Below are 191,780 nucleotides of genomic sequence, written 5' to 3'. Positions count from 1 at the left end.
TGCTTTACCGACCACACGACGCCTTGAAACGCCGTAGACCGGAGCCGCCGCCCACATGTCCCTTCATCTAACTAACAATGTCAAAGAGCCGACAAAAACACCGGCACAGCTCCCTTACCCCTTTTTCTCGGGGCGGTCAGCGCGCCAGGTCTGCTGTGACTGCCTCAGTGACCATGTAGGCCACCGCTGCGGTGACACCCATCTAGGCCGGCCACCCCGGCCCGTCAACACCAAATTGCACTTTTACGACATTTTCAGGGGAACCACGCCGCTGCGTGGCTTAGCGGGCCAATGGCAGGCATGTTCGGAGCCTGTCTCGTCCATACGCCGGGACAGTGGCGCCCTTCCCCGGCAGCGGGTAAGGTAAACCATGGAAACGAGGCGGATCCGGCGGGTGGTCATCTTGGGGGGCGGGACCGCCGGGTGGATGACGGCGGCGGCGCTGTCGCACAGCTTCGGGGCGGCCGTCACCGTTACCCTGCTCGAATCGGAGGAGATCGGCACCGTCGGGGTCGGTGAAGCGACGATCCCGACGATACACTGGTTCAATGCACTGATCGGGCTGGACGAGGCCGAGTTTCTGCGCGCGACCAAGGCGACGTTCAAACTCGGCATCGCGTTCGTCGACTGGGCGGCGCCGGGCCATCGCTATTTCCACCCCTTCGGTCAGTATGGCGCGGCGTTGCCCGGCGTCGCCTTCCATCATCGCTGGCTGAAGGCGGCGGCCGACGGGCTCGACCTGTCGCTCGGCGCCCTGTCGCTGGCGGAAAGGCTCGCCACCGAGAACCGGTTCGCCAGACCGAGTGGCGACGCGCGGTCGATCCTGTCGAGCCTCGGCTACGCCTATCATTTCGACGCCGGCCTCTACGCGGCCCATCTGCGTCGGGTGAGCGAGGCGCGCGGCGTGGTGCGCGTCGAGGGCCGGCTGGGCTCGGTCGAGCGTGACGCGGACACCGGCTTCGTCGGCGCATTGACCACGGCGCGGGGCGAGCGGCTGGAGGGGGACCTCTTCATCGATTGCTCGGGCTTTCGCGCGCTGCTGATCGACGGCGTCGTCGGCGAGCCTTTCGAGGACTGGTCGCATTGGCTGCCCTGCGACCGCGCCGTGGCCATACCCTGCGCGCGGGTCGCCACCACCACGCCGTATACGCGCTCGACCGCACGCGCGGCCGGCTGGCAATGGCGCATCCCGCTGCAGCATCGGACGGGGAACGGCTATGTCTATGCCAGCGCGCAGTGCAGCGACGACGCCGCGATCGCGACGTTGCTGGCCAATCTGGATGGCGAGGCCTTGGCCGAGCCGCGGCTGCTGCGCTTCACGGCGGGCATGCGGCGCCGGCCGTGGCGCGACAATGTCGTGGCGATCGGCCTGTCGTCGGGCTTTCTCGAACCGCTGGAATCGACGAGCATCCATCTGATCCAGAGCGGTATCGCCAAATTGCTGACGCTGTTCCCCGACCGCGATTGCGACCCGGCGCTGGCGGCGCGCTTCAACACGACCTTCGCGCGCGACATGGACGGGATCAAGGACTTCCTGATCCTCCATTATCACGCCACCGGCCGCGACGAGCCGCTGTGGCGACACTGCCAGACGATGCGCCTGCCCGATGGCCTGCATGAGCGGATCGGACAATATCGCAAGTCGGGGCGGCTCATCCTGGACGCCGACGAGTTGTTCCGTGAGGCGAGCTGGCTTGCGGTGCTCGATGGCCAGGGAATCAGGGCGCAGGGCTATAATCCGCTTGCCGATGCGATCGATCCGGCCGCCAATCGCGCGCAGGTCCAGCAGATCGCCGACGTCATCGCGCGGGCGGCGCCGACGCTGCCCACGCACGACGCGGTGCTGGCGCAGATGATCGGCACGCCGTCGTGACGCCGCCGGACATCGTCGCGCGCCGCATCGGCATGGAGGCGGAGCCGATCGCGATCATCGACGGCTTCCACCCCGATCCCGACGCGTTGCGCCGCCATGCCGCCACCGCCCCCTTCGAACCCGGCCGCCATCATTATCCCGGGCTGCGCGCCAGCCTGCCCGCCGATTATTTCGCCGCGGTGCGGCCGGCGCTGACCCGCGCGCTCGCCGGGGTGTTCGATCATGACGGCGCGCTGGCATTGCTCGATTCGAGCTATGCGCTGGTCACCACGCCGCCCGAGCGACTGACGCTGCCGCAGCGGCTGCCGCATGTCGACGCCGTCGAGCCCGGCCGGATCGCGCTAGTCCACTACCTCGACCCCGACGGCAGCGACGGTACGGCTTTCTATCGGCATCGCAGCACCGGGTTCGAGCGGCTCGATCGTGCGCGCGCGCCGATCTACTTCGGCCAGCTCGACGCCGAACTGCGCCATGGCGGCGTGCCGGCACCCGCCTATATCCACGGATCGACGCCGTTGTTCGAGCGGATCGCGCTGGTCGAGGCGCGCTACAATCGCGCCGTCCTCTATCGCAGCGCCTTGCTCCACAGCGGTGCGATCGCGCCCGATGCGGTGCTGAGCGACGATCCCACGCGCGGCCGGCTGACGATCACCGCGTTCCTGGCGCCGGGCTGACCCGCGGCGGCTGCACGGCGAGATAGACGGTGCTCCACAATTGCGCCGCGTTCGATTCGTCGACGTCCTGCTTGCCCGCACCGAACGGCACGACGGCATAGCGGCCGTCGGCAAAGGCCCAGGACCAGAGTTCCGAACTCTGCGTCGCGCGCGTCGCCTGGATCGCCCGCCACAGCCGCGCCTGCGCCCGGGTCAGCCGCGTCCGCGTCGCCGGCGGCAGGTCGGTCCGCGCCAATTGCCGTTCGAGGCCGGCGGCGAACAGCGCCTGCTGCCACGACCAGACCACCGCGCCATGATAAGCGGCGGGGGTGAAGCGCGCCTGCGTCGCGGCGTCGGCCTGCGCGGCGTTGGCGACGAGCAGGCCGATATCGGTCATCAACCCGGCCGGGAACGGCCGCATCGCGGCGTCGACATAGGTGTCGAGATCGGCGGCCGACGGGGTGGCGAACAGCAAGGCGAAGCCCTCGTCGGAATGGACGATCGGCACCGGCTTGCCGTCGGCGGCAAGAGCGATGGCGTGGAAGACGAGCGGCTTGCCGCCGAGGGATGCGAGCGCGGGTGCGGCGGGGATGCCGAGGCCCTGCGCATAGCCGCGGACCCGCGCCGCCGCGTCGGCAGCGGGGATCGTCACGCGGAACAGGTCCGGCACGCGCCGGCGCCAGACCTGCGCCGTGGCGCCTGCCGATGCGAGCATCGCGCGGTCGTCTCCCGCCAGATACGGGTCGAGCAGCCCGGCGGCGAGCAGCCGCGCCGCCGCATCGAGCGCGGCGGGCACGAACACCGCGTTGACGTCATAGGGATAGCGCCCCCTCCCCAGTCCCTCTTCGCTGTCGCGCCATTCGCCGGTCATCCGGCCCTGCTTCAGGCCGATCAACCGGCCGACGGCGGGCGTCGCGGCGAACGGCTGCGCGTGGGCGGCGACGAAGCGGAGGTTGCGGACCAAGGCGGCGCCGGCCGGTTCGGTCTTGCCGGGAATCCCCTCGTCGACCAGTCGCGCGGCGAGGAAGCGCCGTGCCGCGGCGCGGTCGCCGCTGTCGAGCAGGTAGCTCGCCGCCACGGGCGCGAGCATGTAATCGTCATCGATCATCGCATAATCGAGCACGGCGGCATCGCCGCTGCCGCCGTGCTGGCGGCGATCGACGACCGCGAACTCGCCGATCCCCTCTTCATGCGCGACATCGCCCGTCGGATCGAGCCGCGCCAGCACCGAAGCCAGCCCCGCCTCGATCGCGCGCGGTTGCAGGACCGGCATCAGCAGGCGCAGCGACATCAACGTGTCGCGGCCGAAATAGGTCTGGAAGCGCCACGAGCCGGCGAGGAACTTCTCGCGATAGCTGAGGAAGCGCAACGCGTTGCGCGCGATCGGATCGGCGGCGGCCTTGGCGTTGAGCAGTTCGGACGGCGCCAGCCCGGTCAGGGGCGTCTCGCCGCTGGACGCAGTGATCTCCAGGCGGATCGGTTGGCCGGACGTGGCGGTGATCGCGCCGTCGGCGATCCGGCCGGCGAGCACGCGGACCTGCAACAGATAGCCCGGCGCGCCGTCCAGCCGGGGGCGGCGCCAGGTCATCGTGTCGCCCGCGACGACCGGATCGACCGCCAATTCCTTGGGGAAGCGGCCGACCGACTGATAGTCGCGCAGGAAGCGGACGCTCGACAGCACCGCCTGTTTGATCCGCAGCCGCGGCGCGTCGATGCTGGCGACCGCGACGATCGCCGGCTGCGGCCCGGCGACACCGGGCGCCGAGGCGGCGCGCGGGGGCTGATCGAACCGCCATGTCGCGGGACGGGCGAGCGGTTCGAACCACAATCCGACGCCGCTGTTGCCCGCCGGGAAGGCGACGAGGATACGCGGATCGCTGCCGTTGCGCAGCAGCAGATGCGCCGCGACCGGGCCGTGGCGCAGGAAGGCGTTGAGGTTCTGCCCTTCGACGACCTGATAGGCGAGTTCGGGTGCGCTGCGTTGCTGCGCGCCCGCCCAGGTCGCGCCGCCGATCGCCGCGCCGGCGAGCAGCGCCAGTATCAGGGTCTTCATCTCACCACTCCTCGATGGGGCCGACGCCATCGTTCGCCCGCTTTCGTGTTCCCGCGTGGACTATCGTCCATGAGTGCGAGCTGGGTCGATCCACTTTGACGCCCACCCCGTCAAACCGAAGCCGTTCGAACCCTTGGCCAAACATCTTGTGAACCCCGGCGATGGCCGGGGCCCAGTCGGGAAGGCCGTTGTAAGTGATTACAAACCTTCACCCGACCGGGCCCCGGCCTCCGCCGGGGTACAGGCTTGGTGTGTCCCGGACCGACTTTGGCAGAGGTTGCCAGCCGGTTCGGGTCGACGGGTCCCTTGCGGCGACCGGTCGCACCCCGGTCAGAACCGGAACGTCACCGATCCGCCATAGGTGGGGCCGACGATGCCGCGGGCGTAGAAATAGCCGTCGGTGATCGCCTGCGTCTGGCCCTGGCGCGGATTGCCCTCGGTCAGGCCGACGACGTTGAAGATATTCTCCGCATTCACCGCCACCTGCAGCTTCTCGGTGACGTTGAGCGTCACCCCGGCGCTGGTCACGCCATACCCCGGCAGCGCCACGCCGTTGCCGGCATCGGCGAAGATCTTGCCGATATATTTGTAGCGGCCGAAGATCTCACCCAGACCGTTGGGCAGCCGGATCGCCGGCGTGACGGTCCAGAGCGAGGCCGGCGTACGTTCGGGACGGTTGCCCGCATAGCCCGCGTCGGTGACGCCATCGAGCTGGAGATTGACCAGCTTGGGGTCCTGGAACACGCCCTGGAAATCGACCGAGAACCAGCGGATCGGCCGCACCAGTACATCGACCTCGACACCCTTGGTGCGCAGATCGGCGTTGATGTTCTGTTGCTGCGTCGGGTTGGCCGGGTTGGCGAAATTGTAGTTCTGGTCGTCGAAATTGGTGCGGAACACCGTCACCGATCCGGTGAACAGGCTGGAATATTGGTAGCGCAGCCCCGCCTCGTAGAGCTTGATCGTCGTGATCGGGTCGATGTTGTTGGTCTGGAAGCCGTCGGCGTAGCGCGCGTAGATCGAGAAGTTCGGCGCGAACAGGTAATTGGCGCCGATCGTCCAGGCGATCTTCGACTGGCTGAGCTTGCCGTCCGCGCCGGTGCGGGTGGCGTTGGTCGGCGCATATTGGCCGTTGAAGGTCGAACCGACGTTGCGGATCACGCCGTCCTGGCTGGCCGGCACCGCCTGGTTGGTCGCCGCCGTCACGCCGTCGAAGGCGGTCGCCGTGTCGCGCTCCCAGCGGATGCCGCCGTCGATGCGCAGATGATCGCCGAGCGCGATCTCGTCGTTGGCGTAGAGCGAGACGGTCTCGTCCTTGCGCTCGCGGATGCCGTTGCCCCAATCGCCGTAGGAGACGAGGCCGCTGTCGGTCAGCGTGCCGATCACCGCATTGGCGCCGTTCAGCGCGACGATGTCGTAGATGTCGCTGTTGTTCTTGACGTCGTTGACGACGCTGGCGGTCGCGGACTGATCCTGGTTGCGCTTGACGTTGTAATACATGCCGCCGACGGTCAGCGAGTTCTTGATCGCACCGAACTGCGTTTCCCAGCGCGCGCCGATGTTGCTGCCGAAATCCTTACCGTGGACGGCATCGTGGTTGAGCGTCGTGCGCTGGAGGAAGCCGTTGCCGTTGAGCGCGTTGAGCGCCGCGGTCTGATCCGAGCCGAGCACCACGCCGGTGCGCAGGTTGCGGATGCCGAAGCGGGTGGTGGCGGGATAAGCGGCGAAGCCGGCGCGCAGCACGTCGATGATCGGCGAGCGTGCCGGATCGGGCGTCAGATAGTCGACCGCGCTGGCGAGGCCGGCGTTGCCCGTCCCCGATCCGGGGAACAGGCCGTTGAAATCATATTTGTAATCGATGTAGCGCGAACGGGCGAACAGGCTGACCGTCTCCGACACCGGCACGTCGATATCGAGGCGCGCCTGATTGTAGAGCGAGCGGATGCCGTCGCGATAGCGGAACGGCCGATAGCCGCTGGCATGCGCGAAGGTCGACACAGGCACGTCGATCGAGGTGAAGGCGTCGCCGCCGATATTGTCCTTCTGGATGTTGAAGCCGGGGATGCTCGACGGCTTGCCGTTCTCGAAGCGATAGGGCGCGTCCGCGTAGAAGGCGGTCTCGATATCGCCGCGGCGGCCGGACAGGCGGACCGAACCGCCGCCGGGCAGCCGGTATTCGAGCGCGCCCTTGATGCGATAGCCGGCATAATCATAGGGATTGCGGCGGACGCCGGGGCTGCTCTGCACATAGCCGCCGAAGTTGAACGCGAGATTCTCGGCGAGCGGCGCGGAATAATAGAAATCGGCGCGCTTCAGGCCGTAGTTGAAGCCGGTGAGCCGCACCGCGCCTTCGAACTGGTTGAAATTGGGGCGCTTGGAGATGAAGTTGATCGTCGCGCCGGCGCCGTTGACGGTCAGCACGCCCGACGAGCCGCCCTTCACCGCCTCGAGCCGGTCGATCGTCAGATCCTGCTGGAAGAAGAAGTCCGAGCCGCCGCCGCCGTAGAGGACCGGCATGCCGTCCTCCTCGATCTGGACGAAGCGCTGGCCACCGCCCTGCAGGCCGCGCACCGAATAATTGTTCGACGATTCGCCCGCGGTCGCCTCGACGAAGATGCCGGGGACCAGTTCGAGCATGTCGGCGGTCGAGCGCGGCGCGCGGCGGTCGATCGCCTCGCGCGTCGCATAAGTGATGTCGGCGGACGAGGTGATCAGCGGACGGTCGCGGGTCGTCTGGCCGGTGACGACGATATCCTGGAGATCGTCATTCCCCTCGGCCGAGCCGGTCGCGGCGGCGGGCGTGCCTGCCTGTGTGGTCGGCTGCGTGCTCCCCTGCGTGGTCGGCTGATCGCCCGGCACGGTCTGTGCCGCGGCGGCGAAAGGCAAGGTCGCGGCGCCTGCGAGCAGCAGGGCGCGAATCCCAACATGGTCGGTGCGCATCGTATCTCCCCAAAAACGTCTGCCGTTCTTTGACGGCTGCGCGAGTCGTTATACCTTTCGGGCATCCGGCAACAGCGGTCGGCGCGGATTCGGACCAGAATGGGTGGAGCCTGTGGCGCCGGGGACACAGCCGGGAACACAGGCCCGAACACAGGGGTGCGGTGCGCCGAAGCTTGCGCCGGTGCGGAAATTCGCTATAGGCCCCCGCTTCGCGATGCGTCCGGTTGTCGGTGGCGTCCAGCGACCGGCGTTGCGTCGGTTGCCCGGGCGGCCCGTCGGGCTCATCGGTTTTCCGTAAGCCGATTCCTAGAACAAGGTGCCGAAATGGCCGTCCCCAAGCGAAAGACCTCTCCCTCCAAGCGCGGCATGCGTCGCAGCCACGATTCGCTCAGCATCGAATCGTTCCAGGAGTGCCCGAACTGTGGCGAGCTCAAGCGTCCGCACAATCTGTGCACCGCTTGCGGCCACTATAACGGCCGCGAGATCGTCTCGGTCGAGGGCTGAGCCCCTCCCCTCCCATCCGGATAAGCGCTGAACATGCCCGACACTTCCTGGATCGCCGTCGATGCGATGGGCGGCGACGAAGGGCTAGCGGTCATGCTCGCCGGCGTGGCTGCCGCCCGCCGGCGATATGAAGGCATGCGCTTCTTCCTGGTGGGCGACGAGGCCAAGGTTGCGGAAGAGCTGAAGAGCCATCCCAACCTCAGCCAGCACAGCGAGATCGTCCACGCCCCCGAGACCGTCGGTTCGAGCGACAAGCCGAGCCAGGCGATCCGCCGCGCCAAGACGACCTCGATGGGTATCGCCATCGATCTGGTGAAGCAGGGCCGTGCCGGCGCCGCGGTGTCGTCGGGCAATACCGGCGCGCTGATGGCGATGGCCAAGGTCGCGCTGCGCACCCTGCCCGGCATCGACCGGCCGGCGCTCGCCGCGCCGTTGCCGACCTTGGGCGACAACGATGTCGTGATGCTCGATCTCGGTGCGAATACCGAGGTGGATGCGCGCAACCTCGTCCAGTTCGCGGTGATGGGCGCCGCTTATGCGCGGACGATCATGGACCTCGACAGCCCGCGCGTCGCGCTGCTCAATATCGGCAGCGAGGACCAGAAGGGCACCGACGAGATCCGCGACGCCGCCGCGGTGCTGAAAGGGCAGACGCATCTGCCGCTGACCTTCACCGGCTTCGTCGAGGGCAACCAGCTCGCGCGCGGCAATCACGACGTGATCGTCTGCGACGGCTTCGCCGGCAATATCGCGCTCAAGACCGCCGAGGGCACTGCGCGCTTCGTCGCCGACCTGCTCAAGCGCGCGTTCAGCTCGTCGGTCCGTTCGAAGGTCGGCTTCCTGATCTCGCGCCCGGCGACCGAATTGCTACGCGACCACCTCGATCCCAACAATCACAATGGCGCGGTCTTCCTCGGCCTCAACGGCATCGTCGTGAAAAGCCACGGCAGCGCCAACGAGCGCGGCGTCGCCACCGCGATCGGCAATGCCGCCAAGATGGTGCGCGCCGACCTGACCCGCCGCATCGCCGACGATCTCGGCAATTTCGAGAAGAAAGCCGCATGATCCGTTCGGTCGTCCTCGGCACCGGGTCGGCGCTGCCCGAGCGGCGCGTGTCCAACGCCGAACTGGAAGAGCAGCTCGACACCAGCGACGCCTGGATCGTCGAGCGCACCGGCATCCGCTTCCGCCACATTGCCGGTCCGCACGAGACGACCGCGACGCTCGCCGCCGACGCCTGCCGCGCCGCGCTCGATTCGGCCGGCATCGCCGCCGGCGAGATCGACCTGATCGTGCTGGCGACCGCCACCCCCGACCAGACCTTTCCGGCCACCGCCACCAAGGTGCAGGCGATGCTCGGCATCAACGATTGCGTCGCGTTCGATGTCGCCGCGGTCTGCTCCGGCTTCCTCTATGCGGTACAGGTCGCCGATTCGATGCTGCGCACCGGCGTGCATCGCCGCGCCCTGGTGATCGGCGCCGAGACGTTCAGCCGCATCCTCGACTGGGAGGATCGCACCACCGCGGTGCTGTTCGGCGACGGCGCCGGCGCGATCGTGCTCGAGGGCCAGGAAAGCGACGCCGACACCGGCCGGGGCATCCTCGCCACCAAGCTGCACGCCGACGGCCGCCACAACGACCTGCTCTATGTCGACGGCGGCCCGTCGACCACCGGCACCGTTGGCAAGCTGCGCATGAAGGGCCGCGAGGTGTTCCGCCACGCCGTCGTCAACCTCGCGGCGGTGCTGGAGGAGACATTGGTCATCGCCGGCCTGACCTCGGCCGATGTCGACTGGGTGGTGCCGCATCAGGCCAATGCCCGCATCCTCGATGCGACCAGCCGCAAGCTCGGCCTGTCCCCCGACAAGATCGTCGTCACCGTCGATCGCCACGCCAATACCTCGGCCGCCTCGGTACCGCTCGCATTGGACGTCGCGGTGCGCGACGGCCGCGTCCGCCAGGGCGAGATCGTCGTGCTCGAGGCGATGGGCGGCGGTTTCACCTGGGGCGCCGCCGTCGTCCGCTTCTGACAGCAATTCGTTCGTTTTTCCGGCCTTGCCGGGAACCTGACAACAAAGTCACTTTCGGACACGTCTGCTATCGTGTAACATTATACGCGGGCATCCTAGCAGATGGAGTGGGGCGAGCGTGTTGATGACTACTGTTGGAACACTGACGAGGGCGGACCTTTCGGAAGCCCTGCACCGTCAGATCGGATTGTCGCGAACCGAGTCGGCGAAGATCGTGGAACAGATTCTGACCGAAATGTGCGAGGCGCTCGCGCGGGGCGAGAACGTCAAGATTTCGGGCTTCGGCACCTTCGTCCTGCGTGACAAGGGCGAGCGGATCGGCCGCAATCCCAAGACCGGCGTCGAGGTGCCGATCGCGCCGCGGCGGGTGCTGACGTTCCGCGCCAGCCAGATGATGCGCGAACGCATCGTCACCTCCAGCTGAGCCGGATGGTCTCCGGCACGCCCAAGGCGAGCGGAGCGTTCAGGACGATCGGGGAAGTGTCGGAGGCCACAGGCCTCCCGCAGCATATCCTGCGCTATTGGGAAACCCGTTTCCCGCAGCTACGCCCAGTGACGCGTGCCGGAAACCGTCGTTATTACCGACCCGAAGACGTCGCCCTGGTGCGGCGCATCGATGCGTTGCTCAACGCGCAGGGCTATACCGTCCGCGGCGTCCAGCAATTGCTGACCCATCCCGCCCCGCCGGAGGCTCGCCCCGGCGATGGCCCGGACGATGGGGCGCCCACGATGCTTGCGGCGCTGCGCACGATCCGCGACGATCTTGGCTGCGCGCTGAAGCAGGACGACGATATCGCCTGACCGGCCGGCCGGCACGCCGGGAGCCGGGCTGCGATCCGGAAAGGACCGACCGACCATGGCCGTCGCCCATCGCCGCACCCGCCTGCTCGTCCTGGCGATGCTGTTGCTCGTCTATACGTTCAACTTCCTCGATCGGCAGATCCTCGGCATGCTCGCCGCACCGATCAAGGCGGAACTGCACCTCACCGACACGCAATTGGGCGCGCTCGGCGGCATCGCCTTCGCCTTGCTCTATTCGACGCTGGCGATCCCACTGGCGCTGGTCGCCGACCGGACCAGCCGCAGCTGGGTGATCACGATCAGCCTTGCGATATGGAGCCTGTTCACCGCCTTGTGCGGGCTCGCGAGCGGCTTCTGGCAGCTCTTCGCGTGCCGTCTCGGCGTCGGGGTGGGCGAGGCCGGGGGCGTCGCGCCATCCTATGCGATGATCGCGGATTCCTTTCCGCCGCGTCAGCGCGGCCGGGCGCTGGCGATCTATTCGCTGGGCATTCCGATCGGGATGGCGGCGGGGGCGTTGCTGGGCGGCGTGCTGGCGAGCGCGGTCGACTGGCGGCGGGCGTTCCTTGCGGTCGGCATCGCCGGGCTGATCCTCGCGCCGATCTTCCGCTGGCTGGTGACCGAGCCGGCACGCGGCCGGTTCGACCCGCACGTCACGATCGGTCCGGGCAGCGCGTCGACGCTGGCGGTGTTCGGGTTGCTCGCGGGCAAGCCGAGCTTCTGGCTGATGGCCTTCGCCGCCTCGTGCAGCTCGCTCGCCGGCTATGGCCTCGCCTTCTGGATGCCGTCGGTCCTGATCCGGTCGTTCGGCTTCACCTTGCTGACCGCCTCGCAATATCTCGCCGCGCTGCTGCTGATCGGCGGCACGATCGGGGTGTTCGCGGGCGGCTGGCTCGCCGACCGGCTCGGCCGCAGCGATCGCGGCGTCCATGCGCGGTTGCCGGCGATCGCCTGGCTGATCACCGCGCCGCTGTTCGCTGCCGGACTCAACAGCGCCTCGCCCACGCTCGCCTGGCTGCTGTTCCTGATCCCGCACGGGCTCAACATCCTGTGGCTCGCGCCGGTGACCAATGCCGTCCAGCATCTGGTGCCGCCACCGATGCGCGCCACCGCCGCGGCATGCTTCCTGTTCATCAACAATCTCATCGGCCTGGGGCTGGGATCGCTGGTGATGGGGCGATTGTCCGATGCGATGACCGCCGCCTATGGCAGCGACGCGCTGCGCCACGCGGCGCTGTCGGCGCTCGCCTTCTACCCGGTCGCGGCGTTGCTGATGCTGCTCGCGGTACGGCCGCTGCGCCGCGACTGGGTGGGCTGACGGCGCGTTACCGTTCGCGCGTCGCGGCGAAGCGGACCTTGCTGTAGCGATCGGCGATGTAATTGACCTCCCACGCGCTCTTGGCGAGGAAGACCGGATTGCCGTCGCGGTCCTTGGCCATCGCGGAACGGTTGAGATCCATGAATTCCTTGAGGTCGCTCGGGTTCTCCGCCGAGACCCAGCGCGCGGTCTCGAACGGCGCCGGCTCCAGCCCGGCCGCGACTTTATATTCGGCGTCGAGCCGGCTGAGCAGCACCTCGAGCTGGAGCTGGCCGACGACGCCGATGATCCAGTTCGAGCCGATCTCCGGGTAGAAGACCTGCGTCACGCCCTCCTCGGCCATGTCGTCGAGCGCCTTGCGGAGCTGCTTGGTCTTGGTCGGGTCCTTGAGCTGGACGCGGCGCAGGATCTCTGGCGCGAAATTGGGCAGACCAGTGAAGCGCACGTCGGCGCGCTCCGATAGGGTATCGCCGACGCGCAGCGTGCCGTGGTTGGGGATGCCGATGATGTCGCCCGGAAACGCCTCGTCGGCGAGTTCGCGGTTCTGCGCGAAGAACAGGATCGGCGAATGGACCGCGATCGGCTTGCCGTGGCCCGTCGGCGTCAGCTTCATGCCGCGCTTGAACGTCCCCGAACACAATCGCATGAACGCGATGCGGTCGCGATGGTTGGGGTCCATGTTCGCCTGCACCTTGAAGACGAAACCGGTGACCTCGTCATTGTCGGGCGAGACGGGGGCGGGCTCGGCCGGCTGCGCGCGCGGCGGCGGGGCGTGTTCGGCGAGCGCGCCGATCAGCTCGGCGACGCCGAAGTCCTTGAGCGCCGAGCCGAAATAGACCGGGGTGAGGTCGCCGTTGCGATAGGCCTCGGCGTCGAATTCGGGATAGCCCGCCTGCGCCAGCTCGATCTCCTCCGCCCAGCGCTCGGAGAGCGTCGGGTCGGCCTCGGTCTTGCCGAGGAAGGCGCGGCTGTCGCCTTCGGGGCGGCTGATCGTGTTGGTGACGAGGTCGAGCACGCCCTCGAACTCGCCACCCATGCCGACCGGCCAGCTCATCGGCGCGACGTCCAATGCGAGCATGTCGGCGATCTCGTCGAGCAATTCGAAGATCGGGCGCCCTTCGCGATCGACCTTGTTGACGAAGGTGATGATCGGCACCGAGCGCAGGCGGCACACCTCGAACAATTTGCGCGTCTGCGGCTCGATGCCCTTGGCGGCGTCGATCACCATCACCGCCGAATCGACCGCGGTCAGCGTGCGATAGGTGTCCTCGCTGAAATCCTCGTGCCCCGGCGTGTCGAGCAGGTTGAAGGTGATGCCGTCGCGTTCGAACGTCATCACCGACGAAGTGACCGAGATGCCGCGCTGCTGCTCGATCTTCATCCAGTCGGAGCGGGCGCGACGGGTCTGGCCGCGCGCCTTGACCTCGCCGGCGAGATGGATCGCGCCGCCGAAATACAGCAGTTTCTCGGTCAGCGTGGTCTTGCCGGCGTCGGGGTGGGAGATGATCGCGAAGGTGCGGCGGGGGGAGGTCACTGGCGGTATCCGGCTGGCGGGCGACTCGGGCGGGAGCCGCGGAAGGTGGCGAAATCGACGCTAGGTCGGGATCGACGACGCCCCGCCCGGAGCGGCGCGCTTGCGGGCGGCCGGCTGCGGGACGGGCGTGTCGTCGCGGCGCTTTGCCAGATGTGGGGCGTGGAGGACAGAGGGTGTAGAGTATAGCGGCTACCTGGTCGTCATCCCGGCGGACGCCGGGACCCATGGATTCGGCGCCATGGGCGTCGGCGCGCGACTCCTGACTGCGCCGCCACCATGGGTCCCGGCTTTCGCCGGGATGACGATTGGGGAGAGTCGCGCGCCTACCCCCACGATCGGGGGAGTCGCGCGCCTACCCCTTCAACGTCACGCTCATCGCGATCCGTTTCTCGCCGCCGGCCGGCACTTCGAACACGCCGGGCTTGTCGCGATACTCGCCGGTATAGCCTTCGGGATCGGCGATGCCGTGCCACGGCTCGACGCAGACATAGGCGGCGCCGGGCTTGGTCCAGATGCCGAGCATCGGCGTGTCGGGGAAGGCGATCTGCAATTGCGGGCCGCTCGCCGCGCCATAAGTGACCGCGTCGGAGCGGACATGGTCCCAGACCAAGGCGTCGTCGGTGAACAGGTCGTCGCGCAGCGCCAGCGTGCGGCCGTCGAGCGGCGACGGGCGGCGCGCCTCGGCGATCGTGCCGTCGGCGGCGATGGTACGCAGCGCGTCGGGTTCGTCGGCGTCGAACAGGATGCGGTGCGCGGCGCGATCCTCGCCATAGGGCAAGGGCCAGGCGAAGGCGGGGTGGAAGCCGAGGCTCGCCGGCAACGGGGTCTCCGCCGGGTTGGCGATCCGCGCCGCGATCGACAGCGTCGCGCCCTCGACGCGGTAGGTGAGTTCGAGGCGGAAGGCGAACGGATAGGAGGCGCGCGTCTCCGCGCTGTCGGTCAGCGCGAAGGTGACGCGATCCTCCGCCGCCTCCACCGTTTCGAACCGCGAGCGGCGGGCAAAGCCGTGCTTCTTCATCGGATAGGCGGTGCCGTCGACGCGGATCGTCTCCTCGAACGGCATGCCGATGACCGGGAAGAGGATCGGCGCATGCCCCGTCCAGAATGCGGGATCGGCATCGGTCATCAACTCGCGCCCGCCGGCGTCGCGCAGATGCGTCAGCTCGGCGCCGAGCGGGTTGATCTGCGCGGTCAGCGCGATCGAGCGGATGGTGACGAGGTCGGTCATGCGCGGCCTTGTGCGTCAGCCGCGGCGCGATCGCAACCGCCCGCCGCTCACGGCGCGATCGGGTCGAGCGGCGCCGCATCCGCCGCGGTCGGCGGCACCCAGCCTTCGGCAGCGGAGGCGTCGGTGACCAGCACCGGCGTGCCCTTGCTGGTCACGCCGAACAGGTTCCTGGCGAAGGCGGTCGGCACGCGGATACAGCCGTGCGAGGCGGGGAAGCCGGGGTTCATCCCGGCGTGGATCGCGACACCGTCCCAGGTCAGCCGCTGCATGAACGGCATCGGCGCGCTGTCGTAGAGGTTGCTCTTGTGCACCTGCGACTTCTGCAGGATCGGGAAAGTGCCGAGCGGGGTGTCCTTGCCGCCCTTGCCGGTCGAGACGGTGGACGCGCCGATCAGGATCTCGCCGCGATAGACATAGGCCTTCTGGTCGGGGATCGAGATCACGATGCTGACCGGGCCGAGCGTCGCATCGTCGTTCCACAGAAACCTGTTGGGGGCGAGCGTGGTCACCTCGGGCGCGAGCGCATCGGCGGCGACGGCCGCGGACGCCGGAGCCGGCGCGATGGCGAGGGTGACGGCGGCGCCCGCCATGATGAGCCAATGCTTCATTTCGTCGTCGTCCTTTCGCTTTCCCCCTTCCGCCCGCTCAACGCGCGACTCCGCGGATCGTGCCGGACCCGATTCGGGACCAATCGAGGGCCGCTCGCGGTCAACCGTGCAACCAGAACGCCGATCGGGGCGCGCGGTGGGCGAAAATTAAGTCCGTTGCTGCTATATGATGATCAGCGGGATTGACCGGGGCTTTTGAAATTTTGATGCACATTGAGCATGATAGCGCACGCGACCGACGGGCTCTGCTGAAGAACGGGCTCGTGCTCGCAGCGACGCTGGCACTGCCCGGCACGCTGTCGGCGACGCCGCGTCGCCTCACCCAGCGCGATCTGCGGCCGATGACCGAGCCGCCGGTGCCGACACCGCGGCCGATGGTGGCGGCGCGGCCGATCACCTCGTCGCGCGTCGTGCGCCCCGATCTGATGCGCCAGGCGCTCGCCGCGCTGAGCCAGCACGGCCGCCGCATTCCGCAGCGCGACCGGATCGCGATCGCCGACATGGCGGCGCCGTCGTCGGAAGCGCGCTTCCATCTCGTCGATCTCGTCTCGGGGCGCAGCCAGTCGTTTCTCGTCGCGCACGGCAGCGGTTCGGACCCGGCGCATACCGGTTTCCTCAAGCGCTTCTCGAACGAGCCCAATTCCAACGCCTCGTCGGAAGGCGCGTTCGTCACCGCGGATTATTACGTCGGCAAGCACGGCCGCTCGCAGCGGCTGATGGGGCTGGACGCGACCAACGACAATGCGCTGGCCCGCGCGATCGTGGTCCATTCGGCCTGGTATGCGAACCGCGACATGCTGCGCACGCACGGCATGCTCGGCCGCAGCCAGGGCTGTTTCGCGGTCGGCGAAGGCGATTTGTCGCAGGTGTTCGAGCAGCTCGGACCGGGCCGGATGATCTTCTCGACCAAGGTGTGAGGGTTTAGGCCGGGGCCTTTCCACGAGAGTGCCGTCATCCCGGGATTTTCACCGGGGCGGACGAAGCTATTTGGCGATGTCCCTTATTCCTCCCCCGCCAGGGAGTGTCGGGTTGAACGGCCCCCGGCCGTCCAAGGTCATGCCGGGGGCATGACCGACCCGGCACTGTGGCAGGGCGAAGGCCTGACGGAGGGGGAGGATACGGCGAACCTGACCGTATGCGGCGACGACCCCTCCACCATTCGCTTCGCGAACGGTCCCCCTCCCCCGCTAAAGCGAGGGAGGATTTCGCCTGTTATCCCCGCAGCACCGCGCCCTGTTTCGCCGCTGCCGCGACGACCTTGTCGGCCACCGCCTTCAGCATCTCGTCGGTGAAGCTCTTGTCGCTCGGTTGCAGCGTCACTTCGACCGCGACCGACTTCCTGCCCTCGTCCACGCCCGCGCCGGTGAACACGTCGAATACGCGCGCCGCGACGATCGCCGCCTTGTCGGCACTGCGCACCGCGCGGACGAGCGCGTCGGCGCTGACGTCGGCGGGGACGAGGAAGGCGAAGTCGCGGCGGACCGATTGCAACGCCGGCGGCGCGAACGCGGGACGCATGAAGCCTCCCCCGGTTTTCGACTCGCGCTTCGCCGGCAGTGCGTCGAGATACAATTCGACCGCCGCCACCGCACCGTCGAGGTCGAACGCCTTGAGCAGGCTGGGATGGAGCATGCCGAAGCGCGCCAGCACCGTCTTCGGCCCGAGCCGCAGCGTGCCGCTCTGCCCCGGATGCCAAGCGTCCCCCGCCTCGCCCATCACCTGGAGATTGTCGACCGGCGCCCCCGCCGCGGCGAGCAGCGCCAGCGCCTCCGCTTTGGCGTCATAAGCGTCGAAGCCCGCCGCCTTGCCCTCGCGCCAGCCGCGCTCGCGGCGGTTGCCGGCGAGGACGAAGCCGAGCGTCGCATGTTCCGCCTCGGCGAGATAGCGACGGCCGATCTCGAACAGGCGGACCGCGGTGATGCCGCGTTTGAGGTTGCGCGCGGTCGCCGAGAGCAGGCCGGGGAGTAGCGACGGCCGCATCACTTTGAGGTCTTCGCTGATCGGATTGGCGAGCGTCCACGCGCCGCCGCCGAACGGCGCGGCCTGCGCCTCCGACAGGAAGCTCCACGTCACCGCCTCGTCGAGGCCGCGCGCGGCGGCGGCGCGACGGACGCGGCGTTCGAGCTTCTGCTCGGGCGTGGCGGTCGGCTTGGCGACGCCGGGGACGCGCGGCAGCGGCACCGGCGCGACCTTGTCGATCCCCTCGATGCGGATCACCTCCTCGACGAGGTCGGCAGCGCCGTCGACGTCGCGGCGCCAGGTCGGGACGGTGACCTGCCAGTCGTCCGCGACGCCGAAGCCGAGCGATTCGAGGATCGCGCGCTGGCGGTCGGCGGGCACGGCGAGGCCGCCCAATGTCTCCGCCTTGGCGGGATCATAGGCATAGACGCGCGGGGCCAGCGGCGGTTCGCCGGCGCGGGTGACGGGCGAGGGCGTGCCGCCGCACAGGTCGAGCACCAGCCGCGTCGCGATGGCGAGGCCGTCGTCGAGGAACGCCGGATCGACGCCGCGTTCGAAGCGCTGGCGCGCGTCGCTGGTCAGCAGCAGTTTCTGGCCGGTGCGCGCGATATGGTCGGGATCGAAATAGGCGCATTCGATCAACACGTCGGTCGTCGCGGCGGTGACGCCCGAATGCTCGCCGCCCATGATGCCGGCGATATCGTGAACCTCGCGTTCGTCGGCGATGACGGTCATCGTCGCGTCGAGCGTATAGGTCTTGCCGTTGAGCGCGACGACCTGTTCGCCGTCCTGCGCCTTGCGTGCCACCAGTCCGCCGGAGAGCTTGGCGCGGTCGTAGACGTGGAGCGGGCGGCCGAGGTCGATCGACACGTAATTGGTGATGTCGACCAAGGCGCTGATCGGCTTCTGCCCGATCGCGGTGAGGCGACGGCGCAGCCAGTCGGGCGATTCGCCGTTGGTCACACCGCTGACGTTTTGCGCATAGAAGGCGGGGCAGCCGTCCCGATCGTCGGTGCGGACGTCGGGCGCCTCGCCCTCGCCCGCCACCGCTTCGATGGCGAGCGGCTTGAGCGTCCCCAGCCCCGCCGCGGCGAGATCGCGGGCGATGCCGCGCACGCCCATGCAATCCTGCCGATTGGGCGTGACGCTGATGTCGATCACCGCGTCGTTGAGCCCGGCATAGTCCGGGAAGGGCGTGCCGACCGGCGCATCGGCGGGCAGCTCGATGATCCCGTCATGATCCTCGCCGAGTTCGAGCTCGCGCGTCGAGCACATCATGCCGTTCGATTCGACGCCGCGGATCGCCGCGACCTTGAGCGTCACGTCGAGCCCGGGAACATAGGCGCCCGGCGCGCCGAACACGCCGACCAGCCCGGCGCGCGCATTGGGCGCACCGCAGACGACCTGCAACGGACCGTCTCCGGCGTCGACCGAGAGAACCTGCAATTTGTCCGCCTGCGGATGGCGTTCGGCGCTGAGCACCTTCGCCACGCGGAACGCCTTCAACGCGTCGCCGGGATTGTGGACGCCTTCCACCTCCAGCCCGATGCGGGTCAGCGTATCGACGATCGTGTCGAGGCCGGCGTCGGTGTCGAGATGCTCGCGGAGCCAGGACAAAGTGAATTTCATGTCTATTCCAAACCTTCGTCATCCCGGCGACCGCCGGGACCCATGGATGCAAGCGGTTTGTGACGTCCGCCTGCATCCGCCATCATGCGCATCCGATCGGAGGCGGGGTCACGCGCCCGCGCCGACCCCGCCCGACAACGTCGGGACGTCGAGCGCCGAAAAGCCGTAATGTTTCAGCCAGCGGATATCGCCGTCGAAGAACGGCCGCAGGTCGTCCATGCCGTATTTGAGCATCGCCAGCCGGTCGATGCCGCAGCCGAAGGCGAAGCCCTGCCACTCCTCGGGATCGAGCCCGCAGGCGGCGATCACCTTCGGGTGAACCATGCCGGAGCCGAGTACCTCCATCCAGCCGCCGCCCCCCTTGCTGCCGGGATGGCCACCGATGACGCGCTTGCCCTTCTCGATCGTATAGCCGACGTCGACCTCCGCCGAGGGTTCGGTGAAGGGGAAATAGCTGGGGCGCAGGCGCAGGACGATATCGTCGCGCTCGAAGAACGCCTTGAGGAAGGTCTCCAGCGTCCATTTGAGATGGCCGAGCGTGATCCCCTTGTCGATCACCAGCCCCTCGACCTGGTGGAACATCGGCGTGTGCGTCGCGTCGCTGTCCGACCGATAGGTGCGGCCGGGCGCGATGATGCGGATCGGCGGCTGCTGTTGCAGCATCGTGCGGATCTGCACCGGCGAGGTATGCGTGCGCAGCAGCATCCGCGCAGCGCGGCCCGCGCCGGCGGCAAGGCCGCCGTCGTCGGACGGCGGGCTTTGCCCGCCGCCGGCCGTGCTCGGTTCCTCGCAATAAAAAGTGTCGTGCATCGCGCGCGCCGGATGCGTCTCGGGAATGTTGAGCGCGGTGAAATTGTGCCAGTCGTCCTCGATCTCCGGCCCGGTGGCGACCGCGAAGCCGAGGTCGGCGAAGATCTCGGCGAGTTCGTCCATCACCTGGCTGACCGGATGGACGGTACCGGCGAGCGGCGCCTCGGCGGGCAGCGTCATATCGAGCGTCTCGCCGGCGAGCCGCGCGTCGAGCGCGGCGCGGTCGAGCGCGGCCTTGCGGGTGGCGATCGCCTCGGCGACGGCTTCGCGCAAGCCGTTGATCCGCGGCCCCTCCGACTGGCGCTGCTCGGGGCTCATCTTGCCAAGCGTCTTCAGCAGTTGCGAGACGCTGCCCTGCTTGCCGAGCGCCTCGACGCGCAGCGCTTCGAGCGCGTCGGCGCTCGCCGCGGCAGGAATCGCGGTCAGCAGATGGTCGCGCAGGGTATCGAGGTCTTCGGTCACGTATCGCTCTCTTTCACAGGCGGCAGGCCGAGGCCGAGCGCCAGATCATCCCAATCGGGATTATGCTCTTCGATGAGCCGCAGCTTCCAGTCGCGGTTCCATCGCTTGAGCTGCTTCTCGCGATGGATAGCAGCTTCCATCGTGTCCGCCACATCGTACCAGACCAGACGATGCACGCCGTAGCGGGAGGTGAACCCCGGGATCAATCCTTCACGATGCTGGATCAGCCGTCCGATGAGGTTCGAGGTGACGCCGACGTAGAGCGTGCCATGGCGGCGACTGGCGAGGATGTAGACGCAAGGCTGCCATTCCATCGCATATGCCTTTCGCTTGGGGGAAGTGCCGGCCCCCCGCTTCATCGTCATCCCCGCGAAGGCGGGGATCCAGACGCGCAGGTGTTGCGCCTCCAGCATGGACGTCAGCGTTTATGGATCCCCGCCTACGCGGGGATGACAGTTGGGAGAGCAAATGGCCCGAACACGAAAAAGGGCGCCGGTGGTGTCCCACCGGCGCCCCGATCCGTCTGCAGTCCCGACCGCTTACGCGGCCTGGGGCAAAGCGGCCTTCGCCTGGGCGATGATCGCGCTGAATGCGGCGCTCTCGTGCATCGCGATGTCAGCCAGGACCTTGCGGTCGAGCTGGACGCCGGCGAGCTTGAGGCCGTGCATGAACTGCGAATAGGTCAGACCCTCGGCGCGGACGCCGGCGTTGATGCGCTGGATCCACAGGCCGCGGAAGGTCCGCTTTTTGACCTTGCGGTCGCGATAGGCGTACTGCCCGGCCTTTTCGACGGCCTGACGGGCGATACGGATGGTGTTCTTGCGGCGGCCGTAATAGCCCTTGGCCTGCTCAAGAATCCTCTTGTGCTTGGCGCGGGTGGTTACACCACGTTTGACGCGTGCCATGTCCTGATGTCCTTACTTGAGGCCGTACGGCGCCCAGGCCTTCACCGTCGCGGTGTCGGCCTTCGACAGCACCTTGGTGCCGCGGTTCTGGCGAATGTACTTGCTGTTGTGGCTGATCAGGCGGTGGCGCTTGCCGGCGACGCCGTGCTTCAGCAGGCCGCTGGCGGTCAGCTTGAAGCGCTTCTTGACGCCACTTTTGGTCTTGAGCTTGGGCATTTTGGTCCTTTCGCTGTGAGCATGGCATGAACCGCCGCGGCAGCCCTTGATGGCCGGGCAGTCCTGTAGCGCCTCGCTCGGGAAGCGGGCCACCTAGCGGACCCGGCGAGGAAACGCAACCGATGCGGAACCGGAACGAGCGCTGGCGCGATTCAGCCGGCGATGGATACGCCGCCCCCCGCCCCGGAACCGGCTGCCGCGCCGCCGCCCACCCCCGCCGTGCGCCGGCAGCAGCGCCGGCGAATCGGACGAATCCTGCGCAACGCGGCGCTGGTCGTGATCGGCCTGATCGTCGCGATCTGGCTGGTGCTCTATATCACCAAGGGGCGGTTCCTGCGCCATGCGTTCGAGCGGTTCGTCGGCGGCCAGACGCACCGGCCGGTGACGGTGGCGGGCGACTTCCAGCTCTATTTCGCGCCGTTCCGCATCAAGTTCGTCGCCGAGAAGATGACGATCGCCAACCCGGACTGGGCGACGCGCCCCTATCTGTTCCAGGCGGCGCGGATCGACACGCGGATCGCGCCGCTGTCGCTGCTGTGGGGCAAGCGGCGGCTCTACTGGCTCGATCTCACCGACGGCGCGGTCGATCTGGAGTGGAACGCGGCGCATACCGCCAACACCTGGACGTTCAGCGACAAGAAGGGCGGCAAGCCGCTCGACTTCCCGCGGATCGACACCGCGGCGGTGCGCGGCACGAGCGTGCGCTATCGCGATCCGCGCATGCAATTGCTCGCCGACCTCAAGGTCGACGACATCCGCTCGACCGACGCGCGAATCGGCAAGGCGGTCGGTGTCGCCGGTGACGGCACGATCCGCGGCACGCCGTTCCGCGTCGCCGCGCGGCTGCTCGCGCCCGACGCGACGGTCAACCGCGGCAAGAACGAATTGGTGATGCGCGCCTGGGCGGCGCATAACGTCCTCGACGTGTCCGGCACGTTGCCGTCGATCGCGGCGATCGAGGGCGTGCCGTTGCAGACGCGCGCACGCGGGCGCAATCTGTCCGAGCTGCTCGGCATCATCGGCGTCGTCATCCCTACCACCCGCACCTACCGGCTGAAGGCGCAATTGGTGCAGCAGGGGCAGGTCTATAATTTCACCCGGATGAGCGGCATCGTCGGCGCGAGCGATGTCGCGGGCACGCTGAAGATCACCAACGGCGAACGGCTGCATCTCGATTCGCAGCTCACCACCAAGACGCTCGACATCATCGATGCCGCGCCGTTCATCGGCTACAATCCCGATATCGTCGCGACCAAGGGCGCGCTCGCCGCCGCCGCCGCGACCGGCGCGGCGCCGCAGCGCATCCTGCCCGAGGCGAAGCTGCCGATCGAGACGATGCAGCGCTTCGACGCCGATTTGAAGTGGAAAATCGGGCGGGTGCGCTCGCGCAACCTGCCGATCAGCGACATCGACATGACGCTCGACCTCGAGCGCGGCCGGCTGGCACTGTCGCCGCTGACGATGGCGATGGCGCGCGGCAACGTCGCCTCGGACGTGGTGTTCGACACGCGGCAGCGGCCGGCGCTCGACACCTACGACATCCGCCTGTCGCCGACGCCGATGGGGCGGCTGCTCGCCGGCTATGGCGTCGCCGAGGCGGGAACGACGGGGACGATCAAGGGCCGCATCCGGCTGGAGGGGCGCGGCGATTCGATCCACGAATCGCTCAGCACGGCGCATGGCCGCATCGCCTTCGTCATGCCTCACGGGCAATTGTGGACGCGCAACGTCCAACTCGCCGAGCTCGACCTCGGCACGTTCGTGCAGAAGATGTTCGAGGACAAGCTCAAGAAGCCGGTCGAGGTGAATTGCGGGCTGATCGGCTTCACCGTGCGCGGCGGCGTCGCGGCGGCGGACCCGATCCTGATCGACACCACCAAGAACGTCATCGTCGGGCGCGGCGGGTTCAGCTTCAAGACCGAGGCGGTCGACCTCGCCTTCCGGGCCGACGGCAAGAAGTTCAGCCTGTTCTCGGGCCAGTCGCCGGTCGGGGTCGGCGGCTATTTCGCGGCGCCGAAGCTCAATGTTATCAGCGACCAATTGCTGGGGCGCGCAGGCGCGGGATTAGGGCTCGCGCTGGTCGCGACGCCGCTGGCGGGGGTGCTGGCGTTCGTCGACGTCGGCGACGCCAAGTCGGCGGCGTGCGGACCGGTATTGTCCGGCGCGACGGCGGCGGCGCAGCGGACCACCAAGGGCCAGCCGCGCGACGACGTCGGCCACGGCACGACCGCGAAGGACGAGGACGGCAAGAAGACGAGCGGCGAGAAGAAGAGCCAGCGGAAGAAGTTCCTGGGGATTTTCTGAGGGCGGGAGGTGGCGCCCCCTCCCCCTTCGTCATCCCGGCGAACGTGGGAGGGTGTCAGACCCCCTCAATGCCCGTGGTCGTCCCCCGCGGTCGCGCGGATCGCTTCCAGCACGTCGTCGGTGCGCGCCGGGTCGCCGATCGCCAGCACGTGGCCGGCGCTCGCCGAGGTCAGCGGGTCGCCGTTCCAGTCGCACATGCGGCCGCCGGCACCCTCGACCACCGGCACCAAAGCGGCGAAATCGTACAATTGCAGCCCCGATTCGACGACGATGTCGAGCTGCCCGCTCGCCAGCAGGCCGTAATTATAGCAGTCGCCGCCATAGACCGGCCCCTGCCGCGTGTGCCCGCCCGAGGCGGCGGCGACGAGCGCCATGTAATGCGGCACGTCGCCCTCGGCGAACAGGTGCGGGCTGGTCGTCGCCAGCACCGCGCCCTCCAGTTGCGGACACAGCCGGGTGCGCGTCGGCTGGCCGTTGAACGTCGTCGGCCGGCCGGCGACGCCGAGCCAGCGCTCGCGCTGCACCGGCTGGTCGATGATGCCGAGCACCGGCCAGCCATCCTCGACCAAGGCGATCAGCGTGCCGAAGATCGCGCGCCCCACGGTGAAGCTGCGCGTGCCGTCGATCGGGTCGAGCACCCATTGCCGACCGGTGACGCCGGGCTTCTCGCCATATTCCTCGCCGATCACGCCGTCGCCGGGCGCCTCGGCATCGAGCAATTTGCGCATCGCCGCCTCCGCCTCGCGATCGGCGCGGGTGACGGGGGAGTGATCGTCCTTGAATTCGACGCCGTGTTCGGCCCGGAAATAGGGGCGGATCGCGGCGCCGGCGGCGTCGGCGAGGCGGCTGGCGAGCTGGATGTCGGCGGCGGTGATCGGCATGGTCCAGCCCTATCGCGCCGCCCCGCGCCGCGCTAGGGTGCACGAAAGTCGAGAGGATATCCCATGCGCCTGTTTCCCGCCGCCATTGCCGCCGTCGCCCTGATCGCCACCCCCGCGCTCGCCGGCCTGCCGGTCGGTGCCAAGGCGCCGACCTTCTCCACCCGCGGCGCGGTCGCCGGGCAGGTGGTCGGGGTCGATCTCGCACAGCAGCTCAAGAAGGGGCCGGTGGTGCTGTATTTCTTCCCGGCGGCGTTCACCGGCGGCTGCAATGCCGAGGCGCATGCCTTCGCCGAGGCGATCCCCGACTTCCAGAAGGCGGGCGCGACGGTGATCGGCATGTCGGCCGACGACGTGCCGACGCTGCAGCGCTTCTCGGCGGAAAAATGCGCGGGCAAGTTCGCGGTCGCCAGCGCCGGCCCGAACGTCATCAAGGGCTATGACGTCGCGCTCAACGGCGGCGGGCGCGCGCTGACCAAGCGGACCAGCTACGTCATCGCGTCCGACGGCCGCGTCGCCTTCGTCCACGACGACATGAACCCCGCCCAGCATGTCGCGCTGACCCTCGCCGCGGTGCGCAAGCTGCGCCATTCCTGATCCTTTCGAAACCCTCCGCTAATCAATAGTGCTTATAAGTGCTTGGGAACGAAGGGTGGGGCATGCGCGGGATTGCAGCGAGGAAGGATGGAAAAGTCGATCTGTTCGGACAGATCGGCGACTTCCTGGCGGATCACGGCCTGTCGCCGGAGCCGGCGCATTACAGCTTCGCCTATGACGTCATCGCCGATCCGCATGGCGCCATCGCCGAAGCGGTGCGCCGGCTGACCGACGGCGGCATCCGGCTCAGCCGCTCCGACATCGAGGCGCTCGGCGGGACGGTGAGCGCCGGTGGCGGAGTCGCCGAATCGCCCGAGCGGCGCCATGGCGAACCCGACGCCCGCGACGACGATGCCGCCAATCTGGTGGCGAAGACGCAGGCGCAGGTCGACGGCTTCGCGACGATGATGCGCGAGATGCAGGACGAGACGCGCGGCTTCGGTCGCGACCTGGCGCAGAGCGCGGAAGCGATGCGCCACCATACGCCCGCCGTCCCCTCCGCGGCGGGGCTCGACGAGATCGCGCGGATCACCGGCGCGATGCTCACCCGCATTCGCGAGGCGGAGACGCGGCTGGCCAAGGCGACCGACGAGGCCGAGGCGTTGCGCGCCAAGCTGGCCGAGGCGAACGACACCGCGCGGCGCGACCCGCTCACCGGCCTGCCCAACCGCCGCGCCTTCGACGAGGCGTTCGCGGTGCGGCGCGAAAGCGACGGCCCCTTCTGCCTGGCGGTATGCGACATCGACCGGTTCAAGCGGATCAACGATGTCCACGGCCATCCGATCGGCGACCGCGTGCTCAGCGCGGTGGCGCGCACGCTCGCCGATGCCTGCGGCGATCATCTCGTCGTACGGCATGGCGGCGAGGAATTCGCGGTGCTGCTGCACGGCGTCGCGCTGGCCGATGCGGCGGCGCAGCTCGACGAGGTGCGCGATGCGATCTCGATCAAGCGTTTCCGCCTGCGCGAGAGCGACCGGCCGCTGGGGCAGGTGACGGTGTCGATCGGCGTGACCGCGGTCCACACCGGCGAAACGCTCACCGATGCCTTCGATCGCGCCGACCGCTTGCTCTACACCGCCAAGGCCGAAGGCCGCGACCGGGTATGCGCCGCCTGATCTTGGCGTGATTTGCGGCACGGGCTGGCGGGGATTCCCAACTTTGTCGAGAGACACATTGGTTTTCCGCAGAATTCAGCCATTTTTAGGTTCTGGCACGGTGCCTGCAAAGTCCCTGACATCGGTGGCGAACATGTCGCCCCGATCAGCAAAAGGGACCAACGCCATGTTTCTCCGCCTCGAACTCGCCCAGCGCACCGCTTTCTCGGTCGTCGCCGCCCTCGCCTTCGCCGCCGTCGCGATCAGCGCCGCGGTGCCGGTCACGCCGATCGCATGATGGCTCAGGCGGGCGCGGCGGCCCCGACCGGGCCGACCGCCGCCGCCTCGCCGCGGCCATAGGTCGCGGTCAATATCCCGGCGGCGAGCACATGCCCCGCCATCGCCTCGACGATCGCCGTACGCCCCGGCGTTTCGCCCGGCGCGCCGACATCCGGCCCGAGCGCGAACAACTGGAAGACGTAGCGATGCGTGCCGTGACCGGTCGGCGGATCGGGCGGCAGCCAGCCCTCGCGCAGATAGCTGTTGCGCCCGACGTCGCGATCGGGCGAGCCGGCACCATCGCCGACGATCGCCCCCTCTTCGAGCCGGCCGGCATCGGCGGCGATCCCCCATACCACCGCATGCACCAAAGGTTGCGGCGCGGGCGCGTCGGCATCCTCGACCAGCAACGCGAACAGCGCGGTGCCCTCCGGCGCGGCGCCCCAGGTGAGCGGCGGCGACACGCCCTCGCCATCCGCGGTGAACCGGTCGGGCAAGCGCGCGCCGTCGGCGAACGCCGGGCTGCTGAGATCGATCGCCGGGAAGGTCGAACCCAGTTCGGGCCGGGAGATCGCCAGCTTGTCGGCACCGGCGCGCACGCCGCTCAGGGCCTGGCCGAGCCAGGCGGGAACATGTTCGAGCATCGCTTACTCCTGCGGACAATCGCCGGGGCGGGATTTCGGCGGGCTGCCGGCGGCATACCAGCGGCTGGTCGCCCCCATCGTCTCGCCGTCGTGGTAACAGGCCTCGCCGCGAGTTCCGTCGGGGGCGACGAGGAAGGTCCAGTCCTTGCCGTCGCAATTATGCGCTTCGCAGCCGTGCGCGGCGATGCGGCCGTCCTTGGTCTGGAAGATCGGCACGCTGACCGCATCGTGCGCGGTGAAGCGATGGCGCAACGCGTCGTCGCCGACCGCATCGATCAGCGCGCGCGACACCTCGGTCCGGTCGTAGAAGCCGACCCCGGCGACCGCGTCGCCCGGGTATTTGCCGACATAAGCCGTGATCGGTTTGCTGTGCTCCTGCCCCGGCAGCGGCTTGGGCGGCAGCGTCGGCGGCGGCACGAAGCGCGCCGCTTGATTGTCCGCACCATCGGACTTTTGGCCGCTGCCGCAGGCGGCGAGCAGCAAGAGCGGAGCAAGGCAGAGAGCGCGCATTGTCGTGGAACGCGGCAAGCGCCCCGGCGGTTGCCTGCGACATGACGCAAGATCTCGACCGTTTCCTCTCCGCCCAGGCGCTCGTCCACGATCAGGCGCTCGCCGAGCTACGCCGCGGTCGCAAGACCAGCCACTGGATGTGGTTCATCTTCCCGCAGATCGCCGGTCTGGGGCGCAGCGAAACCGCGCGCTTCTACGCGATAAGCGACGCGGCGGAGGCGCGTGCCTATCTCGCGCATCCGCTGCTCGGCCCGCGGCTGATCGAGGCGACGCGGACGGCGACCGCCGCACCCGGCACCGCGGTCGCGATCTTCGGCGAGATCGACGCGCTCAAGCTGCGCTCGTCGCTGACGCTGTTCGCGGCGGTGGCGGACGATCCTGCGCCGTTCGAGGCGGCGCTGACGCGCTTCTACGACGGCGAGCGCGATGCGGCGACGCTGGACTTGCTGGAGCGGAACGGCGGTTCGTGATGCGTGCGGTTTGCCGCATGCGCGATCAGAACAATCTGCCGCCGTTCGGCACCGCGAGGCTCGGGCCGATCAACACCACCTTGCCGTCCGCATCGGGAAAGCCGAGCGTCAGCACTTCGGACATGAACGGGCCGATCTGGCGCGGCGGGAAATTGACCACCGCCGCCACCTGCCGCCCGACCAGCGCCTCGGGCGTATAATGATCGGTGATCTGCGCCGAGGATTTCTTCACCCCGATCGCATCACCGAAATCAATGCGCAACTTGATCGCCGGCTTGCGCGCCTCCGGAAAGGGTTCGGCGGCGACGATCGTGCCGACGCGGATGTCGACGCGCTCGAAATCGGCGAAGGCGATCGGTTCAGAAGTCGACATTGTCGTAATGCGCCGGTGGCCCGATCATCTCCATCCGCTCCGAGAGCAACGGCCGGAAGCTCGGCCGGCTCTTGAAGCCGCGATACCAGCGCGCGGTCTGGTCGTGCCCCTTCCAGTCGATGCCGCCGAGATAATCGGCGACCGAAATCTGCGCCGCCGCGGCGAGATCGGCGAGGCTCAGCGTCGCGCCGCCCAACCAGTTGCGATGATCGAGCAGGTAATCGGTATAATCGAGGTGGCTGACCGCCGCCTTCATCGCCTCGCGCAGCCCCTTGGCATCGGGCGCGGCGCGGTGGGCGAGCCGCTTGACGACGCGCTCGTGCAGCAGCGGCCCGGTGACGTCGCGATAGAAATGCGTGTCGAACCAGCTCACCAGCCGGCGGATCTCGGCGCGATTGGCGGCGGTGCCGTTGATCGTCGCCGCCTTGTCGACCGTCTCCTCGAAATATTCGCAGATCGCCATCGAATCGATCAGCGGCGCACCGGGACGCGACGCATCGACCAGCACCGGCGTCTCGCCGGCGGGGTTCATGTCCATGAACTCGTCGCGCCGGTCCCACGGCGATTCGCGCACCAGCTCATAGCCGATGCCCTTCTCGCCGAGCAGCAGGCGCACCTTGCGGCTGAACGGACAAAGCGGGAATTGGTAAAGCTGCCACATGCGGCCACCTGTAGGGCATCGGCGGGGGCGAGGTGAAGCCGTTGCAGACCGGCCCGCCCTAATCTATTTACCGGCTCACCGCCGTAGAGGTGCCCATATGGATATCCAGATCGATCGGCCCGATGTCGAACATGCGATCCACCGGCTATCGGAGCTGCGAGGACAATCGCCGGTCGATACCGTCGGACAGGTGATGCTCGGTGAATTATCGAAGGAGCTCGACCTGCGCGCGCGTCTGTCGCCGGAGCGGCTCGCATGGCTGGAAGACATCCGCAAACTGCAGGCGCATATCCGTACGCTGCCGGTGCTCGACGAGCGATCCCCGGACGAGATGCTCTACGACGCCGACGGCCTGCCGAAATGATCGTCGTCGACGCGTCGGCGCTGGTCGCCATCGCGTTGGACGAGCCGGATGCCAATCGCTTCCTCCAAGCCATTGCAGGGGCTGACGAGGCGATCATGCCGGCACCCACCGCGCTTGAGGTCCATCTCGTCCTCAGCCGGCGGTTTGGACCCAATGACGATCGCCTCACAGCGGCACTGTTAGGTCGCGGCGTCATCCGTATCGTCGACTGGACCGAGCACCATCTGACGCTCGCGCGCGAGGCATACGCGCGCTTCGGGGGACGCCCGGCCCGGCTGAACTTCGGCGATTGTATCGTCTATGCGGTCGCCAAGGCGATCGACGCGCCATTGCTTTACAAAGGCGAGGATTTCGCGCGGACCGATATCCGCTCCGCGCTCTGATCCGTCACTCCGCCGCGACCAGTTCCACCGAATCGTCCAGCGGATAGGTCTGCCGCGACAGCATCTCCTTCGGCACCACCTGCCAGAAGTCGCCGGCAATCCGCTCCCAGTCGGCGAGCAGGCCCTTCGACCATTTGCTGTCGGTGGCCTGCGCGTGGCGCGCGATGAGGTCGTGCAGCACGCCCTCCCAATGCGCCGAGGCGAGTCGCTGCCAGACGATATTCTCCGGGTTGGCACGCTGGGCGAACTCGCCGTCGGGATCGTAGACGAAGGCCATGCCCCCGGTCATCCCAGCGCCGAAATTCTGGCCGACGCGGCCGAGCAACACCGCGACGCCGCCGGTCATATATTCGCAGCCATTGGCACCGCAGCCCTCGACCACCACGGTCGCGCCCGAATTGCGCACCGCGAACCGCTCGCCCGCCTGCCCCGCGGCGAGCAACGTCCCCGAGGTCGCGCCGTAGAGCACGGTGTTGCCGAGGATCGTATTGTCCTGGCTCGCCAACGGTGAGGACACCGCGGGGCGCAGCACGATGATGCCGCCCGACAGACCTTTGCCGACATAATCGTTGGCGTCGCCGAACACCTCCAGCGTGATGCCCTTGCACAGGAACGCGCCGAGGCTCTGCCCGGCGCTCCCGCGCAGCCGGACGGTGACGTGGCCGTCGGCGAGCTTGCTCATCCCGAAGCGGCGGGTGACCTCGCTCGACAGCCGCGTGCCGACCGCGCGATGCGTGTTGCGCACCGAATAGGTGAGCTGCATCTTCTCGCCGCGGCTGAACACCGCCGCGGCATCCTTGATGATCTGCGCATCGAGACTGTCGGGCACCTCGTTGCGGAAGGTCGACAGGGAGAAGCGGCGCTCGGCGTCGGTCGCATCGACCTTGGCGAGGATCGGGTTGAGGTCGAGGTCGTCGAGATGCTCGGCGCCGCGGCTGACCTGACGGAGGAATTCGGTGCGGCCGATCACCTCGTCGAGGCTCCTGACGCCCAGCCGCGCGAGGATGTCGCGCACCTCCTCGGCGATGAAGGTCATCAGGTTGATGACCTTCTCGGGCGTGCCGACGAACTTGTCGCGCAATGCCTGGTCCTGCGTGCAGACGCCGACGGGGCAGGTGTTGCTATGGCACTGGCGCACCATGATGCAGCCCATGGCGACGAGGCTCAACGTGCCGATGCCATATTCCTCGGCGCCGAGGATGGCGGCGATGACGATGTCGCGCCCGGTCTTGAGCCCGCCGTCGGTGCGCAGCCGCACCCGGCCGCGCAGGCCGTTGAGGGTGAGCACCTGATTGACCTCGCTGAGGCCCATCTCCCACGGCGTGCCGGCATATTTGACGCTGGTCTGCGGGCTGGCGCCGGTGCCGCCGACATGGCCGGCGATCAGGATGACGTCTGCATGCGCCTTGGCGACGCCGGCGGCGACGGTGCCGATCCCCGACGAGCTGACCAGCTTGACGCAGACGCGCGCGCGCGGGTTGATCTGCTTGAGATCGTAGATGAGCTGCGCGAGATCCTCGATCGAATAGATGTCGTGATGCGGCGGCGGGCTGATCAGCGTCACGCCCGGCGTCGCATGGCGCAGCTTGGCGATGAATTCGGTGACCTTGAAACCGGGCAACTGACCGCCCTCGCCGGGCTTGGCGCCCTGCGCGACCTTGATCTCGATCTCCTCGCAGGCGCCCAGATATTCGGCGGTGACGCCGAACCGGCCGCTGGCGATCTGCTTGATCGTCGAATTGGCGTTGTCGCCGTTCTCATAGGGCTTGAAGCGCTTGGTATCCTCGCCGCCCTCGCCGGACACTGCCTTGGCGCCGATGCGGTTCATCGCGATCGCCAGCGTCTCGTGCGCCTCGGGGCTGAGCGCGCCGAGCGACATGCCCGGGGTGACGAAGCGCTTGCGGATCTCGGTGATCGCCTCGACCTGATCGACCGGCACGCCTTCGCTCGGGAAGTTGAACTGGAGCAGGTCGCGCAGATAGACCGGCGGCAGATCGGCGACGCCGCGGCTGAATTGCAGATAGCTGGTATAGCTGTCGGTCGACACCGCCGTCTGCAAGAGGTGCATGAGCTGCGCCGAATAAGCGTGCGTCTCGCCGGTGTGGCGCTGGCGATAGAAGCCGCCGATCGGCAGCTTCGCCACGCCCTCGTCCCACGCCAGTTCGTGCCGCACCAGCGCGCTGTGGTGCAGCGAATTATAGCCTTCGCCCGAGATCTTAGCGGGCATGCCGGGGAACAGGTCGTTGACGAGGCTGCGGCTCAACCCGACCGCCTCGAAATTATAGCCGCCGCGATAGGAGGAGATCACCGCGATCCCCATCTTGCTCATGATCTTGAGCAGACCTTCCTCGATCGCATGGCGATGCCGCTTGAGGCATTCGTCCAGGCTGAGATCGCCGAACAGGCCGCGCGCCTGCCGGTCGACGATCGCCGCCTCGGCCAGATAGGCGTTCACCGTCGTCGCGCCGACCCCGATCAGCACCGCATAATAATGCGTGTCGAGACATTCCGCCGAGCGGACGTTGATCGACGCATAGGAACGCAGCCCCCGGCGGACGAGGTGCGTGTGCACCGCCGCCGCGGCGAGCACACCGGCGATCGCGATCCGGTCTTCGGAAACATGCTCGTCGGTCAGGAACAGCTCGCTCTTGCCCTGCCGCACCGCCTGTTCCGCCTCGTTGCGGATACGCTGGATCGCCGCGCGCAATTTTTCCGGACCGCCCTCGGCGTCGAAGGTGCAGTCGATCTCGGTCGCGGTGCGGGCGAAATGCGCCTTGAGCCGCGCCCAATGCTGGCCGGTGAGCACCGGCGAATCGAGCACCAGCACGCGATCGCGCTGATCCTCGGTGTCGAGGATGTTGGCGAGATTGCCGAAGCGGGTGCGCAGCGACATGACGTAGCGCTCGCGCAGCGGATCGATCGGCGGGTTGGTGACCTGGCTGAAATTCTGGCGGAAGAACTGGCTGATGAGCCGCGGCTTGTCGCTGATGACGGCGAGCGGCGTGTCGTCGCCCATCGAGCCGATCGCCTCCTTGGCAGTCTCGACCATCGGCGACAGGATCAGCTCCATATCCTCGAGCGTCTGGCCGGCGGCGACCTGACGGCGCGCGAGGCTGCCGCGATCGTAGCGGACCACCGCCTCGGCGACCTCGGGCAGATCGTCGAGCGTATGGAATTCGCCGATCATCGCGGCATAGTCATGCTCGCCGCTGATCCGGTCCTTGACCTCGAGATCGTCGAGCACGCGGCCCTCGTCGAGATCGACCGCGATCATCTGCCCCGGCCCGAGCCGGCCCTTGGCGACGACGGTCGATTCGGGAAGGACGACCATGCCGGTCTCCGACCCGACGACCAGCAGGCCATCGGAGGTCCGCGTATAACGCAGCGGCCGCAGCGCATTGCGGTCGACGCCCGCCACCGCCCAGCGCCCGTCGGTCATCGCCAGCGCGGCGGGGCCGTCCCACGGCTCCATCACCGAGGCGAGGTAATTGTACATCGCGGCATGATTGGCCGGCGTGTCCGCCCCCGTCGCCTCGGGCACCAGCATCAGCTTGGCGGTCGGCGCATCCCGGCCGGAGCGGCAGATCGCCTCGAACACCGCGTCGAGCGCCGCGGTGTCGGACGCACCCGCCGGGATCACCGGCTTGATGTCTTCCGAATTGTCGCCGAACGCGAGGCTCGCCATCCGGATCTCGTGGCTGAGCATCCAGTTCTTGTTGCCGCGGATCGTGTTGATCTCGCCATTGTGCGCGAGGCAGCGGAACGGCTGCGCCAACCACCATTGCGGGAAGGTGTTGGTCGAATAACGCTGATGGAAGATCGCGACGCGCGATTCGAAGCGCTGATCCTGCAGGTCGGGATAGAAGACCGACAGACTCTCGGCGAGGAACAGCCCCTTGTAGACGATCGAGCGGCACGACAGCGAGCAGACGTAGAAGCCCTGGATCTGCGCGGCGATGATGCGCTTCTCGATGCGGCGGCGGACGAGATACAGGTTCTTCTCGAACTCGGCGGCGCTGACCTCGTCGGGCAGGGGGCCGGCGATCATGATCTGCTCGATCTCGGGCCGTGTCGTCTGCGCTTTCAGGCCGATCACCGACACGTCGACCGGCACCTGCCGCCAGCCGTAGATCGTATAGCCCGCCTCGATGATCGCGCTCTCGACGATCGTGCGGCAATTCTCCTGCGCGCCGAGATCGGTGCGCGGCAGGAAGATCATGCCGACCGCGAGCCGGTTGGGCAGCACCTTGTGGCCGCTCGCGACGACCGCATCGTCGAAGAAGCGGTGCGGCAGGTCGATATGGATGCCGGCGCCATCGCCGGTCTTGCCATCGGCATCGACCGCGCCGCGATGCCACACCGCTTTCAGCGCATCGACCGCCGACTGGACGACGCGCCGCGACGCGCGCCCGTCGGTGGCGGCGACGAGACCGACACCGCAGGCATCGCCCTCGCTGTCGGGGCGGTACATGCCGTGTTCGGCGAGGTAGGCGCGCTGGTCGTTCTTCATCGGATCATGGGCGTCGGTCATGTCGGCAGGCCCTTCTGCTCGGCATAGGCGCCGAGATTATCGGTGATGGTGTGCAGCAGGGGCATCGCCGCCCAGCTTTCGTTGAGCCGCAGCACCTGTTCTTGCTCTTCGATCGGATATTCGTGGACGAGGCGGTTGCGCAGACGCACCGCCACCATCCAGGATTCGGAATCAGGCACGAGCGCATACTTCTCCAGCCAATCGCCGATATCCCGATGCGTCATCGATCCGGCATCCACGCCCGTCCAGCCGGCAATCGCACGCACGGCGCGGGCGATCAGATCCTGAAGCTGTTCGAACCGTTTCAGGAATGCGGTCGCCGCCGTACGTTGCATCAGGTTCAGCGCGGCGAGATCCTCACCGTCGAACGGCATCACGCCAGCCAGCAGCGGCATCAGTTCCTCTGCACCCGCAGCAACCTTGCGACAGCGGGCAAGTGTGCGACCGATGAAGACCTCGGTGTCCGTCATGGCAGCGGCACCGCATGTTGCGCGACCATCGCCGCGAACGGCGGCAACGGCTGACCCTGTTTGGTCAACACCACATCGACTTTGCGCTCGTCGATCCGCCGGAACAGGTTGGAGAGAAACCACGATTCATAGGCGATTCCGATCCGGTCCGCCGGCGCCTCGATCAGCAGGTCGATATCGCCGCCACGCTTGGTATCGTCCACCCGGCTGCCGAACAGGCGCACGACGGCGGACGCGCCGAACGCTTCGGCGGCGGCCGCCTTGATCGCCTGCACCTCGTCCGCGGTGAGTCTCACGCCGCTTGCCTTCCCGCCTTTGCCTTCGCCTTCAGCCATTTGTGCATCGTCGCCGCGACGTCGCGGCCGTCGCGGATCGCCCAGACCACCAACGACGCCCCGCGGACGATGTCACCCGCCGCGAACACGCCGTCGAGACTGGTCATCAGCGTCTTGCCGTCGACCAGCACCGTTCCCCAGCGGCTGACGCCGAGTTCGGGCGCGCCGAACAGCGTCGGCAGATCCTCGGCGTCGAAGCCCAGGGCCTTGATCACCAGATCCGCCTGCACGGTGAAATCGCCGCTCGGATCGGCTTCCGGCGCACGCCGGCCGCTCGCATCGGGGGCGCCCAAGCGCATCTTGCGCACCCGGACCGTGCCGTCGCTGTCGAACGCCGCGGGGGCGGAGAGCCAGACGAATTCGGCGCCCTCCTCCTCGGCGTTGGTCACCTCGCGCTGGCTGCCCGGCATGTTCTTGCGATCGCGACGGTAGAGGCATTTCACCGATGCCGCGCCCTGGCGGATCGCGGTGCGCACGCAGTCCATCGCGGTGTCGCCGCCGCCGATCACCACGACGTGCTTGCCCGCCGCGTCGAGCCCGCCCTCGTCGAACGCCGGCACCGCATCGCCGAAGCCCTTGCGGTTCGACGCGATCAGATAGTCGAGCGCCGCCACCACGCGGCCGTCGTCGCCGCCGGCGACATCGAGTGCGCGCGCCTTGTAGACACCGGTGGCGATCAGCACCGCATCATGCTCGCGGCGCAGATCGTCGAGGCTCGCCTGTTCGCCGACGCCGAAGCCTTCGTGGAAGACGATGCCGCCCGCCTTCAGCCGGTCGACGCGGCGCATGACGACGGGCTTCTCGAGCTTGAAGCCGGGGATGCCATAGGTCAGCAAGCCGCCGGCGCGATCGTGCCGGTCGTAGACGTGAACCTCATAACCATGGCCGCGCAGATATTCCGCCGCGGTCAATCCGGCCGGACCGGCCCCGATCACCGCCACCGACTGGCCGCGCGCCGGGCCGGGCACCAGCGGCTCGACCCAACCCTCTTCCCAGGCGGTATCGGTGATGAACTTCTCGACCGATCCGATCGTCACCGCGCCATGGCCGGTGAATTCGATGACGCAATTACCCTCGCACAACCGGTCCTGCGGGCAGATGCGGCCGCAGATCTCGGGCATGGTCGAGGTGCTGTTCGACAGCTCGTACGCCTCGCGCAGCCGCCCCTCGGCGGTCAGCCGCAACCAGTCGGGGATATGGTTGTGCAGCGGGCAATGCACCGAACAATAAGGCACGCCGCATTGCGAGCAGCGCCCGGCCTGATCCTCCGCCGTCGGCGCGGCATAGCGCGCGGCGATCTCGGCAAAGTCCTCGGCGCGCGTTTCCGCATCGCGCTTGGCGGGATAGGCCTGCGCGCGGTCGACGAACTTGAGCATGGAATCGTGCGGCATGGGGCCTCCTTCAGCCTCAGCTACGAAGGAAAGCCAACCATGTCACGCACAAAATCGCCAATATGGCAGTTATACTGCCTTAGTTAGGTGCCTCATTCCGCCCTTCGCACGCTTCCTCGCTGCAGCCGCAGCGAACAAGGTAATGAACCGGACCTACCTCAGTTGCAGCGCGACCAGTGCGACCGCGCCGACGACGATCCGATACCAGGCGAAAGGTGCAAATCCGTGACGGCTGACGATTCCGACGAACCAGCGGATCACCACCAGGGCGACGACGAACGAGACGACGAAGCCGATCGCGATGCTCAGCCACTCGCCCTGCCCCAATGTCGCGCCCGACTTGAGCAGATCGTAGCCCGAGGCGGCGAGCATCGTCGGGATCGCGAGGAAGAAGGAGAATTCCGCCGCCGCGCGCCGATCGACGCCGAGGCTCAGCGCGCCCATGATCGTCGCGCCCGAGCGGCTGACGCCGGGGATCATCGCGAGACACTGGACGACACCGACGCCGAGCGCGGTGCTCCACGGCATCGCCTCCACCGATTCGATCCGCGCCTGCTTCACCAGCCGCTCGATCACGAGGATGGCGATACCGCCGACGATCAGCGCGACCGCGACCACCGTCGGGCTTTCGAGCAGCGCCTTGACCGCCTTGTAGACGACGACGCCGATCGCCGCGGCGGGCAGGAAGCCGAGCGCGATGTTGCGGACGAACGCCCACGACTTGGGCTGGCCGCCGACCAGGCCGACGGCGACGTCCCAGAACCGCCGCCAATAAAGGACGATCACCGCGAGGATCGCGCCCAATTGGATCACGATGTCGAAGGTCGCGGTCGCCTGGTCCTGCACGCCGAGCAAGGTGCCCGCGAGGATCAGATGCCCGGTCGAGGAGACGGGCAGGAATTCGGTGACCCCCTCGACGATGCCGAGGAGGATGACGGTGAGCAGGTCCATGAATAGTCCTTAAGCGGCGAGGGTTTCGGCGCGGCGACCGAACCGGCCGGTACGGCGGAAGCGGACGAGCCATTCGGGCGCGACCGCCTGCAGCGGGGTCGGATCGATGCCGAGCGCGGCAAGACCCTGCGCGTCCGGTGCGACGACATTGTCGCGCTGGAGCATCAGCCACTGGTCGTTGGTGATCGGCGCGAACGGCAATTTGGCGAGCAAGGCGCCGGCCGCATCGGGCAATTCGATGATCGACGGGCTGCGGCCGATCGTCTTGGCGATCCAGCGGATGATCTCGCCCATCGTCATCACGTCGGGGCCGCCCAGTTCGAACGTCTGGCCGGCGAAGCGTGCGTCGGTCGCCGCCGCCATCGCATCGCCGACGTCGCCGGCGAACACCGGCTGGAACTTCACCGGTGCACGCAGCACCGGCACCACCGGCGCCTTGCCGATCATCCCGGCGAAGCGGTTGATGAACTGGTCCTCGCGGCCGAACACGATCGACGGGCGGATGATCACGGCGTTGGGGAAAGCGGCCTGCACAGCCGCCTCGCCGCGCCCCTTGCTGCTGCCATAGGCGGAGGGCGCGCTCGCATCGGCGCCGATCGCCGACATATGGACCAACGTGCCGACGCCGGCCGCCGCCGCCGCCTCGGCGACGTTGCGCGCGCCGCCGACATGGACGCGCTCGAAATCGCCGGCGAGCAGCCCGACCATGTTGATCACCGCGTCGGCGCCCTGCACCGCGCGCTGCACCGTATCGGGCAGCGTCACGTCGGCGGCGACGAACTGGGTCTGGCCGAGGCCGCCCAACGGCTTGAGAAACCACGCATGCCGCGGATCGCGCTCGGCGACGCGCACCCGCGCGCCCCCGCGCAGCAGCGCCTGCACCACATAGCGGCCGACGAATCCGCCGCCGCCGAAGATCGTAACCAGCTTGTCTTTCATCGCCCGGGCCTCATTTTTTCGTCGCTGTGCTGATGTTTCGCCCCTTGCCCCGCGAAACCCGTGTTGACAAGCGCGGCGACCGCCCCCTAAAGGCCGCCCCCTACCCCGTGCCCAGATGGCGGAATTGGTAGACGCACCAGCTTCAGGTGCTGGCGATCGCAAGGTCGTGGAGGTTCGAGTCCTCTTCTGGGCACCATTTTCCGACCCCGGCGTCCGCCGCGGCCGGACGGCGCGACGCCCCGGCGCGAACGCCGGGCCACACCGCCCATACCTCAGTCCTTACCCCGCCCGCAGCCAGTGGCGCAGCAGCGTCGTCACCTCGCCGGGACGCTCCATCGGCGAGAGATGACCGCAGCCGCGCAGCACGTGCAGGCGCGCGCCGGGAATCGCCTCGGCGAGCGCACGCGCGTCGTCGGGGGTGCAGATCCGGTCGCGATCGCCGACCGCGACCAGCGTCGGCACGCGGATCGCGCGAATCGCCTCGGCGATGTCGGGACGGGCGAGCAGCGCCGCCTGCTGGCGCGCGAAGACGGTCGGGCCGAGCCGCTCGGCCATCGCCAGCGCCGGGCCGCTGACGATCGCCGACAGCTGCGGATCGGCATGCGGCGCGGTGGCGATCAGGCCCTGGTCCGCGACGGTGCGCGCGCGCGGCTCCATCGAGGCACGCGTGCCGAACAGGGCGATGCGGGTGATCCGCTCGGGCGCCTGGCGCACCATCTCCAGCGCGACATACCCGCCGAGGCTGACCCCGGCGACCGCGCCGCGCGGCGGCATCGCGGCGAGCACCCGCGCCGCCATCGCACCGATCGTCGTATCCTGCGACAGGTCGGCGAAGTCGGGCTCGGCGATGTCGGCGAGGTCCATGATCTGGCGCGCCCACAGGCGCCCGTCGCAGCCCATCGCGGGCAGCAGCATCAGGGGCAGGCGCGGTCGGTCCATACGGTCTCCGGGGGTTGGGTGCGGCGGAAGGCGAGCGGCGCCCCGATCAGCACCAGCACGACGCGGGTGAGATGGTGGACAATGACGAATCCGGGTTCGAGCGAAAGGCCGAGGGCGACCATGCTCATCTCGGCCAGCCCGCCGGGCGAATAGCCGAGCACCAGCAAGACGGGATCGAGATCGGTCAGCGCGGCGATGGCCGCCGCCCAGGCGATGGTGAGCGTCAGCAGGATCGCGGTCGAGCCGGCGGCGAGCAGCAAGGTGCGCCCGAGCGTCGCCAGCGTCAGCCCGACGAAGCGGCAGCCGATCGTCGCCCCCAGGCCGACCTGCGCCGCGCCGACGATCCAGCCGGGGATGCGGAAGTCGCTCAATCCGGTCAGGTGCACCGCGGCGCTGACCGCGAGCGGCCCGATCAGATGCCAGGCGGGCAGCCGAAGCGCCCGGCCGAGCAGCAGCCCGAGCGCGATACAGCCGCCGCCCCAGAGCAGCAGCGCGGGGTCGAGCGTGCCGCCGCCGGCGGGCGCCGCGGCCATCGCCTGCTCCGCCGCAGGGCGGATCAGATGCACCGCCCAGGGCAGAGCGAAGACGACGAGGAAGATGCGCGCGCCGTGGATCAGCCCGATCGCGCGCTCGTCGGCACCGCGATCGGCACCCATCAGCACCATCTCGGCGATGCCGCCGGGCATGCCGGCGAAATAGGCGGTGGCGGGGTCGAAGCGTGCGACCTTGCGGAAATAGAGCACGCAGAGCAGCGCCGCGCTCGCCAGGAACAGCGGCAGCAGCGCGAGCGGCACCAGCCAGTCGCGCGCCTGCGCGATCAGCCCGGGGTGGAAGCTGCTGCCGAGCACGACGCCGATCACCGCCGCCATCGGCCGCCGCGTCGCCGCCGAGGCGCGGATCGGCGCCCCCGCGACGCTCGCCGCGGCGCAGGCGGCCATCGAGCCGAGCACCCAGGGCAAGGGCGCGCCCGCGGCATGGAACAGCGCGCCGCCTGCGCCGCCGACGAGCAGCGCCGCGGCGAAGCGCAGCCCGATCGAGGCGGCGTCGCGGTTCACCCGGCGACGAACGGAAAGGCGAGCGCGATCATGCCCACCAGCGTCATCACCGCGCAGACCATGATCGCCGGCAGCAAGGTGAAGCGCTGGTGATCGGCGAGATCGACCCCGGCGAGGCTGACCAGCAGATAGGTGGAGGGCACCAGGGGGCTGAGCAGATGCACCGGCTGCCCCATCAGCGAGGCGCGCGCGATCGCGATCGGCGAGACGCCGTAATGCGCCCCCGCCTCGGCGAGGATCGGCAGCATGCCGAAATAGAAGGCGTCGTTGGAGATGAAGAAGGTGAAGGGCAGGCTGAGCAACGCGGTGATCGGCGCCATATACGGCCCCATCACCGGCGGGATCATGCCGACGACCTCCTTGCTCATCGCCTCGACCATGCCGGTGCCGCCGAGGATACCGGTGAAGATGCCCGCGGCGAAGATCAGCGACACCACCGACAGCACGTTGCCGGCATGCGCGGCGATCCGCTCCTTCTGCTCGGCGACGCCGGGGTAATTGACGATCATCGCGATCGCGAAGGCGATCATCATCAGCACCGACAGCGGCAACAGCCCCCAGACCAGCAGGGTCAGCAGCGTGACGACGAGCAGGCCGTTGAACCAGATCAGCTTGGGCCGCCGCGCCTCGGGATATTGCGACACCGCCATGCCGGTGAAGTCGGTCTCGTCGCGCGCCTCCACCGTGCCGATGCGCACGCGCTCCTTGCGGCCGAACCAAATTGCGAGCGCGAGCAGGCTGGCGAGGCCGGCGATCATGCCGGGGATCAGCGGCAGGAACAAAGTCGCCGGATCGAGCTTCAGCGCGCTCGCCGCACGCGCGGTCGGGCCGCCCCAGGGGGTGAGATTCATGATGCCGCTGGTCGCCATCAACAGGCAGCACAGATACAATCGGTTCATGTCGTAGCGCTTGTAGAGCGGCAGCAGCGCGGCGATCGTGATGATGTAGGTGGTCGACCCGTCGCCATCGAGGCTGACCAGCGCGCACAGCACGACGGTGCCGAGCAGGATGCGCGTCGGATCGCCGTGGACCAGCCGGATCAGCCGGCCGACCAGGGGATCGAACAGGCCGGTATCGGTCATCGTCGAGAAGAACAGGATCGCGAACAGCAGCATCACGCCGGTCGGCGCGAGGTTCTTGATCCCGTCGATCATCATGTCGCCGAGCCCCGCGGCCTGGCCGGCGATCACGCCGAACAGCGTCGGGATGACGATCAGCGCGACCAGCGGCGTCATCCGCTTGGTCATGATGAGCGTCATGAAGGTGGCCACCATCAGGAAGCCGAGCAGCGCCAAATCCATGGGCAAAATCCTTGGAAAGATCAGAAGGTGACGGCGACGCGGGCGCTGACGGTCTCGCCGGAATCGGCGCCGGTGACGGCGCCGCTGCGATTGTCGGTGTCCCAATGGATGCCGTTGACCTGCAGCCGCGTGAAACTGTTGAGGTACCAGTTCACGCCGAGGGTCCCCGCCCAGCCCTCGCCGCCGGTGATGAGGTCGGTGTAATCGAGACTCTCATAGCGCGCGGTCAGCTCGATCGCGCCGGGACCCCCGTCGAAAGTCGGCCGCTTGACCTTGGGCTGGCCGAAACTGCCGAGCCGCGGATTGTACGGCGGCAGGTCGCCGGTGAGGAAGAAGCCGCCCGACACGCTCCACGCCTTGCTGACGAAATCGGGCCGGCCGCCGTCGAGCCGCGCGACGCGCCGCCCCGCCTCGCCCATCACCCACAACGGCCCGCGATAGCCGCCCAGCTCCGCGCCATAGCCGGTGGTGCCGGTGCCGCCGAGCAACGTGCCGGTCGAGACGCGCAGGCCACCGTTGAAGCGGCCGCCGATCACCGTGTTGCGGGTCAGCGTCGTCGCCGCGGGCGACAGGCTCTCGTCGAAGCCCCAGGCGCCGACGTGCAGCACCGTGTCGTCGGTCTTGACCGGGTTCCAGTGCGCGCGGCCCAGCAGCGTGCGTCCGTCGCTCACCGCCTGCGTGCCGTCGACGCGGTCGCCGGTTACGGTCAGCGAGGCGTGGCCGGTCTTCCAGAACAGGCGCGGCATGATGCCGATGCCGTAGAAACCGCGCTGGGGGATGATCGCGGTGGCGACCGTGGTGCGTTCGAGGAACGGCGTCGAATCCGATCCGGTCGAGCCTTCGAAGCCGCGGTCGTTGAACAGATGCCCGGCGCGCACGTCGTAATCGAGCCCCGGCCTGATCCGGTCGCGCCAGCCCATGAAGGCGGTGACGACATCGACCTCGTTCTCCGAAAAATCCGCCTCCATCTGGTAGAAGAAATGCGTGCCGACGCCGCCTTCCAGCCCCAGGCGCAGCGCGCGCATGCCGGTCGTGGTGAGGTTGCGCGTGTCCGATTTGGAGCCGAAGGTGCTGCTGACGTCGGCGAGGATGCGGCCGCGCGGCTTGAACGTATAGACGCCGTCGGCCGAGTGGAAGACGGGCAGACCCGCACCCCATTCGGTGGTCACCCCCGACGGATTGTCGCGCGCAGCGGTCGCCTGCGCGACGTCGCGGTCGGCGGGGCCGGGCGGCGCGAGCTGCGGCGCGAACGGCACCGTGCGGCGCACCGGCGGCGGCGCGGCCTGCGCGACCTGCTGCGGCGGCGTCTGCACGGGGGCGGGCGCCGGAGCGGGGGGCGGTGCCGCGGCGAGCGCCTGCTGCCCCTCGACCCGGTCGAGCCGCGCCTTCAGCGCCGCGATCTCCGCCGCCTGCGCCCGCACCAGCTCGGCGAGGTCCGCCTGCGAGGGCGTCTGCGCGAGCGCAGGCGTAGCGGCGACGAGCGCCAACAGGGCGCATCCGGTACGCAGGATCATGACGTGGGGGCTCCGGCAAGGATCGCCTGCCAGTCGCGCAGGAAGCGCTGGCGGGTGATGCGGTCGAGGGGGACGAGGAGTTGCGGCCCGACGCGGATCGGGCGCGCCTGCGCCGCGGGCAGCCGCCGCGCGGGCACGTCGGCGCGCACCGGCCACAGGCTGCGCGCGGCGAGCAGGCTCTGGCCGCGCCGCGACAACAGGAAATCGAGGAACAGCTTGGCGCTCGCCGGCGCGCGCGCCTGGCGCGCGATGAACGCGATGCGCGAGCTGACGATCGTATAGTCACTCGGCAGCACCACGCCGAGCCGCGGATCGCGCTTCGCCTGCTCCAGCGCATAGGATGCGACGACGTTATAGGCGATCGCCTGCCGCCCGGCGGCGACCGCGGCGAGCATCGGCTCGGTCCGCTCCGCCAGCACCGGCCTGGTCGCCGCGATCGCCGTCATCAGCGCGCGGCTGTCGCGGGTGATCGCGAGATCCTCGGTCAGATACAGATAGCCGACGTTCGACCGCGCCGGATCGAAGGTGGTGACGCGGCCGGTGAATCGCGCGCGTCGCGTGCGCAACAGCGCCTCGAGCGCGGCATGGCTGCGCGGCCGCTGCGCGTCGGGGATCAGCTTGCGGTTGTAGACGATGCCGATCGGCTCGGCGGTGACGCCATAGCCGATGTTCTTCCACACCGCCTGCGGCGGCAGCGCCGGCTTCTCCGGGCTGGCATAGCTCTGGCCGAAGCCGTCGTTGATCAGCTTGACCTGCAACGCCATCGCCGACGACCAGACGAGGTCCGCCGACGGCCGCCGCGCGCGCGTCTCGCCGACCAGCCGGCGGTAGATCTCGATCGAGCCGAGGTCGACGTAGCGGACGCGGATAGTGGGATAGAGGCGGTGGAAGCCGGCGACGACGCCGACCAGCTCGCTGGAGTCGGCATTGCCGTAGACGGTCAGCCCGCCCTCCGCCTTCGCCGCGGCGATCAGCGCGTCGTAGGACCGCGGATAGCCCGCCGGCCGGGTCTGCGCGTGCGCCGTCCCTGCTGCCGCCAGCATCATCATCGTCCCGAATAGGATCGTCCGCATCCCGGCTCCTCTCGCTTTTCCGCTTCTGTGATCGGATAAGCTGCCATCGTGGGATATCCGGCGCACCTGTCAGCAACCTTTCACCGGGTGAAACCATGCGAATCCTGATGATCGAGGACGATGCGGCGCTGGCGAGGAGCATCGCCGCCCTGCTGCGTGCCAGCGGCCACGCGGTCGATCATTCGGCGAGCGGCGAAGAAGGGCTGACGCTGATCTCGGGCGAACCCTATGCGCTCGTCATCCTCGACGTCGGCCTGCCCGGCATCGACGGCTTCACCGTGCTCGAACGGCTGCGCCGGCGCGGCGAGAAGGTGCCGGTACTGATGCTGACCGCGCGCGACGCGCTCGACGACCGGGTGCGCGGACTCGATCTCGGCGCCGACGATTATCTGCGCAAGCCGTTCGAGCCGCAGGAGCTGGAGGCGCGCGTCCGCGCGCTCGGCCGCCGCCGCGGCGGCGATCCGACCCCGGTGGTGACGATCGGCGCGCTGACCCTCAACCGCTCGACCGGCCAGGCCGAGGTCGGCGGCCGCGCGCTCGACCTGCGCCGCCGCGAATGGGCGGTGCTCGACGCGCTGGCCACCCGCGCCGGCCAGGTCGTGCCGCGCGAACTGCTGCTCGCCGAGGTGTTCGGCTATGACGAACCGGTCGGTCCCAATGCGATCGAGGTCAACGTCACCCGCCTGCGCAGCAAGCTCGCCCCCGACGGCCCGCAGATCCGCACCGTGCGCGGCGTTGGGTATCTGCTCGATGCCGGGTGAGGCGGGAGGGCAAGCGCGCCGCCACCGCTACCCGCGCTCCGACGCAGGCGAGACTTTCGCGAAAGTCCCACCCCATACCAAGCCCGTACCCCAGCAGAGGCCGGGGGCCAGTTGGGTGAGGGTCGTCGTGACTCACAGCGGCTTTCCCAACAGGGCCCCGGCCTTCGCCGGGGTACACCAAGCGTATTGCGGAGGTCACCAACCAATCCAGAGTGAGACATGCCCGGAACCCTCCAGAACCCGACCGGAGCTTCGCGCATGACCTTCCGAGGTATCACCTGATGCCCGCCCCCCGCGCCATCGCGTTGCGCACGCGGCTGCTCGTCGCGATGCTCGGGCCGTTGCTCGGCGTCGCGATCCTGCTCGGCGTCGCCGGCGCGGCGCTGATCGCCGACGTGGTTCGCCGCACCAACGACCGCGTGCTCGGCGGCGCGCTCGGCGCGATCGCCGAGACGGTGCAGGTCGAGCGCGGCGAGGTGACGCTCGATCTGCCGCCCGCCGCCTTCGGCATGTTGGAGAACAGCGAGCGCGACAACGTCTATTACCGCATCGCCGTCGGCGGCGATCTGCTCACCGGCTATGCCGACCTTCCCGCGCCCGCGGCCGACGCGCTCGCGATCGACCAGCCGCGCTTCCGCTTCGCCGACTATCGCGACCAGCGCATCCGCATCGCCGAGGTGCGTCGCGCCTTGCCCGGCATCGAGCGCCCCGTCGTCGTCCAGGTCGCCGAGACGCTCGACGGCCGCCGCGCGCTCAGCCGCCGGCTGATGATCGCGCTGCTCGGCGGCGAGCTCGCCCTGGTCGGCATCGCGATGCTGCTGCTGCGCCCGGCGCTCGGCTGGAGCCTGCGCCCGCTCGCCCGGCTGCGCGGCGCGGTCGAGGCGCGTGAGGGCCATGCCGCGCCCGACCTGTCGCCGATCGACGCCGGCCCGCTGCCGCTCGAATTGCGGCCGCTCGCCGAGGCGTTCGACCGGCTGCTCGCCCAGCTCGACACCGCCACCGCCGCGACGCGCCGCTTCACCGCCGACGCCTCGCACCAGATGCGCACGCCGCTGTCGGTGCTCAAGGTGCAGATCGAGCTTGCCCGCCGCGGCTCGCGCGAGGCGCTCGACGAGATCGCCACCGCCGCCGCGCGGCTCGAACGGCTGCTGATCCAACTGCTCGCGCTCGCCCGCGCCGAGGAAGCGGGCGCGGCGCCGCCGCTCGAACGCGTCGATCTGCGCGAGGTCGCGGTGCGCGTCATCAGCCGCCGCATCGGCCAGGCGATCGACGCCGGCGTCGAACTCCAGCTCGACGCCGCGGCGACCCCCGCCTGGGTGCACGGCCATCGCACGCTGCTGGTCGAGATTCTCAGCAACCTCATCGACAACGGCATCCGCTACAACCGGCGCGGCGGCACCGTCACCGTCGCGATCCGCGCGGCCGGCGGCGGCGTCGATCTGTCGGTCCGCGACGACGGCCCCGGGATCGCCGCAGCCGACCGCGACCGCGCACTGGAGCGGTTCGTCCGGCTCGGCGACCGCCATGCGCCCGACGGCAGCGGCCTCGGCCTCGCCGTCGTCCGCTCCGCCGCGGCGCGGATCGGCGCGACCTTGCGGCTGGCCGACGCCGAACCCGGCCTCGTCGTCCTCCTCCACCTGCCCGACGCGCCGTCGCCCTGACGAACCCGGCCATAGTAAATGGTTAGTTAACCAGCATTATCCTCATATCGGTTCGATTAGTTTCGGCCGACGTGCTCCGCGATGCTGACGACACCTGTCGACATCGCCCGGCTTTGCTTTGCGTTTTCGATTGCATTGTCTGGCAACTAATTGCGATACTTGGGGTTGTTGATGAAACAAGTGGGAGAGCACGGTGGACGAACCGCGCGTTAGTTCATGGTTCGATGCCTTCTCTGCCGAGAAGACGCGGCAGCTTGCCGTAGATCGCAGCCGGGCGGTATCGATGCGCGGCAGCACCGAACTGGCGCGGATCGTCGATGTCGTGCGCGATCATTATCACCGCCCCTATGCGGCGATCTCGATCATCGACAAACGCTCGCAGGTGCTGCTCGCCGAACGCGGCCTCGGCATCGCCGAGACGGCGCGCAGCACCGCCTTCTGCGCGGTGACGATCCAGCAGGGCGGCCATGCGCTCGTCGTTCCCGACGCGCGCGAGGATGCCCGCTTCGCCAAATTCGACAGCGTCACCGGCGATCCCTTCGTCCGCTTCTATGCGGGGGTGCCGATCCACGACGAGGCGGGCATGGCGCTCGGCGCGATCTGCATCGCCGACAGCGCGCCGCTGACCGAGGATTTCGACCGCTCGCTGCTCGTCATGATGGCGCACGAAGCCGAACGCGCCATCGCCGCCATCGCCCCCGCCCCGCCCGCCGCGCCGACGCCCTGGCGGCTACGGCTCGAATCCGACGTGTGATCGGCGCGGAAGGCAGGCCGCCGTCGCCGGGCACGGCAAATCACCCGATCGGCATAACGATGGGCGCTACGCCACGCGCGTGGCTCGCGGCATAGTATTGCGATGTCGTCGCTTCCCCCTCCCGTGATCGAAACCGCTGCCGGACCGGTCGAAGGGCGCCGCCTCGGCGCGCTCACCGTCTTCCGCGGCATTCCCTATGCCGCGGCTCCCGTCGGGGCGCAGCGGTTCGCGCCGCCGGCGCCGGTGGCGCGCTGGTCCGGCGTGCGGCAGGCGGTCGCGTCCGGTCCCAACGCGCCGCAGCGGACGCGCAAGCTGCCCGGCCTCGATGCCGCGCCGCTGATCGGCGAGGGCTGGACGCCGGGCGACGAGTATCTCGCGCTCGACGTCTGGTGCCCGGCGGGAGTGGACGCAGAAGAGGACAAGGCGCGCCCGGTCATGGTGTTCATCCACGGCGGCGGCTTCGTCGTCGGCAGCAAGGACGCGGGCGTACAGACCGGCGCGAGCTTCGCGCGCGACGGCATCGTCTATGTCGCGATCAACTATCGCATGGGGGTGGACGGCTTCCTGCCGATCCCCGGCGTGCCGACCAACCTCGGCCTGCGAGACATGATCGCCGCGCTCGGCTGGGTGCGTGACGAGATCGCGGGCTTCGGCGGCGACCCCGCCAACGTCACCGTGTTCGGCGAGAGCGCGGGCGCGATGGCGATCGCCGACCTGATCGCCTCGCCGCTCGCCAAGGGGCTGTTCCATCGTGCCATCGTGCAGAGCGGCCATGGCGGCATGACCCGCACGATCCCCGTCGCGCAGCGGCTGGTGAAGAAGATGGCCGCGCTGCTCGATGTCACCCCCGATCGCGCCGGTTTCGAACGCATCGCCCCCGGCGAGCCCTTGCTCGACGCGGTCGAGACGGTCTCGCTGCCCACCACCCGGCTCGATCTGCGTGGCGCGGACGGGCGGGAGCCGGTATTCGGGATCAGCCGCTTCGTCCCCGTCCACGGCGACGACGTGCTGCCGCTCGCCCCGCTCGACGCGCTCGAACAGGGCGCCGGTGCCGAGGTCGCACTGCTGATCGGCAGCAACCGCGAGGAGATGAACCTCTACCTCGTCCCCAGCGGCGTCCGCGACAAATTGAACACCGCGATCGGCAAGCTGCTCGCCTGGGTCGTGCTGCGCAAGTCGCAGCCGAGCGCCTGGGCGGTGCTCAAGGCCTATGGCATGGGGCGCGGCAAGCCCGCCGGACAGGCGCTGACCGATGCGATGACCGACCTCGTCTTTCGCTGGCCCGCGCGCCGGTTCGCCGAGGAGCATCGCGGCCGTACGCATATGTACGAATTCGAATGGCGCTCGCCGCGCTACGGCGACGGGCTCGGCGCGTCGCACGGCATGGAATTGCCCTTCGTCTTCGACAGCCTCGCCACCTGCACCGGCGCGGAAGGGCTGTGCGGCGATGCGCCGCCGCAGGACCTCGCCGACCGCATCCACGCGCTCTGGGTGCAATTCGCCCGCGACGGCAGCCTCCCCTGGGCGCCGTTCGAGCGCGACGGCCGCATCGTCTACCAGCTCGCCGCCGGCCAGCCGGTCGCCGAGCCGGTGATGCCCGCCGCCGCCTTCCTGCCCTGATCGGATTCCCCAGATGTATCTCGACCGCCTGCGCCTCGACGGGCGCACCGCCTTCGTCACCGGCGCCGCGCAGGGCATCGGCTATGCCTGCGCCGATGCGCTGGGCGAGGCCGGCGCGCGCGTCATCCTCGCCGACCGCGATCCCGACGCGCTCGGTGCCGCGATCGAGCGCCTGCGCGCGCGGGGCCGCGCCATCGACGGCGTGCTGCTCGACGTCACCGATCCCGCCGCGGTGACGCGCATCGCCGACAGCGCCGGCGCGGTCGACATCCTCGTCAACAACGCCGGCATCGCGCGCAGCGACACCCCCGCCGAGGACGTCACCGACGAACAATGGCGCAACGTCCTCGACGTCAACCTCAACGGCACCTTCTGGTGCGCGCGCGCCTTCGGCCGGCATATGCTCGCGCGCGGCACGGGCAGCATCGTCAACATCGGCTCGATGTCGGGGCTCATCGTCAACCGCCCGCAGCCGCAGAGCTATTACAACGCCAGCAAGGCCGCGGTACACCAGCTCACCCGCAGCCTCGCCGCCGAATGGGCGCCGCGCGGCGTCCGCGTCAACGCGGTCGCGCCGACCTATATCGCCACCCCGCTCAACGCCTTCGCCGACAAGCAGAGCGAGATGTACCGCCGCTGGATCGACGGCACGCCGCAGGCCCGGCTCGGCGAGCCCGAGGAGGTCGCCTCGATCGTCCACTTCCTCGCCAGCGACGCCGCCAGCCTGATGACCGGCAGCATCGTCCTCGCCGACGGCGGCTACAGCTGCTGGTGATCGGCGAAGCGGCAGAGCCGATCGGCATATCCGCCTTACCTTTCGGATAGGTAGCGAAAGGCGCACACACCTTTCTGACAGGTGGGCGGAGACTCACCGGCCGAAGAGAGGATAAAAGATGCGCCTTCGCACCCTGTTTGCCGTCACCACCGCGCCCGTTGCACTGCTCGCCTTCGCCGCACCCGCCGCCGCGCAGGTCGCCGAAGCTCCCGACGTCACCGACACCGCCCCGCCCGGCCGCGCCACCGGCGCCGCACCGCAGACCGGCGACCAGGACATCGTCGTCACCGCCCGCAAGCGCGCCGAATCGCTGCTCGACGTGCCGATCGCCGCCACCGCGATCAGCGGCAACACGCTGACCGAGCGCGGCGTCAATTCGGTGCGCGAGGCCGCGTCGCTCACCCCCGGGCTCAACATCGCCAGCGACGGTGCCGGCCGCGCCTTCGTCTCGATCCGCGGCGTCGGCGTCACGCTGGTGCAGTCGGTGCAGCCCGGCGTCGGCCTGTTCATCAATGGCATCTACCAGCCCAACACGTCCTATCTCAACAATCCGCTGCTCGACATCGACCGGATCGAGGTGCTGCGCGGCCCGCAGGGCACGCTGTACGGCAAGAACACGCTGGGCGGCGCGATCAACGTCATCACCCGCCAGCCGTCGAACGAGACCGAGGCACGCGGCAATTTCAGCTTCGCCGGCCCCGACGACAGCATCCTCGCCTCCGCCTCGGTCAGCGGCCCGATCATCAAGGACGTGCTGCAGGTCCGCGTCGCCGCCGGCCACCGCCAGCAGGACGGCTTCCTGCGCAACAATCTGCTCGGCATCGATGCCAGCCCGTTCAAGACCGATTCGCTCAACACCACGATCCGCTTCGTGCCGACCGGCGACGTCGTGCTGACCGTCAACGGCTATTACGACTGGGTCGACGGCGCCAACACGCCTTATGCGCGCGTCACCGGCCCGACCGATTATTCGCGCATCGTCCAGTTCAACGCGCCCAACCGCATCCAATATCGCTATCGCGGCGTCAACGCGCGGCTGGAGACGCCGATCGAGGCGATCAATTCCAAATTCACCCTCGTCGGCTCCTATGACGCGCGCAACGGCGTGTCGCCCAACAGCGATGCCGATTTCGGCCCCGCCGACATCGCGCGCAGCAACGGCACCGACAGCCTGCGCACCAAGACGGTCGAGACCCGCCTCGACACCGAACTCGGCGGCACGCTCAGCACCCTGCTCGGCCTGTTCTACAGCCGTGAGGAGGCGACCGCGTTCGACCGCACCCGCATCCTGCCCGCCAACCTCACCCGCCTGACCAACAACGCCACCAAGGCGGACACCTATGCCGCCTTCGGCACGATCTTCTGGAAGCCGACCCCGGCGTGGGAGATCGCGCTCGGCCTGCGCTACGATCACGAGAAGCGCAGCGCCGACGGCGATATCGCGATCACCGTCGGTGCCGCGACGCTGCCGACCACCATCTCCAACGCGCAGCTCAAGTCCGATCAGGTCGAACCGCGCCTGTCGGTCACCCGCCACTGGACCAGCCAGCTGATGACCTATGCGTCGGTGGCGCGCGGCTATCGCGGCGGCGGCTTCAACGCGCCGACCGCGCCGATCCGCACCTACAAGGGCGATTCGGCATGGACCTATGAGATCGGCTCGAAATACGTCTCGCCCAATCGCGCGTTCAGCCTGTCGGGCGACGTCTTCTACAACGATTATTCCAACTATATCGGCCTCAACTCGATCGCGCCGGCGGCGGGCGGCGGCCTCGTCACCGTCGATCTCAACAGCGGCGACGTCGAAAGCTACGGTGCCGAGCTGGAGGCGACGGTGCGGCCGGTGTCCAACTGGACGATCAACGGCAGCGTCACCTACATCCACGCCCGCCTGACCGATTCCTCGCCCTATACGCTGGTCACCGGCCGCACGTTGTCGTCGGACCGGCTGACCTTCCAGCCCGATTTCAGCGGCAATATCTACAGCGACTACACCATCCGCCTCGGCGGCGAGGATACGCTGACGCTGACCGGCGGCGTCGTCGCCAAGGGCAGCCGCCTCGCCGCGACGCTCAACCAGACGACGCCGACCTTCCTGCGCCCCTATGCGCTGGTCAACACCGCGATCACCTATCGCACCGGTCCGCTGGAGGTCGCGGCGTTCGCCAACAACCTTCTCCAGAAGAACTATTTCGACGCCTATATCGAAAAGACGACGCTCGCCCTCGCCGGCCTGCCCGCCTCCGATCTCGGCATCATCGGCGATCGCCGCCGCATCGGCGTCCGCCTCGGCTTCAGGTTCTAGGTCCCATGCATATCGACACCGCCCTCCCCCGCGCCGCGCTCGACCCGGCGTTCCTCGAGCGGCTGCGCGAGCGGTTCGGACAGCGGCTGCATCTCACCGACGCGATGCTGCGCCAGCACGGCTCGAACGAGGCGCATTTCGACGTCGTCCTGCCCGACGCGGTCGTCTTCGCGCATTCGACGCAGGACGTGGTCGATCTCGTCAACCTCTGCGTCGCCGCCGACGTACCGATCGTGCCGTTCGGCGCCGGCACCTCGATCGAGGGCAATGCGGTGCCGGTACGCGGCGGCGTCAGCGTCAATCTCGGCGAGATGAACCAGATCGTCGCGGTCAACGCCGAGGATTTCGACTGCACCGTGCAGGCGGGCTGCCGCCGCGAGCAGCTCAACGAGCATCTCCGCGACACCGGCCTGTTCTTCCCGATCGATCCCGGCGCCAATGCGACGATCGGCGGCATGGCCTCGACCCGCGCCAGCGGCACCAATGCGGTGCGCTACGGCACGATGCGCGAGGCGGTGCTGAGCCTCAAGGTCGTCACCCCCGACGGCAAGGTCGTCACCACCGCACGCCGCGCGCGCAAGTCCGCGGCGGGCTACGACCTCACCCGCCTCTACGTCGGCAGCGAGGGCACGCTCGGCATCATCACCGAGGTGACGCTGCGGCTGCATCCTATCCCCGAGACGATCTCGTCCGCGGTCTGCGGTTTCGCCAGCCTCGAAGGCGCGATCACCACCGTCGTCCAGTCGATCCAGGCCGGCGTGCCGCTCGCCCGCGTCGAAATCCTCGACGACATGCAGATCCGTGCGGTCAACGCCTGGTCGAAGCTCGCGCTGCCCGAGGTGACGACCTTGTTCTTCGAATTTCACGGCTCGCCGGGCAGCGTCGCCGAACAGGTCGAGATGGTCGGCATGCTCGCCGCGGAGAATGGCGGCGGCGATTTCGCCTGGTCCAACCTCCCCGAAGAGCGCGGCAGATTGTGGAAGGCGCGGCACGAGGCGTATTATGCCGCGGTGGCGCTGCGCCCCGGCGCGGTCGGCTGGGCCACCGACGTCTGCGTGCCGATCAGCCGCCTGCCCGAATGCATCACCGCGACCAAGGCGGACCTCGCGACGTGCAGCGTCCCCGCGACGATCCTCGGCCATGTCGGCGACGGCAATTTCCACGTCATCTTCGCGATGGACCCGGAGTCGAAGGCGGACCTCGCCGAGGTCGAAGGCGTCAACGCCCGCCTCGTCGCCCGCGCGCTGGCGATGGACGGCACCTGCACCGGCGAACACGGCATCGGCATCGGCAAGCAGCATTGGCTGGTCGAGGAACTCGGCGACGCGGTCGACGTGATGCGCATCCTGAAGCGCGCGCTCGACCCGAAGGACCTGTTCAACCCGGGCAAGATCTTCAGTTTGTAACCCTCAAATTCCTCCCCCGCTAGGGGGAGGTGGCGCGCCCGAAGGGCGTGACGGAGGGGGAGGATACGGCGAAGTCGGTTTTCGCGGAAACGCCCCCTCCACCACCGGCCTACGCCGGCGGTCCCCCTCCCCCGCTGAAGCGAGGGAGGAATTTGGCCCGCGCTGACCGTCCGACGACCTACCCCAACAGGAGCCAGCCATGCCGACCCCCGCTTTCTCCCGCTCGCTCCTCCCGCTGCTCGCGCTCGCATTGGCGATGATGCTCGGCTTCACGATGATGGCGTCGTTCGGCACCGTGCAGGAAGGCGCCAAGGCCGAACTCCACCTCAGCGATTATACGCTCAGCCTCATCCAGGGCCTCAGCGCCGCGCTGCCGCTCGCGTTGTTCTCAGTCCCGATCGGCATCTGGGTCGACCGGCACAATCGCGTCCGCATCATGATCGTGCTGGTCGCCACCTTCGTCCTCGGCACCTTCCTCACCGCGGTCGCGCACAGCGTCGCCTTGCTGTTCGTCGCGCGCATGCTGACCGGCATCGGCACCACCGGCGCGCTCACCGCGGCGCTGTCGCTCTGCGCCGATCTCTGCCCGCCGACGCAGCGCGGCCGCGCGCTGCTCGTCGTCAACCTCGGCAAGTCGCTGGGGCAGGCGATGGCCTTCGGCCTCACCGGCGCCTTGTTCGGCCTGTTCCTCCACGGCGGCGCGCCCGGCTGGTTCTGGCACGCCGCACCGTGGCGCAGCGCGCATCTCGCGCTCGCGCTGATGGGCGCGGCGTTCATGATCCCGCTGTTCCTGCTGCGCGAACCCGTCCGCCACGAAGTCGCCGCGAGCACCCACGCCCCCTTCCGCATCGTCGCCGGCGAGCTGTGGGCGCGCCGCGCCTTCCTGCTGCCGCTGTTCATGGGGCAGGTCAGCGTCGTGATGGCGGACGCCGCCGCGGCGATCTGGGCCGCGCCCGTCCTGTCGCGCAGTTTCGGGCTGCGCCCCGATCAGGTCGCCGGCTGGATGGGGACGATGATCTTCGTCGCCGGCCTGCTCGGCGCGGTGATCGGCGGCTTCTCCGCCGACTGGGGGCAGAAGAGCGGCCGCCGCGGCGGCCTGCTGATCGGCGCGGTGATCGCCGCCGCGCTCGGCATCCCCGCCGGGCTGTTCCCGATAGCGCCCTCCGTCCCGCTGTTCGGCGCGGCGCTCGGGCTGCTGCTGCTGTGCGGCGCGGTGACCGGGGTCGTCACCTCGGTGGCGCTGACCGTGCTCATCCCCAACGAACTGCGCGGCCTGTGTATCGGCGCGTTCATCGCCATCGCCGGGCTGATCGGCTTCGGCGTCGCACCGACGCTGGTCGCCGCGGCGAGCAGCCTGTTCGGCGGCGAATCGCATCTCGACCAGGGCCTCGCCACCGTCGGCGCGGCGACCAGCGCGCTGTCGCTGATCGCCTTTTTCGTCGCGATGCGCCGCGCGCCCGCGACGGCGACCACCGAACCTATCTGAAAGCTCTTGCATCAGCTATCGGATAGGTTCATCACGCCCTCAACGATATAACGAGAGGTCAGGATGAAAACGCGGGTCGAGGTATCGCCGGAGATGTTCGCCTTCATCGGCGAGGGACCGTTGCCGGTGGCGGATTGGCCGTTCGAGGCGGTGGCGTTCGGTTACCGGCTGGCACCCGCGACCTTCGACTTCCATCCGGCCCCCGCCGCAGACGCGCTGGAGTCGGCGGATATCGCCTTCGTCGTCGCGACCACCGCCTGCACCCGCATCTTCGGCGGCGCTCCCGATCGCGCCGGCACCTGGCATATCCCCAGCGACATGCGCGCGATCGCGCTGACGCTGCAACCCGGCCGGCTGGCGAGCGCCGCCGCCGCGACGCTGCGCATCGCCAAATGCATCGAGCTGATCTGCGCGACCTTCGAGAAACTGGGCGACGGCAGCCTGATCCCCGCCGACGGCAGCGGCGCCTTGTCCGCCGGCGAGGCGCAGCGGATCGCCGCCGCCCGCCGCCTGATCGACGAACGCTGGCACGAGAAGCTGACGCTCGATTCGATCTCGCGCGCCTGCGGCCTCAATCGCGCCAAGCTCACCCGCGGCTTCCGTTCGATGTTCGCGATGAGCGTCGCCGACGCGATCACCGACCGGCGGCTGAGCGGCGCGCGCGAGCTGCTGCTCGCGACCGACCTGCCGGTCTCGTCGATCGGCTATCGCTGCGGCTATCTCAACAACGCCAGCTTCACCCGCGCCTTCTCGCGCCGCTACGGCCAGCCGCCGACGCAGCTGCGCAGTCACCCGCTCGCCGCATGACGGCCGATCTCTCCGGCTCGCTGGTCGATCAGGCGGTGCGCCGCGTCCGCGACCATATCCGCGGCGCCGACCTCAAGGTCGGCGACACCCTGCCCGGCGAGGGCCAGTTCGCCAGCGACCTGGGCGTCAGCCGCGCGGTGATGCGCGAGGCGTTCGGCGCCCTCGCCGCGCTGCGCGTCATCGACGTCGGCAACGGCCGCAAGGCGCGGGTCGGCGCGATCGACGGTTCGGTGATGGCCGCCTCGATCGACCATGCCGTCGCCACCGCGCAGATCACCACCAGCGACGTCTGGGACGTCCGCCGCACGCTGGAGCTGCGCACCGCCGCGCTCGCCGCCGCGCATCGCAGCGACGCCGACGCCCGCCTGATCGTCGATCATGCCGCGCAGATGGCGACGAGTGCCGACGATCTCGACCGGCTGATCCGCCACGACATCGCCTTCCATCAGGCGATCGCCCGCGCCGGCGGCAATGCGCTGTTCCACCAGATCGTCCGCTCGTTCGAACAATTGATGCGCGTCGCCGTCCCCACCGCCTGGCAGACGCGCGAGACGCTCGAACAGCGCGAGACGGTCTTCGCCGTCCACCGCGATCTTGCCGCGGCGATCGCCGACCGCGACGCCGCCGCCGCCGCGACGCTGATGGACGCGCATTTCGACCGCGCGATCAGCGACATCTTCGTCCGCTAGAACGAGACTCCGGCGGCGCTGAGCTGCACCTCGATCGCATCCACCGTCGTGCCCTGCGCCAGCGGCATCGCGATGGCGCGCGTGTACGGCTTCCGGATCGCCGCCGCGAACCCCTCGCGCCGCGCATCCAGCGCCGACCACGCCACGCAGAAGTCGTAGGCGAGGCCGACGAACACGCACCGCCGCACCCCGATATCGCGCAGATAGCCCGCCAGCCCGGTGCGCGTCGTCTTGTCGTTCTCGAAGAAGGCCGAATAGGAATCGACGTCGGGATGCTGCCCCTTGCGCAGGATCAGCCCCGCCCGCGCCACCGCCGCATCAACCGCGGGATGAAAATCGGCGCCGGGCGTGCCCTGGATGCAATGGTCCGGCCACAACACCTGCTCGCCATAGGGCATCCGCATTGTCTCAAACGGCTGCCGTCCGGCATGGCTGCTGGCGAACGAGCTGTGGCCCGCAGGATGCCAGTCCTGCGTCACCACGACATGCGCGAATTGCATGGCCAAGTCCGCAATCGGCCCCATTACCGCGTCTCCGTCCGCCACCGCGAGCCGTCCGCCGGGACAGAAGTCGATCTGCGGATCGACGATGACGAGCGCATCTGCGGGGGTGACGTCGCTGGGGTCCATGCCGCCTCTTACCGGGCGAACCGCCCGCCGGCAAAGCAGGACAACGCGCAATGTCTGCGTCCACACCGGCGTTCGCGCGTTGGAGGGGCTTGGCGGTCGCTGTGACCGCCGGGAGAGGTTCATGAGCACGACCCTGACCGCGAAGTTCGAGACGCGGCGCGAAGCGGAGATGACGGTGGAGCGGCTGGTGCAGCAGTTCGAGATCCCGCGCACCGACGTGTTCATCGCCGCCGACGGCCCCGACAACACCGTCGGCACCGAGGAAGCCGGTTCCGACACCGAGGCGGGCGCCCCCACCCCCGAAGCGCGCGACGACGGCGCGCACGCCGGCGCGGTCGTCGTGTCGGTCGACATCAACGATGCGACGCTCGCCGACGAGGTGAAGGACGCCTTCGCCGAATTCAACGCGGCGGACGTCACCGCCGATTGACGCCTACCGGCCGGACGCCTCGCGTCCGGCCGACGCGCGAGACTTGTCGCGGCACGCGCATGACGTAAGGTCGGCGCGATAAGGGCGCCGGACCTACCGGCGCCGACGGTTTCGACAGGGGTTTCTCCATGCGTCACGCTCTTGCCCTGCTGCTGGTGTCGGCAGCACCGCTCGTCCAGGCCGACGCCGCCCCGCCCCAGGCCGCTCCGCCCCGCGCCGCATCGACCGCGACGCAGGACGCGGCGCTGCTGCAATTCCTCGACCGCGCCTTCGACGAGCAGCTCGACCGCAATCCGGAGGCGCTGACCCAGCTCGGCCTCAAGACGCACGAAGACCGGCTCGACGATTACACCGATGCCGGCGCGCGCGGCGATCAGGCGCTGGCCGAACGCCAGTTGCAGGACATGCACGCCCGCTTCCGCCCCGACCAGCTCGGCGAGAGCGCACGGGTCAGCTACCGCTTGTTCGAATATGAGGTCACGCGCGGGCGCGGATCTTTGCGTTTCCGCAAGCTCCGCTTCCCGGTCTCGACCACCGGCAGCCCGGCCGGCGATATCCCGGTGCTGCTGATCAACAATCACCGGATCGACACGCTCGCCGACGCCCGCGCCTATATCGCCCGCCTGCGCGACACCGAGCGGGTGATGCGCGAGGTCGCCGCGACGATGCGCGAACAGGCGGCGGCGGGGATCGTCCCCAACAAGGTTAATTTCGCCCCCGCCCGATCCGACGCGCGCGCCATCGTCACGGGCGCGCCGTTCGACAGCGGTCCCGATTCGACGCTGCTCGCCGACTTCCGCAAGAAGGTGACCGCGCTCGACGTGCCGCCGGCGACCCGGAGGCAGCTCATCGCCGATGCGTCCGCGGCGCTGACCGGTCCGTTCCGCCGCGGCTATGACGTGCTGTTCGCCGCGCTCGACGCGGTCGAGCCGCTGTCTAAGGGCAATTCCGGCGCGTGGAGCCTGCCCGACGGCGCCGCTTATTACGCCGACCGCCTCAAGACCGCGACCACCACCGATCTCACCGCCGAGCAGATCCACGCGCTCGGCCTGCGCCAGGTCGCGACGATCCGGCAGGAGATGGAGGGGATCAAGCGCGAGGTCGGCTTCACCGGTACGCTGGAAGCTTTTTTCGACAAGATCCGCACCGATCCGCAGTTCAAATATCCGAACACGACGGCGGGGCGGCAGGCGTATCTGGGCGATGCGCGCGCGGTGATCGCCGGGGCGATGGCGGCGGCACCCCGCTATTTCCGCGTCCTGCCCAAGGCGCCGCTGGAGGTCCGCGCGGTCGAGCCATGGCGCGAGCGGACCGCGTCGACCGCCTTCTACGATCCGCCCTCGGCGGACGGGTCGCGGCCGGGCATCTATTACGTCAATCTGATCGACATGACGCAAACGCAGAAGGTGCAGGTCGCCGGCATCGCCGCGCATGAGGGCGCGCCCGGCCATCATTTCCAGATCGCGCGCCAGCAGGAGCTGACCGGCATCCCCAAATTCCGCAAATACGGCGGCTACGGCGCCTATGCGGAGGGTTGGGGCCTCTACGCCGAACGGCTCGCCGACGAGATGGGACTCTACAAGGACCCCTATGCCCGCTTCGGCATGCTGTCGTTGCAGATGTGGCGCGCGATCCGGCTAGTGCTCGACACCGGCATCCACGCGCAGCGCTGGGATCGCGACAAGGCGATCGCCTATTTCCGTGCCAACAGCTCGGTCTCCGACACCGACATCGCGCGCGAGGTCGATCGCTATTTCAACTGGCCGGGCCAGGCGACCAGCTACATGGTCGGCCAGCTCCGGATCAGCGAGGCGCGGGCGCGGGCGCAGCGTGCGCTGGGGCCGAAGTTCGACATCCGCGACTTCCATGAAGCCGTGCTCGACCAGGGCGCGCTGCCGCTCGACCTGCTCGACGAACAGGTGACGCGCTACATCGCCGCCAAACGCTAGGCGGCGCGGCGCTCGGTCAGGAACAGCAGGAACACCGCCGTCATCAGCACCGCGCCGACGGCGGCGGTCGCGGTCCAGCCGCCGCGATCGTAGCTGATCGTCGCCAGCGTCGAGCCGAGCGCACCGGCGAGGAAGACCATCGTCATATAGACCGAATTGATCCGCCCGCGCGCCTCGGGCGCGATCGAGAAGAGCACGCGCTGGCCGAGCACCTGGTTCATCTGCGTCGCGGCGTCGAGCACCACCGCCGCGACCGCGAGCAGGATCAGCGCATGCGCCGCGCCCGCCCAGCCGGCGAGCAGGAAGGCGAGGATGGCCGCTGCCAGCGCGCCTGCCGTACCCGCGCGGATATGCCCGCGGTCGCCCAACCGCCCGGCGATCGGCGCCGCAAGCGCGCCCCCCGCCCCCGCCAAGGCGAACAGCGCGATCCCCATCTGGCCGAGCCCGAAGCGCTGCGCGAGCAAGAGCGGCACCGTTGTCCAGAACAGGTTGAACGCGGCGAATATCGTCGCTTGATAAGCCGTCCGCCGCCGGATCGCGGGCGTGCGGACGAGCAGCGACAGGCCCGACCGCAGGAGCGCGCCATAGCCCAGATCGGGCTTGGGCCGCCGCTGCGGCACGGTGCGCGCGATGAGCAGCGCGAGCAGCGCCATGCCGATTGCCGACAGCCCGAAGATCGCGCGCCACCCCGCCACCGCGGCCAGCCCGTTGGCGAGCGGCCGGGCGAGCATGATGCCGGTGATCAGCCCGCCCATGATATTGCCGACCACCTGGCCGCGCCGCTGTTCGGGGGCGAGATGCGCGGCGAGCGGGACCATGATCTGCGCGCCGACCGAGCAGAAGCCGGTGAGGAACGAGAAGATCAGGAAGCCCGTCGCCCCCGTCGCGGTCCAGATCCCGACCAGCCCGAGGCACGCCCCGACGGTGAGCAGCAGGATCAGCCGCTTGTTCTCGACGCGGTCGGCGAGCGAGACGACGAAGAACAGCCCGGCGCCATAGCCGAGCTGGGTCAACGTGACGATCAGCCCGGCGACGCTGCCGTGCAGCCCCAGCGCCGGCGCGATCTCGCCGATGAGGGCCTGCGCATAATAGAGGTTGGCGACCATCAGCCCGCAGGCGAGCGAGAAGATCGCGGTGAGCCCCGGGCTGATCCCGGCATGGTCGGTCTGGTCGGTCATCGCCGCCGCTTACCGGCTCCCGCGCCCGTCGTCGCGCCCCGATCGCCAAGCCCGCGGCCGATCGGGGAAAAGGCCGATCAGGCGCCGGCCACCCGATCGACGATCTCGCGAATCGCGTCGCGTTGCAGCGGCTGGCGGTCGATCGAATTGTGGATGCCGATCCCCTCGACCAGCGCGTCGAGCGCGCGGGCGGTCAGCGGATCGAAGAACCGCTCCAGCGCCGCGCGGCTGTCGTCCATCCATCGCTGCATCACCGCGGTCACCGGTGGGTGGCGCGCGGCGAAGGCATAGAGTTCGTAGCTGAGCAGCAGCGTGCGCGGCTCCGCCCAGATCGATTCGGCGATGATGTCGACGATCGCCGCGCGGGCGCCGTCGCGATCCTGCGCCTCCGCCAGCCGCGCCGCGAACGCCGCCGACGATTCCGCCGCCAGTTGCAGGAAGGCGGTGGTCAGCAGCGCCTCCAGCGACGCGAAATAATAGGTCACCGATCCCAGCGGCACCGCCGCCGCGGTGGCGATCCGCCGGTGCGTCGTCGCCGCGACGCCGTGCTGCGCGATCACCTCCAGCGTCGCATCGACGATCCGCTGCCGGCGATCGGGGTCGTTCCGCTTGGGTTCGCCGGAGGCCACGCATTCTTCCTTTGCCAATCATGTGTACATTTGTACATATACGCACATCTTTCGCGGCTGACGCCGCCGTATCGCAAGAAAGGCCGTCGATCATGTCCCAACCGCCGCTATCCCGCCGTACCGTCCTCGGCGGTGCCGCGGCACTGGCGCTGCCCGCAACCGCCGGTGCCGCCCTCGGCGAGGCGGCGGATGCGCCGGTATTCGGTCGCCGCGACGGCCGCTGGCTCAATCCGCCCAAGCAATGGCACGCCGATGCCGCCGGCGAGCTGACGATCGTCACCGATCGCGCCACCGATTTCTGGCGCGAGACGCATTACGGCTTCACCCGCGACAGCGGCCATTTCCTCGGCTTCCCCACCCCCGCCGCCTTCACCGCGCAATTGCGCATCCGCGGCGACTATCGGCAACTCTACGATCAGGCCGGTATCATGGTCCGCGTCGACGAGCGCCGCTGGGTCAAGGCGGGGATCGAATTGTCGGACGGCGCGGCGATGCTGAGCAGCGTCCTGACCGACGGCCGCTCGGACTGGGCGACCGGCCGCTACACCGGCGACGCCTCCGACTTCTGGATGCGCGCGACGGTCGCCAAGGGGGTGCTGCGGTTGCAGGTCTCCGCCGACGGCCGGACCTGGCCGCTCGTCCGCCTCGCCCCCTTTCCGGTCGCATCCTCCTACCGGGTCGGACCGATGGCCTGTACGCCGGAGCGCAGCGGGCTCGGCGTGCGCTTCTCCGATCTGCGCATCACCGCGCCGCTCGGCAAAGACCTGCACGATCTGAGCTGAGACGATGACCGAGAAGGAGAAGATGCTGGCGGGCGACCTCTACACCGCCGACGATCCCGAGATCGCCGCCGATGCCGCGCGCGCCGCGCAATGGATGGCGCTCTACAATGCCGCCGTCGCGGCGAGCCCGGCCGAGCGCCACGCTTTGCTGGTCGAAGGGCTCGGGGCGGTCGGCCGCGGCGTCACCGTGCGGTCGCCCTTCCATTGTGATTATGGCGACAACATCCGGCTCGGCGACGGCGTGTTCCTCAACTTCGGCTGCGTCATCCTCGACGTCGTCGCGGTGGAGATCGGTGCGGGGACGCAGATCGGGCCGGGCGTCCAGATCCTCACCGCCGACCATCCGCGCGACCCCGCGACGCGCGCGGCGATGCTCGAATTCGGTCGGCCGATCCGGATCGGCGCCAACGTCTGGATCGGCGGCGGCGCGCTGATCCTGCCCGGCGTGACGATCGGGGACGATGCGATCGTCGGCGCGGGCAGCGTCGTCACCCGCGACGTGCCCGCCGGCGCCACCGTCGTCGGCAATCCCGCCCGCGTGGTGCGTGCATGAACGTGGTGCCGACGCCCGACCGCACCAGCGTCGGCAAAACCCATTTCGAGGTGCTCGACGGCCTGCGCGGCACCGCCGCGCTGCTGGTGGTCGCCTTCCACATCCAGGGCATTGCGGTGCTGTTCGACGCGTCGCGGCTGATGCTGCCGCACGCCTATCTGGCGGTCGACTTCTTCTTCGCGCTGTCGGGTTTCGTCATCGGTTACGCCTATGACGATCGCTGGCCGCGGATGACGACGCGGGGCTTTCTGGCGCGGCGGCTGGTCCGGCTGCATCCGCTCGTCGTGCTCGGCGCGTTGCTCGGGCTGGCGAGCTACCTGTTCGATCCGTTCGCGGGCGGCAAGCAGGACGCCTCCGCCGGTCTGATCGCGCTCGCCTTCGCCGCCGGACTGCTCGCGCTGCCGTCGCTGCCGCTCGCCAACCGGCTCGGCGACAGCCACCCGCTCAACGCGCCGGCCTGGACGCTCTTCCAGGAATATATCGCCAATCTCGCTTATGCGCTGCTGCTGCGCCGGCTCGGCCTGCGCGCGCTCGCCGGCGTCGCCCTGATCGCCGCGATCGTCTCGGCGGCGACCGCGCTGACGCTCGGTTCCTACGACACCGGCTGGGGGCTCGCCAATTTCTGGGGGGCCCCGGTCCGCCTTGCCTATCCCTTCGTCACCGGGCTGCTGCTCTACCGGCTCGGCGATCGCCTGCCGCGACTGCGGCTCGGCTTCGTCACGCTCAGCGTCGTGCTCGCGCTGGCCTTCGCCGCGCCGGTCTTCCCCGCCGTCGGCGCGCTCAAGCTCAACGGGCTCTACGAAGCCGCCTGCGTGCTGCTGCTGTTCCCCGCGATCATCGTCGCCGGCCGCCATTCGCGCGGCGGTCCGCGCGTCGTCGCGCTCTGCAAGCTGGCGGGGCGCCTCTCCTACCCGATCTACATCACCCACTACCCCTTCGTGTATCTCTACATGAACTGGATCGCCGGGCGGCAGGGACCGGGCTGGCTGACCGCGACGGTCGCGGTCGCGCTATTGGGCTTCACCATCCTGTTCGCCGCTGTCGCCTATGCCCGCTGGGACGTGCCGATCCGCACCTGGCTCAACCACCGCCTGCCCGCGGCATGACGCAGGCGCGACCCGATCGCATGACGGCGGAGGAACGATCGCGGACCCGCATCGCTTGGATATCGTGGCCGCAACCGCGGCCACGACCAAGGATGACATGATGAGCGACGACAAGGTCCCCAATCCGGTCAGCGGCAATCCGGCGAGCAAGGGCGCGCCCGACGGCGTCTCGGGCGTCCCCGGCGGCGGCGATCGCGAGATCCACGGCCGCAGCGCCGGCGGCGAGAGCAGCGGCGGCGCCTATCCCAATCCGCATACCGGCAAGACCCCCACCGGCGGCGGCTTCATGGGCCACGGCGGCCAGACGGAGATCGCCTATCACGGCAGCGGCCAGGCCGGCGAGGACGATGCCAGCGTCGCCAACGCCGCAACCGGCTCGCGCGAAGGTGCCGACGCGACCGACGACGCCGGCGATGCGGTCCCGACCGCCGACCGCCGGGATCATGCGGTGGGCGGCACCGACGGCCCGGTCAAGGCGACCGCCACCGACGGCGTCGCCGAGGCCGAGACGAGCGGCAAGATCGGCACCGATGCCGATTACGAGGCCGAACAGCGCAAGCCCGGCGCCGGCTGAGCACTCCCCGAACCGTCCCGGTTTGCGACGATCTGCGGCGCGGGTGCACATTGATCGGGATCAGTTCGGCCGCTCGCCGGTTCTGGTCGTTGATGCGATCATGACAAGGCCCAAGGTTTGACGGATTTTTCCAGTCGTGGCGGTGAGATGGCGGCGCGGGTCGCCGCCCACGACTGGGCGGCGTCGCCGTTGGGGCCGCGCGAGGCCTGGCCGCCGCATCTCAGGACGGTCACCGATATCGTCCTCCAATCGCCGCTGCCGATGGCGCTGCTGTGGGGCGACGAGGGGTGTCTGATCTACAACGATCATTATGCCACCATCGCGGGCCGCTACCATCCCGCCATCCTCGGCCGGCCGGTCGCGGACGCCTGGCCCGAGGCGGCGGATTTCAACCGCCGCGTGCTGCGCGCCGGGCTGGCGGGCGAGCCGCTGACCTTTTCGCGCCAGCGAATCACCGTCTATCGCGATGGTTTTCCTGCCGAGGTGTTCTTCGACCTGACCTATGCGCCGGTGTTCGATCCGGCGGGGGATGCGGGTGGAGTCCTCGCCGTGGTCATCGAGGTGACGCAGGCGGTGGCGATGGAGCAGGAGCTGATCGCCGAGACGCACAGCCTCGAGACGCTGAACCGCATCGGCACCGCGCTTGCCGCCGAACTCGACCTCGAACCGCTCGTGCAGATGGTCACCGATGCCGGCGTGACGCTGACCGGCGCGAAATTCGGCGCCTATTTCCACAACCAGATGGATGAGGACGGCAAGCGGCTCAACCTCTTCACGCTGTCCGGCGCCAGCCGTGCCGCGTTCGAGGGGTTCGGCAAGCCGCGCGCCACCGCGGTGTTCACGCCGACCTTCCGCAACGAAGGCGTGCTGCGGTCGGACGACATCCAGTCGGACCCGCGCTACGGCCACAACGCCCCGCACCGCGGCCTGCCCGAGGGGCATCTGCCGGTGCGCAGCTATCTCGCCGCACCGGTCGCGTCGCGCTCGGGCGAGGTGCTCGGCGGGCTGTTGTTCGGCCATCCCGAACCCGGCCGCTTCCACGCCCGGCACGAGCGGCTGCTCGTCGGCATCGCTGCGCAGGCCGCGATCGCGATCGACAATGCGCGGCTGTTTGGCGCGGTGCAGGAGGTCAACGACACGCTCGAACGCCGCGTCGCGGAGCGCAGCGAGGCGCTGACCCGCGCCCACGAAGCGCTGCGCCAGGCGCAGAAGATGGAGACGCTGGGACAGCTCACCGGCGGCATCGCGCACGATTTCAACAATCTGCTGACGGTGATCCGCGGCTCGACCGAGCTGCTGCGCCGGCCGGGGCTGAGCGAGGAGCGGCGCGACCGTTATATCGAGGCGATCGCCCAGACCGCCGACCGGGCGAGCACGCTGACCGGCCAGTTGCTCGCGTTCGCGCGGCGCTCGTCGCTGACCCCGCAGGTGTTCGACGTCGGCGATACGATCCGCGGGCTGACCGACATGATGGAGATGCTGGCGGGCGCGCTGATCACCGTCGACCTCGACCTGCCCGACGTCGCCTGTTTCGCGCATGCCGACGTCAGCCAGTTCGAGACCGCGATCGTCAACATGGCGGTCAACGCGCGCGACGCGATGGGCAAGGAGGGCCGGCTGACGATCGCGGTCGACATCTGCGACCGCATCCCGCCGGTACGCGGCCATAGCGAGCGGAGCGGCGACTTCCTCAAGGTATCGATCACCGACACCGGCATCGGCATCCCGTCCGACCATATCGACCGGATCTTCGAACCCTTCTTCACCTCCAAGGGGGTCGGCCACGGCACCGGCCTCGGCCTGTCGCAGGTGTTCGGCTTCGCCAAGCAATCGGGCGGCGACGTCCTGGCGACGAGTTGCGTCGGCGAGGGTGCGACCTTCACCTTGTTCCTGCCGCGCGAACGCGCCGCCCCCGCTGTCGAGGCGTCGCCGGCATCGCACGCTGCCACCACCGGCACGTCGTTGCGCATCCTGGTGGTCGAGGACAATCCGGAGGTCGGCACCTTCGCCACCGCCGCGCTCAGCGACCTCGGCCACGACATCGTGCTCGCGCGCAACGCTAAGGAGGCGCTGAGCCGGCTGGAGGGGGATGGCGATGGTTTCGACGTCGTCTTTTCAGACGTGATGATGCCGGGCATGAACGGCATCGAGCTGGCGCACGTCATCCGCACCCGCCTGCCCGAACTGCCGATCATCCTGACCAGCGGCTATAGCGAGATCCTGTCGAAACAGGGCGCCGGCGAGTTCGAGCTGCTGCACAAACCCTATTCGATCGACGCGCTCAGCGCCGCCTTCCAGCGCCTCGCCCCGCTCCGCAGCGACTGATGCGCTTATCGCCGGTGCCCGACCTCAGATCGCCGCATCGATGACGAAGCGCACGCCTTCGGGCGGATAGTCGATCGACGCCTGCCCGCGCACATGCTGCGCGAGCACGCGCGAGATCATCCGCGTGCCGAAGCCGGTGCGCGTCGGCGGCACCACCGGCGGGCCGCCGCTCTCCACCCAGGAGAAGCGGACGCGATGCCCGTCGCCGGCGTCGACATGGTGCCAGCGCACCGCGACATGCCCGCCCGCGACCGACAGCGCGCCATATTTGGCCGCATTCGTCGCCAGTTCGTGCAGCGCCATCGACATAGCCAGCGTGACCGCCGGCGACAGTCGCACCTCCGGCCCGTCGATCGAGAAGACGCTGCCGGCGCGGTCCATGAACGGCATCAGCACGCCTTCGGCGACCTCGCCGAGCGCCGCCCCCTCCACCTCGTCGCGGATCAGCAGGTCGTGTGCCGCGCCGAGGCTGGCGATCCGCCCGGCGATCGCCTCCTGCGCCTCGGCGATCGACCCGGCGTTGCGCAACGTCTGGCTGACCACCGCGCTCACCGTCGCCAGCGTGTTCTTGACGCGGTGGGTCAGTTCCTGCGCCAGCACCGCGCGATGCTCCTCGGCGAATTTGCGCGCGGTGATGTCGGTCGAAAAGCCGATCAGCGTCGCCGGTGCGGCGCCGTCGTGGCGCGTGACCTCGCCCCGCGTCTGCACCCAGCGCAGCTCGCCGGCCGGCGTGAAGATGCGGTAATCGTGCGCGCAGTCGCCCACACCGGCGATCGTGTCGCAAATCGCCGCGGTGACCAACGCCATGTCCTCGGGATGCACCGCGCCGCAGAAATCGGCATAGGTGAACGCCTCCTCCGCCGCCCGGCCGAAGATCGCCTTGCAGCCCGGCGACGCCTCCAGCGTCTGCGACGCGATGTCGAAGCTCCAATAGCCCAGGCCCCCGGCACGCAAAGCGAGCTGCAACTGCAACGCGTGCTCCGCCAGCGCCGCCTCCTGCACCGCCACCTCGACCTTCAGCGCGTCGCGGTCCTCGATCAGCTCGACCAGCCGGTGCCGCTCCAGCGTCACGTCGGTCTGCGACGCGACGAAATAGGTCAGCGCGCCGTCGTCGCCGAACACCGGCGCGACGGTCAGCCGGTTCCAGAAGGCGGTGCCGTCGCGGCGGTGGTTGAGCAGGTCGATCTCGATCCGCCGCCGCGCCGCGATCGCCTCGCGCAGCCGCGCGACGTCGGCGCGATCGGTCGCCGGGCCTTGCAGGAACCGGCAATTGCGCCCGACGATCTCGCTGGCGGCATAGCCCGTCAGCCGCTCGAACGCGGCATTGACGTAGATGATCGGATCGTCGGGCAGCGTCGGGTCGCTGATCGCCATCGGCAGCGTCGCATCGCGGAACCCGACGACGACCGGGTCCGCCGCATCCAGCCGCTCCCCGAACGCATCGATCGACCGTTGCACCGCCGGGGCAGCGACGACCGGCTCGACCGGACCGGGAGAGAAAGAGAAACGATCCAAGCCTGACCAGCGCTATCTTAAGATAAGGATTTCAGCAATATCGCGAAAGCTCCGGGATGGGGCTTATCGCATGTCAGAGCGGCGCCGCAACGACGGCATCGGCGAGGACGCCGCAGCCCGCGGCCGCCTTGCCGACCTCGATCGGCACCTTGGGGTCCTTCACCTGTCCCGCGACGCGCACGAAGTCGCCGATCGTCAGCCGGCCGGGGCTGGTGTCGCCCTGCCGCGCCGCGCGTGCCGCACGGCCGAGCTGCTGCAACTGGCCGATCGACAGATTCGCCTCCAGCCGGTCGCCGACGCATTGCGACTGGGCGGGCTGGAAACCGTATCCCTCCATCGCGGTGGCGATCCGCGCCGAGGGATCGACGCAGCCGCCCAGCAACGCGGCAATGCCGGTCGCGACGAACACCGGCGCGCGGAAGAAGAAACGATCGGCCATGTAGATATCCCCTGTCACCGCACCATTGTGCCAGTGCCTGCTTGTCCGGGATCGCCGCCGCCAAGTCGACCGAAAAGTCTCCACAATACAGGCCAAGTGCCCGGTATTGCTGCACTATGCCGTGGTGCTTTTGACCTAGTCCATCGACATTCGGTCAAAATCCTCCCCCGCCAGGGGGAGGTGGCATGCCGAAGGCATGACGGAGGGGGAGGTAAGCGACACGTCTGTTCCGTGTCCTCCCCCTCCGTCACGGCTTCGCCGCGCCACCTCCCCCTGGCGGGGGAGGACTTTTCCCCAGACCCTGATTGTCAATCCGGCTAGTCCACCGCCGGCGCGGTCACCAGCCGCCGCCGTTGCGATTGGGGCCGAGTTGCGCGCCAAGGATGTGGCGCGACGGCCAGGCGCCGATCGTATGGACCGCATGGCCGGGTACCACCGGCCGGCCGCGCTTGGGGCGGTCCTCGCGGTCGCGGACCAGGATGTCGATCGTGTCGCTCGCCGCGCCGCTGCGCACCCGCAGCGGGTGGAGGCCGGGCCGCCCGACCGTCACCGCCGCCGTCCAGGTCGCCGGCTGGCCGGATACCGCGTGCATCGGCGTCGCGACGCCGTCCACCTCGACCACCGGCGGCGCGGCGGCGGGACCCAGCACGCGTGCGGTCACCGCGATCGTGCCCGGCGCCGGCACGTGGCGGGGATCGTGCGGCCGGGTGAGCAGGCGGACGTCGGCCGGCGACAGGATCTGCACGTGCGGCCAGCCGGGCGCGGCATCGCCGATCGGCCGGAAGGTCCAGCTCGGCACGCCGTCATGGACGCTGACGATCGCATAGCCCGCCGCGCCGTCGTCCTCCTCGATCTGCGCGGTCGAGCGGGTCGCGCCATAGACGACGCGGCCGTCGTTGAGCAGCTCGTTGTAATGCGTATGCCCGGTATCGACGAACGCGACGCCGGCATCGGCGAAGGCGGTGGCCAGCGCCTTGCCCCCATCGGCGAGGTCGCCGGGATAGGCGTGCATGAAGACCAGCGGCGTCAGCCCCTCGTCGTCGCTCGCGGCGAGCGCGGCATCGATCCGGCGGCGCTGGCCGGCACCGATGCGGAAGTCGGGGCCGCCGCTGCCGGCGCTGACGATATCGAGGAACAGGCAGCGGTGGCCGCCGATCACCCGCTCGAACGGCCGCATCGCCTCCGGCGTGCCGGCGCGGAAGGCGGCGAGCGTGCCGTCCTCGAAATCATGGTCGCCCGGGATCGTGAACACCGGCAGCGCCAGCGGCGCGAGCGCGGCGCGGATGCGGTCATATTGTTCGACGGTGGCGTGATTGGCGTTGTCGCCGGGCACGAAGACGAAGTCGATCCCTTCACGCACCGCGGCGAGATCGGCGACGATCTTCTCCAGCCGGTCGATTCCCAGCCAGCCGTCGGCGGGATCGGCATGGAGATCGCCGACATGCACCCAGGTGATCGTCTTGCTCATGCCGTGTTCTCCACCCGTTTGCCCTCGCATGCCGGCCGCAACAGGCCGGCGAAGCCGATCCACAGCGCCAGACTGGCCAGCGCGAAACTGCCGAGGATCAGGAAGGCGGCGTGATAGCCGAACGCCTGCGCGATCCAGCCGCCGATCGCCGGGCTCAGCGACGCGCCGAGGCCCTGGATCGTCATCACCGCGCCCTGCCCGACGTTGACCCGGCCGGTGCCGTCGAGCAGGCAGGCGACGAGGCCGGGCACCGCGACGCTCTGCAATCCGGCGCCGATGCCGTCGAGCGCCTGCACCGGCCACACCCCCCAATGTTCGATGAACGTCCCCGCCAGGAACCCGCGCAGCGGCAACGCCGCGAACGAGATCAGCAGCACCAGCCAATAGCCCTTGCCCGCCGACATCTTCATCGCGATCAGCGCCGCGGCGATCATCACCGCCTGCGCGACGACGACGGTGGTGGCGGTGAACAGCGCCGCATTGCCCTTGCCCGCGCCGACCACCGCGAGGCTGTAGAGCGGCAGCATCGCGCCGTTGCCGAGGTGGAAACAGGCGAGCGCCGCGGCGAGGATCAGCATCGGCTTGTTGCGCAGCAGCGTCCTGAACCCCTCCGCCTGGCCGCCGCCCGCATCATCCTGCTTGTCCCCTTCGAGGCCGCGGGCGGCGCGATGGTCGATCGCCCGTTCGGGGATCATCAGCACGCTGACGATCGCCAGCACCCCGAATGCCGCGGCGAGGTAGAAGATCGCCGGCATCCCGAACTTCCAGCCGAGAAAGCCCGACAGGCCGGCGCCGATCATGTTGCCGGCATGGTTCCACGCCTGGTTGCGGCCGTTCTGCGCGTTGAAGCCGCGCTGGCGCACCACGCCCAGCGTCATCCCGGTCACCGCCGGCCCGATTGCGGCACCGGCGATCGCGGTCGCCACCTGGCTCACCGTCACCACCCAGCCCGATTGCGACAGCAGGATCAGGAACGACGCCATCACCGTGCAGATGCCGGTGACGATCACCACCAGCCGCTTCTTTTCGGTATGGTCGATGAACGCCCCCGCCGGCACGGTCATGATCATGCCGGCGACCCCGCCCGCCGACATCACCGTGCCGATCGGTCCCGCGGTCCAGCCGCGCTGTTGCAGGAACACGCCGAGGAACGGCCCGATCCCCGCCTGCATGTCCGCCATGAAGAAATTGAGCGCCTGCAACGCCGTCCGGGCGCGCCCCGTCTCGTCGCAGGATGCGGATCGCGAAACGGGAATTGCGCTCGATGCCATGGCCCACATCCTTCGGTTCGTGGCGCTAAACCCGATCGAGCCGAAATAGACCCATCGCCGCACAGCCCCGATCGCGGCGGACCGCCAAAGCGACAGGCATAGCCATTCAAAATCAGATATTTACCGGCTAGATGAATTCGGCGTCATCTCTCATGCGCAATGGCGGGACCACGCACGATTGACACCGCTCCCGCCTGCGGCTCAACTCGCCATCATCCTACCTGCCCAGCCGGAGCCCCGATCCATGCGCCTCGTTCGTGCCGCCCTGTTGCTCGGGGCCGCGCTCCTGCCCCTCGCCGCCACCGCCCAGACCGCGCCCCCCCGCGCCAACACCGCGACGGTCAAGCCGATCGCCTTCACCGAGCGGACGCTCGCCAACGGCCTGCGCGTCTACGCGCTGCGCGACACCGGCACGCCCAACGTCGCGGTGCAGGTCTGGTACGACGTCGGTTCGAAGGACGATCCGCGCGGCCGCTCGGGCTTCGCGCACATGTTCGAACATCTGATGTTCAAGGCGACGCGCAACCTCGTCTCCGAACAGATGGACCGGCTGACCGAGGATGTCGGCGGCTATAACAACGCCTCGACCAACGACGATTTCACCAATTATTTCGAGGTCATCCCCGCCAACCACCTGCAACGGCTGCTGTTCGCCGAGGCCGATCGGATGGCGAGCCTCGTCGTCGAGCCGAAGAGCTTCGCCTCCGAACGCGACGTGGTGAAGGAGGAGCTGCGCCAGTCGACGCTCGCGCGACCCTATGGCAAGCTGTTCTCCACCTATCTGTCGGCCGCCGCCTACACCACGCATCCCTATGCGCGCTCGACGATCGGCAGCATCGAGAATCTCGAAGCCGCGTCGATCGACGACGTCCGCGCCTTCCACGCGACCTATTACCGGCCCGACAATGCGATCCTCGTCGTCTCGGGCAATTTCGATCCGGCGCAGCTGAATGCGTGGATCGACCAGTATTTCAGCAAGATCGCCAAGCCCGCCGCGGTCATCCCGCGCGTCACGGTGCAGGAACCACCGCGCACCAAGGCGGTCAGCTACACCGTCTACGAACCCAATACGCCGCTGCCCGCGGTGCTGATGAGCTGGCACGTTCCCGCCGACCGCGACGGGGACATCCCGGCGCTGACCGTGCTCCAGACGATCCTGTCGACCGGCGAGAGCAGCCGGTTGTACGAAAGCCTCGTCTATCGCGACCAGCTCGCGCAGGACGCCTCGTCCTTCCTCGACAGCAAACAGGGCACCGGCAATCTGATCGCTTATGCGATCCTCGCCGGCGGCAAGACCGTCGACCAGGGCGAGACCGCGCTCAAGCGCGAGATCGCGCGCTTCCGCGACGCGCCGGTGACCGCCGCCGAACTCGCCGAGGCGAAGAACGAGATCCTGACCTCGGCGATCCGCAGCCGCGAGACCGCCGAGGGCAAGGCGCGCATCCTCGCCTCGTCGGTGATCATCGACGGCGATCCCCGCGCCGCCGACCGCCAGCTCGCCGAGATTGCCGGGGTCAGCGCCGACGACGTGCAGCGCGTCGCGCGCAAATATCTCGGCGACGCCCAGTCGGCGACGATCCGCTACCTGCCCGACACCGCCAAGCCCGCCGGCCAGAGCGGCGACACGATCGCGATCGCTTCCACGGTGCAGACCGCGCCGCTCACCCCGCCGGCGCAGATCGCGATCGTCACCCCCGCGCCGGAAAGCGAGCGCATCCGGCCGCCCGCCCCCGCCGCGCCGGTCAAGGCGAACCTGCCGCAGCCGGTCGAGACGCGGCTCGCCAACGGCCTGCGCGTCATCACCGTCGCGCGTCATGAGCTGCCGATCGCCACCGCCTATCTCGTCGCGACCGGCGGGGAGGTGCTCGATCCGATCGACCGGTCGGGCGTCAGCAGTCTCGCGGCGAGCCTGATGACCAAGGGCACCACCACCCGCTCGGCGACCGAGATCGCGCGGCAGGTCGAAAGCCTCGGCGGATCGATCGGCGCCGGTTCGGATCAGGAGGGCGGCACCGTCTCGGTGACCGTCAAGTCGGACCAGCTCGCCCCGGCGATGACGATCCTCGCCGATGTCGCGACGCATCCGGTGTTCGCCCCCGACGAACTCGATCGCGCCCGCGCGCAGCAGGTCGACGCGGTCACCGTCGCGGTCAAGGACCCCGCGCAGCTCGCCGCGATGGTCGCCGACCGCGCCACCTTCGGCGGCTCGCCGTTCGGCGCGCCGGGCGGCGGCACCCCCAGGTCGCTCAAGGCGATCACCCGCGGCGACGTCACCGCCGCTTATGCGCGCACCTGGCGCCCCGATCAGGCGGCGCTGATCCTCGTCGGCGACGTCACCCCGGCACAGGCCAGGGCGCTCGCCGAGGCGCAGCTCGGCCAGTGGCGCGCACCTGCCGGCGCGCCCGCCGCGCCGGTCGCCGTCGCCGCCTTCCCTGCGCCGCGCACGATCGTCGTCGACATGCCCGGCGCGGGTCAGGCGGGGGTCGTCGTCGAGCGGCCGGCGATCCCGCGCGCCGACGCGCGGTATTATCCGCTCGCGGTCGCCAACACCGTACTCGGCGGCGGCTTCTCGTCGCGGCTCAACCAGGAGGTGCGGATCAAGCGCGGCCTCGCTTACGGCGCGTCGAGCGGGGTCGGCGGCGGCCGCCTTGCCGGCGAATTCACCGCGCGCACCCAGACCAAGAACCCGACCGCGGCGGAGGTGGTGACGCTGATCACCGCCGAAATGGCGCGGATGGGCGCGGCGCCGGTGCCCGAGGCGGAACTGGCGACGCGCAAGGCGGTGCTGGTCGGCAATTTCGGCCGCACGGTCGAGACGACGGGCGGCATCGCCGGCATCCTCGGCAGCTATGTTCTCGACGACGTGCCGCTCACCGAATTGCAGAGCTACACCGCCAAGGTCGAGGCGGTGACCCCCGCCGCGGTCCAGTCGGCGGCGGCGGCGCTGCTCGATCCCAAAGCGGCGAGCGTCGCGATCGTCGGCGACGCCAAGCAATTCCTGACGCCCCTGAAAGCCGCACGCCCCGACACGGAAACGCTGACCGAAACGCAACTCAACCTCGACAGCCCGACGCTGAAATAAGGGGCCGTCTGCACGAAGGCGCCCAACAAGCGTCACCCCGGACGGGATCCGGGGTGACGAAAGAGAGAAGCGTCGGCGACCATCAGCATCCAGAAACGGCGAAGATGGTGACTTCGATACATCGCTAGGCACGATCGACGGTCAGTGAAATTCCTCCCCCGCCAGGGGGAGGTGGCGCGGCGAAGCCGTGACGGAGGGGGAGGTAAGCGACACGTCTGTTCTGTGTCCTCCCACCTCCGTCAGCGCTTTGCGCTGCCACCTCCCCCTTGCGGGGGAGGAATTTGCTAAGTGTCGATCCAATCTGGAAGTGTTGCATATGGAGGCGCGATCGAAATTCGTTCGGTTGTTCCCCCGGACGTGTCCGGCATCTCAGGTGGATTTGTCACCGTGACCGCCCCTGAACACCGCTCCGCGTGACGCGGCCGCAATCCCCGCGGACGCGAAACCCGATGTAAGCTATTGGCGCGTAATGCGGGTGCCGATGCGGACGATAAGGACGATGACGCGCCTGTGGCTGGCGCTGGTCGCGCTGTGCCTCGCGCTCGCCGTCGTCTTGGCGGCGCAGGCGGCGTGGCGCGCGATCGCCGCGCATGGCGTGGCCGCGCCGCCGCTGCCCGCACCCGCCGGTTACGAGGCGGAGGATCATTTCCCCGGTGCCGCGCTGCTCTACGCCGCCGCCACCGCACCCGCCGCGGGCGAGAGCGCCGCGCCGGCGGAGGGCGTCACCGGCACCACCGCTTTGCCCGCGCTGCCCGTATCGGCCGCCGTTCTCGCGGCGGCATTGCGCAGCGGCAGCGGCGCCGTGCCCTTCTCGACCAAGGCGGCGACCGGCCTCGACCGGTCGCGCGCGCTCGAATGCCTCACCGCCGCGATCTATTACGAGGCGGCCTCCGAATCCGACGCCGGCCAGTCCGCGGTCGCGCAGGTGATCCTCAACCGGGCGCGCCACCCCGCTTTCCCCGCGACGGTGTGCGGCGTCGTCTATCAGGGCTCCGAGCGCGCCGGCTGCCAGTTCAGCTTCGCCTGCGACGGCGCGATGGCGCGGGTGCCGGCGCGCGCCGCCTGGGCCCGCGCGGCGCGGCATGCGGCGATGGCGCTCGCCGGCTATGTCTATGCGCCGGTCGGCCTCGCCACCCATTACCATACCTATGCGGTAACCCCGGCGTGGAACCGGGCGATGGTGATGACCGACGTCGTCGGCGCGCATCTGTTCCACCGCTGGAAGGGCTTCTGGGGCACCCGCGCCGCCTTCGCCCGGAGCTATATCGGCGGCGAACCGCTACCCGGCCCGCACCTGCGGCTCGCCGTACCGCCGGTCGCGCCGCCGCCCGAGCTGATCGCCGCCGCCGCACCGCTGCCGGTCGCGCCGGGCGCCCCGCAACCCGCGGCCAGCCCGACCCCCGACATGTTGCCGCCCGCCGCGACCGTGCTCGACAAATGGAAGGATTCGGGCAAGCCGCTGTTCTAGGCGCACGCGCCCGCTCCTTCGTCATCGCGGCGAAAGCCGGGACCCACGGTTACGATGAACGCAGTCGTTGCGCGGCCTACGCCGGGATGACGATCGGCGAAGGCGAAGCCGCCCTATTTCGCCCCCTTCACATATTTATCGAACCACGCGATCGAGCGCGCGCGCACGTCGCTCGCCTGCTCCGGCGCGCTGACGCAATGGCCGGCGTCGGGATAGATCACCAGGCTGACCGGCACGTTACGGTCCTTCAGTGCGTGCCACCATTCTATCGACTGGGTCGGCGGCACCTCGATATCGCGCTCGCCGACGTAGATGAAGGTCGGCGTCTTCGCCTTCTTCGCCTGATAGACCGCCGACACGTCCTCATAGGCCTTGATGTCGTCGTACATCGTCTTGCCGAAGAACGGCAGCAGCCATTGGTCGATGCCGTTGGTGCCGTAATAGCTCACCCAGTTGGACAGGCCGGCACCGGCGACGATCGCCTTGAACCGGTTCGTCTGGGTGTTGGTCCACATCGCCATGAACCCGCCATAGCTGCATCCGCCCAGCCCCAGCCGCGCGTCGTCGACCGGCGCGACGCGTTCGACCGCATCGATCCCGGCGAGGATGTCGCGCAGGTCGCCGCCGCCGAAATCGCGCTTGTTCGCGGCGGTGAACGCCTCGCCCTGGCCGTAGCTGCCGCGCGGATTGGGCAGGAAGACGTAATAGCCCGCCTTGAGCAGCGCGCCGTTCGTCGACCCCGCCGAGACATAGCCCGGCATCGACGCCGCCGACGGGCCGCCATGCACCATCGTGATCATCGGCGCCTTGCCGGCGGGCGCGGTGCGCGGCGCGAGCAGCCAGCCCTGCACGTCATAGCCTTCGTTCTGCCACGCGATGCTGCGCGCGCTGGCCAGTGCCGGTGCGGCGTCGTTGTCGTGGGTGATCTGCCGCACGCCGGTCGCCGGCGCGGCGACTGGTCCGGCATAGATCGCCGGCGCATGCTCGTAATCCTGCACCACCGCCGCGGCGACGCGGCCGTCGGCGGAGAAGACCGCGCGGCCATCGCCCGCCGCGCTGCTCGCCGGCTTGGCGAAGCCCGGCGCGACCGGCTGGCCCGGCGTCAGCGTGCCGAACTGGATGCTGTCCCCGGCCAGCGTCACCGTGCGCAGCCCGCCCGCGGTCCAGTCGATCGTCGTGACGGTCGACTTGGCGCCGGCGGTGATGTTGCGCGGCGTGCCGCCGGCCAGCGGCACGGTGAAGACGTCGCCGCCGATCGAGCCGAAATCGCTCATCAAGCCGCCGATATAGGCGACCGTGCGCCCGTCCGGCGAGACGCGCGGCTGGTTGAGCTGCGTCGCCGGCTTGGCGATCGGGCGCACCGCCCCGGTGCGTGCATCGATCGCATCGAGCGTCGCCACCCACCAATTGTTGTCGCCGTTGCCGAGCGCGGTGGTCGCGACGAAGCCGCGCCCGTCGGGCGTCCAGTCATATTCGTAGACGTAGCGCCCGGCGGGCGACAGCGGCGTCACCGTCGTCGCCGCGGTTTTGGCGATGTCGAACACCGCCAGCCGCTGTTCGTCGTTCTTCTCGCCGATCTCGCCGATCATCCGCACGCCCGCCTGCGTCGCGCCCGATTCCTTGGCGGCGCCCAGCGTCACCAGCAGCGCGATGCGCGTGCCGTCGGGCGAGACGCGCGGCGTCTGCGCGATGCCGGGGACCGTCGCGATCGTCCGCGTCGTCGTCGCGTCGGCATAGCTCAGCCGCACCGCCGCGGTATCGCGGACGAGGAAGACGAGGTCGCCATTGGGTGCGAAGCTCAGCCCCGAATAGCTGCACGTCTTGCACGGATCGATCGTCCGCATCACGCGGCCGTCGGCGGTGCCGCGCACCGTCACCACGCCATGGCCGCCGGCACTCTCGACCGCCGCGACCCGGTCGCCGGTCGGCGAGATCGCCAGCCCGCCATATTGATGCAGCGCCTGCGCGGCGGCGGGCGAGGTGGACGCGAGCAGGGTGGCGGCGAGGATCAGGCGCATCGGAACTCCGGCGGACAGGCACTATCCCCGACGCTTAGCGTCTCGCCGCCGCGCCGCAAGCGGAACGCGGGATACCGCGCCCCGCCGCGTCCCCTTATCGACAGCGTACGTTGTTGCGGTCGACCGAGCGCCCGACCGCAGCACCCGCGGCACCGCCGAGCAACGTGCCGAGCAGACCCGAATTGCCCGGCGCGATGATGTTGCCGAGCACGCCGCCGGCGAGGCCGCCGACGATCAGCCCGGTCGTCCCGTCGTTGCGGCGGCAATAATATTGGCCGTTCTCGCCGCGATAGATCCGGTCGCGCGAGGACAGGCGGCGTTCGCGATAGCGCGGGCCGTCGGCATAATAACGATCGGCATAATAGCCGCCATATGCCGGATCGACGCGGTTATAGTCGTAGCGGCTGTAGCTCCGATACCGGCCGTCCGTACCGGTGGTCGAGCAGCCCGCAAGCGCGGTCGCGGCGATCGTCGCCGCCAACAAGGGTATCCGCATGACATCCTCCCATCTGATTTAGATCAAAGAAGAATGTCCATTGCGGCGATTTGGTTGCAACATGGATCACGCTGCGGCCGGCGGAACGCGGCGCCTCGCCCGGCGGTTGGAGTTCCGAGAGGAACCGACGATGACCGACGACACCAAGCCGACGACCGAGACTTCCGATCCCAACCTGTCCACCGAGCATCAACGCGCCGGCGACGCACGCCGCCCGAGCGACACGCTCGACAAGGACCAGCCGCAGGGCGAGACGATCCCTCGCAAATCCTCACTGCTCGGCAACGACTGACCGCGCGGCGAACGTCCACGAACCTGCACCCCAGCGAAGGCCGGGGCCTAGCCGGGTGAAGGCTGGTAATGGCTGAGCGACGGCCTTCCCAACTGGCTTCCGCCTTCGCAACATGCGCAAATCCCACCAGTGCTCCCGCGGAGGCGGGAGCCCAGGGCCCCGGACGCCGCAAGACGTTGCCCTGCCTGACCGTGGGTTCCCGCTTTCGCGGCAACACTGATGGGGCGACCTTTTGCAAAGGTCCTACGAAGGCCGAGCCGCAGTTAAGAAGGCCGCTGTAAGTCGCTGCAGGCCTCCGCCCCACCAGGCCCGGACCTTCGCCGGGGTACACCTTATGTCTGCTCAGGCCGCGCCGGCCGCCTCGCTGAACCCGCTGCCGCGATCGGCGACCAGGGTCGGCGCCGGCCCCGTCGCCGGCCGCAGCGCCTCGCGCTCTTCCTCGGTCGGCACCGCGGTGGGATCGGGGCGGAACGCCTCGACCGCGCGGCTGTCGTTGCCGGGATGCGCGTCACCCATCAGGTCGGTCGGCACATGCTCGGCGGCCGGATTGCCCGGCTGCTCCTCGAAATGCTTCTCGGTCTCGGCCATGCCGACCGGCGCGGCGGCCATCGTCGCCGGGCGCGGCGCGATCGGGCTGGTCGTGCTGTCGCCCGGCACCGCGCCCGCACCCGCGTCGTCCGTGAACCGACGGGGCCGCGAGCCGGGCGTGGGGCCGAATGCCGCCGTCGCCGCGGTCCACGCCGCCGCACCCACCGCGAAGGCGCCGAGGCCGAAGCCGATCTTCCTGTAATCCATCGTAAAGCGTCCCGGTTGCTGCTGTTCGCTCATCCAACGGTGCGCGTCCGGGCGGGTTCCGCCTCGTCCAGCAGCACCACCAGCGCCTCGATCACCTGCCGGTCGCTGAACGGCTTGCCGATCAGCGGCGTCGTCCGGAACCGTTCGGGCAGGGTGTACGGCCGGTTGGCCGACAGGAAGGTATAGGGAATGGCCAGATCGCCAAGCCGATCGGCGACATCGAACGACATATGATCGATCAGCACGACGTTGAGCGTCGCCGCGTCCGGTCGCGGTGCGTCGCCGGCGAGCGCCGCCAGCGCCTGCCCGGCGGTGGCGAACGGGCCCAGTACCGTGCCGCCGGCATCGGTGACGATCCCGTCGAGATGGTCGGCGAGCAGCCATTCGTCCTCGACGATCAGGATATGCCGACCGGCGAGCGGCGCGGCGGAAGGGGTGTCGGTCATGCCGTCGCAACCGGCCGCAATTCGCATCCGTTCCTTGCCGATCAAGCGGATATGCCCGGATCGGCAGCGATGACGGCGATTTGCCGCTCCATTGCTTTGCTATAGGCGGGCGGACGATGCTCTCGCGCCTCGTCCTGACCGATTATCGCAACCATGCGGGCCTTGCGCTCGCGCCGGGTCCGGGCTTCGTCGTTCTTACCGGCGAGAATGGCGCGGGCAAGACCAACGTGCTCGAGGCGGTGTCGCTGCTCGCCCCCGGCCGCGGGCTGCGCCGCGCCGCGCTCGCCGACATGCAGCGGCAGGGCGGCGCGGGCGGCTTCGGCATCGCCGCGACGCTCGCCGCGCCCGGCGGCGACGTCGAGATCGCGACCGGCACGCTCGCCGCGGCGCCCGACCGCCGCCAGTTGCGTATCCAGGGCGCCGCCGCCACCGCCAACACGCTCGCCGAATGGCTCACCGTGCTGTGGCTGACCCCGGCGATGGACCGGTTGTTCGTCGAGCCGGCGGGCGAGCGCCGCCGCTTCCTCGACCGGCTGACGCTGGCGCTGCTCCCCGGCCATGCGCATCACGCCGCGCGCTACGAGGCGGCGATGCGCGCACGCAACCGCCTGCTCGCCGCCGACGCGCCCGCCGACCCCGATTGGCTGACCGCGCTGGAGACGCAGATGGCCGATCACGGCGGCGCGATCGAGACCGCGCGGCGCACCACCGTCACGCTGCTCGGCGAACGGCTCGCGGACCAGCCCGACGGCCCGTTCGCGCGCGCCGCGCTGGCGCTGGAGGGCTGGCGCGGCGACGGCGCGCAATTGCTCGACGCGCTGCGTCAGGGGCGCCCGCGCGACGCCGCCGCCGGCCGCGCGCTCGCCGGCCCGCACCGCGCCGACCTCGCCGTCACGCATCTCGGCAAGGCGCAGGCGGCGGCGCTCGCCTCGACCGGCGAGCAGAAGGCGCTGCTGCTCGGCATCGTCCTCGCCCATGCCGAACTCGTCGCGCAGCGCACCGGCCACGCCCCGATCCTTCTCCTCGACGAGATCGCCGCACATCTCGACCCGCTCCGCCGCGCCGCGCTGTTCGCGCGGCTCGCGGGCCACGGACAGGTGTGGATGACCGGCACCGAACCCGCGCTGTTCGCCGCGATCGGCGGCGACGCGACGCGGGTGGAACTGGGGTGAATAATTCCTCCCCCGCAAGGGGGAGGTGGCAGTGCGAAGCACTGACGGAGGGGGAGGATACGGCACGTTCGCCGTATGCGGAAACGCCCCCTCCACCACTCGCCTGCGGCGAGCGGTCCCCCTCCCCCGCTGAAGCGAGGGAGGATTTGCCTCACCGCCCCACCGCCCCACCGCCCCACCGCCCCACCGCCCCACCGCCCAACCGCCCATTTCGCTTTCGTTCCGCCCCCGCAATCCCTATATCCTCGCTATGGCAGAACCCCAGAATGCGAACGAATACGGCGCCTCGTCGATCAAGGTGCTGAAGGGCCTCGACGCGGTGCGCAAGCGGCCGGGCATGTATATCGGCGACACCGACGACGGATCGGGCCTCCACCACATGGTGTTCGAGGTCAGCGACAATGCGATCGACGAGGCGCTCGCCGGCCATTGCGACCGGATCGACATCCAGTTGAACGCCGACGGATCGGTCAGCGTCACCGACAACGGCCGCGGCATCCCGACCGGCATCCACCCCGAGGAAGGCGTCTCGGCGGCAGAGGTCATCATGACCCAGCTCCACGCCGGCGGCAAGTTCGAGAACACCAGCGACGACAATGCCTACAAGGTGTCGGGCGGCCTGCACGGCGTCGGCGTCTCGGTCGTCAACGCGTTGAGCGAATTCCTCGATCTCACCATCTGGCGCGACGGCGAGGAGCATTACATGCGCTTCGCATTCGGCGACGCGGTCGCCCCGCTCAAGGTCGTCGGCCCCGCCGCGCCCGGCCAGAAGGGCACGCGCGTCACCTTCCTGCCCTCGCCCGCGACGTTCAAGATCACCGAATTCGACTTCGAAAAGCTGGAGCATCGCTATCGCGAGCTGGCGTTCCTCAATTCGGGCGTCCGCCTGTTCCTCACCGACGCACGCCACGAGGAAGCGAAGACGGTCGAGCTTTATTACGAGGGCGGCATCGCCGCATTCGTAAAGTGGCTCGATCGCGCCAAGACGCCGCTGTTCCCCGAACCGATCGCGATCCACGGCCAGCGCGACGAGGTCGGCATCGACGTCGCGCTCGAATGGAACGACTCGTATTACGAGAACGTCCTCGCCTTCACCAACAACATCCCGCAGCGCGACGGCGGCACGCACCTCGCCGCCTTCCGCGCCGCGCTGACCCGCACGCTCAACAATTATGCGGACAAGTCGGGGATGCTGAAGAAGGAGAAGGTGACGCTCACCGGCGACGACATGCGCGAGGGGCTCACCGCGATCGTCTCGGTCAAGCTGCCCGATCCCAAGTTCAGCAGCCAGACCAAGGACAAGCTCGTCTCGTCCGAGGTACGCCAGCCGCTGGAATCGCTGATGGCGGACAAGCTCGCCGAGTGGCTGGAGGAAAATCCCGCCCACGGCCGCTCGATCGTCGGCAAGATCATCGACGCCGCCGCCGCGCGCGAGGCCGCCAAGAAGGCGCGCGAGCTGACCCGGCGCAAGGGCGTGATGGACATCGCCTCGCTGCCCGGCAAGCTCGCCGACTGCCAGGAGAAGGACCCGGCCAAGTCCGAGCTGTTCCTGGTCGAGGGCGATTCGGCCGGCGGCTCGGCCAAGCAGGGCCGTGATCGCCACTTCCAGGCGATCCTCCCGCTGCGCGGCAAGATCCTCAACACCGAGCGTGCGCGCTTCGACCGGATGATCGCCAGCCGCGAGATCGGCACGCTGATCCAGGCGATGGGCACCGGCATCGGCCGCGACGACTTCAATGCCGACAAATTGCGCTATCACAAGATCGTGATCATGACCGACGCCGACGTCGACGGCGCGCATATCCGCACCTTGCTGCTGACCTTCTTCTACCGCCAGATGCCCGAGCTGATCACCCGCGGTCACCTCTTCATCGCGCAGCCGCCGCTGTACAAGGCGACCAAGGGCCGGTCGGAAGTGTACCTCAAGGACGATGCCGCGCTCGACGAATATCTGGTCGACGCCGGCGTCTCGTCGATGGTGTTCGACGCGCCGAGCGGCACGCGCTCGGGCGCCGACCTCAAGAGCCTGCTCGACCATGCCCGCCGCATGCGCACCCTGATGCGCTACGTGCCGCGGCGCTACGACCCGGTAATCATCGAGGTGCTGGCGCTCGCCGGCGCGCTCGACCCCAGCTTCACCCGCGACCAGCGCGCGGCGACGGTCGCCGAGGTCGTCCGCCGGCTCGAATCGGGCGACGAGGAAGCGCGCTGGACCGCGCGGCTGACCGAGGACGGCGGCATCCACTTCGAACGGCTGTGGCGCGGCGTCACCGACCATCACATCGTCGAGGCGACCTTCCTCGCCAGCGCCGAGGCGCGCAAGCTGCACGGCCTCGCCGCCGAACAGGCGGAAAGCTTCGTCGCGGCGGGCAAGCTGATCCCGCTCAAGGGCCTCGCCGCCACCGCGGCGGACCCCGAGCCGGCCGCGGACGGCGGCGAGGAGGCCGAGGAGAACGCCGGCCAGATCGGCAGCATCACCACCACCGTCTCGCGCGGCGAAAGCCTCGTCGCGCGGCCGTCGCAATTGCTCGACGCGATCCTCGCCGCGGGCCGCAAGGGCCTGGCGATCCAGCGCTACAAAGGGCTCGGCGAGATGAACGCCGACCAATTGTGGGAGACCACGCTCGATCCCTCGAACCGCACGATGCTGCGCGTCACCTCGGAAGACGTCTCGGCCGCCGACGTGATCTTCACCCAGCTGATGGGCGAAGTCGTCGAACCCCGCCGCGAATTCATCCAGGACAACGCGCTGAACGTCGCCAACCTGGACGTCTAGGTTTGACACCCTCAATTCCTCCCCCGCCAGGGGGAGGTGGCGCGGCGAAGCCGTGACGGAGGGGGAGGTAAGCGACCACTTCGGTTTCGTGTCCTCCCCCTCCGTCATGCCTGTGGCATGCCACCTCCTCCTGGCGGGGGAGGAATTGAGGGCAATCCTCAACGTCGATCCGGCCCCACAGGCCCGACGACCTTCTTTCGCGCCCCTGCGCCACGCCTGCGTCCATTCCCTCCCCCGCACGTTATCGTCGCGACAGCGACCGACAGGAGCAGCGATGACGACCTATCCGTTAAGCGAACCCGCGACGATCTACGCCATCGAAGGCGATACCGAGGCAATGTCGGACGTCGTGGGCCAAGGCACGCTGGCGGATTGCGTCGATGTCGTCGCGGCGATGTCGCCGGACAGGCAGCAGGCGATCTTCATCCAGATGGACGACCTCGGCCTCCGCTTCGGACCGCCCGAGGTGGCGGAGCTGTTGCGCTTCCTGCGCGACGAAAGCGCCGGCCTGTCCAACACCGAGATCGCCGACATCCCCGGCGACCACTGATCCCTCCGGCGCGATCGACGCCACGGGACGGCCCGCCCCGTCGTCAGCCCTTGCAGGTGCCGGCGACCCGGGCCGCCCGTTGATCGAGGACGACGTTCATCCTGCCCTTGGCCGTCTGACCAGTCATCTCGGCGCGGCCGACGAAGCCCCCCGCGGTAAAGGTCCCGGCGCGGCTAACCTGCATCGGCGTCCCGTTCTTCTGCGGACAGGTCAGCGCCTGCGTGTAGCGGCCGTCCGCGATCTGCTGCTTGTCGACCCGGCATCGCGCCTTGGGATCGGGCGCCAGCACCGCCGCGATGGTCTGCCCGGGCGCGACGCACTTATGCTCCGCGCGCGATTTGCCCTTGGCCATCCGCAGGATGAATCCGGGCGCCCCCGGCACGGTCAGATCGACCACCGTCGACGTGACGTCCCAGCGTTCCTGCGCGACCGACTGGGCATCGCCGACCGCGGGCAGCAGAAGCAGGACGGCGAACAAGGTCAGGCTGCGCATCCACAGGCCATGGCGCCTGCCCGCCGCCAGCGCAAGCAGCCGATCGCCGCCCGCCGCACCGAATAAGAGGACAACCCCCGCCGGATCGGCTACCGCCCAAGCTCTCGTCTTGCGAAGGGTCAGCGCCGTGCGGTTCACCTCTAAGTTACTGACTTTGGCCCTGATCCTCGCCGCACCCCCGGTCGCCCCGGCAATCGCGGCGGGTCAGGCGACGGCGCCGCCAGCGCCCGCCGCAACCGCGGGGACCGGCCCGGCGTGGCGCACCGCCGCGCGCCTGCACCGCGGCGTCAACATCCTCGGCTACGACCCGTTGTGGCGCGACGCGGCCAGGGCGCGGTTCAAGACGCGCCACTTCCGCATCATCCGACAGGGCGGGTTCGATTTCGTCCGTGTCGTGCTCCAGTCGTTCAGCCATATGGACGCGCAGAACCGGCTCGATCCGCAATGGCTCGCGACGCTCGACCGGGTCGTCCGCGAGGCGAGCGCCGCGGGCCTCAGCGTCATCATCGACGAACACGATTTCAACGTTTGTTCGAAGGCGCCGGATGCGTGCGAACCCAAATTGGTCGCCTTCTGGACGCAGATCGGCGAACGCTATCGCGATGCACCGCCGTCCGTGCTGTTCGAACTGCTCAACGAACCGCACGCGCCGCTGGACGATGCGCGCTGGAACGCGATGCTGCGCACGCTCATCCCCCTGGTCAGACGGACGAACCCCCAGCGCACGTTGGTGATCGGCCCGAGCCGCTGGAACAATCTCGAGGAACTGCCCAAGCTCGACCTGCCCGAGGCCGACCGCAACATCCTCGTCACCTTCCACTCCTACGAACCGTTCCGCTTCACGCATCAGGGCGCGCCCTGGGCACCCGAGCTGACCGGCGTCAAGAACGTGCCGTTCACCGCGGCGGACGAACGGCGGATCAAGGTGGATTACGACACCGTCGGCGCATGGTCGAAGGCGAACGATCGCCCGGTCCTGATGGGCGAATTCGGCGCCTATGAGAAAAGCGGCACGCCGATGGCGGCACGCGCGCGCTACACCGCGACCGTCCGCCGCGAAGCGGAGGCGCACGGCTTCCCCTGGGCCTATTGGCAGTTCGACAGCGATTTCATCCTGTACGACATCGATCGTGACCGCTGGGTGGAGCCGATCCGCCAGGCGCTCGTGCCGGAAGAAACCAAAGCCGCGGCGCCTCGTTGACCGGACCGGGACCGCCATTCCGGTCCTTGAGAAGTCCTCCCCCGCAAGGGGGAAGACTTCATGACCTGAATGTCTACCCCGCCTAGGCCTGTCGTCTCGAGAGATTGCCCATGCGCCTGATCGCGATCGAAGAGCATGTCCTGCCCCCCTTCGTCCGCGACGCCTGGGACGCCGCGCCACCCCCGCACGATCCGGTCTCGGCCTTCGCCGACGGTGGCGAGAACGGCCGCCGCCTCGCGGATCTCGGCGACGGCCGGATCGCGCTGATGGACGAACAGGGCGTCGACGTGCAGGTGCTCTCGCTCACCACCCCCGGTCTGCACAATCTCGCCCCCGCAGCGGCGGTCGAGACGGCGCAGCGGGTCAACGACCTGATCGCCGAAACCTGCGCGCGCCATCCCCACCGCTTCCAGGGGTTCGCCGCCGTGCCGACCCCGGATGCCGACGCCGCGCCGCGCGAACTCGAACGCGCGGTCCGCGACCTCGGATTGAAGGGCGCGCTGCTCTGCGGCCGCACGCGCGAGCGTCATCTCGACCATCCCGATCTGCGCCCCCTGCTCGCCAAGGCGGCGGAGCTGCACGTGCCGCTGTTCATCCATCCGCAGACCCCGCTGGCGGGGGTCCGTCAGGCCAATTATTCGGGGATCGGCGAGACGGCCGACCTCGCTTTGGCGGCATTCGGCCTCGGCTGGCATTATGAGGCGGGGCTGCAATGGCTGCGTCTCGCCGCGGCCGGCGTGTTCGATGAGCTTCCCGACCTGCAGATCATCCTCGGTCACTGGGGCGAGGTGGTGCTCTTCTATCTGGAGCGCACGTCCGCGGTCTTCGCACGCGCGCTCGATCTGCGCCGATCCTTGTCGGACTATGCCCGCAGCAACCTGTACGTCACCGGCAGCGGCATGTGGAGCGAGACCTATCTCCACCGCTGCCTGGAGATCGTCGGCCCCGAGCGCCTGCTGTTCTCCACCGACTTCCCCTATCAATATAAGGAAGGCGGCGCCCCGCGCCATTTCCTCGAATCGGTCCAGCTCGACGATGCCGCGCGGCAAGGCTTCGCCCACGCCAATTGGGATCGCCTGACCGGCGCCATCGCGCAGCAGGACAGCCCGCCCGCCCGATAAGCGGCAACCGCCGTTTACCGTCGCGGGATGCGCCTCCGTGGCGGTGGCAGAAAACCCGTTACGCCGCGCGCCGCTGGGTCATGCCCAGCCAGTCGCGCGCCTGGCGCTGTGCGGCGGCGATCTCGCGGGCGGTCATGTCCTCCGCCACTTCGGCGCGGGCGTCGACGGCGTCGCTGAAACCCGCCACCGCGGCAAGGTTGAACCATTTATGCGCCTCGATCAGATCGACCGCCGCGCCGGCGGTGCCGGTCTGGTAGCAGACGCCGAGGTCGAACAGCGCCTCCGGCCGGCCGCGCATCGCATCGGCGATGCGGCTGTCTATAAGGAATTGCGCGCTCTTGAAACTATTGCCCATGGTTTGCCCCCATTCGTCATGACGACACCATCGGCGATTCGTCCTGCGAATTGGTTAACGCAGAGGCAACCCTGCCGATCAGGCGTTCGGTTCGACCGCGATATTGTCGATCAGCCGCGTCGCGCCCATCCGCGCCGCCGCGAGCAGCCGCCGCGGCCGGTCCGCGCCGGGTGATTCGGCGAGCGTCTCGGCATCGGCGAGCGCGATGTAATCGACCGTGAACCCCGCCGCGATCAGCGTCGCGCGCGCTTCGGCGAGCGTAGCCTCGATATCGTCGCCGCGCCCCACCGCCCGCGCCGCGACGCCGAGCGCGCGCGGCAAGGCCACCGCCTTGGCGCGCTGTTCGTCGTCGAGGTAGATGTTGCGCGAGGACAGCGCGAGGCCGTCGTCGTCGCGCTGCGTCGGCACGCCGACGATCTCGATCGCCATGTCGAGGTCCGCGACGATGCGGCGGATCACGGCGAGCTGCTGGAAGTCCTTCTCGCCGAAATAGGCGACATCCGCATCGGTCTGGTTGAACAATTTGGTGACGACGGTGGCGACGCCGTCGAAATGGCCCGGCCGCGCCGCGCCGTCGAAGCCGTCGCTGACCCCGGTCACGCCGACGTTGGTCGCGAAGCCCGCCGGATACATCGTCTCGACCGGCGGCAGCCACAGCAGGTCGCAGCCGCCCTCGGCGAGCAGCCGCGCATCCGCCGCCTCGCGCCGCGGATAGCGGCCGAGGTCCTCGTTCGGGCCGAATTGTTTGGGGTTCACGAAGATCGACGCGATCACCTTGGTGCCCGGCCGTCGGGCCGCCTCGACCAGCGCCATATGGCCCGCATGCAGCGCCCCCATCGTCGGCACCAGCGCGATCGTCGCGCCGTCCGCGCGGAAAGCGGCGACCGCCGCGCGCAGCCCGTCCAGGTCTCGAACCGTCAGCACCGTTTAATCCCTCGAACAATGAGCGCGCGGCTTCTATGAAGAGCGTCGTGACCGAGCAACCCGCCAGCATCGATAAGGAACGAACCGTGCCCGCAGGGCCACACGTCATCGTCTTCGCCAATGAAAAAGGCGGCACCGGCAAGTCGACGACCGCGGTGCACGTCGCCATCGCGCTCGCCGCCAAGGGGGCCAAGGTCGCCTGTTTCGACCTCGACCATCGCCAGCGTACCGTCGGCCGCTATCTCGAGAACCGCGCCGCGACGATCAAGCGGACCGGCAGCGACCTGCCGATGCCGATCCACGCGACGCACGACGGCGCGAGCGAGTCGGTGTTCGAGGAGACGTGGCAGCGCCTGTCGGAGGGCGCCGACTTCCTGATCATCGACACCCCCGGCCGCGACGATTATTTCGCGCGCACCGCCGCGGCGCTGTCCAACACCTTGGTCACGCCGATGAACGACAGCTTCGTCGATTTCGACCTGATCGGCCAGGTCGATCCGGAGACGTTCAACGTCACCCGCCCCAGTTTCTATTCGGAGCTGATCTGGGACGCGCGCAAGCAGCGCGCCCGCGCCGACGGCACCCAGATCGACTGGGTCGTGCTGCGCAACCGCCTCCAGCATATCGAGGCGCGCAACATGCGCCGCGTGTCGGATGCGCTCGGCCAGCTCGCCAAGCGCGTCGGCTTCCGCATCATCCCCGGCCTCGGCGAACGCGTGATCTATCGCGAATTGTTCCCCGCCGGGCTGACGATGATCGATTCGAAGGAATTCGGCGCGATGGGCCTCGGCCACGTCGCCTCGCGGCAGGAATTGCGCGAGATGATGAGCGCACTCCAGCTGCCCGAGCCCGGCGTTCCGCAGGCCGCCGCATGAAATGGCTGTTCGTCATCGGGCTGATCTGGTTCGCATGGCGCTATCTGCGACCGGCCGCCAAGCGCCCGAAGCTCACCGACACGCAGCGCGCTCGGCAGGTGCTGGGCCTGCGCGCCGGGGCGGACGAAGGCGAGATCCGCGCCGCGCATCGCCGCCTGCTCGCCGAATCGCATCCCGACCGCGGCGGCTCGGTAGCCGCGAGCACCGAAATCAACGCGGCGCGCGACCTGCTGCTCGGCGCGCTGCGCCACGGCGGATGAGCCACGTCCTGTCGCCCGCGATCCTGCGGGAATATGACGTGCGCGGCACCGTCGGCCGCAACCTCGGCGCCCCCGACGCCATGGCGATCGGCCGCAGCTTCGCCACCCGCGTCCGCGCCGCGGGCGGCACCCGCGTCGCGGTCGGCCGCGACGGCCGCCTGTCCTCGCCCGAGCTGGAGGCGGCGCTCGTCGCCGGCCTCGTCGCCGGCGGCGTCGACGTGGTGCGGATCGGCATCGGGCCGACGCCGATGCTCTATTATGCCGAGGCGACGCTCGGCGTCGACGCCGGCATCCACGTCACCGGCAGCCACAATCCGCGCGACGACAACGGCTTCAAGATGGTGCTCGGCCACCGCTCCTTCTACGGCGCCGACGTGCAGGACCTCGCCCGCATCGCCGCCGCCGGCGCGTGGAGCGAGGGCGCGGGCAGCATCGCCGACGCCGACGTGCTCGACGCTTATGTCGCGCGGCTCCTCGCCGGCCACGGCGGCGGCCACTACCGGATCGGCTGGGACTGCGGCAACGGCGCCGCCGGCCCCGCGGTCGAGGCGCTGACCGCCCTGCTCCCCGGCGAGCATCACACGCTCTATACGCAGGTCGACGGCCGCTTCCCCAACCACCACCCCGACCCGACCGAGGAGCACAACCTCGCCGACCTCAAGGCGCTGGTCCGCCGCGAGGGACTCGACTTCGGCATCGCCTTCGACGGCGACGGCGACCGGATCGGCGCGGTCGACGGCGCCGGCCGCGTGCTGTGGGGGGACCAGTTGCTCAGCCTGCTGATCGCGCCGGTGCTCGCCGATCTGCCCGGTGCGACCGTCGTCGCCGACGTCAAATCCTCGCAATTCGTCTTCGACCGGATCGCGGCGCTCGGCGGCACGCCGGTGATGGGCGCCACCGGCCACAGCCTGATGAAGGAGGCGATGCTCGCGCACCACGCGCCGATCGCCGGCGAGCTCAGCGGCCATATCTTCTTCGCGCACGATTGGTACGGCTTCGACGACGCGCTCCACGCCGCGGTGCAATTGATCCGCGCGGTGCATCTGTCGGGCCGCTCGCTCACCCAATTGCGCGACGCGATGCCGCCGTTGGTCAACACCCCCGACCTGCGCTTCCCGGTCGATCCCGCGCGCAAGTTCGCGGTGATCGACGAGGTCCGCGCGCGGCTGGAGGCCGCCGGCACCCCGGTGATCGCGATCGACGGCGTGCGCGTCACCACCCCGCAGGGCTGGTGGCTGCTGCGCGCCTCCAACACGCAGGACGTGCTCACCGCCCGCGCCGAGGCGGCGGATCAGGCCGGGCTCGACGCGCTCCTCGCCGCGATCGACGCGGCGCTCGCGGCGTCGGGCGTCACGCGCGATTGACAGCCGCCGCGCGCCGGATAGGGTCGGCGCATGGTGGGGACCTACAGCACGGAACGGCCGGTCGACAATTTCCGGTCGAGCACCAATCGCTGGCTGTTCGGCAGCTTTACCGGCTGGCTGACCATCCTCGCCTGCGCGATCGGCGTCGGCCTGATCGTCATCGCGGTGCGCTGGCTGCAGAATCTGTCGGCCTCCTATGCGATCACCGACCAGCGGCTGATCGTGAAGCGCGGCCTCGTCATGAAGTCGATCGACGAGATCGAATTGTACCGGATCAAGGACGTCCGCGTCGATTATTCGCTGATCAACCAGATCACCGACATCGGCACGATCACCATCACCTCCTCCGACCGCACCACCGGCAACGCGCAGTTCGTGCTGCGCGACATCCCCGCCGCGCGCGAGCGCCGCGAAGGCCTGCGAAAGCTCGTCGACCGCGCCCGCCGCCTGCGCGGCGTCCGCGAGATGGACATCGACGACGAGGATTATCGGTAAGGCCCGCCCTGCCCCACCCACCCCACGTTCGTCATCCCTCACCCACATTCGTCATCCCGACGAAAGTCGGGACCCATGGTGACGAATGCGGATAGGGCAGCGACGCCGGCACGCCCCCTTCCCACTGGCATAATCGCCGCCAAGCGCCCATTTAGGGCATAATGCGACCCACCCCCCAGATCATCCGCGTCATCGACCTCGAAACCACCGGCAGCGCGCCGCCGGCGCATGGCGTGTGCGAGATCGGCTGGCAGGATGTCGCGCTCCAGCAGGACGGCCGCTGGGAGCTGGAGGGCGAAGGCGGGGCGATCCTGGTCAACCCCGGCCGCGCCATCCCGCCGATCACCCAGGCGATCCACCACATCCTCGACGAGCATGTCGCCGAGGCGCCGTGGTGGCACGACGTCGCGCGCCGCGTGCTCGATCCCTATCCGCGCCGCCTCGCACTCGCCGCGCACCGCGCCGATTTCGAGCAGCAATTCTGCACCCCCAATCTGACCCACGGCCAGGAGTGGATCTGCACCTGGAAATGCGCGTTGCGCCTCTGGCCGGATTCGCCCAGTTTCTCCAATCAGGTGCTGCGCTACTGGCGCAAGCCCGCCGGCCTCGATCACGACCGCGGCCTGCCCGTCCACCGCGCCTTCCCCGACGCCTACGTCACCGCGCACCATCTGCGCGACCAGCTCAACGAGGCGAGCGTCGCGCAATTGCTCGACTGGTCGCGCACGCCCGGCCTGATCCCGCGCGTCCGCTACGGCCCGCATCGCGGCAAGGCGTGGAGCGAGCTCGACCACGAGAGCCTGATGGCGTTCATGGCCGATCGCGACCCCGACATCCGCTTCACCGCCAACGCCGAGATGGACCGCCGCAGCGGCGGCGGCGCCGTCGGCCGCGCCACCACGCAGGAATTGCTGCTGTAGATCGGGAAGGCGTCCGGATTTTTGGCTAAATTCCTCCCCCGCCAGGGGGAGGGATTTGCCCGATGTCAATCCGGCCTAGGCCTCCCACCCCGACGGCGTCGCTGGCGTCACGACCCCCGACAGCGTCGCTGGCGTAACGACACTGCCTCGCGTAAAGCCCCGCGCGTGATCAGAAAAGTCCGCAACCCGTTCGTCGTGTCCGAGGGCCGTTTCGGCCGGCTGCTCGTCACGTTCATGGCGCTCGGCTTCCTCGCTTTGGTCGCGGCGGGGATCGGCGCGGGCTGGGCGACGGGGCAGAACGAGAGCCACACCCGCTCGGTCAACCACACCTATGAGGTCGAACTGGCGGTCAGCAACGCACGCCGCCTGATCGAACAGGGCGAGGCGTCGCGGCGCGGCTATCTGCTCACCGGCAATCCCGAATATCGCGACGCTTATCATCGCTGGTCGGCGGCGACCCCCGTCGCGCTCGGCTATCTCCAGCATCTCACCCGCGACAATCCGGCGCAGATCGCGACGCTGCGGCAGCTTCGCGGCGAGATCCAGGCGTTGCTCACCCAGCGCGCGCGCACGATCGCGCTGATCGACGCCGGTCGTGCCGATACCGCGGTCGCGCTGTTCCGCACCGAGGCGAGCGTGCGCCGCCTGACCTCGATCCGCGACGCGTTCGAACGGATGGCGGTCACCGAACGCCGCCTGCTCGCCGAGCGCGACGCCGCCCAGCGCACCAGCGTGCGCATCTTCTACGGCATCCTCGCGCTCGCCGCGGTGATCCTCGCGCTGGTCGCGCTCGCCTCGCTGCTCACCGTGCTCGGTTATACCCGCGACCTCGCCCGCTCGCGCGATTCGCTGCGCGAGTTCAACGAGCATCTCGAAGAAACCGTGCACGAGCGCACCGCCGATCTCAGCCGCGCCAACGAAGAGATCCAGCGGTTCGCCTATATCGTCAGCCACGATCTGCGCTCGCCCCTGGTCAACGTGATGGGCTTCACCGCCGAGCTTGCCGCCGCCACCACCCCGCTCACCGAGCTGGTCGACCGCGCCGAGGCGGAGGCGCCGCATATCGTCAGCGAGGAGGCGCGGCTCGCGGTGCGCGAGGACCTGCCCGAATCGATCGGCTTCATCCGCACCTCGACGCAGAAGATGGACCGGCTGATCAACGCCATCCTCAAATTGTCGCGCGAGGGCCGCCGCGTCATCGCGCCCGAGACGATCGATCCCGGCGCGATCGCCGACACCGTCGCCGGCTCGATCCGCCACCTGCTCGACGAGCGCGGCATCGCCTTCAGCGTCCGCCGCCCGATCCCGCCGGTCGTCACCGACCGCGTCGCGCTCGAACAGATCCTGTCGAACCTGATCGAGAATGCCACCAAATATCTCCAGCCCGGCCGCCCCGGCGTGATCACCGTCGCCGGCGAGCAGCGGCGCGACCGCGTCATCCTGTCGGTCACCGACAATGGCCGCGGCATCGACCCGCGCGATCACCAGCGCATCTTCGACCTGTTCCGCCGTTCGGGCCAGCAGGACCAGCCCGGCGAGGGGATCGGACTGGCGCACGTCCGGGCGCTCGCCTATCGTCTCGGCGGCACGATCGACGTGGAGAGCGAACCGGGCCGCGGCTCCACCTTCCGCCTCAATCTTCCCAAGACCTACGTCAGTCAGGACAGCGCAGCATGAACGCCCATCAATCCGTCGGCATCGTGATGATCGAGGACGACGAAGGCCATGCCCGGCTGATCGAGAAGAACATCCGTCGCGCCGGCATCCTCAACGATATCAAGCATTTCACCGACGGCACCCAGGCGCTCCATCATCTGTTCGAGGCGGAGGACGGCCCCGCCAAGGGCGCGCCGGCGCTGATCCTGCTCGATCTCAATCTGCCCGACATGAGCGGCACCGACATCCTCCAGCGGATCAAGGCGGAGGGCAGCCCGTTGAAGCGCACCCCCGTCGTCGTCCTGACCACCACCGACGACAAGATCGAGATCCAGCGCTGCTACGATCTCGGCTGCAACGTCTACATCACCAAGCCGGTCAATTACGAAAGCTTCGCGCAGGCGATCCGCCAGCTCGGTCTGTTCCTGTCGGTGATCCAGGTCCCCGCAGTCGAGGAACATTGATCTGGCCGAAGCCGCCAACCCCAGCGTACTCTATATCGACGACGACGACGGCATCCGCCGCCTCGCCGCGCGTGGGCTGGCGCGACGTGGCTATCACGTCACCACCGCGGAGGGCGGCGCCGAGGGGCTGATGCTGGCGGCGTCGCAGCCGTTCGACCTGATCGCGGTCGATCATTACATGCCGGGGATGGACGGGCTGGAGACGCTCGAACGGCTCGCCGCGCTCCCCGTCATGCCGCCGGTCGTCTACGTCACCGGCTCGGACGAGGGGCGGATCGCGGTCGCCGCGCTCAAGGCGGGCGCCGCCGATTACGTCGTCAAGACGATCGGCGACGACTTCTTCGACCTGCTCGCCGCCAGTTTCGAACAGGTGCTCGATCGCAGCCGTCTGGCGCGCGAGAAGGCACGCGCCGAGGAGGATCTGCGCGCCAGCAACGCGCGGCTCGAGGCGTTGCTCGGCGAGGTCAATCACCGCGTCGCCAATTCGCTCCAGCTCGTCTCGGCGATGGTGCGGCTGCAGGCCGGCGCGCTCGCCGATCCGACCGCGCGCGCCGCGCTCGACGATACGCAGCGGCGCATCGGCGCGATCGCGCAGGTCCATCGCCGCCTCTATTCGGCGAACGACGTCGAGAGCGTCGACATGCGCGACTATCTCGGCTCGCTCGTCGCCGAACTCGCCGAAACCTTGTCCAGCGACACCGCGCCGCACGCGCTGCGCGTCGCCGCCGAACCGATCCGCCTGCCCACCGACAAGGCGGTGTCGCTGGGCGTCATCGTCACCGAACTCGTCACCAACGCCTGCAAATACGCCTATCCCGCCGGCGCCGGCGGCGAGATCCGGGTGATGCTCTCCGCGGACGGCGAACAGGCGTTCCGCCTCTCGGTCGAGGACGACGGCTGCGGCATGCCCGCGGAAGCGACACCGAAGGGCACCGGCCTCGGCACCAAGCTGATCCGCGCGATGGCGCAGAGCCTGCAGACGATCGTCGAATACGAACCCCGCCCCAATGGCGTCTGCGCCACCCTCCGCGCCGCGGTATAGGTCGACGCAGAAGGTAACGCATTGAGCCACGAGGCGAAATAGCCGCCCCTGTCCTACACCCCACCAGCGTCCTAAGCAGAGACAAATTCCTCCCCCGCCAGGGGGAGGTGGCATGCCGAAGGCATGACGGAGGGGGAGGTAGCGACGTCCTCGGTGGCGTGCCCTTACCTCCGTCATTACTGCGCGGCGCCACAACGCCGGAGGGGAATTCAAATGCCAATCAATCCTACGCGCGGCAACGGACGATGCTTAAACAATGGCCAGACGCGCTATCCCGTCTTCCGTCTATCACCACCAGAATGGAAACGATCGCCCCCGATCGTTTCCGTTCAGGTGTCCATCTTGTCCACGTTGCCGCATTCCTGCCGCAATCGGGTCAGTCGAGCGTCTCGACGATCGCCCGCCGCGTACCTTCCAGCACCAGCCCGAACACGACATGGCTGATAAGCCCGTAGGCATGCGTCTCCAGCGGCGTCTCGGTCGGCCCCGGTCCCCAGCCGAACGCCGGCACCGCGACATCGTCGAGCATCGTCGCCACGCCGATCCCGAATGCCGATCCGAACCCCGCATTCGATCCGGGCCATTGCCGCACCGCCAGCGCATAGCCCGCACCCAGTGCCGCGCCGGTGGCATAATGGACCAGCCCGCCCGCCGCGGCGCGATGCTTCTGCGTCACCGCATCGCCGGTGACCGCCTTCTTGGCGCTGTCCGCCGCCTTCACGGTGGACGGATCGTCGTTGCTGCCCGTCTGCCCGAATGCCGACGCGCTCACCGACTGGAACAGGTTCATCGCCAGGCTGGCGACGAGCCCGCCGGCGATCCCGGCGGCAAGGGTCTTGGTCAACGACGGCACAGGCATTCCCTTCCGATAAGTCGGCGAGGTAACGCGCAGTGCGACGAAAAGGCCCCCAAAATCCTCCCCCGCCAGGGGGAGGGGGACCGTTCGGCGCCAGCCGAATGGTGGAGGGGGAGGAAAGGGTGGAAGCCCGATTGCGAAGCTCCCACCCTGCCCTCCCCCACCACCCGCTTCGCTGGTTCACTCCCGCTGGCGGGGGAGAAATTTGCGGTCCTACGGCTTCCGGAACTTCAGCACGAACTGGTCCGTCTTGCCGCGCACCGCCGGATCGAACACGTTCTTGCTATGGTCGTCCGCCGGATTGGCGAGCACCTTGCTCGCGCCGACGAAACGGAACCCCGTCGCCTCGATCTGCCGGCGCACCGCCGCGGGATCGATCCGGTGCTTCGTCTCGGTCCCGGTCAGCCCGGTGCCCGGCGCATCGGCATGGTCGATCACCACATAGGTGCCGCCCTTCTTGAGCAACTGGAACACCGCCGCGTCGAACGCGCGCAACGCCGGCTCGCCCGCGCCCTTGTTGGGGATGTCGTGGTAATTCTGCACCGTCCAGAACAGGTCGACCGGCTGCGGCGCGGTCGGCAGATCGGTCGGCTGCACTTGCGCGACGACGTTGGCGAGGCCGCGCGCCTGCAACGCCGGCAGGCTCTTCTCGGCATATTTGGCGCCGGCGGCGGGCCACAGCGCATAGACCTTGCCCTTCGGCCCGACCACGCCGGTGAAGATCCGCGTCCAATAGCCCGCACCGGGCAGATAATCGACCACCGTGTCGCCCGGCTTCACCCCGGCGAAGGCGAGCACCGCTGCCGCCTGCCGCCGGGCATCGTCGCCCGCCTGGTCGGCGCGGGCGGGATCGGCGAGCGCGCGGGTGATCGCCGGGCCGGCGGGTGCCGCTTTGTCCTGCGCCACCACCGCGGTGGTCAGCGCCGCCGCCGCGAACATCGAAAGAGCCAGGCGCATCGTTACGTCTCCCGTCACTGGTTTGGCCGCCGGGCCGCACTAGATGAGACAGCATGGCCGATCTTCGCGACACGATCCAGACTCAGGTGCATCGGTTGGTCGGTTTCGGTGACGGAGCGGTCGATCTCACCCGCCCGCCCGGCGACGACGGCCTGTTCGGCCCCGGGTCGGCCGCGTGGGTGGTGCATGGCGACTTCACCGCGATGATGGCGGGCGGGGTCGCCGCGCTGCTGCTCCAGATGCTCCATCCCGGCGCGCTGGCGGGGGTGTGGGACCATTCCAACTTCCGCCGCGACATGCTCGGCCGGCTGCGCCGCACCGCGCAATTCATCTCCGGCACCACCTACGGCTCGACCGCGACCGCGGAGGCGCTGATCGCCAAGGTGCGCGGCATCCACGACCGCGTCGCCGGCACCCTACCCGACGGCACGCCCTATAGCGCCAACGATCCCGACCTGCTCACCTGGGTCCATGTCGCCGAGGTCGCGAGCTTCCTCGCCGCGCACCGCCGCTACCGCGACCCCGCCTTCCCGGCGGCGGAGCAGGACCGCTATCTCGCCGAATATGCCGTCGTCGCCGAACGGCTCGGCGCGACCGGCGTACCCAGGACGCGCGCGGCGCTCGCCGCCTATTTCACCGCGATCCGCCCGCAGCTGCGCGTCGACCACCGCACCCGCGAGGTATCGCGCGCATTGCTCCGCCAGCAACCCGCCAGCCTCGCGATGGCCCCCGCGCAGACCGTGCTGATGGAGGGCGGCATCGACCTCCTTCCCGATTGGGCGGCGCGGATGCACGGGCTCGATCGCCCGCCGCTCGGCAAGCCCGCGGTGCGCGCCGGCGTCGCCGGCATCGCCTCGGTCCTGCGCTGGGCGCTCCGCGACGGATCGGCGAAGCGCGCGACGACGCAGAGCTGAATTATTGTCCCCGTGCCTGCGCCTGCTCGATCGGGACCACCGGCAGCAGCACCGCGCTCGGCGTCGCGCCACCACGGCGCAATGTCACCGTCGCCTTCCGGTAATCCGCCGGCTTGGCGAAGAAGATGTTGGGCACATAGGTCTGCGGGTTGCGATCGTAGAGCGGGAACAGGCTCGACTGCACCTGCACCATCACGCGATGCCCCGGCTGGAAGACGTGGTTCACCGTCGGCAGGCGGAAGCGGTAATGCTGCACCTTGTTGGCGGGGATCGCGCTCGGATGCGCGAAACTGTCGCGATAGCGGCCGCGGAAGATGTCGAGGCTGATCGGCAGTTGATATCCGCCCATCTTTGGATCGGTGGCGTTCTCCGCCGGATAGACGTCGATCACCTTGACGACGAAATCGCCGTCGGTGCCGGTCGTCGCCGCATAGAGATCGGCGATCGGCGCGCCCGAGACGCGCATCGCCGCGGTCAGTACCGGTGTCGTATAGGTCATCACGTCGGGCCGCCCGTCCGATCCACGCTGGTCGCTGACCAGCCAGTCGCCCCAGCGGCCATCCTTGAAATTGACCGGGCGCGGCAGATGCGGCACCGGCTTGGCGGGGTCGGAGACATAGCTGTCGCCGCCCGCCGCCGCCTTGTCGAAGCCGAGCCCGCCGTCCGCCTGGAGGTAGATCGGCTTGAGCGGCGCCGCGCAGCCGCTCTCGCAGGCAAGCGGCCAGTTGTTGAGGCGATCCCAATGATTCTCGCCGGTATTGTAGATCGCCGCCTGTGGCAGGTTCGCCGCCGGACCGTCCTTGAGATACTGGTCGAACAGCGGCAGCACCATCTGCTCGCGGAATTGCGCGGCGGTGTCGCCGTCCCATTGGAACGGCCCCAGGCTGCGGCCTTCGCGATTGACCTGGCTGTGCCGCCACGGCCCCATCACCAGGAAATTGTTGCCCGCCTTGCCCTTCGCCTTCAGCGCCTCCCAAGCGGTGATCGCGCCGTACATATCCTCCTGATCCCACAGCCCCTGTTCCCAGAGCGTGGGCACGTTCGACGGATTGGCGGCGAGCAATTTGTCGAGCGCCTGCCCCTGCCAGAAGTCGTCATAGGCGGCATGCTGCGACATCCGCTTCCAATACGGGAGCTGGTCGTAGCCCGATTTCTTCGCCCAATCGCCCGCCGAGCCGATTTCGCGGAAATTGTCGTAATCGTCCCAGCCCCCCGTGGGCGGCACGGTGCCGTTGCCCTTGTAGCCGGTCTGCCCGCCGAGCCAGGCGATGTTGGCGAGGCGGAAGGCGCCGTAATGGAACCAGTCGTCGCCCATCCAGCCGTCGATCATCGGGCTTTCCGGCGCCGCGACCTTGAGCGCGGGATGCGGCGCGAGCAGCGCCATCACCACGGTGAAGCCTTCGTAGGACGAGCCGATCATGCCGACGCGGCCGTTCGACTGCGGCAGGTTCGCCTTGTTCACCAGCCAGTCGATCGTGTCATAGGCGTCGGTGACGTGATCGACCCCAACCTTATTTGGGGGGGTCGGGTTGAGCGGGCCGATCACCGGCCGGGTGACGACGTAATCGCCCTCCGACCCGTATTTGCCGCGGATGTCCTGATAGACGCGGATATAGCCGCCCTTGACGAAAATCTCGTCGGCGAGCGGCAAGGTCGCCAGCATTGACGTGCTGTCGCTGCGGTTGGCGCGCGCCTTGGCGTTATAGGGCGTGCGGGTCAGCACGATCGGCGCGTTGGTCGCATTCTTGGGGATGACGATCACGGTATAGAGCTTGGTCCCGTCGCGCATCGGGATCATCACTTCGCGCTTGATGTAATCGTTGGCGGTGTCGACCAGCTTGAACTGCGCCGGAATGTCACCCGCCGGCTGCTGCTGCGCCTGCACGCCGACCGAGAGCAGGGCGAGCGAGGACAGCAACAGGACAGCGCGCATGGGGATCTCCGACAGAATGAGTGACCTATGCTAGGCGCGGCATGCCGGAAACGGCAAGTGTCCTTATTCCTCCATCAGGCAGGCGGACCCGCGTCAGCTCGCCCAGGCGGCGATGTCGTCCTGCACGCCGATCAGCGCCAATCCGTGCGCGATCGAGGTGAGTTCGCCGCCGGTCGCGATCCGCTCCGCGCCGAAGCGCTCGTCGAACAGGCGGCGGATGCGCGGGGTGAGCGAGGTGCCGCCGGTCAGGAAGATGCGGTCGATCGCCGCCGCCTCGACCCCGGCATTCGCCAGCGCGCTGTCGACCGCGGCGTCGATGCGCAGGATGTCGGGCGCGATCCACGCCTCGAACTGGTCGCGCGTCACCTCGGCCTCGATCGCCAGCCCGGCACCCTCGAACACGAACCGCGCCTGCTCCGCCTCCGACAGCGCGCGCTTCAACTGCCCGACCGCGTCGTAGAGCCGATAGCCCAGCTCCTGCTCGATCACCGCGATCATCCGCCCGATCGCGTCCGGATCGAGCGCCGAGCGGCGCAATTTCTCCAGTTCGGCGAGCGTCCGCTTGTTGCGCATCAGCGCCAGCCGCGACCAGTCGGCGAAATCGGCGAAATAGCCGCCGGGGATCTCCAGCACCTTGTCGAACGAGCGATACGACCCGCCCTTGCCGAGCAACGGCATCACCAGCCGGTCGACGATCCGCTGGTCGAACCGGTCGCCGGCGATGCCGACGCCGGCATGGCCGAGCGGCACGCAGCGCCGCGCGGCCCCCGGCACGTCGACGCGCACGACGGAAAAGTCGCTGGTGCCGCCGCCGAAATCGGCGACGAGGATCGTCGCGCGCTCGGTCAGCCGCGCCGCGTAGCTGAACGCCGCGCCGAGCGGTTCGTAGACGTAATGGACCTCCGCGCCGAGCGCGCCGAACACCAGATTGTAGCGGCTGCGCGCCAACGCCTCGTCGGGTCGGCTGCCCGCATAAGCCACCGGCCGCCCGACGACGACGCGCGCGATCGGCCCGTCCAGCCGCCCGCGGGCATGCGCGCGCATCTTGGCGACGAACAGGCTGCCGAGATCCTCGAACCGCATCCGCCGCTCGAAGATGGTGGCATGTTCGAAGCTGGCGCTGGCGGCGACCGACTTGAACGACTGGATGAAGCGGCTGCCCTCGGGAAAGTCGAGATATTCGCGGATCGCCCACGGTCCCGCCTCCGCTGCGAGCCCGCCGCGGACGTCGCCGTCCTCCCAGAAGCACAGGGCCGAACGGAACACCGCCTGGTCGCCGTCGGGCGCATCGAGCATGACCAGCTCGGCCGCCTCGCCGCGCGCGACTGCGGCGACCGAATTGGTGGTTCCGAAATCGAGGCCGAGGGCGGGCAAGGACGTCATCCGCGCGGCTTTGTCATGACGCGCGGGGCGCCCGCAAGTGCGGATAGGGCCACCGACCTGGCACCGATGACAATTCCTCCCCCGCCAGGGGGAGGAATTTCGCCACGGCACCGAATAGGAACCTCCCCCGCTTGTGCACCGCCCCGAACCGCGTCACCTTCGCCGTCATGAAACGCCTGCTCCCGCTCGCCCTGCTGCTGATCGCCGCGACCGATCCCAAGCCGCCGCTGCTCTCGCCCGAGCGGATCAAGGCCGACGTCCGCACCCTCAGCGCCGACGGCTTCCACGGCCGCGGGCCGACGCAGGCGGGCGAGCCGATCACGCTCGACTTCCTCGAAAAGCGCTTCGTCAAGCTCGGCCTCAAGCCCGCCGGCGACAGCGGCTATCACCAGCGCGTGCCGCTGCTGCGCTGGACCCGCGAGCGCGCCGCGATGACGCTCGACCTCGGCGGCACCGCGCTGCCGCTGCGACCGGGGGTCGAGATTTCGGCCAGCTCGCGTATCGTCGGCGAGACGCGGCTCGATCGTGTCCCGGTGGTCTTCGTCGGCTATGGCGTGGTCGAGCCCGGGCTCGGCTACGATCCCTATCGCGGCGTCGACGTGCGCGGCAAACTGGTGGTGGCGCTCGCCGGCGATCCCGACGTCGAGGCGGGGCGCGATCTCGGCTTCGGCGGCCGCGCGTCGAGCCCCGCCGCGCGCACCAAGCTCGCCGAGGCGCAGAAACGCGGCGCCGCCGCCTTCGTCCAGATCCATGAGACCTTCCCGTCGAGCTATCCCTGGCTGCAACTGGCCAATGGCGATGCGGTGCCGGGCTATGCCCTCGACACCGGCAGCGTGCCGCCCGCCTTCGGCCTGCGCGGCACGCTGCGCAACGATATCGGCGTCCGGCTGCTCGCGCAGGGCGGGCTCGACTATGCCGCCGCCAAGCGGGCCGCGCAGCGGGCGGACTTCACCGGCGTCGCGCTGCGCGGCGCGACGTTCAGCGCGGCGGTGACGACGCGGCTCGACCGGACCGAGAGCCACAATATCGTCGGCATCCTGCCCGGCACCGATCCCGCGGCCGGCAGCATCCTCTACGGCGCGCATTGGGACGCTTATGGCGAGAACGCCTTCGATCCGCCCGCCGACCGCATCCGCAACGGCGCGATCGACAACGGCACCGGCACCGCGACGTTGCTCGACATCGCCCGCGCCTTCACGCGCGATGCCCGCCCGCGGCGATCGGTGGTGTTCGCCTTGTGGACCGCGGAGGAGAAGGGCCTGCTCGGCGCCACCTGGTATGCCGACCATCCCGCGCTGCCGCTCGCGACCACCGCGGCGCAGTTCAACCTAGACCCGCATGTCGTGCTCGGCCGCACCCGCAATCTCGAGCTGATCGGCGTCGGCCGCACCCCGCTGGAGGCCGATCTCGCCCGCGTCGCCGCGACGCAGGGCCTGCGGATCGATCCCGAGGAGAATACCGAGGCGGGCTGGTATTATCGTTCCGACCATTATGCCTTCGCCGCGAAGGGCGTCCCCGGCGTCTACTTCCGCGCCGGCCGCGACATCGTCGCCGGCGGCATGGCGGCGGGCGAGGCGAAGCGCAGCGCCTATAACGCGCGCTGCTATCATCAGACCTGCGACGAATACGACCCGCGCTGGGACATGACCGGCGCGGCGCAGGAGGGCAGCGTCGCGTATGCGCTCGGTCGCGAGATCGCCGGGCGGCGGACGTGGCCCGGCTGGAACGCCGCGGAACCCTTTGCCGCGGAGCGCGCTAAGACCGATGCGGCACGACGGGAACGCAACTAGGCGCCAAGCGCCGACACGCCTAACGAGGATCGGCACCGGGACCGTCATCCGGCAACGTTTTACGGAGACCGGATTGGTACAGGCTACACAATCGACCCAGGCATCCACCGGCATCATCGGGCTCGATTACGTTCTCAACGGGGGGCTGACGCCCGAGCGCCTCTATCTGGTCGAGGGCACGCCCGGAACGGGCAAGACGACGCTGGGGCTCGGCTTCCTGCTCACCGGCGCCGCCATCGGACAAGCGGGCCTGTACGTCACGCTCGCCGAGACGGAGGTGGAGCTGCTCGCCGTCGCCGAGACGCACGGCTGGTCGCTCGATCCGATCACCATCTTCGAGATGGTGCCCGCCGACGGCCTGAGCGACGACCAGGAACAGACGCTGCTGCACCCCAGCGAAGTCGAACTGGGCGAGACGGTGCGCGCGATCATGGCCAAGGTCGACGAACTGCGCCCGGCGCGCGTCGTCATCGACAGCCTGTCCGAATTGCGCCTGCTCGCGCAGAGCCCGATCCGCTATCGCCGCCAGATCCTCGCGCTGAAGCATTTCTTCTCGACCCGCCAGTGCACGGTGATCGTCCTCGACGACAAGAGCGGGACGGGCAACGACCTGCAATTGCACAGTATCGCGCACGGCGTGATCTCTCTCGAACAGACGCTCTCCGGGTTCGGCGCGCAGCGGCGGCGGCTGCACGTCGTCAAGATGCGCGGCGTCCGCTTCCGCGGCGGCTATCATGATTTCGAGATCGAGCGCGGCGGCCTGTCGGTCTATACCCGGCTGACCGCAGCCGATTACAAGGCGGAACGCGATCTCGAGGTCATCTCCACCGGGTCGGACGCCGTCGATGCGCTGCTCGGCGGTGGCCTCGTCCGCGGCACGGCGACGCTGTTCACCGGCCCTGCCGGGGTCGGCAAGACGACGACGACCGTGCAATGCATGATCGCGGCGCTACGTCGCGGCGAGAATGCCGCCTATTTCCTGTTCGACGAGCGCGCGCCGACGCTGCTGGCCCGCTCGCAGGCGTTGGGGATGGACCTGCATCCCTATCTCGCCAACGGCCAGCTGACGCTGCGCGCGATCGATCCCGCCGAGCTGTCGCCGGGCGAGTTCGCCGCGACGGTGCGCACCGCGGTCGAGGAGGATGCGGCGCGCATCATCGTCATCGACAGCCTCAATGCCTATCTGCAATCGATGCCGAGCGAGCAGTTCCTTATGCTCCAGATGCACGAGCTGCTGACCTATCTGGGTCAGCGCGGGGTCGCCTCGCTGCTGATCCTCGGGATGCACGGCATCCTCGGCGATGTACGCGCAGACATCGATCTCAGCTATCTCGCCGACACCGCGGTCCAACTCCGCTATTTCGAGGCGTTCGGCGCGGTGCGGCAGGCGATTTCGGTGATCAAGACGCGCACCGCCCGCCACGAGCGCACGATCCGCGAATTCCGCATCGGCGAGGGCGGCATCCATCTGGGCGAGCCGCTGGCGTCGTTCCAGAACGTGCTGAGCGGCGCGCCGAACTTCTCGGGCGATAGCAACACGCTGCTCACGCCCGCCGACGGCGGCGGCGGCTGACCATGGACGACCGCGTCCTCATCCTCGCGCCGCGGGGGCGCGACGCCTTCGTCGCCGCCGACCTGCTGCGGCGCGGGGCGATTTCAGCGGAGATCGTCCCAGATTTGGCGACGCTGGTCGCCGAACTGGCGCGCGGCGTCGCCGCGGTGCTGATCACCGAGGAGGCGCTGGTCGCCGGCGATCGCTCGGCGCTGGCCGCCTGGGTGGCGGCGCAGCCGGCCTGGTCCGACCTGCCGTTCGTGATGCTCGCCAACGGCGGCCGCGCGCCGCGGTCGGCGGCGGCGGCGCAGCGGCTGGACGAACTCGGCAACGTCGTGATGCTCGAACGGCCGCTGCATGCCGAGGCGATGCTCGGCGCGGTCCGCTCGGCGATCAAGGCGCGGCAGCGGCAATATGAGCTGCGCACCGCCGCAGCGACGCTGGAGGCGGCGGTGGCGCAGCGCACCGCCGAGCTCGAGGCGGCACGCGACAGCCTGGAATTCGCACTCGAGGCGGCGGGCATGGGCAGCTGGGATCTCGACGTCGCCAGCGGCGACATCCGTCGCAGCCCGCGCCACGACGAGATCTTCGGCTATGGCGTGCCGCAGCCGCAATGGTCGGTCGAGCGGCTGATCGGCCACGTCGACCCGGCACAGCGCGACGAGATCGCCGCGGCGCTGGACGATGCGGCGCGCACCGGTACGCTCGATGTCGAATGCGCAATCCAGGGCGCCGACGGCAGCCGCCGCTGGATCAGCAAGAAGGGACGGATGCGCTACGCCGCCGATGGGACGCCGGAACGGCTGACCGGCGTCGTCGCCGATATCACCACCCGCAAGGAGGCTGACGCCCAGCTCGCCCAGGCGCAAAAGATGGACGCGATCGGCCAGCTCACCGGCGGCGTCGCGCACGATTTCAACAATCTGCTCACCCCGATCGTCGGCAGCCTCGACCTCGTCCGGCGGCGGCACAAGGACGACGAGCGCACGCAGCGGATGGTCAGCGGCGCGATGCAGGCGGCCGAGCGTGCCGCGACGCTGACCCAGCGGCTGCTCGCCTTCGCGCGGCGCCAGGCGCTGCAACCCAAGGCGGTCGACGTCGGCGCTTTGATCGAGGGGCTGGTCGATCTGATCCGTCGTTCGCTGGGGCCGACGATCAAGGTGACGATCGAGGTCGCCGACGATTTGCCGTCGGCGCGGGTCGATCCCAACCAGCTCGAACTCGCCCTGCTCAACCTCGCGATCAACGCGCGCGACGCGATGCCGGGCGGTGGCCAGCTGACGATCACCGTCGGCGGCGCCGTGGTCGACGAGCGCAATGCGATCGGCCTGTCCGCCGGCCGCTACGTGCGCATCCTGGCGAGCGATACCGGCATCGGCATGGACAAAGCGACGCTGGCGCGCGCGACCGAGCCGTTCTTCTCGACCAAGGGCGTCGGCAAGGGCACCGGGCTCGGCCTGTCGATGATCCACGGCCTCGCCGCGCAATCGGGCGGCACGCTGGCGCTGGCGAGCGAGCCGGGCCGCGGCACCCGTGTCGAGCTTTGGCTGCCGGCGACGCAGGAGGAGCCTGCGGTGGTCGCCGATCATCGCAACGAGCCGGTCACCGCGCGTCGCGCCGCCAAGATCCTGCTGGTCGACGACGAGGACATCGTCCGCTTCGCCACCGCCGACATGCTGCGCGACATCGGCTATCAGGTCGTCGAGGCGGCCTCGGGCAGCCAGGCGCTGGCGGCGATCCGCGGCGGCGTCGACGTCGACCTGCTCGTGACAGATTATCTGATGCCGGGGATCACCGGCGCGGCGCTGATCAGCGAATTGCGCGCCACCGGCCACCACCTGCCCGCGCTGCTGATCACCGGCTATGCCGCGACCGGCGCCGACGTGCCCGGCGACGTGCCGCGGCTCGCCAAGCCGTTCCGCCAGGTCGATCTCGCCGCGCGCGTCGATACGTTGCTCCACCAGCCGCCCAAGAGCGCCAAGGGGCTACGCGTCGTCCGCTGACGCGAGGCGCGGCAGCCGGACGATCGCGCCGCACGGCGGCACCATCTCTATCATCCGTTCGAGCGGCAGGCCCGCGCGCTGCGCACGGACCGCCGCGATCGGCCCGCCGTGGCCGATCACCAGCACGTCCGCCGCGCGCGGCAGGCCGTCCCAGGCGGCGCGGGCACGGCGGGCGAGGTCGAGCCCGGTCTCGCCGCCACCCGGGCGGAAGTCGCGCGGATGCGTCATCATCCGGTCCATCAGATCGCCGGTCTCGCGCCAGATCGCATCCCAGCGCCGCCCTTCCCACGTTCCGAAATCACGCTCCAGCCAGCGGGGATCGTCCTGCACCGGCCGCCCCGTCAGCCGCGCGACCATGTCGGCGAGCCGCCGCGTACGGCGCGCGCCGGAATGGACGATCGTCGCGAACGATTCGGCTGCGAGCTCGACCGCCAGCCGCCGCGCCAGCGCCGCGCCCGCGCGGCTCCATCCCATGTCGGACCGGCCGTAGCACCGCCCCGCCCAGGCCTTCGCCACCGGCGGATGGCGGACGAGCAGCACCTGCGCGCTCACCCCGCCGCCACTGCGAGCAGCAACGTCAACTGGCCGACATAGGCCGCGAAGCCGAGGCAATCGCCAGTGCTGCCGCCGATCCGCCGCCGCAGGAACCGCGCCAGCCACCACAGGATCGCCACGCCGACCGCCGCATCGACCAGCACCGGCATCGGGCTCAACCACGCCAGCGGCAGCACGCCCGGCAAGGTCAGCGCCAGCGCGGCGAGCGCGCGGCGCGGCGGCACCCCGCCCGTCCGCGCCGCCATCCCCTCCGCCACCGGCGGCAGGATGGCGGCGAGCAGCACCGCCCACAACCGCCCCGCCGCCGCCGCCGCGACGATCGCCGCCGCCGCCAGCATCGGCGGCAGCGCGACGATCGCCGCAAGCCGCAGCCCGACCATCAATCCCAGGCCGAGCGCGCCATAGCTGCCGATCCGGCTGTCGTGCATGATCCGGAGCGCCACCTCGCCGCGCGCGGTGCCGCCGAAGGCATCGCAGAAATCGGCGACCGCATCCTCGTGGAAGGCGCCGGTCAGCAGCGCCTCGACCGCCAGCGCGAACAGCGCCGCGATCACCGGCGGCCACCACGCCTGCGCCGCGACGAAGACTCCGGCGGTCACCGCCCCGATCAGCGCACCGACCAGCGGCAGCCACGCCATCGCCCGCGCGAAGCCGTCGCCCGCCGCCGCCGCGCTCAGCCGCGTGAGCGCCGGCACCGGCACGCGGGTGAGAAACTGCACCGCCAGCAACGGCGGCGCCCATAAAGGCGCGCGCGCCATCAATCCGCCCGCTCGGCGCCGATCGCGTCGAGCCGGGCGACGTCGCGGAGCAACGCCGCCGCCGCATCGAGCAGCGGCAGCGCGACGAGCGCGCCACTCCCCTCGCCCAGCCGCATCCCCCAATCGAGCAGCGGCTCCAGCCCGAGCTGCGCCAGCGCCGTGGCATGACCCGGCTCGGCCGAGCGATGACCGGCGATCATCGCGCGCATGCTGCCGGGGGCGAGCCGCTCGGCGACCAGCGCCGCCGCGGTGGCGACATAGCCGTCGAGCAGCAGCGTCGCGCCACGCGCGGCGCCGCGCGCGAAGAATCCCGCGATCGCGGCGATCTCATAGCCGGCGACCGCGGCGATCGTCCCCCGCGCATCGCCGGCCAGCCCCGGCGCGACCCGTGCGACCGCATCGGCGACGATCCGCGTCTTGGTGGCAACCATATCCGCGTCGGCACCGGCACCCCGCCCGACCGCATCCGCGGCGGGCAGGCCGGTCAGCAACGCGGTGAGCGCGGCGGCGGCGGTCGTGTTGCCGATCCCCATCTCGCCGGCGATCAGCAGCGCCGCGCCGTCGTCGATCGCGGCATCCGCCTCCAAAGCGCCGACCCGCCACGCCGCTTCGAACTGCCCGGTATCCATCGCGGCACCCCGTGCGAGACTGGCGGTGCCGTCCGCCACCCGCGCGTCGCGAAAGAAGACGGGCGGGGCCGCCGGCTTCGGCCCGGCCACGCCGACGTCGACCAGCCGCAGCGGACAGTCATGCGCCGCGGCGAGCGCGTTGCTGGTCGCGCGGCCGGCGAGGATCGTCGCCACCATCATGCCCGTCACCGCCGACGGCCACGCCGACACGCCATCGGCAACGCAGCCGTGATCGCCCGCAAACAGCACGATCCGCCGTGGCCGGGTGTGCGGATCGAGCCGGTCCTGCGTCCGCGCCAGCCGCACCGCGATATCCTCCAGCCGCCCCATGCTGCCGCGCGGCTTGGCGAGCGCATCGAGATGGGCGCGAACGTCGTCGTCGGTCATGCGGCGGTCCTTGCAAGCGCGATCAGCGCGTCGATGTCGAGCACCCGTTCCAGCGTCGCGGCGATCACGTCGAGCGCCGTATCGATTCCCTCGCGCCGATCGAACCCGTCCGACACGACACCGAGCGGCGCGAGCAGATGCGCGCGCGCGGCGGAATCGTCGAACAGGCCGTGGACGTAACAGCCGGCGATCCGGCCATCCTGCGCGCTTGCCCCGTCCGCGGCGCCATCGGCGAAGCGGAGCAGCGGCGGCGTGCCCGCGTCGGTCGACGTGACGCCGGCATGGATCTCATAGCCGGTGAAGCCGATGCCGGCACCGATCTCGCCGGTGATCGCCCGCGTCCTCTTGTCCGCGGCGATCACCGTATCGACCGGCAGCAGCCCCAAGCCCGCGACCGTCTCCGCCGGCCCCTCGACCCCCAGCGGATCGGCGATCGTCCGCCCCAGCATCTGATAGCCGCCGCAAATCCCCAGCACCCGCCCGCCGCGGCGGACGTGCGCGGCAAGGTCGACGTCCCAGCCCTGCGCGCGGAAGAAGGCGAGGTCGGCGATCGTCGCCTTGCTCCCCGGCAGCACGACCAGCGCGGCATCGCCCGGCAAGGGCCGGCCCGGCGGGATCATCGCCAGCCGCACGCCGGACTCGTGCGCCAGTGCATCGAAATCGTCGAAATTGGCAATCCGCGACAGCATCGGCACCGCGATCGTCACCCCCGCGCCGCCGCTCTCCCGCCCGAGCGCCACCGCATCCTCGGCGGGCAGCCGCGCCGCCTCCGCCAGCCACGGCACGACGCCGATGCTGCGCCAGCCGGTGCGATCGGCGATCGCGGTCACGCCGTCCTCGAACAAGGCGGGGTCGCCGCGGAATTTGTTGACGATGAAGCCGTGGATCATCGCCGCATCCTCCGGATCGATCACCGCCTTGGTCCCGACCAGGGCGGCGATCACCCCGCCGCGGTCGATATCGCCGACCAGCACCACCGGCACCCCGGCGGCACGCGCGAAGCCCATGTTGGCGATGTCGTTGCGGCGCAGGTTGATCTCCGCGGGCGACCCCGCCCCCTCGACCACGACGATATCCGCCGCCGCCGCCAACCGCCGATAGGCATCGAGCACCTCGCCGAGCAGATCGGGCTTGCGCCGCCAATAGTCCCCCGCCGCCAGCGTCCCGCGCGACCGGCCCGCGACGACGAGCTGCGAGGTGCGGTCGCTCTGCGGCTTGAGCAGCACCGGGTTCATGTCGACGCTCGGCGCGACGCGCGCGGCGATCGCCTGCAACGCCTGCGCGCGGCCGATCTCGCCGCCGTCGGCGGTGACCGCGGCGTTGTTCGACATATTCTGCGGCTTGAACGGGCGGACGACAAGGCCACGGTTGGCGAGCGCGCGGCACAGGCCGGCGACGAGCACCGACTTGCCGACGTCGGAACCGGTCCCCTGCATCATCACCGCGCCCATGCCAGCGCTCCGACCATGATCCACAGCAGCAGGCAGGCGATCCGGTAGCGGCGCAGCGCCCGCGCCAGATCGGCGGCATCCGGCGCCGGCCCCGCGCCCAGCACCGCCCGCTGCGCCGGCTCGCCGTCATACGACACCGCGCCGCCCAGCCGCCGCCCCAGCGCCCCCGCCATCGCCGCCTCGGGCCAGCCGCCGTTGGGCGAGGCGTGGCGGCGTGCGTCGCGCAGCATCGTGCGCCAGCCGCCCCACCCCGCCAGACAGATCAGCCCGCCCGACAGCCGCGCCGGCAGCCAGTTGACCAGATCGTCCGCGCGCGCCGACGCCCAACCGAACCGAATGAGCCGCGGCGTGCGATGCCCGACCATCGAATCAGCGGTGTTGATCGCCTTGGCCGCGAACAACCCCGGCAGACCGGCAACGAGGAACCAGAAAGCGGGCGCGACGACGCCGTCGCAGAAGCTCTCGGCAAGGCTTTCGATCGCCGCGACGGCGACGCCGCCCTCGTCGAGCCGGTCGGTATCGCGTCCGACGATCATCGCCACCGCCTGCCGCGCCGCCGGCAGGTCGCCATGCGCCAGCGGCGTCAGCACCGCCGCGACATGATCGTACAGGCTGCGCTGCGCCAGCCCGGTCGCCCCGATCGCCACCACCGTAACCAGCCCCCAGCGGTCCCCCGCCAGCCGCTCTATGCCGACGCCGGTCAGCACCGACAGTCCGACCAATATCGCCAGCAGCGCCACCCCGCCCAGTCGCTGCCGCAGCGCATCGCCACGGTTCCAACCCCGCTCGACCGCATCGATCAGCGCGCCCACCGCCACCACCGGATGCCGCCAGCGCCGAGGATAGCCGAACGCCGCCTCCGCGATCAGCATGAGGAGCAGCGGCAGCGCATGGCTCACCGCGCGATCGGCAGGATGAAGCGCTGGCCGGCCGGGGTGACGCCGATCTCGACCTCTACCCCATAGGCCTGCGCGATCAGCGGCGCGGTCAGCACCGTATCCGCCGGCCCCGCCGCGACGACGCGCCCGCCGCGCAGCAGCACCGCATCGTCGGCGATCCGCGCCGCGAGATGCAGGTCGTGCAGCACCAGCACCACGCCGCTTCCCGCTCGGGCGACACCGCTCAGCCGCGCGAGCACGTCGAGCTGGTGCGCCGGATCGAGGCTGGCGAGCGGCTCGTCGGCGAGCAGCCAGTCGGGCTCGCCCGCCAGCACCCGCGCGAGCAAGGCCCGGCCGCGCTCGCCGCCCGACAACCGCTCGACGCCGCGCGTCGCGAAGCCGGTCATGTCGGTCGCCGCCAGCGCGCGCGCCACCGCGGCGCGGTCGTCGTCGGTCTCGCCCCAGCGGCCGCGATGCGGCAGCCGCCCGAGCCCGACGAGCGTCGCGACATCGATATCCCAATGCACGTCCGCCGCCTGCGGCAGCAACCCGATGGCGCGCGCCCGCGCCCGCCGGTCGAGCGCCTGCACGTCGACCCCGTCGAGCGTCGCCGCGCCCCGGTCGGGCCGGCGCAGCGCGGCGAGACAGCCAAGCAACGTGCTCTTGCCCGCACCGTTCGCGCCGAGCAGCGCGGTCACCCGCCCACGCCGGAACGCGAAGCTGACGTCGTCGAGCACCCGGTTGCCGCCGAGCGTCAGGCCGATCCCCTCGGCCGCCAGACCGGTCATGCGAGCCTCCGGCGCATCGCGACGAGCAGATAGAGGAAGAACGGCCCGCCCAGCATCGACATCGCGATGCCGAGCCGCAGCTCGCTCACCGTCGGCGCGATCCGCACCAGCGCATCGGCCAGCGTCAGCAGCAGCGCACCGCCCAGCGCCGAGGGCAGCAGGATCGCCGACGGTCGATGCCCGGCGAACGGCCGCACCATATGGGGCACGATCAGCCCGACGAAGCCGATCTGCCCCGCCGTCGCCACCGACGCCCCGACGGTCAGCGCCACCCCGGCGATCACCAGCCATTGCAGCCGCGCCGGATCGACCCCCATCGACCGTGCCGCCTGTTCGCCGAGCGTCAGCGCGTCGAGCGAGCGGCCGGTGGCGAACAGCAATGCCGCACCGACCGCGACCAGCGGCGCGGCGACCTTGACGTCGTCCCAGCTCCGGTCGGTCAGCGCGCCGAGCAGCCACGTCACGATCTGCGACGAGACGAACGGCGTCGGCGCGAGGCTGATCGCAAGGCTGGTCAGCGACCCGAAGATGCTGGTGAGGATCATCCCCGCCAGCGTGAACAGGATCAGGCTACCCGAGCGGCCCGCGATCAGCGCGAGCAACGCCATCGTCACCCCCGCGCCGACCAGCGCGAAGCCCGGCAACAGCCATATCTGCGCGGCATAGCCGAAATAGAGCGCCAGCACCGCGCCGAACGCCGCGCCTGTCGACACGCCGAACAGCCCCGGATCGGCGAGGGGATTGCGCAGATAGCCCTGCATCACCGCCCCCGACAGGCCGAGCGCCGCGCCGACGACCAGCGCCAGCACGGTGCGCGGCAGGCGCAGCTCGACGATGATGATCGAACGCGGATCGGTGGCGGTCCACGCGTCCCACGGCACCCACACCTTGCCCGCCGCGACCGACAGCGCCGCGACGGCGAGCAGCGCGACCACCAGTCCGATATTGAGCCGCGTCATGCCCCGAATCCCCCGCGCACCTGTCGCAGCCGCGCCATCGCCGCGATGATCGTCGGCCCGCCGCAATTCATCAGCCGCGTCGGATAGGGGGCGACGGTGATCCGCCCCGCCAGCCGCCGCACCGCCGGATGCGACGTCATCCGATCCTCGCCGACGTCCGCCGCGGCGGTCGACAGCAAGACGCGCGGTGGCCGCGCGACGAGATATTCGAGCGGCAGCACGTCCCATTTCTTCAAGCCATAGACCGCGCTCATGTCGCGAAACCCGGCGCGGCGCAGCAGTTCGGCAGGCAGCGTGCCGCTACCCGGCACCAGCCCGCCCGACTGCCAGATCAGCGCCGGCACCGGCGTCACCGCCGCCGGCCGCGCCGCCGCCGCGATCCGCGCCGCCAGCGCCACGCCGCGCTGCGGATGGCCGACGACGCGGGCGATGTCGCGCACCTGCTCCTCGCTCTCCACGACCGTATCCGGCACCGGATATTGGACGATGCGAATCTTCATCCGGGTCAGCGCCGCGATCGTCGCGGGCGCGACATGCGGGCCGGTCAGCACCATGTCGGGCGCCAGCGCCACCACCTCCTCCGCGGTGCCCGAGGTCGCGGTGAAGCGCCTCGCCTGCGTCAGGGGAATCGAGGTCGCGCGCGGGTCCTGCGAATAATGGCTGATCCCGGCGATCTGCGCGGGGTCGGCGACGTGCATCAGCACCGCGTCGATACACGGATTGATCGACACGATCCGCGGGGGCCGCGGCGGCGGGGCCGCCGACAGCAGCGGCAGCGCGGCGAGCGCAACGGCGAGCGGCCGGATCAATATTCGACGCCCTTCTGCGCCTTGAACCCGGCATTGTAGGGATGTTTCACCTCGCCGAACTCGGTGACCAGATCGGCGATCTCCAGCAGCTCGGGCCGGGCATGGCGGCCGGTGATGCAGATATGCTTGGTCAGCGGCCGGTCCTTGAGGAACGCCACGATATCGTCGATCGCCAGCGTCCCGTCGCGCAGCACGATGTTGAGCTCGTCGAGGATGACGAAATCGATTCCCGGATCGAGGATCATCGCCTTCGACCGCTCCCATGCCGCCTGCGCCGCGGCGATGTCGCGCGCGCGGTCCTGCGTATCCCAGGTGAAGCCCTCGCCCATTACCTCGAACGTCGCGAGATCGGGATGCGCCTCGAAGAAGTTGCGCTCGCCCGTTTCCCATTTGCCTTTGACGTACTGGAGGATCGCGACCTTCAGGCCCCAGCCGATGCTGCGGATCGCCATCCCGAAGGCGGAGGACGACTTGCCCTTGCCGTTGCCGGTGTGGACGATCAGCAGGCCGCGTTCGAGCGTACGGCGCGCCTGCATCTTCTCGCGCGCCGCGGCGACCTTCGCCATGCGGGCGTTGTGACAGGCATAGTCGTCGGTCATGAGCGATACTCCTCGAGGGCCGCGGCGAGGCGGGTGAGCGCCGCCGCGCCGCGCGGCAGGCCGATGCGCAGCCGGTCGGCCCGGTCGGCAAAGGGACGGGTCAGGATAGCATGATGCGCGAGCGTCTCGAACAGCCGCGCGGCATCGTCGCAGGCGATCAGCCGGAACAACGGCGCGCTGCCGGCCAGCGCCAGCCCGGCCTCGTGCAGCACCGTATCGAGCAGCACCCCCGTCTCGACGATGCGGCTCGCCTGCGCCCGCCGCCATGCGGCATCGCGATAGGCGGCGGTGCCGATCGCGACCGCCGGCGACGACACCGGCCAGTCGCCGAGCATCGCGCGCAGCCCGCCGGCGATCCCCGCCCCCGTCACCACAAAGCCGAGCCGCAATCCCGGCAGACCATAGAATTTGCCGAACGATCGCAACACGATCAGCCGGTCAGACGCCTGCGGGCACAGGCCGGGCGCAGGGTCGGCATAGGCTTCGTCGAGCACCAGCGGCATCGTCGTCGCCAGCAGGCCGGCCGGATCGGCGATGCGCCCGTCGGGATTGGCCGGGCTCGCCAGCACGAACAGGTCGTGGTCGCCCGGCCCCTCCGCCACCAGTTCCGCCTCCGGCCACGCCGCGCGATGCCCGGCATAGCCGGGATGCCGCACCGCCGGCGCGCGGGCGCTGATCAGCGGCGCGAGCAGCCGCATCGCCAGATCGGTCCCCGGCACCGCGACGACCTGCGCCGCGTCGGCGACGCCGAACGCCCGCGCCGCCGCCGCTTCCAGCGCCGCGATTTCCGTCGGTTCGGGCAGGCGATCGAGCCCCACGAGCGTCTCGACCGGCCAGCTCCACGGCGCAATCCCGGTCGACAGGTCGATCCAGTCCGCGCGGCCGAACGCCGCGCGCGCCTCCGCCACCCGCCCGCCATGAGCGCAGAAGGTGGCCCAGGGATGCGGGGCGGTCGGGCGCGGGACGATCATCAATAGGTCAGGCGAACGCCGCCGAAGGCCCCGCGCCCCGGCTGGCCATATTGCAGGATCGTCTGATAGCGCGCGTCGAACGCATTCTCGATCCGACCATAGACCTCGACATGGTCGACGATCGGGAAGGACGCGCGCACGTCGGTGACGACATAGCCGTCGAGCCGCTGCGTGTTGGACGCATTGTTGAAACTGTCCCCCACCGCGGTGACGGTCGCGCCGGTGGTCAGCCCGAACGGCCAGCGATAATCGGCGTTGACCGACACGCTGTTGTCCGGCCGCCGCGCCAGGTCGCGGCCGGCATTGGCGGTGCCGGTCGAACGGTTCTTGGCATCCAGATAGGTGTAGGCGGCGCTGACCGTCAGCGCCTCGACCGGGCGCAGCGTCAGCGCGAATTCGACGCCCTGCGCCCGCGCCCGCGCGACATTGTCATAGGTGCCGAACGGCCGGTCGGCGCAAATCCCCACCGACGTGTCGCAGGACACGAAATTGATGAGGTCGAACGAGGTGCGGCGGAAATAGGTCGCGCTCGCCTCGACCGCGCCGTCGAGCGCCTTCTGCGTCACGCCCGCGTCCCAGCCGCGCGAGCGTTCGGGGCGCAGCGCGCCATTCCCATATTCGCTCTGCAACTGGTACAAGGACGGCGCCTTGAACCCTTCCGAATAGCTCGCGCGGATCGCGGTCGCGCCGTCGTTGGGCGTATAGACGCCGCTGCCCGACCAGGTCGTCGCGCCGCCGAAGCGATTGTGATCGTCGTGGCGCACGCCGCCGGTCGCGGTCAGCCCGGCGATCGGCGTCACCGCGAGCTGGCCATAGACGCTGAAGATCCGCGCCCGTCCCTGCGTCACCGGCCCGCCGTAGCTCGCCGTGGTGAAGCGCGACACCTCACGCTCCGCGCCGAAGGTGGCGAACACCGCGGAACTCAGATCGGCGACGCCCTGATATTCGATCCGGTCGTTGCGCCCTTTGCCAGCGAAGGTCTCGGTCGGCGTGCCGTCGGGATCGTAATTGTGCCGGTTGGTATCGGTGTGCGCATAGCCGAAGCGGTTGCGCAATTTGCCGCCAAACAGCGCCGCGTTGAGGCCGGCATAGCCGGTCCACTGCTCGGACTCGCCGTATTCGCGGGTGTCCTGCAGAGGGAAGCCGCCGTCGATATCGGTGCGGCCGTTGGAATAGAAACCGCGCAGGTCGACCGACACGGTCGACGCCAGCGCGATGCCGAGGCTGCCGTTGGCAGCATAGTTGCGATAGCCGTCGCGCTCCGTGCCGGGCGCATAGGCCGAGATGCCCTCGGTGGTGTAATAGCCGCCGCCCAGGCTCGCCGACACCGGCCCCATCTTGCCCGAGACGTTGGCGAAGCCCTGCCCGGTCTCGTGCCAGCCGCCCTCGACGCGCGCGTTGACCGCGACCTGTTCGGTCGGCTGGCGGGTGATGAGGTTGACGACGCCGCCGATCGCCTGACTGCCCCACAGCACCGATTGCGCGCCGCGCAGCACCTCGATCCGCGCGATATTGCCGATCAGCAGCCCGCCGAAGTCGAAGCCGCCGCCCGGCGACGAGGGATCGTTGAGCTTGATCCCGTCGATCAGCGCGACGGTCTGGTCGCTCTCCGCGCCGCGGATGTTGACCGAGGTCGCGGTGCCGACGCCGCCGTTGCGCGTCACGCTGACGCCGGGCGTCTGGCGCAGCAGGTCGGCGACGACGACCGCCTGCCGCTGGGTGATCGTCGCGGTGTCGAGGACGGTCACCGCCTGGCCGACGGTGGACGCGGGCCGCGCCTCGCGATTGGCGGTGACGAGGATGTCGCTGCCGGCGTCGGCGACCTGCTCCAGGCCACTGGTCGATTGCGCATTCTGTCCGAAGGCAGGTGTCGCGACCGCGATGCACGGCAGCAGGATGAGACAGGCGTATTTCGTCACGATGGTTTTCCCCTCGTTGCAACAACGGGAGCACGCACCGCGGATTCGCCGGAACCTTTGGTCCGCCGCGCAACGCCCCCAACATCGTCGTCTCGCGAGGAAACCCTCGATCGCGCCGGCACACCCCGTCCGCACGAAGGACAACCGCGACGGGCAGGTCTCCTGGCTCGCGGGTCGTCGCCCTGCCCGGCCTTCCCGGATCGGGATGATCCAGTGGCACACGGAGGAGCAGGGCTCGCCGGTCACAGTTGCGGGGGCAGCCCCGGCTGGCGAGCCTCAGGCTCGCTTCCGGGTTCCCTTTTCATCCCATCTCTGGGAACCTGTCGCATCGGCGCCCCTATAACCCCGCGGAGACGAAGGCAAGATGATCGCAGCCAAGACGCTGTTCCTGGGCGGTGCCCGCTCGGGCAAGAGCCGGCTGGCGCAGGCCGCCGCCGAGCGCTGCGCCGGCCCGCTCCATTATCTCGCCACGGCCGAGGCATGGGACGGCGAGATGACCGACCGCATCGCCCGCCACCGCGCCGACCGCGACGCGCGCTGGACGACCGTCGAATGCCCGCTCGCGCTGCCCGAGGCGATCGGCGGGATCGGGACGGGCGCGATCCTGATCGACTGTCTGACGCTCTGGCTGACCAACGTGATGCTCGGCGACCACGATGTCGCGGCGCGATCGGACGCCCTGCTCGCCGCGCTCGCCGCGACCCCGCTGCCGCTGTTCGTCGTCAGCAACGAGGTCGGCCTCGGCATCGTCCCCGACCATCCGCTCGGCCGCGCCTTCCGCGACGCCGCGGGCCGGCTCAACCAGCAGGTCGCGGCGGCGATGCGCGAGGTCTATTTCGTCGCCGCCGGCATGGTGCTGCCGTTGCAGCCGTTTCCGGGACGGGAGTCCTGACGGCCGCCCCCAATTCCTCCCCGGCACGGGGAGGAATGTACCGAAACGCCCTCACCCCACCAGCAGCCGATATCCCACGCCCAATTCGTTGGCGATCACGCTTCCCGTCGCGCTCGGCTCCTCCAGCTTCAGGCGCAGGTTGCGCACGACGATGCGCAGATATTCGACCCGCGGATCGTCGTCGCCGCCCCAGGCCGCCGCCAGGATGCGCTGGTGCGTCACCACCCGCCCGGGATGGCGGGCGAGCACCGCGAGCACGTCATGCTCCTTGCGCGTCAGATGGAACGCCTCGCCGCCCCGCCGGACGATCCGCTGGTCGAGGTCGATCTCCAGCCCGTCGCGGCGGATGACGCTCGCCGCCGCCGCATCGATGCCGCGGTGGCGCAGCGCCGCGCGCAACCGCGCGAGCAATTCCTCGCCGTCGAAGGGCTTGGTGACGTAATCCTCGGCGCCGAGATCGAGCGCCGCGACCTTCTGGTCGGTCGCGTCGCGCGCCGAGACGACGAGGATCACCGCATCGCCCGCCCGGCGGATCAGCGGCACCAGTTCGAGCCCGTCGCGATCGGGCAGGCCGAGGTCGAGCAGTACCGCGTCGGGCGTCTCGGCGGCGACCGCCGCGAGCGCCTCGCGGCCGTTGATCGCCTCGACCACCGCATAGCCGGCGCGTTCCAGCGTGTTGCGCAACAGCCGGCGGATCGGCTGTTCGTCGTCCACCACCAATATCTTGGCCGCCATCAGTCGCGCTCCTCCGCCATGTCGCGCACGATCAACGCCGCCGGAAAGGACAGGCCGAAGCGCGCGCCCGCCCGATCCTGCCGGTTCGCCGCCTCGACGCCGATGCCCATCGCCGCGGCGAACGCCTTGACGATCGCCAGCCCCAGCCCGGTGCCGCCGATCGCGCGATCCGAACCGGCGAAGCGGCGGAAGGTGTCGAACACCTCCGCCTCGCGCCCCGGCGGCAGGCCCGGCCCCTCGTCCTCGACCGACAGCAGGATGACGCCGTAGCGATGGCGCGCCTCGACGCGGATCGGCGTGCCGGGATCGGCATAGCGGCCGGCATTGTCGAGCAGGTTGAGCAGGCAATGGTGGAGCAATTGCTGGTCGGCGCGGACCAGCGGCAGGTCGGGCGGCACGTCAAGCTGCACCGCATGCCCCTCAAGCGCGCGGCGGGCGTCATGCGCCGCGCCGGCGACCGCATCGGCGAGGTCGACCGCCTCCATGCGCAGCGTCAGCGCCCCCGCCTCGACCCGCGCCATGTCGAGCAGGTTGGCGACGAAGCGATGCAGCCGCGCCGCCTCGCCCTCGATCGTCGCGATCAATTCCGGCGTGGCGCCATGATGCAGCTCGGCGGCCGCGGCGATCACCGCGGTTAGCGGCGTGCGCAGATCGTGGCTGACCGACGACAGCAGCGCGGTGCGCAGCCGCTCGCGCTCGCGCATCGCGCCGAGGTCGCGCGTCTCGATCTCCAGCCGCAGCCGTTCGAGCGCCAGCGTCGCCTGTTCGACGAGGTTCATGAACAGCGGGATCTGGTCGGGGCGCAGCGGATCGCCGCCCGCCTCGTTGGCGAGACCGAGCACGCCGAGCGTCCGCTCGCCGGTCACCAGCGGCTGGAAGAACCATTGCGACGCGGCGAGCGTCGCCGAGCCGCGCCCCGCCGGCGCGCCGCCGTCATGGGCCCATTGCGCCGCCGCCATCTCCATTGTCTCGAGCCGATAGTCGCTGCCGTTCGCCGCCTGCACCGCCAGCCCCGCCCCCTCGGCGACCAGCATCACCGTGCGCAGCCCGAACAATTGCCCGACCTCCTCGCAGATCGCCTGCGCCACCGCGACGGGATCGTTCAGCCGGGTGAGCTGGCGCAGGAAGCCGGCGAGCGCCGCATTGGTCCGCGCGCTCGCCGCGGCGATGTCCGCCTGCGCCCGCACCCGCGCCGTCAGGTGGCTGGTCGCGATCGCGATGCCGAGCAGCACCAGCACCGACACGACGTTTTCGGGATTGCTGATCGTCAGCGTGCCGGTCGGCGGCAGGAAGAAGAAATTATAGGCGATGCTCGACGCGAGCCCGGCGAACAGCCCGGTCCACAGGCCGAACAGGCTCGCCGCCATCATCACCGGCAGCAGGTAGAGCAAGGCGACGTTGCCGAGGTCGAGGATATGGAACAGCGCGCTGGCGATCCCGGTCACCGCCGCGACCATCGCCCCTGTCCAGGCATAGCCGCTGCGGCTGCCCCAGCGGTCGGGCGGCGCCCGGCGCGGACCGCGCGCCGTGGCGGCCATCGGCAGCACGTGGATCGCGATATCGGGCGCCTCGCGCACCAGCCGGTCGACGATCGAGCCGTGGCGCAGCTCGAACCAGCGCGATCGCGACGATTTGCCGACGATGAGCTGCGTCGCGCGCGCCTCGCCGACATAGGCCTTGAGCCCGGCGAGTACGGTCTGCGCCGGCACCGCCGCCGCCGCCCCGCCGAGCTGCGTCGCCAGGTTCATCGCCCTGGCGACCTGACGGTGCTCCGCCGCGCCGAACCCCTGCGTGCGCGGCGTCTCGATGAACACCGCGGTCCACGGCGCATGCAGCGCATCGGCGAGCCGCTTGGCGGCGCGGACCAGCGATTCCACCCCCGCCGCCTCGCTGACCGCGACGACGACGCGCTCGCCGCCCGCCCAGGTGCCGCCGACGCCGAGCGCGCGGACATGGTCGAGCATCTGTGCATCGACCGCCTGTGCGGCGCGGCGCAGCGCCAGCTCGCGCAACGCCGACAGATTGGTCTTGGAGAAGAAATGCGCGAGCGCCCGCGTCGCCTCCTGCGGCAGATAGACCTTGCCCGCCTTCAGCCGCTCGATCAGCTCGTCGGGCGGGATATCGACGACCTCGATCTCCGCCAGTTCGAGGATGCGGTCGGGCACCGTCTCGCGCACCCGGACGCGGGTGAAGCCGGCGACGACGTCGTTAAGGCTCTCGACGTGCTGGATATTGACCGTGGAATAGACGTCGATCCCCGCCGCGAGCAGCTCCTCGACGTCCTGATAGCGCTTGGCGTGGCGGCTGCCCGGCGCGTTGCTGTGCGCGAGTTCGTCGACCAGCACCAGCCGCGGCGCCCGCGCCAGGATCGCGTCGAGGTCCATCTCGGCGAGGCCATGGCCCTCGTGTACCACCGTCCGCCGCGGCACGATCGTATAGCCGCGGGTCAGCGCCTCGGTCTCGCTGCGCCCGTGCGTCTCGACCACGCCGATGACGACGTCGACGCCCTCGCGCGCCTGCGCCGCGCCCTCGGACAGCATCTCGTAGGTCTTGCCGACGCCGGGCGCGGCGCCGAGGAAGATCTTCAGCCGCCCGCGCCCCTCCTGCGCGGCATGGCGCAGCAGGGCGTCGGGATCGGGGCGGGCGGCGGCGTCGTTCACCGGCCCGCGTCGAGCGCCCGGTTGAGCGCGAGCACGTTGACGTGCGGATCGCCGAACGGCGAATCCTCCACCTCCCGCTGGACGAGTGCGCGCACCGTCCCGACCGGCAGGCCGCGAACCCGCGCGACCCGCGCCGCCTGCACCAGCGCCGCGGCGGGCGACAGATCGGCGTCGAGCCCCGAACCGCTCGCGGTGACCAGATCGGCGGGCAGCGGCCCGGTCGCGCCCTCGCCGCGGCGCTTCGCCACGTCGGGCGTGACGCGCGCGACCAGCGCCTTGCTGGCGGGGCCGAGGTTGGAGCCGGAAGACGCCAGTCCGTCATAGCCCTTCCCGGCGGCCGAGGGCCGCGTCTGGAAATAGCGGTCGCTGACGAACGCCTGCCCGACCACGGTCGAGCCGATCACCCTGCCACCCGCGGTGACGAGGCTGCCATTAGCCTGAACGGGGAAAAGCGTCTGTCCGATACCGGTCATCGCAAGGGGATAGCCGATCCCGAGCAAGGCTGCGAACAGGATCGTCAGCACGAGCGCGGGACGTAGCGCGGAAGTGAAATCGGAAGTCATCGTCGGTCCTTTCGCCCCTCCCGCCCGCGGGAGGGGCAGATGTTGCGTGTTACGCCAGTCCCAGGCCGCCCACGGCGAGGTCGATCAGCTTGATCCCCGCGAAGGGGGCGAGCAGCCCGCCCAGCCCGTAGACCGCGAGGTTGCGCGCGAGCAGCGGCCCCGCCGCCATCGGCTTGTACGCCACGCCCTTCAGCGCCAGCGGCACGAGTAGCGGGATGATCAGCGCGTTGAAGATGATCGCGCTGAGGATTGCCGATTGCGGCGTCGCCAACCCCATCACGTTGAGCACGCCGAGCCCGGGATAGAGCGCGACGAACATCGCCGGGATGATCGCGAAATATTTGGCGACGTCGTTGGCGACCGAGAAAGTGGTCAGCGCGCCGCGCGTCATCAGCAATTGCTTGCCGAGCCCGACCACCTCGATCAGCTTGGTCGGATCGCTGTCGAGATCGACCATATTGCCCGCCTCGCGCGCCGCCTGCGTGCCGGTGTTCATCGCGACGCCGACATCGGCCTGCGCCAGGGCGGGCGCGTCGTTGGTGCCGTCGCCGCACATCGCGACCAATTTGCCGCCCTGCTGCTCCTTGCGGATCAGCGCCAATTTGTCCTCGGGCGTGGCCTGGGCGAGGAAGTCGTCCACCCCCGCCTCGGCGGCGATTGCCGCGGCGGTCAGCGGATTGTCGCCGGTGATCATCACCGTGCGGATGCCCATCGTGCGCAGCTCGCCGAAGCGTTCGCGGATGCCCGCCTTGACCACGTCCTTGAGGAAGATCGCGCCGAGCAGCCGCCCGTCCATCGCCACCGCGAGCGGGGTGCCGCCGGCGCGTGCGATCTCGTCAGTGGCGCGGCGCAGCTCGGTCGCCGCCGCGGTCTCGCCCGCGCCCGCATTGGCGCGCAGGATCGAATCGACCGCGCCCTTCTGGATCAGGGTCGCGCCGATCTGCACGCCCGAGATACGCGTCTGCGCGGTGAACGCGATCACCTCGGCATCGTCGGGCAGCCGCGCGGTGGCGACTTGGAAACGTTCGCGCGCCAGCGTGACGATCGAGCGGCCCTCCGGCGTCTCGTCGGCGAGGCTGGCGAGCAGCGCCGCCTCGGCGAGCTCGCTCGGGCTGACCCCGGCGACCGCGCGGAACTCGCTTGCCTGACGGTCGCCGATCGTGATCGTGCCGGTCTTATCGAGCAGCAGCACGTCGACGTCGCCCGCCGCCTCCACCGCGCGGCCCGACTTGGCAAGCACGTTGAAGCGCACCAGCCGGTCCATGCCCGCGATGCCGATCGCCGACAGCAATGCGGCGATCGTCGTCGGGATCAGCGTGATCAGCAACGCGGCGAGGATCGACACCGGGATCGACCCGCCGGCATAAGCGGCGAAGCCCGGCACCGTGCCGACCGCGATCAGGAAGATGATCGTCAGGCCGACGAGCAGGATGGTCAGCGCGATCTCGTTCGGCGTCTTCTGCCGCTCGGCGCCCTCGACCAGCGCGATCATCCGGTCGAGGAAACCCTGTCCCGGATTGACCGTCACCCGCACGCGGATGCTGTCGGAGATGACGCGCGTGCCCGCGGTCACCGCCGAACGGTCGCCGCCCGCCTCGCGGATCACGGGCGCGCTCTCGCCGGTGATCGCCGCCTCGTTGACCGAGGCGACGCCGGCGATCACCTCGCCGTCGCTGGGGATCAGGTCGCCGGTCTCGACCAGCACCACGTCGCCGATCGACAGCCGGCTGGCGGGCACCCATTCCCACGCATCGGCCACGCCGATCAGCTGCTTGGCGCGCAGCTCCGCCTTGGCGTCGCGCAGGCTGGCCGCCTGCGCCTTGCCGCGGCCTTCCGCCAGCGACTCGGCGAAGGTGCCGAACAGCACCGTCAGCCACAGCCAGACGACGAGTTGCAGCTTGAAGCCGATGGTCAGCCCGTCGCTGCCGACTGCGAGCAAGGCGGTGAGCAGCAGCGCGACGACGGCGGTGACGAACATCACCGGGTTGCGGACGAGCTGGCGCGGATCGAGCTTGCGGAACGCATCGCCGATCGCCGGCAGGATCAGGTCGGCGGTGAACAGGGATTTGGTTTGTGCGCGTGCCATGTGCGGCGCCTTTTAGGAGAGTTGGCCGTGGATCATGGCGAGATGATCCGCGATGGGACCGAGCGCGAGGCCCGGCAGGAAGGTGAGCCCGCCGAGGATCAGCACGATGCCGACGAGCAGGCCGACCCACAGGCCGCCGGTGGTCGGAAACGAGCCGGCGCTTTCCGGCGTGTGCTTCTTGGCGGCGAGACTGCCGGCGATGGCGAGCATCGGCACGATGATGAAGAACCGTCCCACCCACATCGCCAATCCGAGCAGCCCGTTGTAATAGGGCGTGTTCGCGCTCAGCCCGGCGAAGGCCGAGCCGTTGTTGCCGACCGCGCTGGTGAAGGCGTAGAGGATCTCGCCGAAGCCGTGCGGCCCCTTGTTGAGCGGCCCCGCCAGCCCCGGTGCCACCACCGACGACAAGGCGGTGAGGCCGAGGATCATCAGCGGCAGCACCGCGATTGCCAGCACCGCGAGCTTGACCTCGCGGCTCTCGATCTTCTTGCCGACATATTCGGGGGTGCGCCCGACCATCAGCCCGGCGACGAACACCGCGAGGATCGCGAACAGCAGGAAGCCGTAGATACCAGCGCCGACGCCGCCGATCACGACCTCGCCCAATTGGATGTTGAACAGCGGCACCAGCCCGCCCAATGCGGTGAAGCTGTCGTGCATGCTGTTGACCGCGCCGCACGAGGCGGCGGTGGTGACGACCGCGAACAGCGACGAGGCGGCGACGCCGAAACGTACCTCCTTGCCCTCCATATTGCCGCCGCCGACGCCGAGGTGGTGGAGCACGGGGTTGCCCGCCGCTTCCTGCCAATAGGTGACGGTGACGCCGGCGAGGAACAGGATCACCATCGCCGACAGGATCGCCCAGCCCTGCCGCGTGTTGCCGACCGCCTTGCCGAACGTCCAGGTCAGGCCGAAACCGATCAGGAAGATGGACAGCATCTGCACCATGTTGGTCAGCGCGGTCGGGTTCTCGAACGGATGCGCGCTATTGGCGTTGAAGAAGCCGCCGCCGTTGGTGCCGAGCATCTTGATCGCCTCCTGGCTGGCGACCGGGCCGAGCAGCAGCGACTGTTTCGCCCCCTCCAGCGTGGTGACGTCGACGACGCCGGCGAGCGCCTGCGGCACGCCGCTGGCGATCAGGAACACGGTGTAGACGATACAGAGCGGCAGCAGCAGGTAGAGCGTAACGCGCGTGCAATCCGCCCAGAAATTGCCGATCGCCTTCGCCTCGCGGCGCGCGAAGCCGCGAAACAATGCGAAGGCGAGCGCGATGCCGGTCGCCGCCGACAGGAAATTGTGGATCGTCAGCCCGAGCATCTGGCTGAGGTTCGACATCGTCGATTCGCCGCCATAGCTCTGCCAGTTGGTATTGGTGGTGAAGCTGACCGCGGTGTTGAACGCGAGGTCGGGCGACAGACCGGCGAGCCCCTGCGGATTGCCGGGCAGCACGCCCTGCAAGCGCAGCACCGCATAGGTAAAGGCCATCAGCGCGACGTTGAAGATCAGCATATGGACGGCGTAGCGGCGCCAGCCCTGTTCGGCGGTCGGGTCGATGCCGGCGAGCCTGTAGAAGCCGGTCTCGACCGGGCCGAGCAGCGCGTGGAGCGGCGTGCGCCGCCCCTCGTACAGGGCGAACAGCCACATACCGACGGGCTTGGTCAGCGCCAGCAGGATGCCGACGAATGCGAGGATCAGGATCCATCCCTGCAAGGTCATGGGAATGCGCTCCTTTCTAGAAGCGTTCGGGGCGGATGAGCACCGCCACGAGATAGATGAGCAGGCCCAGCGCGGTCAGCGCCGCCAGCCACAGGTCGAGCGTCATGGCGTGCGTCTCCGGTCAGGCGTTGTCGCAGAGCCGGGCGTAGGCGAGCGTCGCCGCCACCAGCCCGATCATAATCGCGATCCACAGCAAATCGTGCATGGCGGTGTCCTCAGAAAGCGGCGGTGAGGCCGACGACGATCGCGCCGTCGGCGATGCTGCCGCGGCCGTCCTGGCCGCGGCTGAAGCTCGGCTGGAGATAGGCGGAGTCGCGGCCGCTGATGTCGGTGTCGACGTAGCTCACGCCGAGCGTCAGGCTGCGCCAATGCGCGTCGGCGCCGAGCGACCAGTCCCAATAATCGCCGGTCGGCGTCACGCTCGTCGCGTTCGGCCCCAGCCCGTCATTGCCCCAGCTATGGCCGACATGCGCACGCGCGGTCAGCGGCGTACCGGCGACCGCCAGCGCGCCGTCGCCGGCGAGGTACAGATTGTCCTTCTTGTCGCCGCGGTCGGTATAGACGCCCGCCGCCGCCTCCGCACCGGTCCGATACCAGCGGCCCAGCGCCTGCTGCTTGGGCGCATAAGCGACGCTGGCGGTCAGCGTCGCCGGACCGGCGGTGCCGGTCAGCTTTGCATAGGGTTCGGCGAAGTCGGTCTTGTCGGCGCCGCCAGGGTACATGTACCAGGTCAGCCCGACGTCGAGCGTTGCATTGGGCGCCAGCGCGTGCTTGTACCCGCCGATCAGATCAAGCTCCATGTTCGCGCCGCCGAACGTACCCCAGCCGGCGAGGTTCGACGCCCAGGTGCCGACATACAGCCCACTGTCATGCGCGATGGTCAGGCCGCCCTGCACCGCCATGTCCTTGTCGGACTGCGACACGCCGCGGAACCGATAGTCGGACACCAGCCCGACCGAACCCGAAACGGTGACCGCCGGCGGCGGTGCGGTGTCGCTCGCGGCGGATTGCGCGAGGGCGGAAGCCGGCAGGCCGCACAGCAGCGCGGCGCCACATAAACGATAGACGATCATCACGTTACCCTTTTGGTCGCGGCCGGGTCGTCATGATCGACGGCGGGGCGCGTCCCAGGCAGTGCGATTAGGCAGGCCGGGCGTAGCAAAGCGAGATCGCTTTCCGAAAAACGCATAGCATTCGCATATATTTGCGCGTTTTCGTCGGTCCCCGGCAGCGGTTCGGGAGGCGCCTGACGCGCCCGCCCCTCCCTACGCAGCGGCAACGACCCCAACATGAACTCAAGATGACATCGATGCATCGACCGGCGTCACCGAACAGTCACGGAGAATACTTCCACCGCCGCTAGTGGCGCGGTTCATCACATAACATTCTCAGGGGGACGTTCTTTGTCCGGTTCTTCTCATGCGCGTGCGTACCTGCTGGCTGGCGCGGCACTGCTGGCGCTAACCGGTGCCACTCCGGCCTTCGCACAGGCCCAGTCCGACACCCCGGCAGCACCGGCGGTCGTCGCCGATCCCGATCCCGACACCGGCGGCAGCCAGTTGCAGGACATCGTGGTGACCGCGACCCGGCGCGAGACCAACCTGCAGAAGACGCCGATCTCGATCAGCGTGCTCAACACGCAAGGCTTGCAGGACCGTCACGTCCTCAGCCTGTTCAACCTTGCCGACGGCACCATTCCGTCGCTGCGCATCGCGACGTTCGAAGCGCGCCAGTCGGCGTTGACCATCGGCATCCGCGGCATCGTCCCCTACGACCAGAACCAGACCGCGCGTGACGGCGGCGTCGGCGTCTACATCGACGGCGTGGCACTGGGTAAGACGCAGGGCCTCAACGCCGCGCTGTTCGACATCGAGCGGATCGAGGTGCTGAAGGGCCCGCAGGGCACGCTGTTCGGCCGCAACACCGAAGGCGGCGCGCTGTCGCTCGTTTCGAAGGCGCCGACGGGCGTGTTCGACGGCCGCATCACCGCGGGCGTCGGCAATTACGGCAGCTACAACACCGACGTGCACGTCGATCTGCCGTCCTTCTACAATGTCGCGCTGAAGCTGGACGGCGTCTACCAGCATCAGGACCCGACCGTGAAGGACCCGCTGACGGGCTCGACCGGCTGGAATTATTACGATCGCAAGGGTGGTCGCATCGCGGCGCGCTGGAAGCCGGTCGACGGCCTCACCGCCGACTTCGCCTATGATTATGCGAAGGACGAGAACACGCCGCAGTTCAGCCAGCTGACCAACTACAACCCCAACGGCTATACGGTCGGCGCGTTCAGCGGGACGACGCTGGTCCTGCCGGGCACGACCAGCGCGTGCGGCGGCACCATCACCGCTGCGCAAGCCACGGCCGGTCGGCAAGTCTGCATCGCGCCCAAGGCACCGCTGGTCGGCGTCCACCCCGACCGCCAGAAGGTTGCCGACGTCGGCGTGCCGCAGCAGCCCAGCGTTGACATCACGCACGGCTTCTCGTCCAACCTGCGGTATCAGATCGATCCGGCGGTCGAGCTTCGCTCGATCACCGCGTGGCGCGGCGTCAGCACCGACCAGTGGGACAATTCGGGCGGTCCGGAGCGCAGCAGCTTCGCGCCGAGCTCCAATTTCAGCCGCTACAGCCTCTCATACCTGCGCCAGCACCAATTCAGCCAGGAATTCCAGGCGGTCGGCAGCGTGCCGCAGTTCGACTACGTCGCCGGCGCCTATTATTATACCGAACACGCGACCGAATATGCCGCGACGCCGCTCAGCAACCTGTGGAACGCGGACGGCACCGCCTACACGATCCGCAGCCCGATCCCGGGCAATGCCAACGCGATCAGCGGCGCCAATTCGGGCTATCAGCAGTACGACCCGTCGTGCAACAACACGCTCGCGACGACCGTGCCGCAATTCGCCAACAGCTGCCAGTTCATCACCCGCGCCAGCCAGGCGAGCGACCACAATTACTCGCTGTTCGGCAATTTGACCTTCACGCCGGCGGCGCTGGGCGACGTGCTGCACATCACCGCGGGCGGCCGCTGGACGAAGGACAAGCGTCACGGCACGCTCTACGTCGTCAACAACCGTGCGGACCTGCAGGTTGCCGGCACGGTGTCGCCGTTCGCCTTCCAGAACAGCATCAGCCGGTTCGACCCGATGCTCAACGTCGCATTCGACGCGACGCGGGACGTCCACCTCTACGCCAAATATGCGACCGGCTTCCGCGCCGGCGGCGCGAACGACCGTTCGCTTGCATTCAATGCGTTCGGTCCAGAAGCGGTCAAGTCGTATGAAATCGGCTCGAAGATGGACTTCTGGAACCACAAGGCGCGTCTGAACCTCGCCGGCTACATCATGAACCGGTCGAACACGCAGTTCGATTTCGACTATTACGACACCAACGGGTCCAGCCCGACCAACGGCAGCCACATCGAACAGACGATCAACGCCGGCAAGAGCAAGATCCGCGGCATCGAGGCCGATCTGACCGTGGCGCCGGTACAGGGCCTGACGCTGACGGGTTCCTACGCCTACACCTATTGGAAGGCGCCATCGGCGGTGAACCCGCTGACCCCGGGTGCGCCGGCGCAGCAGCTCTACATCGTCTACACGCCGCGCAACGCCGCGTCGGGGGCGATCGACTATAACGTGCCCATCGGCAACGGCGATGCCACCGTCCGCTTCCACCTCGACGGCAATTACGCGAGCAGCCAGTACAGCTTCCAGCTCGAGCCGACGAAGACCGAGGCCAGCTTCATCATGAACGGCCGCCTCGCGCTCGCCGACATCGCGGTATCGGACCACAACAAGGTCACGTTCGCCTTCTGGGTGCGCAACCTGCTCGACACGACCTACGTCTATCGTCGCTCGGCGGCCAATTCGTCGCCGGTGTACAATTACGGTGCCAACGGCCAGCTCGTCTCGACCAGCTACGGCGGCATCCTGGGCGATTACGCCAACTTCAATCCGCCCCGCACCTGGGGCCTGGAAGCGACGGCACGGTTCTAATTGTCCGCATCGCACGGAAAGGCGAGCCCGAGCACCAGCCCGGGCTCGCCATCCTCCAGATACAGGTCGCCGCCGTGCAGCCGCATGATCGCGGCAATCAGCGGCAATCCCAGACCATGACCGGGGCGATTGCGGCTCGCCTCCAGCCGGCCGAAGCGGCGCAGCGCCAGCGCGCGCTGGTCCGCCGCTATGCCCGGCCCGTCATCGCCGATCGTCACCATGGCACGATCGCCCTCGATCGCCGCGCCAAGCGTGATCCGTGTCCCCGCCGGCGTATGCCGCAGCGCATTCTCGACGCCGTTGAGCAGCGCCTGTTCGATCAGCCGCGGGTCGCCGGTGATCGGCACCGGACCGCCCACTGCGACTACCAGATCACGGCCGCCGTCCTCCGCAACCGGTGCCATCGCCTCGCCGATCTCCGCGACCAATGCGGCTAGATCGACGCGGGTGAAGCCCGCGGTGCGTCGCCCGCTTTCGATCTCGGCGATGCGCAGCATCGCGCCGACCATCCCCAGGATCGCATCGCATTCGCCGATCGCTTGTTCGACATCGTCGCGCATCCGATCGTCCGCCCGCGTCGCGATCGTCGCCAGCCGGCTGCGCAACCGGGCGAGCGGCGTGCGCAGATCGTGCGCGACGTCGTTCGAGACGTTGCGCAACCCCTCCATCAACTCGGCGATCCGGTCGAGCATGCGGTTGAAGGCATGCGCCTGGCGGTCGAATTCGTCGGCCGATCCGGTTACCGCCACCCGCCGCTGCATATCGCCGGCGATGATCGCCTCCACCGTCAGCCGCGTCTCGGCGAAGCGCCGCGCGATCGTCTGCCCGAACGCGATGAGCCCGCCAAGCACGATCACCACGATCAGCGCATAGCCGAGCAGATAGATATACTGGCGCGCGCCGCGATAGCCGTCGAACGGCTCGGTCTCCGCGATCGTGGTCAGCGTCAGCCCGTCGCCGACCGGCCGGGTGAACGCCCGCCCCGCCGACAACCCCTGGATACGGTCGCGCCGCCGCACGTCGGCATAGCCCGGCGCGAACCGCCGAGCCAGCGTGACGTTGCCGCCGAGCCGCCCGCCGGCGGCGTCGGTGAGCTGGAAGCCGATGTCGCCGGTATCGCGTCGCCGCGCGAGCGCGGCGATCCGCGCCAGCAGCAGCGGTGCCGTGGCACGGCGGCCGTCGGCGGCGACCAGCGCGCTGACGTTCTCGATCCGCCGGTCGACCAGCCGATCGATCGTTCCCAGCGTCAGCCGATAGGTCGCTAAACCGGTGCCCGCCGTCGCGACGAGGAACGCCGTCACGAAGCCGACGGTCAGCGCGCGCAGGCTGGGCTTCATCCGCGCATCATATAGCCGATGCCGCGCAACGTCTGGATCGGATCGTCGCCGCCGCCCTCGGTCAGCTTGCGGCGCAATCGGCGGATATGGACGTCGACGATGTTGGTGTCGGGGATGAAGTCATAGCCCCACACCCGCTCGATCAGCATCGCCCGGGTCAGCACCGCATCGACGTTGCGGACCAGCTCGACGAGCAGCTTGAGCTCCAGCTTGGCAAGGTCGATCGGCCTGCCGCCCCGCCACGCGCGGAAGGTGGTCGGGCTGACGACGATGTCGCCGGCCTGCAGCGTGTCGGCGCTCGACGTCGTCCAGCCGCGCCCGCGCAGGATCGCGGTCAGCCGCGCATGCAGCTCCATTGCCGCGACCGGCTTGACGACGTAATCGTCCGCCCCCGCCTCCAGCCCCTCGACCTTGTCGTGCGAAGCGGACAGCGCGGTCAGCATGATCACCGGCAGCGTCATCCCCCCCGCCCGCAACGTCTGGAGCACCGACATGCCGTCGAGCCGCGGCATCATCCGGTCAAGGATCACCGCATCGAACGCCGCCTCGTTCATCACGGTCAGTGCCTGCCGGCCGTCGCTCGCGATCGCGATCGCGTGACCGATCGCGCGGAGTTCGTTGGCTAGCGCCTGGGCATACAGGGTATCGTCCTCGACGAGGAGAAGATTGAGAGTCATCGCGGCGGATAAACGCGGCCTGGGCGGCGCGGCGTCAAGTGTTTTCATCGCCGGATCGGGCACCGTGCGGAATGCGAACGATCTGGATTCGGGCGGCGCGCGGCGATAAGACGATGAAAGGGGCCGGAAGAGGGAGGCGGACGATCGACGACCTGCCGTTTTCCGCCCGCGATCTTCCCGGCGAATGGACACTCCTCGACGCTGCCCGGCATGCGGTCGTGATCACCGGCCCGGCGATCGACCCGCCCGGCCCGGTCATCCGCTACGTCAATCCGGCGATGCAGGAGCTGACCGGCTATACCCGCGACGAGCTGGTCGGCGCGACGCCGCGCCTGCTGCAAGGTCCCGGCACCGACCGGTCGATGCTGGCGCGGATGCGCGATGCGTTGGCCGCGGGCGAGGGCTTCCACGGCGAGGGGATCAATTACCGCAAGGACGGCAGCGCCTATCTGGTCGACTGGACGATCGACCCGGTGCGCGATGCCGATGGCGCGATCACCGCTTGGCTGTCGATCCAGCGCGATATCACCGTGCGGCGTGAGGATGCGATGCGTGCCGGGGAACGCGAGGCGCGGCTGGGTGCGATCTTCGCCGATGCCTCGGTCGGCCTGTCGGTCATCGATGCGCAGGGGCGGTTCCTGCGCGTCAATCAGGAGCTGTGCCGGATCCTCGGGCGCAGCGAGGACGTCCTGCTGCGCAGTACCGTCGCCGACGTCACCTTCGCCGACGACTTTCCGGCGTCGGTGCGCGCGCTCACCAAGGCGGTGGACGAACGCCAGCCGGCGGTGCTCGACAAGCGCTACCGGCAGCCCGACGGGATGCTGGTCTGGGCGAACAGCACGGTCACGCCGATGGCAGACGTGCGCGGCCAGCCCGGACATCTGCTCGTCGTCACCGTCGATCTGACCGCGCGGATGGAGATCGAGCGGGCGTTGCAGGAAAGCGAGACCCGCTTCCGTCAGTTCGGGGATGCGTCGTCGAATGCCTTGTGGGTGCGCGAGGCCACCGGGCTGCGGCTGGAATATGCCAATCCGGCGTTCGAGGGGCTCTATGGATTGCGCGCGGACGCGGTGGACGTGGCGCAATGGGCGGAGTTGATCGTCGCCGAGGATCGCGCGCCCGCGGTCGCGGCGATCCGCAGCGCCTGCGCGGGCGAGCATCGGACCAGCACGTTCCGCATCCGCCGCCCGTCGGACGGCGAGACGCGCTGGGTGCACGACACGGTCTTCGCGCTGCGCAACGGCGGCGCAATCGAGCGGATCGGCGGGATCAGCGTCGACGTGACCGATGTCGTCGCCAATGCGGAGCGGCTGGAGGTGCTGGTCGCCGAGTTGCAGCACCGTACCCGCAACCTCATCAACCTGGTCCGCTCGATCGCCGACCGGACGGTGCGGTCGAGCAGCGACCTCGCCGGCTTTCGCAGCCGCTTCGTCGACCGGCTGGAGGCGCTCGCCCGAGTCCAGGGGCTGTTGTCCCGCTTGCAGGACGTCGATCGCGTCAGCTTCGACGAGCTGGTGCGCAGCGAGATGTCGGCGATGGCGGGGGTGTCGGAGCGGATCGTGCTCGACGGGCCGCAGGGCATCCGGCTGCGATCGTCGGCGGTGCAGATGCTGGCGATGGCGCTGCACGAACTGGCGACCAATGCGGTCAAATATGGCGCGCTCGGCCAGCCGCAGGCGCGGCTGACGGTGCGCTGGTGGCTGATGCCCGCCGCCGACGGGGCGTCGCCGCGCCTGTGCATCGACTGGCGCGAATCGCAGGTGGTGATGCCGCAGGACGGCGCGCCGCACGGCACCGGCCAGGGGCGCGAGCTGATCGAGCGCGCCCTGCCCTATCAGCTCGATGCCAGGACGCATCTGTCGCTCGAGCCCGATGGCCTGCATTGCACGATCGACCTGCCGGTGTCGGAGACCAACGGCGGCGGGTAATCTTCACAATCTTCTCGCACAGGCGCCTATACAGCGCCAAGCAACCCAAGGACTTACCGGATTTCGCTGGCCATCCCCGCGCCAGCGGCATATCGTGAGAATGCTTCGCAATAGCTAAACGAAGGTCGCAACCATGCCATCGGGGACGTCTGCCATGTCGAACGGACCGACTTCCAGTCCGCCGCGCCACCCGTATTACCGTTCCGGAGACTTTGCCATGACGCTCGCCCCCACCGCCGCCGCCGCGGCCGCCGCAGCGCCGGCGGCATCGCCGAGCCGCGCGAAGCGGCTGAAGGCGCTGACCCACGCGACGCACGAGCGGCTCGACACCACGGTCTCGACCGCATCCTCCTTCGCCTCGCGCGACGGGTACGTGCGGTTCGCCCGCATGCAGTTCCTGTTCCACCGCGACATCGACGCGCTCTATGCCGACGCCGATCTGCAGACGCTGTTTCCGGACCTCGCCGCACGGCGGCAATTGCCGTTGTTGCAGCAGGATCTCGCCGACCTCGCCGTCGCCGTGCCCCAGCCCGACGCCGCGCCGGCGTTCGCGCCGGGCACGCCGATCGACCTGCCGGGCGCGCTCGGCTGGCTGTATGTCGCGGAGGGATCGCGGATGGGCGCGACGTTGCTGCGCAAGGATGCCGCCAAGCTCGGCCTGTCCGACGATTTCGGCGCGCGCCACCTCGCGCCCGCGCCCGAGGGGCCGGCGGCCTATTGGCGCATCTTCACCGCCGCGCTCGACGGGATCGCGCTGGACGCCGCGGCGGAGGACCGGGTGATCGCCGGCGCCGAGGCCGCCTTCGCGCGGGTGCAGGCCTATGCCGACGACACCCTCCGCTGACGCCGCGCCGTCGGTGACCGGGCTGATCGCGCGCAGCCGCGTCAGCCGGGCCTTGTGGATGACGCTCGGCTGGATGCTGGTCGGCGTCGGCTTCGTCGGGCTGTTCGTGCCGCTGCTGCCGACCACCGACTTCCTGATCCTCGCCTTGCCCTGTTTCGCGCGCTCGTCGGTGCGGCTGGAACATTGGCTGCTCGATCATCCCCGCGTCGGCCCGCCGCTGCGCGCGTGGCGGACGCAGCGCGCGATCCCGCGCCATGCCAAGATCGCCGCCTGCACCGGCATCACGATCGGCTTCGTCTCCTTCTACGCGCTCGTCCGGCCCGGCGCATTGCCCGCAGTCGCCGTCGCTGCGGTGCTGATCGCCTGCGCGGCATGGATCGCCAGCCGGCCGGCACCCGGGGCAGACGGCCCGCATCACACGATAGATTAAGCCAAATTCTCGATTAACCATCCCGGATTCGTGGTAGGTCTTCCGACAGGGAGACAGATATGACGCATCGGGTGGGCATCATCGGCACTGCCATCGTCGCGCTCGTCACGGCCATGCCGGCCGCGGCGCAGGATCAGGACGTGCGCGGCGACGACGGCACGCGGCAGGCGATCCGCTACGACATCAGCGGCCCGGTCTCGCCGTCGAGCGGCACCGCGACGGTGTCGGCGAGCAGCGTGCCGCAGGCGATGGAGCGGCTGACCGACGACGGTGCGCGCGCCGACATCTCGCTCGGCTCGATCTATGCCGAGGGCAAGTTCGGCACCGCGTCCAAGACGACGATCTGGAGTTCGGCGCTCGGCGCGCGGCTGCGCATGGGCGACTGGACGCTCTCCGCCTCGCTGCCGTGGATGCGCATCCGCAGCCGCTCGACGATCTTCACCGGGATCGATTCGACGCCGATCCTGGTCGCGCCCGACACCGCCGCGACCAAGCGGACGTTCGACGGCTTCGGCGACCTGACGCTGGGCGCCGCCTATACGATCGTCTCCGCCAATACGCCGCTGGAGGTGCAGCTGTCCGGCCGCGCCAAGATCAACACCGCGACGGAAAGCAGCGGCCTGTCGAGCGGCAAGAACGATTATGCCGGCGGCGTCGACGTCTCCTATCCGATCGGCAAGCTCACGCCGTTCGGATCGTTCAGCTATCGCTTCCTCGGCGACACCGCACGCTACGATCTGCGCGACGGGCCGGCGGCATCGGCCGGCGCCTCCTATGCGCTCGGCACCAACAGCTTCCTGCTCGCCTCCTACCATTATTCGCGCGCGGCGACGCGGCTGGTCGCGGATGCGCACGAGCTGTTCGCCGGCGCCTCGACCCGGCTCGCCGGCACGCCGCTGCGCCTCACCGGCTTCGCCACCGCCGGCCTGTCGCGCGGCGCCCCCGCGGCGTCGGCCGGGCTGTCGCTGTCGCTCGGCCTCCAGAAGCGCAATGCCCGCTGAACTGGACGAGGCCGAGCTGGGCGATGCGGTGACGCGCGTCTATGCGATCGGCGACGTGCACGGCCGCTACGACCTGTTCCGGCGGCTGATGAACATCATCGAGCGCGACCAGGCTAGCCGGCTGGCGGCGCCGACGCGGATGATCCTGCTCGGCGACATCGTCGATCGCGGCCCCGATTCCGCCAAGATGGTGCGGGGCTGCATGAACCTCACCGCCTCGACCGACCGCTTCATGGTGCTCAAGGGCAATCACGAGGAGATGATGGTCGATGCGTTGCGCGGCAGCCTCTACGCCTATCGCCAGTGGCTGAAGTTCGGCGGTCGCGAGACGCTGCTGAGCTGGGGCGTCGACGAAGCGCTGCTGGAAGGGCCGGCGACGATGGACAAGCTGCGCCACGCCGCCGCGATCGTCGGCGAGGAGGCGATCCAATGGCTGGCGCGGCTGCCCCTCTATCATCGCCACGGTGATTATCTGTTCGTCCACGCCGGCATCCGCCCCGGCGTCGCGCTGCGCCGCCAGCGCGCCGAGGACATGCTGTGGATCACCGACGATTTCCTCGATTCCGAGGAATCGCACGGCATGATCGTCGTCCACGGCCACACCATCTGCGAACATCGTCCCGTCGTGCGCAACAACCGGATCGGCATCGATACCGGCGCCTATCGCACCAACCAGCTGACCGCGATCGGCATCGAGGGCGGCGAGCGCTGGATGCTCCACACGACGTTGCTGCCCGAACTGATGCTGACCGAGGACGACACCACGTCCGAGGACGAACCCATGGCCCGGAACGGCTGATGCCCCCGCCCGGCTTCAACGACAAACGGCTCGACGCCAATCTCGCCTCGATCCTCGGCCTGCCCGACGCGCCGCCGCCCGCGCCGCCGCCGCCACCGGCCGCGGATGAAACCGGCGCGGTGCCGACGCTGCACCGGGTCAAGACGTCGCGGCGCGCCTCGGCGACGGTCGCCGCGTCGCTCGGCATCGCGCTGGTCGCCGGGGTCGGGCTGTTCGTCGGACGGTCGGTGACGGCCCCGCCCGCGTCGGCGCCGCACCGGGTGATCGACGTGCCCGGCGCACCGGCACCGGCGGTGTCGGCGACGATGACCGCGGCGGCCACCGCGCCCCAGCCGCGTCCGTTCCGCCGCCACCGCCGGCCGTTCGCATCGGCCGCATCGCCCGCCGAGGCGGCGATCGACCTGCCCGGCGCCTCGCCGAGCACGACGCCGAGCACCCCGCTGCTCGCCGAGGCGCTGGCGGAGACGGTGCGCAACAGCGTCGCCCCGACGCCGGCGGCCGAGGCGCCGCCCACCGCTACCGCCGCGGCACCGCGCGTCGCCGCCGAGCCGCCCGCTCCGCGCCCCAGCGCCGCCGCGACCGCGGCCGCCCCGGCGGCCTCGCCGGCTGCCGCGCCCGATCCCGCCCGCGCGCGCCGCGACAGTATCGACGCGATCCGCGCGCTGCGCCGGCAATGGTGACCGGGGCCGTCGCATAGGGGCGTCACTCGCTCTCCAACTCCACCCCGTCACCCCGGACTCGTTCGAGACCTCTGCGGAAGCGGCATCGCCGGTGGATCAGCACGGTGCTCCTGCGAAATCAGGAGCCTAGTCCGGATCGACATGCAGGGGCTTGGCTAGAATTCCTCCCCCGCCAGGGGGAGGTGGCATGCCGCAGGCATGACGGAGGGGGAGGACACGCAACGCAAGACGTCGCTTACCTCCCCCTCCGTCACGGCTTCGCCGCGCCACCTCCCCCTGGCGGGGGAGGAATTTGATCTAGACCTGCCTCGCGCGCCGCGACGGGCAAAGCAGCCTTTAGCGTCCCCAAGTCTTCTGCCGGTGGCGCGGCGGCGTTCGATCCGGCACAGGCTCGGCCTTTGCGTAGCGAAGGCGGCGAACGACCGGTCATGATCAAGCTTACCGACGTCCGAAAGCAATTCCCCGGCGGCGCCGCGCCGGCGCTGGACGGCGTGTCGCTCGACATCGCGAAGGGCACAGTGTTCGGGATCATCGGCCGCTCGGGCGCGGGCAAGTCGACGCTGATCCGGCTGCTCAACGGGCTCGAACGGCCCTCCTCGGGCCATGTCGCCATCGAGGGACAGGTGATCGACACCTTGCCCGCCGCCGACCTGCGTCGGCTGCGCCAGCGGATGGGGATGATCTTCCAGAATTTCGGCCTGCTGTCGTCGCGCACGGTGGCGGGCAACGTCGGCTTCCCGCTCGAACTCGCCGGTGCGCCGCGCCGCGACCGCGAGGCGAAGGTTTCCGCCTTGCTCGACCGCGTCGGCCTCGCCGCGCTCGCCGACCGTTATCCCGCGCAGCTCTCGGGCGGCCAGCGCCAGCGCGTCGGCATCGCCCGCGCGCTCGCGACCGACCCCGCCGTGCTGTTGTGCGACGAGGCGACCAGCGCGCTCGATCCCGAGACGACGCGCGACGTGCTCGCGCTGCTCCGCGACCTCAATCGCGAACTCGGCCTCACCATCGTGCTGATCACGCACGAGATGGAGGTGGTGCGCAGCATCTGCGACCGCGTCGCGGTGATCGAGGCGGGGCGGATCGTCGAGACCGGCGCGGTCGACGCCGTCTTCGCCGCGGCGCGCCACCCCGCGACGCAGCGCATGCTCGCGGCGGTGGCGGCATGACCGGCCTGTTCGTCAATATCGACTGGCCGGAGATCGGCCGCGCCTGCGTCGACACGCTGGCGATGCTGTCGGGATCGCTGTTGCTGTCGATCCTGTTCGGCCTGCCGCTCGGCGTGCTGCTCTATCTCACCGGCGAGCGCGGGCTGCTCGCCAACCGATTCGGCAATGCGGTGCTCGGCGCCATCGTCAACGTGCTGCGCTCGGTGCCGTTCATCATCCTGCTGATCGTGATGATCCCGCTGACCATGGCGCTGGTCGGCACCTCGCTCGGCGTCGCCGGCGCGATCCCGCCGCTCGTCGTCGGCGCCGCACCTTTCTATGCGCGGCTGGTCGAGAGCGCGCTGCGCGAGGTCGACCGCACCACGATCGAGGCGACGCAGGCGATGGGCGCGACGACGCGGCAGATCGTCACCGGCGCGCTGATCCCCGAGGCCCTGCCCGGGCTGATCGCCGGCGCGACGGTGACCGCGGTCGCGCTCGTCTCGTTCACCGCGATGGCCGGCGTGGTCGGCGCGGGCGGGCTCGGCGATCTGGCGATCCGCTTCGGCTATCAGCGCTTCCAGACCGACGTGATGGTCGTCACCGTCGTGCTGCTGGTCGCGCTCGTCCAGCTCATCCAATATGGCGGCGATCGTCTCGCCCGCCGCGTCACCCGCCGTTGAAGGTCCCGCCGATGAACCGCCGTACCCTGCTCGCTACCGTGTCGCTCGGCCTCATCGCCGCCTGTTCGGGCGGCGCCAAGCCCGATGGCGCCACGCTCACCGTCGCCGCCACCGCGGTGCCGCATGCCGAGATCCTCGAACAGGTGAAGCCGCTGCTCGCCAGACAGGGGCTGACGCTCGATATCCGCGTGTTCAACGATTACGTGCAGCCAAACCTGCAGGTCGACCAGCGCCAGATCGACGTCAATTACTTCCAGACCAAGCCGTATCTCGACCAGTTCAACGCCGCGCGCGGCACGCATCTGGTGCCGTTCGCGGGCATCCACGTCGAACCGCTCGGCGGCTATTCGCGCCGCTACAAGACGCTGGCGCAACTGCCCGACGGCGCAACGGTGGCGCTGCCCAACGAGCCGAGCAACGGCGGCCGCGCGTTGCTGCTGCTCCAGCGCGCCGGGCTGATCCGGCTGAAGGAGCCGACCAACGCGCTGTCGACGCTGCGCGACATCGCCGCCAATCCCAAGCATCTGCGCTTCAAGGAGCTGGAGGCGGCGACGCTGCCGCGCGTGCTCGGCGAGGTCGATCTGGCGATGATCAACACCAATTACGCGCTCGACGCCAAGCTCAACCCGACCCGCGACGCGCTGGTGATCGAGGACGCCAAATCACCCTACGTCAATTTCGTCGTCGGCCGCGCCGGCGAGCAGGACGACCCCCGCGTCGTCAAACTGATCGCCGCACTGCGCAGCCCGCAGACCAAGGCGTTCATCGACAGCCACTATAAAGGCGCGGTGCTGCCGGCGTTTTGAGGCGATCAGGGCGGGTTTTCCACCCCGCCAGCCTCAATCTGAACACAAGCGGGGGGCAGAAGCGCGGCGTCGTTGAACCGGGATTGCTGCCTGCCTCATGCCGCGTTTGTTCCGCCATCTCAGCGTCTTCGCCCTGCTCGCCGCCGCCGCGTGGCGGGTCGAGGCGGCACCGTCGCAATTCGATCTGGTCGGGCCGCGGCTCGACGTCGCGGTCACGCACGATGGCGCGACGCTGCCGCTCGCCTGGGTGCCCAATCTCGCCGAGGGCGACCGGGTGTCGATCAAGCTCGACCTGCCGCCCGCCGGCAGCGAGCGCTTCCGGCTGGTCGCGGTGTTCCTGCGCGGTGCGGTCGAGCGGCCGCCGCGCGACTGGTTCCACGATACGCTGGGCGGCAAGGGCAAAAGCGGCGACCTTTCGCTGGTCGTGCCCAAGGGCGCGCAGCAGCTCGCGCTGTTCATCCTGCCCGAGAAGGGCGGCAGCGCCGATGCGGTGGCCAGCGCGGTGCGCAAACAGCCCGGCGCCTTCGTGCGCGCGGTGCAGGACCTCAACCAGGCGACGCTCGACCGGGCGCGGCTCGACACCTTCCTCGACGTGCTGCTCCAGGCCGAGCGCGAGAATCCGGACAGCGTCGGCGCGACCTCGCAGGTGCTGACCCGCAGCCTGGCGATCAAGCTGAAGGCGGAATGCCTGCAACAGCCCGCCGAGTTGCAGGCCGCCTGCCTGACCGGCGATCGCGAGACCTTGCTGTTCGCCGATACGCACAGCTCGGCGCTCGCCGACACGCTGACCGGCGCGCCGACCGACCTCGCCTTCCAGCTCAGCGCGACGCCGCAGGCGGGCTATGGCTTCTACAGTTCGTATATCGGCGTGGTGCGCGACATCTTCCGGCTGTTCGGCGCCTTCCAGTCGACGCAGCTCCAGTTCGTGCCGGCGCTGGCGCGGATGGGCGACAGCCGGATCACCCTGCTGCTCAACACGCCGCTCTCGTTCGCCAAGCCGGCATCGGTGATGGTCGTCGGCCTGCCCGCGATCGAGGCCGCCAAGCCGCCACCCCTGCGCCGCGGCGAAGGCGCCGGGCTGCTGTGCGCGGCGAGCGGTGCGGTGCTGCCGGTCGAGGGCGCGCCGCTCGTCTATGCGACGCGCTATGCCCGCGACGTCATGGTGCGCGTCGCCGGCACCGGCGGCGCGTCGGTCGACCTGCCCGCGCATGCCGACGCCCGCCGCGGCGGCTATGTGCTCGACAAGACGCTGCCCGACGCGGGGTTCGCCGGGCCGGTCAGCGCGCAGCTCCACGGCAATTGGGGCTTCACCGCCTTCGACGGGCCGCGCTTCACGCTGTCGCGCCCGCAGGCGAACGGCTGGGCGGCGGCCGCCAACACGACGCTGGTGGTCGGCCGCACCAACGCGGTCGAGCTCGCCGGCGAGGGCGCGGGCTGCGTCGCCAAGGTCGAGATGCGGCGCGGCGACGGCGCCAGCGAGACGTTGGGCTGGAAGCAGGACGGCGAGCGCGGGATCGTCGTCGACGTGCCGCTCGACAAGGCGGCGCCCGGCCCGGTCACGCTGACCATCACCGGCGCGGCCGGCGCGGCGCCGGCGACGATCACGCTGCCCGCGTTGCAGGAGATCGGCCGGCTCGATGCCCTGACGATCGCGGCGGGCGACGACGAGGCGGTGCTGACCGGTTCGCGGCTGGATCAGGTCCGCGAGGTCAGGCTGGGCGGCGCCACGCTGACGCCGGGGGCGCTGACCCGGTCCGACCGGGCGGATCAACTGACGCTCGCCGCCACCGATCCCGCGGCATTGCGCGCGCTCGCCGCGGGCAGCCGGATCGTCGCCGACGTCGCCTTCGCCGGCAACCGCCACAAGACGATCGCGGTCACCGTCGCCGCCGCACGGCGGACGCCGCAGCTTCTCCAGCGCAGCGCGCAGCCGGTGCAGCGCGCGGGTGTGCTGCCGATGGCATTGCAGCCCGACGGCGTGTTCGCGCAGGATGCGCGGCTCACCTTCGCCTTCCGCCTCGATCCCGCGACGCCGCTGACCGGCACGGAGGTGGTCGAGATCGCCACCGCCGATGGCCAGGCGACGAGCCGGCTGACCGCGGGCAAGGGCTATGACCTGCAGGATGCGACGACCGGTATCGTCACGATCGTGCCCGCCGAGGCGCTCGGCGTGCTGGCGCATGGCGCGCTACGCGTCCGCATCGTGCAGGATGGCGTCGCGACGCGCTGGACGCCGCTCGGCAGCGTCGTCCGCCTGCCCGAGCTACGCTCGATCGCCTGCGGCGCGGCGGGGCGCTGCACGGTGACCGGCGACCGATTGTTCCTGGCGCAGGCGATCGCCGGCGACGCGCGATTCGACGCGGCGCAGGCGATCCCCGACGGCTTCACCGCCAATGCCGTCGAGGTCACACCGCCAGCCGCCGGGCAGAAGCCCGCCAGCCTCTACCTGCGGCTGCGCGACGCGGCCGGGGCGATCGCAACGGTCGCCGTGCCGTAAGGAGGCAAAGCGGGACCGATCGACGTTCCTCGCCTCCGCAACCTCGTTACCCCCTCCCGTCACCCCGGACTTGATCCGGGGTCCCGCTACGGTCTTCACCGTGCCGATCAGGAAGAAGCGGGACCCCGGGTCAAGCCCGGGGTGACGGCGGAGGCGGCGCGGATCGGGAACCTCGATCCGGTCTAGCCGGGCTTGGCGTGGCGGATGCGGACGAGGCCGCAATGCGAACAGCGGTGGATCGTCGTTCCCGGCCGGTGGGTCGCCGGCTTGATCGTCCATAGGTGCAGGCCGAGGCGGCAGCGTAGAGCAGGCATGATACGCTCCTGAAAAGCCGTGATACTGAGCGTCTTCGCATGGAATGACGCTGAACCAACCGTTTATCTGCGGTTCAGCGCGCCGGGGGCGGCCGGCGGTCAGTCCCGCGACGGTCCGGCGCCGCCGGCGCGGGCACCGGCCATCGTCCGCGACAGGCGGCGGCGGGCATCGCTGCGCCGCTGAAGCCGCTGCCGATGCCGGCCATAACCATAGGTCGCGGCGGCGGCGACGGCGGACGCGGTCGCGACGATGAAATAGGTCATGCGAGCCCCCGCGATCCAGCCTGTCGGCACCGGGCCTAGGCCGGCGGACGCGGCGCCGATACCGGCGCTGCCATTGCCGGTGTTCCAGCGGCTGTTGTCGGCGTGTCAGCCCGCCCGGAAAGGGTGTGCCAAGACAAGATGTTAACCTCTTTTCCGTAGCAAGTGCCATGGCTTCCGTAGATCCCACCCCCTATCCGACCTGGCTCGCGCAAGAAGAGCGTCAGGCGGACCGTCTCGCCGTCGTCTGGCCGGCGACGATCTCGTCGATGAAGTTCGATGCGGAGGCGTGTTCGATCAGCGACATCACCCATCTGGGGTGCCGGATCATGCTGACGCATCGCGTCACGGTCGGCACCTATGTGACGATCGACATGCCGCAATTGACCAAGCTGGAAGGCTGGATCGCGTGGAACCGCGAGCATGAGGTCGGCGTCGAATTCAGCCACCCGCTGCCCGTCGATGTGCTCAGCGACATCGAGCTGCGGATGCAGGCCGGGCCGCCGCATTGAGTTTGCGGTCAGCTTGTTGATTGTTCATAACAATTGAAGTTAAAAAGATGACCTCGGGAGGAGAAGGTCATGCCGCGCACCCTGACGGCGTCGGACGGTTCGGTGCGGATCGTGAGCACGACGACGACGACCAAGCTCGCCGAGCGGATGCTCGCCGCGGCGCAGGTGCTGGCGGAGACGCTGCCGCAGGGGTTCAACGCGCCGCTGCCGACCAACATCCTGCTCGCATTGTTCGTCGCGGAGGAAGAGGCGCATTATCCGTCGGAAGCCGAGATCGACGGACCGCGCGCGACGACCGAGCGCTGGATCATCGCGCTCGCCCAGGCCGGGCTGGTCGAGCGGCGCGGCGACCTGCTGGCGCTGTCGCGGCTGGGATACGACACCGTCCAGACGATGCTGGAACGTTTGTTCGAGGCGCAGCGCCGGCTCGACTGACTGCGGCGACTCTCCGCTGCCATTGCCGCGACATCTTTGCTAGGACCCCGTCATGCTAAGAACACGGATGAAACGGCTCGCCGATCGCGGCGAGCTGGCGGTGCAGCGTCTCGCCGACATCGAAACCTCGATCCTCCAGCTCGGCGACGAGGATCTGCTCGACCTCGCCGATATCTTCAACGCCTCGGCCGACACGCCGCTCGGCGCGATCGCGGTGGCGGAGATGACGCGGCGCGGCATCCGGCTGTAGCCGTCGCGCCGCGCCGGCCGCGGCTCATTCGACCAGCGCCACGTCATAGGCCGGCAGCGTCAGCGTTGCCGCCACCGCGCGGCCGCCGATCACGTCGCGGCCCGGTTTGGCGAGCGGCACCGCGATCGGCGCCGTGGTGGTGTTGACGTACATCGTCCGCCCCTCGACCGTCCGCGCGACCACCCCCGCGGGCGTCTTCGGCCCCGGCACGATGCCGGTCGCGGCATAGAGCGAGCGGAGCAGCGGGCCGAGCAGCGCCGCCTGCGGCGCGGTGGCCAGATAGATGGCGCGCCCCTTGCCGAAGCGATTGACGGTGATCGCCGGCGTCGGCTGCGCGAGGCCGTCGAACATCGCGAGCGGCCTGGCGGTGGAGGGTTCGAGGATCTCGTAATAGCCGTCGGTCGCGGTCATCGTCGCGCCGTTCAGCGTCACCTTGAGCGGCGTGGCGGCGCGGTAGAAGGCGTTGGTGCGCAGCCCGAAGACGTCGGTGAGCCGCCCCGGCAGCGGCGTCGCGAACCATTTGCCGGTCTCGTCCGCCTTGGCGGAATAGCCGGTCATCACCACGGTGCCGCCGCCCGCGACATAGCGGCGCACCGCCGCGGCGGTCGGCGCGTCCATGATATAGGCGCTCGGCAGCACGACGAGGCGGTAGGCGTCGATCGGGTCGTGTGCGATGTCGATGACGGCGGTGTCGACATTGTCCTCGAACAAGGGCTGGAACGCCGCTTTCGCCTGATCGACGTAGGTCCCGGCGAAATATTGCTTGATCGTATTGGGGCCGGGCGGCGGGGTGACCAGCCAGTTGGTCTGGAACGAATAAGCGATCGCCACCTGCGGCTGCGCGTCGCGCGGGAAGCCCAGCGTCTTCATCCTGCCGAACTCCTTGGCGATGCGCGCGAATTCGGCGACCTTCCACGACGGCCGGTCGTCATGGTCGAGCAATCCGAACAGGGATTGCTCCTCGCCGCCGAGATGCGAGTTGAACGTCCAGGCGAGGAAGGTCTGCGCATAATTGAGCAGGCCGAAATAGGCCCACATCCGCGACCGGTCCGGCGTGCCGTAATCACCGCCGCCGCCGGCGGTGAATTCGTTGAACCAGACCGGCGTCCGGTGCCCCGCCTTCATCATCATCACCTGGAACGCCGCGCCCAGCGCATCGCCCGGATAGAAGCCGAGCGCGCCGTAGGTCGCATAGCGGTTCCACGAGCGCAGATAGTCGAAGCCCTTGTTGCCCGCCTCCGGCCACAGGTTCGATGCGGTCGGCAGATGCGGCGCGTATTGCCGGCGGACGCCGTCGAGATCGTCGAGCGCGGCGATCGTCTGGTCCGACCAGAAGCGGTGGAGGTCGAGGTTGCGCTCGTTCGGCCCCGGCCCGTTGCCATACGGCAGATCGACGCTGTCCCAATCGGCGATGCGGCGCGACCAGCGCTGCGTCGCCCAGGCGGTGTTGAGCGCCTCGATCGTGCCGTAACGCTGCTTGAGCCAGCCGATGAACCGCTGCCGCACCCCGTCCGAATAGGACATCGGCGAGCTGCCGACCTCATTGTCGTAGCCGATCGCGATCACCGCGGGATGATGCGCGTAGCGCTTGAGCATCTGCTCGGCGAGCGCATGGACGTGCCGGCGGTAATCGGGATCGCTGATGTCGTCCCAATAGCGGCTGGCCGCGTGCAGGCGCGCGCCGTCTTGGTTGATCAGGTCGACGCCGGGGTAGGTCTTGTGCAGCCAGCCGGGCGCGGGCAGGCCGGGGATATCGAGCACCACCCTGATCCCGGCGCGATGCATCTGGTCCATGACGCTGTCGAACCAGGCGAAGGTATAATGCCCCTCCTGCGGCTCGAACGAATCCCACGACAGGTCGCCCATGCGGACCATCGTGAAGCCCGCGCCCTTCATCACCGCAATGTCCTGCGCGATCTGCGCCGGCGACCGGTCGACCGGCTGGTAGCAGGTGCCGACGAACAGATCGCCCTTGCCGGGCCAGTCGGCGCGCACCGCAGAGTCCTGCGCGCGGACACCGGGGGCAGGCGCCGCCGCCAGCAGGAGGGCACCCGCCGCGAGCGCGAAGGATTTGATCGGGATCATGATTGCACTTCCGATTGTATGAAGGATCGCCGCTCAGGCAAAGCTGATCTCGAACACGCTGGCGTGGCGGGTCGGCAGCCGGTCCGGCCGCTCAATCACCAGCGCCTGGCCGGTCTGTTCGAAGCGGATCGCACCGCCGTGGCCGAGCAGGCGTACGCGCCTGATCCGGCGCGGATCGTGCGGATTGCCCTGCGCCAGCGCCTTGATCGCGGTCGCGCCGGTGGGTTCGCCGAGCGTGATCGCGTACAGTTTGCCGCCTTTGGTCGTGAAGCGGATGTCCTGCGCGACGTAGCTGCCGTCTTCCTTGAAGCTGCCCGCCACCGCCTCGGTCGGCCCTTCGCCATGGATCATCCACGGCCGCGTGCCATGGATCGCCCCGGCATTGACCGCCATCCATGCGGCGAGTTCGGCGAGCAACGTCTCCGACTGCGGCGGCAGGCTGCCGTCGGCGTGCAGCGCGACGTTGAGCAGCATGTTGCCGTTCTTGCTGACGATGTCGGCGAGCATCGCGATCACCTGCGGCGGCGTCTTGAACTTGTCGTCGACATTGTCGAACCAGTCGCCGTTCGACGTGTCGGTCTGCCACGCCAGCGGGTTGATGCCGGCGAGCACGCCGCGCTCGACATCCTGGACGCAGGCGCCCTTGTAGAAATCGCCCGAGCCCTGGTCCTTGCAGGTATAGACCGCGTCGAGCTTGCCGTGGCGGGCGATGCTGCTGTTGTAGAGATGCGCGACCAAAGATCGCCCGGTGGCGCCGAACGGCAGGCCGCCGTCGGAATAGAGCAGGTCGGGCTGGTAGGAATCGACCAAGTCGCGGATGCGCGCGAACCACAGCGCGTGATAGGCGGGGTCGTTGGTGTACCAGCTGCCCGGCTTGTTGGTATAGGGCTCGTCGTGCGGCTTGTGGTAGAGATCGGCGAAGCGCGGATCGGCGCCGTCGTAATCCACGCCGAGCTTGGGCCAGAACTGGTCGTAGAGATGGCTCGGATACCACCAATTGTGGCTGGCACCGAGATGTTCGGACACGCCGAAGCGCAGCTTGCGGCGCGTTGCGGCCTTTTGCCAGTCGCCGACGATATCCCGCTTCGGCCCCATCGCGACCGCGTTCCAGCGATGATGCCGCGACTTCCACAGGTCGAAATTGTCGTGATGCACCGCCATCGACACGAAATATTTGGCGCCCGCGGCGGCATAACGGTCCATCAGCGCCTCGGGGTCGAACTTGTCCGCGGTCCACAGCGGAATGATGTCCTTATAGCCGAACTCGGACGGATGGCCGTAGGTGGCGAGGTGATGCGCGTAATGCGGATGGCCCGGCACGTACATGAAGCGCGCGTACCAGTCGCCTTGCCGCGGCACCGCCTGCGGCCCCCAATGCGCCCAGATGCCGAACTTGGCGTCGCGGAACCAGTCGGGCGTTTGATAGGTGCTGAGCGAGTCCACCGTCGGCTGGAAGCGGCCGGGGGCGATGGCGGGCAGCGGCGCGGCCGCCACGGCGCGCGCGAACGGCCCGGCGGCGAGGCTCGCGCCGAGCGACGCCCCCAACAATTCGCGCTTGCTTATGCCCGCCATGTCTCTCTCTCCCGCGCCGATCGTCCGAAGTCCGGCAGCCGACTAGATTATCATACTTGCAAATGTATTTTCATTAGGCAAGCGATCTTCCTTCCTTCGCCTGCCTTATGCCAGGTCGTAGAACCGCCGCGCGCTGTCGGCGAACAGGCTGCGCTCGCCGGCGGGATCGAGACCGGCGAGCGTGCGGGCGGTTTCGAACCAGCCCGCATAACCGTCGCCGCTGAGGTGCAGCACCGGCCAATCGCTGCCCCACATCAGCCGCTCGCCGAAACAGCCGACGAGATGCGCCACATAAGGCGCCAGCGCCGTGGCGGGCTCGCCCGGCGGCTGTTCGGTGCGCAGGCCGGACATCTTGCACCAGACGTTGTCGAGCGCCGCCAGCGCGGCGATCTCCGCCCGCCACGGATCGAGCCCGCCTGCCGCCGCGCCGGGCTTGGCGGCGTGATCGATCACGATCGGCAGGTCGGGCCAGCGTTGCGCGAAGCGATGCAGCGCGCGCAGATGGCGCGGCTGGACCAGCGCGTCGAAGCGCAGGCCGTGCGCGATCAGCGCCGCGATCGCGCCGTCGAGCGCCGGTTGCAGCATCCAATCGGTGTCGGCGATCGACTGGAGCATCGGCCGCAGCCCGCGCAGCTTGGGACGCGCGGCGAGGTCGGCGATCCGGCGCGGCGCCTCGGCGGCGGCGAGATCGGCCCAGCCGACCAGCGCGCCGACCAGCGGCTCGGCGGCGGCGATCGCGCAGAGCCGGTCGGTATCGGCATCGGTCGGCTGCGACTGGACGAGCACCGTCGCGGCGAGATCGGTGCCACGGCTGTCCGCACGCAGATCGGCGATGGCGAAGTCGCGGTGTATCGCCGGCAGGCTCGCATCGGGCCATTGGTGCCCCGGCCAGTCGAGCCGCCAGAGATGGTGATGCGCGTCGACCACCCCGGCGATCCGCGCTCTGTCTTCGCCTGTCATCCTGCCTCGCTCCGCTGCTTCTTGTCCTGCCCTGCATCGACGCCCGCCGGCTGACGTTCGCGATCGTCGGTCCGTGACACGCAAAGCGTGTACCCCGGCGGAGGCCGGGGCCCAGTTGGGTGAAGGTTCGTAATGACTTACAACGGCCTTCCCAACTGGGCCCCGGCCTTCGCCGGGGTACGGTTGGGAATCTCTGCAAGATGCGGTGCGGTACGCAATAGCCCTACCCTGCCACGTCAGGGCTGTTCGTCGAGCGAATAGATGCGCTCCGCCGCGACCCATTTCTCGCCGTCGGGCGCGAACGGCAGCCGCCGCTGGAACCGCTCCATCAGCGCTTCCCAGGCCTGGACGTCAGGGTCCGCCGCATCCGCCGCCGCCTTCGCCGCGGCGGAGAAATCGGGGCCGGTCTCCATGATCATCGCGAGCCGGTCGCCGACGTGCCAGATTTCGAGCGATTCGATGCCGCTGGCACGTATCGACCGGTTGATCGCATCGGGTGGGCCGCCGGCGCGATGCCAGTCGCGATAGGCCGCGACGGAGGCCGACGACGGATCGATGTCGAGGAACAGAAGGTGGCGCGTCATCGTCGGGCAGTCTCGTTGCAAGTCATTGGGGATGCGGCAACATCGCCTGTGCGCCGGGACGCGGCAAGGCGTCCGTGGCGCAGCGTCGCGCAGTCCGCCGCGCATCCGGCAGCGGCGGGCGATTTGACAGCCGCTTGCGGTCCCCGCATGGCGACGACGAACGGAGGAGGACCAGATGGCATCGGGTTCGAAGACGACCTACGCGGCGCCGGCCGTCGAAAAGGCGTTCGAGATCTTCGAACTGCTGGAATCGCAGCCCAGCGGCATCCTGATCAGCGAGATGGCGGTGCGGCTCAACCGCTCGGTCGGCGAGCTGTTCCGCATCGTCGTGGTGATGGAAAAGCTCGGCTATCTTCAGAAATCGAGCAAGGACGATCGCTATTCGGTCGCCTACAAGCTGCTCGACCTCGCCTATCGCGCGACGCCCGCGCAGGATCTCGTCACCGCCGCGCGCGACGCGATGCGCCGCCTCGCGATCGACACCGGCCAGTCCTGCCACCTCGTCGTGATCAACGGCGGCAGCGGCCTCGTCATCACCCGCGAGCAGAATCCCGGCACGCGCGGCTTCTCGCTGCGGCTGGGCGCGGGGATCGACATGCTGGCGAGCTGTTCGGGCAACGTGCTGCTCGCTTTCTCCGCCGACGAGGCGCGCGACCATGTGCTGGCGCAGGCGATCGCGGCGGGCGACGCGCCGGTCGATCGCGCCGCGCTCGACCGGCAGTTGGCGCAGGTCCGCGCCCGCGGTTACGATCAGCGCAAGAGCCCGATCACCCGCGGCGTCACCGACCTCAGTTTCCCGATCTTCGGCTTCGACGGCCAGGTCGCGGCGGCGCTGACCATCCCCTTCCTCGAACTGATCGACGGTTCGCAGACGGTCGACATGCAGGCGGCGCGCGAGCATCTACGCAGCGCCGCCGCCGATATCTCGATCGCGCTCGGCTACCACCCCTCCTGACCGGATCGCCGCCCATGGGCGATCGGTGCTTGCCAGACCCAAGGATTTTTCATATTTGCAATCGTACTTGCAAATAGAGGCTGGCCCTGTGTTGACGATCGTGTGCCAGCAACCCTTCGACCTCTGCGCGGTCGAGCGCGATCCGCCGCAGGCGGGGCCGGGCGACCTGCTGGTCCGCATCCGCCGCGTCGGCCTGTGCGGCACCGATTATCATATCTACGCCGGCAACCAGCCGTTCCTCGCTTATCCCCGCGTGATGGGCCACGAACTCGCCGGTGAGGTGATCGAGGCGCCCGCGGGCAGCGCCTTCCACGCCGGCCAGCGGATCACGATCAACCCCTATCTCGCCTGCGGCGTCTGCGTCGCCTGCCGCGGCGGCAAGCCCAATTGCTGCGTCGACGTCGCCGTCCTCGGCGTCCATGTCGACGGCGGCATGGCGGAGGTGATCGCGATCCCCGAACGCGCCGCGATCGACGCGACCGGGCTCAGCCTCGATCAGGCGGCGATGGTCGAATTCCTCGCGATCGGCGCGCATGCGGTCGCGCGCGCGCGGCTGGCGGCGGGGGAGCGCGTACTGGTCCGCGGCGCGGGACCGATCGGCATCGCCACCGCGCTCTTCGCGCGGCTGGACGGCGCGCACGTCGTGCTCTGCGACACCCGTGCCGCCCGGCTCGATCATGCCCGCGACCGCCTCGGCTTCACCGATTGCGTCCTCGCCGACGAGGGTGCCGCGGCGCGCCTCGCGACCCTGACCGCGGGCAGCGGCTTTGCCACGGTGTTCGACGCCACCGGCAGCATCGCCGCGATGAACGCCGGCCTCGCCGAGGTCGCGCACGGCGGCAGCTACGTGCTGGTCGGCGTCGCCAAGGGCGACCTGATCTTCGCCGATCCCGCATTCCACAAGCGCGAGACGACGCTGCTCGCCAGCCGCAACGCGCTCGCCGCCGACTTCGCCCGCGTGATCGACGCGATCCGGCAGTGCGCGATCGACACCGATGCGCTGCACACGCACAGCGTCGCCGCGATCGACCTGCCGGCGGAACTGCCCCGGCTGGTGGCGCAGGCCGACCAGGTGCTCAAGGCGATCGCGACGTTCTGACACGCTGCCGTGCCCTGCCCGGTCGCCGATTGGGCGCCGCGGCGCAGGGCGAGGCCGGATCGACATTCGAGATTCTGAATAAAGTCCTCCCCCGCCAGGGGGAGGTGGCATGCCGCAGGCATGACGGAGGGGGAGGACACGGAACCGAAGTGGTCGCTTACCTCCCCCTCCGTCACGGCTTCGCCGCGCCACCTCCCCCTGGCGGGGGAGGAATTTGCCCGAATGTCGATCCGGCCTAACAGGGATGGGGTGCCGGGCACTCGTTCCGCCACAATTCCACCATCACCCCGCATCGACACGATCCGGGCTAACGCCAACGGGGAGCGGGCACGCTCACCATTCGATGCCGATCTTGCCGAAATGGCTGCCGTCCATCTCGTATTGGAAGGCCTCGGCGAGCCGGTCGAGCGGGAAGCGGCGGTCGATCACCGGGCGGATGCCGGTCGTCTCCAGCGCGCGGACGAACTCTTGCTGTTCGCGGCGGCTGCCGACGATCAGCCCCTGCAGCCGCGCCTGCTTGCCCATCAGCGCCGCGGTCGGGACCTCGCCCGATACGCCGGTGAGGACGCCGATCAGCGAGATATGCCCGCCGACGCGGACCGCCTCGATCGACTGGGCGAGCGTGCCCGGCCCGCCGACCTCGACGACGTGATCGACGCCGCGTCCGCCGGTCCAGTCGCGCACCGTCCGGCCCCAGCGCTCGTCGGTGCGATAGTTGAGCGTGAAGTCGGCACCGAGCGCCGTGGCGCGCGCCAGCTTCTCGTCCGACGACGAACTGATCGCGACGCGGGCGCCCATCGCCTTGGCGATCTGCAACGCCCAGATCGACACGCCGCCGGTGCCGAGCAGCAGCAAGGTGTCGCCCGCCTTGATCTGCGCATCCACGACGAGCGCGCGCCACGCGGTCAGCCCCGCGGTGGTGATCGTCGCCGCCTCGACCGCGTCATAGCCCTTTGGCGCATGGGTGAAGGCGGTGGCCGGCAGGACGACATGCTCCTGCGCGAAGCCGTCGATGCCGTCGCCCGGCGTGCGGCTGAAATCGCCCACCGTCGGCGTGCCGTCCTGCCAATCGGGAAAGAAGCAGGAGACGACCATGTCGCCGACCGCAAATTCGGCCACGCCCTCGCCGACCGCCTCCACCGTGCCGGCGCCGTCGGCGAGCGGGATGCGGCCGTCGGCGCTCGGCATCCGGCCGGTGGCGATGCCGAGATCGTGATAGTTGAGCGAGCTGCCGTGCAGCGCGACGCGGACCTGCTGCGGGCCGGGCGCACCCGGATCGGCACGCTCTGCGAAGGCCAGCCGGTCGAGGCCGCCGGGGGCGGGCAATGTCATCGCTTTCATCGGGAATTCCTTATGATCGATGGCCCGAACGCGTCAGATCGCATCGCTTTCCCAAAAAGCCGCCGGTTGCGTTGCCGGCCTGCTGCGCCTCGGCTAAGTTGGTAAAAATCTTGGGAGAATTTGCGATGCCCATCACCGTCAACGGATCATCGGTGCCGCTGCCCGACGATCCCCGCGTCTCCCTGCTCGACCTGCTGCGCGAACGCCTCCACCTCTCCGGTACCAAGCTCGGCTGCAACCAGGGCGCGTGCGGCGCCTGCACGGTGCTGGTCGACGGCGAGCGGATCGTCTCGTGCCTCGCGCTCGCGGTGCAGTATGAGGGCCGGTCGGTCACGACGATCGAGGGGGTTGCCGACGGCGAGACGCTGCATGCGCTGCAAGCCGCCTTCATCGCGCACGACGGCTTCCAGTGCGGCTATTGCACGCCGGGACAGATCTGTTCGGCGATCGGCATGGCCGCCGAGCTGGAACGCGGCATGCCGAGCCACGTCACCGCCGATCTCGGCGGCACGATCACGCTCGACCGCGACGAATTGCGCGAGCGGATGAGCGGCAATCTGTGCCGCTGCGGCGCGCATAACGGCATCGTCGATGCGATCCTCGACGTCTACGCCCCCGCGGCGGCGGACCGGGCGGTGGCGGCATGACCCCCTTCAGCTTCGCGCGCGCGACCGCCACCGACGAGGCGCTCCGCCTCGCCGCGGCGCCCGATACCCGTTATCTCGGCGGCGGCACCAATCTGGTCGACCTGATGCGGGAGACGATCGAGCGCCCCGCCGCGCTGATCGACGTCACCGCGCTGTCAACCACGATCGAGGAGACGGAAACGGGCGGGCTGCGCATCGGCGCGGGCGTGCGCAACAGCACGCTGGCGGCACATCCCGTCGTCCGCAGCCAATATCCGATGCTGAGCCGCGCGATCCTGGCCGGCGCCAGCGCGCAGATCCGCAACATGGCGACGATCGGCGGCAATCTGCTCCAGCGCACCCGCTGCACCTATTTCTACGACGTCGAGGGCTCGCGCTGCAACAAGCGCCAGCCGGGCCAGGGTTGCGACGCGATCCACGGCTTCAACCGCATCCATGCGATCCTCGGCGCGTCGTCCGCCTGCGTCGCGACGCATCCGTCCGACATGGCGGTGGCGCTCGCCGCGCTCGACGCGACCGTCCATCTCGCCGCGCCGGGCGGCACCCGCACGCTGCCGCTGACCGAGCTGCACCGCCTGCCCGGCGATCATCCCGAGATCGAGACGCTGCTCGAACCCGGCGAGCTGATCACCGCGATCGAGCTGCCCGCGTTGCCGCTCGCCGCGCGCTCGACCTATCGCAAGGTCCGCGACCGCGCGAGCTATGCCTTCGCGCTGGTCTCGGTTGCCGCGGCGATCGAGGTGCAGGACGGGCGGGTCGCCGACGTCCGCCTCGCGCTCGGCGGCGTCGCGCACAAGCCCTGGCGCGCGACGCAGGCGGAGGCCGCGCTGCGTGGCGGCCCCGCCACCCGCGCCGCCTTCGAGGCCGCCGCGGCGGCCGAACTCGCGCCCGCACAGCCGCTGCGCGACAATGGCTTCAAGATCGAATTGGCGCGGCGGACGATCGTCGCCGTGCTCGCCGACCTCGCGGGAGTGGATTCATGAGCATCGTCGAAGACGCCAAACAGGCGGTAAAAGGCGCCGCGCAGGCCGCGATGCAGACCGCGGTGCAGATGGCGCCGGACAGCTGGATGCCCGGCGGCCGCCCCGATCCGCTGATCCGCCAGCAGCACGGCTTCGTCGGCAAGCCGATCTCGCGGATCGACGGTGCCATCAAGGTGCGCGGCATCGCGCCTTATGCCGCCGAATTCCCGCTCGACCGGATGGCCTATGCGGCATTGGTGTTCAGCACCGTCGCCAAGGGCCGCATCGCCACGCTCGACACCGCGGCGGCGGAGGCCTCGCCCGGCGTCGCGCTGGTGATGACCTATCGCAACGCGCCGCGGATGGCGCCGATGCCGCTGTTCATGACCTCGGAGAAGGCGTGCGGTGGCAACGACCTGCCGATCATGCAGGACGACCGCGTCTATTGGAACGGCGAGCCGGTCGCGCTGGTGCTCGCCGAGACGCAGGACCAGGCCGATCATGCCGCCTCGCTGATCCACGTCGATTACGTCGCCGAAGCCTCGGTCACCGCGCTCGACGAGGCCAAGGCCAACGGCACCGAACCCGGCCAGTTCATGGGCCAGCCGCTCCGATACGAGAGCGGCGACGCCGATGCGGCGCTCGCCGCCGCGCCGCATAGCGTCGATGCCACCTATACGACGCCGCGTCACAGCCACAATGCGATCGAGCTGCACGCGGTCACCGTCGTCTGGGAGGGCGAGACGCTGCGCCTCCACGATGCGTCGCAGATGGTCGCGCACATGGCCTGGTCGCTCGGCCACGTCTTTGGGCTCGACGAGGATCAGGTCCACGTCACCTCGCCGTTCGTCGGCGGCGGTTTCGGCGGCAAGGGGCTGTGGCAGCATCAGGTGCTCGCCGCCGCCGCCGCCAAGCTGTCCGGCCGGCCGGTGCGGCTGATGCTGTCGCGCGAGGGCGTCTATCGCATCGTCGGCGGCCGCACGATCACCGAACAGCGCGTCGCGATCGGCGCGCAGGCGGATGGCGGCTTCGACGCGCTCGTCCACACCGGCACGGTGGCGATGAGCCATCACAACGTCCTGCCCGAACCCTTCATCCTGCCGACGCGCAGCGCCTATGCGAGCAAGACGATGAAGCTCGACGTCGAGGTCGCCTATCTCGACATGGTCGCCAACACCTTCATGCGCGCGCCCGGCGAGGCGGTCGGCACCTTCGCGCTGGAAAGCGCGATCGACGAACTCGCCGTGGCGATGGATATCGACCCGATCGAGCTGCGGATGCGCAACGAGCCCGAGAAGGACCCGACCACCGGCGCGCCCTTCTCGTCGCGCGAGGTCGAGAAGGCCTATCGCGACGGCGCCGCCCGCTTCGGCTGGGCGCAGCGCGGCAAGCCGGGCGCCCGCCGCGAGGGCGAATGGCTGGTCGGCATGGGCGTCGCCACCGCCACTTACCCTTATTACCGGATGCCCGGCGGCGCGGCGCGGATCACGCTGACCCGCCACGGCCATGCGACGGTCGACATCGCCGCGCACGACATGGGGATGGGCACCGCCACCGCGCAGACGCAGGTCGCCGCCGACCGGCTCGGGCTCGAGATGGAGCAGGTGACCTTCCGCTACGGCGACAGCAGCCTGCCCGGCGTCGTCATGGCCGGCGGGTCGCAGCAGACCGCGGCGATCGGCGCCTCGGTGATCGCCGCGCATCGCGCTCTGGTCGGCGAATTGCTCAAGCTCGCCGGCAACGATTCGCCGCTCGCCGGGCTCGATGCCGACGAGGTCGGCGGGATCGACGGCGGCCTCGCCAAGCTCGACGAGCCGACGCGCCACGAAAGCTACGTATCGATCCTCGCGCGCGCGCAACGCGACACCGTCGTCGTCGAGGCGACGCCGCCGATGCCGCTCGAGACGATGCATTGGTCGATGCACTCGCACGGCGCGATGTTCTGCGAGGCGCGGGTCAATACGGTGACCGGCGAGGTGCGGGTCAGCCGCTTCCTCGGCTCGTTCGACTGCGGCCGCATCCTCAATCCCAAGACCGCGGCGAGCCAGTTCCGCGGCGGCATCATCATGGGGCTCGGCCTCGCGCTGATGGAGGAGACGCAATATGACGAGCGCAACGGCCGGATCATGAACCCCAGCCTCGCCGAATATCACGTGCCGGTGCACATGGACGTGCCCGAGATCGAGGTGATGTGGACCGACATCCCCGACCCCCACACGCCGATGGGCGCGCGCGGCGTCGGCGAGATCGGCATCACCGGCGTCGGCGCGGCGGTGGCGAACGCGGTCTTCAACGCCACCGGCAAGCGCATCCGCGACCTGCCGATCACCCTCGACAAATTGCTGTAAGATTGGGCGGAGAAAGTCCTCCCCCGCCAGGGGGAGGTGGCGCCGCGAAGCGGTGACGGAGGGGGAGGTAAGCGACGACCTCGGTTCCGTGTCCGCCCCCTCCGTCATGCCTTCGGCATGCCACCTCCCCCTGGCGGGGGAGGAATTTTCTTCACACGAACGTCGATCCTACCTAACGGCCGCCGATACGGCTAACCCGCCATCCGCGGCCGGAACAGCTCGCCCTTCTCCACCACCCAGATCAGCGCGAGCACCGCCAGCCCGATCAGCAGATAGCCGATCGCCAGCGGCAGCGTCGTGCCGGCATAGGATTGGCCGATCGCCGAACCGACCAGCACCGCGCCGATGCTGGTGATGAAGCCCTGCACCGACGAGGCGGTGCCGGCGATATGGCCGACCGGCTCCATCGCCATCGCACCGAAATTCGATCCGCACAGCCCGATGCAGGTCATGCTCAGCGCCTGCAGGATCATATAGCTGACCAGCGTCTCCTGCCCCGCCTGGATGACGATCAGATGGACGACCGACAGCGCGATCAGCGCCAGCACCGCCGCCTGCGAGATCAGCCGCGTCCCCAGCCGCTCGACCAGCCGGCTGTTGGCGAAGGAGGCGACGCCCATCGAGAAGGCGCAGATCGCGAACAACAGGGTGAACCGCCGCCCCGCGCCGAATTCGTCGACGAAGATCTGCTGCGCCGAGGAGACGAAGGCGATGATCCCGCCGAAGGTCAGCGCCGCCGCGACCGCATAGCCGATCGAATAGCGGTTGGTCAGCGTCAGGCGATAGCTCTGCCGCAGATTGGCGAGCGACAGCGGCAGCCGCCGCGCCACCGGCAGCGTTTCGGGCAGGCGGACCAGCGACCAGGCGAGCACGAACGCGGCGAAGCCGCCCAGCGCGTAGAAGATGAACCGCCACGGCCCGAAGGCGAGCAGCCCCTGGCCGAGCGTCGGCGCGAGGATCGGCACGATGAAGAAGATCATCTGCGCGATCGACATGGTACGCGCCATCTGCCGCCCGGAGGCGCCGTCGCGGACGATCGCCACCGCGAGCACGCGCGTCGAGGCCGACATCAGCCCCTGCAACAGCCGCGCACCGAGCAGCGCGGCGAACGTCGCAGAACTCGCCGCGAAGACGCTCGCCGCGATGAAGCCGAGTAGCGTCGCGATCAGCACCGGCCGCCGCCCCAGCCGGTCGGCGAGGGGACCGTAGACGAGCTGGCCGGCGCCGAAGCCGACCATATAGACGGTCACCACCCATTGCCGGTGGTTGGCCTGGCTCACCAGCAGGTCGCGGCCGATATCGGCGAGCGCCGGCAGCATCAGGTCGACGCCCAGCGCGTTGACCGCCATGACGGCGGCGATGAACGCGACGAATTCGCGCGGGTGCATGCCGGGTGGTGCGGGATGATCGGTCATGGCCGCGCCTATCGGCGGCATCGTGCCGCATCACAAGGCAGCGGCCGCCCCGACTGCCCGATATCCGTGCACTATTTCCGTCGCCATGTTACCGGACTGCAACATCATTACCGAAATGTTGCCATAACGGTTCTTGCCGCGGCCTATGATATGGCCGCGCCGCAACAATCCTGCATATTCCTCCCGCGACGCCGCAAAGGCCGCGAGACAAGGGGAATGAGCAATGTGTGCAACGACGTGGATGATGCGATCATCGAGCCTAGCGATGATGGCGGGGCTGGCGCTGTCGGCGCAGGTCGCCGCCGCGCAGCTGGCGACGGATCCGCAGACGCCGACCGCACCCGCAGCGACCGAGGCCCCCGCCGAGGATATCGTCGTGACCGGGTCGCGCATCCGCCGCGATCCGCTCGACCAGCCTTCCCCCGTCGTCACCATCGACGATAGCGCGATCGCGCGCACCGGCCTGTCCTCGATCGCCGACGTGTTGCAGCGGCTGCCGGCTTCGTCGGGCGGGCTCAATTCCAAGTTCAACAGCTCGGGCAATTTCGGCAACCCGCCCGACGGCGGCGGCGTCGGTGCCGGCTCGGCGGTGCTCGACCTGCGCTATCTCGGCGCCAAGCGCACCCTGGTGCTGGTCGACGGGTTGCGCTTCGTCAACGGCGCCTCGGCGAGCGGCATTCCCGCAACCGTCGACCTCAACTCGATCCCCTCGTCGATGATCGAACGCGTCGAGGTGCTGCAATCGGGCGCCTCGCCGCAATATGGTTCGGACGCGATCGCCGGCGTCGTCAACATCATCACCAAACAGAGCCAGAAGGGTTTCAAGGGCTCGGCGCAATACGGCCAGTTCCTCGGCGACAACGACGGCAAGACGCAGGATTACCAGCTCAGCTACGGCGTCGGCGGCGACGACGTGCATGTCGTCGCGGGCGGCTATTACACCAAGCAGGAATCGGTCAGCGCGGCGAACCGCAGCATCTCGCAATTCCCCAACCCCGGCCAGACGAGCTGTTCGGACCCGATCGGCGGCTGTTCCAGCTTCACCCCGCTCGGTCGCTTCCTGGTCAACGGCCAGAACATCACGCTGCGCGGCCCCGTCGCCAGCGGCCGCCCGGTCTACGACCCGACGCTGGCGACCGGCGACTTCAAGGCGTTCACCGCCGCCGACCGCTACAATTTCGCGCCGTTCAATTACTTCCTGACCCCGGTCGAGCGGTTCGGCGGCTTCGTCAACGCCCGCGCGCGCTTCTCCGACGCGATCAACCTCAGCGTCAAGGCGGTCTACAACCGGCGCAATTCGCAGAATCAGGCGGCCTATCTGCCGCTCGGCATCGGCCCCGACGTCGGCAACGGCAACATGCTCGACGGGCTGTCGGTCGACGCGACCAACCCGTACAATCCGTTCGGCGTCACGCTGACCCCGGGGCAGAATTACACCGCGATCTTCCGCCGCCTCGTCGAGGCCGGGCAGCGCACCTACAGCCAGCAGGTCGACACCATGTCGCTGACCGGCACGCTCGACGGCAAGTTCCGGATGTTCGACCGCAATTGGTATTGGGACGTGAATGCGGTGCTCGGCTATAACGACGCCAAGCAGCTCTTCACCGGCAACATCAACGCCGCCCGCCTCGCCCGCGCGATCGGCCCGGTCAGCCAGTGCACCGACGACTGCGTGCCGTTCAACTTCTTCGGCGGCGTCGGTTCGATCACCCCGGCGATGCTCGGCTATATCGGCTTCGACGAACGCGATCGCAGCCGCCAGACGCTCAACGATTATACCGCCAATCTGTCGGGCGAATTGTTCGATCTGCCCGGCGGTCCGGTCGGTATCGCGATCGGCTACGAGCATCGCTACCAGTTCGGCAGCTTCACCCCCGATCCGATCATCCAGGCGGGCCTCGGCGCCGACATCCCCGCGCAGGCGGCGAGCGGCCGGTTCAACGTCGACGAGGTCTATGGCGAGATCCGCCTGCCGCTGCTGCGCGACCTGCCCGCCATCGCCTCGTTCGAGCTGAACGGCGCGGTCCGGCATTCGAATTACTCGACCTTCGGCAGCAACACGACGTTCAGCGGCGGCGCGTTGTGGAAGCCGTTCAACGACCTGCTGCTGCGCGGCCAATATGCCGAATCGCTGCGCGCGCCGTCGATCGGCGAACTCTATGGCGCGCAGTCGCGCTACGACGCGACGATCGACGATCCCTGCACCAGCGCGGCGGGCGGCCTGTTCCCGACGAACGCGACGGTGCGCGCCAATTGCGTCGCCAACGGCGTTCCCGCCAGCGGCAGCTATGCCGAGCCGTCGGGCCAGTTGCCGGTGCTGACCGGCGGCAACCCCGACCTGCGCCCCGAGACCGCGCGCACCCTGCTGTTCGGCGGTGTCTACAGCCCGCGCTGGGCGCGCAACGGCACGCTCTCGGCGCTCAGCCTCGAGGTCAATTATTACGACATCAAGGTCGACGGCGCGATCGCCGCGATCCCGGCGCAGGTGCTGCTCAGCCGCTGCGCCGAAACCGGCGACGCCCTGAGCTGCACCGCGATCCGCCGCGCGCCGAGCGGCATCGTCACCGCGATCAACGGCCTGCTGCTCAACACCGGCGGCGTCCGCACCAAAGGCATCGACGCGACGCTGACCATCCGGTCGGGCGAGACCGGCGCCGGCCGCTTCGGCCTCTACGTCTCGGGCAATTACCTGCTCAAATATGCCGAGCGCACCCCGGCGACCGACAGCTTCACCACCACCGATTACGTCGGCACCGAGCGGGGCTCACCCGATCAGGCCTATCCGCACTTCAAGGGGCTGGGTACGATCGACTGGACGCTCGGCCCGGTCACCGCGAGCATCACCGCGCGCTACATCGACAACGTCCAGGAGATCGCGGCGGAGAACGAGCTGAAGAGCCGGCTGTACGGCGATGCGCAGCTGCAAGTCCGCCCGAGCTGGCTCGACGCCAAATTCGCCTTCACCTTCGGCGTCAACAACGTCTTCGACAAGGACCCGCCGGCCTGCTTCAGCTGCAGCCTCAACAATTTCGACCCGACCACCTACGACATCCCCGGCCGCTTCGGCTATCTGCGCCTCTCCTACGGTCTGTAACCGTACCGGGCTGCCGATCCTTGCGTCGTCAGCCCGATGGGTTCGGAACGGAACCGATCGGTCGTCGCTTCTGGTCGTGATCTTTCCGGGAGTAACGATCATGACCGATACCACACGCCGCACCTTCGTGGCGGGGGCAGCGTTGGCTGCCGGCACCGCCGCCGCCGCCAATGCCGCCGCCGCACAGGCCGGCGGCGCCGCCGCCGCCACGACGCCCGCCGCCGCCGCTTACCCCAAGCCGCCCTATCCGGTGCAGCGCCAGCCCTGGCCCGGCCTCGCCAGCAAGATGACGCCGCGCCCCGACCATGGCGAGACGAGCTACAAGGGATCGGGCAGACTCGCCGGCAAGAAGGCGCTGATCACCGGCGGCGACAGCGGCATCGGCCGCGCCGCGGCGATCGCTTACGCCCGCGAGGGCGCCGACGTCGCGATCAACTATCTGCCGGCGGAGGAGCCCGATGCGCGCGAAGTCGTCGCGCTGATCCGTGCGGAGGGCCGCAAGGCGGTCGCCATCCCCGGCGATCTGCGCGACGAACGCTTCTGCCGCAAGCTGGTGCAGCAGGCGGCCGAGCAGCTCGGCGGGCTCGACATCCTCGTCAACAACGCCGCGCGGCAGCAGACCCGCCCCGGCATCGCCGACATCTCCAGCCAGGATTTCGACGATACGATGAAGACCAACGTCTACGCCCCCTTCTGGCTGACCAAGGCGGCGGTCGAGCGGATGGGTGCCGGGTCGGTGATCGTCAACACCTCGTCCGAACAGGCGGGCAACCCCTCGCCCGACATCGTCGATTACGCGCTCACCCGCGCCGCGGTGCTCAATTTCACCAAGAGCATGGCCAAACAGCTCGGCAGCCGCGGCATCCGCGTCAATGCGGTCGCGCCGGGGCCGTTCTGGACGCCGCTGCAGGTCAGCGGCGGCGCGACGCCCGACAAGCTCAAGAGCTTCGGCAGCGACTCGCCGCTGGCACGTGCGGGGCAGCCCGCCGAGATCGCCGGCCTCTACGTCGCCGCCGCCGATCCGGCGCTGAGCTATTCGACCGGCCAGATCTTCGGCGCCACCGGCGGCAACGGCCAGCCGGCGTAACCCGCTGATCATTCGGGGGATGTGGCGGCTGGCCGGGTCGGGGCTCGCCGTCACCCCTCCGTTGCGACCGGCGTCGGCGATCTGTACCCTGCTCGCGGCAGGATCGGCCGTCACGGCGACGATCGCATGCGGAAGGCGGTGCGGCATGATCGACAGGAGCAAGCGTTCGGAGAAGGTGCAGCCGGGGCCGGTCGTCTATGCCGCGGTCGCGCTGCTCGTCGTCGCCTGCCTGATCGCGATCGGCGGCATGTACCGGGGCTGGTTCCGCTTCCTGTTCGACATCTAGCTGGCAGATCGACGATCTTCCGGCCGGACGGAGGAGCGGGATGGTCATTCGCGGGGGCCGGGGGTAATCGAGCGCGGTGTCGTCTTCGCCCCGCATCCAGGTCCGGCCCGGCCTGCCCTATTTCGTCACCGAACACGGCGCCGCATGGACGCCGATCGGGCATAACGATGCGGTGATCTGGCCCGAACTCGCGACGCTGTTCCGCCGGCGCGACATCGCGGCGGTCGAGCGGCATCTGCTCTGGCTGCGCGATCACGGCGTCACCTGTATCCGGCTGATGCTGGAATATTGCCACGGGGAACATCGCTATATCGAGCGGCCGGTCGGGCGTTTCGTGCCCAATATGGTCGGCTTCTGGGACGATCTGTTCGCGTTGCTCGAGAAGGTCGGGTTGCACGTGCTGCTCACCCCCTACGACACGTTCTTCATGTGGGTCCGCTGGCGCCACCATCCCTACAACCGGGCCAATGGCGGGGTGTGCGCCAGCCCGCGGACGTGGCTGACCTGCCCCGCGACGCGCGCGGCGATCAAGCGGCGGCTCGCGTTCGCCAGCGATCGCTGGGGCGGCAGCCCGGCGCTGTTCGCCTGGGACATCTGGAACGAGATCCACCCCGCGCACGGCGGCGACGATCCCGCCGCAGTGGCGCCGTTCATCGCCGATATCGCACCGTGGCTGCGCGACCACGAGATCGCGCGGCGCGGCGTCGCCAATCTGCAGACGGTGTCGATCTTCGGGCCGGAGCTGATCAACCACCCGGGGCTGGCCGAGCCGATCTTCCGCCACCCCGATCTCGATTTCGCCAACACCCATCTCTACGAGCGCGGCACGATCGACGCGCCGCGCGACACGGTGATGCCGGCGCTCGCGGTCGCGCGGCTGATGCAGACCGCGGTGAACGAGGCGGGCAGCGGCCGGCCGGTGTTCGATTCGGAACACGGCCCGATCCACAGCTTCAAGGACAAGAAGCGCACGCTCGCCGCCGCGTTCGACGACGAATATTTCCGCCATATCCAATGGGCGCATCTCGCCAGCGGCGGCGCGGGCGGCGGGATGCGCTGGCCCAACCGCCATCCCCACGTGCTCACCCCCGGCATGCGGGAGGCGCAGCGCGCGCTGGCCGAGTTCCTGCCGTGCATCGACTGGACGCGCTTCCGCCGCCGCAACCTGACCGGCGCGATGGCCTGCGACGATGCCGGCGTGCAGGCGATCGGCTGCGGCGACGCGGCGCAGGCGCTCGCCTGGCTAGTGCGCACCGACAGCATGTCGAAGGCGGGCACGATCGCCCCGCGCGACGACGCGGCGCCCGCGATGCTGACGATCCCGGGGCTCGCGGACGGCCGCTACGACGTCACCGCATATGACACGCGCGAGGGCGCGATCCGGGCGCGCACCACCGCGACGAGCCATGGCGGCGTGTTGCGCGCGACGCTCGGCCCGGTGCGCAGCGATCTCGCCGTCGCCGTCCGCGCCTAGATGACCGATATCGCAGCCGCGGCGACGACCGTCGGCGTCCGCCTGAGCGAGACCGCGCTCTATCCGCCGGTCAAGGCGTTCCTCGAAGCGCACGGCTTCGCGGTGAAGGGCGAGATCTGCGGATGCGACGCGGTCGGGCTGAAGCCGGGCGAGCCGCCGATCCTCGTCATCGCCGAACTCAAATTGTCGTTCACGCTCGAACTCGTCCTCCAGGCGGTCGATCGGCTGCGCTGCGCCGACCATATCTATCTCGCCGTCGTCGCCAGCCGCCGCGGTCGCGATCAGGACGGCCGCGTCACCCGGCTGTGCCGGCTGCTCGGCGTCGGGCTGCTGACCGTCGACCTGCGCCTCGGCACGGTGGCGGTCTTGTGCGAGCCGGTCGCCTATCGCCCGCGCGCGAACCTGCCGCAGCGGCGCCGGCTGCTCAAGGAACATGCCGGCCGCAAGGGCGACCCGACGCAGGGCGGATCGACGCGCCGGCCGATCATGACCGCCTATCGCCAGCGCGCCATCGCCTGCGCGTTAGGGATCGGCCCGGCGGAGATGCGCCCGCGCGACCTCAAGCATCTCGCCGAGGATGCCGGCGCGATCCTGCGCAACAACGTCTATGGATGGTTCGAGCGGGTCCGCCCCGGCGTCTACCGCCTGTCCGCCGCCGGCCTTGCCACCTTGCCCCCGCCCGTTCGCGATCAGGCCGTCACGGACGGCTCTGGCGACGGATCGCGCGAAGATCGATCCCGAGCCGGTTGACGCGATAATAGAAGGTCTTGCGCGGCAGTTTCAGCGCCTGGATCGCGGCCGCGATCTCGCCGTCGGCGGCGGCGATGGCGTCGATGATCGTCGCGCGTTCGAATGCATCGAGCCGCTCGGGAAGCGAGGCCGGCTCGCCGCTGCTCGGCACGCCGTCGTCGAGGCCGAGGCAGATGCGCTCCGCCGCTTTCTCCAGTTCGAGCACGTTGCCCGGCCATGGCCGCGCCGCCAGCCGCATCGCGTGATCGGCGAGCGCCGGCACCGCGCAGCGATGGCGCTCGGCGGCGCGCGCGGCGAAATGCGCGAACAGCATCGGAATATCCTCCTTGCGCTCGGACAGCGGCGGCAGGCGCAGCGGCACGCCGGCGAGCAGGTGGAACAGGCCGGGCAGGATGCGATCGCGCTGTCCCTCCTCCAGCGCGGCGACGATCCGCACGTCGACCGCATGCGGATCGCGCCCATCGAGCGGCAGCGCGCGCTTTTCGGCGAAATGCGCCAGCCGGTTCTGCAATTCGGGCCCGGCGGCTTCGAGATGGTCGAGGAACAACGTGCCGCGATGCGCGCGGTCGATCGGGCCGTTGCGCGCGAACAGCTCGCGCTCGACCAGCGCCACCGGCACCGTCGCGCAATCGATGACGAGGAAACGATGGCGCGCGCGCCGCCCGGCGCGATGGACCAGCCGCGCGAAATGCTCGCGTCCGGTGCCGACCTCGCCCTCGATCACCAGGTCGAGCGGCGCATCGGCGAGCAGCGGGATCATGCCGCGCAGCCGCCGGATCGCGAGGCTGTCGCCGATCAGCGTCTCGCCCTGCTGTTCGTCGGCGAGCGCGCGCAGCCGCCGGTTCTCCAGCGTCAGCCCGCGCGCGGTCGCCGCGCGCACCGCCGCCGCGACCAGCGCCTCGGGATCGAACGGCTTGGACAGGAAATCCCACGCGCCGTTCTTGATCGCCTCCACCGCCATGCCGATGTCGCCGTGGCCGGTGAGCAGCAGCACCGGCAGATCGGCGTCGCGGCTGCGCACCGCGTCCATCAGTTCTAGCCCCGACATGCCGGGCATGCGGACGTCGGTGATCAATATGCCGGGAAAATCGGCGGTGAGTTCGGGCAGCGCGCTGCGCGCGTCGGCGAACGGCCGCACCTCGAAGCCATGCAGCCCGAGCAATTGCGATGCCGCCGCGCGCAGGTCCGCCTCGTCGTCGACCAGCGCGACGACCAACGCCTTGTCCATCGTGGTCATGCGCGCCGCATCCCGATCTCGAACAGCGCCCCGCTCGCCGAGGGCAGATGATGCAGCCAGCCGCCGAGGTCGGTCATGATGTCCTGCGCGATGACGAGCCCGAGGCCGAGTCCCGCCGCCCGGCTGGTGTTGAACGGCGTGAACAGGCCGGCGGCGATCGCCGGGTCGATGCCGGGGCCGGTGTCCGCCACCCGCAGACGGACGTGCGCCGCATCCTCGACCAGCGTCAGCGTGATGCGCCGGTCCGCCCGGCCGGCGAGCGCATCGAGCGCGTTCTGGACGAGGTTGACCAGCACCTGTTCGAGCCGGACCTTGCCGCCGACCACCATCAGCGCCGGATCGATCGACGGCCGGTCCAGCGTCGCATCCTCGAGCTGTTCGCGCACGATCAGCAGCGCGCCGTCGATCACCTCGGCCAGCGACACCGGCCGCAATTCATGCGGCTGCCGGCGCGAGAAGGCGCGCAGCTGCGCGGTCACCACGCCGACGCGGTCGGCGAGTTGCGCGATCGTGCGCAGATTGGTGCGCACCTCGTCGGGCTGGTCGCGATCGAGCAGCATCCGGCTCGTCTCGGCATAGGTGCGGATCGCCGCGACCGGCTGCGCGGTTTCGTGCGCGACGCTGGCGGTGATCTGGCCGAGCGCGGCGAGCCGGTTGGCCTGGCGTAGCGCCTCGCGCAATTCGGCGCCGCGCGCCTCCGACAGCGCGCGTTCGGCCGCCTCGCGGCGCAGGTCGGCGGTGCGTTCGGCGACCGCCGCCTCCAGTTCGCCGGTCCGCCGCCGCTGCGCCAGCGCGCGCAGCCGCAGCGTCCAGGCGATCACGCCGAGCGCGATCACGCTCGCGCCGGCCGCCGCCGCGGCGAACCCGCGGGCCGAGGCGATGGCACGATCGACGGGGCGCATCTGCACCAATCGCCAGCCCGCCTGGCGCACCGGCACCGCCTGCGCGACGAACGTCGGCCGCGCACCGGCGATCCGCACCCGGCCGTCGCCGAGCGGCACGAGTGCGACGGTCCCCGCCGCGCCGCGCGTCAGCGTCTCGAAGCGCCAGCCGGGGCGGCTGGTGACGAGGATGCGGCGCGCCGCGTCGTGCACGAAGCTGATCCCGCCGCCGTGCGCCCAGGCGCGTTCGATCCGGTCGAACTCCAGCTTGATGACGGTGACGCCGCCGGTCGCGGTGCGCGCGGCGAGATAGAGGCCGGGGCGCTGGCTGACGCTGCCGACCGCGAAATGGCTGCCCTCGCCGCGCGCCTCCGCCTGCCGGACATAGGGGCGATCGTGATAGTCGATGCCGACGAAGGCGCGCGGGCTGCGCCAGTTGCTCGCCGCGATCGACCAGCCGTCGCGCCCGACGACATAGATCGCCGGCGCACCGGTGACGCGCGCCAGCGCCTCCAGCTTGCGGTTGAGCGCGGCGCGCGCGGCCCCGGTACCGGCGATCGCCGCGGCGATGTCGCGATCGTCGGCGAGCGTGAGCGGCAGCAGCCGGAAACGGGCGATCTCGCTGTCGAGCAGCGCGGCGCGCAGCCGCGCGTCCTGCGCCACCTCGACCCGTTGCTGCGCGATCGTCCATCGCTCCGCCGCGACGCCGGCGAGAAGCGCGGCGACGACGGCCAGCAGCAGCACGCCCGCCAGCCAGGGCCAGCCGCGGATCGGGAAGCGGAGACTCACCGCCCCCGAATACCCGTCCGCCCGGCATAGGGCAAGAAGTTGCACTTTGGGCTCGGGCGATGTGTCACTTCCTGCCCAAGCCTGCCGGAATCGGACATCAATAATCGAGCTAACTAACTGTAACAAGGACGTTTTATGATGATGTCGTTTTCTGCGCGGGCCGCACCGCCGCGTCGGGCACAAGCGGGTCGACAGCTTCGTCGTGCTCCATCGGAGCCGGACGAAGGCGGCAGCGATCCGGGCCAACCGGTCGTCGCCGTTCCGCGACACTCCCCGCTTCGATCCGCGTCCCGCCCCGACGTCGTACCGGAAGCGCATGCAGAAGGATCATGCGATGCATCACGAAACGCGCGAGCCGGCCCTCGCCACCGACGGGTCGACGCTCTCGGCGCCCGACATCAGCCGCCGCGGGCTGATCGGCTCGGTCGTCGCGGCGGGCGGCACCGCGCTGCTGCCGGCGGCGGCGCGCGCGCAGGCGCGCAGCGAACATAGCGTCGACGTGCTGTTGATCGGCGGCGGCATCATGAGCGCGACGCTCGGCGTGCTGCTGCGCCAGCTCGAACCGACGTGGACGATCGAGATGGTCGAGCGGCTCGACCGCGCCGCCGGCGAGAGTTCGGACGGCTGGAACAACGCCGGCACCGGTCACTCGGCGCTGTGCGAGCTGAACTACACGCCGGTCAACGCCGCCGACGGCCGCGTCGAGATCGCCAAGGCGATCGAGATCAACGAGCAATGGCAGATCACCCGCCAGTTCCTCAGCCACCAGCTCCGCGCCGGCGTGCTCAGCGATCCCCGCGCCTTCATCAACTCGACGCCGCACATGAATCTGGTGTGGGGCCGCGAGAACGTCGAATTCCTGCGCAAGCGGCATGCGGCGCTCGGCGCCAGCCCGTTGTTCTCGGGGATGGAGTTCACCACCGATCCGCACCGGATCGGCCAATGGGTGCCGCTGATGATGGAGGGGCGCAGCGGCGGCCTGCCGCTGGCGGCGACGCGCTCGCCGCTCGGCACCGATTGCGACTGGGGCGAGGTGACGCGCCAATATGTCACCGCGCTCAGCCGCCAGCCGGGCGTGACGCTGACCAGCGGCCACGAGGTGCGCAAGCTCGAACGCAATCCCGACAAGAGCTGGCGCGTCACCGCCGAGGCGACCAACGGCGGCGGCAAGCGGATCATCAACGCGCGCTTCGTCTTCGCCGGCGCCGGTGGCGGCGCACTGCCGATCCTGCAGGCCTCGGGGATTCCCGAAGCCGACAATTACGCCGGCTTCCCGGTCGGCGGCTCGTTCCTCGTCTCCGAAAAGCCGGAGATCGCCGACCGTCACCTCGCCAAGGTCTATGGCAAGGCCGCGGTCGGTTCGCCGCCGATGTCGGTGCCGCATCTCGACACGCGCTATTTCGACAAGCGGCGCGCGCTGCTGTTCGGGCCGTTCGCCACCTTCTCGACCAAATTCCTCAAGCACGGCTCGTATTTCGACCTGCCGGCGTCGGTGACGCTCGACAATTTCCGCCCGATGATGGCGGTCGGCTGGGACAATTTCGACCTCGTCGAATATCTCGCCGGCCAGCTGATGATGTCCGACGAGGATCGGCTGAAGGCGCTGCGCGAATATCTGCCGGGTGCGCGGGCGGAGGACTGGAAATTGTGGCAGGCCGGCCAGCGCGTCCAGATCATCAAGCGCGATCCCGACAAGGGCGGCGTGCTCAAGCTGGGGACGGAGATCGTCGCCTCGCAGGACGGCTCGATCGCCGCGCTGCTCGGTGCGTCGCCGGGGGCGTCGACCGCGCCGGCGATCATGCTGAACCTGCTCAAGACGGTCTTCCCCAAGCGGCTCGCGACCCCGGCCTGGCAGGACGGCCTGCGCAGGATCGTGCCGTCCTACGGGATCGCGCTCAACGATCATCCCGACCTGCTCGCGCAGGAATGGGCGCAGACCAGCGATGCGCTGCAACTGACGACGCCGCCGCCCGCGGTCCACGTCGCCACGCAGCCGCGCCCCGCCGGCACCCGCGTCAAGGCCGACCGCCACCCCGATCTGGCGCTGTAACCGCCCGCACGTCGAGCCCCCTATCGCTACCCCGCGGGATCGCCTAAGCCGGGCCATCCCCGGGGGGCCGCTGACGCGCGGCTGAGAAATGGGCAGCAGCCCATGACCCGCTGAACCTGATCCGGGTGATACCGGCGTAGGGAGGGTCTGCGGTGCGCCGTCGTTCCTCCGATGAAGTGGATGCGAACGATTCCGGCTCTTGTTTCCCGTTTCGACATGCGACCCGCGCGATCCTGGCTTGCGCTGGGGGTGCCGGTGCTGCTGCTGGCGGCGCCCGCCGCGGCGCAGACCGCCGAACCCGCCGAGATCCGCGTCGTCGGCCATCCCGATCCCGCCGGGCTCTTGCCCGACCAGCAGGCGCCGAAAAGCCAGAGCGCGATCTCGGCCGACTTCATCGTCAAACAGGCGCCGACGCTCAACGCCTTCCAGCTCGTCACGTTGCTGCCCGGCGCCAATGTCGCGTCGAGCGATCCCTATGGCCTGTCGACCAGTTCCAGCCTGACGCTGCGCGGGCTGGGGCAGGACGAGATCGGCGTGCTGATGGAAGGCGCGCCGCAGAACGACATCGGCTATTATTACGCCTATCCGTCACAGTTCGCCGACCCCGGCAACCTCCGGCGGATATCGATCGCGCAGGGGTCGGTCGACATCGACTCGCCGACGCTGGGCGGCGCCGGCGGGCTGCTGTCGCTGGCGCTTGACGATCCCCGGGCACGGGCGGGCGGTCTCGTCGATCTGTCGCTCGGCAGCTATGCGGCGCGGCGCGGCTTCGTGCGGATCGACAGCGGGACGATCGGCGGCACCGGGCTCAAGGCCTTCCTGTCCTATTCGAACACGCGGGCGGACAATTGGCGCGGCGCCGGCTTCGACGCCCGCCAGCATGTCGACGCCAAGCTGCTCAACGAATGGGGCGCAGGCAATCGCGCCAGCCTCGCGCTGTCGTTCAACGACGCCAATTCCTCGAGCTACCCCAGCCCCACCCTCGCCGAATGGCATGCGCAGGGCCGCGGCTTCAACTACGCCAGTCGCTACACGCCGGGCGCCACCGATTACTGGCGGCTCTATCGCGCGCCGTTCCGCAACCTCTACGCCTCGGCGCCGGTGCATCTCGTGCTCGGCGAGCGGCTGACGTTCGACAGCACCAGTTATGCGCAATTCGGTTACGGCAATTCGCCTTACGGCACGCAGCTCACCACCACCGGCAATTTCCTCGGCACCGAGGAACTGGCGCAGCCGATCGCGCTGCCCGGCGCGGTGGACGGCGTCGCGACGGTGCTCGGCAATTACACCGGCGACCAGTTCCGCGGCGGCAGCGTCGCCAAGCTGACGCTGCAGGCCGGCAGCCACCGGATCACCGCCGGGCTGTGGTTCGATTACGGCACCGATCGCGTCACCCAATCCTATACCAGCATCGATGCCGATGGTCGGCCGACCGACCGCTGGGGCTATCGCGCGAAAGCGATCCGCACCGCCGACGGCCGCCTGCTCGCCTATGAGAACCAGCGCACCGTCACCGTCACCAAGAGCTTTTTCCTCGCCGACAGCATCGCCGTCGCACCGCGGCTGACGGTCGATGTCGGGTTCAAGGGCGTCGACGTGCTGCGCAACGGCCGCAACTATCTGCCCGGGCCGCAGGACCGGGTGCGGATCGACAGTTTCGCAGCCCTGCCGCGCGCGGCGATCCATTACCGGCTCGACGACCGGCAACAGCTGTTCGCCAATTTCACCACCAACTTCCGCACGCCCAACGAATTCACGCTCTACGACAGCTATGCCGGCGGGGCGTTGGTCGCGCAGGGCAGCAACGCGCTCAAGAACGAATATTCGGTGTCGGAAGAGCTCGGCTATCGCTTCATCGGCGAAGCGGTCTCGGCCTCGGTGACCGGCTTCCACTACAAATTCCGCAACCGCCAGCTCGCGACGGTGGTCGATCAGGGCGGCGCGCAGGTCAATGCGACGCTCAACGCCGGCGGACAGACCTCTTATGGCGTCGATGCCGAGATCGACTATCGTCCGGTCGCCGCGGTCAGCCTCTATCTGTCGGGCGAGTATCTGCATGCGCGGCTCGACGACGATCTGCCGGTCGGCGGCGACCTGCTGCCGACGCGCGGCCGGCATGCGGTGTCGAGCCCGACGGTGCAGTTCGGCGCGGGCGGCACCTACGACGACGGTCGGTTCTTCGGCAGCATCGCGTCGAAATATCTCGGCCGGCAATATGCCAGCTTCATGAACGACGAAAGCATCAAGGGCTATGCGACGCTCGACCTGTCGATCGGCGTGCATCTGGCCGACTGGCTCGACGGCAAGCGGACCGACCTGCGCGTCAACGCGATCAACGTCACCGATCCGCACGTGCTCGCCGGCGTCCAGGCGGTGACCCCCAACGCGCAGGACACTATCGGCCGCAACGGCACCGTCATCGCCGGTCAGGCGCCCGCTTATTATATCGGCAGCGGCGCCGCGGTGATGGCGACCCTCTCGCGCGCCTTCTGAGGCGATGACGCCCGCCGCTCATCTGGTGCACGGCATGGGGCAGGCGCTGGAGGCGCCGACCTGGCCGGCGATCACCACCGGCGAGGCCGCCGCGGTGCTGGCGCGCTTTCCGGCGGCAGGGCGGCTGACCGGGCTGCACTGGCATTCGCCGCGCCCCTTCTCGGCAGCCGCGCTCGTCCATACCGAGGCGGGCACCGTCCTGCTCAAGCGCCACCACTACAAGCTGCGCTCGATCGCGGGGCTGGCCGAGGAACATGCGTTCATCGCGCATCTCGCCGATGCCGGCGTTTCGGTGCCGGAGGTGATCGCGAGTGCGGGCGGTACGACCGCGATCGCGATCGACGCGTGGCGCTACGAATTGCACCGGCAGGCACCGGGCGCCGACCTCTACCGCGACCGGCTGTCGTGGACGCCGTTCTTCTCGCACGCGCAGGCGCACGCCGCAGGGGTAGCGCTGGCGCGGCTTCACATCGCCGCGGCCGGTTTCGCCGCCCCTGCCCGCCGGGCGCAGCCGTTGGTCGCCAGCTTCACGATCCTGCCGGCGCACGATCCGCTCGCGGCGGCCGAGGCCTATGTCGCCGCCCGGCCGGCGCTTGCCGCGTTCCTGGCGACGCGGCCGTGGCGGGCGCAGCTCGCCGCGCTGTTCGCGACGCTGGGCGACGGCCTGCCCGCGGTGCTGGCGGAGCAGCCGCCCTTGTGGACGCACAACGACTGGCATCCGTCGAACCTGCTGTGGGCGGACGACGGCAGCGTGCGGACGGTGATCGACTTCGGCCTCGCCGACCGTAGCTGCGCGGTGCACGATATCGCCACCGCGATCGAACGCAGCGCGATCCGCTGGCTCGACCTGCCGCAGGGCGACGACATCGCCGATCCCGCGGCGGCGCTGGCGCTGCTCGCCGGCTATGCATCGGTCGCCCCGCTCGCCGCCGCCGACATCGCCGCGATCGTCAGGCTGCTACCGCTCGTCCATCTCGAATTCGCCTTGTCGGAGATCGATTATTTTACCGCGGTGGTCGCCGATCCCGCCGCCGCGGCGCTGACCTGGGACGGCTACGCGATCGGCCATGCCGCGTGGTTCCGCTCCGCCGCGGGGCAGAAGCTGCTGCGCCGGATCGGCGAGGCCAGGCCATGACCCCGCTGGAGATCGTCGCGGTCGTCGTCAGCTTCGCCGGGATCTGGCTGACCGCGCGGCGGCGCATGTTGTGCTGGCCGGTCAATCTGCTCGCCTGCGCGCTGTATGCGAAGCTGTTCCTCGACGTGCGGCTGTACGCCGACATGGTGCTGCAACTGCTGTTCGCGATCGCGATCGTCTACGGCTGGGTCGCCTGGGCGCGCGGGACCGATAGCGAGGGCGAGGTGGTGGTGGCGCCGCTGCGGCCGGCGCAGGCGCTCGCCGGGCTGGCGGCGGGCGCGGTGGGGGCGGTGAGCATCGGCTGGCTGACCAGCCACCATACCGACGCGGCGCTGCCCTGGATGGACGCGACGCTGAGCAGCTTCAGCCTCGTCGCGCAATATTGGACCGGGCGCCGCCACGCCGCCAGTTGGCTGCTGTGGATCGTGGTCGACGTCTGTTACGTCGGCATGTTCGTCTGGAAGGGGTTGCTGCCGACCGCCGGCCTCTATGCGGCGATGGTCGGGCTCGCCGTCCTTGGCTATCGGCAATGGCGCCGGGCGGGCGGCCACCGGCAGGGCTGATCCCGCCGACGGCCTGCACGTCCGCTTACTTCTTCTTGGCGTCGGCCTGCTGCTTGGTGCCGCGTGCTTCCTGTTCGGCGCCTTCTTCGTGCAGCGACGGATTGTCGGCGTTCTGCTTGGCCTTGCCGACGGCGGCGTTGATCGCGCCTTCGATGCCGGAGATCAATTTACCCATGAGACGTCCTTCGCGGTTCGGGAGCGCGGAAGCGCCCCGTCGTCCACGGCTCAACCCCTCAGTCGCCAACAATGGCCCCGGAATTGTCGTCGAGCAGGCCGGGCGTCCGCGCCGACACGATCCGGATCGACCGGCCGGCCCGCCGCGCCGCCGCGGCCTTGTCCATCTCGCCGCTCGCCCGCGTCGAGCGCGCATCGGGCAGATGATCGGCGACGACCACCATCGTCGTCGTCAGCCCGACCGTGGACATGATCGTGCCGCCCTGCGCGGCGAGCACATGCGCGATTGCCCCGTCGCGCGCCTCGCCGACGACGACGATCCGCTCGCCCTTCAGCGGCCCCGTCGGCGCGGCGCGGGGCGGCGGCTGCGGCTTGCGCGGCGGTGCCAGCCAGTCGGCGAGCGACAGGCCGGTATGGTCGATCGCCTTGACGATCACCCAGCCGGCGGCGCGCGCGTCGCTCAGCGCGTCATGGTGGCGGTGGGCGATGCCGAGATAGCGCGCGAGGCCGCCGAGCTTGTGGTTGGGCAGATCGGGCCAGGCGCGCTTGGCGACCCGCACGCTGTCCAGCCAGACCGTCTCGATCATCGCCCGGTCATGGACGCGGCACGCCGCGGCGAGCGCGCCCTTGTCGAAATAGGAATGGGCGACGGTGACGCGGCCGGTCAGATGGCGGTCGATGTCGGCGTGGACGTGGCCGAAGGTCGGCTGGCCGATCACGTGATGCGCAGCGATGCCGTGGATGCGCGTGTTCATCGCGTGAAAGTCGTCGCACGGATCGAGCAGCGTCTCATAGGCGAAGACCTCACGGCCGTCGCGAAAGCCGACGATGCCGATCTGGCAGATGCTGCTCACCCGCGAACAGGCGGTCTCGACGTCGATCACGACGAAATCGGGGGTCGTCACGCGCCATCCCCGGCGGCGAGCATCCGACGGCCGCGCTCGGACAGGCTGCGCAGCGTGATCGACCAGCGCGTTTCGGTCATCGCGGCGATGCTATGCTCCCAATCGTGGCGCGCCTCGCCGTGCAGGTGGTAGATGCCGCGCGGCGGCAGCGGCGCGGCGACCCGCGCGAAGCGTTCGCCGGTCCGGCGGCGGAAGCGCATCGCCGCCGCCGCCCCCAGCGATATGCCGACGACATGGTCGAAATGCGGCCGGTCGCGATGCCAGCCGATCCCCGCGCCGGGATCGTAGCGGATCAGCAGCGCCTGCACGAAGCTGCCGGACGCGACCCCGGCGAACGCCTCGGCGCTCGCGCGGATCGTCGCCAGCCACGCCGGCATCGGCGCCGCCGGTCCGAGCGATCCGCGTTCGAAATCGTAATGCAGCCCGAAACTGTGGGTCAGCCGCTTGCCGGTCCAGCCCTGGAACTGGAACGGGGTCAGCGCGAGCGCATCGATCGCCGCGATCAACGCGCGCTCGTCGTCGGCGGTGACGAACGCCTCCTCGCTGCGCAGGCCGGGCAGCAGCGGGCGGTCGAACAGGTCGCGCATCACGGCCGGCCTGCGCCTGCCTCGCGGCCGTGCGCCGGCGGCATCGCGAAAGAGATCAAGGGGATAGGCACGCCGCCCGCGATGTAGGCCCGGCCCTCGCCAGCCGCAAGCAAGGCAGCCGGCCGGCCATCCCCCCGGCAAACCGTCCGTCCGCCGGGACAGGCCGCCGGACGCACGCCGGTTGACGCTGCCCGGCAAAGCGCCAATGCGCGGGGCTTCGCATCGGCCGGCGGCCGATGCCACTCCCAACAAGGTAGCGTGCGCTGCGACTGTCCCTCAATTTCGGTCTTGCCTCGCATGACATGGCCATCGACCTCGGCACCGTGAACACATTGGTGTTCGTCGCCGGCCGCGGCATCGTGCTGGACGAACCCTCCGTCGTCGCGATCGAGACGCGCGACGGCATCCCCAAGGTGCTCGCGGTCGGCGCCGATGCCAAGCTGATGATGGGCAAGACGCCGCAGGGCGTCGAGACGATCCGTCCCTTACGCGACGGCGTGATCGCCGACATCGACGTCGCCGAACAGATGATCAAGCATTTCATCAAGAAGGTGCATGGCGACGCCGGCCGGTTACAACGCAGTCCCAAGATGGTGATCTGCGTGCCCGCAGGATCGACGCAGGTCGAGCGGCGCGCGATCCGCCAGGCGGCGACCAGCGCCGGCGCGTCGAAGGTGCTGCTGATCGAGGAATCGCTCGCCGCCGCGATCGGCGCCGGACTGCCGATCACCGCGCCGATCGGGTTCATGGTGGTCGATATCGGCGGCGGCACCACCGAGGTCGCGGTGCTTTCGCTCGGCGGCCTCGCCTACAGCAACTCGGTGCGCGTCGGCGGCGACAAGCTCGACGAGGCGATCGCCTCTCACATCCGCCGCAAGCACAATCTGATGATCGGCGAGGCGACCGCGGAGCGGATCAAGCAGCAGATCGGCGCCGCCAGCCGCCCGACCGACGTTGTGGAGCCCGAGATGCGCGTGCGCGGGCGCGACCTGATGAACGGCATCCCCAAGGAGATCACCATCAGCCAGACCGAGATCGCCGATGCGCTCGCCGATCTTGTCGCGCAGATCGTCGAGGTGGTGATGAAGACGCTCGAACAGGTCGAGCCGGAGCTTGCCGCCGATATCGTCGAACAGGGCATCGTGATGACCGGCGGCGGCGCGCTGCTGCGCCGGCTGGACGAGGTGCTCAGCCGTTCGACCGGATTGCCGGTGATCGTCGCCGAATCGCCGCTGATGTGCGTCGCGCTCGGCGCCGGGCGCGCATTGGAAGACGCGGCGTTCAGCGGCGTGCTGCACGCGCAATGACGCGGCACCGGACGTAAAAGGGGGCCGCCGGAGCGGCCCCAGTAATCCTGTTGGGGAGGATGCCTAACGGCTTGATTTTCATGACGATCCGAAAGCCGAACGTCAAATATAAAAGTGCCTTTTACGACTAAAGGGCTGCTGTCACCCGACGGCCAGCGTCGCCAGCGCGGCACTCAGCGCGATTCCCGCCGCCGGGCCGCGGACGCGATCGTGCGATGCGGTGGCGGGCGTCGAGGCAATCGCGCCCAGCGTCGCCGCGGTCAGCACCAGCCCCAGCGTGTAGCCGGAGCGGCCGCCGACTGCGGCATTGAGAGCCCAGCCGGCGAGCGCCGCCGCCAGCCCGATCGCGACTGCGATCGACGCCCAGGCCAGCACCGGCGCCGGAAGATGGCAGAGGTGCCCGGCGAGCAGGCCGCCCGCCGCCATGGCGAGCGCCGCCGGGCCATCGCGCCGCAGCAGCGCGATCAGGACCGACGCCGCGAAGCCGCCGGTCAATATCATCCATAACGTCGCCGCCGAGATCTGCGCCATGATCCGCCTCCTGGCCGGATCGATAGCCGATCTTCGCGGCGAGGTTCGGGTCGGTCTAGGGTTAACGACGTCCTAATTCGGTGCATCGCCCCCGCATGCGGCAGGCCCGGTCGCTCGGCGTCGAGACACCGGACCTGCCGCTCCCTCGCCGGCTCAGCCCTGAACGAAGGCGAGCAAATCGGCGTTGATCCGGTCGGCATGCGTCGTCGGCATGCCGTGCGGATAGCCGGGGTAGGAGATGAGCTTTGCCCCCGGCACGATCTGCGCCGATTTCCTGCCGGTGATGGCGAACGGCACGATCTGGTCGTCCTCGCCGTGCAGCACCAGCGTCGGCACCGTGATCGCCTTGAGATCGTCGGTGAAATCGGTTTCGGAGAAGGCCTTGATGCCGAGCGTGTGCGCGAGCACGCTGCCGGTCATGCCCTGCCGCCACCAATTGCGCCGGACGCCCTCCTTCACCTCAGCGCCGTCACGATTGTAGCCGAAGAACGGCATCGTGAAGTCGTAGAAATATTGCGCGCGGTTGGTCGCCGTCTGTTCGCGGATCTCGTCGAAGACCGACAGCGGCACGCCATCGGGATTGGCATCGCTCTGGACCATGATCGGCGCGACCGCGCTGATCAGCACCGCCTTGGCAACCCGCCCCGGCTTGGCGCGGGCGACGTAACGCGCCACTTCGCCGCCGCCGGTCGAATGACCGATGTGGACGGCATCGCGCAGGTCGAGCGCGTCGGTGAGCGCGACGACGTCGGCGACATAGGTATCCATGTCGTGCCCGGTCGCCGCCTGGCTCGATCGGCCGTGGCCGCGACGGTCGTGCGCGACGACGCGATAGCCCTTGGCGACGAACGCCATCATCTGCCCGTCCCAATCGTCCGCGCTCAGCGGCCAGCCGTGATGGAACATGACGACCTGCGCGTCGCGCGGGCCCCAGTCCTTGTAGAAGATCTCCGTCCCGTCCGTCGTGTTGATCGTCGGCATTGCCTTGCTCCCTTACCTGCGAGTCCGCACCGATCCGCTGCCGTCGTGACGGCGGCGGCAGGGGGGATCATACGGGTGGGGAGGCCGGTGCACAAACACTTGGCGGCGATCGATTTTCTTGGCCCGATGACGATCATCGGCACGGCGGCGCGCCTACGACTGCAAGGGGTTTGACGCGGCGATCGATAGCCCTGAATACCATCGCCGGTCGAACCGCCCGCGTCGGGCGGGACCCGACCCGGAGGCTTCGACCATGCGCGCTTTGCTACTCGCCACCACAATGCTGGTCGGCGTCCTCGCCGGACCCTCCGGTCCCGTCACCGCGGCAGAGCCGGTCCCGGCGAACGCATGGCAGGACAAGACGCTGTCCGCGGACCGGCGCGCCGAGCTGCTGGTCCAGGCGATGACCGAGGACGAGAAGCTCGCCGTCGTGACGGGCTTCTTCGGCACGCAGCAGGACTGGAATACCTTCCGCGATCCGCAGGCGCGTCCGCAATCGGCCGGGTTCGTGCCGGGCGTCCCCCGGCTGGGGTTCACGCCGCAATGGCAGGCCGATGCGGGCAGCGGGGTCGCGACGCAGGGCGAGGCGCCACCGGCCTTGGAGCGCACCGCCTTGCCGTCGGGCATCCTCAGCGCGGCGACGTGGGACCCGGCGGTGGCGATGGCGGGCGGCAGGATGGTCGGCGCGGAGGCGCGCGCGTCCGGCTTCAACGTGCAACTGGCCGGCGGCGTCAATCTCGCCCGCGAGCCCGGCAACGGCCGCAATTTCGAATATGGCGGCGAGGACCCGTGGCTGGCCGGGACGATGGTCGGCGCGTTCATGAAGGGCATCCAGTCGAACCGGATCGTCACGACGGTCAAGCATTTCGCGCTCAACGATCAGGAGACCGGACGCAGCACCGTCGATGTCGGCATCGACGAAGGCGCGGCGCGCACCTCGGACCTGCTCGCCTTCCAGATCGCGATCGAGCGGGGCGATCCCGGCTCGGTCATGTGCTCGTACAATCTCGTCAACGGCAAGCACGCCTGCCAGAACGACTGGCTGCTCAACCGCGTGCTGAAGGGGGATTGGGGGTATAAGGGCTATGTGATGTCCGACTGGGGGGCGCAGCACGACACGGTCGAGAATGCGCTGGGCGGGCTGGATCAGGAAACCGGCGTGTCCAACAAGGACAATTACGTCTGGCGCGACAAGCTGAAAGCGGCGATCGCGAGCGGCAAGGTGCCGGTCGCGGCGCTCGACGACAAGGTCCGGCGGATCGCGCGCGCGCTGATCGTCAGCGGCGCGATCGACGATCCCGTCAAGCCCGGCCCGATCGACTTCGCCGCGCATGCGACCGTCGCGCAGACTGCGGCGGAGAACGGCATCGTCCTGCTCAAGAACGAGGGCGGGGTGTTGCCGTTGACGCGGACGGCGCGGCATATCCTGGTCGTCGGCGGCCATGCCGATGTCGGCGTGCTGTCGGGTGGCGGTTCGGCGCAGGTCTATGCCCCCGGCGGCAATGCGGTGCGCGGGCTCGGCCCCAAATCGTGGCCGGGGCCGATCGTCTACGACAAATCGTCGCCGCTGGCGGCGATCAAGGCCGAACGCCCCGATGCGACGGTCGATTACGATCCGGGCACCGATCCGGCCGCCGCCGCGGCGAAGGCCAAAGGCGCCGACGTCGTGATCGTCTTCGCGACGCAATGGACCGCCGAATCGCTCGACTTCCCGCCGTCGCTGCCCGACGATCAGGACGGGCTGATCGGCGCGGTCGCCAGGGCCAATCGCAACACGATCGTCGTGCTGGAAACCGGCGGCGCGGTCGCCATGCCGTGGATCGCCGACGTGCGCGGCGTCGTCGAAAGCTGGTATCCCGGCAGCCGCGGCGGCCCGGCGATCGCCCGCATCCTGTCGGGGGCGGTCAACCCCTCGGGGCATCTGCCGATCACCTTCCCGGCCAGCCCCAGCCAGTATCCGCGGCCCACGATCGCCGGCAAGGGCCTGCCCGAGAAACAGATCTTCGGCGTCCGCTACGCCGAAGGAGCGGCGGTCGGCTATAAATGGATCGACCGGACCGGCGCGCGTCCGCTGTTCCCGTTCGGCTTCGGGCTCAGCTACGGGACATTCGGTCACGGCGGCCTCACCGCGCGCCAAGTCGCGGGCGAGCTTCAGGTCGGTTTCACGCTGCGCAACACCGGCACGATCCCCGGTCAGGCGCTGGGTCAGGTCTACGTCGCCTCGCCCGGCAACACATGGGAAGCGCCGAAGCGACTGGCGGGCTATGCCAAGGCGGCGCTGAGCCCCGGGCAATCCGCGCTGCGCACCGTTACGGTCGACCCGCGGCTGCTCGCCACGTGGGACGAGGGGCGACATCAATGGCATGTCGCGCCCGGCCGCTACACCGTGATGCTCGCGACCTCGGCAGCGGAGATCAAGGAGCGGATCACGGTGACGCTGCCCGAGCGCTGGCTGCCGGTCGGACCGTCGACCACCGCGCGATAGGCAATGCCCCTCCCCGCGGTTGCCGTGGCCGCGGGCCTCAGCCCCCCGTCTTGCCCGCCGCGGCGGGCTTGGCGGCGGGCCGGGCGGAGGGGGCGGCCGGCACCGTGCCGTCGCTGACCGGCGACGCCGCCGTGTCCGCGACGATGCGCGAACCGTCGGCATTGAGGCCGAGGTCGTTCAGCAGCGGCCCGACCTGCGGGTCGGCACCGTTGAAGCTGCGGAACATCGGCGCGTAATCCTCGGTATGGCCCTTCGACAGGATCAGGTCGCGGAAGCGCTGGCCGTTGGCGCGGGTCATCCCGCCATGCTGCTCGAACCAGTTGAACGCGTTCGCGCTCAGCATCTTGGTCCAGCTATAGGCGTAATAGCCCGCCGAATAGCCATTGCCCCAGATGTGGAGGAAATAGCTCGAGCGATAGCGCGGCGGCACGTCCGCGACGTCGAGCCCGGTGGCGGCGAGCGCCTGCGTCTCGAACGCGTCGGGGTTCTGCTTGCCCTGCGCCGCGGTCAGCGAGTGCCAGCTCATGTCCATCTCGGCAGCGGCGAGCGCCTCGCCGAAGGAATAGCCCGAGTTGAAGGTGCCGGCGCGCTTGATCTTGTCGACCAGCGCCTGCGGAATGACCTTCCCGGTGCGGTAATCGACCGCGTAGTGCGGCAGCACCTTGGGATCGAGCGCCCAATGTTCGTTGAACTGCGACGGGAACTCGACGAAGTCGCGCGCGGTGTTGGTGCCCGAGACGCTGGGATAGGTCTGGTTGGCGAACAGACCGTGCAGCGCGTGGCCGAATTCGTGGAACATCGTCGTCACGTCGTCGAAGCTGATCAGCGCCGGCTGCCCCGCCGACGGCTTGGCGAAATTGCCGACGTTGTAGATGACCGGCTTCGTCCCGAGCAGCTTCGACTGGTTGACGAAGTTCGACATCCACGCGCCGCCGTTCTTGTTGTCGCGCTTCCAATAATCGAAATACATCAGCCCGACCGGCGTTCCGTCGGCCTCGCTGACTTCGTAGACCATGACGTCGGGCTGGTAGACCGGAATGTCGGTACGGCGCTTGAAGTTCAACCCGTACAACTGGTTGGCGGCGTAGAAGACGCCGTCGGTCAGCACCTTGTTGATCTCGAAATAGGGTTTGAGCTGGTCCTGGTTGAGGTCGTATTTCGCCTTGCGGACCTGTTCGGAATAGAAATCCCAATCCCAGGGCTTGAGCTGGAACGTGCCGCCGGTCGCCTTGATCTGCGCCTGCAGTTCGGCCGCCTCGCGGCGCTGCTCGGCGGCCACCGGCGTGCCGAGCTGCTGCATGAAGCCGAGCGCGGTCTTGGGCGTCTTCGCCATCTGATCCTGCAGCACGTAATCGGCCCAGGTCGGGAAGCCGAGCAGCTTCGCCTTCTGCGCGCGCAGCAACGCGATCTGCGCGATCGTGTCGCGCGTGTCGTTGGCGTCGCCCTTCGCCGCCCGGGTCCAGCTCGCGTTGAACAGCGCTTCGCGCGTCGCGCGATCCGTCAGCGTGGCGAGTTCGGGCTGCTGCGTCGTATTCTGGAGCGTCAGCACGTATTTGCCCGCCAACCCGCGCGCCTTGGCGGCGTCGGCCGCGGCGGCGATCTCGCCATCGGACAGGCCGGCGAGCTTCGCCTTGTCTTCGACCACCAAGGCGCCTGCCTTGCCCGCGGCGAGCAGCTTCTGCTGGAATGCGGTTTCCAGCGTCGAGAGCTGGCTGTTGTAGCGGCTGAGCGTCAGCTTGTCGGCCGGCGAGAGCTGCGCGCCGGCGCGGACCATGTTCTGATAGGTGAGCGTGAGCACCTGGAGCTGCTCCGCGTCGAGGCGGAGCGACTGGCGCTGGTCGTAGATCGTCTTGACGCGCGCGAACAGCGCCGGGTCGAGGTTGATCGCGTCCTGATGCGCGGCGAAGGCGGGCGCGAGATCGGCCTGCGTCTTCTGGAGCGTGTCGTCGGTGTTGGCGCCGACCACGCCGGAAAAGGCGAGGCTCGCGCGCTCGAGCAGGCGGCCCGACCGCTCCATCGCGGCGATCGTATTCTCGAACGTCGGTGCGCTGCGCGCGCGGGTGATCGCGTTGATCTCCGCCCGCTGCGCGGCCATGCCGGCGAGCAATGCGGGCGCGTAGTCGGTGCTCTTGATCCGGTCGAACGGCGGCGCCTCGAACGGCCGCGTGCTCGCCTGCGCGAACGGGTTGGTGGCGGGCAGCGTGGCGGTCCTAGCGGCAGGTACGGCGGTCTGGGCGAAGGCCGTCGTCGACAGCAACATCATCGTGGCAGTGGCGGCAAACAGGCGCATGGATGGTCCGATCAACAGGTTATGGCGCGCGTGATGCATCCACCGGCATCGCCGATCAATGGGGCGGTTGCGAAACGCGCCGCCGGACGGGCGTATTTTCCCGCTGCCCGGCGGCAGCGAGGTTCGACCGATTGCCCTATCGGCTCCGTCACCCCGGTGCAGTGTTCCGGCGGACGCAGGAGCATCGGTGGGCGACGGGATAAGAGTGGAAAGCGACGGACAAGACAGACGCCCATATGCTATAGCCCCTACGTCCGTGCCCGGGTAACCGTCCGTGCCGATGATCATCGAAATCCACGACCCCGACGATCCCAGGATCGACCATTATCGCGACATCCGCGAGCGCGACCTGGTCGGGCGGGCGGGGCTGTTCGTGGCGGAAGGCAAGGTGGTCGTCGAGAAACTGGTCGGGACTGCGTTGCACCGCCCGCTCTCCCTGCTGATCGCCGCGAAGCGCCTGGACGGGCTGCGGCCGCTGCTCGCGCAGCTTGCCGACGACGTGCCGGTGTTCGTCGCCGCACAGCCAGTGCTCGATGCCATCGCGGGTTTCGCGATGCACCGCGGCATCCTCGCGATCGGCCACCGCACCGACGTGCCCGATGCCGACGCGCTGCTCGCTCGCCTGCGCGGCGACGGCGATGTGCTGCTGCTGTCGGGCATCGCCAACCACGACAATATCGGCGGCATCTTCCGCAACGCCGCCGCTTTCGGCGCGGCGGCGGTGCTGCTCGACGCGGATTGCTGCGACCCGCTGTATCGCAAGGCGATCCGGGTATCGGTCGGCGCGACTTTGCTGGTCCCCACCGCCCGGCTGGGGCGCGACGAAGACGCGCTGGCGCTGCTCGACCGCCATGGCTTCGCGCCGGTCGCGCTCAGCCCCGCCGGTGCGACGCCGCTCGCCGACTGGCGGCCCGGTCCGCGCAACGCCATGCTGCTCGGTGCCGAGGGGCCGGGCCTCTCGGCGGACATCCTCGCGCGCGCGCGAAGCCTGCGCATCGCGATGGCGGCGGGGTTCGATTCGCTCAACGTCGCGACAACATCGGGGATCGTGCTGCATCATCTGGCGACGGCGCGGCGCTGAATCCGCCGGCGGCGATCACCTCACGCCGTCCCCATCACCTGCACCGCGAAACGCTCCATCTCCTCGGCCTGCGGGCTCATCTGGAGCAGCAGCAGGTCGAGCCCCGCCGCCTCATATTCGGCGATCCGTTCCTTGAGCTGTTCGGGCGTGCCGACCAGATTGGGCCGCAGCCCGCGGTTCGACACCGAATATTCCTGCACCTGCAATTCGCGCTCCAGCTGCGTGCCCGACAGCCATTGGTCGAAATTGGCATATCCCGCGGGCAGATCGGTGACGGTGGTGATCCGTTCCAGCTCGCGCTTCGCCTCCGCCTCGCTGTCGCGGACGATCGCATAAGCGGCCATCCCGAATTGCATCGGCGGTCCGCCCGCGCGCTGGCGGCGCGCGCGCATGTCGGCGATCTTGGGCGCGACCGCCGCGACGGGATCGCCGTGCATGACATAGGCGTCGCAGCGCGTCGCGATCATCGTCTTGGCCGCCTCGCTCTCGCCGCCGGCATAGACGACCGGCCGCCTGACCGGCTTGGGCGCACAGATCGCGTTTTCCGTCCGGTAGAATCGCCCCTCGAAGCTGAACCGCGGCTCGGTCCACAGTCCGTCGACGACGCGCAGCCATTCGTCGGTACGCGCATAACGGTCGTCGTGCTGGTCGAACTGCAACCCATATTGCCGGGCCTCGTCCGCCCACCAGCTCGACACGACGTTGAGCGCCAGCCGCCCGCCGGCGATCCGGTCGATGTTCGCCGCGGCCTTGGCGAACAGCGCGGGATGATGGAAATTGGGGCGGACCGCGACCATCAGCTCGATCCGTTCGGTGACCGCCGCCAGCGCCGCCGCGGTCGACCAGGCGTCGAGCGCGGGCTGCTCGATGCCCTTGATGTCGTTGAGGTTCAGCTCCGCGATCAGCGTGAGGTCATAGCCCCAGCGCTCCGATGCCTGCGTCAGCCGCTTGGCATAATCCCAGCTCGCCGCCATGCCCTCGTCGGGAACGTTGCGCAGCCAGCCGCCGAAGACGGGCATCCAATATCCGTATCTCACTTGCTCGTCTCCGCGATGATGTCCGCCAGCCAATCGACGAGCCGCGCATGTGGGTCCCAGCCGAGTATCTCGAGCGGGTTGGCGACGAAATTGGACAGAGCGTTGATGTCGTAGAAGCGCGCGACGCCGTCGCGATCGTCGACCAGCACCTCCACCCCGCCGACGTCGATCCCGGCGCGCTGCACGATCGCCTCCGCCGCCTCGATCAGCGCGGGATCGGGATCGACCCGCGTCATCGTGATCGTCGGGCGGCCGGGCACCGCGCATACGTCGGCGGGGCACAGGTCGAAGCTGCCGCCGCCGTCGACCTCGATCGCATAGAGGAAGCGGCCGCCGAGCGTCTCGATCCGCGTGATCGTGCCGCCGCGCGCGGGCACATATTCCTGGACCAGCAGGACGCGATCGATGCTGTCGGGCACGGTGCCGTCGGCGACCGCCGCGGCGAGCGCGCCGGCATCGTCGTAGCGGACGATCCCCGCGCCCGACCCGCCGATGTTCGCCTTGACGACGATCGGAAACCGCAGTTCCGCCGCGGCGGCGGAGAGATCGGCGGCGCGATGGACGACGCGGGTCGCGGGAATGGCGAGGCCTAGCCCCGCGATCAGCGACAATTGCCGCGCTTTCGAGGCATCGATCGCCAGCGCGCCCGCGCCGTTCAGCACGCGCGCGCCACGCTCCTGCCAATGCGCCAGCGCCGCCGCCGCGTGGAAGATCGGATGCTCGGGCGCGCGCAGGAAGCTCGACATGGCGATGCGGTTGAACACGACGCGCGCCGGCGCCGACATCGCTGCGGGATCGAAGGCGAAGCCGTCGGCATGGATCGCGCGATACGCCACGCCACGCGCATCCAGCGCGGCGAATAACGGCGCAAACCATTGCGGATGCTCGAAAAGGATGGCGAGATCGGTCATGCCGCCGCGAATAGCGCAGAACATCCCATGCCGGGCCGCCTAAATTTTTCGTGCCCCACTAGCTGTGCTTGCGACGCGCCGGCATTGGTGCGGTGCGTCCCCGTCTAGGTGGGATCAACCATCAATCAAATTCCTCCCCCGCCAGGGGGGAGGATTACGCTGCGACGATGAATGTCGATCCCGCTTAGCATTGTACCCCGGCGGAGGCCGAGGCCCAGCTGGGCGAAGGTTTGCAATGACTTACGGCGGCTTTCCCAACTGGGCCCAGGCCTTCGCCGGGGTACATCCGGTGTTTCGCAGAGGTCCCGGTCAAGTCCGCGGTGACCGACCGAAGGTCGCGGCGCCCCTGAATGGCGATCGGCCCTAGGCGTCGCGGGGGGCGCGCGCGAGGACGGCCTGCGCCGTCCGCAGACGCGCCTTCCAGGTCTTCACCGAAGGATGGCCGGCGGCGAGGCCGACCAGGCGTCCTTCGATCTGCGCGACCTCCCGCTTCGCCGCGTCGAGCTCGGCGGCGGTCGGCGGCGGCTGGATGTTGGCGCGCGCATGTGCGCCGGTGCGTCCCTTGCTCTTGGTCATCACCGCCAGATGGTCCGAGATCACCGGTTCGGTCAATCCACGCCCCGAAACAGATCGGACTTTACATCGATATCAGACCTTTAACGCTAAAGTAGATGATTCAACCGATATGGGTGCAACGGCCGCAAACAAGGTCGAATCCACTTCAAGTCGGATCTATATGGCGAATCAGGGCAGCGTCGCGCGAGCAATCACATCCTTTCTGGCGCATCGGCGCGGCAACGTCGCCATCCTCGGTGCCGCCAGCATCCTGCCGCTGGTCGGCATGCTCGGCGGGGCGATGGAGGTGAGCAGGCTCTACCTGGTCAAGGCGCGGCTTCAGCAGGCATGCGATACCGGTGTGCTCGGCGGCCGCAGGGCGATGGGCGGCGGCCCCTGGAACCCGGCCGCCGACCTCCTCGGCCACCAATATTTCGCCGTCAACTTTCCCGAGGGGCGATATGGCGCCAGGAACGTCGGCGTCAATTTCACGGTCGGCACGGATCAGGTCGTCCACGGCGCCGCGCAACTGACGCTGCCGATGGTCATCATGCAGGTGTTCGGCTTCGGCAGCAAGATCATGGCGGCGGAATGCGCCGCGAAGCTGGAACTGCCCAATGCCGACGTGATGTTCGTGCTCGATACCACGCTGTCGATGACCGAGGCGAACGATGGCGACACGCTGCCGCGCATCCAGGTGCTGCGCAACAGCGTGTCGAGCTTCTTCTCCACGCTCGAAAGCGCGCGCGGACCCGGCACGCGCGTGCGCTACGGCTTCGTGCCTTATGCCTCGACGGTGAACGTCGGCGCGTTGCTCAAGCCCGCGTGGCTGGCGGATCGCTGGACGTATCAGTCCCGGGAGGCCGCCGGCACCGGTACGACGACGAACACCGACACCGCGAAATACCGCTATGAATCGGGCCCCAATACGACGACCGGCAGCGTGCAGACGCGCAAATACACGATTCCGCCGGAGAATTGCACCGCGCCCGCGAACGTCAAATATACGTCGAAGACCACGACCGATCCGTCGCCGGTCCCGGCCGACGGCGAGGTCACCTATAGCGAGACCGTCACCCGGAACGGCACGACCTATTCGGCGTCGCTGTCAGGCTCGACCTGCACCGTGACCGAGAACGTCTATCAGGATTATGCGCAGACGAAAACGGTGCGGCGGCTGAACAATCCGAATTACGGCAACACGTCGCAATCGACGGTCTATTACTGGAATTATCTGGCGCGGAGCTACGATCTGACGCCGCTGAAGAGCATGGCGAGCGCGTCCGCGATGACCCTGGGGTCGCTCCCGGACCAGCAGATCGCCGCCAATCATGCCGCCAAGAAGATCCCCTGGCGCGGCTGTATCGAGGAGCGGCAGACGAGCGCCGCCAACGACGCCCTGAAACCGGCCGCGCTGTCCGATCTCGACGTCGACGGCGAGCCGGTGACGAACGACCCAGGATCGCAATGGCGCCCCGCCCTGCCCGACCTGATCTATGCGCGGAAGTGGAACGATCTCAACAGCGCCACCAACGGCACCTGGACGGTGCCGACGGTGTCGAACGTCACCAACAATTACGATTCGCCGACGGCGAGCGCCGCCAAGGCGCTGTTGCGGGCGGCCTGCCCCACCGCGGCGCGCAAGCTCGCCGCGATCAGCAAGTCCGAGCTGGATTCCTATCTCGCCTCGCTCGCCCCCGCCGGGCTGACCTACCACGACATCGGCTTCCTCTGGGGTCTCCGGCTGTTGTCGGCGCAGGGTATCTTCAAGGACGAGAATGTCGCGCCCTCCGGCGGCAAGGTGTCCCGCCACCTCATCTTCATGACCGACGGTAAGACCGAGACGAACATCAACGATTACGATGCCTATGGCCTCGCCGCGCTCGACCGGCGTCGCTCGTCCACGGGTGGCCTGCCGACCAACGGCGACCAGAATGCGATGGTCGAACGGCGCCTCGGCGGCCTCTGCACCGTCGCCAAGAACAAGGGCATCACCGTGTGGGTGATCGCCTTCGGCACCGATCTGATCCCGCTGCTGACCGGCTGCGCGAGCGACGGGCGCGCCTATCAGGCGAGGAGCGCGAGCGAGCTCGACCAGGCCTTCGCGCAGATCGCGGCGCAGATCTCGCAGCTCAGGCTGACGCGATGAGCGCGCGCCGCTCGTTCCGGTCGTTCGGCGCCGATGCCCGCGGCGTCACGCTGGTGGAATTCGCGCTCGTCGCGCCCCTGCTCCTGCTGCTGCTGACCGGGGGGCTGGAGGTCGGCCATCGCGCCTATCTCGCGGCGCTGTTGCGGGGGGAGATCAACAAGGCCGGCCGCGACCTGACGTTGGAAGACGCGCAATCCCCGGCGCGACGCACGGAGATCGAAAACCGCGTGCGCGCGGCGATGCGGCCGCTCGCGCGATCGGGCACCGTCGCCTTCTCGCGCCGATCCTATCGCGATTACGCCAACGTCGCATCGACCGCGGAAGATTATATCGACGCCAATCACGACGGGCGATGCAACGCCAACGAGGTGTTTTCCGACACCAACGACAATGGCGTCTGGGACATCGACGGCGGCCGCGCGGGCGACGGCGGCGGCGCCAAGGACGTCGTCGTCTTCAGGGCGGAGTTCACCTACGACCGGCTGCCCCTCGGCAAGTTGCTCGGCATGTCCAAACAGACCCAGATCTCGGCGACGACCTATCTTCGCAACCAGCCCTTCGACAATCAGGCCCCGGTGGCGGAAAGGACCTGCCCATGAGGCGATTTGCCCAGGACGAGCGCGGCGTCGCCGTCATCGAGATGGCCTTCACCGCCCCGCTGCTGCTGCTGCTGATCCTCGGGCTCGTCGAATATGCCCGCTACGCGATCGTGCGCGAAGGGCTGAGCCAGGCGGCGTTCCAGATCGCCGACAATGCCGCGCGACTGGGCGAGGCGCGCCTGACCGGGCCGATGCCGATCAGCGAAAAGCAGATCAACGACGTCCTGCTCGGCGGCCAGATCCAGGGCAGCCCGTCGGACCTGCGCCAGCGCGGCCGGATCATCCTGACCAGCCTCGAACGCAACACGGCGAAGGGGCAGTGGCTCCATTGGCAGCGCTGCACCGGCGCGCTCCGTCATCCCTCGTCCTGGGGGGTCGAGGGCGACGGCCAGACCGGTCAGGGCGCCAACGGCATGGGCCCCGCGACGGCCCGCATCCAGGCGCAGGACGGCATCCCCGTGCAATTCGTCGAACTGGCCTACGATTATAAACCGATGGTGTTCACCGTCCCCCTCGTCACCGGCAAGATCGTCGAAAGCGCAGCGGTCCCGGTCCGCTCGGACCGCAACCTGCAATTCGTGTCGAACGACGAAAAGGCGACGGTCGCGCGCTGTTCCTAGGTCGAGACGGCTTGTGCGCAGGCCGGCTTCCGTGTGACCCGGTTACAAATGAGCGTCAACGGGAAATGTGTCGCACCCTGCGGGGATGCCCGGCACGCGCGTTGACTAGCGTCGAGGGGAGAGCCTGGGATATGACCGATAGCATGATTTCGCGGCGTGCGGCGCTGCTCGGTGCGGGGGCGATCGTCGCCTGGTCCGCCAGCCCGGCCCGCGCGCTGCTCGCGCAGGTGGACGGCGCAGCACTGCCGGCGCCGATCGAGGCGATCCTGGCCCGGATGACGCTGGAGGAGAAAGCGGGCCAGTTGCAGCTCAACGCCGCGGCGTGGAGCGGCGGCACCGCCACCGGCCTCAATCCGCCGTCGAGCGGACCGAGCTTCGATGGTCAGGTCGCCGATGCGGTCGCGGGCAAGCTGACCGGCGTGTTCAACGGCAACGGCGTCGAGATGGCGCGGCGCATGCAGGATGCGG

General features: G+C 69.4%; 171 protein-coding genes, 1 tRNA gene and 2 riboswitches (1 of these 174 only partly in view). Of the genes, 89 read left to right on the top strand and 83 right to left on the bottom strand.

Annotated elements, in window-relative coordinates:
* The first annotated feature begins 370 nt into the window (after positions 1-370).
* Together ACLBWH_RS13340 and ACLBWH_RS13335 are read left to right on the top strand one after the other, a co-directional pair.
* Positions 371-1,873 carry a tryptophan halogenase family protein gene (locus tag ACLBWH_RS13340; protein ID WP_447799430.1) on the top strand — a complete coding sequence of 501 codons (1,503 nt, stop codon included), beginning with the start codon at positions 371-373 and terminating at the stop codon, positions 1,871-1,873.
* Positions 1,870-2,547 carry a DUF6445 family protein gene (locus ACLBWH_RS13335; protein ID WP_322851067.1) on the top strand — a complete coding sequence of 226 codons (678 nt, stop codon included), beginning with the start codon at positions 1,870-1,872 and terminating at the stop codon, positions 2,545-2,547. The genes ACLBWH_RS13340 and ACLBWH_RS13335 overlap by 4 nt, the downstream gene beginning before the upstream one ends.
* Here ACLBWH_RS13335 and ACLBWH_RS13330 read toward each other — a convergent pair.
* Both ACLBWH_RS13330 and ACLBWH_RS13325 read right to left on the bottom strand, forming a co-directional pair.
* The gene (locus tag ACLBWH_RS13330) at positions 2,522-4,579 is read right to left on the bottom strand and encodes a hypothetical protein (RefSeq protein ID WP_447799428.1); all 2,058 of its coding nucleotides are present in this window, start codon (positions 4,577-4,579) and stop codon (positions 2,522-2,524) included. The two genes, ACLBWH_RS13335 and ACLBWH_RS13330, sit on opposite strands and share 26 nt — an antisense overlap.
* Before the next feature lie 330 nt (positions 4,580-4,909).
* Positions 4,910-7,519: a TonB-dependent receptor domain-containing protein gene (locus ACLBWH_RS13325; RefSeq protein WP_447799427.1), complete on the bottom strand. Its 2,610-nt coding sequence runs from the start codon at positions 7,517-7,519 to the stop codon at positions 4,910-4,912.
* Between the two features lie 324 nt (positions 7,520-7,843).
* On the opposite strand from ACLBWH_RS13325, the gene rpmF reads away from it, so the two are divergent.
* The 6 genes from rpmF (at position 7,844) to ACLBWH_RS13295 (ending at position 12,169) form a co-directional block, all read left to right on the top strand.
* On the top strand, positions 7,844-8,023 hold the full coding sequence (rpmF, locus tag ACLBWH_RS13320) for a 50S ribosomal protein L32 (RefSeq protein ID WP_037532429.1): 180 nt from the start codon (positions 7,844-7,846) through the stop codon (positions 8,021-8,023).
* 33 nt (positions 8,024-8,056) lie between these two features.
* A complete protein-coding gene (gene plsX / locus ACLBWH_RS13315; protein WP_322851070.1) occupies positions 8,057-9,088 on the top strand; it encodes a phosphate acyltransferase PlsX in 1,032 nt (343 codons plus the stop codon).
* Positions 9,085-10,053, top strand: coding sequence for a beta-ketoacyl-ACP synthase III (locus ACLBWH_RS13310; protein WP_322851071.1), 969 nt, complete (start codon positions 9,085-9,087; stop codon positions 10,051-10,053). Before plsX ends, ACLBWH_RS13310 begins: the two co-directional genes overlap by 4 nt.
* A 124-nt stretch (positions 10,054-10,177) precedes the next feature.
* A complete protein-coding gene (locus ACLBWH_RS13305; RefSeq protein WP_038665973.1) occupies positions 10,178-10,477 on the top strand; it encodes an integration host factor subunit alpha in 300 nt (99 codons plus the stop codon).
* Positions 10,478-10,482: 5 nt separating this feature from the next.
* Positions 10,483-10,854 (top strand): MerR family transcriptional regulator, encoded by a 372-nt coding sequence (locus ACLBWH_RS13300; RefSeq protein ID WP_447799424.1) that lies wholly within the window; start codon positions 10,483-10,485, stop codon positions 10,852-10,854.
* 55 nt (positions 10,855-10,909) lie between these two features.
* Positions 10,910-12,169, top strand: coding sequence for a spinster family MFS transporter (locus ACLBWH_RS13295; RefSeq protein ID WP_447799423.1), 1,260 nt, complete (start codon positions 10,910-10,912; stop codon positions 12,167-12,169).
* A gap of 7 nt (positions 12,170-12,176) precedes the next feature.
* On the opposite strand, the gene ACLBWH_RS13290 is transcribed toward ACLBWH_RS13295, so the two are convergent.
* The 3 genes from ACLBWH_RS13290 to ACLBWH_RS13280 form a co-directional block, all read right to left on the bottom strand.
* Positions 12,177-13,703 (bottom strand): peptide chain release factor 3, encoded by a 1,527-nt coding sequence (locus tag ACLBWH_RS13290; RefSeq protein WP_322851074.1) that lies wholly within the window; start codon positions 13,701-13,703, stop codon positions 12,177-12,179.
* A 352-nt stretch (positions 13,704-14,055) separates the two neighbouring features.
* Entirely contained in the window at positions 14,056-14,931 is an 876-nt protein-coding gene (locus tag ACLBWH_RS13285) for an aldose 1-epimerase family protein (protein ID WP_322850587.1), read from the bottom strand.
* A gap of 47 nt (positions 14,932-14,978) precedes the next feature.
* The gene (locus ACLBWH_RS13280; protein WP_447799420.1) at positions 14,979-15,539 is read right to left on the bottom strand and encodes a L,D-transpeptidase family protein; all 561 of its coding nucleotides are present in this window, start codon (positions 15,537-15,539) and stop codon (positions 14,979-14,981) included.
* A 206-nt stretch (positions 15,540-15,745) separates the two neighbouring features.
* Here ACLBWH_RS13280 and ACLBWH_RS13275 point away from each other — a divergent pair, with 206 nt between their 5' ends.
* Positions 15,746-16,456: a murein L,D-transpeptidase catalytic domain family protein gene (locus ACLBWH_RS13275; protein WP_322850589.1), complete on the top strand. Its 711-nt coding sequence runs from the start codon at positions 15,746-15,748 to the stop codon at positions 16,454-16,456.
* 295 nt (positions 16,457-16,751) lie between these two features.
* On the opposite strand, the gene pheT is transcribed toward ACLBWH_RS13275, so the two are convergent.
* The 5 genes from pheT to rpmI all read right to left on the bottom strand — a co-directional run bounded on the left by pheT (position 16,752) and on the right by rpmI (position 21,520).
* Positions 16,752-19,127 carry a phenylalanine--tRNA ligase subunit beta gene (gene pheT, locus ACLBWH_RS13270; protein ID WP_447799419.1) on the bottom strand — a complete coding sequence of 792 codons (2,376 nt, stop codon included), beginning with the start codon at positions 19,125-19,127 and terminating at the stop codon, positions 16,752-16,754.
* A gap of 108 nt (positions 19,128-19,235) precedes the next feature.
* Positions 19,236-20,399 carry a phenylalanine--tRNA ligase subunit alpha gene (pheS, locus tag ACLBWH_RS13265; RefSeq protein WP_447799417.1) on the bottom strand — a complete coding sequence of 388 codons (1,164 nt, stop codon included), beginning with the start codon at positions 20,397-20,399 and terminating at the stop codon, positions 19,236-19,238.
* Entirely contained in the window at positions 20,396-20,713 is a 318-nt protein-coding gene (locus ACLBWH_RS13260) for a GIY-YIG nuclease family protein (RefSeq protein ID WP_447799444.1), read from the bottom strand. The genes pheS and ACLBWH_RS13260 overlap by 4 nt, the downstream gene beginning before the upstream one ends.
* A 225-nt stretch (positions 20,714-20,938) precedes the next feature.
* Complete coding sequence (rplT, locus tag ACLBWH_RS13255) at positions 20,939-21,304, bottom strand: 50S ribosomal protein L20 (protein WP_038665948.1); 366 nt, start codon at positions 21,302-21,304, stop codon at positions 20,939-20,941.
* Positions 21,305-21,316: 12 nt separating this feature from the next.
* A complete protein-coding gene (gene rpmI / locus ACLBWH_RS13250; protein WP_017977259.1) occupies positions 21,317-21,520 on the bottom strand; it encodes a 50S ribosomal protein L35 in 204 nt (67 codons plus the stop codon).
* A 162-nt stretch (positions 21,521-21,682) separates the two neighbouring features.
* Between rpmI and ACLBWH_RS13245 the strand changes: the two genes are divergently transcribed.
* Positions 21,683-23,824: an AsmA family protein gene (locus ACLBWH_RS13245; RefSeq protein WP_447799414.1), complete on the top strand. Its 2,142-nt coding sequence runs from the start codon at positions 21,683-21,685 to the stop codon at positions 23,822-23,824.
* A gap of 65 nt (positions 23,825-23,889) precedes the next feature.
* Here ACLBWH_RS13245 and ACLBWH_RS13240 read toward each other — a convergent pair whose 3' ends face one another.
* Entirely contained in the window at positions 23,890-24,705 is an 816-nt protein-coding gene (locus tag ACLBWH_RS13240; RefSeq protein ID WP_322850594.1) for an inositol monophosphatase family protein, read from the bottom strand.
* Positions 24,706-24,768: 63 nt separating this feature from the next.
* On the opposite strand from ACLBWH_RS13240, the gene ACLBWH_RS13235 reads away from it, so the two are divergent.
* Together ACLBWH_RS13235 and ACLBWH_RS13230 are read left to right on the top strand one after the other, a co-directional pair.
* Positions 24,769-25,299, top strand: coding sequence for a peroxiredoxin (locus ACLBWH_RS13235; protein WP_322850595.1), 531 nt, complete (start codon positions 24,769-24,771; stop codon positions 25,297-25,299).
* A 62-nt stretch (positions 25,300-25,361) separates the two neighbouring features.
* The gene (locus tag ACLBWH_RS13230) at positions 25,362-26,414 is read left to right on the top strand and encodes a GGDEF domain-containing protein (protein ID WP_322850596.1); all 1,053 of its coding nucleotides are present in this window, start codon (positions 25,362-25,364) and stop codon (positions 26,412-26,414) included.
* A 281-nt stretch (positions 26,415-26,695) separates the two neighbouring features.
* Here ACLBWH_RS13230 and ACLBWH_RS13225 read toward each other — a convergent pair whose 3' ends face one another.
* Positions 26,696-27,316 carry a YbhB/YbcL family Raf kinase inhibitor-like protein gene (locus tag ACLBWH_RS13225; RefSeq protein WP_447799413.1) on the bottom strand — a complete coding sequence of 207 codons (621 nt, stop codon included), beginning with the start codon at positions 27,314-27,316 and terminating at the stop codon, positions 26,696-26,698.
* Between the two features lie 3 nt (positions 27,317-27,319).
* Positions 27,320-27,826 (bottom strand): hypothetical protein, encoded by a 507-nt coding sequence (locus ACLBWH_RS13220; protein ID WP_447799412.1) that lies wholly within the window; start codon positions 27,824-27,826, stop codon positions 27,320-27,322.
* Between the two features lie 41 nt (positions 27,827-27,867).
* Here ACLBWH_RS13220 and ACLBWH_RS13215 point away from each other — a divergent pair, with 41 nt between their 5' ends.
* Positions 27,868-28,296: a DUF1810 domain-containing protein gene (locus tag ACLBWH_RS13215; protein ID WP_447799410.1), complete on the top strand. Its 429-nt coding sequence runs from the start codon at positions 27,868-27,870 to the stop codon at positions 28,294-28,296.
* Positions 28,297-28,321: 25 nt separating this feature from the next.
* On the opposite strand, the gene ACLBWH_RS13210 is transcribed toward ACLBWH_RS13215, so the two are convergent.
* Entirely contained in the window at positions 28,322-28,669 is a 348-nt protein-coding gene (locus ACLBWH_RS13210) for a tRNA-binding protein (RefSeq protein WP_447799409.1), read from the bottom strand.
* Positions 28,656-29,330, bottom strand: coding sequence for a glutathione S-transferase family protein (locus ACLBWH_RS13205; RefSeq protein WP_447799407.1), 675 nt, complete (start codon positions 29,328-29,330; stop codon positions 28,656-28,658). Before ACLBWH_RS13205 ends, ACLBWH_RS13210 begins: the two co-directional genes overlap by 14 nt.
* Positions 29,331-29,427: 97 nt before the next feature.
* On the opposite strand from ACLBWH_RS13205, the gene ACLBWH_RS13200 reads away from it, so the two are divergent.
* Both ACLBWH_RS13200 and ACLBWH_RS13195 read left to right on the top strand, forming a co-directional pair.
* Positions 29,428-29,694: a type II toxin-antitoxin system VapB family antitoxin gene (locus ACLBWH_RS13200; protein WP_447799406.1), complete on the top strand. Its 267-nt coding sequence runs from the start codon at positions 29,428-29,430 to the stop codon at positions 29,692-29,694.
* Complete coding sequence (locus ACLBWH_RS13195) at positions 29,691-30,077, top strand: type II toxin-antitoxin system VapC family toxin (protein WP_447799404.1); 387 nt, start codon at positions 29,691-29,693, stop codon at positions 30,075-30,077. Before ACLBWH_RS13200 ends, ACLBWH_RS13195 begins: the two co-directional genes overlap by 4 nt.
* Before the next feature lie 4 nt (positions 30,078-30,081).
* On the opposite strand, the gene gltB is transcribed toward ACLBWH_RS13195, so the two are convergent.
* The 6 genes from gltB to ACLBWH_RS13165 all read right to left on the bottom strand — a co-directional run bounded on the left by gltB (position 30,082) and on the right by ACLBWH_RS13165 (position 38,694).
* Positions 30,082-34,608: a glutamate synthase large subunit gene (gene gltB, locus ACLBWH_RS13190; protein WP_447799403.1), complete on the bottom strand. Its 4,527-nt coding sequence runs from the start codon at positions 34,606-34,608 to the stop codon at positions 30,082-30,084.
* Positions 34,605-35,078: a hypothetical protein gene (locus ACLBWH_RS13185; RefSeq protein ID WP_447799401.1), complete on the bottom strand. Its 474-nt coding sequence runs from the start codon at positions 35,076-35,078 to the stop codon at positions 34,605-34,607. The genes gltB and ACLBWH_RS13185 overlap by 4 nt, the downstream gene beginning before the upstream one ends.
* Positions 35,075-35,374, bottom strand: coding sequence for a nucleotidyltransferase domain-containing protein (locus ACLBWH_RS13180; protein WP_447799400.1), 300 nt, complete (start codon positions 35,372-35,374; stop codon positions 35,075-35,077). The genes ACLBWH_RS13185 and ACLBWH_RS13180 overlap by 4 nt, the downstream gene beginning before the upstream one ends.
* Positions 35,371-36,804 carry an NAD(P)-dependent oxidoreductase gene (locus ACLBWH_RS13175; RefSeq protein ID WP_447799398.1) on the bottom strand — a complete coding sequence of 478 codons (1,434 nt, stop codon included), beginning with the start codon at positions 36,802-36,804 and terminating at the stop codon, positions 35,371-35,373. The genes ACLBWH_RS13180 and ACLBWH_RS13175 overlap by 4 nt, the downstream gene beginning before the upstream one ends.
* 153 nt (positions 36,805-36,957) lie before the next feature.
* Entirely contained in the window at positions 36,958-37,755 is a 798-nt protein-coding gene (locus ACLBWH_RS13170; protein ID WP_447799396.1) for an undecaprenyl-diphosphate phosphatase, read from the bottom strand.
* Between the two features lie 9 nt (positions 37,756-37,764).
* On the bottom strand, positions 37,765-38,694 hold the full coding sequence (locus ACLBWH_RS13165; RefSeq protein WP_447799394.1) for a complex I NDUFA9 subunit family protein: 930 nt from the start codon (positions 38,692-38,694) through the stop codon (positions 37,765-37,767).
* A gap of 109 nt (positions 38,695-38,803) precedes the next feature.
* Here ACLBWH_RS13165 and ACLBWH_RS13160 point away from each other — a divergent pair.
* Positions 38,804-38,890 (top strand) — tRNA-Leu (locus tag ACLBWH_RS13160).
* 83 nt (positions 38,891-38,973) lie between these two features.
* On the opposite strand, the gene ACLBWH_RS13155 is transcribed toward ACLBWH_RS13160, so the two are convergent.
* Genes ACLBWH_RS13155 through ACLBWH_RS13135 form a run of 5 tightly spaced genes read right to left on the bottom strand, consistent with a single transcriptional unit; the run spans position 38,974 to position 44,576 of the window.
* A complete protein-coding gene (locus ACLBWH_RS13155) occupies positions 38,974-39,633 on the bottom strand; it encodes an alpha/beta fold hydrolase (protein WP_447799392.1) in 660 nt (219 codons plus the stop codon).
* Positions 39,609-40,688 (bottom strand): AbrB family transcriptional regulator, encoded by a 1,080-nt coding sequence (locus ACLBWH_RS13150; RefSeq protein WP_447799391.1) that lies wholly within the window; start codon positions 40,686-40,688, stop codon positions 39,609-39,611. Before ACLBWH_RS13150 ends, ACLBWH_RS13155 begins: the two co-directional genes overlap by 25 nt.
* A complete protein-coding gene (locus ACLBWH_RS13145; RefSeq protein WP_447799389.1) occupies positions 40,685-41,989 on the bottom strand; it encodes a CitMHS family transporter in 1,305 nt (434 codons plus the stop codon). Before ACLBWH_RS13145 ends, ACLBWH_RS13150 begins: the two co-directional genes overlap by 4 nt.
* A 20-nt stretch (positions 41,990-42,009) precedes the next feature.
* On the bottom strand, positions 42,010-43,503 hold the full coding sequence (locus ACLBWH_RS13140; RefSeq protein WP_447799387.1) for a porin: 1,494 nt from the start codon (positions 43,501-43,503) through the stop codon (positions 42,010-42,012).
* Positions 43,500-44,576 (bottom strand): ABC transporter substrate-binding protein, encoded by a 1,077-nt coding sequence (locus tag ACLBWH_RS13135; protein ID WP_447799385.1) that lies wholly within the window; start codon positions 44,574-44,576, stop codon positions 43,500-43,502. Before ACLBWH_RS13135 ends, ACLBWH_RS13140 begins: the two co-directional genes overlap by 4 nt.
* Before the next feature lie 107 nt (positions 44,577-44,683).
* Between ACLBWH_RS13135 and ACLBWH_RS13130 the strand changes: the two genes are divergently transcribed.
* The 10 genes from ACLBWH_RS13130 (at position 44,684) to ACLBWH_RS13085 (ending at position 56,840) form a co-directional block, all read left to right on the top strand.
* A complete protein-coding gene (locus tag ACLBWH_RS13130) occupies positions 44,684-45,337 on the top strand; it encodes a response regulator transcription factor (protein WP_447799383.1) in 654 nt (217 codons plus the stop codon).
* 281 nt (positions 45,338-45,618) lie between these two features.
* Positions 45,619-46,998, top strand: a complete 1,380-nt coding sequence (locus ACLBWH_RS13125) for a sensor histidine kinase (RefSeq protein WP_322850615.1) — start codon at positions 45,619-45,621, stop codon at positions 46,996-46,998.
* 193 nt (positions 46,999-47,191) lie between these two features.
* Positions 47,192-47,752 carry a GAF domain-containing protein gene (locus tag ACLBWH_RS13120; protein ID WP_447799381.1) on the top strand — a complete coding sequence of 187 codons (561 nt, stop codon included), beginning with the start codon at positions 47,192-47,194 and terminating at the stop codon, positions 47,750-47,752.
* Between the two features lie 102 nt (positions 47,753-47,854).
* A complete protein-coding gene (locus ACLBWH_RS13115; RefSeq protein ID WP_447799379.1) occupies positions 47,855-49,372 on the top strand; it encodes a carboxylesterase/lipase family protein in 1,518 nt (505 codons plus the stop codon).
* 13 nt (positions 49,373-49,385) lie between these two features.
* Positions 49,386-50,147: an SDR family NAD(P)-dependent oxidoreductase gene (locus ACLBWH_RS13110; protein ID WP_447799377.1), complete on the top strand. Its 762-nt coding sequence runs from the start codon at positions 49,386-49,388 to the stop codon at positions 50,145-50,147.
* A gap of 118 nt (positions 50,148-50,265) precedes the next feature.
* A complete protein-coding gene (locus ACLBWH_RS13105) occupies positions 50,266-52,452 on the top strand; it encodes a TonB-dependent receptor (protein WP_447799375.1) in 2,187 nt (728 codons plus the stop codon).
* Between the two features lie 5 nt (positions 52,453-52,457).
* Positions 52,458-53,858 (top strand): FAD-binding oxidoreductase, encoded by a 1,401-nt coding sequence (locus ACLBWH_RS13100; protein WP_447799373.1) that lies wholly within the window; start codon positions 52,458-52,460, stop codon positions 53,856-53,858.
* Positions 53,859-54,057: 199 nt separating this feature from the next.
* On the top strand, positions 54,058-55,344 hold the full coding sequence (locus tag ACLBWH_RS13095; RefSeq protein ID WP_447799372.1) for an MFS transporter: 1,287 nt from the start codon (positions 54,058-54,060) through the stop codon (positions 55,342-55,344).
* Positions 55,345-55,407: 63 nt separating this feature from the next.
* A complete protein-coding gene (locus tag ACLBWH_RS13090) occupies positions 55,408-56,151 on the top strand; it encodes a helix-turn-helix domain-containing protein (protein WP_447799370.1) in 744 nt (247 codons plus the stop codon).
* Positions 56,148-56,840: a FadR/GntR family transcriptional regulator gene (locus ACLBWH_RS13085; protein WP_322850623.1), complete on the top strand. Its 693-nt coding sequence runs from the start codon at positions 56,148-56,150 to the stop codon at positions 56,838-56,840. The genes ACLBWH_RS13090 and ACLBWH_RS13085 overlap by 4 nt, the downstream gene beginning before the upstream one ends.
* On the opposite strand, the gene ACLBWH_RS13080 is transcribed toward ACLBWH_RS13085, so the two are convergent.
* Positions 56,837-57,469, bottom strand: coding sequence for a nicotinamidase (locus ACLBWH_RS13080; RefSeq protein ID WP_447799369.1), 633 nt, complete (start codon positions 57,467-57,469; stop codon positions 56,837-56,839). The genes ACLBWH_RS13085 and ACLBWH_RS13080 overlap by 4 nt on opposite strands.
* A 121-nt stretch (positions 57,470-57,590) precedes the next feature.
* Between ACLBWH_RS13080 and ACLBWH_RS13075 the strand changes: the two genes are divergently transcribed.
* Both ACLBWH_RS13075 and ACLBWH_RS13070 read left to right on the top strand, forming a co-directional pair.
* On the top strand, positions 57,591-57,899 hold the full coding sequence (locus ACLBWH_RS13075; RefSeq protein ID WP_322850625.1) for a hypothetical protein: 309 nt from the start codon (positions 57,591-57,593) through the stop codon (positions 57,897-57,899).
* A 128-nt stretch (positions 57,900-58,027) separates the two neighbouring features.
* Positions 58,028-59,848: a DUF885 domain-containing protein gene (locus ACLBWH_RS13070; RefSeq protein WP_447799367.1), complete on the top strand. Its 1,821-nt coding sequence runs from the start codon at positions 58,028-58,030 to the stop codon at positions 59,846-59,848.
* Here the strand turns inward: ACLBWH_RS13070 and ACLBWH_RS13065 are convergent.
* Together ACLBWH_RS13065 and ACLBWH_RS13060 are read right to left on the bottom strand one after the other, a co-directional pair.
* A complete protein-coding gene (locus tag ACLBWH_RS13065; protein WP_447799365.1) occupies positions 59,845-61,026 on the bottom strand; it encodes an MFS transporter in 1,182 nt (393 codons plus the stop codon). The genes ACLBWH_RS13070 and ACLBWH_RS13065 overlap by 4 nt on opposite strands.
* A gap of 77 nt (positions 61,027-61,103) precedes the next feature.
* Positions 61,104-61,655, bottom strand: coding sequence for a TetR/AcrR family transcriptional regulator (locus ACLBWH_RS13060; protein WP_447799363.1), 552 nt, complete (start codon positions 61,653-61,655; stop codon positions 61,104-61,106).
* A 92-nt stretch (positions 61,656-61,747) separates the two neighbouring features.
* On the opposite strand from ACLBWH_RS13060, the gene ACLBWH_RS13055 reads away from it, so the two are divergent.
* The 5 genes from ACLBWH_RS13055 (at position 61,748) to ACLBWH_RS13035 (ending at position 66,995) form a co-directional block, all read left to right on the top strand.
* Positions 61,748-62,437 (top strand): DUF1349 domain-containing protein, encoded by a 690-nt coding sequence (locus ACLBWH_RS13055; RefSeq protein ID WP_322850629.1) that lies wholly within the window; start codon positions 61,748-61,750, stop codon positions 62,435-62,437.
* A 4-nt stretch (positions 62,438-62,441) separates the two neighbouring features.
* A complete protein-coding gene (locus tag ACLBWH_RS13050) occupies positions 62,442-62,990 on the top strand; it encodes a sugar O-acetyltransferase (RefSeq protein ID WP_447799361.1) in 549 nt (182 codons plus the stop codon).
* Positions 62,987-64,096 carry an acyltransferase family protein gene (locus ACLBWH_RS13045; RefSeq protein WP_447799359.1) on the top strand — a complete coding sequence of 370 codons (1,110 nt, stop codon included), beginning with the start codon at positions 62,987-62,989 and terminating at the stop codon, positions 64,094-64,096. Before ACLBWH_RS13050 ends, ACLBWH_RS13045 begins: the two co-directional genes overlap by 4 nt.
* A 100-nt stretch (positions 64,097-64,196) precedes the next feature.
* Positions 64,197-64,670, top strand: coding sequence for a hypothetical protein (locus tag ACLBWH_RS13040; protein ID WP_447799358.1), 474 nt, complete (start codon positions 64,197-64,199; stop codon positions 64,668-64,670).
* 117 nt (positions 64,671-64,787) lie between these two features.
* Positions 64,788-66,995 carry an ATP-binding protein gene (locus ACLBWH_RS13035; RefSeq protein WP_447799356.1) on the top strand — a complete coding sequence of 736 codons (2,208 nt, stop codon included), beginning with the start codon at positions 64,788-64,790 and terminating at the stop codon, positions 66,993-66,995.
* A 24-nt stretch (positions 66,996-67,019) separates the two neighbouring features.
* Here the strand turns inward: ACLBWH_RS13035 and ACLBWH_RS13030 are convergent, their stop codons facing one another.
* The 4 genes from ACLBWH_RS13030 to ACLBWH_RS13015 all read right to left on the bottom strand — a co-directional run bounded on the left by ACLBWH_RS13030 (position 67,020) and on the right by ACLBWH_RS13015 (position 71,688).
* Positions 67,020-68,510: an HWE histidine kinase domain-containing protein gene (locus ACLBWH_RS13030; protein WP_447799354.1), complete on the bottom strand. Its 1,491-nt coding sequence runs from the start codon at positions 68,508-68,510 to the stop codon at positions 67,020-67,022.
* Positions 68,511-68,583: 73 nt separating this feature from the next.
* Complete coding sequence (locus ACLBWH_RS13025; RefSeq protein WP_322850635.1) at positions 68,584-68,949, bottom strand: hypothetical protein; 366 nt, start codon at positions 68,947-68,949, stop codon at positions 68,584-68,586.
* 337 nt (positions 68,950-69,286) lie between these two features.
* Entirely contained in the window at positions 69,287-70,417 is a 1,131-nt protein-coding gene (locus tag ACLBWH_RS13020) for a metallophosphoesterase family protein (RefSeq protein WP_447799352.1), read from the bottom strand.
* Positions 70,414-71,688 (bottom strand): MFS transporter, encoded by a 1,275-nt coding sequence (locus tag ACLBWH_RS13015; RefSeq protein WP_447799351.1) that lies wholly within the window; start codon positions 71,686-71,688, stop codon positions 70,414-70,416. Before ACLBWH_RS13015 ends, ACLBWH_RS13020 begins: the two co-directional genes overlap by 4 nt.
* Positions 71,689-71,932: 244 nt before the next feature.
* Here ACLBWH_RS13015 and ACLBWH_RS13010 point away from each other — a divergent pair, with 244 nt between their 5' ends.
* Both ACLBWH_RS13010 and ACLBWH_RS13005 read left to right on the top strand, forming a co-directional pair.
* Entirely contained in the window at positions 71,933-74,770 is a 2,838-nt protein-coding gene (locus ACLBWH_RS13010; RefSeq protein WP_447799349.1) for a M16 family metallopeptidase, read from the top strand.
* A 499-nt stretch (positions 74,771-75,269) separates the two neighbouring features.
* Complete coding sequence (locus ACLBWH_RS13005; RefSeq protein WP_447799348.1) at positions 75,270-76,238, top strand: cell wall hydrolase; 969 nt, start codon at positions 75,270-75,272, stop codon at positions 76,236-76,238.
* Between the two features lie 113 nt (positions 76,239-76,351).
* On the opposite strand, the gene ACLBWH_RS13000 is transcribed toward ACLBWH_RS13005, so the two are convergent.
* Complete coding sequence (locus ACLBWH_RS13000) at positions 76,352-78,256, bottom strand: LpqB family beta-propeller domain-containing protein (protein ID WP_447799346.1); 1,905 nt, start codon at positions 78,254-78,256, stop codon at positions 76,352-76,354.
* Between the two features lie 94 nt (positions 78,257-78,350).
* Positions 78,351-78,752 (bottom strand): glycine zipper 2TM domain-containing protein, encoded by a 402-nt coding sequence (locus ACLBWH_RS12995; RefSeq protein ID WP_322850641.1) that lies wholly within the window; start codon positions 78,750-78,752, stop codon positions 78,351-78,353.
* Between the two features lie 130 nt (positions 78,753-78,882).
* Here ACLBWH_RS12995 and ACLBWH_RS12990 point away from each other — a divergent pair, with 130 nt between their 5' ends.
* Positions 78,883-79,044: a hypothetical protein gene (locus ACLBWH_RS12990; protein ID WP_322850642.1), complete on the top strand. Its 162-nt coding sequence runs from the start codon at positions 78,883-78,885 to the stop codon at positions 79,042-79,044.
* A gap of 342 nt (positions 79,045-79,386) precedes the next feature.
* On the opposite strand, the gene ACLBWH_RS12985 is transcribed toward ACLBWH_RS12990, so the two are convergent.
* Complete coding sequence (locus ACLBWH_RS12985; protein ID WP_447799343.1) at positions 79,387-79,839, bottom strand: hypothetical protein; 453 nt, start codon at positions 79,837-79,839, stop codon at positions 79,387-79,389.
* Between the two features lie 29 nt (positions 79,840-79,868).
* Entirely contained in the window at positions 79,869-80,285 is a 417-nt protein-coding gene (locus ACLBWH_RS12980) for a hypothetical protein (protein WP_447799341.1), read from the bottom strand.
* Between the two features lie 116 nt (positions 80,286-80,401).
* Between ACLBWH_RS12980 and recF the strand changes: the two genes are divergently transcribed.
* The 3 genes from recF to ACLBWH_RS12965 all read left to right on the top strand — a co-directional run bounded on the left by recF (position 80,402) and on the right by ACLBWH_RS12965 (position 84,783).
* Positions 80,402-81,457, top strand: coding sequence for a DNA replication/repair protein RecF (recF, locus tag ACLBWH_RS12975; protein ID WP_447799340.1), 1,056 nt, complete (start codon positions 80,402-80,404; stop codon positions 81,455-81,457).
* 250 nt (positions 81,458-81,707) lie between these two features.
* Positions 81,708-84,233, top strand: coding sequence for a DNA topoisomerase (ATP-hydrolyzing) subunit B (gyrB, locus tag ACLBWH_RS12970; protein WP_447799338.1), 2,526 nt, complete (start codon positions 81,708-81,710; stop codon positions 84,231-84,233).
* Positions 84,234-84,507: 274 nt separating this feature from the next.
* On the top strand, positions 84,508-84,783 hold the full coding sequence (locus ACLBWH_RS12965) for a hypothetical protein (RefSeq protein WP_447799337.1): 276 nt from the start codon (positions 84,508-84,510) through the stop codon (positions 84,781-84,783).
* A 43-nt stretch (positions 84,784-84,826) separates the two neighbouring features.
* Here ACLBWH_RS12965 and ACLBWH_RS12960 read toward each other — a convergent pair whose 3' ends face one another.
* Complete coding sequence (locus tag ACLBWH_RS12960) at positions 84,827-85,276, bottom strand: DUF3617 domain-containing protein (protein ID WP_447799335.1); 450 nt, start codon at positions 85,274-85,276, stop codon at positions 84,827-84,829.
* Positions 85,277-85,430: 154 nt separating this feature from the next.
* On the opposite strand from ACLBWH_RS12960, the gene ACLBWH_RS12955 reads away from it, so the two are divergent.
* Together ACLBWH_RS12955 and ACLBWH_RS12950 are read left to right on the top strand one after the other, a co-directional pair.
* Positions 85,431-86,477 carry a glycoside hydrolase family 5 protein gene (locus ACLBWH_RS12955; protein ID WP_447799333.1) on the top strand — a complete coding sequence of 349 codons (1,047 nt, stop codon included), beginning with the start codon at positions 85,431-85,433 and terminating at the stop codon, positions 86,475-86,477.
* 110 nt (positions 86,478-86,587) lie between these two features.
* Positions 86,588-87,598, top strand: coding sequence for an amidohydrolase family protein (locus ACLBWH_RS12950; RefSeq protein WP_322850650.1), 1,011 nt, complete (start codon positions 86,588-86,590; stop codon positions 87,596-87,598).
* 58 nt (positions 87,599-87,656) lie between these two features.
* Here the strand turns inward: ACLBWH_RS12950 and ACLBWH_RS12945 are convergent, their stop codons facing one another.
* Together ACLBWH_RS12945 and panC are read right to left on the bottom strand one after the other, a co-directional pair.
* A complete protein-coding gene (locus ACLBWH_RS12945) occupies positions 87,657-87,953 on the bottom strand; it encodes an SEL1-like repeat protein (RefSeq protein ID WP_322850651.1) in 297 nt (98 codons plus the stop codon).
* Between the two features lie 78 nt (positions 87,954-88,031).
* Positions 88,032-88,877: a pantoate--beta-alanine ligase gene (gene panC / locus ACLBWH_RS12940; protein ID WP_447799331.1), complete on the bottom strand. Its 846-nt coding sequence runs from the start codon at positions 88,875-88,877 to the stop codon at positions 88,032-88,034.
* 86 nt (positions 88,878-88,963) lie between these two features.
* Between panC and ACLBWH_RS12935 the strand changes: the two genes are divergently transcribed.
* From ACLBWH_RS12935 to ACLBWH_RS12900, 8 genes are all read left to right on the top strand, one after another.
* Positions 88,964-89,752, top strand: coding sequence for a division plane positioning ATPase MipZ (locus tag ACLBWH_RS12935; RefSeq protein WP_322850653.1), 789 nt, complete (start codon positions 88,964-88,966; stop codon positions 89,750-89,752).
* Positions 89,749-90,012: a J domain-containing protein gene (locus tag ACLBWH_RS12930; RefSeq protein ID WP_322850654.1), complete on the top strand. Its 264-nt coding sequence runs from the start codon at positions 89,749-89,751 to the stop codon at positions 90,010-90,012. The genes ACLBWH_RS12935 and ACLBWH_RS12930 overlap by 4 nt, the downstream gene beginning before the upstream one ends.
* Positions 90,009-91,376, top strand: coding sequence for a phosphoglucomutase/phosphomannomutase PgmG (gene pgmG, locus ACLBWH_RS12925; protein ID WP_447799330.1), 1,368 nt, complete (start codon positions 90,009-90,011; stop codon positions 91,374-91,376). The genes ACLBWH_RS12930 and pgmG overlap by 4 nt, the downstream gene beginning before the upstream one ends.
* 30 nt (positions 91,377-91,406) lie before the next feature.
* On the top strand, positions 91,407-91,871 hold the full coding sequence (locus ACLBWH_RS12920; protein WP_322850656.1) for a PH domain-containing protein: 465 nt from the start codon (positions 91,407-91,409) through the stop codon (positions 91,869-91,871).
* Positions 91,872-92,032: 161 nt separating this feature from the next.
* A complete protein-coding gene (locus ACLBWH_RS12915) occupies positions 92,033-92,791 on the top strand; it encodes an exonuclease domain-containing protein (protein ID WP_416222439.1) in 759 nt (252 codons plus the stop codon).
* Between the two features lie 165 nt (positions 92,792-92,956).
* A complete protein-coding gene (locus ACLBWH_RS12910; RefSeq protein ID WP_322850657.1) occupies positions 92,957-94,468 on the top strand; it encodes a sensor histidine kinase in 1,512 nt (503 codons plus the stop codon).
* On the top strand, positions 94,465-94,911 hold the full coding sequence (locus ACLBWH_RS12905) for a response regulator (RefSeq protein WP_038665786.1): 447 nt from the start codon (positions 94,465-94,467) through the stop codon (positions 94,909-94,911). The genes ACLBWH_RS12910 and ACLBWH_RS12905 overlap by 4 nt, the downstream gene beginning before the upstream one ends.
* A gap of 1 nt (position 94,912) precedes the next feature.
* A complete protein-coding gene (locus ACLBWH_RS12900; protein WP_447799443.1) occupies positions 94,913-95,953 on the top strand; it encodes a sensor histidine kinase in 1,041 nt (346 codons plus the stop codon).
* 376 nt (positions 95,954-96,329) lie between these two features.
* Here ACLBWH_RS12900 and ACLBWH_RS12895 read toward each other — a convergent pair whose 3' ends face one another.
* Entirely contained in the window at positions 96,330-96,806 is a 477-nt protein-coding gene (locus tag ACLBWH_RS12895; protein WP_447799327.1) for a DUF1440 domain-containing protein, read from the bottom strand.
* A gap of 216 nt (positions 96,807-97,022) precedes the next feature.
* Positions 97,023-97,766 (bottom strand): class I SAM-dependent methyltransferase, encoded by a 744-nt coding sequence (locus ACLBWH_RS12890; RefSeq protein ID WP_322850659.1) that lies wholly within the window; start codon positions 97,764-97,766, stop codon positions 97,023-97,025.
* A gap of 53 nt (positions 97,767-97,819) precedes the next feature.
* Here ACLBWH_RS12890 and ACLBWH_RS12885 point away from each other — a divergent pair, with 53 nt between their 5' ends.
* A complete protein-coding gene (locus tag ACLBWH_RS12885) occupies positions 97,820-98,680 on the top strand; it encodes an oxygenase MpaB family protein (protein ID WP_322850660.1) in 861 nt (286 codons plus the stop codon).
* A 1-nt stretch (position 98,681) separates the two neighbouring features.
* On the opposite strand, the gene ACLBWH_RS12880 is transcribed toward ACLBWH_RS12885, so the two are convergent.
* Complete coding sequence (locus ACLBWH_RS12880) at positions 98,682-100,613, bottom strand: CocE/NonD family hydrolase (protein ID WP_447799324.1); 1,932 nt, start codon at positions 100,611-100,613, stop codon at positions 98,682-98,684.
* A 93-nt stretch (positions 100,614-100,706) separates the two neighbouring features.
* Positions 100,707-101,996, bottom strand: a complete 1,290-nt coding sequence (locus ACLBWH_RS12875) for an Hsp70 family protein (RefSeq protein WP_447799322.1) — start codon at positions 101,994-101,996, stop codon at positions 100,707-100,709.
* A gap of 167 nt (positions 101,997-102,163) precedes the next feature.
* On the opposite strand from ACLBWH_RS12875, the gene ACLBWH_RS12870 reads away from it, so the two are divergent.
* The 3 genes from ACLBWH_RS12870 to ACLBWH_RS12860 all read left to right on the top strand — a co-directional run bounded on the left by ACLBWH_RS12870 (position 102,164) and on the right by ACLBWH_RS12860 (position 107,341).
* Entirely contained in the window at positions 102,164-103,786 is a 1,623-nt protein-coding gene (locus ACLBWH_RS12870) for a M28 family peptidase (RefSeq protein ID WP_447799321.1), read from the top strand.
* A 73-nt stretch (positions 103,787-103,859) separates the two neighbouring features.
* On the top strand, positions 103,860-105,359 hold the full coding sequence (locus tag ACLBWH_RS12865) for an ATPase domain-containing protein (RefSeq protein WP_447799319.1): 1,500 nt from the start codon (positions 103,860-103,862) through the stop codon (positions 105,357-105,359).
* Between the two features lie 2 nt (positions 105,360-105,361).
* Positions 105,362-107,341 (top strand): ATP-binding protein, encoded by a 1,980-nt coding sequence (locus tag ACLBWH_RS12860; protein WP_447799317.1) that lies wholly within the window; start codon positions 105,362-105,364, stop codon positions 107,339-107,341.
* On the opposite strand, the gene ACLBWH_RS12855 is transcribed toward ACLBWH_RS12860, so the two are convergent.
* The 11 genes from ACLBWH_RS12855 to ACLBWH_RS12805 are packed head-to-tail and all read right to left on the bottom strand — an operon-like array spanning position 107,324 to position 118,044.
* Positions 107,324-107,893 carry a histidine phosphatase family protein gene (locus tag ACLBWH_RS12855; protein WP_447799315.1) on the bottom strand — a complete coding sequence of 190 codons (570 nt, stop codon included), beginning with the start codon at positions 107,891-107,893 and terminating at the stop codon, positions 107,324-107,326. The two genes, ACLBWH_RS12860 and ACLBWH_RS12855, sit on opposite strands and share 18 nt — an antisense overlap.
* Positions 107,890-108,654: an adenosylcobinamide-GDP ribazoletransferase gene (gene cobS / locus ACLBWH_RS12850; RefSeq protein ID WP_447799313.1), complete on the bottom strand. Its 765-nt coding sequence runs from the start codon at positions 108,652-108,654 to the stop codon at positions 107,890-107,892. The genes ACLBWH_RS12855 and cobS overlap by 4 nt, the downstream gene beginning before the upstream one ends.
* Positions 108,654-109,670, bottom strand: coding sequence for a nicotinate-nucleotide--dimethylbenzimidazole phosphoribosyltransferase (gene cobT / locus ACLBWH_RS12845; RefSeq protein ID WP_447799311.1), 1,017 nt, complete (start codon positions 109,668-109,670; stop codon positions 108,654-108,656). The genes cobS and cobT overlap by 1 nt, the downstream gene beginning before the upstream one ends.
* Positions 109,667-111,121: a cobyric acid synthase gene (locus ACLBWH_RS12840; RefSeq protein ID WP_447799309.1), complete on the bottom strand. Its 1,455-nt coding sequence runs from the start codon at positions 111,119-111,121 to the stop codon at positions 109,667-109,669. The genes cobT and ACLBWH_RS12840 overlap by 4 nt, the downstream gene beginning before the upstream one ends.
* Positions 111,109-112,020, bottom strand: coding sequence for an adenosylcobinamide-phosphate synthase CbiB (cbiB, locus tag ACLBWH_RS12835; protein ID WP_447799307.1), 912 nt, complete (start codon positions 112,018-112,020; stop codon positions 111,109-111,111). The genes ACLBWH_RS12840 and cbiB overlap by 13 nt, the downstream gene beginning before the upstream one ends.
* Positions 112,017-112,787, bottom strand: a complete 771-nt coding sequence (locus ACLBWH_RS12830) for an ABC transporter ATP-binding protein (protein ID WP_447799305.1) — start codon at positions 112,785-112,787, stop codon at positions 112,017-112,019. Before ACLBWH_RS12830 ends, cbiB begins: the two co-directional genes overlap by 4 nt.
* Positions 112,784-113,746 carry a FecCD family ABC transporter permease gene (locus ACLBWH_RS12825; protein WP_447799304.1) on the bottom strand — a complete coding sequence of 321 codons (963 nt, stop codon included), beginning with the start codon at positions 113,744-113,746 and terminating at the stop codon, positions 112,784-112,786. Before ACLBWH_RS12825 ends, ACLBWH_RS12830 begins: the two co-directional genes overlap by 4 nt.
* Positions 113,743-114,555 carry an ABC transporter substrate-binding protein gene (locus tag ACLBWH_RS12820; protein ID WP_447799302.1) on the bottom strand — a complete coding sequence of 271 codons (813 nt, stop codon included), beginning with the start codon at positions 114,553-114,555 and terminating at the stop codon, positions 113,743-113,745. Before ACLBWH_RS12820 ends, ACLBWH_RS12825 begins: the two co-directional genes overlap by 4 nt.
* Positions 114,552-115,154 (bottom strand): cob(I)yrinic acid a,c-diamide adenosyltransferase, encoded by a 603-nt coding sequence (gene cobO, locus ACLBWH_RS12815; RefSeq protein ID WP_447799300.1) that lies wholly within the window; start codon positions 115,152-115,154, stop codon positions 114,552-114,554. The genes ACLBWH_RS12820 and cobO overlap by 4 nt, the downstream gene beginning before the upstream one ends.
* Positions 115,151-116,125, bottom strand: coding sequence for an aminotransferase class I/II-fold pyridoxal phosphate-dependent enzyme (locus ACLBWH_RS12810; protein ID WP_447799299.1), 975 nt, complete (start codon positions 116,123-116,125; stop codon positions 115,151-115,153). The genes cobO and ACLBWH_RS12810 overlap by 4 nt, the downstream gene beginning before the upstream one ends.
* The gene (locus ACLBWH_RS12805; protein WP_447799297.1) at positions 116,125-118,044 is read right to left on the bottom strand and encodes a TonB-dependent receptor plug domain-containing protein; all 1,920 of its coding nucleotides are present in this window, start codon (positions 118,042-118,044) and stop codon (positions 116,125-116,127) included. Before ACLBWH_RS12805 ends, ACLBWH_RS12810 begins: the two co-directional genes overlap by 1 nt.
* Positions 118,045-118,179: 135 nt before the next feature.
* A riboswitch (cobalamin riboswitch) is annotated at positions 118,180-118,383 on the bottom strand.
* 28 nt (positions 118,384-118,411) lie between these two features.
* On the opposite strand from ACLBWH_RS12805, the gene cobU reads away from it, so the two are divergent.
* On the top strand, positions 118,412-118,936 hold the full coding sequence (cobU, locus tag ACLBWH_RS12800) for a bifunctional adenosylcobinamide kinase/adenosylcobinamide-phosphate guanylyltransferase (RefSeq protein WP_322850693.1): 525 nt from the start codon (positions 118,412-118,414) through the stop codon (positions 118,934-118,936).
* Between the two features lie 51 nt (positions 118,937-118,987).
* Here cobU and ACLBWH_RS12795 read toward each other — a convergent pair whose 3' ends face one another.
* The 7 genes from ACLBWH_RS12795 to ACLBWH_RS12765 all read right to left on the bottom strand — a co-directional run bounded on the left by ACLBWH_RS12795 (position 118,988) and on the right by ACLBWH_RS12765 (position 127,769).
* A complete protein-coding gene (locus tag ACLBWH_RS12795) occupies positions 118,988-119,671 on the bottom strand; it encodes a response regulator transcription factor (protein WP_322850677.1) in 684 nt (227 codons plus the stop codon).
* Entirely contained in the window at positions 119,671-122,331 is a 2,661-nt protein-coding gene (locus ACLBWH_RS12790; protein WP_447799295.1) for a DUF4118 domain-containing protein, read from the bottom strand. The genes ACLBWH_RS12795 and ACLBWH_RS12790 overlap by 1 nt, the downstream gene beginning before the upstream one ends.
* Complete coding sequence (gene kdpC, locus ACLBWH_RS12785; RefSeq protein WP_447799293.1) at positions 122,328-122,894, bottom strand: potassium-transporting ATPase subunit KdpC; 567 nt, start codon at positions 122,892-122,894, stop codon at positions 122,328-122,330. The genes ACLBWH_RS12790 and kdpC overlap by 4 nt, the downstream gene beginning before the upstream one ends.
* Before the next feature lie 49 nt (positions 122,895-122,943).
* A complete protein-coding gene (kdpB, locus tag ACLBWH_RS12780; RefSeq protein WP_447799291.1) occupies positions 122,944-124,980 on the bottom strand; it encodes a potassium-transporting ATPase subunit KdpB in 2,037 nt (678 codons plus the stop codon).
* Positions 124,981-124,992: 12 nt separating this feature from the next.
* On the bottom strand, positions 124,993-126,696 hold the full coding sequence (gene kdpA / locus ACLBWH_RS12775) for a potassium-transporting ATPase subunit KdpA (protein ID WP_447799289.1): 1,704 nt from the start codon (positions 126,694-126,696) through the stop codon (positions 124,993-124,995).
* Positions 126,697-126,712: 16 nt separating this feature from the next.
* Positions 126,713-126,802: a K(+)-transporting ATPase subunit F gene (gene kdpF / locus ACLBWH_RS12770; RefSeq protein WP_022685962.1), complete on the bottom strand. Its 90-nt coding sequence runs from the start codon at positions 126,800-126,802 to the stop codon at positions 126,713-126,715.
* A gap of 109 nt (positions 126,803-126,911) precedes the next feature.
* Positions 126,912-127,769 carry a TorF family putative porin gene (locus ACLBWH_RS12765; RefSeq protein WP_447799287.1) on the bottom strand — a complete coding sequence of 286 codons (858 nt, stop codon included), beginning with the start codon at positions 127,767-127,769 and terminating at the stop codon, positions 126,912-126,914.
* A 330-nt stretch (positions 127,770-128,099) separates the two neighbouring features.
* On the opposite strand from ACLBWH_RS12765, the gene ACLBWH_RS12760 reads away from it, so the two are divergent.
* Positions 128,100-130,697, top strand: coding sequence for a TonB-dependent receptor (locus ACLBWH_RS12760; RefSeq protein ID WP_447799285.1), 2,598 nt, complete (start codon positions 128,100-128,102; stop codon positions 130,695-130,697).
* Here ACLBWH_RS12760 and ACLBWH_RS12755 read toward each other — a convergent pair.
* Together ACLBWH_RS12755 and ACLBWH_RS12750 are read right to left on the bottom strand one after the other, a co-directional pair.
* Positions 130,694-132,034: an ATP-binding protein gene (locus ACLBWH_RS12755; RefSeq protein ID WP_447799283.1), complete on the bottom strand. Its 1,341-nt coding sequence runs from the start codon at positions 132,032-132,034 to the stop codon at positions 130,694-130,696. The genes ACLBWH_RS12760 and ACLBWH_RS12755 overlap by 4 nt on opposite strands.
* Positions 132,031-132,711, bottom strand: a complete 681-nt coding sequence (locus tag ACLBWH_RS12750) for a response regulator transcription factor (protein WP_322850685.1) — start codon at positions 132,709-132,711, stop codon at positions 132,031-132,033. The genes ACLBWH_RS12755 and ACLBWH_RS12750 overlap by 4 nt, the downstream gene beginning before the upstream one ends.
* A 113-nt stretch (positions 132,712-132,824) precedes the next feature.
* Here ACLBWH_RS12750 and ACLBWH_RS12745 point away from each other — a divergent pair, with 113 nt between their 5' ends.
* The 10 genes from ACLBWH_RS12745 to ACLBWH_RS12700 all read left to right on the top strand — a co-directional run bounded on the left by ACLBWH_RS12745 (position 132,825) and on the right by ACLBWH_RS12700 (position 143,521).
* On the top strand, positions 132,825-134,639 hold the full coding sequence (locus ACLBWH_RS12745) for a PAS domain S-box protein (protein WP_447799280.1): 1,815 nt from the start codon (positions 132,825-132,827) through the stop codon (positions 134,637-134,639).
* A 217-nt stretch (positions 134,640-134,856) separates the two neighbouring features.
* On the top strand, positions 134,857-135,483 hold the full coding sequence (locus tag ACLBWH_RS12740; RefSeq protein WP_322850687.1) for a biliverdin-producing heme oxygenase: 627 nt from the start codon (positions 134,857-134,859) through the stop codon (positions 135,481-135,483).
* On the top strand, positions 135,461-135,913 hold the full coding sequence (locus ACLBWH_RS12735; RefSeq protein WP_447799279.1) for a YbaN family protein: 453 nt from the start codon (positions 135,461-135,463) through the stop codon (positions 135,911-135,913). The genes ACLBWH_RS12740 and ACLBWH_RS12735 overlap by 23 nt, the downstream gene beginning before the upstream one ends.
* Before the next feature lie 59 nt (positions 135,914-135,972).
* A complete protein-coding gene (locus ACLBWH_RS12730; protein WP_447799277.1) occupies positions 135,973-136,914 on the top strand; it encodes a hypothetical protein in 942 nt (313 codons plus the stop codon).
* Entirely contained in the window at positions 136,904-137,713 is an 810-nt protein-coding gene (locus ACLBWH_RS12725; protein WP_447799275.1) for a metallophosphoesterase family protein, read from the top strand. Before ACLBWH_RS12730 ends, ACLBWH_RS12725 begins: the two co-directional genes overlap by 11 nt.
* Positions 137,713-138,393 (top strand): hypothetical protein, encoded by a 681-nt coding sequence (locus ACLBWH_RS12720; RefSeq protein WP_447799273.1) that lies wholly within the window; start codon positions 137,713-137,715, stop codon positions 138,391-138,393. Before ACLBWH_RS12725 ends, ACLBWH_RS12720 begins: the two co-directional genes overlap by 1 nt.
* 428 nt (positions 138,394-138,821) lie before the next feature.
* Positions 138,822-139,556 (top strand): methionine ABC transporter ATP-binding protein, encoded by a 735-nt coding sequence (locus tag ACLBWH_RS12715; protein ID WP_447799272.1) that lies wholly within the window; start codon positions 138,822-138,824, stop codon positions 139,554-139,556.
* Positions 139,553-140,218, top strand: a complete 666-nt coding sequence (locus ACLBWH_RS12710) for a methionine ABC transporter permease (protein WP_322850785.1) — start codon at positions 139,553-139,555, stop codon at positions 140,216-140,218. Before ACLBWH_RS12715 ends, ACLBWH_RS12710 begins: the two co-directional genes overlap by 4 nt.
* An 11-nt stretch (positions 140,219-140,229) precedes the next feature.
* Entirely contained in the window at positions 140,230-141,024 is a 795-nt protein-coding gene (locus ACLBWH_RS12705) for a MetQ/NlpA family ABC transporter substrate-binding protein (protein WP_447799270.1), read from the top strand.
* Positions 141,025-141,121: 97 nt separating this feature from the next.
* Positions 141,122-143,521: a hypothetical protein gene (locus tag ACLBWH_RS12700; RefSeq protein ID WP_447799268.1), complete on the top strand. Its 2,400-nt coding sequence runs from the start codon at positions 141,122-141,124 to the stop codon at positions 143,519-143,521.
* A gap of 182 nt (positions 143,522-143,703) precedes the next feature.
* Here ACLBWH_RS12700 and ACLBWH_RS12695 read toward each other — a convergent pair whose 3' ends face one another.
* The gene (locus ACLBWH_RS12695) at positions 143,704-143,835 is read right to left on the bottom strand and encodes a hypothetical protein (protein WP_322850782.1); all 132 of its coding nucleotides are present in this window, start codon (positions 143,833-143,835) and stop codon (positions 143,704-143,706) included.
* 99 nt (positions 143,836-143,934) lie between these two features.
* A complete protein-coding gene (locus ACLBWH_RS12690; RefSeq protein WP_447799266.1) occupies positions 143,935-144,099 on the bottom strand; it encodes a hypothetical protein in 165 nt (54 codons plus the stop codon).
* A gap of 167 nt (positions 144,100-144,266) precedes the next feature.
* On the opposite strand from ACLBWH_RS12690, the gene ACLBWH_RS12685 reads away from it, so the two are divergent.
* From ACLBWH_RS12685 to ACLBWH_RS12675, 3 genes are all read left to right on the top strand, one after another.
* Positions 144,267-144,608, top strand: a complete 342-nt coding sequence (locus ACLBWH_RS12685) for a hypothetical protein (RefSeq protein ID WP_322850780.1) — start codon at positions 144,267-144,269, stop codon at positions 144,606-144,608.
* A 69-nt stretch (positions 144,609-144,677) separates the two neighbouring features.
* Positions 144,678-145,043: a hypothetical protein gene (locus ACLBWH_RS12680; RefSeq protein ID WP_322850779.1), complete on the top strand. Its 366-nt coding sequence runs from the start codon at positions 144,678-144,680 to the stop codon at positions 145,041-145,043.
* 52 nt (positions 145,044-145,095) lie between these two features.
* A complete protein-coding gene (locus ACLBWH_RS12675) occupies positions 145,096-145,293 on the top strand; it encodes a hypothetical protein (RefSeq protein WP_038665691.1) in 198 nt (65 codons plus the stop codon).
* Positions 145,294-145,317: 24 nt separating this feature from the next.
* Here the strand turns inward: ACLBWH_RS12675 and ACLBWH_RS12670 are convergent, their stop codons facing one another.
* From ACLBWH_RS12670 to ACLBWH_RS12655, 4 genes are all read right to left on the bottom strand, one after another.
* Entirely contained in the window at positions 145,318-147,378 is a 2,061-nt protein-coding gene (locus ACLBWH_RS12670; protein WP_447799263.1) for a beta-galactosidase, read from the bottom strand.
* A 33-nt stretch (positions 147,379-147,411) separates the two neighbouring features.
* Complete coding sequence (locus tag ACLBWH_RS12665; protein WP_447799261.1) at positions 147,412-148,950, bottom strand: alpha-L-fucosidase; 1,539 nt, start codon at positions 148,948-148,950, stop codon at positions 147,412-147,414.
* Between the two features lie 105 nt (positions 148,951-149,055).
* Complete coding sequence (locus ACLBWH_RS12660) at positions 149,056-149,910, bottom strand: amidohydrolase family protein (protein ID WP_447799259.1); 855 nt, start codon at positions 149,908-149,910, stop codon at positions 149,056-149,058.
* 236 nt (positions 149,911-150,146) lie between these two features.
* Positions 150,147-150,494 carry an L-rhamnose mutarotase gene (locus ACLBWH_RS12655; protein ID WP_447799257.1) on the bottom strand — a complete coding sequence of 116 codons (348 nt, stop codon included), beginning with the start codon at positions 150,492-150,494 and terminating at the stop codon, positions 150,147-150,149.
* Between the two features lie 175 nt (positions 150,495-150,669).
* Between ACLBWH_RS12655 and ACLBWH_RS12650 the strand changes: the two genes are divergently transcribed.
* Together ACLBWH_RS12650 and ACLBWH_RS12645 are read left to right on the top strand one after the other, a co-directional pair.
* Positions 150,670-151,449, top strand: a complete 780-nt coding sequence (locus ACLBWH_RS12650) for an IclR family transcriptional regulator (RefSeq protein ID WP_322850774.1) — start codon at positions 150,670-150,672, stop codon at positions 151,447-151,449.
* A gap of 88 nt (positions 151,450-151,537) precedes the next feature.
* On the top strand, positions 151,538-152,548 hold the full coding sequence (locus ACLBWH_RS12645) for a zinc-binding alcohol dehydrogenase family protein (protein WP_447799255.1): 1,011 nt from the start codon (positions 151,538-151,540) through the stop codon (positions 152,546-152,548).
* Between the two features lie 333 nt (positions 152,549-152,881).
* On the opposite strand, the gene ACLBWH_RS12640 is transcribed toward ACLBWH_RS12645, so the two are convergent.
* Positions 152,882-153,889 carry a zinc-dependent alcohol dehydrogenase family protein gene (locus ACLBWH_RS12640; RefSeq protein WP_447799253.1) on the bottom strand — a complete coding sequence of 336 codons (1,008 nt, stop codon included), beginning with the start codon at positions 153,887-153,889 and terminating at the stop codon, positions 152,882-152,884.
* A 125-nt stretch (positions 153,890-154,014) separates the two neighbouring features.
* Between ACLBWH_RS12640 and ACLBWH_RS12635 the strand changes: the two genes are divergently transcribed.
* From ACLBWH_RS12635 to ACLBWH_RS12625, 3 genes are read left to right on the top strand one after another with little or no spacing between them, the layout of a single operon-like run.
* Positions 154,015-154,536, top strand: a complete 522-nt coding sequence (locus ACLBWH_RS12635) for a 2Fe-2S iron-sulfur cluster-binding protein (protein ID WP_447799252.1) — start codon at positions 154,015-154,017, stop codon at positions 154,534-154,536.
* Complete coding sequence (locus ACLBWH_RS12630; RefSeq protein WP_322850770.1) at positions 154,533-155,519, top strand: FAD binding domain-containing protein; 987 nt, start codon at positions 154,533-154,535, stop codon at positions 155,517-155,519. Before ACLBWH_RS12635 ends, ACLBWH_RS12630 begins: the two co-directional genes overlap by 4 nt.
* On the top strand, positions 155,516-157,846 hold the full coding sequence (locus ACLBWH_RS12625) for a xanthine dehydrogenase family protein molybdopterin-binding subunit (RefSeq protein WP_447799249.1): 2,331 nt from the start codon (positions 155,516-155,518) through the stop codon (positions 157,844-157,846). The genes ACLBWH_RS12630 and ACLBWH_RS12625 overlap by 4 nt, the downstream gene beginning before the upstream one ends.
* A 191-nt stretch (positions 157,847-158,037) precedes the next feature.
* On the opposite strand, the gene ACLBWH_RS12620 is transcribed toward ACLBWH_RS12625, so the two are convergent.
* Entirely contained in the window at positions 158,038-159,234 is a 1,197-nt protein-coding gene (locus ACLBWH_RS12620; RefSeq protein WP_447799442.1) for a multidrug effflux MFS transporter, read from the bottom strand.
* Positions 159,235-159,526: 292 nt separating this feature from the next.
* Between ACLBWH_RS12620 and ACLBWH_RS12615 the strand changes: the two genes are divergently transcribed.
* The 5 genes from ACLBWH_RS12615 (at position 159,527) to ACLBWH_RS12595 (ending at position 165,952) form a co-directional block, all read left to right on the top strand.
* Positions 159,527-162,355, top strand: coding sequence for a TonB-dependent receptor domain-containing protein (locus ACLBWH_RS12615; protein ID WP_447799247.1), 2,829 nt, complete (start codon positions 159,527-159,529; stop codon positions 162,353-162,355).
* 100 nt (positions 162,356-162,455) lie between these two features.
* Entirely contained in the window at positions 162,456-163,442 is a 987-nt protein-coding gene (locus ACLBWH_RS12610; RefSeq protein WP_447799245.1) for an SDR family oxidoreductase, read from the top strand.
* A gap of 145 nt (positions 163,443-163,587) precedes the next feature.
* A complete protein-coding gene (locus ACLBWH_RS12605) occupies positions 163,588-163,728 on the top strand; it encodes a hypothetical protein (protein WP_447799244.1) in 141 nt (46 codons plus the stop codon).
* Positions 163,729-163,804: 76 nt separating this feature from the next.
* The gene (locus ACLBWH_RS12600; protein WP_447799242.1) at positions 163,805-165,202 is read left to right on the top strand and encodes a hypothetical protein; all 1,398 of its coding nucleotides are present in this window, start codon (positions 163,805-163,807) and stop codon (positions 165,200-165,202) included.
* Positions 165,203-165,952 (top strand): DUF2161 domain-containing phosphodiesterase, encoded by a 750-nt coding sequence (locus ACLBWH_RS12595; RefSeq protein WP_447799240.1) that lies wholly within the window; start codon positions 165,203-165,205, stop codon positions 165,950-165,952. It abuts the gene before it with no gap.
* On the opposite strand, the gene ACLBWH_RS12590 is transcribed toward ACLBWH_RS12595, so the two are convergent.
* Together ACLBWH_RS12590 and ACLBWH_RS12585 are read right to left on the bottom strand one after the other, a co-directional pair.
* Positions 165,900-167,189 (bottom strand): sigma-54-dependent transcriptional regulator, encoded by a 1,290-nt coding sequence (locus ACLBWH_RS12590; protein WP_447799238.1) that lies wholly within the window; start codon positions 167,187-167,189, stop codon positions 165,900-165,902. The two genes, ACLBWH_RS12595 and ACLBWH_RS12590, sit on opposite strands and share 53 nt — an antisense overlap.
* The gene (locus ACLBWH_RS12585; protein ID WP_447799236.1) at positions 167,186-168,859 is read right to left on the bottom strand and encodes a sensor histidine kinase; all 1,674 of its coding nucleotides are present in this window, start codon (positions 168,857-168,859) and stop codon (positions 167,186-167,188) included. The genes ACLBWH_RS12590 and ACLBWH_RS12585 overlap by 4 nt, the downstream gene beginning before the upstream one ends.
* Before the next feature lie 334 nt (positions 168,860-169,193).
* On the opposite strand from ACLBWH_RS12585, the gene mqo reads away from it, so the two are divergent.
* The 4 genes from mqo (at position 169,194) to pnuC (ending at position 175,100) form a co-directional block, all read left to right on the top strand.
* Entirely contained in the window at positions 169,194-170,909 is a 1,716-nt protein-coding gene (gene mqo, locus ACLBWH_RS12580; protein ID WP_447799234.1) for a malate dehydrogenase (quinone), read from the top strand.
* A 50-nt stretch (positions 170,910-170,959) separates the two neighbouring features.
* Positions 170,960-171,069, top strand: a riboswitch (TPP riboswitch).
* A 56-nt stretch (positions 171,070-171,125) separates the two neighbouring features.
* Entirely contained in the window at positions 171,126-173,402 is a 2,277-nt protein-coding gene (locus tag ACLBWH_RS12575; RefSeq protein ID WP_447799232.1) for a TonB-dependent receptor, read from the top strand.
* Between the two features lie 4 nt (positions 173,403-173,406).
* Positions 173,407-174,537 (top strand): phosphotransferase enzyme family protein, encoded by a 1,131-nt coding sequence (locus ACLBWH_RS12570; protein WP_447799230.1) that lies wholly within the window; start codon positions 173,407-173,409, stop codon positions 174,535-174,537.
* Positions 174,534-175,100 carry a nicotinamide riboside transporter PnuC gene (gene pnuC / locus ACLBWH_RS12565; RefSeq protein ID WP_322850758.1) on the top strand — a complete coding sequence of 189 codons (567 nt, stop codon included), beginning with the start codon at positions 174,534-174,536 and terminating at the stop codon, positions 175,098-175,100. Before ACLBWH_RS12570 ends, pnuC begins: the two co-directional genes overlap by 4 nt.
* Before the next feature lie 25 nt (positions 175,101-175,125).
* Here the strand turns inward: pnuC and ACLBWH_RS12560 are convergent, their stop codons facing one another.
* The 3 genes from ACLBWH_RS12560 to ACLBWH_RS12550 are packed head-to-tail and all read right to left on the bottom strand — an operon-like array spanning position 175,126 to position 176,766.
* Positions 175,126-175,275 (bottom strand): CsbD family protein, encoded by a 150-nt coding sequence (locus tag ACLBWH_RS12560; protein ID WP_322850757.1) that lies wholly within the window; start codon positions 175,273-175,275, stop codon positions 175,126-175,128.
* A 58-nt stretch (positions 175,276-175,333) separates the two neighbouring features.
* Positions 175,334-176,179 (bottom strand): exonuclease domain-containing protein, encoded by an 846-nt coding sequence (locus ACLBWH_RS12555; RefSeq protein WP_447799228.1) that lies wholly within the window; start codon positions 176,177-176,179, stop codon positions 175,334-175,336.
* On the bottom strand, positions 176,176-176,766 hold the full coding sequence (locus ACLBWH_RS12550; protein WP_447799227.1) for an alpha-ketoglutarate-dependent dioxygenase AlkB: 591 nt from the start codon (positions 176,764-176,766) through the stop codon (positions 176,176-176,178). Before ACLBWH_RS12550 ends, ACLBWH_RS12555 begins: the two co-directional genes overlap by 4 nt.
* Positions 176,767-177,029: 263 nt before the next feature.
* On the opposite strand from ACLBWH_RS12550, the gene ACLBWH_RS12545 reads away from it, so the two are divergent.
* Positions 177,030-178,073: a rod shape-determining protein gene (locus ACLBWH_RS12545; RefSeq protein WP_447799441.1), complete on the top strand. Its 1,044-nt coding sequence runs from the start codon at positions 177,030-177,032 to the stop codon at positions 178,071-178,073.
* Between the two features lie 141 nt (positions 178,074-178,214).
* Here ACLBWH_RS12545 and ACLBWH_RS12540 read toward each other — a convergent pair whose 3' ends face one another.
* Both ACLBWH_RS12540 and ACLBWH_RS12535 read right to left on the bottom strand, forming a co-directional pair.
* Positions 178,215-178,604 carry a hypothetical protein gene (locus tag ACLBWH_RS12540; RefSeq protein WP_447799226.1) on the bottom strand — a complete coding sequence of 130 codons (390 nt, stop codon included), beginning with the start codon at positions 178,602-178,604 and terminating at the stop codon, positions 178,215-178,217.
* Positions 178,605-178,757: 153 nt separating this feature from the next.
* Positions 178,758-179,585: an alpha/beta fold hydrolase gene (locus tag ACLBWH_RS12535; protein ID WP_447799224.1), complete on the bottom strand. Its 828-nt coding sequence runs from the start codon at positions 179,583-179,585 to the stop codon at positions 178,758-178,760.
* A 253-nt stretch (positions 179,586-179,838) separates the two neighbouring features.
* On the opposite strand from ACLBWH_RS12535, the gene ACLBWH_RS12530 reads away from it, so the two are divergent.
* Entirely contained in the window at positions 179,839-182,070 is a 2,232-nt protein-coding gene (locus ACLBWH_RS12530; protein ID WP_447799223.1) for a beta-glucosidase, read from the top strand.
* A 37-nt stretch (positions 182,071-182,107) separates the two neighbouring features.
* Here the strand turns inward: ACLBWH_RS12530 and ACLBWH_RS12525 are convergent, their stop codons facing one another.
* The gene (locus tag ACLBWH_RS12525; RefSeq protein WP_447799221.1) at positions 182,108-184,360 is read right to left on the bottom strand and encodes a M3 family metallopeptidase; all 2,253 of its coding nucleotides are present in this window, start codon (positions 184,358-184,360) and stop codon (positions 182,108-182,110) included.
* Between the two features lie 280 nt (positions 184,361-184,640).
* Here ACLBWH_RS12525 and ACLBWH_RS12520 point away from each other — a divergent pair, with 280 nt between their 5' ends.
* Positions 184,641-185,441: a TrmH family RNA methyltransferase gene (locus tag ACLBWH_RS12520; RefSeq protein WP_447799219.1), complete on the top strand. Its 801-nt coding sequence runs from the start codon at positions 184,641-184,643 to the stop codon at positions 185,439-185,441.
* Positions 185,442-185,461: 20 nt separating this feature from the next.
* On the opposite strand, the gene ACLBWH_RS12515 is transcribed toward ACLBWH_RS12520, so the two are convergent.
* The 3 genes from ACLBWH_RS12515 to ACLBWH_RS12505 all read right to left on the bottom strand — a co-directional run bounded on the left by ACLBWH_RS12515 (position 185,462) and on the right by ACLBWH_RS12505 (position 187,965).
* On the bottom strand, positions 185,462-186,460 hold the full coding sequence (locus tag ACLBWH_RS12515; protein ID WP_447799217.1) for an LLM class flavin-dependent oxidoreductase: 999 nt from the start codon (positions 186,458-186,460) through the stop codon (positions 185,462-185,464).
* Positions 186,461-186,474: 14 nt separating this feature from the next.
* Entirely contained in the window at positions 186,475-187,389 is a 915-nt protein-coding gene (locus tag ACLBWH_RS12510) for an ATP-grasp domain-containing protein (protein WP_447799216.1), read from the bottom strand.
* 363 nt (positions 187,390-187,752) lie between these two features.
* On the bottom strand, positions 187,753-187,965 hold the full coding sequence (locus ACLBWH_RS12505; RefSeq protein WP_322850747.1) for a hypothetical protein: 213 nt from the start codon (positions 187,963-187,965) through the stop codon (positions 187,753-187,755).
* Positions 187,966-188,125: 160 nt separating this feature from the next.
* On the opposite strand from ACLBWH_RS12505, the gene ACLBWH_RS12500 reads away from it, so the two are divergent.
* The 4 genes from ACLBWH_RS12500 to bglX all read left to right on the top strand — a co-directional run.
* Positions 188,126-190,093 carry a pilus assembly protein TadG-related protein gene (locus tag ACLBWH_RS12500; protein WP_447799215.1) on the top strand — a complete coding sequence of 656 codons (1,968 nt, stop codon included), beginning with the start codon at positions 188,126-188,128 and terminating at the stop codon, positions 190,091-190,093.
* Positions 190,090-190,692, top strand: a complete 603-nt coding sequence (locus tag ACLBWH_RS12495) for a TadE/TadG family type IV pilus assembly protein (RefSeq protein ID WP_322850745.1) — start codon at positions 190,090-190,092, stop codon at positions 190,690-190,692. Before ACLBWH_RS12500 ends, ACLBWH_RS12495 begins: the two co-directional genes overlap by 4 nt.
* Positions 190,689-191,312, top strand: a complete 624-nt coding sequence (locus ACLBWH_RS12490) for a TadE/TadG family type IV pilus assembly protein (RefSeq protein WP_322850744.1) — start codon at positions 190,689-190,691, stop codon at positions 191,310-191,312. The genes ACLBWH_RS12495 and ACLBWH_RS12490 overlap by 4 nt, the downstream gene beginning before the upstream one ends.
* Positions 191,313-191,443: 131 nt before the next feature.
* Positions 191,444-191,780, top strand: partial view of a beta-glucosidase BglX gene (gene bglX, locus ACLBWH_RS12485; RefSeq protein ID WP_447799213.1) — the start only. Its footprint extends 1,940 nt past the window's final position; 337 of the gene's 2,277 nt are visible here — the first part of the coding sequence; its start codon is at positions 191,444-191,446; its stop codon lies off the right edge, out of view.

It is taken from the genome of Sphingomonas sp. M6A6_1c (assembly GCF_053345135.1).
This window is presented reverse-complemented; position numbering and strand designations above follow the sequence as displayed.

Bases quoted from the DNA above. Each gene is read 5' to 3' on its own strand.
- ACLBWH_RS13340 (WP_447799430.1), top strand. From the start codon at position 371: ATGGAAACGAGGCGGATCCGGCGGGTGGTCATCTTGGGGGGCGGGACC.
- ACLBWH_RS13330 (WP_447799428.1), bottom strand. From the start codon at position 4,579: ATGAAGACCCTGATACTGGCGCTGCTCGCCGGCGCGGCGATCGGCGGC.
- ACLBWH_RS13325 (WP_447799427.1), bottom strand. From the start codon at position 7,519: ATGCGCACCGACCATGTTGGGATTCGCGCCCTGCTGCTCGCAGGCGCC.
- rpmF (WP_037532429.1), top strand. From the start codon at position 7,844: ATGGCCGTCCCCAAGCGAAAGACCTCTCCCTCCAAGCGCGGCATGCGT.
- plsX (WP_322851070.1), top strand. From the start codon at position 8,057: ATGCCCGACACTTCCTGGATCGCCGTCGATGCGATGGGCGGCGACGAA.
- ACLBWH_RS13310 (WP_322851071.1), top strand. From the start codon at position 9,085: ATGATCCGTTCGGTCGTCCTCGGCACCGGGTCGGCGCTGCCCGAGCGG.
- ACLBWH_RS13305 (WP_038665973.1), top strand. From the start codon at position 10,178: ATGACTACTGTTGGAACACTGACGAGGGCGGACCTTTCGGAAGCCCTG.
- ACLBWH_RS13300 (WP_447799424.1), top strand. From the start codon at position 10,483: ATGGTCTCCGGCACGCCCAAGGCGAGCGGAGCGTTCAGGACGATCGGG.
- ACLBWH_RS13295 (WP_447799423.1), top strand. From the start codon at position 10,910: ATGGCCGTCGCCCATCGCCGCACCCGCCTGCTCGTCCTGGCGATGCTG.
- ACLBWH_RS13285 (WP_322850587.1), bottom strand. From the start codon at position 14,931: ATGACCGACCTCGTCACCATCCGCTCGATCGCGCTGACCGCGCAGATC.
- ACLBWH_RS13280 (WP_447799420.1), bottom strand. From the start codon at position 15,539: ATGAAGCATTGGCTCATCATGGCGGGCGCCGCCGTCACCCTCGCCATC.
- ACLBWH_RS13275 (WP_322850589.1), top strand. From the start codon at position 15,746: ATGCACATTGAGCATGATAGCGCACGCGACCGACGGGCTCTGCTGAAG.
- pheT (WP_447799419.1), bottom strand. From the start codon at position 19,127: ATGAAATTCACTTTGTCCTGGCTCCGCGAGCATCTCGACACCGACGCC.
- ACLBWH_RS13260 (WP_447799444.1), bottom strand. From the start codon at position 20,713: ATGGAATGGCAGCCTTGCGTCTACATCCTCGCCAGTCGCCGCCATGGC.
- rplT (WP_038665948.1), bottom strand. From the start codon at position 21,304: ATGGCACGCGTCAAACGTGGTGTAACCACCCGCGCCAAGCACAAGAGG.
- rpmI (WP_017977259.1), bottom strand. From the start codon at position 21,520: ATGCCCAAGCTCAAGACCAAAAGTGGCGTCAAGAAGCGCTTCAAGCTG.
- ACLBWH_RS13245 (WP_447799414.1), top strand. From the start codon at position 21,683: ATGGATACGCCGCCCCCCGCCCCGGAACCGGCTGCCGCGCCGCCGCCC.
- ACLBWH_RS13240 (WP_322850594.1), bottom strand. From the start codon at position 24,705: ATGCCGATCACCGCCGCCGACATCCAGCTCGCCAGCCGCCTCGCCGAC.
- ACLBWH_RS13235 (WP_322850595.1), top strand. From the start codon at position 24,769: ATGCGCCTGTTTCCCGCCGCCATTGCCGCCGTCGCCCTGATCGCCACC.
- ACLBWH_RS13230 (WP_322850596.1), top strand. From the start codon at position 25,362: ATGCGCGGGATTGCAGCGAGGAAGGATGGAAAAGTCGATCTGTTCGGA.
- ACLBWH_RS13225 (WP_447799413.1), bottom strand. From the start codon at position 27,316: ATGCTCGAACATGTTCCCGCCTGGCTCGGCCAGGCCCTGAGCGGCGTG.
- ACLBWH_RS13220 (WP_447799412.1), bottom strand. From the start codon at position 27,826: ATGCGCGCTCTCTGCCTTGCTCCGCTCTTGCTGCTCGCCGCCTGCGGC.
- ACLBWH_RS13215 (WP_447799410.1), top strand. From the start codon at position 27,868: ATGACGCAAGATCTCGACCGTTTCCTCTCCGCCCAGGCGCTCGTCCAC.
- ACLBWH_RS13210 (WP_447799409.1), bottom strand. From the start codon at position 28,669: ATGTCGACTTCTGAACCGATCGCCTTCGCCGATTTCGAGCGCGTCGAC.
- ACLBWH_RS13205 (WP_447799407.1), bottom strand. From the start codon at position 29,330: ATGTGGCAGCTTTACCAATTCCCGCTTTGTCCGTTCAGCCGCAAGGTG.
- ACLBWH_RS13200 (WP_447799406.1), top strand. From the start codon at position 29,428: ATGGATATCCAGATCGATCGGCCCGATGTCGAACATGCGATCCACCGG.
- ACLBWH_RS13195 (WP_447799404.1), top strand. From the start codon at position 29,691: ATGATCGTCGTCGACGCGTCGGCGCTGGTCGCCATCGCGTTGGACGAG.
- gltB (WP_447799403.1), bottom strand. From the start codon at position 34,608: ATGACCGACGCCCATGATCCGATGAAGAACGACCAGCGCGCCTACCTC.
- ACLBWH_RS13185 (WP_447799401.1), bottom strand. From the start codon at position 35,078: ATGACGGACACCGAGGTCTTCATCGGTCGCACACTTGCCCGCTGTCGC.
- ACLBWH_RS13175 (WP_447799398.1), bottom strand. From the start codon at position 36,804: ATGCCGCACGATTCCATGCTCAAGTTCGTCGACCGCGCGCAGGCCTAT.
- ACLBWH_RS13170 (WP_447799396.1), bottom strand. From the start codon at position 37,755: ATGGACCTGCTCACCGTCATCCTCCTCGGCATCGTCGAGGGGGTCACC.
- ACLBWH_RS13165 (WP_447799394.1), bottom strand. From the start codon at position 38,694: ATGAAAGACAAGCTGGTTACGATCTTCGGCGGCGGCGGATTCGTCGGC.
- ACLBWH_RS13155 (WP_447799392.1), bottom strand. From the start codon at position 39,633: ATGGACCGACCGCGCCTGCCCCTGATGCTGCTGCCCGCGATGGGCTGC.
- ACLBWH_RS13145 (WP_447799389.1), bottom strand. From the start codon at position 41,989: ATGGATTTGGCGCTGCTCGGCTTCCTGATGGTGGCCACCTTCATGACG.
- ACLBWH_RS13140 (WP_447799387.1), bottom strand. From the start codon at position 43,503: ATGATCCTGCGTACCGGATGCGCCCTGTTGGCGCTCGTCGCCGCTACG.
- ACLBWH_RS13135 (WP_447799385.1), bottom strand. From the start codon at position 44,576: ATGCGGACGATCCTATTCGGGACGATGATGATGCTGGCGGCAGCAGGG.
- ACLBWH_RS13130 (WP_447799383.1), top strand. From the start codon at position 44,684: ATGATCGAGGACGATGCGGCGCTGGCGAGGAGCATCGCCGCCCTGCTG.
- ACLBWH_RS13125 (WP_322850615.1), top strand. From the start codon at position 45,619: ATGCCCGCCCCCCGCGCCATCGCGTTGCGCACGCGGCTGCTCGTCGCG.
- ACLBWH_RS13115 (WP_447799379.1), top strand. From the start codon at position 47,855: ATGTCGTCGCTTCCCCCTCCCGTGATCGAAACCGCTGCCGGACCGGTC.
- ACLBWH_RS13110 (WP_447799377.1), top strand. From the start codon at position 49,386: ATGTATCTCGACCGCCTGCGCCTCGACGGGCGCACCGCCTTCGTCACC.
- ACLBWH_RS13105 (WP_447799375.1), top strand. From the start codon at position 50,266: ATGCGCCTTCGCACCCTGTTTGCCGTCACCACCGCGCCCGTTGCACTG.
- ACLBWH_RS13100 (WP_447799373.1), top strand. From the start codon at position 52,458: ATGCATATCGACACCGCCCTCCCCCGCGCCGCGCTCGACCCGGCGTTC.
- ACLBWH_RS13095 (WP_447799372.1), top strand. From the start codon at position 54,058: ATGCCGACCCCCGCTTTCTCCCGCTCGCTCCTCCCGCTGCTCGCGCTC.
- ACLBWH_RS13090 (WP_447799370.1), top strand. From the start codon at position 55,408: ATGAAAACGCGGGTCGAGGTATCGCCGGAGATGTTCGCCTTCATCGGC.
- ACLBWH_RS13085 (WP_322850623.1), top strand. From the start codon at position 56,148: ATGACGGCCGATCTCTCCGGCTCGCTGGTCGATCAGGCGGTGCGCCGC.
- ACLBWH_RS13080 (WP_447799369.1), bottom strand. From the start codon at position 57,469: ATGGACCCCAGCGACGTCACCCCCGCAGATGCGCTCGTCATCGTCGAT.
- ACLBWH_RS13075 (WP_322850625.1), top strand. From the start codon at position 57,591: ATGAGCACGACCCTGACCGCGAAGTTCGAGACGCGGCGCGAAGCGGAG.
- ACLBWH_RS13070 (WP_447799367.1), top strand. From the start codon at position 58,028: ATGCGTCACGCTCTTGCCCTGCTGCTGGTGTCGGCAGCACCGCTCGTC.
- ACLBWH_RS13065 (WP_447799365.1), bottom strand. From the start codon at position 61,026: ATGACCGACCAGACCGACCATGCCGGGATCAGCCCGGGGCTCACCGCG.
- ACLBWH_RS13055 (WP_322850629.1), top strand. From the start codon at position 61,748: ATGTCCCAACCGCCGCTATCCCGCCGTACCGTCCTCGGCGGTGCCGCG.
- ACLBWH_RS13050 (WP_447799361.1), top strand. From the start codon at position 62,442: ATGACCGAGAAGGAGAAGATGCTGGCGGGCGACCTCTACACCGCCGAC.
- ACLBWH_RS13045 (WP_447799359.1), top strand. From the start codon at position 62,987: ATGAACGTGGTGCCGACGCCCGACCGCACCAGCGTCGGCAAAACCCAT.
- ACLBWH_RS13040 (WP_447799358.1), top strand. From the start codon at position 64,197: ATGAGCGACGACAAGGTCCCCAATCCGGTCAGCGGCAATCCGGCGAGC.
- ACLBWH_RS13025 (WP_322850635.1), bottom strand. From the start codon at position 68,949: ATGGCCGATCGTTTCTTCTTCCGCGCGCCGGTGTTCGTCGCGACCGGC.
- ACLBWH_RS13020 (WP_447799352.1), bottom strand. From the start codon at position 70,417: ATGAGCAAGACGATCACCTGGGTGCATGTCGGCGATCTCCATGCCGAT.
- ACLBWH_RS13015 (WP_447799351.1), bottom strand. From the start codon at position 71,688: ATGGCATCGAGCGCAATTCCCGTTTCGCGATCCGCATCCTGCGACGAG.
- ACLBWH_RS13010 (WP_447799349.1), top strand. From the start codon at position 71,933: ATGCGCCTCGTTCGTGCCGCCCTGTTGCTCGGGGCCGCGCTCCTGCCC.
- ACLBWH_RS13005 (WP_447799348.1), top strand. From the start codon at position 75,270: ATGACGCGCCTGTGGCTGGCGCTGGTCGCGCTGTGCCTCGCGCTCGCC.
- ACLBWH_RS13000 (WP_447799346.1), bottom strand. From the start codon at position 78,256: ATGCGCCTGATCCTCGCCGCCACCCTGCTCGCGTCCACCTCGCCCGCC.
- ACLBWH_RS12995 (WP_322850641.1), bottom strand. From the start codon at position 78,752: ATGCGGATACCCTTGTTGGCGGCGACGATCGCCGCGACCGCGCTTGCG.
- ACLBWH_RS12990 (WP_322850642.1), top strand. From the start codon at position 78,883: ATGACCGACGACACCAAGCCGACGACCGAGACTTCCGATCCCAACCTG.
- ACLBWH_RS12985 (WP_447799343.1), bottom strand. From the start codon at position 79,839: ATGGATTACAGGAAGATCGGCTTCGGCCTCGGCGCCTTCGCGGTGGGT.
- ACLBWH_RS12980 (WP_447799341.1), bottom strand. From the start codon at position 80,285: ATGACCGACACCCCTTCCGCCGCGCCGCTCGCCGGTCGGCATATCCTG.
- recF (WP_447799340.1), top strand. From the start codon at position 80,402: ATGCTCTCGCGCCTCGTCCTGACCGATTATCGCAACCATGCGGGCCTT.
- gyrB (WP_447799338.1), top strand. From the start codon at position 81,708: ATGGCAGAACCCCAGAATGCGAACGAATACGGCGCCTCGTCGATCAAG.
- ACLBWH_RS12965 (WP_447799337.1), top strand. From the start codon at position 84,508: ATGACGACCTATCCGTTAAGCGAACCCGCGACGATCTACGCCATCGAA.
- ACLBWH_RS12960 (WP_447799335.1), bottom strand. From the start codon at position 85,276: ATGCGCAGCCTGACCTTGTTCGCCGTCCTGCTTCTGCTGCCCGCGGTC.
- ACLBWH_RS12950 (WP_322850650.1), top strand. From the start codon at position 86,588: ATGCGCCTGATCGCGATCGAAGAGCATGTCCTGCCCCCCTTCGTCCGC.
- ACLBWH_RS12945 (WP_322850651.1), bottom strand. From the start codon at position 87,953: ATGGGCAATAGTTTCAAGAGCGCGCAATTCCTTATAGACAGCCGCATC.
- ACLBWH_RS12930 (WP_322850654.1), top strand. From the start codon at position 89,749: ATGAAATGGCTGTTCGTCATCGGGCTGATCTGGTTCGCATGGCGCTAT.
- pgmG (WP_447799330.1), top strand. From the start codon at position 90,009: ATGAGCCACGTCCTGTCGCCCGCGATCCTGCGGGAATATGACGTGCGC.
- ACLBWH_RS12920 (WP_322850656.1), top strand. From the start codon at position 91,407: ATGGTGGGGACCTACAGCACGGAACGGCCGGTCGACAATTTCCGGTCG.
- ACLBWH_RS12915 (WP_416222439.1), top strand. From the start codon at position 92,033: ATGCGACCCACCCCCCAGATCATCCGCGTCATCGACCTCGAAACCACC.
- ACLBWH_RS12905 (WP_038665786.1), top strand. From the start codon at position 94,465: ATGAACGCCCATCAATCCGTCGGCATCGTGATGATCGAGGACGACGAA.
- ACLBWH_RS12890 (WP_322850659.1), bottom strand. From the start codon at position 97,766: ATGCGCCTGGCTCTTTCGATGTTCGCGGCGGCGGCGCTGACCACCGCG.
- ACLBWH_RS12885 (WP_322850660.1), top strand. From the start codon at position 97,820: ATGGCCGATCTTCGCGACACGATCCAGACTCAGGTGCATCGGTTGGTC.
- ACLBWH_RS12880 (WP_447799324.1), bottom strand. From the start codon at position 100,613: ATGCGCGCTGTCCTGTTGCTGTCCTCGCTCGCCCTGCTCTCGGTCGGC.
- ACLBWH_RS12875 (WP_447799322.1), bottom strand. From the start codon at position 101,996: ATGACGTCCTTGCCCGCCCTCGGCCTCGATTTCGGAACCACCAATTCG.
- ACLBWH_RS12870 (WP_447799321.1), top strand. From the start codon at position 102,164: ATGAAACGCCTGCTCCCGCTCGCCCTGCTGCTGATCGCCGCGACCGAT.
- ACLBWH_RS12860 (WP_447799317.1), top strand. From the start codon at position 105,362: ATGGACGACCGCGTCCTCATCCTCGCGCCGCGGGGGCGCGACGCCTTC.
- cobS (WP_447799313.1), bottom strand. From the start codon at position 108,654: ATGGCGCGCGCGCCTTTATGGGCGCCGCCGTTGCTGGCGGTGCAGTTT.
- cobT (WP_447799311.1), bottom strand. From the start codon at position 109,670: ATGACCGACGACGACGTTCGCGCCCATCTCGATGCGCTCGCCAAGCCG.
- ACLBWH_RS12840 (WP_447799309.1), bottom strand. From the start codon at position 111,121: ATGGGCGCGGTGATGATGCAGGGGACCGGTTCCGACGTCGGCAAGTCG.
- ACLBWH_RS12830 (WP_447799305.1), bottom strand. From the start codon at position 112,787: ATGACCGGTCTGGCGGCCGAGGGGATCGGCCTGACGCTCGGCGGCAAC.
- ACLBWH_RS12825 (WP_447799304.1), bottom strand. From the start codon at position 113,746: ATGACGCGGCTCAATATCGGACTGGTGGTCGCGCTGCTCGCCGTCGCG.
- cobO (WP_447799300.1), bottom strand. From the start codon at position 115,154: ATGACCGACGACTATGCCTGTCACAACGCCCGCATGGCGAAGGTCGCC.
- ACLBWH_RS12810 (WP_447799299.1), bottom strand. From the start codon at position 116,125: ATGATCGTCCCGCGCCCGACCGCCCCGCATCCCTGGGCCACCTTCTGC.
- ACLBWH_RS12795 (WP_322850677.1), bottom strand. From the start codon at position 119,671: ATGGCGGCCAAGATATTGGTGGTGGACGACGAACAGCCGATCCGCCGG.
- kdpC (WP_447799293.1), bottom strand. From the start codon at position 122,894: ATGACTTCCGATTTCACTTCCGCGCTACGTCCCGCGCTCGTGCTGACG.
- kdpB (WP_447799291.1), bottom strand. From the start codon at position 124,980: ATGGCACGCGCACAAACCAAATCCCTGTTCACCGCCGACCTGATCCTG.
- kdpA (WP_447799289.1), bottom strand. From the start codon at position 126,696: ATGACCTTGCAGGGATGGATCCTGATCCTCGCATTCGTCGGCATCCTG.
- kdpF (WP_022685962.1), bottom strand. From the start codon at position 126,802: ATGACGCTCGACCTGTGGCTGGCGGCGCTGACCGCGCTGGGCCTGCTC.
- ACLBWH_RS12765 (WP_447799287.1), bottom strand. From the start codon at position 127,769: ATGATCGTCTATCGTTTATGTGGCGCCGCGCTGCTGTGCGGCCTGCCG.
- ACLBWH_RS12755 (WP_447799283.1), bottom strand. From the start codon at position 132,034: ATGAAGCCCAGCCTGCGCGCGCTGACCGTCGGCTTCGTGACGGCGTTC.
- ACLBWH_RS12750 (WP_322850685.1), bottom strand. From the start codon at position 132,711: ATGACTCTCAATCTTCTCCTCGTCGAGGACGATACCCTGTATGCCCAG.
- ACLBWH_RS12745 (WP_447799280.1), top strand. From the start codon at position 132,825: ATGAAAGGGGCCGGAAGAGGGAGGCGGACGATCGACGACCTGCCGTTT.
- ACLBWH_RS12740 (WP_322850687.1), top strand. From the start codon at position 134,857: ATGACGCTCGCCCCCACCGCCGCCGCCGCGGCCGCCGCAGCGCCGGCG.
- ACLBWH_RS12735 (WP_447799279.1), top strand. From the start codon at position 135,461: ATGCCGACGACACCCTCCGCTGACGCCGCGCCGTCGGTGACCGGGCTG.
- ACLBWH_RS12730 (WP_447799277.1), top strand. From the start codon at position 135,973: ATGACGCATCGGGTGGGCATCATCGGCACTGCCATCGTCGCGCTCGTC.
- ACLBWH_RS12725 (WP_447799275.1), top strand. From the start codon at position 136,904: ATGCCCGCTGAACTGGACGAGGCCGAGCTGGGCGATGCGGTGACGCGC.
- ACLBWH_RS12720 (WP_447799273.1), top strand. From the start codon at position 137,713: ATGCCCCCGCCCGGCTTCAACGACAAACGGCTCGACGCCAATCTCGCC.
- ACLBWH_RS12715 (WP_447799272.1), top strand. From the start codon at position 138,822: ATGATCAAGCTTACCGACGTCCGAAAGCAATTCCCCGGCGGCGCCGCG.
- ACLBWH_RS12710 (WP_322850785.1), top strand. From the start codon at position 139,553: ATGACCGGCCTGTTCGTCAATATCGACTGGCCGGAGATCGGCCGCGCC.
- ACLBWH_RS12705 (WP_447799270.1), top strand. From the start codon at position 140,230: ATGAACCGCCGTACCCTGCTCGCTACCGTGTCGCTCGGCCTCATCGCC.
- ACLBWH_RS12700 (WP_447799268.1), top strand. From the start codon at position 141,122: ATGCCGCGTTTGTTCCGCCATCTCAGCGTCTTCGCCCTGCTCGCCGCC.
- ACLBWH_RS12695 (WP_322850782.1), bottom strand. From the start codon at position 143,835: ATGCCTGCTCTACGCTGCCGCCTCGGCCTGCACCTATGGACGATCAAG.
- ACLBWH_RS12690 (WP_447799266.1), bottom strand. From the start codon at position 144,099: ATGACCTATTTCATCGTCGCGACCGCGTCCGCCGTCGCCGCCGCCGCG.
- ACLBWH_RS12685 (WP_322850780.1), top strand. From the start codon at position 144,267: ATGGCTTCCGTAGATCCCACCCCCTATCCGACCTGGCTCGCGCAAGAA.
- ACLBWH_RS12680 (WP_322850779.1), top strand. From the start codon at position 144,678: ATGCCGCGCACCCTGACGGCGTCGGACGGTTCGGTGCGGATCGTGAGC.
- ACLBWH_RS12675 (WP_038665691.1), top strand. From the start codon at position 145,096: ATGCTAAGAACACGGATGAAACGGCTCGCCGATCGCGGCGAGCTGGCG.
- ACLBWH_RS12670 (WP_447799263.1), bottom strand. From the start codon at position 147,378: ATGATCCCGATCAAATCCTTCGCGCTCGCGGCGGGTGCCCTCCTGCTG.
- ACLBWH_RS12665 (WP_447799261.1), bottom strand. From the start codon at position 148,950: ATGGCGGGCATAAGCAAGCGCGAATTGTTGGGGGCGTCGCTCGGCGCG.
- ACLBWH_RS12660 (WP_447799259.1), bottom strand. From the start codon at position 149,910: ATGACAGGCGAAGACAGAGCGCGGATCGCCGGGGTGGTCGACGCGCAT.
- ACLBWH_RS12655 (WP_447799257.1), bottom strand. From the start codon at position 150,494: ATGACGCGCCACCTTCTGTTCCTCGACATCGATCCGTCGTCGGCCTCC.
- ACLBWH_RS12650 (WP_322850774.1), top strand. From the start codon at position 150,670: ATGGCATCGGGTTCGAAGACGACCTACGCGGCGCCGGCCGTCGAAAAG.
- ACLBWH_RS12640 (WP_447799253.1), bottom strand. From the start codon at position 153,889: ATGAAAGCGATGACATTGCCCGCCCCCGGCGGCCTCGACCGGCTGGCC.
- ACLBWH_RS12635 (WP_447799252.1), top strand. From the start codon at position 154,015: ATGCCCATCACCGTCAACGGATCATCGGTGCCGCTGCCCGACGATCCC.
- ACLBWH_RS12630 (WP_322850770.1), top strand. From the start codon at position 154,533: ATGACCCCCTTCAGCTTCGCGCGCGCGACCGCCACCGACGAGGCGCTC.
- ACLBWH_RS12625 (WP_447799249.1), top strand. From the start codon at position 155,516: ATGAGCATCGTCGAAGACGCCAAACAGGCGGTAAAAGGCGCCGCGCAG.
- ACLBWH_RS12620 (WP_447799442.1), bottom strand. From the start codon at position 159,234: ATGCACCCGCGCGAATTCGTCGCGTTCATCGCCGCCGTCATGGCGGTC.
- ACLBWH_RS12615 (WP_447799247.1), top strand. From the start codon at position 159,527: ATGATGGCGGGGCTGGCGCTGTCGGCGCAGGTCGCCGCCGCGCAGCTG.
- ACLBWH_RS12610 (WP_447799245.1), top strand. From the start codon at position 162,456: ATGACCGATACCACACGCCGCACCTTCGTGGCGGGGGCAGCGTTGGCT.
- ACLBWH_RS12605 (WP_447799244.1), top strand. From the start codon at position 163,588: ATGATCGACAGGAGCAAGCGTTCGGAGAAGGTGCAGCCGGGGCCGGTC.
- ACLBWH_RS12595 (WP_447799240.1), top strand. From the start codon at position 165,203: ATGACCGATATCGCAGCCGCGGCGACGACCGTCGGCGTCCGCCTGAGC.
- ACLBWH_RS12590 (WP_447799238.1), bottom strand. From the start codon at position 167,189: ATGACCACGATGGACAAGGCGTTGGTCGTCGCGCTGGTCGACGACGAG.
- mqo (WP_447799234.1), top strand. From the start codon at position 169,194: ATGCATCACGAAACGCGCGAGCCGGCCCTCGCCACCGACGGGTCGACG.
- ACLBWH_RS12575 (WP_447799232.1), top strand. From the start codon at position 171,126: ATGCGACCCGCGCGATCCTGGCTTGCGCTGGGGGTGCCGGTGCTGCTG.
- ACLBWH_RS12570 (WP_447799230.1), top strand. From the start codon at position 173,407: ATGACGCCCGCCGCTCATCTGGTGCACGGCATGGGGCAGGCGCTGGAG.
- pnuC (WP_322850758.1), top strand. From the start codon at position 174,534: ATGACCCCGCTGGAGATCGTCGCGGTCGTCGTCAGCTTCGCCGGGATC.
- ACLBWH_RS12560 (WP_322850757.1), bottom strand. From the start codon at position 175,275: ATGGGTAAATTGATCTCCGGCATCGAAGGCGCGATCAACGCCGCCGTC.
- ACLBWH_RS12550 (WP_447799227.1), bottom strand. From the start codon at position 176,766: ATGCGCGACCTGTTCGACCGCCCGCTGCTGCCCGGCCTGCGCAGCGAG.
- ACLBWH_RS12540 (WP_447799226.1), bottom strand. From the start codon at position 178,604: ATGGCGCAGATCTCGGCGGCGACGTTATGGATGATATTGACCGGCGGC.
- ACLBWH_RS12535 (WP_447799224.1), bottom strand. From the start codon at position 179,585: ATGCCGACGATCAACACGACGGACGGGACGGAGATCTTCTACAAGGAC.
- ACLBWH_RS12530 (WP_447799223.1), top strand. From the start codon at position 179,839: ATGCGCGCTTTGCTACTCGCCACCACAATGCTGGTCGGCGTCCTCGCC.
- ACLBWH_RS12525 (WP_447799221.1), bottom strand. From the start codon at position 184,360: ATGCGCCTGTTTGCCGCCACTGCCACGATGATGTTGCTGTCGACGACG.
- ACLBWH_RS12520 (WP_447799219.1), top strand. From the start codon at position 184,641: ATGATCATCGAAATCCACGACCCCGACGATCCCAGGATCGACCATTAT.
- ACLBWH_RS12515 (WP_447799217.1), bottom strand. From the start codon at position 186,460: ATGCCCGTCTTCGGCGGCTGGCTGCGCAACGTTCCCGACGAGGGCATG.
- ACLBWH_RS12510 (WP_447799216.1), bottom strand. From the start codon at position 187,389: ATGACCGATCTCGCCATCCTTTTCGAGCATCCGCAATGGTTTGCGCCG.
- ACLBWH_RS12505 (WP_322850747.1), bottom strand. From the start codon at position 187,965: ATGACCAAGAGCAAGGGACGCACCGGCGCACATGCGCGCGCCAACATC.
- ACLBWH_RS12500 (WP_447799215.1), top strand. From the start codon at position 188,126: ATGGCGAATCAGGGCAGCGTCGCGCGAGCAATCACATCCTTTCTGGCG.
- ACLBWH_RS12495 (WP_322850745.1), top strand. From the start codon at position 190,090: ATGAGCGCGCGCCGCTCGTTCCGGTCGTTCGGCGCCGATGCCCGCGGC.
- ACLBWH_RS12490 (WP_322850744.1), top strand. From the start codon at position 190,689: ATGAGGCGATTTGCCCAGGACGAGCGCGGCGTCGCCGTCATCGAGATG.